The sequence below is a fragment of the Saccharopolyspora kobensis genome (assembly GCF_900108315.1).
GTDB lineage: Bacteria > Actinomycetota > Actinomycetes > Mycobacteriales > Pseudonocardiaceae > Saccharopolyspora > Saccharopolyspora kobensis.
Genome location: NZ_FNVB01000002.1, coordinates 341,648 through 570,525, shown reverse-complemented (window position 1 = coordinate 570,525; position 228,878 = coordinate 341,648). Strand labels below are relative to the sequence as shown.

The 228,878-nt window shown below is 71.4% G+C and carries 208 protein-coding genes (2 of these 208 running past the window's edge); 136 read left to right on the top strand and 72 right to left on the bottom strand.

Features of this window, described 5'->3' with window-relative positions; genetic code table 11:
* From C4T78_RS02540 to C4T78_RS02530, 3 genes are all read right to left on the bottom strand, one after another.
* Window positions 1-36 carry the beginning of an exodeoxyribonuclease III gene (locus C4T78_RS02540; protein WP_093347678.1) on the bottom strand. 762 nt of this gene lie to the left of the window's left edge, so the window shows 36 of its 798 coding nt (coding positions 1-36); it begins with the start codon at window positions 34-36; its stop codon lies off the left edge, out of view.
* 67 nt (window positions 37-103) lie between these two features.
* Window positions 104-1,585: a CoA transferase gene (locus C4T78_RS02535; RefSeq protein WP_093347683.1), complete on the bottom strand. Its 1,482-nt coding sequence runs from the start codon at window positions 1,583-1,585 to the stop codon at window positions 104-106.
* Between the two features lie 102 nt (window positions 1,586-1,687).
* A complete protein-coding gene (locus C4T78_RS02530) occupies window positions 1,688-1,903 on the bottom strand; it encodes a DUF8847 domain-containing protein (protein ID WP_093347684.1) in 216 nt (71 codons plus the stop codon).
* A gap of 174 nt (window positions 1,904-2,077) precedes the next feature.
* Between C4T78_RS02530 and C4T78_RS02525 the strand changes: the two genes are divergently transcribed.
* Genes C4T78_RS02525 through C4T78_RS02500 form a run of 6 tightly spaced genes read left to right on the top strand, consistent with a single transcriptional unit; the run spans window position 2,078 to window position 7,339 of the window.
* Window positions 2,078-2,647: a DNA polymerase ligase N-terminal domain-containing protein gene (locus C4T78_RS02525; protein ID WP_093347687.1), complete on the top strand. Its 570-nt coding sequence runs from the start codon at window positions 2,078-2,080 to the stop codon at window positions 2,645-2,647.
* The gene (ligD, locus tag C4T78_RS02520; protein ID WP_093347689.1) at window positions 2,644-3,510 is read left to right on the top strand and encodes a non-homologous end-joining DNA ligase; all 867 of its coding nucleotides are present in this window, start codon (window positions 2,644-2,646) and stop codon (window positions 3,508-3,510) included. Before C4T78_RS02525 ends, ligD begins: the two co-directional genes overlap by 4 nt.
* A gap of 5 nt (window positions 3,511-3,515) precedes the next feature.
* Window positions 3,516-3,725: a hypothetical protein gene (locus C4T78_RS02515; RefSeq protein WP_093347691.1), complete on the top strand. Its 210-nt coding sequence runs from the start codon at window positions 3,516-3,518 to the stop codon at window positions 3,723-3,725.
* 55 nt (window positions 3,726-3,780) lie between these two features.
* The gene (locus tag C4T78_RS02510; protein ID WP_093347692.1) at window positions 3,781-4,272 is read left to right on the top strand and encodes a 2Fe-2S iron-sulfur cluster-binding protein; all 492 of its coding nucleotides are present in this window, start codon (window positions 3,781-3,783) and stop codon (window positions 4,270-4,272) included.
* Complete coding sequence (locus tag C4T78_RS02505; protein WP_093347694.1) at window positions 4,269-5,255, top strand: FAD binding domain-containing protein; 987 nt, start codon at window positions 4,269-4,271, stop codon at window positions 5,253-5,255. The genes C4T78_RS02510 and C4T78_RS02505 overlap by 4 nt, the downstream gene beginning before the upstream one ends.
* Window positions 5,252-7,339, top strand: a complete 2,088-nt coding sequence (locus C4T78_RS02500; protein ID WP_093347695.1) for a xanthine dehydrogenase family protein molybdopterin-binding subunit — start codon at window positions 5,252-5,254, stop codon at window positions 7,337-7,339. The genes C4T78_RS02505 and C4T78_RS02500 overlap by 4 nt, the downstream gene beginning before the upstream one ends.
* Here the strand turns inward: C4T78_RS02500 and C4T78_RS02495 are convergent.
* The 3 genes from C4T78_RS02495 to C4T78_RS02485 all read right to left on the bottom strand — a co-directional run bounded on the left by C4T78_RS02495 (window position 7,314) and on the right by C4T78_RS02485 (window position 9,648).
* Window positions 7,314-8,141, bottom strand: a complete 828-nt coding sequence (locus C4T78_RS02495) for an SGNH/GDSL hydrolase family protein (protein WP_093347697.1) — start codon at window positions 8,139-8,141, stop codon at window positions 7,314-7,316. The genes C4T78_RS02500 and C4T78_RS02495 overlap by 26 nt on opposite strands.
* 76 nt (window positions 8,142-8,217) lie before the next feature.
* Window positions 8,218-8,598 carry a nuclear transport factor 2 family protein gene (locus C4T78_RS02490; protein WP_093347699.1) on the bottom strand — a complete coding sequence of 127 codons (381 nt, stop codon included), beginning with the start codon at window positions 8,596-8,598 and terminating at the stop codon, window positions 8,218-8,220.
* A 42-nt stretch (window positions 8,599-8,640) separates the two neighbouring features.
* Window positions 8,641-9,648: a hypothetical protein gene (locus C4T78_RS02485; protein ID WP_218161467.1), complete on the bottom strand. Its 1,008-nt coding sequence runs from the start codon at window positions 9,646-9,648 to the stop codon at window positions 8,641-8,643.
* A gap of 81 nt (window positions 9,649-9,729) precedes the next feature.
* Here C4T78_RS02485 and C4T78_RS02480 point away from each other — a divergent pair, with 81 nt between their 5' ends.
* Entirely contained in the window at window positions 9,730-10,194 is a 465-nt protein-coding gene (locus tag C4T78_RS02480; RefSeq protein WP_093347702.1) for a MarR family winged helix-turn-helix transcriptional regulator, read from the top strand.
* Here the strand turns inward: C4T78_RS02480 and larC are convergent.
* From larC to C4T78_RS02460, 4 genes are all read right to left on the bottom strand, one after another.
* A complete protein-coding gene (gene larC / locus C4T78_RS02475; protein ID WP_093347706.1) occupies window positions 10,176-11,321 on the bottom strand; it encodes a nickel pincer cofactor biosynthesis protein LarC in 1,146 nt (381 codons plus the stop codon). The two genes, C4T78_RS02480 and larC, sit on opposite strands and share 19 nt — an antisense overlap.
* Entirely contained in the window at window positions 11,318-11,986 is a 669-nt protein-coding gene (gene larB / locus C4T78_RS02470) for a nickel pincer cofactor biosynthesis protein LarB (RefSeq protein ID WP_093347709.1), read from the bottom strand. The genes larC and larB overlap by 4 nt, the downstream gene beginning before the upstream one ends.
* Window positions 11,983-12,807, bottom strand: coding sequence for an ATP-dependent sacrificial sulfur transferase LarE (larE, locus tag C4T78_RS02465; RefSeq protein WP_235863078.1), 825 nt, complete (start codon window positions 12,805-12,807; stop codon window positions 11,983-11,985). Before larE ends, larB begins: the two co-directional genes overlap by 4 nt.
* Before the next feature lie 214 nt (window positions 12,808-13,021).
* Window positions 13,022-13,777 carry an SDR family NAD(P)-dependent oxidoreductase gene (locus tag C4T78_RS02460; RefSeq protein WP_093347712.1) on the bottom strand — a complete coding sequence of 252 codons (756 nt, stop codon included), beginning with the start codon at window positions 13,775-13,777 and terminating at the stop codon, window positions 13,022-13,024.
* A 243-nt stretch (window positions 13,778-14,020) separates the two neighbouring features.
* Between C4T78_RS02460 and C4T78_RS02455 the strand changes: the two genes are divergently transcribed.
* Window positions 14,021-15,523, top strand: a complete 1,503-nt coding sequence (locus tag C4T78_RS02455) for a helicase HerA-like domain-containing protein (RefSeq protein ID WP_235863079.1) — start codon at window positions 14,021-14,023, stop codon at window positions 15,521-15,523.
* A 33-nt stretch (window positions 15,524-15,556) separates the two neighbouring features.
* Here the strand turns inward: C4T78_RS02455 and C4T78_RS02450 are convergent, their stop codons facing one another.
* The 4 genes from C4T78_RS02450 to C4T78_RS35920 form a co-directional block, all read right to left on the bottom strand.
* Window positions 15,557-16,591: a family 2 encapsulin nanocompartment cargo protein polyprenyl transferase gene (locus C4T78_RS02450; protein WP_093348578.1), complete on the bottom strand. Its 1,035-nt coding sequence runs from the start codon at window positions 16,589-16,591 to the stop codon at window positions 15,557-15,559.
* A 281-nt stretch (window positions 16,592-16,872) separates the two neighbouring features.
* Window positions 16,873-18,267 carry a family 2B encapsulin nanocompartment shell protein gene (locus C4T78_RS02445; protein ID WP_235863080.1) on the bottom strand — a complete coding sequence of 465 codons (1,395 nt, stop codon included), beginning with the start codon at window positions 18,265-18,267 and terminating at the stop codon, window positions 16,873-16,875.
* 55 nt (window positions 18,268-18,322) lie between these two features.
* Complete coding sequence (locus C4T78_RS02440) at window positions 18,323-19,732, bottom strand: family 2B encapsulin nanocompartment shell protein (protein ID WP_258958313.1); 1,410 nt, start codon at window positions 19,730-19,732, stop codon at window positions 18,323-18,325.
* A gap of 168 nt (window positions 19,733-19,900) precedes the next feature.
* Window positions 19,901-20,125, bottom strand: a complete 225-nt coding sequence (locus C4T78_RS35920) for a hypothetical protein (RefSeq protein WP_146075827.1) — start codon at window positions 20,123-20,125, stop codon at window positions 19,901-19,903.
* Between the two features lie 199 nt (window positions 20,126-20,324).
* On the opposite strand from C4T78_RS35920, the gene C4T78_RS02435 reads away from it, so the two are divergent.
* The 9 genes from C4T78_RS02435 (at window position 20,325) to C4T78_RS02395 (ending at window position 26,442) form a co-directional block, all read left to right on the top strand.
* On the top strand, window positions 20,325-20,579 hold the full coding sequence (locus C4T78_RS02435) for a helix-turn-helix domain-containing protein (protein ID WP_093146310.1): 255 nt from the start codon (window positions 20,325-20,327) through the stop codon (window positions 20,577-20,579).
* The gene (locus tag C4T78_RS02430; protein WP_093347715.1) at window positions 20,576-21,343 is read left to right on the top strand and encodes a bestrophin-like domain; all 768 of its coding nucleotides are present in this window, start codon (window positions 20,576-20,578) and stop codon (window positions 21,341-21,343) included. The genes C4T78_RS02435 and C4T78_RS02430 overlap by 4 nt, the downstream gene beginning before the upstream one ends.
* Window positions 21,343-22,491, top strand: a complete 1,149-nt coding sequence (locus C4T78_RS02425) for a DUF6923 family protein (RefSeq protein ID WP_093347716.1) — start codon at window positions 21,343-21,345, stop codon at window positions 22,489-22,491. The genes C4T78_RS02430 and C4T78_RS02425 overlap by 1 nt, the downstream gene beginning before the upstream one ends.
* Window positions 22,492-22,539: 48 nt before the next feature.
* Entirely contained in the window at window positions 22,540-23,007 is a 468-nt protein-coding gene (locus C4T78_RS02420) for a DUF4442 domain-containing protein (RefSeq protein WP_093347717.1), read from the top strand.
* A 134-nt stretch (window positions 23,008-23,141) separates the two neighbouring features.
* Window positions 23,142-24,149 (top strand): cation diffusion facilitator family transporter, encoded by a 1,008-nt coding sequence (locus C4T78_RS02415; protein ID WP_093347720.1) that lies wholly within the window; start codon window positions 23,142-23,144, stop codon window positions 24,147-24,149.
* Between the two features lie 55 nt (window positions 24,150-24,204).
* Window positions 24,205-24,504 carry an ArsR/SmtB family transcription factor gene (locus tag C4T78_RS02410; RefSeq protein WP_093146315.1) on the top strand — a complete coding sequence of 100 codons (300 nt, stop codon included), beginning with the start codon at window positions 24,205-24,207 and terminating at the stop codon, window positions 24,502-24,504.
* Window positions 24,501-24,884 (top strand): VOC family protein, encoded by a 384-nt coding sequence (locus C4T78_RS02405; RefSeq protein WP_093347723.1) that lies wholly within the window; start codon window positions 24,501-24,503, stop codon window positions 24,882-24,884. The genes C4T78_RS02410 and C4T78_RS02405 overlap by 4 nt, the downstream gene beginning before the upstream one ends.
* Before the next feature lie 119 nt (window positions 24,885-25,003).
* Window positions 25,004-25,525 carry a COG4315 family predicted lipoprotein gene (locus C4T78_RS02400; protein ID WP_093347725.1) on the top strand — a complete coding sequence of 174 codons (522 nt, stop codon included), beginning with the start codon at window positions 25,004-25,006 and terminating at the stop codon, window positions 25,523-25,525.
* Window positions 25,526-25,680: 155 nt separating this feature from the next.
* Window positions 25,681-26,442 carry a thermonuclease family protein gene (locus C4T78_RS02395; RefSeq protein ID WP_093347728.1) on the top strand — a complete coding sequence of 254 codons (762 nt, stop codon included), beginning with the start codon at window positions 25,681-25,683 and terminating at the stop codon, window positions 26,440-26,442.
* A gap of 150 nt (window positions 26,443-26,592) precedes the next feature.
* Here the strand turns inward: C4T78_RS02395 and C4T78_RS02390 are convergent, their stop codons facing one another.
* The gene (locus C4T78_RS02390) at window positions 26,593-27,801 is read right to left on the bottom strand and encodes an acetyl-CoA C-acetyltransferase (RefSeq protein ID WP_093347730.1); all 1,209 of its coding nucleotides are present in this window, start codon (window positions 27,799-27,801) and stop codon (window positions 26,593-26,595) included.
* A 190-nt stretch (window positions 27,802-27,991) separates the two neighbouring features.
* Here C4T78_RS02390 and C4T78_RS02385 point away from each other — a divergent pair, with 190 nt between their 5' ends.
* Both C4T78_RS02385 and C4T78_RS02380 read left to right on the top strand, forming a co-directional pair.
* A complete protein-coding gene (locus C4T78_RS02385) occupies window positions 27,992-29,512 on the top strand; it encodes a 3-hydroxyacyl-CoA dehydrogenase (RefSeq protein WP_093347733.1) in 1,521 nt (506 codons plus the stop codon).
* 113 nt (window positions 29,513-29,625) lie between these two features.
* A complete protein-coding gene (locus tag C4T78_RS02380) occupies window positions 29,626-30,786 on the top strand; it encodes an acyl-CoA dehydrogenase family protein (protein ID WP_093347736.1) in 1,161 nt (386 codons plus the stop codon).
* Between the two features lie 7 nt (window positions 30,787-30,793).
* Here C4T78_RS02380 and C4T78_RS02375 read toward each other — a convergent pair whose 3' ends face one another.
* Window positions 30,794-31,618: a helix-turn-helix domain-containing protein gene (locus C4T78_RS02375; protein WP_093347738.1), complete on the bottom strand. Its 825-nt coding sequence runs from the start codon at window positions 31,616-31,618 to the stop codon at window positions 30,794-30,796.
* A 206-nt stretch (window positions 31,619-31,824) separates the two neighbouring features.
* Here C4T78_RS02375 and C4T78_RS02370 point away from each other — a divergent pair, with 206 nt between their 5' ends.
* The 3 genes from C4T78_RS02370 (at window position 31,825) to C4T78_RS02360 (ending at window position 34,992) form a co-directional block, all read left to right on the top strand.
* Window positions 31,825-33,024, top strand: coding sequence for an MFS transporter (locus C4T78_RS02370; protein WP_093347740.1), 1,200 nt, complete (start codon window positions 31,825-31,827; stop codon window positions 33,022-33,024).
* Between the two features lie 148 nt (window positions 33,025-33,172).
* Window positions 33,173-34,192 (top strand): glycoside hydrolase family 5 protein, encoded by a 1,020-nt coding sequence (locus C4T78_RS02365; RefSeq protein WP_093347743.1) that lies wholly within the window; start codon window positions 33,173-33,175, stop codon window positions 34,190-34,192.
* Window positions 34,193-34,197: 5 nt separating this feature from the next.
* Window positions 34,198-34,992 (top strand): heparin lyase I family protein, encoded by a 795-nt coding sequence (locus tag C4T78_RS02360; protein WP_177247422.1) that lies wholly within the window; start codon window positions 34,198-34,200, stop codon window positions 34,990-34,992.
* Here C4T78_RS02360 and C4T78_RS02355 read toward each other — a convergent pair.
* Complete coding sequence (locus tag C4T78_RS02355) at window positions 34,944-35,750, bottom strand: NAD-dependent epimerase/dehydratase family protein (RefSeq protein ID WP_093347746.1); 807 nt, start codon at window positions 35,748-35,750, stop codon at window positions 34,944-34,946. The genes C4T78_RS02360 and C4T78_RS02355 overlap by 49 nt on opposite strands.
* 316 nt (window positions 35,751-36,066) lie before the next feature.
* Window positions 36,067-36,531 (bottom strand): MarR family winged helix-turn-helix transcriptional regulator, encoded by a 465-nt coding sequence (locus C4T78_RS02350; protein ID WP_093347747.1) that lies wholly within the window; start codon window positions 36,529-36,531, stop codon window positions 36,067-36,069.
* A 212-nt stretch (window positions 36,532-36,743) separates the two neighbouring features.
* Between C4T78_RS02350 and C4T78_RS02345 the strand changes: the two genes are divergently transcribed.
* Window positions 36,744-37,172, top strand: coding sequence for a hypothetical protein (locus tag C4T78_RS02345; protein ID WP_093347748.1), 429 nt, complete (start codon window positions 36,744-36,746; stop codon window positions 37,170-37,172).
* Window positions 37,169-37,486 carry a winged helix-turn-helix domain-containing protein gene (locus C4T78_RS02340; protein WP_093347751.1) on the top strand — a complete coding sequence of 106 codons (318 nt, stop codon included), beginning with the start codon at window positions 37,169-37,171 and terminating at the stop codon, window positions 37,484-37,486. The genes C4T78_RS02345 and C4T78_RS02340 overlap by 4 nt, the downstream gene beginning before the upstream one ends.
* Window positions 37,487-37,513: 27 nt before the next feature.
* Here the strand turns inward: C4T78_RS02340 and C4T78_RS02335 are convergent, their stop codons facing one another.
* The gene (locus C4T78_RS02335) at window positions 37,514-38,164 is read right to left on the bottom strand and encodes a 4'-phosphopantetheinyl transferase family protein (RefSeq protein WP_093347753.1); all 651 of its coding nucleotides are present in this window, start codon (window positions 38,162-38,164) and stop codon (window positions 37,514-37,516) included.
* Window positions 38,165-38,497: 333 nt separating this feature from the next.
* Here C4T78_RS02335 and C4T78_RS02330 point away from each other — a divergent pair, with 333 nt between their 5' ends.
* The 6 genes from C4T78_RS02330 (at window position 38,498) to C4T78_RS02305 (ending at window position 43,778) form a co-directional block, all read left to right on the top strand.
* Window positions 38,498-39,343: an ABC transporter permease gene (locus tag C4T78_RS02330; protein WP_093347756.1), complete on the top strand. Its 846-nt coding sequence runs from the start codon at window positions 38,498-38,500 to the stop codon at window positions 39,341-39,343.
* Window positions 39,316-40,047, top strand: coding sequence for an ABC transporter ATP-binding protein (locus C4T78_RS02325; RefSeq protein WP_093347757.1), 732 nt, complete (start codon window positions 39,316-39,318; stop codon window positions 40,045-40,047). Before C4T78_RS02330 ends, C4T78_RS02325 begins: the two co-directional genes overlap by 28 nt.
* Window positions 40,044-41,144, top strand: a complete 1,101-nt coding sequence (locus C4T78_RS02320; RefSeq protein ID WP_093347758.1) for an LLM class flavin-dependent oxidoreductase — start codon at window positions 40,044-40,046, stop codon at window positions 41,142-41,144. Before C4T78_RS02325 ends, C4T78_RS02320 begins: the two co-directional genes overlap by 4 nt.
* Window positions 41,145-41,291: 147 nt before the next feature.
* Window positions 41,292-42,257: an ABC transporter substrate-binding protein gene (locus C4T78_RS02315; protein WP_093348583.1), complete on the top strand. Its 966-nt coding sequence runs from the start codon at window positions 41,292-41,294 to the stop codon at window positions 42,255-42,257.
* Between the two features lie 7 nt (window positions 42,258-42,264).
* The gene (locus tag C4T78_RS02310) at window positions 42,265-43,302 is read left to right on the top strand and encodes an Rrf2 family transcriptional regulator (protein ID WP_093347759.1); all 1,038 of its coding nucleotides are present in this window, start codon (window positions 42,265-42,267) and stop codon (window positions 43,300-43,302) included.
* Entirely contained in the window at window positions 43,299-43,778 is a 480-nt protein-coding gene (locus C4T78_RS02305) for a cupin domain-containing protein (RefSeq protein ID WP_093347760.1), read from the top strand. The genes C4T78_RS02310 and C4T78_RS02305 overlap by 4 nt, the downstream gene beginning before the upstream one ends.
* 8 nt (window positions 43,779-43,786) lie before the next feature.
* Here C4T78_RS02305 and C4T78_RS02300 read toward each other — a convergent pair whose 3' ends face one another.
* Window positions 43,787-44,536, bottom strand: a complete 750-nt coding sequence (locus tag C4T78_RS02300; RefSeq protein ID WP_093347761.1) for an SDR family oxidoreductase — start codon at window positions 44,534-44,536, stop codon at window positions 43,787-43,789.
* A gap of 175 nt (window positions 44,537-44,711) precedes the next feature.
* Between C4T78_RS02300 and C4T78_RS02295 the strand changes: the two genes are divergently transcribed.
* The 6 genes from C4T78_RS02295 (at window position 44,712) to C4T78_RS02270 (ending at window position 49,060) form a co-directional block, all read left to right on the top strand.
* The gene (locus tag C4T78_RS02295; protein ID WP_093347764.1) at window positions 44,712-45,311 is read left to right on the top strand and encodes a TetR/AcrR family transcriptional regulator; all 600 of its coding nucleotides are present in this window, start codon (window positions 44,712-44,714) and stop codon (window positions 45,309-45,311) included.
* Window positions 45,312-45,424: 113 nt separating this feature from the next.
* Entirely contained in the window at window positions 45,425-45,856 is a 432-nt protein-coding gene (locus tag C4T78_RS02290) for a nitroreductase family deazaflavin-dependent oxidoreductase (protein WP_093348585.1), read from the top strand.
* 470 nt (window positions 45,857-46,326) lie between these two features.
* A complete protein-coding gene (locus tag C4T78_RS02285; RefSeq protein WP_093347766.1) occupies window positions 46,327-46,512 on the top strand; it encodes a hypothetical protein in 186 nt (61 codons plus the stop codon).
* Between the two features lie 3 nt (window positions 46,513-46,515).
* Window positions 46,516-47,211: a hypothetical protein gene (locus C4T78_RS02280; RefSeq protein WP_218161468.1), complete on the top strand. Its 696-nt coding sequence runs from the start codon at window positions 46,516-46,518 to the stop codon at window positions 47,209-47,211.
* Window positions 47,208-48,128, top strand: a complete 921-nt coding sequence (locus C4T78_RS02275) for a DUF6895 family protein (RefSeq protein ID WP_093347773.1) — start codon at window positions 47,208-47,210, stop codon at window positions 48,126-48,128. Before C4T78_RS02280 ends, C4T78_RS02275 begins: the two co-directional genes overlap by 4 nt.
* Window positions 48,129-48,154: 26 nt before the next feature.
* Window positions 48,155-49,060, top strand: a complete 906-nt coding sequence (locus C4T78_RS02270; protein ID WP_235863081.1) for a DUF6895 family protein — start codon at window positions 48,155-48,157, stop codon at window positions 49,058-49,060.
* Between the two features lie 288 nt (window positions 49,061-49,348).
* Here the strand turns inward: C4T78_RS02270 and C4T78_RS02265 are convergent, their stop codons facing one another.
* A complete protein-coding gene (locus tag C4T78_RS02265) occupies window positions 49,349-50,947 on the bottom strand; it encodes an FUSC family protein (protein WP_093347777.1) in 1,599 nt (532 codons plus the stop codon).
* A 44-nt stretch (window positions 50,948-50,991) separates the two neighbouring features.
* Here C4T78_RS02265 and C4T78_RS02260 point away from each other — a divergent pair, with 44 nt between their 5' ends.
* The 4 genes from C4T78_RS02260 to C4T78_RS02245 all read left to right on the top strand — a co-directional run bounded on the left by C4T78_RS02260 (window position 50,992) and on the right by C4T78_RS02245 (window position 59,381).
* Window positions 50,992-51,483: a MarR family winged helix-turn-helix transcriptional regulator gene (locus C4T78_RS02260; RefSeq protein ID WP_235863082.1), complete on the top strand. Its 492-nt coding sequence runs from the start codon at window positions 50,992-50,994 to the stop codon at window positions 51,481-51,483.
* Window positions 51,484-51,651: 168 nt separating this feature from the next.
* Window positions 51,652-52,935, top strand: a complete 1,284-nt coding sequence (locus C4T78_RS02255; RefSeq protein WP_235863083.1) for a glycosyltransferase family 87 protein — start codon at window positions 51,652-51,654, stop codon at window positions 52,933-52,935.
* Window positions 52,936-53,386: 451 nt separating this feature from the next.
* Entirely contained in the window at window positions 53,387-57,937 is a 4,551-nt protein-coding gene (gltB, locus tag C4T78_RS02250; RefSeq protein ID WP_093347780.1) for a glutamate synthase large subunit, read from the top strand.
* On the top strand, window positions 57,930-59,381 hold the full coding sequence (locus tag C4T78_RS02245) for a glutamate synthase subunit beta (protein ID WP_093347782.1): 1,452 nt from the start codon (window positions 57,930-57,932) through the stop codon (window positions 59,379-59,381). The genes gltB and C4T78_RS02245 overlap by 8 nt, the downstream gene beginning before the upstream one ends.
* Before the next feature lie 382 nt (window positions 59,382-59,763).
* On the opposite strand, the gene C4T78_RS36270 is transcribed toward C4T78_RS02245, so the two are convergent.
* Entirely contained in the window at window positions 59,764-60,861 is a 1,098-nt protein-coding gene (locus tag C4T78_RS36270) for a lytic transglycosylase domain-containing protein (protein WP_235863084.1), read from the bottom strand.
* Between the two features lie 298 nt (window positions 60,862-61,159).
* On the opposite strand from C4T78_RS36270, the gene C4T78_RS02225 reads away from it, so the two are divergent.
* The 6 genes from C4T78_RS02225 (at window position 61,160) to C4T78_RS02195 (ending at window position 71,673) form a co-directional block, all read left to right on the top strand.
* The gene (locus C4T78_RS02225; protein WP_218161469.1) at window positions 61,160-64,249 is read left to right on the top strand and encodes an amidohydrolase family protein; all 3,090 of its coding nucleotides are present in this window, start codon (window positions 61,160-61,162) and stop codon (window positions 64,247-64,249) included.
* A 290-nt stretch (window positions 64,250-64,539) separates the two neighbouring features.
* A complete protein-coding gene (locus tag C4T78_RS02220) occupies window positions 64,540-65,838 on the top strand; it encodes an MFS transporter (RefSeq protein ID WP_235863085.1) in 1,299 nt (432 codons plus the stop codon).
* Between the two features lie 710 nt (window positions 65,839-66,548).
* Window positions 66,549-67,682, top strand: a complete 1,134-nt coding sequence (locus C4T78_RS02210) for a thiolase family protein (RefSeq protein ID WP_093347785.1) — start codon at window positions 66,549-66,551, stop codon at window positions 67,680-67,682.
* A 194-nt stretch (window positions 67,683-67,876) separates the two neighbouring features.
* Window positions 67,877-69,022, top strand: coding sequence for an acyl-CoA dehydrogenase family protein (locus tag C4T78_RS02205; protein ID WP_093347788.1), 1,146 nt, complete (start codon window positions 67,877-67,879; stop codon window positions 69,020-69,022).
* 321 nt (window positions 69,023-69,343) lie between these two features.
* A complete protein-coding gene (locus C4T78_RS02200) occupies window positions 69,344-70,531 on the top strand; it encodes a M14 family zinc carboxypeptidase (protein WP_235863086.1) in 1,188 nt (395 codons plus the stop codon).
* A 275-nt stretch (window positions 70,532-70,806) separates the two neighbouring features.
* The gene (locus tag C4T78_RS02195; RefSeq protein WP_093347790.1) at window positions 70,807-71,673 is read left to right on the top strand and encodes a LysR family transcriptional regulator; all 867 of its coding nucleotides are present in this window, start codon (window positions 70,807-70,809) and stop codon (window positions 71,671-71,673) included.
* Here the strand turns inward: C4T78_RS02195 and C4T78_RS02190 are convergent.
* Window positions 71,591-72,526, bottom strand: coding sequence for a LysR family transcriptional regulator (locus C4T78_RS02190; RefSeq protein WP_093347793.1), 936 nt, complete (start codon window positions 72,524-72,526; stop codon window positions 71,591-71,593). The two genes, C4T78_RS02195 and C4T78_RS02190, sit on opposite strands and share 83 nt — an antisense overlap.
* 29 nt (window positions 72,527-72,555) lie before the next feature.
* Entirely contained in the window at window positions 72,556-72,978 is a 423-nt protein-coding gene (locus tag C4T78_RS02185) for a VOC family protein (protein ID WP_093347795.1), read from the bottom strand.
* 163 nt (window positions 72,979-73,141) lie between these two features.
* On the opposite strand from C4T78_RS02185, the gene C4T78_RS02180 reads away from it, so the two are divergent.
* The 4 genes from C4T78_RS02180 to C4T78_RS02165 are packed head-to-tail and all read left to right on the top strand — an operon-like array spanning window position 73,142 to window position 77,098.
* Window positions 73,142-73,906 (top strand): crotonase/enoyl-CoA hydratase family protein, encoded by a 765-nt coding sequence (locus C4T78_RS02180; RefSeq protein ID WP_093347798.1) that lies wholly within the window; start codon window positions 73,142-73,144, stop codon window positions 73,904-73,906.
* A gap of 4 nt (window positions 73,907-73,910) precedes the next feature.
* Window positions 73,911-74,558, top strand: a complete 648-nt coding sequence (locus tag C4T78_RS02175) for a PaaI family thioesterase (RefSeq protein ID WP_093347801.1) — start codon at window positions 73,911-73,913, stop codon at window positions 74,556-74,558.
* Window positions 74,559-74,591: 33 nt separating this feature from the next.
* Window positions 74,592-76,127 carry an acyl-CoA synthetase gene (locus tag C4T78_RS02170; protein ID WP_093347804.1) on the top strand — a complete coding sequence of 512 codons (1,536 nt, stop codon included), beginning with the start codon at window positions 74,592-74,594 and terminating at the stop codon, window positions 76,125-76,127.
* A gap of 14 nt (window positions 76,128-76,141) precedes the next feature.
* Entirely contained in the window at window positions 76,142-77,098 is a 957-nt protein-coding gene (locus C4T78_RS02165) for an LLM class F420-dependent oxidoreductase (protein ID WP_093347807.1), read from the top strand.
* 44 nt (window positions 77,099-77,142) lie between these two features.
* On the opposite strand, the gene C4T78_RS02160 is transcribed toward C4T78_RS02165, so the two are convergent.
* Window positions 77,143-77,835 carry a histidine phosphatase family protein gene (locus C4T78_RS02160; protein WP_093347810.1) on the bottom strand — a complete coding sequence of 231 codons (693 nt, stop codon included), beginning with the start codon at window positions 77,833-77,835 and terminating at the stop codon, window positions 77,143-77,145.
* An 80-nt stretch (window positions 77,836-77,915) separates the two neighbouring features.
* Between C4T78_RS02160 and C4T78_RS02155 the strand changes: the two genes are divergently transcribed.
* From C4T78_RS02155 to C4T78_RS02145, 3 genes are read left to right on the top strand one after another with little or no spacing between them, the layout of a single operon-like run.
* Window positions 77,916-78,707: an enoyl-CoA hydratase/isomerase family protein gene (locus tag C4T78_RS02155; RefSeq protein ID WP_235863087.1), complete on the top strand. Its 792-nt coding sequence runs from the start codon at window positions 77,916-77,918 to the stop codon at window positions 78,705-78,707.
* Window positions 78,704-79,588: a crotonase/enoyl-CoA hydratase family protein gene (locus C4T78_RS02150; RefSeq protein ID WP_093347816.1), complete on the top strand. Its 885-nt coding sequence runs from the start codon at window positions 78,704-78,706 to the stop codon at window positions 79,586-79,588. The genes C4T78_RS02155 and C4T78_RS02150 overlap by 4 nt, the downstream gene beginning before the upstream one ends.
* Window positions 79,589-79,631: 43 nt before the next feature.
* Window positions 79,632-81,299 carry a class I adenylate-forming enzyme family protein gene (locus tag C4T78_RS02145; RefSeq protein ID WP_093347819.1) on the top strand — a complete coding sequence of 556 codons (1,668 nt, stop codon included), beginning with the start codon at window positions 79,632-79,634 and terminating at the stop codon, window positions 81,297-81,299.
* A 57-nt stretch (window positions 81,300-81,356) separates the two neighbouring features.
* On the opposite strand, the gene C4T78_RS02140 is transcribed toward C4T78_RS02145, so the two are convergent.
* The 5 genes from C4T78_RS02140 to C4T78_RS02120 form a co-directional block, all read right to left on the bottom strand.
* A complete protein-coding gene (locus tag C4T78_RS02140) occupies window positions 81,357-82,658 on the bottom strand; it encodes an MFS transporter (protein WP_093347822.1) in 1,302 nt (433 codons plus the stop codon).
* A gap of 120 nt (window positions 82,659-82,778) precedes the next feature.
* Window positions 82,779-83,729 carry an acyl-CoA dehydrogenase family protein gene (locus C4T78_RS02135; RefSeq protein ID WP_093347824.1) on the bottom strand — a complete coding sequence of 317 codons (951 nt, stop codon included), beginning with the start codon at window positions 83,727-83,729 and terminating at the stop codon, window positions 82,779-82,781.
* Complete coding sequence (locus C4T78_RS02130) at window positions 83,726-84,817, bottom strand: acyl-CoA dehydrogenase family protein (protein ID WP_093347827.1); 1,092 nt, start codon at window positions 84,815-84,817, stop codon at window positions 83,726-83,728. The genes C4T78_RS02135 and C4T78_RS02130 overlap by 4 nt, the downstream gene beginning before the upstream one ends.
* A 97-nt stretch (window positions 84,818-84,914) precedes the next feature.
* On the bottom strand, window positions 84,915-86,981 hold the full coding sequence (locus C4T78_RS02125; RefSeq protein ID WP_220389063.1) for an acetate--CoA ligase family protein: 2,067 nt from the start codon (window positions 86,979-86,981) through the stop codon (window positions 84,915-84,917).
* 5 nt (window positions 86,982-86,986) lie between these two features.
* The gene (locus tag C4T78_RS02120) at window positions 86,987-87,769 is read right to left on the bottom strand and encodes an enoyl-CoA hydratase/isomerase family protein (protein WP_177247424.1); all 783 of its coding nucleotides are present in this window, start codon (window positions 87,767-87,769) and stop codon (window positions 86,987-86,989) included.
* Window positions 87,770-87,977: 208 nt separating this feature from the next.
* Here C4T78_RS02120 and C4T78_RS02115 point away from each other — a divergent pair, with 208 nt between their 5' ends.
* On the top strand, window positions 87,978-89,312 hold the full coding sequence (locus tag C4T78_RS02115) for a WD40 repeat domain-containing protein (protein ID WP_093347833.1): 1,335 nt from the start codon (window positions 87,978-87,980) through the stop codon (window positions 89,310-89,312).
* A gap of 62 nt (window positions 89,313-89,374) precedes the next feature.
* Here the strand turns inward: C4T78_RS02115 and C4T78_RS02110 are convergent, their stop codons facing one another.
* The gene (locus C4T78_RS02110; RefSeq protein WP_093347836.1) at window positions 89,375-90,028 is read right to left on the bottom strand and encodes a GntR family transcriptional regulator; all 654 of its coding nucleotides are present in this window, start codon (window positions 90,026-90,028) and stop codon (window positions 89,375-89,377) included.
* Between the two features lie 175 nt (window positions 90,029-90,203).
* On the opposite strand from C4T78_RS02110, the gene C4T78_RS02105 reads away from it, so the two are divergent.
* The 5 genes from C4T78_RS02105 (at window position 90,204) to C4T78_RS02085 (ending at window position 96,711) form a co-directional block, all read left to right on the top strand.
* The gene (locus C4T78_RS02105; protein ID WP_218161471.1) at window positions 90,204-90,980 is read left to right on the top strand and encodes an IclR family transcriptional regulator; all 777 of its coding nucleotides are present in this window, start codon (window positions 90,204-90,206) and stop codon (window positions 90,978-90,980) included.
* Window positions 90,981-91,002: 22 nt separating this feature from the next.
* Window positions 91,003-92,619: an OPT/YSL family transporter gene (locus C4T78_RS02100; protein WP_093347842.1), complete on the top strand. Its 1,617-nt coding sequence runs from the start codon at window positions 91,003-91,005 to the stop codon at window positions 92,617-92,619.
* Between the two features lie 309 nt (window positions 92,620-92,928).
* Window positions 92,929-93,993 (top strand): 2,5-dihydroxypyridine 5,6-dioxygenase NicX family protein, encoded by a 1,065-nt coding sequence (locus C4T78_RS02095; protein WP_093347844.1) that lies wholly within the window; start codon window positions 92,929-92,931, stop codon window positions 93,991-93,993.
* 161 nt (window positions 93,994-94,154) lie between these two features.
* The gene (locus C4T78_RS02090) at window positions 94,155-95,426 is read left to right on the top strand and encodes an alpha/beta fold hydrolase (protein ID WP_093347847.1); all 1,272 of its coding nucleotides are present in this window, start codon (window positions 94,155-94,157) and stop codon (window positions 95,424-95,426) included.
* Window positions 95,427-95,478: 52 nt separating this feature from the next.
* Window positions 95,479-96,711: a sensor domain-containing diguanylate cyclase gene (locus tag C4T78_RS02085; protein WP_093347850.1), complete on the top strand. Its 1,233-nt coding sequence runs from the start codon at window positions 95,479-95,481 to the stop codon at window positions 96,709-96,711.
* Window positions 96,712-96,881: 170 nt separating this feature from the next.
* Here the strand turns inward: C4T78_RS02085 and C4T78_RS02080 are convergent, their stop codons facing one another.
* Together C4T78_RS02080 and C4T78_RS02075 are read right to left on the bottom strand one after the other, a co-directional pair.
* Entirely contained in the window at window positions 96,882-98,249 is a 1,368-nt protein-coding gene (locus tag C4T78_RS02080; protein WP_093347853.1) for a dihydrolipoyl dehydrogenase family protein, read from the bottom strand.
* Between the two features lie 187 nt (window positions 98,250-98,436).
* On the bottom strand, window positions 98,437-99,120 hold the full coding sequence (locus C4T78_RS02075; protein ID WP_093347856.1) for a nitroreductase family protein: 684 nt from the start codon (window positions 99,118-99,120) through the stop codon (window positions 98,437-98,439).
* A 382-nt stretch (window positions 99,121-99,502) separates the two neighbouring features.
* On the opposite strand from C4T78_RS02075, the gene C4T78_RS02070 reads away from it, so the two are divergent.
* From C4T78_RS02070 to C4T78_RS02060, 3 genes are all read left to right on the top strand, one after another.
* A complete protein-coding gene (locus C4T78_RS02070) occupies window positions 99,503-101,380 on the top strand; it encodes a 2-oxoacid:acceptor oxidoreductase subunit alpha (protein WP_093347859.1) in 1,878 nt (625 codons plus the stop codon).
* Window positions 101,377-102,438, top strand: coding sequence for a 2-oxoacid:ferredoxin oxidoreductase subunit beta (locus C4T78_RS02065; RefSeq protein WP_093347862.1), 1,062 nt, complete (start codon window positions 101,377-101,379; stop codon window positions 102,436-102,438). The genes C4T78_RS02070 and C4T78_RS02065 overlap by 4 nt, the downstream gene beginning before the upstream one ends.
* Window positions 102,439-102,587: 149 nt before the next feature.
* Window positions 102,588-103,397: an endo alpha-1,4 polygalactosaminidase gene (locus C4T78_RS02060; RefSeq protein ID WP_235863088.1), complete on the top strand. Its 810-nt coding sequence runs from the start codon at window positions 102,588-102,590 to the stop codon at window positions 103,395-103,397.
* Between the two features lie 24 nt (window positions 103,398-103,421).
* On the opposite strand, the gene C4T78_RS02055 is transcribed toward C4T78_RS02060, so the two are convergent.
* The 3 genes from C4T78_RS02055 to C4T78_RS36875 form a co-directional block, all read right to left on the bottom strand.
* The gene (locus tag C4T78_RS02055; protein ID WP_235863089.1) at window positions 103,422-104,138 is read right to left on the bottom strand and encodes an LLM class flavin-dependent oxidoreductase; all 717 of its coding nucleotides are present in this window, start codon (window positions 104,136-104,138) and stop codon (window positions 103,422-103,424) included.
* Between the two features lie 244 nt (window positions 104,139-104,382).
* Entirely contained in the window at window positions 104,383-105,261 is an 879-nt protein-coding gene (locus C4T78_RS02050) for an NAD(P)-dependent oxidoreductase (RefSeq protein ID WP_093347868.1), read from the bottom strand.
* 195 nt (window positions 105,262-105,456) lie between these two features.
* The gene (locus C4T78_RS36875) at window positions 105,457-106,065 is read right to left on the bottom strand and encodes a cupin domain-containing protein (protein ID WP_235863090.1); all 609 of its coding nucleotides are present in this window, start codon (window positions 106,063-106,065) and stop codon (window positions 105,457-105,459) included.
* 54 nt (window positions 106,066-106,119) lie between these two features.
* Here C4T78_RS36875 and C4T78_RS02040 point away from each other — a divergent pair, with 54 nt between their 5' ends.
* The 11 genes from C4T78_RS02040 to C4T78_RS01990 all read left to right on the top strand — a co-directional run bounded on the left by C4T78_RS02040 (window position 106,120) and on the right by C4T78_RS01990 (window position 119,717).
* A complete protein-coding gene (locus C4T78_RS02040) occupies window positions 106,120-106,623 on the top strand; it encodes a MarR family winged helix-turn-helix transcriptional regulator (RefSeq protein ID WP_093347871.1) in 504 nt (167 codons plus the stop codon).
* A gap of 136 nt (window positions 106,624-106,759) precedes the next feature.
* Window positions 106,760-108,484: an amidohydrolase gene (locus C4T78_RS02035; RefSeq protein WP_177247426.1), complete on the top strand. Its 1,725-nt coding sequence runs from the start codon at window positions 106,760-106,762 to the stop codon at window positions 108,482-108,484.
* A gap of 130 nt (window positions 108,485-108,614) precedes the next feature.
* Window positions 108,615-109,355: a polysaccharide deacetylase family protein gene (locus C4T78_RS02030; RefSeq protein ID WP_093347877.1), complete on the top strand. Its 741-nt coding sequence runs from the start codon at window positions 108,615-108,617 to the stop codon at window positions 109,353-109,355.
* Between the two features lie 300 nt (window positions 109,356-109,655).
* Window positions 109,656-111,002, top strand: a complete 1,347-nt coding sequence (locus tag C4T78_RS02025) for a nucleotide sugar dehydrogenase (protein ID WP_093347880.1) — start codon at window positions 109,656-109,658, stop codon at window positions 111,000-111,002.
* Window positions 111,003-111,009: 7 nt separating this feature from the next.
* On the top strand, window positions 111,010-112,287 hold the full coding sequence (locus C4T78_RS02020; RefSeq protein WP_093347883.1) for a carboxylate--amine ligase: 1,278 nt from the start codon (window positions 111,010-111,012) through the stop codon (window positions 112,285-112,287).
* Window positions 112,288-112,454: 167 nt separating this feature from the next.
* The gene (locus tag C4T78_RS02015; protein ID WP_093347886.1) at window positions 112,455-113,678 is read left to right on the top strand and encodes an NAD(P)-binding domain-containing protein; all 1,224 of its coding nucleotides are present in this window, start codon (window positions 112,455-112,457) and stop codon (window positions 113,676-113,678) included.
* Complete coding sequence (locus C4T78_RS02010) at window positions 113,675-115,078, top strand: sugar transferase (protein ID WP_093347888.1); 1,404 nt, start codon at window positions 113,675-113,677, stop codon at window positions 115,076-115,078. The genes C4T78_RS02015 and C4T78_RS02010 overlap by 4 nt, the downstream gene beginning before the upstream one ends.
* Window positions 115,079-115,114: 36 nt before the next feature.
* Window positions 115,115-116,227: a glycosyltransferase gene (locus C4T78_RS02005; protein ID WP_093347891.1), complete on the top strand. Its 1,113-nt coding sequence runs from the start codon at window positions 115,115-115,117 to the stop codon at window positions 116,225-116,227.
* The gene (locus tag C4T78_RS02000; protein WP_093348606.1) at window positions 116,227-117,201 is read left to right on the top strand and encodes an NAD-dependent epimerase/dehydratase family protein; all 975 of its coding nucleotides are present in this window, start codon (window positions 116,227-116,229) and stop codon (window positions 117,199-117,201) included. Before C4T78_RS02005 ends, C4T78_RS02000 begins: the two co-directional genes overlap by 1 nt.
* A gap of 11 nt (window positions 117,202-117,212) precedes the next feature.
* Window positions 117,213-118,403: a glycosyl hydrolase family 18 protein gene (locus tag C4T78_RS01995; protein ID WP_093347894.1), complete on the top strand. Its 1,191-nt coding sequence runs from the start codon at window positions 117,213-117,215 to the stop codon at window positions 118,401-118,403.
* A gap of 18 nt (window positions 118,404-118,421) precedes the next feature.
* Window positions 118,422-119,717 (top strand): glycosyltransferase family 2 protein, encoded by a 1,296-nt coding sequence (locus C4T78_RS01990; RefSeq protein WP_093347896.1) that lies wholly within the window; start codon window positions 118,422-118,424, stop codon window positions 119,715-119,717.
* Window positions 119,718-119,786: 69 nt separating this feature from the next.
* Here C4T78_RS01990 and C4T78_RS01985 read toward each other — a convergent pair whose 3' ends face one another.
* The 3 genes from C4T78_RS01985 to C4T78_RS01975 all read right to left on the bottom strand — a co-directional run bounded on the left by C4T78_RS01985 (window position 119,787) and on the right by C4T78_RS01975 (window position 123,394).
* Window positions 119,787-121,223 (bottom strand): MFS transporter, encoded by a 1,437-nt coding sequence (locus C4T78_RS01985; protein WP_093347899.1) that lies wholly within the window; start codon window positions 121,221-121,223, stop codon window positions 119,787-119,789.
* Between the two features lie 48 nt (window positions 121,224-121,271).
* Complete coding sequence (locus C4T78_RS01980) at window positions 121,272-122,237, bottom strand: nucleoside hydrolase (RefSeq protein ID WP_093347902.1); 966 nt, start codon at window positions 122,235-122,237, stop codon at window positions 121,272-121,274.
* A 113-nt stretch (window positions 122,238-122,350) separates the two neighbouring features.
* The gene (locus tag C4T78_RS01975; RefSeq protein WP_177247427.1) at window positions 122,351-123,394 is read right to left on the bottom strand and encodes a LacI family DNA-binding transcriptional regulator; all 1,044 of its coding nucleotides are present in this window, start codon (window positions 123,392-123,394) and stop codon (window positions 122,351-122,353) included.
* A gap of 196 nt (window positions 123,395-123,590) precedes the next feature.
* Between C4T78_RS01975 and C4T78_RS01970 the strand changes: the two genes are divergently transcribed.
* The 8 genes from C4T78_RS01970 (at window position 123,591) to C4T78_RS01935 (ending at window position 130,328) form a co-directional block, all read left to right on the top strand.
* Window positions 123,591-124,316, top strand: coding sequence for a LuxR C-terminal-related transcriptional regulator (locus C4T78_RS01970; protein ID WP_235863091.1), 726 nt, complete (start codon window positions 123,591-123,593; stop codon window positions 124,314-124,316).
* Window positions 124,313-125,413, top strand: a complete 1,101-nt coding sequence (locus tag C4T78_RS01965; RefSeq protein ID WP_235863092.1) for a glycosyltransferase — start codon at window positions 124,313-124,315, stop codon at window positions 125,411-125,413. The genes C4T78_RS01970 and C4T78_RS01965 overlap by 4 nt, the downstream gene beginning before the upstream one ends.
* Window positions 125,414-125,579: 166 nt before the next feature.
* Window positions 125,580-126,215: a sensor histidine kinase gene (locus C4T78_RS01960; protein WP_143185750.1), complete on the top strand. Its 636-nt coding sequence runs from the start codon at window positions 125,580-125,582 to the stop codon at window positions 126,213-126,215.
* Window positions 126,216-126,220: 5 nt separating this feature from the next.
* Window positions 126,221-126,871: a LuxR C-terminal-related transcriptional regulator gene (locus tag C4T78_RS01955; protein WP_093347911.1), complete on the top strand. Its 651-nt coding sequence runs from the start codon at window positions 126,221-126,223 to the stop codon at window positions 126,869-126,871.
* A 122-nt stretch (window positions 126,872-126,993) separates the two neighbouring features.
* On the top strand, window positions 126,994-127,437 hold the full coding sequence (locus C4T78_RS01950) for an RrF2 family transcriptional regulator (RefSeq protein WP_093347914.1): 444 nt from the start codon (window positions 126,994-126,996) through the stop codon (window positions 127,435-127,437).
* 44 nt (window positions 127,438-127,481) lie between these two features.
* Entirely contained in the window at window positions 127,482-128,702 is a 1,221-nt protein-coding gene (locus C4T78_RS01945) for a globin domain-containing protein (protein ID WP_093347917.1), read from the top strand.
* 8 nt (window positions 128,703-128,710) lie between these two features.
* A complete protein-coding gene (locus C4T78_RS01940; protein ID WP_177247459.1) occupies window positions 128,711-129,133 on the top strand; it encodes a hypothetical protein in 423 nt (140 codons plus the stop codon).
* A gap of 292 nt (window positions 129,134-129,425) precedes the next feature.
* On the top strand, window positions 129,426-130,328 hold the full coding sequence (locus C4T78_RS01935) for an alpha/beta hydrolase (RefSeq protein WP_235863093.1): 903 nt from the start codon (window positions 129,426-129,428) through the stop codon (window positions 130,326-130,328).
* Window positions 130,329-130,574: 246 nt separating this feature from the next.
* Here C4T78_RS01935 and C4T78_RS01930 read toward each other — a convergent pair whose 3' ends face one another.
* Window positions 130,575-131,414 carry an alpha/beta fold hydrolase gene (locus C4T78_RS01930; RefSeq protein ID WP_093348619.1) on the bottom strand — a complete coding sequence of 280 codons (840 nt, stop codon included), beginning with the start codon at window positions 131,412-131,414 and terminating at the stop codon, window positions 130,575-130,577.
* Between the two features lie 155 nt (window positions 131,415-131,569).
* Between C4T78_RS01930 and C4T78_RS01925 the strand changes: the two genes are divergently transcribed.
* Window positions 131,570-132,550, top strand: a complete 981-nt coding sequence (locus C4T78_RS01925; protein ID WP_093347920.1) for an ABC transporter substrate-binding protein — start codon at window positions 131,570-131,572, stop codon at window positions 132,548-132,550.
* A gap of 55 nt (window positions 132,551-132,605) precedes the next feature.
* On the opposite strand, the gene C4T78_RS01920 is transcribed toward C4T78_RS01925, so the two are convergent.
* Both C4T78_RS01920 and C4T78_RS01915 read right to left on the bottom strand, forming a co-directional pair.
* Entirely contained in the window at window positions 132,606-133,619 is a 1,014-nt protein-coding gene (locus tag C4T78_RS01920) for an aldose 1-epimerase family protein (RefSeq protein ID WP_093347922.1), read from the bottom strand.
* Between the two features lie 139 nt (window positions 133,620-133,758).
* Window positions 133,759-135,552: a glycoside hydrolase family 2 protein gene (locus tag C4T78_RS01915; protein WP_093347925.1), complete on the bottom strand. Its 1,794-nt coding sequence runs from the start codon at window positions 135,550-135,552 to the stop codon at window positions 133,759-133,761.
* Window positions 135,553-135,912: 360 nt separating this feature from the next.
* Here C4T78_RS01915 and C4T78_RS01910 point away from each other — a divergent pair, with 360 nt between their 5' ends.
* From C4T78_RS01910 to C4T78_RS01895, 4 genes are all read left to right on the top strand, one after another.
* Window positions 135,913-137,589 (top strand): AMP-binding protein, encoded by a 1,677-nt coding sequence (locus C4T78_RS01910; protein WP_093348621.1) that lies wholly within the window; start codon window positions 135,913-135,915, stop codon window positions 137,587-137,589.
* A gap of 707 nt (window positions 137,590-138,296) precedes the next feature.
* A complete protein-coding gene (locus C4T78_RS01905; RefSeq protein WP_093347928.1) occupies window positions 138,297-140,000 on the top strand; it encodes a glycine/sarcosine N-methyltransferase in 1,704 nt (567 codons plus the stop codon).
* A 75-nt stretch (window positions 140,001-140,075) separates the two neighbouring features.
* Window positions 140,076-141,278, top strand: coding sequence for a methionine adenosyltransferase (gene metK / locus C4T78_RS01900; RefSeq protein WP_181138252.1), 1,203 nt, complete (start codon window positions 140,076-140,078; stop codon window positions 141,276-141,278).
* 163 nt (window positions 141,279-141,441) lie between these two features.
* A complete protein-coding gene (locus C4T78_RS01895) occupies window positions 141,442-142,152 on the top strand; it encodes a YwaF family protein (RefSeq protein WP_258958311.1) in 711 nt (236 codons plus the stop codon).
* Here C4T78_RS01895 and C4T78_RS01890 read toward each other — a convergent pair.
* Entirely contained in the window at window positions 142,133-142,594 is a 462-nt protein-coding gene (locus tag C4T78_RS01890; protein WP_093345811.1) for a tRNA (cytidine(34)-2'-O)-methyltransferase, read from the bottom strand. The genes C4T78_RS01895 and C4T78_RS01890 overlap by 20 nt on opposite strands.
* A gap of 194 nt (window positions 142,595-142,788) precedes the next feature.
* On the opposite strand from C4T78_RS01890, the gene C4T78_RS01885 reads away from it, so the two are divergent.
* Window positions 142,789-143,598 carry an MOSC domain-containing protein gene (locus C4T78_RS01885; RefSeq protein WP_258958334.1) on the top strand — a complete coding sequence of 270 codons (810 nt, stop codon included), beginning with the start codon at window positions 142,789-142,791 and terminating at the stop codon, window positions 143,596-143,598.
* 65 nt (window positions 143,599-143,663) lie between these two features.
* Here C4T78_RS01885 and C4T78_RS01880 read toward each other — a convergent pair whose 3' ends face one another.
* The 3 genes from C4T78_RS01880 to lysA form a co-directional block, all read right to left on the bottom strand.
* Window positions 143,664-144,386 (bottom strand): SDR family oxidoreductase, encoded by a 723-nt coding sequence (locus tag C4T78_RS01880; protein ID WP_093345813.1) that lies wholly within the window; start codon window positions 144,384-144,386, stop codon window positions 143,664-143,666.
* Between the two features lie 54 nt (window positions 144,387-144,440).
* Entirely contained in the window at window positions 144,441-145,448 is a 1,008-nt protein-coding gene (locus tag C4T78_RS01875) for a LacI family DNA-binding transcriptional regulator (RefSeq protein WP_093345815.1), read from the bottom strand.
* Window positions 145,449-145,652: 204 nt separating this feature from the next.
* Window positions 145,653-146,972: a diaminopimelate decarboxylase gene (gene lysA, locus C4T78_RS01870; RefSeq protein WP_177247370.1), complete on the bottom strand. Its 1,320-nt coding sequence runs from the start codon at window positions 146,970-146,972 to the stop codon at window positions 145,653-145,655.
* A gap of 326 nt (window positions 146,973-147,298) precedes the next feature.
* Between lysA and C4T78_RS01865 the strand changes: the two genes are divergently transcribed.
* Window positions 147,299-149,323: a primosomal protein N' gene (locus C4T78_RS01865; RefSeq protein ID WP_177247371.1), complete on the top strand. Its 2,025-nt coding sequence runs from the start codon at window positions 147,299-147,301 to the stop codon at window positions 149,321-149,323.
* Between the two features lie 176 nt (window positions 149,324-149,499).
* On the opposite strand, the gene C4T78_RS37255 is transcribed toward C4T78_RS01865, so the two are convergent.
* The gene (locus C4T78_RS37255; protein ID WP_093345820.1) at window positions 149,500-150,759 is read right to left on the bottom strand and encodes a bifunctional class I SAM-dependent methyltransferase/N-acetyltransferase; all 1,260 of its coding nucleotides are present in this window, start codon (window positions 150,757-150,759) and stop codon (window positions 149,500-149,502) included.
* A 254-nt stretch (window positions 150,760-151,013) separates the two neighbouring features.
* Here C4T78_RS37255 and C4T78_RS01850 point away from each other — a divergent pair, with 254 nt between their 5' ends.
* Window positions 151,014-151,583 (top strand): GNAT family N-acetyltransferase, encoded by a 570-nt coding sequence (locus C4T78_RS01850; RefSeq protein WP_093345822.1) that lies wholly within the window; start codon window positions 151,014-151,016, stop codon window positions 151,581-151,583.
* Here the strand turns inward: C4T78_RS01850 and C4T78_RS01845 are convergent.
* Window positions 151,571-152,590, bottom strand: a complete 1,020-nt coding sequence (locus C4T78_RS01845) for a polysaccharide deacetylase family protein (RefSeq protein ID WP_093345825.1) — start codon at window positions 152,588-152,590, stop codon at window positions 151,571-151,573. The two genes, C4T78_RS01850 and C4T78_RS01845, sit on opposite strands and share 13 nt — an antisense overlap.
* Before the next feature lie 160 nt (window positions 152,591-152,750).
* Between C4T78_RS01845 and C4T78_RS01840 the strand changes: the two genes are divergently transcribed.
* A complete protein-coding gene (locus C4T78_RS01840; RefSeq protein ID WP_093345827.1) occupies window positions 152,751-154,325 on the top strand; it encodes a putative glycoside hydrolase in 1,575 nt (524 codons plus the stop codon).
* 125 nt (window positions 154,326-154,450) lie between these two features.
* A complete protein-coding gene (gene ggt, locus C4T78_RS01835; RefSeq protein ID WP_093348284.1) occupies window positions 154,451-156,244 on the top strand; it encodes a gamma-glutamyltransferase in 1,794 nt (597 codons plus the stop codon).
* 145 nt (window positions 156,245-156,389) lie between these two features.
* Here ggt and C4T78_RS01830 read toward each other — a convergent pair whose 3' ends face one another.
* Window positions 156,390-157,298 (bottom strand): DUF4231 domain-containing protein, encoded by a 909-nt coding sequence (locus C4T78_RS01830; protein WP_093345830.1) that lies wholly within the window; start codon window positions 157,296-157,298, stop codon window positions 156,390-156,392.
* A 375-nt stretch (window positions 157,299-157,673) separates the two neighbouring features.
* On the opposite strand from C4T78_RS01830, the gene def reads away from it, so the two are divergent.
* The 4 genes from def to C4T78_RS01810 all read left to right on the top strand — a co-directional run bounded on the left by def (window position 157,674) and on the right by C4T78_RS01810 (window position 161,263).
* Entirely contained in the window at window positions 157,674-158,219 is a 546-nt protein-coding gene (gene def / locus C4T78_RS01825) for a peptide deformylase (RefSeq protein WP_093345832.1), read from the top strand.
* Window positions 158,219-159,142, top strand: a complete 924-nt coding sequence (gene fmt, locus C4T78_RS01820) for a methionyl-tRNA formyltransferase (protein ID WP_093345835.1) — start codon at window positions 158,219-158,221, stop codon at window positions 159,140-159,142. Before def ends, fmt begins: the two co-directional genes overlap by 1 nt.
* A complete protein-coding gene (locus C4T78_RS01815) occupies window positions 159,139-160,554 on the top strand; it encodes an RsmB/NOP family class I SAM-dependent RNA methyltransferase (RefSeq protein ID WP_093345837.1) in 1,416 nt (471 codons plus the stop codon). Before fmt ends, C4T78_RS01815 begins: the two co-directional genes overlap by 4 nt.
* Window positions 160,555-160,810: 256 nt before the next feature.
* Window positions 160,811-161,263, top strand: a complete 453-nt coding sequence (locus C4T78_RS01810) for a nucleoside deaminase (protein ID WP_093345840.1) — start codon at window positions 160,811-160,813, stop codon at window positions 161,261-161,263.
* 170 nt (window positions 161,264-161,433) lie between these two features.
* On the opposite strand, the gene C4T78_RS01805 is transcribed toward C4T78_RS01810, so the two are convergent.
* Window positions 161,434-162,762, bottom strand: a complete 1,329-nt coding sequence (locus C4T78_RS01805) for an APC family permease (protein ID WP_093345842.1) — start codon at window positions 162,760-162,762, stop codon at window positions 161,434-161,436.
* A gap of 227 nt (window positions 162,763-162,989) precedes the next feature.
* Between C4T78_RS01805 and C4T78_RS01800 the strand changes: the two genes are divergently transcribed.
* The 8 genes from C4T78_RS01800 (at window position 162,990) to C4T78_RS01765 (ending at window position 169,802) form a co-directional block, all read left to right on the top strand.
* The gene (locus C4T78_RS01800; RefSeq protein WP_093345845.1) at window positions 162,990-163,403 is read left to right on the top strand and encodes an OsmC family protein; all 414 of its coding nucleotides are present in this window, start codon (window positions 162,990-162,992) and stop codon (window positions 163,401-163,403) included.
* A 194-nt stretch (window positions 163,404-163,597) separates the two neighbouring features.
* Window positions 163,598-165,013: an amino acid permease gene (locus C4T78_RS01795; protein ID WP_093345847.1), complete on the top strand. Its 1,416-nt coding sequence runs from the start codon at window positions 163,598-163,600 to the stop codon at window positions 165,011-165,013.
* Window positions 165,014-165,127: 114 nt separating this feature from the next.
* Window positions 165,128-165,808 carry a ribulose-phosphate 3-epimerase gene (gene rpe / locus C4T78_RS01790; protein ID WP_093348287.1) on the top strand — a complete coding sequence of 227 codons (681 nt, stop codon included), beginning with the start codon at window positions 165,128-165,130 and terminating at the stop codon, window positions 165,806-165,808.
* 75 nt (window positions 165,809-165,883) lie between these two features.
* Entirely contained in the window at window positions 165,884-166,906 is a 1,023-nt protein-coding gene (ribD, locus tag C4T78_RS01785) for a bifunctional diaminohydroxyphosphoribosylaminopyrimidine deaminase/5-amino-6-(5-phosphoribosylamino)uracil reductase RibD (RefSeq protein ID WP_093345850.1), read from the top strand.
* A gap of 34 nt (window positions 166,907-166,940) precedes the next feature.
* Window positions 166,941-167,588, top strand: coding sequence for a riboflavin synthase (locus C4T78_RS01780; protein WP_093345852.1), 648 nt, complete (start codon window positions 166,941-166,943; stop codon window positions 167,586-167,588).
* The gene (locus C4T78_RS01775; RefSeq protein WP_093155436.1) at window positions 167,588-168,880 is read left to right on the top strand and encodes a bifunctional 3,4-dihydroxy-2-butanone-4-phosphate synthase/GTP cyclohydrolase II; all 1,293 of its coding nucleotides are present in this window, start codon (window positions 167,588-167,590) and stop codon (window positions 168,878-168,880) included. Before C4T78_RS01780 ends, C4T78_RS01775 begins: the two co-directional genes overlap by 1 nt.
* Window positions 168,877-169,374 carry a 6,7-dimethyl-8-ribityllumazine synthase gene (ribH, locus tag C4T78_RS01770; RefSeq protein ID WP_093345855.1) on the top strand — a complete coding sequence of 166 codons (498 nt, stop codon included), beginning with the start codon at window positions 168,877-168,879 and terminating at the stop codon, window positions 169,372-169,374. The genes C4T78_RS01775 and ribH overlap by 4 nt, the downstream gene beginning before the upstream one ends.
* A 32-nt stretch (window positions 169,375-169,406) precedes the next feature.
* Window positions 169,407-169,802 carry a PH domain-containing protein gene (locus tag C4T78_RS01765; RefSeq protein ID WP_235862980.1) on the top strand — a complete coding sequence of 132 codons (396 nt, stop codon included), beginning with the start codon at window positions 169,407-169,409 and terminating at the stop codon, window positions 169,800-169,802.
* Between the two features lie 180 nt (window positions 169,803-169,982).
* On the opposite strand, the gene C4T78_RS01760 is transcribed toward C4T78_RS01765, so the two are convergent.
* Together C4T78_RS01760 and C4T78_RS01755 are read right to left on the bottom strand one after the other, a co-directional pair.
* Window positions 169,983-170,357 carry an FKBP-type peptidyl-prolyl cis-trans isomerase gene (locus C4T78_RS01760; protein ID WP_093345860.1) on the bottom strand — a complete coding sequence of 125 codons (375 nt, stop codon included), beginning with the start codon at window positions 170,355-170,357 and terminating at the stop codon, window positions 169,983-169,985.
* Window positions 170,358-170,451: 94 nt separating this feature from the next.
* Entirely contained in the window at window positions 170,452-171,783 is a 1,332-nt protein-coding gene (locus tag C4T78_RS01755) for an aminotransferase-like domain-containing protein (protein WP_093345862.1), read from the bottom strand.
* A 126-nt stretch (window positions 171,784-171,909) separates the two neighbouring features.
* Between C4T78_RS01755 and C4T78_RS01750 the strand changes: the two genes are divergently transcribed.
* The gene (locus C4T78_RS01750; protein WP_093345865.1) at window positions 171,910-172,827 is read left to right on the top strand and encodes a branched-chain amino acid transaminase; all 918 of its coding nucleotides are present in this window, start codon (window positions 171,910-171,912) and stop codon (window positions 172,825-172,827) included.
* 95 nt (window positions 172,828-172,922) lie between these two features.
* On the top strand, window positions 172,923-173,681 hold the full coding sequence (locus tag C4T78_RS01745) for a nucleotidyltransferase domain-containing protein (RefSeq protein WP_093345867.1): 759 nt from the start codon (window positions 172,923-172,925) through the stop codon (window positions 173,679-173,681).
* Window positions 173,682-173,736: 55 nt separating this feature from the next.
* On the opposite strand, the gene C4T78_RS01740 is transcribed toward C4T78_RS01745, so the two are convergent.
* Together C4T78_RS01740 and C4T78_RS01735 are read right to left on the bottom strand one after the other, a co-directional pair.
* Complete coding sequence (locus tag C4T78_RS01740) at window positions 173,737-174,888, bottom strand: MFS transporter (RefSeq protein WP_093345870.1); 1,152 nt, start codon at window positions 174,886-174,888, stop codon at window positions 173,737-173,739.
* Window positions 174,881-175,636, bottom strand: a complete 756-nt coding sequence (locus tag C4T78_RS01735) for a DeoR/GlpR family DNA-binding transcription regulator (RefSeq protein WP_093345872.1) — start codon at window positions 175,634-175,636, stop codon at window positions 174,881-174,883. Before C4T78_RS01735 ends, C4T78_RS01740 begins: the two co-directional genes overlap by 8 nt.
* Window positions 175,637-175,817: 181 nt before the next feature.
* Here C4T78_RS01735 and C4T78_RS01730 point away from each other — a divergent pair, with 181 nt between their 5' ends.
* Window positions 175,818-176,807, top strand: a complete 990-nt coding sequence (locus tag C4T78_RS01730; protein WP_235862981.1) for a beta/alpha barrel domain-containing protein — start codon at window positions 175,818-175,820, stop codon at window positions 176,805-176,807.
* 431 nt (window positions 176,808-177,238) lie between these two features.
* Window positions 177,239-178,318, top strand: coding sequence for a glycoside hydrolase family 172 protein (locus tag C4T78_RS01725; protein ID WP_093345875.1), 1,080 nt, complete (start codon window positions 177,239-177,241; stop codon window positions 178,316-178,318).
* A gap of 66 nt (window positions 178,319-178,384) precedes the next feature.
* On the opposite strand, the gene C4T78_RS01720 is transcribed toward C4T78_RS01725, so the two are convergent.
* Complete coding sequence (locus tag C4T78_RS01720) at window positions 178,385-179,323, bottom strand: MBL fold metallo-hydrolase (protein WP_218161426.1); 939 nt, start codon at window positions 179,321-179,323, stop codon at window positions 178,385-178,387.
* A gap of 147 nt (window positions 179,324-179,470) precedes the next feature.
* On the opposite strand from C4T78_RS01720, the gene uvrC reads away from it, so the two are divergent.
* The 9 genes from uvrC to C4T78_RS01675 all read left to right on the top strand — a co-directional run bounded on the left by uvrC (window position 179,471) and on the right by C4T78_RS01675 (window position 188,712).
* Window positions 179,471-181,450 carry an excinuclease ABC subunit UvrC gene (gene uvrC, locus C4T78_RS01715; RefSeq protein WP_093345880.1) on the top strand — a complete coding sequence of 660 codons (1,980 nt, stop codon included), beginning with the start codon at window positions 179,471-179,473 and terminating at the stop codon, window positions 181,448-181,450.
* Complete coding sequence (gene rapZ, locus C4T78_RS01710; RefSeq protein ID WP_093345882.1) at window positions 181,443-182,318, top strand: RNase adapter RapZ; 876 nt, start codon at window positions 181,443-181,445, stop codon at window positions 182,316-182,318. The genes uvrC and rapZ overlap by 8 nt, the downstream gene beginning before the upstream one ends.
* Complete coding sequence (locus C4T78_RS01705; RefSeq protein WP_093345885.1) at window positions 182,315-183,283, top strand: gluconeogenesis factor YvcK family protein; 969 nt, start codon at window positions 182,315-182,317, stop codon at window positions 183,281-183,283. The genes rapZ and C4T78_RS01705 overlap by 4 nt, the downstream gene beginning before the upstream one ends.
* The gene (gene whiA, locus C4T78_RS01700; protein ID WP_093345887.1) at window positions 183,274-184,260 is read left to right on the top strand and encodes a DNA-binding protein WhiA; all 987 of its coding nucleotides are present in this window, start codon (window positions 183,274-183,276) and stop codon (window positions 184,258-184,260) included. Before C4T78_RS01705 ends, whiA begins: the two co-directional genes overlap by 10 nt.
* A 358-nt stretch (window positions 184,261-184,618) precedes the next feature.
* A complete protein-coding gene (gene gap / locus C4T78_RS01695) occupies window positions 184,619-185,629 on the top strand; it encodes a type I glyceraldehyde-3-phosphate dehydrogenase (protein WP_093155462.1) in 1,011 nt (336 codons plus the stop codon).
* Between the two features lie 266 nt (window positions 185,630-185,895).
* Window positions 185,896-187,098 carry a phosphoglycerate kinase gene (locus C4T78_RS01690; RefSeq protein ID WP_093345890.1) on the top strand — a complete coding sequence of 401 codons (1,203 nt, stop codon included), beginning with the start codon at window positions 185,896-185,898 and terminating at the stop codon, window positions 187,096-187,098.
* Window positions 187,099-187,100: 2 nt separating this feature from the next.
* Complete coding sequence (gene tpiA, locus C4T78_RS01685) at window positions 187,101-187,886, top strand: triose-phosphate isomerase (RefSeq protein ID WP_093155464.1); 786 nt, start codon at window positions 187,101-187,103, stop codon at window positions 187,884-187,886.
* A 192-nt stretch (window positions 187,887-188,078) separates the two neighbouring features.
* Window positions 188,079-188,312, top strand: a complete 234-nt coding sequence (gene secG, locus C4T78_RS01680) for a preprotein translocase subunit SecG (protein ID WP_093155681.1) — start codon at window positions 188,079-188,081, stop codon at window positions 188,310-188,312.
* 55 nt (window positions 188,313-188,367) lie between these two features.
* Window positions 188,368-188,712: an RNA polymerase-binding protein RbpA gene (locus tag C4T78_RS01675; RefSeq protein ID WP_093155466.1), complete on the top strand. Its 345-nt coding sequence runs from the start codon at window positions 188,368-188,370 to the stop codon at window positions 188,710-188,712.
* Window positions 188,713-188,815: 103 nt separating this feature from the next.
* On the opposite strand, the gene C4T78_RS01670 is transcribed toward C4T78_RS01675, so the two are convergent.
* Window positions 188,816-189,292: a MarR family winged helix-turn-helix transcriptional regulator gene (locus C4T78_RS01670; protein ID WP_093345892.1), complete on the bottom strand. Its 477-nt coding sequence runs from the start codon at window positions 189,290-189,292 to the stop codon at window positions 188,816-188,818.
* Window positions 189,293-189,318: 26 nt separating this feature from the next.
* On the opposite strand from C4T78_RS01670, the gene C4T78_RS01665 reads away from it, so the two are divergent.
* The 7 genes from C4T78_RS01665 to C4T78_RS01635 all read left to right on the top strand — a co-directional run bounded on the left by C4T78_RS01665 (window position 189,319) and on the right by C4T78_RS01635 (window position 195,115).
* Window positions 189,319-190,122: an alpha/beta fold hydrolase gene (locus C4T78_RS01665; RefSeq protein ID WP_093345895.1), complete on the top strand. Its 804-nt coding sequence runs from the start codon at window positions 189,319-189,321 to the stop codon at window positions 190,120-190,122.
* Between the two features lie 101 nt (window positions 190,123-190,223).
* Window positions 190,224-190,604, top strand: a complete 381-nt coding sequence (locus C4T78_RS01660; protein WP_093345897.1) for a YciI family protein — start codon at window positions 190,224-190,226, stop codon at window positions 190,602-190,604.
* 71 nt (window positions 190,605-190,675) lie between these two features.
* On the top strand, window positions 190,676-191,089 hold the full coding sequence (locus C4T78_RS01655) for a YciI family protein (RefSeq protein ID WP_093345900.1): 414 nt from the start codon (window positions 190,676-190,678) through the stop codon (window positions 191,087-191,089).
* 22 nt (window positions 191,090-191,111) lie between these two features.
* A complete protein-coding gene (locus C4T78_RS01650) occupies window positions 191,112-192,362 on the top strand; it encodes an RNA polymerase sigma factor (protein ID WP_218161427.1) in 1,251 nt (416 codons plus the stop codon).
* Between the two features lie 150 nt (window positions 192,363-192,512).
* The gene (gene rraA / locus C4T78_RS01645) at window positions 192,513-193,067 is read left to right on the top strand and encodes a ribonuclease E activity regulator RraA (RefSeq protein ID WP_093345905.1); all 555 of its coding nucleotides are present in this window, start codon (window positions 192,513-192,515) and stop codon (window positions 193,065-193,067) included.
* Between the two features lie 25 nt (window positions 193,068-193,092).
* Complete coding sequence (locus C4T78_RS01640) at window positions 193,093-194,454, top strand: TrkH family potassium uptake protein (protein WP_235862982.1); 1,362 nt, start codon at window positions 193,093-193,095, stop codon at window positions 194,452-194,454.
* On the top strand, window positions 194,447-195,115 hold the full coding sequence (locus C4T78_RS01635; protein WP_235862983.1) for a potassium channel family protein: 669 nt from the start codon (window positions 194,447-194,449) through the stop codon (window positions 195,113-195,115). The genes C4T78_RS01640 and C4T78_RS01635 overlap by 8 nt, the downstream gene beginning before the upstream one ends.
* A gap of 9 nt (window positions 195,116-195,124) precedes the next feature.
* On the opposite strand, the gene C4T78_RS01630 is transcribed toward C4T78_RS01635, so the two are convergent.
* From C4T78_RS01630 to C4T78_RS01620, 3 genes are all read right to left on the bottom strand, one after another.
* Window positions 195,125-196,366 carry an alpha/beta fold hydrolase gene (locus C4T78_RS01630; RefSeq protein WP_218161428.1) on the bottom strand — a complete coding sequence of 414 codons (1,242 nt, stop codon included), beginning with the start codon at window positions 196,364-196,366 and terminating at the stop codon, window positions 195,125-195,127.
* Window position 196,367: 1 nt separating this feature from the next.
* Window positions 196,368-197,651 carry an MFS transporter gene (locus tag C4T78_RS01625; protein ID WP_235862984.1) on the bottom strand — a complete coding sequence of 428 codons (1,284 nt, stop codon included), beginning with the start codon at window positions 197,649-197,651 and terminating at the stop codon, window positions 196,368-196,370.
* Window positions 197,652-197,745: 94 nt separating this feature from the next.
* Window positions 197,746-199,014, bottom strand: a complete 1,269-nt coding sequence (locus tag C4T78_RS01620; RefSeq protein WP_093345910.1) for an SLC13 family permease — start codon at window positions 199,012-199,014, stop codon at window positions 197,746-197,748.
* A 257-nt stretch (window positions 199,015-199,271) separates the two neighbouring features.
* On the opposite strand from C4T78_RS01620, the gene C4T78_RS01615 reads away from it, so the two are divergent.
* The 5 genes from C4T78_RS01615 (at window position 199,272) to C4T78_RS01595 (ending at window position 204,756) form a co-directional block, all read left to right on the top strand.
* Window positions 199,272-200,753 (top strand): aldehyde dehydrogenase, encoded by a 1,482-nt coding sequence (locus C4T78_RS01615; RefSeq protein WP_093348297.1) that lies wholly within the window; start codon window positions 199,272-199,274, stop codon window positions 200,751-200,753.
* A 134-nt stretch (window positions 200,754-200,887) separates the two neighbouring features.
* Window positions 200,888-201,799, top strand: coding sequence for an NAD(P)-dependent oxidoreductase (locus tag C4T78_RS01610; protein ID WP_218161429.1), 912 nt, complete (start codon window positions 200,888-200,890; stop codon window positions 201,797-201,799).
* The gene (tcuA, locus tag C4T78_RS01605) at window positions 201,796-203,268 is read left to right on the top strand and encodes an FAD-dependent tricarballylate dehydrogenase TcuA (protein WP_093345915.1); all 1,473 of its coding nucleotides are present in this window, start codon (window positions 201,796-201,798) and stop codon (window positions 203,266-203,268) included. The genes C4T78_RS01610 and tcuA overlap by 4 nt, the downstream gene beginning before the upstream one ends.
* Entirely contained in the window at window positions 203,261-204,046 is a 786-nt protein-coding gene (locus C4T78_RS01600) for an N-acyl homoserine lactonase family protein (RefSeq protein WP_177247372.1), read from the top strand. The genes tcuA and C4T78_RS01600 overlap by 8 nt, the downstream gene beginning before the upstream one ends.
* Window positions 204,047-204,072: 26 nt before the next feature.
* Complete coding sequence (locus C4T78_RS01595; RefSeq protein ID WP_219915388.1) at window positions 204,073-204,756, top strand: GntR family transcriptional regulator; 684 nt, start codon at window positions 204,073-204,075, stop codon at window positions 204,754-204,756.
* Here C4T78_RS01595 and C4T78_RS01590 read toward each other — a convergent pair whose 3' ends face one another.
* Window positions 204,757-205,968, bottom strand: a complete 1,212-nt coding sequence (locus C4T78_RS01590; RefSeq protein WP_235862985.1) for a glycoside hydrolase family 10-like protein — start codon at window positions 205,966-205,968, stop codon at window positions 204,757-204,759.
* Between the two features lie 245 nt (window positions 205,969-206,213).
* A complete protein-coding gene (locus tag C4T78_RS01585) occupies window positions 206,214-207,689 on the bottom strand; it encodes a helix-turn-helix domain-containing protein (protein ID WP_093348305.1) in 1,476 nt (491 codons plus the stop codon).
* Between C4T78_RS01585 and ahcY the strand changes: the two genes are divergently transcribed.
* The 4 genes from ahcY (at window position 207,627) to C4T78_RS01565 (ending at window position 212,753) form a co-directional block, all read left to right on the top strand.
* Complete coding sequence (gene ahcY / locus C4T78_RS01580; protein ID WP_093345919.1) at window positions 207,627-208,880, top strand: adenosylhomocysteinase; 1,254 nt, start codon at window positions 207,627-207,629, stop codon at window positions 208,878-208,880. The two genes, C4T78_RS01585 and ahcY, sit on opposite strands and share 63 nt — an antisense overlap.
* Before the next feature lie 99 nt (window positions 208,881-208,979).
* Window positions 208,980-209,483, top strand: coding sequence for a hypothetical protein (locus C4T78_RS01575; RefSeq protein WP_143185722.1), 504 nt, complete (start codon window positions 208,980-208,982; stop codon window positions 209,481-209,483).
* A 169-nt stretch (window positions 209,484-209,652) separates the two neighbouring features.
* Window positions 209,653-210,501, top strand: a complete 849-nt coding sequence (locus tag C4T78_RS01570; protein ID WP_093345924.1) for an alpha/beta hydrolase — start codon at window positions 209,653-209,655, stop codon at window positions 210,499-210,501.
* Window positions 210,502-210,656: 155 nt separating this feature from the next.
* Complete coding sequence (locus C4T78_RS01565; protein ID WP_093345927.1) at window positions 210,657-212,753, top strand: NACHT domain-containing protein; 2,097 nt, start codon at window positions 210,657-210,659, stop codon at window positions 212,751-212,753.
* Between the two features lie 11 nt (window positions 212,754-212,764).
* Here C4T78_RS01565 and C4T78_RS01560 read toward each other — a convergent pair whose 3' ends face one another.
* Window positions 212,765-213,775 carry an SDR family NAD(P)-dependent oxidoreductase gene (locus C4T78_RS01560; RefSeq protein ID WP_093345930.1) on the bottom strand — a complete coding sequence of 337 codons (1,011 nt, stop codon included), beginning with the start codon at window positions 213,773-213,775 and terminating at the stop codon, window positions 212,765-212,767.
* Between the two features lie 73 nt (window positions 213,776-213,848).
* On the opposite strand from C4T78_RS01560, the gene C4T78_RS01555 reads away from it, so the two are divergent.
* Entirely contained in the window at window positions 213,849-214,796 is a 948-nt protein-coding gene (locus C4T78_RS01555) for an AraC family transcriptional regulator (RefSeq protein WP_093345932.1), read from the top strand.
* A gap of 48 nt (window positions 214,797-214,844) precedes the next feature.
* Here the strand turns inward: C4T78_RS01555 and pgl are convergent, their stop codons facing one another.
* From pgl to tkt, 6 genes are all read right to left on the bottom strand, one after another.
* Complete coding sequence (gene pgl, locus C4T78_RS01550; protein WP_235863127.1) at window positions 214,845-215,594, bottom strand: 6-phosphogluconolactonase; 750 nt, start codon at window positions 215,592-215,594, stop codon at window positions 214,845-214,847.
* 5 nt (window positions 215,595-215,599) lie between these two features.
* Window positions 215,600-216,547 (bottom strand): glucose-6-phosphate dehydrogenase assembly protein OpcA, encoded by a 948-nt coding sequence (gene opcA / locus C4T78_RS01545; RefSeq protein ID WP_093345938.1) that lies wholly within the window; start codon window positions 216,545-216,547, stop codon window positions 215,600-215,602.
* Window positions 216,544-218,082, bottom strand: a complete 1,539-nt coding sequence (zwf, locus tag C4T78_RS01540; RefSeq protein ID WP_093345940.1) for a glucose-6-phosphate dehydrogenase — start codon at window positions 218,080-218,082, stop codon at window positions 216,544-216,546. Before zwf ends, opcA begins: the two co-directional genes overlap by 4 nt.
* The gene (locus C4T78_RS01535) at window positions 218,079-219,710 is read right to left on the bottom strand and encodes a phosphoglucose isomerase-related protein (protein ID WP_093345943.1); all 1,632 of its coding nucleotides are present in this window, start codon (window positions 219,708-219,710) and stop codon (window positions 218,079-218,081) included. Before C4T78_RS01535 ends, zwf begins: the two co-directional genes overlap by 4 nt.
* Before the next feature lie 174 nt (window positions 219,711-219,884).
* On the bottom strand, window positions 219,885-220,991 hold the full coding sequence (gene tal, locus C4T78_RS01530; protein ID WP_093345945.1) for a transaldolase: 1,107 nt from the start codon (window positions 220,989-220,991) through the stop codon (window positions 219,885-219,887).
* A 14-nt stretch (window positions 220,992-221,005) separates the two neighbouring features.
* Window positions 221,006-223,075 (bottom strand): transketolase, encoded by a 2,070-nt coding sequence (gene tkt / locus C4T78_RS01525; protein ID WP_093348308.1) that lies wholly within the window; start codon window positions 223,073-223,075, stop codon window positions 221,006-221,008.
* Window positions 223,076-223,491: 416 nt separating this feature from the next.
* Here tkt and C4T78_RS01520 point away from each other — a divergent pair, with 416 nt between their 5' ends.
* Window positions 223,492-224,466 (top strand): heme o synthase, encoded by a 975-nt coding sequence (locus tag C4T78_RS01520; RefSeq protein ID WP_177247374.1) that lies wholly within the window; start codon window positions 223,492-223,494, stop codon window positions 224,464-224,466.
* A 253-nt stretch (window positions 224,467-224,719) separates the two neighbouring features.
* Here the strand turns inward: C4T78_RS01520 and C4T78_RS01515 are convergent, their stop codons facing one another.
* Window positions 224,720-225,688: a quinone oxidoreductase family protein gene (locus tag C4T78_RS01515; protein ID WP_093345950.1), complete on the bottom strand. Its 969-nt coding sequence runs from the start codon at window positions 225,686-225,688 to the stop codon at window positions 224,720-224,722.
* 84 nt (window positions 225,689-225,772) lie between these two features.
* Here C4T78_RS01515 and C4T78_RS01510 point away from each other — a divergent pair, with 84 nt between their 5' ends.
* A complete protein-coding gene (locus C4T78_RS01510) occupies window positions 225,773-226,078 on the top strand; it encodes a hypothetical protein (RefSeq protein WP_093155497.1) in 306 nt (101 codons plus the stop codon).
* 99 nt (window positions 226,079-226,177) lie between these two features.
* Window positions 226,178-226,672, top strand: coding sequence for a GbsR/MarR family transcriptional regulator (locus C4T78_RS01505; RefSeq protein WP_093345953.1), 495 nt, complete (start codon window positions 226,178-226,180; stop codon window positions 226,670-226,672).
* A 23-nt stretch (window positions 226,673-226,695) separates the two neighbouring features.
* Here the strand turns inward: C4T78_RS01505 and C4T78_RS01500 are convergent, their stop codons facing one another.
* The 3 genes in view from C4T78_RS01500 to C4T78_RS01490 are tightly spaced (at most 47 nt apart) and all read right to left on the bottom strand, a layout consistent with a single transcriptional unit that may run on beyond the window.
* Window positions 226,696-227,649, bottom strand: coding sequence for a COX15/CtaA family protein (locus tag C4T78_RS01500; RefSeq protein ID WP_093348310.1), 954 nt, complete (start codon window positions 227,647-227,649; stop codon window positions 226,696-226,698).
* A gap of 47 nt (window positions 227,650-227,696) precedes the next feature.
* On the bottom strand, window positions 227,697-228,545 hold the full coding sequence (locus tag C4T78_RS01495; RefSeq protein ID WP_093348313.1) for an SCO6745 family protein: 849 nt from the start codon (window positions 228,543-228,545) through the stop codon (window positions 227,697-227,699).
* Between the two features lie 20 nt (window positions 228,546-228,565).
* Window positions 228,566-228,878, bottom strand: partial view of an ABC transporter permease gene (locus tag C4T78_RS01490; protein WP_093348316.1) — the 3' end only. 404 nt of this gene lie beyond the right edge of the window; the window shows 313 of its 717 coding nt (coding positions 405-717); its start codon lies beyond the right edge, outside the window — the gene reads right to left on this strand; the stop codon is at window positions 228,566-228,568.

Genomic DNA, 228,878 nt, shown 5'->3' with positions numbered 1-228,878 from the left:
CCCGACGGAGTTGACGTTCCAGCTCGCGATGCGCACATCAGCACCTTCCCACACGCCCCTGTCAGATCAGCCGGGGGCTTGTGGAGGTCGCCCCGGCGGGCGGTCAGCGGGGCAGCCACTCCGGCCGGGAGGAACCGCGGGGGACCAGGACCGGGCGGTAGTCGCCGGGCGTTTCGCTCATCCGGACCTGGTCGGTGACGCCCTGGTAGCGGCCGAGCGGGGTGTCGGCGGTGAAGGTCTCCGGAGCGAGGTAGGCGTGCTCCTCGCCGGTGCCGGCGATGGAGCGGGCGTAGTCGCGGTCGAAGACGCCCATGCTCAGGATCCACAGCGCCGCGCGGGTCAGCGAGACGTGCACGCGGTAGCTGCCGCCTTCGGTGGCGCGGCGGATGAGCGCCTGGGCGGCACCGACGGCCATCAGCCAGGACACGATGTAGTCGTTGACCACCAGGATCGGCGGCAGCTGCGGGGTTTCTCCGTCGCCTTCGAGGTTCATCATGCCCACCACGCTGCCCGCGGACTGGTCGAAGCCGACCCGCTGGGCCCACGGCCCGGTGCGGCCGTTGAAGGAGGTCGTGACGTGGATGATGCCCGGCCGCGCTGCCGCGGCCTGCTCCGCTGACAGGCCGATCCGCTCCAGGTAGCCGGGACGCCGGTTGGCGAAGAAGACGTCCGCGCCGGCGAGCAACCGCTGGATCAGCTGCCGTCCGCCATCGCGGTGGGGATCCACTGTGGACGAGCGCACGCCGACGTTGGCGGTGACGTAGGTGGTGTCGTGCTCCAGCTCGTCGGGCCGCCACAGGTTGAGCACGTCGGCACCGTGCAGCGCCAGCGCCCGCCCGGCGCCCGCGCCGGCGATCACATGGCCCATGCCCAGCGCCCGGACGCCGTCCAGCGGGGCGGCGCCGGGCCGGAACGGCTCGGGCTCGCTGTCGCCGATCCTGGTGACCTCGATCAGCGGCTGGTGGACCAGCGATTCCTGGTAGTGCGGCTCGGTGAACAGCTCTGCCGGGGTGCGCAGCATCGGCATCACCACGCCCGCCTCGGCCCCGGCGTCCTCCAGGTCGCGGGCCCGCCACCCGGCGATGGCCTCGGCCACCGCGTCGGCGTCGTCGGGCACGCCGAGCAGCTTCTGGGTGGCGACCCTCAGCTTCGGGTACGGGTTGAGCGGCATCACCCAGCGGTCGTCCGCGGTGCGGTAGAAGGCGAAGCCGAGCGCGTTGCCGACGTTGGCCGGGCTGCTCGCCGGATAGCCGTTGAGCAGCTCCCACTTGCGGTCGTAGAACGGGCACAACCGGTGCGGCGTGCGACGCAGGTCGACCGCGATGTCCTGGCCGGAACCGCCGCGCAGCTGCCAGATCTTGGCCATCGCCACCGACTTCGCGGCCAGTGCGATGCCGGCGGCGCCGCCGAGCCGCAGCGTGCTGGGCACCACCGGGTCGGCGCCGCGGAAGGTGATCCGCCCGCCCGCGTCGGTCGGGCTCAGGCCGACTCCGGCGAGCACTTCGGCCAGCTCGGCGAGCGGGTCGAACTCGTCATCGGTCGCGGGCGCGGCCACTGCGCCGGTGATCCGCTCGGTCAGCGGCATGGTGCCTCCAGGGTGCATCGGCGAACCAGGTTCGTTATCGATGCTAACTAGAGGTGGGTCGGGTGACTTGACCGATTCGGGGACGCGGCGTGATCGCGGCGGTCACGAGCGGATGGCGGGCTCTCCTGCGTACTGGTAGCGCCAGACGCCATCGGCGCGGCGGTCGTGCCGGTCGTAGCGCGCGCACGGCGACTCGCCATCTCGCGGGGAGGGGAAGGTGAACTGACCGAGGGGTAAGTCCGCCTCCGGCGCGGGGATGATGAACGACCGGCCGTCCTCCGGGCCGCCGATCAGTTCGGCGTGCACGTGCTGCTGCATTGGTGGTCTCCCTGGCTGGCGACAACGCTTTTCCTCGCCCCATAGGAACAAATGCGCCGCCGATTGGTTCCAGGTTTCACCCGATCGTCTCAACTTGACGTGTCAGCAGGCGGTTTTCGCATCGCGGTCGGTCGCTCTTGGTTAGCGGACGAACACTCCGGGTAGGACCGGGGCATGGCTGAGGACGGACTCGGAACCTACCGGCGCAAGCGCGACCTGCGGCGGTCCGGGGAGCCCAGCGGAGGTGAACCCGGGGACCGGCCGCGCTTCGTGGTGCAGCGGCACGACGCCTCCAGTCTGCACTACGACTTCCGGCTCGAGGTGGACGGCGTGCTCAAGTCCTGGGCGGTGCCGAAGGGCCCGTCGCTCGACCCGCGCGACAAGCGGCTGGCGACGCCGACCGAGGACCACCCGCTGGACTACGCCGACTTCGAGGGCGAGATCCCGGAGGGCTACGGCGCGGGCACGGTGAGCGTCTGGGACACCGGCACCTACCGCAACGACACCGAGCGCGACGGCGAACCGGTGCCGATGGCCGACGCGCTCGCGGCCGGGCACGTCAAGGTGCGGTTGCACGGCACGAAGCTGCACGGCGATTTCGCGCTCACGCGCACCGATTTCCGCGGGAAGGAGCAGTGGCTGCTGGTGAAGGTGGACGACGACGGTGCCGATCGGCGCCGGAACCCGGTGAGCACCCAGCCGGAGTCGGTCCGCTCCGGCCGGACGAACGACGAGCTCCGATGAGCGCGCGGTGGGAGGCCGACGGGCACCGGTTCGACGTGTCCAATCCGGACAAGGTGCTCTACCCCGGCAGCGGCTACCGCAAGCAGGACGTGATGGACTACTACCGGTCCGTGGCCGAGGTGATGATCGCGCACAGCAGGGGAAGACCGCTGACCTTGCGCCGCTTCCCGGACGGGATCGGCGACGGCGGGTTCTTCCAGAAGGAGGCCTCGGACTACTTCCCGGACTGGATCCGGGTGGTGTCGGTGCCGCAGCGCGGTGCGCGCGGTGTGGTGCACCACGTGGTCGTCGACGACGCCGCGACGCTGCTCTACCTGGCCGGGCAGGCCTGCCTGGAGTTCCACCTCGGGCTATCCACAGTGGACGACCTGGAGCGGCCGGTGCTGGTGGTGCTCGACCTGGATCCGCCGGAGGGCACCGGGCTGACCGAGCTGCGCCAGGTGACCCGCCGGATGTGCGAGCGCTTCCGCGACGCCGGGCTGGACCCGCACGTGCAGACCACCGGTGGCCGGGGCTTCCACGTCGCCGCGCCGCTGCGCGCCGAGCGCGAGTTCGACGAGGTCCGGGCCGACCTGCGCGAGCTGGCCGAGGAAGCGGTCCGCGACGAACCGCGGCGCCTGACCACCGAGCAGCGCAAGGACCAGCGGGGCGACCGGATCTTCCTGGACACCAACCGCAACGCCTACGGCCAGACCGCGATCGCGCCCTACTCGCTGCGCGCCCGGCCCGGTGCCCCGGCGGCGACCCCGCTGGACATCGACGAGCTCGGTCGCGCGGAACCGCAGTCCTACGGCCTGGCCAACATGGCGCGCAGGCTGGCGCAGAAGAGCGATCCGTGGGCGGATCTGACCGAACGGAGATGAGCAGGATGACCGAGCAACCCGAAGAACCCGAGACCTTGCAGGGAGCTGAGCGCCTCGACGAGGAGGAGCTCGGCGATGACCCGGTGGAGCGCGGAGTGCAGCCGCCGGACCGGTGGACCCGGGAGACCGAGAGCCGTCCGACGCCGCGGGAGGAGCGCGAGGGCGAGTCCCTCGACGAGCGGCTCAGCGAGGAGGTGCCGGACGAGAACGGGTGAATGCGGGGTCCGGGAGGCGGGTACGCCTGGTTGGCAGCTCTTGAGGGGAGGCGCTTTGGACACCGAGATCACCCTCGTCGTGGATGGCGTCGAGCACAGCCTCGTCGTCGACACCCGCACCACGGTCCTGGACGCGCTGCGCGAGCGGCTCGGCATCACCAGCCCGAAGAAGGGCTGCGACCACGGCCAGTGCGGTGCGTGCACGCTGCTGCTCGGCGATCGCCGGGTCAACAGCTGCCTGATGCTGGCGGTGGCCTACGACGGCGCGAACCTGCGCACCGCCGACGGCTTGGCCGACGCGGACATGCACCCGCTGCAGCGGTCGTTCATCGAGCACGACGCGTTCCAGTGCGGCTACTGCACACCGGGTCAGGTGGTGTCCGCGGTGGGCATGATGCAGGAGATGCGCGAGGGGGAGCCCAGCGCGGTCACCCCCGACGCCGCGGAGCTCAGCGACGAGGTTCGCGAGCGGATGAGCGGCAACCTGTGCCGCTGCGGCGCCTACGCCAACATGATCCCGGCGATCGTGGAGGTCGCGCAGCGATGAGGCCGTTCCGCTACCAGCACGCCCCGGACATCGGCAGCGCGGTGAGCGCGCTCGCCGAGGCGCCCGAGGCGGCGTACCTGGCCGGTGGCACCAACCTGGTCGACCTGATGAAGCTGGAGGTCGAGGTGCCCGACCTGCTGGTCGACGTCCGGCAGCTGACCTCCGACCGGATCGAAGCGCACCCGGACTTCGTGCGGATCGGCGCGGCGGTGACCAACAGCGCGCTGGCCGCCGACCCGGTGATCCGCCGGCGGTTCCCGGTGCTGTCGCAGGCGGTCCTGGCCGGTGCGTCAGGACAGCTGCGCAACCTCGCCACGACCGGCGGGAACTTGTTGCAGCGCACCAGATGTCCCTACTTCCAGGACCTCAACACGCCCTGCAACAAGCGCGAACCGGGCACCGGCTGCTCGGCGCGGGAGGGCTTCCAGCGCGACCACGCCGTCCTCGGCGCTTCCGAAGCCTGCATCGCCACCCACCCGTCGGACATGGCCGTCGCGCTGGCGGCTCTCGACGCCGTGGTCAACACGGAGGGGCCGCGCGGGCCGAGGGCGATCCCGCTGGTGGACCTGCACCGGCTGCCCGGTGACGAACCGGAGCGGGACACGGTGCTGGAGCACGGCGAGCTGATCACCTCGGTCGACGTCCCGCAGCTGGACTTCGCCACCAACTCCCGCTACCGCAAGGCCCGCGACCGCGCGTCCTTCGCCTTCGCGCTGGTGTCGGTGGCCGCGGCGGTCGACACCGCTGACGGCGTCGTGCGCGATGTCCGCCTGGCGCTGGGCGGCGTCGCGCACAAGCCGTGGCGGGCGACCGAGGCCGAAGCGGTGCTGCGCGGTGCCGAAGCGTCGGTGGAGGGGTTCCGCCGGGCCGCCGACGCCGAGCTCGCCGGGGCGAGGCCGCTGCCCGGCAACGAGTTCAAGGTCCCCTTGGCGCGCAACATGATCGTCAGCGTGCTTTCCGAGCTCTCGGGGGTGCCGCGATGACCGCGACGACCAGCATCATCGGCGCTCCCGTGGACCGCATCGACGGCGCGGAGAAGGTCCGGGGCGCGGCGTTGTACGCCGCGGAGCACCCGGTCGACCAGCCGGTGCACGCCTTCCCGCTGCAGGCCGAGATCACGCGCGGCCGGATCACCGGCATCGATCCCGCCGAGGCGATGCGGGAACCGGGCGTGATCGCGGTGCTCACGCACGAGAACGCCCCGGAACTGGCCTCGGCGCAGGACGCCGAGCTGGCCATCCTGCAGTCCCCGGAGATCGCCTTCCACGGCCAGCTGATCGGGGCGGTGCTCGCCGAGAGCGTCGAGGCCGCGCGCCGGGCCGCGCAGCTGGTGCACGTCGGCTACGAGCAGCAGGAGCACGACGTCGACCTGCACCCGGCCCGGCCGGACCTGGTCAAGCCGGAGCTGGTCAACGGCGGGTTCCGGACCGACACCGCCGAAGGCGACGTGGACGCGGCGCTGGCCAGCGCCGCGGTGGTGGTCGACGAGGTCTACACGACGCCGCAGGAGCACAACAACCCGCTGGAACCGCACGCCACGATAGCCAGCTGGACCGACGGCGACCTCACCCTCTACGACTCCACCCAGGGCGTGCACTGGGTCCGGGACAGCATCGCGGCGGTCTTCGGCCTGGACGAGCAGCGCATCCACGTGGTGTGCCCGCACGTCGGCGGCGGCTTCGGCGCCAAGGGCGTACCGCACGCGCACGTGGTGCTGGCCGCGATGGCCGCCCGGCTGGTCGCGCCGCGGCCGGTGAAGCTGGTGCTGACCAGGCAGCAGATGTTCACCATCGTCGGCTACCGCACCGGCACCCTCCAGCGCCTCCGGCTGGGCAGCGACGCGGCGGGCCGGCTGACCGCGATCAGCCACGACGCGGTGTCGCAGACCTCCCGGATCAAGGAGTTCGTGGAGCAGACCGCGGTCCCCACTCGCACCATGTACGCCGCGCCCAACCGCCGCACCACGCACCGGGTCGCCGAGCTGGACGTGCCGGTGCCGTCGTGGATGCGGGCGCCGGGCGAGTGCCCCGGCATGTTCGGCCTGGAGGTGGCGGTGGACGAGATGGCCATCGCCTGCGGCCTGGACCCGGTGGAGTTCCGCATCCGCAACGAGCCGGACACCGACCCGTCGACCGGGCGTCCCTTCTCCAGCCGGAACCTGGTGGCCTGCCTGCGCGAAGGCGCGCAGCGCTTCGGCTGGGCGCAGCGCGATCCCGCACCGCGCTCCGGTCGCGACGGCCACTGGCTGGTGGGAACCGGAGTCGCCTCCTCGACGTACCCGGTGTTCAGCATGCCGGGCACGCGCGCCACCATCCAGGCCCGGCCGGACGGCCGCTACCGGGTGCTGATCGGCGCGGCCGATATCGGCACCGGCGCGTGGACGGCGCTGACCCAGATCGCGGCGGACGCGCTGGGCGTGGAGATGTCCGATGTCCAGCTGAGCATCGGCGACACCGACCTGCCCTACGCCTCCGGTGCCGGCGGTTCGACCGGGATCACTTGCTGGGGCTCGGCGATCGTGGACGCGGCGCGCCGCTTGCGCGCGCAGCTGCCGAGCGGCGAGCCGGTCCCGGACGAGGGCGTCGAGGTCACCGGCGCGCTCCCGGACAACCCGTACGCCGGGCAGATGGCGATGCACAGCTTCGGCGCGCAGTTCGCCGAAGTCCGGGTGCACGCCGACACCGGGGAGGTGCGGGTGCCGCGGATGCTGGGCATCTTCGCGGCCGGCCGGATGGTCAACGCCAAGACGGCGCGGTCGCAGCTGCTGGGCGGGATGACCATGGGCCTGTCCATGGCGCTGCACGAGCACAGCGTGGTGGACCCGCGCTACGGGCACGTGGTCAACCACGACTTCGCCGGTTACCACATCGCGACCAACGCCGACATCGGTGAGATCGAGGTGGACTGGATCGACGAGCACGACCCGTACGTGAACCCGATGGGCACCAAGGGGATCGGCGAACTGGGCATCGTGGGCACCGCGGCGGCGATCGCCAACGCGGCGCACCACGCGACCGGCATCCGCGTCCGCGACCTGCCGATCACGCTGGACCGCTTCCTGAGCTAGGCGCGGAGAACCGCTGCAGCGCGGCGCGCACCAGCACCCGCAGGCAGTAGCGGATCAGGTAGTGCCCGCGGACGAGCAGCCACGGGAGGCCTTTGCCGACCAGCCAGCGCAGGTGGTCGAAACCGCTGGTCCGGATGCCGCCGGAAGCGGCCAGGGAGACCTCGCCGGGCACCGCGACGCCGACGGTCTGGAACTCCTCGGCCAGCGATGCGGCCAGCAGCCGGTGCCCGAGCTCCGACGGGTGCAACCGGTCGACGCTCCACGTCCTCGGGTGGTAGACGCCGGGCAGCCGGTCCAGGTCCACGATCCCCGCCGCGTGCTCTTCGGCGACCTCCTCCAGGATCCGGTTGAGCGCGTCGATCCGCCTGGCCAGCGCCGCGCGCAGCGGCCCGGGCAGCCGGAAGACCCGCCCGTGGTCGTGGTAGCGGATCGTCACGACGATCGTCCCGGCCGCGGTGAGCGCCCGCACGACGTCGGTCAGCAACCGCCGCAGCCGCGGCGGGTCGAAGTCGTAGCGCATCGTGTCGTTCATGCCGACCAGCACCACGGCGGCCTCCGGCGCGGCGCGCAGAGCCGCGGGCAGCTGGGTGCTGTGCACGTCGGCCACGCGCGCTCCGCTGGACGACACGTTCGCCAGCTCAGCCGCGCCGAGCGCTTCGGCCAGCAGCGGCGCGAAGCCCCGCCAGCCGCCTGCCACCGGGTCGCCCATGCCCGCACCGACCGAGTCGCCGAGGACCGCCAGCGCGCGAACTCGTCGCGGACCCGCCCGGTCCGCCGGGATCGCCTCCTGCACGACGATCATGGTGGTCGGCGATCACCCTGCCGCGATGAGGCGGCGGTGACGATCCGGCAACCGGTGGGCGAAGAATCGGCGCGCCTCAGCCGGCCTGGTAGCCCTTGCCCGGCCAGAACGGCCACTCCTCGAAGGACCGGCACCTGCCGTCCGCGGCGAAGCCGATGACCCACAGGTCGCGGTACTCCTGAACCGGCGGATCGCCGTACTGGACCGCCACGCGGACGACCGCGGTGTCACCTTCGAGGGCCACCGGAGCGCTGGTCATCCGGAACTGCTCGTCCGGTCCCGTGCGTTCGTCCTCCCACATCCGCGCGATCGCGGGCAGACCGGTGCGCGGTTCCTCGTACGGCGCCTGCAGGTAGGTGGCGTCGGCGGTGAAGAGCTGCGCGAGGGCGTCGACGCCCGGCGCCCGCCACGCCCGCTCGTAGTCGGCGACCCACGCGAGTGCTCGTTCCCAGTCCATGCCACCGGAGCCTGGCACACCTGCCGAGACCGCGCGTGATCGTCAGTCGGTCCGCTCCGGTGCCGCGACCTCGGCCGGGCGCCGGATGAGCCGGTGGCCGAGCAGACCGAGCCAGGTGAGCAGGGCGACCACCGCCACCACCAGGTACTCGATGAGCGGGATGCGCACGATCTCGCCGAGATCGGCCAGCGAACGGCTGGAGTACACCGCGAAGGCGCTGCCGAGGTAGAGCGCCGCGAGCACCCAGCGGGTGCGGGCGGACAGGCCGAGGCCGTGCATCTGCGTGATGACGAAGACGCCGAGGAAGCCGAACAGGAACATCGGCCACATCCCGTCCGGGCCGGAGTTCATCACCGCGACCAAGGTGCCGTGCACGACCACCAGCAGTTCCAGCGCCAGCGTCCACCAGCGGGAGGTGTGCGTGCGGGTGTAGAAGAGGCTTCCCTGCAGCAGCAGGAGGAACATGTAGGCGAAGCCGATCAGGTGGCCGCTGGTGCTCTCCATCGGGTGGTACCAGAACGTGTACACCGCGGCCCAGCTGAACAGGTAGCCGTGGTACTTCCGGAAGAACCGGCCGACCTCCGCGGAGATCGGTGCCGGGCGGCCGAAGAACATGCCGCGCCGCCGGTTCTCCATGATCAGGACGACGATCAGCAGCACGATCACCGAGCCCTGCGAGCTGAAGATCGAGACGTCCTGGGCCAGCCCGTCGTAGAACAGCTGGCTCTGCACCTCGTGCAGCGCGATGAAGGCGAAGTTGCCGGCCAGTGCGACGACGTTGACCGGGTGCAGCCCGTCCGCGTAGTGCCGGACGCGTCGCTGCGCGTAGTGGATGAGGCCCCAGGAGAACAGCTGGTGGGCGAGGTATCCGAGCCACGCCGTCGCCCTGGTCCAGAACGTGGGTTCGGGGAGTTTCCAGTAGTACCAGGAGGCGCCCTGATCCGGGAGCAGTTCGACGTCGAGCCACCGGCCGCCCAGCCAGACGCCGGCGGTGAGCAGCAGGCACACCGGGATTCCCCAGCCGAGCACGCTGCGCGGATTGTTCAGCACGCTGAACATCGTAATTGATCAGCATGCTGAACAATTGGTCCGGTGCGGCGGAGGAGCTGGGGCGGGGTGGGAGAATGAGCCATGCCCAGCAGGAAGCGCGCAGTGCTGCCGGTCGCCGGCGAGCCGGAGGAGGACGTGGCGTCGTGGCCGACCGGCCGGCTGCTCTCGGTCGCGGCGCGACTCGTCGAGTCCCGGTTCGACGACGTCCTCGCCGGACACGACCTGACCCACGCCGGGCTCATCGTCCTGCACCACCTCCAGGCCCAGCCGCGCACCCAGCGGGAGCTGGCGGTGCTGTGCCGCGTCACCGACCAGACGATGAGCCGCACCACCGAGCGCTTGGAGCGGACCGGCCTGGTCACCCGCGGCGTCGACCCGGACGACCGCAGGCGGACCATCGCGCAGATCACCGACGCGGGACGCCGGACCCTGGCCGAGGCGCGGCGGGAGGAGCGCGAATCCCAGCTGCTGCTGGGCGTGGTCGACGACTACGAGCACTTCCGCGCGCAGCTGCTCAAGATCGTCCGTCACGGCTCCGAGGGCTGAGCGCCCAGAGCCCGGGCCGCGACGGTGCGGAGCGGGAGCCCGAGCGCGGTCGCGGCCGCCACCACGTCGTCGTGCTCGGGTTTGGTGCGCCACGGTCCGTGCTTCAGGCGGATCTCGTGGCCTTCCACGGTGACCGTCGTGGTGCGGCGGGGGAGCGCCACCCGGTCGACCGGGTGACGGCGGATGCCGAGACTGCCGGTCTCGGCGAGCACGAGCTCGGTCAGCTCCGGTTCCCTCTCCGGGCGGCACAGGACGTGCAGCACGTGGGCGGGGCGGGACTTCTTCGCCGTCGCCGGGGTGATCCACGCATCAGCCGCACCGGCCAGCAGCGCGCGGTCGATGACGTGGCCGAGCAGCTCGCCGGTCACATCGTCCACATTGCACTCCAGGGCCACCAGCGGCTCGGCCGCGGCGTTCAGCGGCGCGCCGAGGGTCGCGGAAAGCACGTTGGGCCGCTGGGAGAACCGCCGGTTCCCGGCACCGTACGCGGTGTCCTGCACGATCATCGCCGGAGGTGGGGTGAACCTGGTCCCGGCCGCTCGCAGCAGTGCGGCGCCGGTCGGTGTCACCGCCTCACCGGGCAGATCGGTGCCGACGATCGCCGCGCCGCGCAGCAGCTGCAACGTCGCCGGAGCCGGAGCGGGGAGCACGCCGTGCGCGCAGCGAACGGTGCCGCTGCCGAGCGCCAGCGGTGCGGAATGCACTGCTGTGACGCCCAGAGCGTGCAGTGCGGCGGCCACTCCCACGGTGTCCACGACGGTGTCCAGTCCGCCGATCTCGTGCAGGTGCACTTCGTCGGGGTGCTGGCCGTGCAGCGCGCCTTCCACCTCGGCGATCGCGCGGACAGCCGAGGCGGCCAGTTCCGCGACCGGCTCCGGCCGGGCTCGCCGCACCCGGGCGAGCAGTTCCGAGGCGTGCCGTTCGGTGCTCGTGTCGTCGACCTCGACCACGGCCTTGGTCGCCGCGATCCCGTCGACCTGGACCTGCTCGGCGCGCAACCGCCAGCCCGCGAGCCCCGTCGAGTCGATCGCGGCGCGGACCTCGTCGATCGGCGCGCCCAGCCCGAGCAGCGCGCCCAGCAGCATGTCACCGGATGCGCCGGTGACCGGGTTGAGCCAGAGGATCATCGAAGTCCTGCCGCGGTGTGGGCGAGCCGGTGCGCGGCCATCGCCGCCCCGAACCCGGAGTCGATGTTGACCACCGTCAGCCCGGCCGCGCACGAGGTCAGCATGGCCAGCAGCGCCGTCACGCCCTCCAGCGCCGCGCCGTAGCCGGTCGAGGTGGGCACGGCGATCACCGGGCAGGCCACCAGGCCGCCGACCGCGCTGGCCAGGGCGCCTTCCATGCCGGCCACCACGATCACCGCGTCCGCCCGCGCCAGGTCCTCGCGCGCCGCCAGCAGCCGGTGGATGCCGGCGACTCCGACGTCGCGCACGACGTGGGTGGTCAGGCCGATCGCGGTGCAGACCGCTTCGGCTTCGGCGGCGACGGGCCAGTCCGCGGTGCCCGCGGTCGCGATGCACACCCGGAACGGCCGGGGCTGCGCAGGCCGCCACACCAGCAGGCGCGCGGTCTCGTCGTAGTCGCCGCCGGGCACGCGGACCTGCGCGGCGGTGTCGGCGTCGAGCCGCGTCACCAGCACCGGGCCGGTGCTGCGGGCGAGCAGCTCGGTGACGATCCCGGTGATCTCCGAGGGCTGCTTGCCCGGTGCGTAGACCACCTCGGGCAGGCCCTGCCTGGCCTCCCGGTCGGTGTCGACCCGCGCGTAGCCGAGATCGGCGAAACCGGTCATGACGCGCTCCGGACCGGCAGCAGCGGCAGCAGCGCGTTCATCCGTCCACTTCGGAACCCGCCCAGGTCCACGGCGCAGAACTGGAAACCGGCCTCGCGCACGACCCGGTCCAGCTCGGCGTGCTGGGCGGCGGCGCGCTCGATGTCGGCTTCGGGAACCTCCAGCCGGGCCACCGCGCCCTGACCGTGCGCCCGCACCCGGCACACGCCGAAACCCATTGCGTGCACCGCGGATTCCGCGCGCTCGATGCGCCCGAGGACCTCCGGCGTGACCGGATCGCCGTAGGCGACGCGGGAGGCGAGGCAGGCTGCTGCGGGCTTGTCCGCGGTGCCGAGCCCGAGTTCCCGGCTCGCCCGGCGAACGGCTTCCTTGGTCAGCCCGGCGTCGACCATCGGCGCGATCGCACCGCGCTGCGCGGCCGCCTGCTGCCCGGGGCGGTGATCGCCGAGATCGTCGAGATTGGTGCCCAGCGCGATCCGGGCGCCCATCGCCGCCGCCAGCGGCTCGACGGCGTCGAACAGCGCGGACTTGCAGTGGTAGCAGCGGTTTCCGTCGTTGGCGGCGTACTCCGGCCGCTCCGCCTCGTCGGTGCAGACCTCGACGTGCGCGAAGCCGCGGGTGCGGGCGAACTCCTTGGCCTGCCGCCGTTCCGCGGCGGCCAGGCTGGGGGAGACGGCGGTGACGGCCAGCATCCGGGCACCGAGCACCTCGTGCGCCACGGCCGCCAGCAGGGCCGAGTCGACACCTCCGGAGAACGCCACCACCATGGCGTCCTCCTCGCTGATCCGCTGCCGGAGCCGATCGAGTTCGGGCGCGCTCACGGGCTCACTCCTTCCGCGCTGAGAGCTTGACTTTGTTCTTTTGTCTTTGAAACGCCGGAGGCGTTTGGCGCACCCTCGGCGCTTGCACCGCCGCGGGTTCTCAGCGGTCGCCCGGCGAGGGAAGCTGGGCATACATCAGTCCGGGATCCCGGAGTCCAGGCGGCGCTGAGGTTCGGCCCCCGCACCGCCACGCAAATCGACCGACATGCAGTTTTCAGATGGCGGTCATGCCGCCGTCCATGACGAAAGCGCTGCCGTTGGCGAAACGGGCTCCGGCCAGGAAGACGATGCCCTCGGCGACCTCTTCCGGGGTCCCCATCCGGCCGTCGAGCTGGCGCTTCTCCATGGCCTCGCGCGCGGCACCCGGATCCGGCGCGTCGGCCAGGATCTTGCCGATCCACTCGCTGGCCACCGTTCCCGGGCAGATCGCGTTGGCCCGGATGCCGCGGTCGGCGTAGTCGACGGCGATGGAACGGGTCAGACCGATGACCCCCGCCTTGGACGCGCAGTAGGCGGCCCGGTTGCGCACGCCGACCACTCCGGCCACCGAGGAGACGTTGACGATGCAGCCGCCGCCGGCCGCCACCATCCGGGGCAGCACGATCCGGCAGGTCTCGAACAGCGCGGTGAGGTTGACGCCGAGCACGGCGTCCCAGTCCTCGCGGCTGGTCTCGGTCAGCGTCGCGGCGACCCCGATCCCGGCGATGTTGGCCAGCAGCTCCGGTGCGCCGCCGAAGTGCTGCTCAGCGCGGTCGACGGCGGCCTCGAACGCATCGGCGTCGCGCACGTCCAGCGCGACCGGCAGTGCTTCCGAGCCCGCCGCGGCGACTGCGTCCGCGGCCCGCTCGGTCCCGTCGGCGGCGATGTCGACGGCCACGATCCGGTAGCCCTCGGCGGCGAGCGCGACAGCGGTGGCGTAGCCGATGCCGGATCCCGCCCCCGTGACGATGGCCGTGCGAGCGTCGTGCAACGGACTGCCTCCTGGTGCTCCACAATGGACCGAAGGGTCGGTGCGGGCGGATCATCCGACCACTGCACTCTAGGCGGGGAGTGGACCGCGCTTCAAGGGAGAGATCGGCTGTTGACGGGCGCTGTGCGGGGCGGTAGTGCCGGACTCACCGACGTGTCGCCCGTCCGGGTGGCTCGGCCGGGATCAGGCCGGGCGCGGACCTAGTGTTCGATCCGGGACGGACCGGCGGGCGGGGAGGACCTGGTGGCGGACGACGCGGCGCGGCAGATCGCTTCGGGCTATGCGACCGGAGGAGCTGCCGTCGAACTCGGGGCGGTGGTCGTGGACGGCGCCGCCGAGGCCGGGGCGGCGGTGCGCATCCCGCTGGCCACGATGAACCGGCACGGCCTGGTGGCCGGGGCGACCGGCACCGGCAAGACCAAGACGCTGCAGCTGCTCGCCGAGCAGCTCAGCGAGGCGGGCGTGCCGGTGCTGCTCGCCGACGTCAAGGGCGACCTCTCCGGGCTGGCCGCGGCGGGCGAGGGCGGGGAGAAGGTGGCCGAGCGCGCCGCCCAGGTCGGCGACGACTGGCGGCCCACCGCCTGCCCCGTGCAGTTCTGGTCGCTGGGCACCGGCGGGCGCGGCGTGCCGATCCGCGCGACCATCACCGGCTTCGGGCCGCTGCTGCTGGCCAAGGTGCTCGGCCTGAACCCGACGCAGGAGTCGACGCTGGGCCTGATCTTCCACTGGGCCGACCAGCGCGGCCTGGCGCTGCTGGACCTCAAGGACCTGCGCGCGGTCATCCAGTACTTGACCAGCGACGAGGGCAAGGCGGAGCTGACCGGCATCGGCGGGGTCTCGGCGGCCACCGCCGGGGTGATCCTGCGCGCGCTGTCGAACCTGGAAGCGCGCGGCGGGGCCGATTTCTTCGGCGAACCGGAGCTCGCGGTCGCAGACCTGTTCCGGCAGGTCGACGGCAAGGGCGTGGTGAACGTGCTGGAGCTGGACGACGTGCAGGCCGACCCGGTGCTGTTCTCCACGTTCCTGATGTGGCTGCTGGCCGAGCTCTTCGAGGAGCTGCCCGAAGCAGGCGACCTCGACCGCCCGAAGCTGGTGTTCTTCTTCGACGAGGCGCACCTGCTGTTCTCCGGTGCGTCCAAGGCGTTCCTGGAGCGCATCGAGCAGACGGTGAAGCTGATCCGCTCCAAGGCGGTCGGCGTCTTCTTCTGCACGCAGCTGCCCACCGATCTGCCCAACGCGGTGCTCTCGCAGCTCGGCGCCCGCGTCCAGCACGCGATCCGCGCGTTCACCCCGGACGACCAGAAGGCCTTGAGCCGCACGGTCAAGACGTTCCCGACCACCGGGCACTACCGGCTCGACGAGGCGCTGACCTCGCTGGGCACCGGCGAGGCGATCGTGACGGTGCTCTCCGAGACCGGCGCTCCGACACCGGTGGCCTGGACCAGGTTGCGGGCTCCGCGGTCGCTGATGGGCACGATCGGGGAGGAAGCTGTGCGGTCGAGCGCGGCCTCCTCGCCGTTGTGCGGCAAGTACCAGCAGACCATCGACCGCGAATCCGCCTACGAGCGCCTGGCGAGCAAGGTCGCCGCTGCGCCGACGCCGGAACCGGAGGAAGCCGCGCCGGACAAGCCCGGGATCTTCCAGCAGGCGATGGACAACCCGGCGGTCCGGTCGTTCTTCCGGTCGGCGGCCGGCGCTCTCGGGCGGGAGATCACGAGGGGCTTGTTCGGCAATCGGCGCCGGTGACCGCCACCCGTCGATGGCGGTCACCGGCGCCGATCAGTGATCGCGGTGGGTCATCAGGTGGGCCAGGGCGCTGAGCTGCTCGGCCGGTCGAGCGGCGAGATCGGCGCGGTGCAGGTCGGCCAGCGCCGAGTTGAGCAGGTCGTCGGTCTGGTTCTGGCTCCAGCTGCGCCCGCCCGCCAGGGCGATCAGCTCGGCGGACTGGGCCAGGTCGCTGCCGGACAGCGGCTGGTCGTGGAGGTAGACGGCGGCCAGCCGCTGCCCGGCCGGCGTGCCGGAGGTCAGCGCGGAGACCACCGGCAGGGTCTTCTTGCGGGTGCGCAGGTCGGAGAACACCGGTTTGCCGGTGATCGCCGGGTCGCCCCAGATCCCCAGCAGGTCGTCGACGTGCTGGAACGCCAGCCCGAGCCGTTCGCCGAAGCTGCGCAGCCGCGCGATCTGCTCGGTCTTGCCACCGCCGAACATCGCCCCGAGCGCGCACGCGCAGCCCAGCAGCGCGCCGGTCTTGTCCCGGGCCATCCGCTGGCACTCGGCCAGGTCCACGCTGCGGCGGTCCTCGAAGGACAGATCGGCGACCTGCCCGTTGATCAGGTTCAGCACCGTCGTGCTCAGCGCCCGCACGGCGTCGGCGGCTTCGGGATGTCGGCACGCGCCGAGCACGTCGGAGGCCAGGGACAGCAGCGCATCGCCGGCCAGGATCGCCGGGCCGCTGCCGAACACCGTCCACGCGGTGGGCCGGTGCCGCCGCGTGACGTCACCGTCCATCACGTCGTCGTGCAGCAGCGAGAAGTTGTGCACCAGCTCGACGGCGACGGCGGCCGGGACGGCCTCCGCGGGATCGCCGCCGACGGCGCTGGCGGTGAGCAGCACCATCGCCGGGCGCAGCGCCTTGCCGCGATCGGCGCGCACCGGGTTGCCGTGCTCGTCCCACCAGCCGAAGTGGTACCCGGCGACCTGCTGCATCCGGGTGGGCAACCGGTCGACCGCGGCCCGCAGCGCGGGCTCGACCATGGTGCGACTGCGGGTCAGCGCCTCGTAAGCAGCGCCCGCGCGGCGGGCGTCCTGCTGCATGGTGGTGGTCACTGGTCCGCCTCCGGTCCCGCCTCTCCGCGTCTTTCAGTGGTGGTCGTGTTTGACGTCGTTCTCGCGTTTGGCGGTTTCTTGTGGCTGGGTTGCATCACGGTCCCCTGATGAGGTGCGGTTGGGCAGGACTCCGGTCGACACGAGGGGCGTCAACCGATTTCGTGTTCGAAGTGGTGGCGGGAGCCCGGCGACGGGCCCGTGACGCCGAATTCGGGGGTCGTGAGCGCACAGCACGGCTGCGCGCTCACGACGAGTCGCGACCGACCAGGTCAGCGGTTGATCTCGACGTGTTCGAGGACGCCGAGGGCATCCGGGACCAGCACCGCCGCCGAGAAGTAGGTGCTGACCAGGTAGGAGATCACCGCCTGGTCGTTGATTCCCATGAACCGCGCGGAAACCCCGGGCTGCTGCTCGTCGGGCAGGCCGGTCTGCTGCAGGCCGATCACTCCGCTGTCGTCCTCGCCGACGCGCATGCACAGGATCGAGCTGGTGCCGTTCTCGCTGACCGGGATCTTGTCGCTGGGCAGGATCGGCACGCCTCGCCACGCGTGCACCTGGCGGCCCTGCACCTCGGTGGTCTCCGGGTAGACCCCGCGCCTGGTGCACTCGCGCCCGAAGGCGGCGATGGTGCGCGGGTGGGCCAGGAAGAACTTCGACTTGCGCCGGCGGGCGAGCAGCTCGTCCAGGTCGTCGGGGGTGGGTGGGCCGGTGCGGGTGTGGATGCGCTGGCGGAGGTCGGCGTTGTGGAGCAGGCCGAAGTCGCGGTTGTTGATCAGTTCGTGCTCTTGTCGTTCGCGCAGTGCTTCGATGGTGAGCCGGAGTTGTTGTTCGGTCTGGTTCATGGGCTGGTTGTAGAGGTCTGCGACGCGGCTGTGCACCCGCAGCACCGTCTGCGCCACGCTCAGCTCGTACTCGCGGGGTTCGAGCTCGTAGTCCACGTAGGTCGCGGGCAGCGTCGGTTCGCCGGAATGCCCGGCGGCGAGCGCGATCTCGGCCTCGCCGTGCTTGTTGTGCACCGGCGTCGGCTGCCCCCGGGTCGCCGCGATGTGCGCCCGCAGCTGGTCGAACCGGAGGTTGACGGCCTGCAGCGCGCGGCTGGTCAGCACGAGCGCGGTGCACGGCGTGACCGCCTTGTAGGTGTGCTGCCAGGTGTCGTCCTCGCCGAGCAGCGCGTTCGCGCCGAAGAACTCGCCGTCGGCCAGGACGGTCAGCACCGCTTCGTCGCCGTACTCGGTGGTGCCGACCTTGCTCACCTTGCCGTGGGCGATGAGCACGACCTGCTCGGCGGCCTGACCGGCCCGCGCGATGACCTGGCCGGGCTCGTACTCCTGCTGGATGAACCGGTCGGCGAGCGCGCCCAGCGCGGTGTCGTCGTCGAACCCGCGCAGCAGCGGGAGCTCGCGCAGTTCCTGCGGGATCACGCGCACGTCGGCGCCGGTGTTGGTGAAGGTGATCCGGCCGTCGCCGAGGGCGTAGGTCAGGCGGCGGTTGACCCGGTAGGTGCCGGCGCCGACGTCGACCCACGGCAGCATCCGCACCAGCCAGCGCGATGTGGTGCCCTGCATCTGCGGGACGGACTTGGTCGTCGTCGACAGCTGCCGGGCTGCCGCGGTGCCCAGGCTCAACGGGGACGGTTCGTCGGCTCTGGTCTCGGGTTCGGTCACGATGTCCACTGCTCCTAGCTGATCGGTGCTGCGGGTGGCAGAGCTCCGGAACCGCTCACGCCCGGCCGAGTTCGACGTGCTCCAGCACGCCGACCGCGTCGGGCACCAGCACGGCCGCCGAGTAATAGGCGCTGACCAGGTAGGAGATCACGGCCTGGTCGTTGATCCCCATGAAGCGGACGGAGAGGCCGGGCCGGTACTCGTCGGGGATGCCGGTCTGGTGCAGCCCGACGACGCCCTGGTTCTGCTCACCGGCGCGCACCAGCAGCACGGAGCTGGTGCGGGTGTCGCTGACCTGGATCTTGTTGCAGGGCAGGATCGGCACACCACGCCAGGACGGCACCTGGTGGCCCTGCAGGTCGATGCTGTGCGGGTAGATGCCGCGCTTGCTGCACTCCTGCCCGAAGGCGGCGATGGTGCGCGGGTGGGCCAGGAAGAACCCGGGTTCCTTCCACACCAGCGTCAGCAGCTCGTCGAAGTCGTCGGGGGTGGGTGGGCCGGTGCGGGTGTGGATGCGCTGGCGGAGGTCGGCGTTGTGGAGCAGGCCGAAGTCGCGGTTGTTGATCAGTTCGTGCTCTTGTCGTTCGCGCAGTGCTTCGATGGTGAGCCGGAGTTGTTGTTCGGTCTGGTTCATGGGCTGGTTGTAGAGGTCTGCGACGCGGCTGTGCACCCGCAGCACCGTCTGCGCCACGCTCAGCTCGTACTCGCGGGGTTCGAGCTCGTAGTCCACATAGGTCCCCGACAGCTGCGGTTCGCCCGCGTGGCCCGAGGCGATCTCGATCTCGGCCTCGCCGTGCGGGTTGTGCTTGCGCTTCGGCTGGGCCAGCGTCTGCCGGACGTGCTCGCGCAGCGGTTCCGAGTGGCCGTTCATCTCCTGGAAGGCCTGCTGCCGCAAGGTGAGCACGGTGCAGCGGGTGACCGCCTGGTAGGTGGAGTTCCAGGAGGTCGCGTCGGCGCCGAGCACGTGCGCGCCGAAGAACTCGCCGTCGGCCAGCACGCCGAGCACGGTCTGGTCGCCGTACTCGCCGGTGCCGATCTTGTTGATCTTGCCGTGCGCGATGAGCACGACCTGGTCGGCGGGCTGGCCCGCGGTGGCGATCACCTGGCCCGGCTCGTACTCCTGCTGCACGAACCGGTCGGCCAGCGCGCCGAGGACGTTGTCGTCGTCGAACCCGCGCAGCAGCGGCAGCTCCCGCAGCTCCTGCGGGATCACGCGCACGTCGGCGCCGGTGTTGGTGAAGGTGACCCGCCCGTCGCCCAGGGTGTAGCTCAGCCGGCGGTTGACCCGGTAGGTGCCGCCCGCTGCCTGCACCCAGGGCAGCATCTTGAGCAGCCAGCGCGAGGTGATGCCCTGCATCTGCGGTTCGGACTTGGTCGTGGTCGCCAGGTTACGGGCCGCCGCCGTGCTCAGGCTCAACTGCGGTTCAACGCTGCCGCCGGTGTTGAGCGGTTCGGTCCCAGTCACGCCAATACCACCAATCATCTAGCCCGTCGAAAGTGTCGTCCGAATTGCGCTGAGGAATGGTTTGACCAGAATGCGGAATGGATGGAATGAAATGGCTCGCTCGTTGTCGGGCCACTGCCTTCCGCGCTGCCGACGGCGACATTAGCACTGCTGATCTCGGCCGTACAGTCACCCGAAAGTGCTGCTCATTTCGGTAAAGTTCGAGGTGGCGAGCTGGTTTTGGGTCAGCTGGATCGCGGCTTGCGCAAAACGCTGCGTAATCGTCATTGGCAATGGTGTCCGGCAATTCAGCGGTCTTCCACCTGCTTGCGCTAGGCCATTTCGGTGATCTTGGAATATTCCGGGGGCATACTGCTCTGAATGGGTGATCAACTCCGCTGCGGTAGATTCCACGAATCGGACTATCTGTGCTCCGTCCAATTCGGAGTACTGTTCGGCCGCGGAGGAACTGCGTTCTTCGCGGTGTTTCCTTCAGAATTTCTGAAATCGTGTCGAGCGGGTTGCAATGCCCGCTCTCGTGCATCAGGAGGCGGGCGAGCGTGTGCGCAAGCGCCATCCGGTCTGTGCAGATCGAGTGGGAGGCGATGTCGTCGTGAAGTGGAACCTGCGGTTGGTCGCGGCCCAGCGTGGTATCTGGAAGGCCGCCGAGCTGCAACGACTGCTCGCCGAACACGGTCTGGTGGTCTCGGCCGGGAAGATGTCGGGGCTGTGGTCGAAGACGCCGGCCAGCCTGAAGCTGTCCGATCTGGACATCATCTGCGCCGCGCTGGGCTGCCAGGTCGGCGAGCTGCTGGTGCCCGAACCCGTGCTCTCGCGCGGCGAGGCCGCGCTCCGGAGCGCCGAATGAACATCTACCTGCAGGGCACCGTCTGGGTCCTGAGCGCGTCGGTGGTCGCGGCGCTGGTCGGCTACCTGGTGCGCCGGATCGGGCAGGACGAGGGCAGACCGAGCAACAACGACGCGGCGGGGCAGGTGTTCACCATCGTCAGCGGCTTGCAGGCGGTGGTGCTGGCCTTCGTGCTGGTCACGCTGTTCGACACCGTGACCGATGCCAGGGAAGGGGCCTACCGGGAGGCGCAGAGCCTGGTCTCGGTCGCCTGGGCGGTGGACTCGCTGCCCGAGCCGGCCGGTGACGAGGTCCGCGAGCTCGGCGCCGGGTACCTGCGCACGGTGGTGGACCAGGAGTGGCCGGTCATGCAGCGCGGCGGCGAGGTGGCCGGGCGGGGCTGGGCGCAGCTGGACCGGATCCGCGAGGTGGTGCTGAACGCCCCGGCCGAGGGCGAGTTCGAGGAGGGCCGCAAGACCGAGGCCAGCGCGCAGCTCGGCAAGGTCTACGAGGAGCGGCACGAGCGGCTGACCAGGGCGTTCGATCGCGGCGTGGTGGCGGTGGTGTGGTTCGTGCTGATCCTGGGCAGCGTGGTGTGCGTCCTGCTGCCGAACCTCTTCGGCGGAACCCGGCTGTTCCCGCACATCGTGCTGGTCTCCACGCTGGCCGGTGCGCTGGCGCTGCTGCTGTTCGCGATCTTCCAGCTGCAGAACCCGTTCAGCGGCGGTTCGCGGATCGGTCCGGAGGCCTTCACCTGGGCGCTCGAACGGCTCGGTCGAAGTTGATGCGGTGGTGCGCGGCGGCCATCGCCCTGGTGCTGCTGGCCTCGGCCACCTGGGTGGTGACCGCGGCCGCGTCCTCGGTGTGCTCGGTGCTGCAGGTCCGCGACCGCGGCGGCCTCTCGACCCTGCACCGCGTGGACTTCCCCGGCGCGACCAGCACGAAGCTGGCCGCGCCGGGCTACCGGTTGAACGCACTCGGGTACTCGAAGTCGCAGGGCCTGGTGTACGCGATGGCCTCGCGCGGGCCCTCCGGCCCGTTCCCGGTCGGCGGGCGCGCGGTGGCGATCGCGGCGGACGGGCAGACCCGGGAGCTGGGGCCCGTCCGCGCCGGGCGCGAGGGTTCCCGGTGGCACCCGCTGCGCGCGCCCTCGGCCGGGACGGTGTCCGGAAATCGCTGGTACCTGGTGGAGAAGGGCTACCTGTACGTGGTGGACGTCGAGCCCGGGAGCCGGACCTTCCTGGAAGTGCTGTCGATGACCGGTGTCGAAGGGCTGGGCCGGTTGTCGTCGTTCGACGACTTCGACGTGGATCCGGTCGACGGGGAGCTCTACAGCGTCACCGCCACCAGCACCGGCGCAGTGGCCCTGGTGCGCTTGGACCGCGGCAGCGGGCAGGTGTCGAAAGTGGCCGATGTGCCCGGACTTCCGCCGCTCAGCTACGGATCAGTGGTGATCGGGCCCGACCGCGAGCTCTACGTCACGGCGAACGAGTCGGGCGGGATGTACCGGGTGGGCCGGGACGGTTCGGTGCGCGAGCTGGCCGCCGTCCTCCCGATGGCGAGCTCCGATGCGGCGGGCTGCCTGGCGGGGGAGCGCCCACCGGTTCCGCCGCCTTCGACCGCTCCGCCACCGTCGAGCGCTTCGCCGACCGTCCCGCCATCGACGATCCCGCCTTCGCCCGCACCGCCGACGACCGCGCCAACGACGGCGCCGCCGTCGGATCCGCCGTCGCGGACGCCGGTTCCGGAGCCCAGTCCGACGCCGGAGCCGACGCCGATTTCTCCGCCGTCACCGGGCGATTTCGCCCCGCCTGCGGAGGAGCCCGATGTGGAGGCTTCTGGGCACAGCACCGAGGAGAAGCGGCGGTGGGTGCTGGCCGTGCTGGTGCTGGTGCTCGGCGGCAGCGCCGCGGTGCGGCGGCTGTCGCGATGACCGGGGTGGTCTTGGCAACACAAGTTACCGATGAGTAGCATCCGTGGCATGACCACCGAAACCGCTGCCGCGGATTCCTTCGACGTCGGCGCCTTCCTGACCCAGTCGGTGCCGATGGTGCGCACGCTCAACCTGGAGTACGTCGAGACCACGCCGGAGCGGGCCGTGCTCCGCCTGCCGGACCAGGCGGAATTCCACAACCACGTGGGCGGCCCGCACGCCGGTGCGATGTTCACCCTCGCCGAATCCGCCAGCGGCGCCATCGTGATCGCGGCGTTCGGCGACCAGCTCAGCCGCGCGGTGCCGCTGGCCGTCCGCTCCGAGATCGACTTCAAGAAGCTCGCCATGGGTGCGGTGACCGCCACGGCGGTGCTGGGCCGCCCGATCGCCGACGTGCTGGCCGAGCTGGACGCCGGGGAGCGCCCGGAGTTCCCGGTCCAGGTGAGCATCCAGCGCGCGGACGGTGCGGTCACCGGCGAGATGTCGATCATCTGGACGTTGCGCCCCAACGGCTGACCACCGGCTCCCGCGGCGGTTCCACTGTGGATGGACCGTCGCGGGCGCAGCTGCGATTTCCTCGCAGTTGCAGCGTTGTCGCACGCCTGGTCGCGGGCCTATGGTTCGGATGTCGCCGAATCCGAGGAGTCCGGATGTGGCCGAAGCGGGCGAGAACAGGGCACGGGCACGGGCACGGGTGGGCGCGGTTGAAGCACGCCGTGACGCCGCACAGCCATGACTCCGTCGAATCCGTCGACCGCGCGCTGACGGCCAGCCGGAAGGGCATGCGGGCGCTGTGGATCTCCTTCGGCGTCCTGGCCGTCACTGCGGTCGGGCAAGCCGTACTGGTCGCCTTCACCGGCTCGGTCGCCCTGCTCGGCGACACGCTGCACAACTTCGCCGACGCGCTGACCGCGATCCCGCTCGCCATCGCCTTCCTGCTCGCCCGACGCGCGGCGACGCGCCGCTTCACCTACGGGCTCGGCCGCGCCGAAGACCTGGCCGGGCTGATCATCCTGCTCGTGATCGCCGCATCCGCCGCGATGGCGGCGTGGGAGTCGGTGCAGCGGCTGGTCGCGCCGCAGCGCGTCGAGCACATCGCCTGGGTGGCGGCGGCCGGGCTGCTCGGCTTCGCGGGCAACGAGCTGGTCGCGCGCTACCGCATCCGCATCGGCCGGGAGATCGGCTCGGCCGCGCTGGTGGCCGACGGACTGCACGCGCGGGCCGACGGTTTCACCAGCCTGGCCGTGCTCGGCTCCGCGGCCGGCGCGGTGCTGGGCTGGTGGTGGGCCGATCCCGTCGTCGGGCTGCTGATCACCGGCGCGATCCTCGTGGTGCTGTGGGGTTCGGCGAAGGAAGTCCTCGCGAGGGTGCTCGACGCCGTGGATCCCGGTCTGGTCGTGCGCGCCGAGCAGGAGCTGGCCGGCACTCCGGGCGTGCGGGGCCTCGGTGATCTGCGGCTGCGCTGGGTCGGCCACTCCCTGCGCGCCGAAGTGGAGCTGGAGGTCGATCCGCGGCTCAGCCTCGCCGAGGCCCACCGCATCGCGCACGAGGCCGAGCACCGCCTCTGGCACGCGCTGCCGCGACTGGGCGGCGCGCTGGTCCACGCCCACCCGTCGGGCCCGCAGGAAGCGCACGAGCTCGTCGCGCACCACCGCTGACCGGGCCCGGAGCCAATAGGCAAGCAGCTGCTTGCGTGCAAGTGAATGCTTGCCTATGGTGGATCGGGTGAGCGACGTGTTCAGAGCGCTGGCGGACCCCACTCGGCGGGCGATCCTCGACGAACTGGCCGATCATGACGGCCAGACCCTGTTCGAGATCTGCGGTCGGCTGACCGGCAAGCACGGGCTGGGGTCGTCCCGCCAGGCCATCTCGCAGCACATCGAGGTGCTGGTGGAGGCAGGACTGGTCGAGACCCGGCGGGACGGTCGTTACAAGTTCCACCACCTGAACACCGGTCCGCTGGAACACCTGACCGACCGGTGGCTCGGGCCAGACGCGGAGGAGACCCCTTGAAGATCTACGTGACCAGCGTCTTCGTCGACGATCAGCGCAAGGCGCAGAAGTTCTACACCGAGGTGCTCGGCTTCCAGGTGAAGCGCGACATCCCGCTCGGCGAGGCCAGCTGGCTGACGCTGGTCTCGCCGGAGGCCCCGGAGGGCACCGAGCTGCTCCTCGAGCCCGACGGCCACCCCGCGGTCAAGCCGTACAAGACCGCCCTGGTCAACGACGGCATCCCGGCCACGTCGTTCCAGGTGGACGACGTCCGGGCGGAGTTCGAGCGGCTCTCCGCCCGGGGCGTGCGCTTCACCCAGGAACCGACCGAGATGGGCGACGTGACCACGGCGGTCTTCGACGACACCTGCGGGAACCTGATCCAGATCGTGCAGATGTGACCCCGCGGCGGGCGCCGCGGAGCGGCGGCGCCCGCCTGCGGAAGCGGTCGCGGTGCGTGAGACTTGTGGTCCGCGTTGCGTCGTCCCGGGGCCCGGACCCCGGCCGCAGGGAGGCCTCGATGGTCCACCTCACCCGAGCCCGCACGGCCGCGCTGGGCGGCATCGGACTGGCCGGCGGCGTGCTGGCCCTGATCGCCGGGTGCGTGCCCGGTGGAGAAGAACCCGCGGGCAGCGGAGTCGGAACCCCGCCACCGCCGGCGACCGCACCGGCCGTCACCGGCGGCGCCATCGTCGTGCGGACCCAGCCGGTGCCCGGCCTCGGCGCGGTGCTCACCGGCCCGGACGGCCGCGCGGTCTACCTGTTCGACCAGGACGGCGACGCCGAGCCCACCTGCCTCGACGGCTGCGCGCGCGACTGGCCGCCGCTGACCACGAACGACCCGCCGGTGGCCGGCCCGGAGGTGAACCAGGAACTGCTCACCACGGTCCGGCGCCCGGACGGCGGCAACCAGGTCGTCTACAACGGACACCCGCTGTACTACTACATCGGCGACGACGTCCCCGGCCAGGCCAACGGAAACGGCGTCCGCTCCGGCGGCGGCTACTGGTACGCCCTGTCGCCCGCGGGAAACCGGTTCTAGGCCGCCAACGACGGGGCGTGACCGGGGGAAGGGCGACCTGCGCCGACCCGAGCCGTGCAACGGCGTGCGGCCGGTCGGTGCGGCCCTTGTGTAACGCCGGAGTGCGTTCAGCGATTTGAACCTTGCTCACCACTGGAATCGTGGAAGGAAACGATGTGGGCAAGGCCAAAGCATGGGGCGGTGTGATCGGATTCGTCCTGGTCGTCGGCGCCTGCAACTCGGTGTCGGGTAACAGCGACGACACGACCACCCCGAGCAGCACCCCCGCAGCGCAGGACGCCACTGCGATTGCGATACCGCCGTCGGCCGCACCCATGACGACAGCCCCGGCTGCGCGATTCGAGTGCCGCAGCGTGGACACCGTCTATGACGGGGACCGCACGTGTCACCCGGGTGGAGAGCAGGTGATCGTCACGCGGGCGATCGATGGCGACACCGTGGAGCTGGCCGACGGCCGCCGCATCCGCCTGCTGGGCGTGGACGCCCCTGAAGCCGACACGTGCGCAGGCCCTGGCGCCACCGAGTTCACGCGTTCCAAGGTCCAGGGCCGAGCGGTGATGCTGCACAAGGAACCCGGTGTGGATCTGGATCCGTACGGTCGCACCCTGGCGTACCTGCAGTTCGGGCCGTACTTCGCCACCGACCTCGGCAATGAGCTGGTGCTGGAAGGATGGGCCACGCCGTACGAGGGCGGTCAGGCCAACACCACCTACATGGACAACATCAGGTCCTCGCACGGAATCGCGGAGTACCGGCCGAACGGAATCTACGCGCATCCCTGCGGTAGTCCCAAGGTCTACGGCGACGATGACGGCGACGGAACCCCCGACTACGACGACCACGTGAACGTGGACGCGCCGAACTTGCCGGACGGCTCGCTGACCGGCGGCTACTGCGCCCGCAAGTGGTGGTGCTGAACCGCCACCAGGGCCGGCTGGGCCCGGACCGCGTGCGGCCCCGAGCACCGGTCGCACCGGTGGTGTTCTCCTCGACTCATGCCCTTGCGCGACGAAGGTCACCTGCCGCCAACGCGCTGGCGAGAGGTGTCCTCCGTCGGACTCGGTGCATCAGATGCGTTCGAAGACCGCGGCGAGGCCTTGGCCACCGCCGATGCACATCGTCTCCAGGCCGTAGCGGGCTCCTCGGCGGTGCATCTCGCGGGAGAGCGTCGCCAGGATGCGGGCACCGGTGGCGCCGATCGGGTGGCCCAGGGAGATGCCGGAGCCGTTGACGTTGAGGCGCTCGAAGTCGGCGGGCTTGAACTCCCACTCCCGCGTGCAGGCCAGCACCTGCGCCGCGAACGCCTCGTTGAGCTCGATCAGGTCGACGTCGGCGAGGGTGATCCCGGCGCGCTGCAGCGCTTTCGCGGACGCCGGGACCGGACCGATGCCCATCGTGCGCGGCGGCACGCCCGCCCGCGCCCACGACACCAGCCGGACCAGCGGCCGCAGGCCCAGTTCCGCGGCGCGCTCCGGCGTCGTCACGATGCAGATCGCCGCCGCGTCGTTCTGGCCGCTGGCGTTGCCCGCGGTCACCGTCGCTTCCGGATCCGCCTTGCCCAGCACCGGCTTCAGCGCGGCCAAGGAGTCCACAGTGGTCTCCGGTCGCGGGTGCTCGTCGACCTCGACCACGGTGTCGCCCTTGCGGGAGCGCACCGTCACCGGCACGATCTCGTCGGCGAAGAGCCCGGCGCTCTGGGCGGCAGCGGCGCGCTGCTGCGAGCGGACCGCCAGCTCGTCCTGCTCGGTGCGGGGGATCGAGTACTCGCGGCGCAGGTTCTCGGCGGTCTCCAGCATCCCGCCGGGCACCGGGAAGTTCGCGCCGCCCGCGGTGACCCGGCCGCGGGCCAGCGAGTCGTGCAGCTCCAGGCCGCTGCCGCGGATGCCCCACCGGGCCTCGGTGGTGTAGAAAGGCGCGCTGCTCATGCTCTCCGCGCCGCCGGCCAGCACGACATCGCTGACGCCGGTCTGCACCTGCATCGCGGCGTCGAGGACGGCCTGCAGCCCGGAGCCGCAGCGGCGGTCCAGCTGGGTGCCGCCGACCTCGACGGGCAGCCCGGCGTCCAGCGCCGCCACCCGGCCGATCGCCGGGGCGTCGGAGGTGGGATAGCCCTGGCCGAGGATCACCTCGTCGATCGCCGCGGCGTCCAGCCCGGTGCGCGCCAGCAGCGCCCTGATCACCGTCGAGGCCAGGTCGACCGCCGGTACGGTCTTGAACACCCCGCCGAACCGGCCGATCGGGGTCCGCAGCGGTTCGCAGATCACCGCTTCGCGCATCGCTTGCTCCTTCGATTGCAGCCCGGCGGCCGTTCCGCCGCCGTTTTTCGTTCGTAGCACAGCGCCGTTGCGCTCCGGAACACGCGGCGATTATGTTCGATCGGATATCACTGGCCGGGCAATTCAGTATTGGACGGTCTTGGCGTGCCGTGCGAAGGTGCGTCGAGGGCAACCTTTCGGGAGGTCGACCATGCAGTGGGCGGAGCAGGTCAACGCGGTGCGGGTGATCGGCACCGGGGTGATGGGGCGCGGCATCGCGCAGATCGCCGCGGCGGCCGGCCTGACCGTGGAGCTCGCCGACGCGCGGACCGAGGCGGTGACCACCGCGGTCGCCGAGATCGGCCGGATGTTCGACAAGCTGGCGGGCAAGGGGAGGATGACCGCCGAGCAGGCGGCGGCCGCGCGCGACCGGCTGCGCCCGGTGGACAGCCCGCTGGCGCCCACCGAGTGCGACCTGGTCGTGGAGGCCGTCCGCGAGGACCTGGCCACCAAGCGCGAGCTGTTCGCCGAGCTGGAGAAGATCTGCCCGCCGTCCACCGTGTTCGCCACCAACACCAGCTCGCTGCAGGTCACCTCCATCGCCACCGCGCTGGGCGATCCGAGCAGGCTCGCCGGGCTGCACTTCTTCAACCCGGTGCCGCTGATGCGGCTGGTGGAGGTCATCCCCGGCGCCCGGACCGCGGAGTGGATCCCCGACGCGCTGCTGGCGCTGGTGCGACGCCTGGGCCACACGCCGGTGCGCGCCACCGACACGCCCGGCTTCCTGGTCAACCACGCCGGCCGCGGACTGGTCACCGAAGCGCTGCAGATCCTCTCCGAGGGCGTGGCGAGCACCTCGGACGTCGACCGGATCTGCCGCGACGTGCTCGGCCTGCGGATGGGCCCGTTCGAGCTGATGGACCTGACCGGGCTGGACGTCACCCACCCGGCGATGGAGAGCATCTGGACCGGCTACTACGGCGACCCGAGGCTGCGCCCGTCGCCGATCACCCGCACCCGCCTGGAGGCCGGGCTGCTCGGCCGCAAGACCGGTGAGGGCTTCTACAGCTACGCCGACGGAGTCAAGCAGGAGGCGCCCGAGCCGCAGGCGCCGGAGGCCGTTTCGCGCCCGGTCTGGTCGGACAGCGCGGACCTGCTCGACGCGCTGGCCGCGGCGGGCGTCGAGGTCGAGCGGTCGCCGGAGCCCTCCGACGACGCGGTCGTGCTGGTCACCCCGCACGGCCACAGCGCCGCCACCGCCGCGCGGTCCGCGGGTCTGCCGGTGGCGCGGGTGTGCGGCGTCGACCCGCTGAGCACCGAGGCCCGCTGGACGTTGTCGGTGCACCCGGCCTGCGACGTGGAGTTCGCACGATCGGCCTGGGCCGCGCTGGCCGCGACCGGCCGCGCCGTGACGGTGGTGCGCGACAGCCCGGGCATGGTCGCGCAGCGGATCCTCGCCGCGATCGTCAACACCAGCTGCTTCATCGCCGAGCAGCGCCTGGCCGAGCCCGCCGACATCGACACCGCGGTGCGGATCGCGCTGGGCTACCCGCGCGGTCCCCTGGAGTGGGGGCAGCAGGTCGGGCCGCGCCGGGTGCTGTCGATCCTGCGCGCCCTGCACTCGGCCACCGGCGACCCGCGCTACCGCCCCAGCCGCTGGCTGGTCGAGCGCGCCGAGCTCGGTCTGGAGCTCACCGCAACCGGCACCACGCCGCAGGACCTGCTCACCTGACGAACCGGGCACCCGGAACGGGGGGCCGTGAGTGTTTTGGGGTGCCATAGCGCCCCAAAACACTCACGGGACCTCGCCCGCGGGCAGCAACGCCGAGAACCAAGAGGAACACCGTGGACTTCGAACTGACCGACACCCAGACCGCGTTCAAGGAGATGGCGGCGCAGTTCGTCGACGCCGAGATCGTGCCGCACGTGCGCGAGTGGGACCGCCGCGAGGAGGTCGACCTGGCGATCGTGCGCAAGCTCGGCGAACTCGGCTTCCTCGGCCTGACGCTGCCCGAGGAGCACGGCGGCGTCGAGGCCGACATGATCAGCTACGCGCTGGTGATCGAGGAGCTCGGGCGCGGCGACTCCTCCGTGCGCGGCATCGTGTCGGTGTCGCTGGGACTGGTGGCCAAGTCCATCGCCGGTCACGGCACCGAGGAGCAGAAGCAGCACTGGTTGCCGCAGTTGGCCGGTGGTGAGGCGCTCGGGTGCTTCGCGCTGACCGAACCAGACGCGGGCTCCGACCCGGGTTCGCTGACCACCCGCGCGCGCCGCGACGGCGAGGACTGGGTGATCACCGGGCAGAAGATGTTCATCACCAACGGGACCTGGGCGAAGGTGGCCCTGCTGTTCGCGCGCACCAGCGACGACGGCGGCCGGGGCATCACCGCCTTCCTGGTGCCCACCGATTCGCCCGGCTTCACCGCCAACACCGTGCACGGCAAGCTCGGCCTGCGCGGCCAGGCCACCGCGGAGCTGGTGCTCGACGAGGTGCGGGTGCCGGATTCGGCGCGCCTCGGCGAGGTCGGCAAGGGGCTGGGCATCGCGCTGGGCGCGCTGACCAAGGGCCGGATCTCGGTCGCGGCGGGCGCGGTCGGGGTGGCGCAGGCGGCGCTGAGCGCGGCGACCCGCTATGCGGGCGAGCGGGTGCAGTTCGGCAAGCCGATCGCCTCCCGCCAGCTGGTGCAGGAGCTGCTGGCCGATTCCGCGGTGGAGGTCGAGGCGGCGCGGCTGCTGACGCTGCGCGCGGCGGCGCTGGCCGATCGCGGGGTGTCGCGCCAGGAGCTGACCACCGCGTCGTCGATGGCGAAGCTGCACGCGAGCGAGACCGCGGTCCGCGTCGCCAACAACGCGCTGCAGGTCTTCGGCGGGTACGGCTTCATCGACGAGTACCCGGTCGGCAAGTACCTCCGCGACGCGCGGGTGCTGACCCTCTACGAGGGCACCAGCCAGGTGCAGAAGCTGATCATCGGCAGGTCGCTGACCGGCGTCGACGCCCTGACCTGAGCGCGCGTCAGGAGATGGACCGCAGCGGGCGGCGCAGGCGCTCCAGGGCCTGCGCGGTCGGTTCGTCGGCGGGGTGGAGGACGACGAGCTGCTGGGCGTCGGCGGGGAGTTCGAGGGTCTCCCGCAGCAGCCGGAGCCGGTGCCCGGCCGGGTGGCCGAGGCGCAGCGCTGCGCGTTCCGGCACGACGTGGCGCTTCAGCCGCCGGGTGAAGTCGGGCCCGGCGATGGGGGAGAGCTCGGCGGTGAGCCACTCGGAGTTCTCGACGGAGGGCGCCAGCCACAGGTCGAAGGCCTGCTCGTCGGCGATGTCGTCCCAATCGGCGAAGAACGTCCGGGCGCGGGGATCGGTGAAGACGTACCGCGTGAGGTCGGGCCGGTCGGCCTCGAGCAGCCCGATGCCGCTGGTGATCGCTTCGAATCCGCTGTTGCGGGCCAGGACGTCGCCGAGCCGGTTGGTCACGATGGCGATCCCGGGTTCGAGGAGCTGGACCGTCCGCAGCACCGGCGCTCGCACGTGCCGGGGCGGCGGTGCGGGCCGCAGATCGGCGGAGCACGTGCTGCCGGTCAGCTTCGCGAGGTAGCGCAGGTGGTTCCGCTCCGAGAGCGCCGGACCGAGCGCGTCCGCGAGCGCGTTGACCACCGCGGCCGACGGATTGCGGTCCCGGCCCTGCTCGATGCGGGTCGGGTACTCGACGCTGATCCCGGCCCGCGCGGCGAGGTCTTGGCGGCGCAGACCGGGTGCCCGGCGCTGGCGGCGGGCCGGCAGCCCCAGGGACTCCGGCTGGGTGCTGTCGCGCTTGAACCGGACGAAGTCCCCCAACGGCGTGCCCATGCACGTGAGGATATGGCCGATTCCGCTGATTCCGAAGCGACGGGGGTGGCCCTGCCGGGGCCATCCAGAGCGTGGTCTGGTCGTCGGCGCGGCGGGACGCCACCGTGGTGGGCACGGAGAGCGGTCGCGATCCGCCGGTGATGTCCAGTGTGGACCGACCGGCTCTCCGCGTTGCCGGATGTCCGTCCACGGTGGTGGTTGTCGAGATGAGCGTGTTGGCGGGGACCGAGCGGCCGGGTTCCGGCCGGGTGCTGCTGGTGTGGGGATTGCTGGTGGTGGCCGCGAACCTCCGCCCGGCGCTGACCGGCGTCGGGCCGGTCCTGGATCGCGTGCAGGCCGATCTGGGGTTGGCTCCGGGCGCGGCCGGGTTGGTGAACGCGGTGCCGCTGCTGGCGTTCGCGGTGGTGTCGCCGGTGGTTCCGCGGCTGGCAGCGCGGTTCGGGCCGGAGCGGTTGCTCGGGATCGCTCTCGGGGTGCTGGCGTTGGGGATCGCGGTCCGGTGGTTCCCGGCCGTGGGCCCGCTGTTCGCAGGCACCGTGTTGATCGGGGCCGGGATCGCGGTGGGCAACGTGCTGCTGCCGAGCCTGATCAAGCGTGACCTCCCGACGTCGGTGGGGCTGCTCACCAGCGCGTACGCCACCGTGATGGGCGGTGTCGCCGCAGTGGCCTCCGGGCTCGCGGTGCCGATCGGCGAGGTCGCGCCGGGCGGGTGGGCCACCGCGCTGGGCTGCTGGATCGTGCTCGCCGCGGCAGCGCTGGCGCTGTGGCTCCCGCAGTGCAGAAGCCCGCGTGCTCTGGTGGAGGCGCCCAGGCCCCGGTTGCCGTGGGGATCGGCGCTGGCGTGGGCGGTCACGGCCTTCATGGGCCTGCAGTCGTTGGGCTTCTACGTCGCGGTGACGTGGTTGCCGCAGGTGTTCCAGGACGGCGGGATGAGCGCGGCGGCAGCGGGATGGCTGCTGTTCCTGTTCCAGGCGGTTGCGGTGCTGACCGGTTCGGCGGTGCCCGCGGTGCTGCGCGGAGCACGTGATCAGCGCGCGGTGTCGGTGGCCTGCTCGCTGGTCGTGCTGGTCGGCTACCTGGGGCTGCTGGTCATGCCGGGCTGGGCGGTGCTGTGGAGCTTCCTGCTCGGTCTGGGCGGCGGAGCTTGCCTCGTGCTCGCCTTGGCGTTTCTCGGTCTGCGCGCGCCGGATGCCGCCGGCGCGGGTGCGTTGTCGGCGATGGCCCAGTCGGTCGGCTACCTGCTGGCGGCGGTGGGGCCGGTTCTGTTCGGGCTGCTGCGCAGCACCGGTTCCGGGTGGCAGGCGCCGCTCGCGCTGATGTGCGTCACCGCGGCCGCACAGACCGCCGCCGCGGTGGTGGCCGGCCGGGGGACGGTGCCTCACCCGGACGGACGAGCATCGGCCTGACCAGCGGGGATTCTGCCGCCTCCGGTTGGCAAGTCCCCTGTTGCGGGGTATTGACGGCTTTTCTCCGCGGTCGCTATCGTGGCCCGCAATTGGGAACTTAGTTTCCGATTTCCCGCCGCCAGAATCGCCTTCGACCGAGGAGATGCCGATGAGGTGGCAGAACTGTGTCCGCGCGGCCGCCGTAGCCGCGACCCTGCTCATGACCGGCACCGCGGCCCAGGCCGCCGCGCCGGGGACGACGATCCCGGCTGAGCTGGAACCCGTTGCGCAGAACGGGGTTCTGTCGGTGTGCGGCATGACGCTGTGCAACGAGAGCGGGGCACCGGTGCAGCTGCGCGGGATGAGCACGCACGGCCTGCAGTGGTACAGCCAGTGCGTCAACGACGAGTCGCTGGACGCACTGGCCCAGGACTGGCAGGCCGACGTCCTCCGGATCTCCATGTACATCCAGGAAGGCGGCTACGAGGACGACCCGGCGAAGTTCACCGAGATGGTGAACAACTACGTCGAGGAGGCCACCGAGCGCGGCATGTACGCGATCATCGACTGGCACATGCTCGACCCGGGCGACCCGAACTACAACCTGGAGCGGGCCAAGACGTTCTTCACCGAGGTGGCCCAGCGCCACAAGGACAAGCCGAACGTCCTCTACGAGATCGCCAACGAGCCCAGCGGCGTCGAGTGGTCCGAGATCAAGAGCTACGCCGAGGAGCTGATCCCGGTGATCCGGGAGCAGGACCCGGACTCGGTGGTGCTGGTCGGCACCCGCGCCTGGTCGTCGCTGGGAGTGTCCGAGGGCGCCGACGAGAAGGAGATCGTCGACAACCCGGTCAACGCCGAGAACGTCATGTACACCTTCCACTTCTACGCGGCCTCGCACGGCGAGGAGTACCTGAACACGCTCTCCCGCGCGGCCGAGAAGCTGCCCATGTTCGTCACCGAGTTCGGCACTCAGGAGGCCACCGGTGACGGCGGCGACGACTTCGACATGGCGCAGCGCTACATCGACCTGATGGCCGAGAAGAACATCAGCTGGACCAACTGGAACTTCTCCGACGACTCCCGCTCCGGAGCGGTGTTCAAGGAGGGCACCTGCGACGCCGGCCCGTACCCCGGCACCGACCAGCTCAAGCCGGCCGGCGTGTGGGTGCGCGAACGGGTCGGGTGATCGCGGTGCGGCAGCTGCTGTGCACGGGGGTCGCGATCGCGGCGGCGGTGCTCCTGTCGGGCTCCGCGCTCTCGGCTCCGGCGACGTCGTGGGAAGCCGAAACCTCGCGCGGCACCTCGGTGTTCGAAGGCGTGGAGGAGAAGCCGGGCAGCGTCGAGGTCGTCGACGACCCGCTGGGCGAGCACGGTTCGGTGTACCGGCTGCACACCTCCGGTGAGCAGCAGGGTTCCGAGCGGGTCCGGGTGGAGACGCGCGGGCACCGCACGCCGGACGGCGACCGGCTGCGGTTCACCGAGGGCGACACCTACTACATCGGCTGGCGGTCGATGTGGGACCCGCTGCCCACGGCCGAGGGCGAGTGGGTCGCGCTGTGGCAGCTCAAGGACTACGGGCCCGGTGCGGCGACCCCGCCGCTGTCGCTGCGCGCCCGCGGTGACGTGCTGGACCTGGAGTACGCCGACCCGGACATGAAGACCACCCGGCTGTGGGAGGTTCCCATGCCCCGGGGGAGCTGGAACAGCTTCGTCATCGGCGTGCACGTCTCCAGCGATCCGGGCGAGGGCTGGGTCCGGTTCTGGTACAACGGCGAGGAGCAGCTCCTCAATGGACAGAAGCAGGTGCCGGCGGCCACCTTGCGCGCGGACTTCGTGACCGACAAGTGGGGCGTGTACCGGTCCGATGGTGTCCGCGGCGAGGCGACCGCCTACCTCGCCGACGCGAAGGTGGGCACCGGCTACGCCGATGTCGCGCCTCAGTCGGGCTCGCCCAGCGGGAGGGTGGTGAACGAAGCACCGAGGTAGTCCTGCTCGGTGCCGGGCCGGTTCGGCACCACCTCCGCGGCGTGGTCCTCAGCGTCGTCGCGGGGGTGGTAGCCGATCTGCTCGCCACCGGTGGGCGACAGCAGCCGCCGGGTGTTGCGGGAAACTCCCCACACCACCCGGAAACCGGGGGAGGGGGTGGTCAGGCAGGCCTCGAACAGCCGCCCGGCGTCGTCCGGGGACAGCCAGATCGACAGGTCCCGCTCGTCGTTGGGACGTGGTGTGCAGGCGCCGATGCGCAGGCAGATCACGTCCATGCCGAACCGGGAGTGGTAGAGGCTCCCCAGCGCCTCCATGGCCGCCTTGCTGAAACCGTAGTAGGTGTCCGGGCGGGGCGGTGCTTCGTCGGGGATGCCTTCATCGCCCGCGCCGGCGACGGGCAGGAAGCCGACGGCGTGGTTGCTCGATGCGAGGATCACCCGTGGCACGCCGGCTCTGCGCGCTGCTTCCAGGACGTTCCGGGTTCCGTCCACATTGGTCGAGAGGATTTCCTCCCAGGTGTGTTCCCTGCTGCGCCCGGCGAGGTGGATGACGGCGTCGACGCCTGCGCAGGCCTGCTGGACCGCCTCTGGGTCGGTGATCGCCGCGGTGCGCAGCTCGACGCGTTCGCCGGGTTCGGCGGCGGGCGGCGGCTGGATGTCGAGCAGGCGCAGGACGCGGTCCGGCCGCGCCAGGCGGGTGCGCAGCATCGCGCCGACCAGGCCTGCGGCGCCGGTGACAAGGATTCGTTGCGGCGGCATTGGTTCCTCCGTGGGTTGCACACCGCACACGGTAGACGGGGAGGTGGCCGGGGTGGGGGTTCGCTCCCGCCGCCAGACCTGAGCGAACCCCCGGTCGGTGAACGCGGATTCCGCGTCGCGCCCCGGACCTCGAACATGAAACTATGTCAGTATGTGAATTGTGTCAAGTATATGACTGACATTCGAATATGTGAATTCTGGTGAATGCGCGGCAAAACCGCGGCTGAACAATTCCACAGTGGACTGTTGGCGACCTGCTCCGGACGACGAACCGCCCCCGGAGGAAGGGCTCCTCCGGGGGCGGTCGTGGGGGGCGTCAGCTGTTGGCTTGGCGCAGCGTGCGCATCGCTTCAGCGAGGGCGGCCGAGTCGGCTTCGCCCAGCGGCGCCAGCACGTGCTTGCGCAGCACCTCGGCGGCGGTCTTGCGGGAGCGCTGGGCGATGTCCAGGCCGTGCTCGGTGAGCACCGCGTAGGTGACGCGGCGGTCGGTCTCGCACGGCTCGCGGCGGATCAGGCCGGCCTTGGCCATCCGGTCGGCGACCTTGGTGAAGCCGCCGCTGCTGAGCGCGGCCTCGTGCGCGAGCTTGGTCATCGGCATCCGGTGCTCGGGGGAGCGCACCAGGCGCAGCAGGATGTCGAAGGATGCCGGGGCGAGCTCGAACTCCTCGGCGATCGCGGCGGTCAGCTTGCCCTGGGTGACGTGGTAGCCCTCGATGACCAGGCCCCACCAGGTGATGATCTCGTCGTCGTCGGTGCGCGGGTCCGGGCGGGTGCTGCTCACTGCTGCTCCTCGGTGACGGGTGTTGCTGCAGACAGTCTACTCCTGAAACGTTCGAACGGAAGTCTCTTGCCAGAAAGAATGACGGTTGTTGCCATCTTTCTGGCAAGAGGCCTTGCGCATGTGTGACCTACGCCCCTCTCCTGTGCTTTAGTGGGTGCCAAGCACTTTAGAAGCCCTAAAGTGATCCTCGTCTGGACGCGAGAGGACGGATCATGACCGACGGAGTCGCCGGAACCGCTGCTGAGAACCTCGCGAAGGCCGAGGCGTTGCGCGCCCGCACCGCACTGGCCGGGCGGTGGTACAGCTGGTACCTGGTGGTGCTCGGCCTCGTTTCCGCCGCCGAGATCACCCTCGTCGAGACCGTGTTCGCGGAGGGGTTCGCCCGCTATCTGGTCATCGGCGCGTGGTCGGCGTGCCTGGTGCTCGGTTCGTGGTGGGCTGCGCGGCGCACGGCCTTGCCCATCAAGGCGGGCTCCTGCCTGATAGCGGCGATCGCGGTGTGGTTCGGCGCCTACCTGCTCCTGGTCGGCCCGCTGGTGCGGTGGCAGTTCGGCACCGAGCTGCTGCCGTGGGCGATGGCCGCTCTCGGCCTGTCGGTCCCGTTCTTCATCGCGGCAGCGGTGAGCAGGATGCTCCGATGAACCACCCGCGGCGCGAGCTCGACCCGGTCATCCACTCCCCGGTGCGCTTCTCCGTGGTGGCGGCGCTCAGCGGCGTGGAGCAGGCGGAGTTCCGGTTCATCCGCGACACCGTCGAGGTCAGCGACTCGGCGCTCTCGCAGCACGTGGCGGCACTGGAACAGGTCGGCTACGTCAAGGTCACCAAGGGCAGGGCGGGCCGCCGCGCGAAGACCTGGCTCGCCCTGACCGAAACCGGCAGGAGGGCCTTCACCCACCACCTCGCGGTGCTCAACCGGATCGCGACCGAGCCGCCCCAGCCGCCAGCTGAATCCTGAGCGGGGCGCAGTTGTCCGCCACCCGGGTCAGAGGTGGGCGATGGCGGTGATGATCAGGGAGTTCTCGACCAGCCAGCGGCCGGCGAAGCTCGTCAGCGGCGAGCCGGTGCGGTCCGCTCCCGGCTTGAGCGGCTCAGCGGTGAAGGTGCCGCCGGGGTCCAGGCGCAGGCGGGCGTCCTCGAAGCCCAGCCACTCGCCGGTGATCGGGTACCAGGTCTTGTAGACCGTTTCCTTGCAGCTGAACAGGATCCGGTCCCAGTGGCGTGCCGGGTCCGCCGCGGACAGCTCGGTCAGGTGGGTGCGCTCGTCCGGCAGCGACACCGCGTCGAGCACGCCGTCGGGGAGCGCTTCGTGCGGTTCGGCGTCGATGCCGAGCGACTGCACCTTCTCCTGGTGGGCGACGACCGCGGCCCGGTAGCCCGCGCAGTGCGTGATGCTGCCGACGATCCCGGCCGGCCACTGCGGGGCTCCGCGCTCACCGGGCAGCACCGGCACCGGCGCGATGCCGATGCGGCCCAGCGCCTGGCGCGCGCACCAGCGGGCGGTGGTGAACTCCCGGCGGCGCTTGCCCACCGCGCGCGCGATGACCGCCTCCTCCTCCGGGAACAGGTCCGCCCCGGGCGGATCGGTGACCGTCTCCACGCAGCTGACCTCGGCGGGCAGCAGTCGTTCGATCACGCTCGACCACCCGCCGCCATCGCCCGAACGTCGAGGTCAGCGGCCTCGGGGCGCACGTGCCACATCGGCATTCCCAATCTGTGGAGTTGGTTTACACGCCCGCTGGCACCCGGTTACGGTCAGCGGCATGATCCGGACGGTGTCCCTGACGACACGAGGTTACGTCGACTTCGTGCGCGTGTCCTCAGCCCTCTGTCGCCGGTAGTGATCTCCTCCGCGCGCGATCGCCGCGCGGTCACCTTCTCCCATCCCGCGCGCGCGTGCCGACGTGCGCGTCGCCCGCGCGGCCCACCACCGGCCGCGCCATGCCCTCATGCCCTGCGGAGAGTGCCGATGACCACGTCCACCGAACTCGCACCCAGCCGGGACCCGATCGCCGTCACGACCGTGCAGACCCGCACGGCACGGCGCGAGAGCCGTGTTCCCCGTTGGCTTTTCAAACTCGCCAGCCCGATCGCCCTGGTGGTGCTCTGGCAGGCGCTGAGCAGCTCCGGCGTGCTCAGCGACGACACCCTGGCCTCGCCCGCGACGGTGCTGAGCACCGCGGGCGAGATGTGGGCCGAAGGCCGGTTGCAGGAGGCGATCGCCGCTTCGATGCAGCGGGTCGGCGCTGGCCTGGCGATCGGCGTGCTCGCCGCCGTGGTGCTGGCCACGCTGTCCGGGCTGTTCCGGCGCGGTGAGGACATCATCGACGCGCCGATGCAGATGCTGCGCACGGTGCCGGTGATCGGCCTGATCCCGCTGCTGATCATCTGGTTCGGCATCGGCGAGCAGCCCAAGATCGTGCTGATCGCGCTGGCCGTGACCTTCCCGCTCTACATGAACATCTACGGCGGGATCCGCAACGTCGACGCCGCGCTGGTCGAGGCCGCCAAGACGCTCGGCCTGGGCTGGTTCGCCCAGATCCGGCACGTCATCCTGCCCGCGGCGATGCCCAACGCCCTGGTCGGGCTGCGCTACTCGCTCGGTTCGGCGTGGCTGGCGCTGGTGTTCGGCGAGACCATCAACGCCACCGCGGGCATCGGCTACGAGATGAACATGGCCCGGGAGTTCTTCCAGACCGACGTGATCGTGGTCTGCCTCGTGCTCTACGCACTGCTCGGCCTCGTCGCCGACTTCATCGTCCGACTTCTGGAGAGGATCGTGCTGGCATGGCGACCGGCGTTTCGGGGAGCGTAGTGAAACCGGCCGCGGTGCGCGGCCTGACCAGGAAGTTCGGCGACCGCACGGTGCTCGGCGGACTGGACCTGGAGATCGAGCCCGGCCAGTTCGTGGCGCTGCTGGGGCCCAGCGGGTGCGGCAAGAGCACGCTGCTGCGCATCCTGGCAGACCTCGACCGCGAGGTCAGCGGCGACGTCGAGGTGGCGGTGCGGCGCGCGGTGGCCTTCCAGACGCCGCGGCTGATGCCGTGGAAGCGCGTGTGGCGCAACGTGGTCCTCGGCCTGCCCGGTCGCCCGGACAAGGAGCGGGCCGTCGCGGCGCTGGCGGAGGTCGGCCTGGAACACCGGGTCGAGGTGTGGCCGAAGGTGCTCTCCGGTGGTGAGGCGCAGCGCGCGTCGCTGGCGCGCGCCCTGGTGCGGGAGCCGGATCTGCTGCTGCTCGACGAGCCCTTCTCGGCGCTCGACGCGCTCACCCGGATCAAGGCCCAGCAGCTCGTCGGCGAGCTCTGGCAGCGGCACGGCTGCGCGATCCTGCTGGTCACGCACGACGTCGAGGAGGCGCTCCTGCTGGCCGACCGCGTACTGGTGATGCGCGACGGGTGCATCGGCTTCGACCAGGTGCTGGACCTGGAGCGCCCGCGGGACGTGAGCGATCCGGCGTTCCTGGCGCTTCGCGCGGAACTGCTGTCCTGGCTCGGCGTCGGTGAGGGGAGCGCACGATGACGGTGGAGTTCATCGGGATGATCGGGGCGCAGCACGTCTCGGAGATCCACGCGGCGGCCGGGCCACCGGTCGACCCGGCGTTCCTGCGCGAGTTCGCCCGGGCCCACGAGGACGCCGGGTTCGACCGGGTGCTGATCGGCTACGGGTCGAGCAGCCCGGAGAGCACCCAGCTGGCCGCGCACGCCGCGGCGCACACCGAGCGGCTGGGCTTCCTCATCGCGCACCGCCCCGGTTTCGTGGCGCCGACCCTGGCCGCGCGCACCTTCGCCACCGCCGACCAGCTCACCGGCGGCCGCATCGCGGTGCACATCATCACCGGTGGAGACGACGCCGACCAGCGGCGCGACGGCGACTACCTGTCCAAGGAGCAGCGCTACGCGCGCACCGACGAGTACCTGGAGATCCTGCACCGGGTGTGGACGGCGGAAGGCCCGGTCGGCCACGACGGGGCGCACTACCGCTTCGAGGACTACAACGCCACCGTGAAACCGGTGCAGCAGCCGAGGATTCCGCTCTACTTCGGCGGATCGTCGGAGGCAGCCCACCGGGTGGGCGGCAAGCACGCCGACGTGTTCGCGCTGTGGGGCGAGCCGCTGGCGCAGACCGCCGAGCAGATCGCCGCGGTCCGGGCGGCGGCCGAGGCGGCGGGGCGCACCGAGCCGCCGCGGATCAGCGTGTCGTTCCGGCCGATCCTCGGCGCCACCGAGGAACAGGCGTGGGACCGCGCGCACCGCGTGCTGGACCGGATCAGGGCCGCGCGCGGTGGGCTCGCGTCGTTCACCGGCCCGAAGACCCTCCACCCCGGCCAGCAGGTGGCCAACGTCGGCTCGCAGCGACTGCTGGCGGCAGCGGCGGCGGGGGAGCGGCACGACCGTGCACTGTGGACGCCGACGGCGGCGGCGACGAACGCGGCGGGCAACTCCACCGCGCTGGTGGGCACGCCGGAAACCGTTGCGGCGGCGCTGCTCGACTACGTCGACATCGGCGTCACGACACTGCTGATCCGCGGCTACGACCCGTTCGAGGACGCGGTGGACTACGGGCGCGAGCTGATCCCGCTGGTGCGCCAGGAGCTCTCCCGCCGCGAAGCTGCCTAGCCGGACCGCGCGGCGGACTCCCGCCGAGAATCAGCGATTTCCATTGAAATCAGACGTCCAATTTCCATTGAATTCGCGGTCCCGGGCACGCACCGGGTGACTGCCGCGACTGCGGTACCTGGTCTGCGGGGACTGGAGGCAGGTGTGATGCGAACGATCAGAGCTCTGCTCGCGGTGTTGACCGCCGCGCTGCTGGCGGCGACCGGATGCGCCAAGGAGGACTCAGCCGGCTCGTTGTCCGATGTCACGCTCGTGCTGGGCGATCAGGCGGGCGGCCTGCGGGCCAGGGTGGAGGCCTCGGGAGCCTTCGACGACGCGCCCTACCGCATCAAGTGGGCCAACTTCCAAGGCGCGGCACCGCTCTTCGAGGCCATGCGCTCCGGCGACGTGGACACCGCCACCGCCGCCGACGCGCCCACCGTGCAGGCGATCGCGGGCGGCGTTCCGGCGCGACCGGCGCTGGCGACAGCGGCATCGCCGAGTTCCACGGCGATCATCGTGCCGCCGGGATCGCCGATCCGCACCGTGGCGGACCTGCGCGGCAAGCACCTCGTGGTGTCCACGGCACCGGGCGCCGTCTCGCACTACACCGCGCTGGGCGCGTTGGAGGAGGCCGGGCTCACCCCGCAGGACGTGCAGCTGACGTTCAGCCTGCCCACCGATGCGCAGGCCGGGTTCAGCGCCGGGCACATCGACGCCTGGGCCACCTTCGACCCGTACCTGGCGATCGCCGAGCACGCGGGAGCGCGCGTGCTCCGCGACGGGGAGGGCATCAACGGCCGCAACGGCATCCTGTCCGTGTCGGCCGCTGCGGCCGCGGACCCGCTCAAGCGCGAAGCGCTGGCCGACGCGCTGCGCCGTTTCGAGGCGGCGTGGCGGTGGAGCGACGAGAACCCCGCGGAGTACCAGCGCGTCTACGAGAAGCTGACGTCGCTGGACCCGCCGGTCGCGCGGCAGATCCTCACCCGGACCAAGCAGGAGGTCCGGCCGCTGGGCGACGACGTCGTCGGAGCGCTGCAAGCCGTCGCGGACCGCTACCTGGCGGCGGGCGTGCTCCGCGAGCCGGTCGACGTGGCCGCGGCGTGCGAGCGCGACCTGTACCGGGCGGGGTGAGGTGACGATGAGCAGGTGGTACCCGACCGGGGCGATCCGCGGCACCATCGCGGTGCTTGCGGGCAGGGGCGAGACACCCGCCCTCTACGAGCGGTTCGGCCGCCGCCTCGCCGCCGACGGCTACGCGGTGGTGCTGCCGGATCCCGACAGCGATCCGGCGGACTGGTTCGAGCCGGGAGCGGCGCGGTTCCTGGCAGGCACCGACACCGGCGCCCTGCGCGCCTGGCAGCTCGCACCGCACGCCGAACCGGACGGCTTGATCCTGGTGGGCACGCCGCTGGCCGCGGGGCGGCCGCCCGCCGACCGCGCCGAGGAGATCGGACTGCGCACGTCCTGCCCGGTGCACCGCGAACTGCTGCGGAACGACCCCGGTTTCCGGTGGGGGCAGCTGACCGATGTCGTGCCCGAGCCACCGGAGCACCTGCCCGAGGTGCCGACCCTGCTGCTGCACGGCAACGCCGACGCCATCGCGCCGGTCGCTCCGGTGGCCGCGCTCGCCGCTCTCCTCCCGCAGAGCTCGCTGGCGGTGTTCGAGGAGGGCGTGCACGACGTCCTCAACGACCAGCACCACCGCAGCGCCGCCGCCCGGATCGTCCTGTTCTGCGAGGAGATCGCCAAGGGCGCCGTGCTGCTGCCGGAGGTGCACAAGCCGCGCCGGTCCGCTCCGGTGCAGGTATCGGCCCGGGTGGACTACTCCCTGCGCGCGTTGCGCGAGCTGGCCGGGCGCGCCGGCCCGGTCAAGTGCGCCGTCATCGCGCGCGAGCAGCGGATACCGCTGAACTCGCTGGTCAACCTGATGATCGAGCTGCGTCGAGCGGGCCTGGTCAGCAGCCGGCGCGGCTGCGACGGCGGGTACTGGCTGGCCAGGGGAGCGGAGCAGATCACGATCGGGGAGGTTGTGCGCGCGGTGGGCGGTGGGGTTACCTCGGTGCACAGCGGTTCACCCGATGCCGGCGTGTGGCGCGAACTGGACCGGCGGGTCGCCGACTTCCTCGGCCAGGTGCCGGTGGTCGCGGGCCCGGTGAACGAGGAAGGACGCAGATGACCCAGCACGACGCTTTCCACCCGGACCTGTCCACGCCGGTGCCCGAGGAGCAGCGCGCCGCGCTGCGCACCCGGCTGCACCACGTCCGGGCCGCCGACCTGGACAAGAACACCGCGCAGACCGAGGGCATGCGGCGGCTGGCCGCGATCAGCGGTGACCTGGTCGGTTCGGAGCGGATCTGGATGGGCGAGACCCACGTGGCCCCGTCGACGGCCTCGGACAACCACCACCACGGCGAGTCGGAAACGGCGATCCACGTGGTCAGCGGCAACCCGGAGTTCGTCTTCCACGACGGCACCGAGGAGGTCCGCATCAAGACCGAGCCGGGCGACTACATCTTCGTCCCGCCCTTCGTCCCGCACCGCGAGGAGAACCCGGACCCGGACAACCCGGCGGTGGTGGTGATCGCCCGCAGCACCCAGGAAGCGGTCGTGGTCAACCTCCCCGAGCTCTACCACCTCGACCCGGAGGGCTGAACCGGACCTCAGTACGCGAGTTCGCCGATGCCGCCGTCGACGCGCAGCACGGTGCCGGCGGTGTAGGCGGACTCGTCCGAGGCGAGGTAGACGGCTGCCTTGGCCATCTCGGTGGCGGTCCCGATGCGGTGCAGGGGCACGGTCCGCCGGAACTCCTCGTAGAGCTCTGCTTGGCGCTCGGCGCCGAGCGGCTTGAGCGCGTCGGTCGCGGTCGGCCCCGGGCTCAGCCCGTTGACGCGGATGCCGCGGTCCTTCAACTCGTAGGTCAGCCCGCGGGCGTAGGAGAGCAGGCCCGCCTTGGCGGCGCCGTAGACGGTCGCGTTCTCGTGCCCGACGAAGGCGGAGACCGATCCGACGAGGATCACCGAGGACTGCTGCGAGAAGAGCGGCAGCAGGGCTTTGACCAGGAAGAACGGCGCCTTGAGGTTCGTGGCGACGAGCCTGTCGAACGCCTGCTCGGTCCACGCCTCGATCGGCAGGTGGGTGACGTCGGCGGCGTTGCTCATCACGATGTCGAGCTTCGGCCACTCGTCCTGCAGTCTGGCTGCGAGCGCTGCTTGCCCGGGCACGTCACCGGCGTCGCTGACGACGGGCAGCACCGGCCCGCCCAGTCGGCGCGCGGCCTCGTCCAGCCTTTCCCGCGAGCGACCGGTGATCGCGACGGTCGCTCCCTCGGCGAGGAACTCCCGTGCCGTCGCGAAGCCGATGCCGCTCGTCCCGCCGGTGATCAGCGCGTGCTTTCCCGCTAAACGACTCATGGTTCTGGTTCTCCTCACGGCGCGCCAAGGCGCGTACGGGGTGGCGCGGGGTGTCCTTCGGCTGCACTGCGCCACATCCGCGCCGGGACGACTTCTGTGCAAGCGTTCAAGAAGTGACGTGAGCGAAGCTACCGACTTCTTGAACGCGCTGTCAAGAAGTCGTAGGGTCGCAGGCGTGGCACGGACCGGACGCCCCCGCGAGTTCGACAAGGACGAGGTGCTGGCGCGCGCGCTCGAACTGTTCTGGTCCCGGGGCTACGGGGCGACATCGATCCAGGAGCTGGTCGACGCGCTGGGCGTCGAACGCGGCAGCCTCTACGGGACGTTCGGCGACAAGCGCCGCTTCTACCTCGACGCCGTCCGGCTCTACTGGGACGTCTACGAGCGGCACCTGGTCGCCGCGCTCGACACCACCCCGCTGCTGCCCGCGCTCCGCGAGATCCTGACCCACCCCGCGCGCCTGGACGAGCTGATCTCCGACGTGGGTGTCCCGCAGGGCTGCCTGGTCGGCAACACGACCGCCGAACTCGTGCCGCACGACAGCGAAGCCACCGAAGTCGTCGCCCGCTCGTACCGCCGGTTCACCGACGTCCTCACCGACGCGCTGCGCCGCGGGCAGGCCGCCGGGGAAGTCACCGACAGCGCCCGCCCCGAGGCCCAAGCCCAGCTGCTGCTCTACGTCGTCCAAGGGCTTTCCCTCGTGTCGAGGGCGGGGCTCGACCGGACCGCGGCGCTGGCCGCGATCGACACCGCGGTCGACGCGTTGCGGGCCTGACCGCGAACCGGCCAACCTCTGCGCCCGCGGCGCGCTGGCCCGACGAAGCCCGGTGTTCGCTCGACCGGGTGGCGGCAGGAATGGGTGCGGAGCGAGGGGCGTTGACCGTGGACATGGCGGACAAGGACGTGGAGTTCAGCCCCACGAGCTGGGTGCAGGAGCAGACCAAGAGAATCCTCGAGACCGGGACCACCGAGGGCATCGAGATCCAGGGATCGCCGATCGTGCTGATGACGCTGCGCGGCGCGAAGAGCGGCAAGCTGCGCTACACCCCGGTGATGCGGGTGGAGCACGAGGGCAGGTACGCGGTGGTGGCGTCCAAGGGCGGTGCTCCCGAGCATCCCACCTGGTACTACAACATCAAGGCCCACCCCGAGTTCCAGTTGCAGGACGGGACCGTGACCAAGGACTTCGTCGCACGCGAGGTCGAAGGCGCGGAACGCGCCGAGTGGTGGGAGCGCGCGGTCGCGGCCTACCCGGCCTACGCCGAGTACCAGGAGAAGACCGACCGGCAGATCCCGGTCTTCGTCCTCGAACCCAAGTGAACCCCAGCGGTGGAGGACGCCTTCGAAGCAGAAGGCGTCCTCCACCGCTTTCCACCCCTCGATGGTGCGGCTGCTGCTCTTCCTGCGCCCTGAGCGCGCGCAGCACCTCAGTTGTTCTGACGACGACCTCGTGCCAACGCTGTTCCCTCCGATGATCTCGGAACTGCGCCGAGCATGGCTTCGTCGGCCGATTACGAGACATTTTCGCGGACAAGCGAGAAGGAAGCGTTCTGCGTGTCGGTGATCTCTGGTCGAGCGGGTGTGCAGGCTGGAACATCCCGCGCCACGACCTGCGAGCGCGCGCACCGGTGCTGCGCGGCGCGGTTGGTTCGTTCGTGTGGTGTGCGGAGCTGCTGTCGGGGGAGGCGGCGGTCGTGCGGGTGACTGCGGTGGCGCGGTGCGATACGGCTGGGACATTGAGAATCGTTGCCGGATGGCGATTTTCCGGTCCGTATCGAGGAGTCGATCGCATGTCGATTGTGGAGAAAAGCTCGAATGTCGAGACGCAGCACGGGGATTTCGCCGCGGCTGTGGAGGCGTTGCTGGACAGCCCTGAGCTCGAGGGCGTCTACAACGACACCCGGGAGTGCGCAAGCCTGGTGCTCGGGATAGGGCGTGCTTTTCTGTCCCCGCCTCCGCCGCGGCCGAGGCACTGACAAATGGGGGAGCGCGTGAACAACCCGTCGGTGGCGCTGGCTGAAGCCGTGGCGGAGCTGGCCCGGGTGGTGGTCGGCGGGCTGCAGGACGCAGCCCCCGACTCCGGGGCAGCCCCGTCGGTGCCGGTCGGCGCGAGCGATCCGGTGTGGGTGGCGGCGGGCCGGGTGCTGGGGGCGGACCTGCTCGCCCCGAGCACCCTGCTCGGGCGCCCTCCTTCGGGTTCCGGGGTCGAGCTGCTGGGGGAGGCCGTCCGCGCGTTTCCGCCCGCGGCCGGCTCGGTGTGCAGCGGGTGGACGCACTGGGGTGCGCGGGCCGCGCTGCAGCACGCGATGGGTGATCACCGTCGAGGCGCGGGTGGGGAGCCCGAGGTGAACTGGGTGGCAGCGCGGCCGTGGGCGCAGTTGGCCCACGAGCTCGCGCAGCTGGCGATGCTGGCCGGGTTCCCGGCTTCAGCGCTGACCGCTGCCGTGGCCGACAGGGTGGAGGACGTGGCGCGGGGTTTCGTCCGCGCGGTTCGCCGCCGCGATTGGCCGCAGGCGGCCGGTGTCGGCCGCTGGCTGGCCGCGGTCGCCGGTGTTCCGGACTCGCTCGGGCTCGACGCCGGTGTGGAGTTCGTGGGGCTGATGGGCGCGGGCGACGCGCGGGTGGCGTTGCACGTGCGCGCGGCGCAGATCCTGCGGCGAGGCGTTGCTCGATGAACGGCGCGGACCTGACCGCGATCGCGCAGGCGGCCCTGCGCTGGCTGGATGCGAACCGGGAGCACTTCCGGTTGCCCGCCGACCCCGCCGATCCGCAGCACTCCCGGGACCGCACCCTGCGGCCACTGGCCGAACTGGCTCAGCTGTCCACCGTGATCGCCCGACTCAGCTCACCTGGCTCGCCGGTGCACGTGCGGGCGCGGGCGCTGTTCGACTTCGCCTGGCGCGAGACCGGAGAGGGCGAGGTGCTGGCCGCGCTGGCACGCCGGGAGCCACACGCCACGTATCCGCTGGAGATGTACGCGGCGTTCGCCGATGCGGGTCGACGTCACACCGGGCTGGACGCGCAGTTGCGCCAGATCACGCGGACCCGGGCCTGGCGCTCCGCCGAGCAGCAGCCGTCCCGGACCCTGGCCGTGTTGCACGCCGAACAGGTCCTCGGTCTGCCGCCGCACTGCGACCCGGCGGCGGTTCGAGAGCGGACGTGGCTGGGCGGCGTGGCCGAACCGTGGTCGTTCACCGCTCCCGAGGGCTACGCCGTCACTCACACGGTCTTCCATCTGACCGACTGGTGCACCAGTTCGGCCGGGCTGCCACCGGAGATCGGCGAATACCTGCGCCTGTGGCTTCCGGCGTGGCTGTCCTGCACCGTCGACGCAGGCCAGTGGGATCTGACCGGCGAACTGCTCGCCGTGGCTTCAGCACTGCCTCGCCCGCCGGATTCGGGGGAGTACTGGGCGGCGCTGGCGGCCGCCCAAGCCGCTGACGGAAGCGTCGCCGAGACCAGCGAGCTCGCCGGGGGCCCGCGCAGCTTCCCGCACTGCTACCACGCCACCCTCGTCACCGCGTTCAGCGCCGTGCTGACCGCGCGGCTGAGCGCAGCCGCCGCACCGACTCCCGAGAAGACCTCGATATGACCACTGTGGACAACGATCTCGCCGCGGTGCTGCACCGGGTCGGGGCCGGTGCGCTGAACCGGCTTTCCGAGCACCGCGAGCACTTCCGGATCCGCCTGCACCACGACAGCCCGCCGCACGAGATCAAGCCGCGGTTCAAGCCCGTCGGGGAACTGGCGGTCATCGGCAGTGCGCTGTTGCGCGAAGGCGTGGCCGGCACCCGGCAGGCCGCGCAGGTCACGCGGCTGCTCGACTTCGCCTGGCAGGAGGCGCTAGACGGCGGCGAACTCTTGGCCTGGCTGCAACGTGACGAACCGATGTCCCCGATACCGCTGGAAACCTACGTCGCGTTCCGCGAACTGGGGTATCGCCACCGCGGGATCGAGGCACACGCCCGGCTGATCAACGGCACCGGTAGCTGGCACGCCTTGGAGGCGCTGCCGAACCGGCGGTTGGGGATCATCGGCTCGGCCGCCGCCGTCGGACTGGGGCAGGCCGACGTCGCCGCCGCGACACGGCGGACCTGGCTGGGGCAGCGGCCTGAGCCATGGACGGTCGACTACCACGTGGCCTACGACATCACTCACACGGTTTACCACCTCACCGACTGGGGCGGGAAACTGGACCGATTGCCCACCGACATCGCCGACTACCTCGCGTTGTGGTTGCCAAGCTGGATCGACGAGTGGGCCGCCCGGAAGCACTGGGACCTGCTCGGCGAACTCCTGGTCGTCGACGCCTGCCTACCCCGTCCGGTGCTCGATGCCGCGATCTGGCGGCGCTACGCCGCCGCGCAGTCCCCGCAGGGCGCCATGCCCGTCCAGCGAACGATGCCCACCGGCGACGCCGCCGCCGTTTTCGACCTCGTGCACCACCCGACGCTGGTCGCTGCGCTCGCTTCGGTGATGGCCACCTCGCGCGCCATGGGCGCGCTGGTCGGTCCGGCACCATGACCACACCGCTGACGTGCTGGACCCGCGCGTGCTGACCGCGTCGATCGTGTGGTTGCCGTCGAGGGCGGCCTGCGCTGCGCCACCAGGTGCGTGCCGTGTCTGCTTCGCTGCACAGCCGGTGGTGGCCGAGTTGGATCACGGCAGACTTCTCCGCGCCGCGGGTCAGGCCTACCCGGGTCCAGGAGTTCGAGGTGACGTCGGCGAGTCCGATCCGGCGGTGGTCCGGCGCAGGAAGAGGAGCAGTGCCGCTTGTGCGGTGATCACTCGACGCGGTGGTTCGCCCGAGTGTCAAGTGAGAGGTGATCGCTGCTTCGCGGTGCGGGCCGGGACCGTTGCGGCCAGCAGCTCGTAGGCCTCGTGCTCGGTGTCGAGGACTTCCCGGGTCCGGGGGTTGCGGTGCCGGGGTTCGCCGTCGGCGACCGCGTGGGCGTTGCGGAGCGCGAAGAGCGCGCGCATCAGGCGCGCCCGGGATTCGGCCACAGTGGACTCGTCCGCTTCGCGGAGCTGCCGCTGGGCTTCGCGGCATCCGGTGAGGGCCGCGCTCAGCCGGCGCGCGGACTGCCGGTTGATCAGGATCAGGCTCACCGCCGCGGCGATCAGCGCGCCCAGGACCGTCGTGGCGATGCGCTCGACGATCAGCTCGTCGTGCGCCGCCGGATTGCTCAGCGAGGCCAGGCCGAGGGCCAGCGGCGTGACGAACAGCAGGCCCAGCGCGTAGTTGGCCTGGACGAACAGCTCGGCGATCAGCTGGCAGACCACCACCAGCACCAGGATGGCCAGCGGGCTCGGCTGGAAGCCGAACATCGCGAACGCCAGCACCGCCCCGCCGAGCGTTCCGGTCATGCGCTGCACCGTGCGGTGCCAGGTCGCCGTGGCGTTGGTCGACTGCAGGACCGCGCTGGCCGACACCACCGCCCAGTAGGCGTGGTCGAGCCCCACCGCGAGGGTGATCAGCCCGGCGAGCAGGCACGAGAGCAGCATCCGCCCCGCGTTCGGCAGGAACGGCGAGATCCGCGCCGACCACGGCGCACCGGCGTGCCGGGAGTTCCACGGGAACTGCGGTGCGGTGGCCGGGCGCGGGATGCGGCCGCGGTGGAGCTTGCGGGCGAGTTCTCGCAGGTGCGCCGCTTCGGCGGGGTGGTGGAGCAGGTGCTCGGCGTCGGCCAGGTGGGCGCGGAGCGCGGTGATGGTGCGGCTGTTGCCGCGCAAGGTCGCGAACGCCCGGTGCGCCGCGAGGTGCGCGCGGTGGCGGGTGGCGGGGTTCGGTGAGTCGAGGTGATCGGCGATCGCCACCAGCGCGCGAGCCGTCGCGACGCGGTGCGGGCCGGTCGGGTGCAGCAGGTTGCCGAGCAGGCTCAGCGCCACCGACAGCGCTGCGGAGGCCGCCATGATCCCGATGTGCGGGCCCACGCCCGACCAGTCGTGCGCGGCGTAGGCGGCGGCACCGGCGGCGAAGACGAACATCAGGCCGCCGGGCGGGCCGAAATCCAGCACGTCGGAGGCCAGCTTGCCCACCGTGGCGATCGCGGTGAGCACCAGGACCCCGATGAGCGCGTTGCCGGTGGCGGCGGCGATCATCGTTGCCGTGGCCACGCTCACGACCAGTCCCAGCGCGATGAGCGGGAGCAGGCGTGCGCGGCGGGACCAGGTGTCGACCCGGCAGTACAGCGACGTGAACGCGCCGAACGCGGCGAAGGGCACGAGATCCGGGTGGCCGATCGCCACCAGCACCGCGATCGGGGCGCCGAACGACACTCCGACCCGCAGCGCGGGAGCCACCACACCACCGACCGTCGGCGTGTACCGGAGCGCTTCGCGGACGCGCAGCGCTCGGCGCAGGCGGGTCAGGGCGGATTCGGGCTTCGCGCGGTCGGCAGGAACGTTCACTAGTAAAATATTACCAGATGATTTACTCGTGAAGGAGTGCGCCGGTGGACGACGCAGTCGCACGGATCAGCGCGCAGTGGCGCGCGCAGTGGCCGGATCTCGACATGTCCCCGATCGACGTGATCGGCCGGGTGCGGCGGCTCGCGGCGCTGATCAACCAGCTCGACGCCGCGGCGTTCGCCGAGACCGGTCTGTCGCGGATGGAGTTCGAGGTGCTCAGCGCGCTGCGGCGGGCCGACGGGGGACTGCGGCCCAGCCAGCTCACCAGGGAGACGTTGTCCTCCGGCGCGGCCACCACCAAGCGGCTCGCCCGGCTGGAGGCCGAAGGGCTGATCAACCGCACCGCCTCCCGGCGCGATCGCCGGGAGGTCGACGTGCACCTCACCGAACGCGGCCGGGAGCTGATCGACCGGCTCTTCCCGGATCACCTCGACCGGGAGCGGCAGCTGCTCGAGCCGCTGGAGGCCGGCGAGCGCGAGCAGCTGGGCGCGCTGCTGGCCAAGCTGCTGGGCTCGCTCGACGGGGTCGCCCGGTGACCGCGCGCTGCCGGCGAGGCGTGCGCTGGGGCGACGGTTCGATGCGATAAAGTTCTCCGGTTCTTCAACGAGAACATCCCGCGACCAGGCGAGCGCGGCGTGATCGGCCGATCACGCACCGGTGATCCACGTCGGTCGCCTGATCGAGAGGACTCCAGTTTGGCCACGGTGCGGTTCAAATCCGGCCATCCTGCGCTCGACCTCGGCGAACTCCCGGACCGGCTGCGCGGTTTCGTGGTGCGGCGCTCGCGCGCCATCACGATCGCGTCGGTGCCGCTGCTGGCCCTCTCCTTCGTCCTGCTGCTCGTCATGCGGCGCGCCGGGCTGGACGACGGCTCGGCCATCGACTACCAGGTCTACCGCTGGGCCGTGCACACCTGGCTGGCGGGCGGCGACATCATGAACACCGCGCCGACGGTCAGCATCGGCCGCGTGCTGCCCTGGGTGTACCCGCCGTTCGCGCTGCTGCCGCTGCTGCCGTTCGCGCTGCTGCCTTTCGTCGCCGGGCTGGCCGCGCTCTACCTCGTCGACATGCTCGCCATCGGCGCGGCGCTGTACCTGGTCACGCGGCACATGTGGGCGGCCGTCGGGCGGCGCGGCGCGCTGGCGGTGGCCATGGCCCTGCTGCCCTGGACGCTGTTCCTGGAGCCGGTCTACGCCTCCTTCGGCCTCGGCCAGATCAACATCCTGCTGATGGGCCTGGTCATCGTCGACTGCCTGGCGATCAACCCGCGCTGGCCGCGCGGCATGCTGATCGGCGTCGCCGCGGCGATCAAGCTCACACCCGCCGCCTTCCTGCTGTTCCTGCTGTTCCGCAAGGACTTCCGCGCCGCGGTGGTCGCCGTGCTGACCGGTGCCTTCGGCACGCTGGTCGGTTTCGCGCTGAACTACTCGGCCGCGGTGGAGTACTGGTTCGGCAAGGGGCCGGCGAGCGGGGTGAGCGGTTCGGCCTTCCACACCAACCAGTCGATCATGGGCGGGCTGGCCCGCTTGGAGCTCGCGCCGTCGGTGCAGAACGGGTTGTGGGTGCTGCTCTCGCTGGCTTGCGTGGCCGTGGTGGCCTTCGCGGTCCGGCGCACCGAGCCGGTGCTGGGCGTGGTGGCCACCGGGCTGCTCGCGCTGCTGATCTCGCCGACGTCGTGGTCGGACCACTGGGTGTGGTGCGCCCCGGCGCTGCTGGTGCTGCTCGGCTACTCCGTTCGGTTGCGCAGCCTGGGCTGGCTCGCCGTCGCCGCGCTCACCTCGGTGACCGTGCTGGCGGCCGTGTTCAAATCGTTGCCGTCCGGTCCTCCGTGGACGCCGGTGCAGCACTTCTTCGGCAATCCGTACCTGCTGCTGGGCCTGCTGTTGCTGGCGCTGCTGGGACTTTTCGTCCGGAATCGGACGATTGCGAGTACTCCCGAGGACCCGTCGGTACTCGTGGACGACCGGGTTCGGCCCGAGCCGCGCTGAGCCCGCGACCTCCGGGGGCCGCCGCGAGCCGGCCGCTCCCGGAGGCGGAACCCGTTGGCGATCGGGTGATTCCTGCCCCGAGTGCTGCGAAAACGCCTGTTCTGAACCGAATCCGAGGGTGTTCGGCAGGGCTTCGCCGTCACCGCAAGAAGATCGTGAACAACGCCACTCGATGCGCCCGGCAGTCGCGTATGGACGGTGTCGTGGTGCAGAATTCCCCGAGCTCGCAGGGATTGCGACAGCGCTGTCCCAACACCTGGGAGCCGGGTAACACTCGCTTAATTTGGTGTTACTTGACGGTAGCTATCCGGGCGCTCGATCTGTAGAGTGCCTCAAACTGACCGAGAGTGCAACGGCGCATCCTTTTGTCAGTGCCCCCAAAGGTTCTTGCGGCTCCGCCGTGGGTGAGTCATGCCCAGTTGCGGACCGCGGCCTGACGACGGGAGGTACGATGCCCCTTTCCCACCATGCAAGAAGCGTGGCGCAACGCAGCGCCGCGGCCGGCGGTCTCTACGACCCGGCCAATGAACACGACGCGTGCGGTGTCGCTTTCGTCGCCGACCTGCAGGGTCGGCAGAGCCACGAGCTGGTCGAGAAAGCTCTGACGGCACTGCGCAACCTCGAGCACCGCGGCGCCAAGGGCGCCGACCCCGACACCGGCGACGGAGTCGGCCTGCTCACCCAGATCCCGGACGCGTTCTTCCGCGCCGAGGTGCCCTTCGCGCTGCCCGGACGCGGCGAATACGCCGTGGGCACGGCGTTCCTGCCCACCGATCCCGGCGAAGCGGCGCGGGCGGTGGAGACCATCGAGCGGATCGTGGCCGAGGAGGGCCTGCGGCTGCTCGGCTGGCGCGACCTGCCGGTCGCACCCGATTGCGCCGGCACTTCGGCGCGCGAGACGATGCCGGGCTTCCGCCAGGTCTTCCTCGATCACGAGGCCGGCGGGACGCCGCTGGAGCTGGAGCGGCGCGCGTTCTGCGTCCGCAAGCGGGCCGAGCACGAAGCCGACGTGTACTTCCCGAGCCTGTCGGCGCGCACCATCGTGTACAAGGGGATGCTCACCGAGGCCCAGCTCGGCGCGTTCTACCCGGACCTCGGCGACGAGCGGTTCGCCAGCGCGATCGGCCTGGTGCACAGCCGGTTCTCCACCAACACGTTCCCGTCGTGGCCGCTGGCGCACCCGTACCGCTACATCGCGCACAACGGCGAGATCAACACGGTCAAGGGCAACCGCAACTGGATGCGGACCCGCGAGAGCATGTTGGCCACCGACCTGATCCCCGGTGACCTGCAGCGGCTGTTCCCGATCGCCAGCCCCGGCGCCAGCGACTCGGCGACCTTCGACGAGGTGCTCGAACTGCTGCACCTGGGCGGCCGCTCGCTGCCGCACGCGGTGCTGATGATGATCCCGGAGGCGTGGGAGAACCACGCCGAGATGGACCCGGCCCGCCGCGCGTTCTACGAGTTCCACAACTACCTGATGGAACCCTGGGACGGCCCGGCGCTGGTGGCCTTCACCGACGGCACGCAGATCGGTGCGGTGCTCGACCGCAACGGCCTCCGTCCCGGGCGTTACTGGGTCACCGAGGACGGGCTCGTCGTGCTGGCCAGCGAGGTCGGCGTGCTGGAGGTCGAGCCGGACAAGGTGGTCCGCAAGGGCCGGCTGCAGCCCGGCCGGATGTTCCTGGTCGACACCGAGGCCGGCCGGATCATCGACGACGACGAGATCAAGGGCGAGCTCGCCGCCGAGCACCCGTACCAGGAGTGGCTGGACGCGGGCGTGGTGCGGCTGGCCGATTTGCCCGACCGCGAGCGGGAGCTGCCCTCGCACGACTCGCTGGTGCACCGGCAGCAGGTCTTCGGCTACACGCAGGAAGAGCTCGGCGTGCTGCTCAAGCCGATGGCCACCAGCGGCGCCGAACCGATCGGCTCGATGGGCAACGACGTGCCCTTCGCCGCCTTCTCCGAGCGCCCGCGGCAGCTGTTCGACTACTTCACCCAGTTGTTCGCGCAGGTCACCAACCCGCCGCTGGACGCCATCCGGGAAGAGCTGGTCACCTCGCTGGGCACGCACGTCGGGCCGGAGCACAACCTGCTCGACCACCACCCGGCGGCCTGCCGCAACCTGGCGCTGCCGTTCCCGGTGCTGGACAACGACCAGCTCGCCAAGATCGTGCACCTCAACGACGACGGCGACCGCCCCGGCCTCAAGCCCGCGGTGGTGTCGATGACCTACCACGTCGCGGGTGGCGGTGAAGCGCTGCGCAACCGGCTGGAGGAGATCTGCGAGGAGGTCTCGGCGGCCGTCGCCGACGGCGCGCACGTGCTGGTGCTCTCCGACCGCACGGCCGATGCCGAGCACGCGCCGATCCCGTCGCTGCTGGCGACCGGCGCCGTGCACCACCACCTGGTGCGCGAGAAGAAGCGCACCAGGGTGGGGTTGATCGTCGAAGCCGGCGACGTCCGGGAAGTGCACCATGTCGCTCTTCTCATCGGTTACGGGGCCGCTGCCGTTAACCCGTATGTGGCGATGGCCACCGTGGAAGATCTGGTGGCGACCGGCGTGATCCGCGACGTCGACGCCAAGCAGGCCACCGACAACCTCATCAAGGCGCTGGGCAAGGGCGTCCGCAAGACCATGTCCAAGATGGGCGTGTCCACTGTGGCCTCCTACACCGGCGCGCAGATCTTCGAGGCGATCGGGCTGGGCGAGGAGGTCGTGCAGCAGTGCTTCACCGGCACGACCTCGCGCCTCGGCGGCGTCGGGTTCGACGTGCTGGCGCAGGAAGTCGCCGAGCGGCACCGGCGCGCCTACCCCGACGACGGGGTGCAGGCACCGCACCGGAAGCTGGAGGTCGGCGGCGAGTACCAGTGGCGGCGCGAGGGCGAGCCGCACCTGTTCAACCCGCAGACGGTGTTCAAGCTCCAGCACTCCACCCGCAGCGGTCGCTACGAGGTGTTCAAGGAGTACACCAAGGCGGTCGACGACCAGTCCCGCGAGCTGATGACCCTGCGCGGGCTGTTCAAGTTCCGCGAGGCGCGCAAGCCGGTGCCGATCGAGCAGGTCGAGCCGGTGTCGTCCATCGTCAAGCGGTTCGCCACCGGCGCGATCTCCTACGGGTCGATCTCCAAGGAGATGCACGAGGTCCTGGCCATCGCGATGAACCGGCTGGGCGGCAAGTCCAACACCGGTGAGGGCGGTGAGGACGCCGACCGGTTCACCCCGGACGTCAGCGGCGACTCGCGGCGCTCGGCGATCAAGCAGGTCGCCTCCGGCCGCTTCGGCGTGACCAGCGAGTACCTGGTCAACTCCGATGACATCCAGATCAAGATGGCGCAGGGCGCCAAGCCCGGTGAGGGCGGTCAGCTGCCCGGCCACAAGGTGTACCCGTGGGTGGCCAAGACCCGGCACTCCACGCCGGGCGTCGGGCTGATCTCGCCGCCGCCGCACCACGACATCTACTCGATCGAGGATCTGGCGCAGCTGATCCACGACCTCAAGAACGCCAACCCCCGGGCGCGGATCCACGTCAAGCTGGTGTCCGAAGTTGGCGTCGGCACGGTCGCGGCGGGTGTGTCCAAGGCGCACGCGGACGTGGTGCTGATCTCCGGCCACGACGGCGGCACCGGCGCTTCGCCGCTTTCGTCGATCAAGCACGCCGGCGGTCCCTGGGAGCTCGGGCTGGCCGAGACGCAGCAGACGCTGCTGGCCAACGACCTGCGCGACCGGATCGTGGTGCAGACCGACGGCCAGCTCAAGACCGGTCGCGACGTGGTGATCGCGGCGCTGCTGGGCGCCGAGGAGTACGGCTTCGCCACCGCTCCGCTGGTGGTCTCGGGCTGCATCATGATGCGGGTCTGCCACCTCGACACCTGCCCGGTGGGCGTGGCCACGCAGAACCCGCAGCTGCGCGAGAAGTTCACCGGCAAGGCCGAGTACGTGGTGAACTTCTTCGAGTTCGTCGCCCAGGAGGTGCGGGAGTACCTGGCGCAGCTGGGTTTCCGGAGCCTCGACGAGGCGATCGGGCAGGCCGACCTGCTCGACACCTCCGAGGCGGTGCGGCACTGGAAGACCCGCGGCCTGGACCTCACGCCGATCACGCACGTGCCGGAGCTGCCGCCGGGCACCGCGCGGCACCAGGTCGTCGAGCAGGACCACGGCCTGGAGAAGGCGCTGGACAACACGCTGATCCAGCTCTGCGAGGGCGGCTTGAAGGAAGGCCGGCCGGTCCGGCTGGACATCCCGGTGCGCAACGTCAACCGCACGGTCGGCACCATGCTCGGCTCCGAGCTGACCCGGCGGTGGGGCGGTGAAGGCCTCCCGGACGACACCATCGACGTGACCTTCACCGGCTCGGCCGGGCAGTCCTTCGGCGCCTTCGTGCCGCGCGGCATCACCCTGCGGCTGCTGGGCGATGCCAACGACTACGTCGGCAAGGGCCTGTCCGGCGGGCGGATCGTGGTGCGGCCGGACGCGGCGGCGCCGTTCGCCGCCGAGCACAACATCATCGCGGGCAACGTGCTGCTCTACGGCGCGACCAGCGGTGAGATGTTCGTGCGCGGCATGGTCGGCGAGCGCTTCGCCGTGCGCAACTCCGGTGCCATCGCGGTGGTGGAGGGCGTCGGCGACCACGGTTGCGAGTACATGACCGGTGGCCGCGTGGTGATCCTCGGGCGGACCGGGCGCAACTTCGCGGCCGGCATGTCCGGCGGCACCGCCTACCTGCTCGACCTCGATCCCGCGCGGATCAACCCGGAGATGGTCGACCTGGACCCGCTCGACGACGCCGACCGGGAGTTCCTGCACGACCGCGTCCGGCGGCACTTCGAGCAGACCGAGTCGGCGGTGGCCCGCGAGCTGCTGGCCGACTGGGACACCTCGGTCGAGCGGTTCGGCAAGGTCATGCCGCGCGACTTCAAGCGGGTGCTCGCGGCGCGCAGCGCTGCCGAACGCGACGGCCGCGACGTCAACGAGGCGATCATGGAGGCGGCTCATGGCTGACCCCAAGGGATTCCTGACCACACCGCGGGAAACGCCGCAGCGCCGACCGGTGGACGTGCGCATCAAGGACTGGCGCGAGGTCTACCTGGAGTTCGAGCAGCCCAAGCTGCAGAAGCAGGCCGGCCGCTGCATGGACTGCGGCATCCCGTTCTGCCACCAGGGCTGCCCGCTGGGCAACCTGATCCCGGAGTGGAACGACCTGGTCTGGCGCGACGACTGGGAGGAGGCGGCCGAGCGGCTGCACGCCACCAACAACTTCCCGGAGTTCACCGGGACGTTGTGCCCCGCCCCGTGCGAGGCGGCGTGCGTGGTCGGCATCAACGCCGATCCGGTGAGCATCAAGCAGGTCGAGATCAGCATCATCGACAAGGCCTGGGATTCCGGCCTGGTGCGCCCGCAGCTGCCGCGCGCGGCCACCGGGAAGAAGGTCGCCGTGATCGGTTCCGGCCCGGCCGGGCTGGCCGCCGCCCAGCAGCTGACGCGGGTGGGTCACGGCGTGGTGGTCTACGAGCGGGCCGACCGCGTCGGCGGGCTGCTGCGCTACGGCATCCCCGAGTTCAAGATGGAGAAGCAGCGGCTGGACCGCCGCCTCGGCCAGATGCGCGCCGAGGGCACCGAGTTCCGCACGGGTGTGAACGTCGGCGTGGACGTCACGGTGGAGCAGCTGCGCGCGGACTACGACGCGGTGGTGCTGGCGGGCGGCTCGACGCTGGCCCGCGACCTGCCGGTCCCGGGGCGCGAGCTGGACGGCGTGCACCAGGCGATGGAGTACCTGCCGCTGGCCAACAAGGTGCAGGAGGGCGACCTGCAGCGGTCGCCGATCCACGCCGAGGGCAAGCACGTGGTGGTCATCGGCGGCGGCGACACGGGAGCCGACTGCGTGGGCACCGCGCACCGCCAGGGCGCGGCATCGGTGACGCAGCTGGAGATCATGCCGATGCCGCCGGAGTCCCGCCCGGAGTCCAACCCGTGGCCGACCTACCCGATGATCTACCGGGTCTCCTCGGCCCACGAGGAGGGCGGCGAACGCCTCTACTCGGTGAGCACCCAGGAGATGCTCGGCGACGAGTCGGGCAGGGTCCGCGCCCTGCGCCTGGTGGAGGTCCGCCGCACGGACGCGGGCTTCGAACCGGTCGAGGGCACCGAGCGGGAGATCCCGGCGGACCTGGTGCTGCTGGCGATGGGCTTCGTCGGCCCGGAGCGAGAAGGCCTCATCGCGGACCTGGGCGTCGATCTCGACCCCCGGGGCAACGTCGCCCGCGACGAGACCTTCATGACCACGGTGGACGGAGTCTTCACGGCGGGCGACATGGGGCGGGGCCAGTCCCTGATCGTCTGGGCGATCGCGGAGGGCCGTTCGGCAGCGGCCCACGTCGACGCCTACCTCACCAGCCGGAAGATTCTCCCCGCGCCCATCAACCCGACCGACCGCCCTCTCGTGTGAGCGCGCGACGGGCACCTCCGCGCTCCGGAGGTGCCCGTCACGCTCGGGTTTCGTCTGATCGGAGGGCTGTTCGCCGGACGCGGTTCCTGACGGGCACACCGCCCCGGGATGCTCCGGCGAGACCTCGCTTCCGGGGACGTGTCTCCACGAGGCGGGTTTCGCGTCCCGTGCCCTTGGCAGTGGGCTTTGGCGGCTTTCGTGCCAACGCAGCCAATTTCATGCGAGCTCTACCCGCACGAGACGACCGGCCCCGGCTCGATCCCGCTATCACCGCCGAACGCCAGGCATCGCGTCCGCGGGCAGGTCGACAACGCCGTGTTCGTCGTTGACCGGAGGCCAAAGCGCCGCCGGGCACGCCCCTCAAGGTGTCGGAGACGGCCGGTCAGCCCGTCGGTGAGGTCGTTTCCGGAGCGGAGGTCGCCGGAGGGGGCGGTGCCGAGGTCGGCGGTTCCGAGGTCGGGGGCGGCTCGCTCGACGGTGGCTGCGAGGAGGACGGGGGCTCCGACGACGGTGGTGGTTCCGACGGCGGTGGTGGTGGTGGCGGTGGCGGTGGTGTCGTGCTTCCGGGTGGCGGGGGAGCGGGCGGTCGTCCCGGTGCTGGTGCGGGAGCGGGTGCCGGGCCCACGGGAGGTGGTGCCGCGGCTGGTGGGACACCAGGCGGTGGCGGCGCTTCTGGTGGGAGCGGGCGGGCGAAGGCGACGAGTTCGGCGCTCGGCGGAACCGTCGCGTCGCCTGCGGTCGGCATGACACCTCTCGCGTAGGCGTCCGCCCAGGCCAGGACGTTGCGGACGTAGGCCTGCGAGTGGTTGTAGCGGAACACCGCCGCTGCCAGCTGGGTGCGGTCGCGCAGGTCTCCTCCGCCGCTGCAGAGGTACCGGCCCGCCGCCAGGGCCGCGTCGAAGACGTTGTGCGGGTCGCGGATTCCGTCCGCGTTGCCGTCGGCGGCCTGGCTGCGCCAGGTCGACGGGATGAACTGCATCGGGCCGACCGCGCGATCCCACACCGCATCGCCGTCCAGCGCCGCGCCGTCTGTGTCGCGGATCGCCGCCATCCCCGGGCCGCCGGACAGGCGCGGGCCCAGGATCGGCGCGAGGGTCCGGCCGTCGGCGTCGACCCGGCCGGAGCGCGCGTGGTGCGATTCGATGCGGCCGATCCCGGCCAGCACCGACCAGTGCAGCCCGCATCCCGGCGTGGTGCCTGCCAAGGTGCGGTCGGCGCGCTGGTAGGCCGCCAGTACCGCGCCGGGGATGCCGAGCGGGCCGGGTGGTACCTGGTCGGCGGGTTCGGCGCGCTCGGACAGGTCCTCCCCGTTGCGCACCTCTTCCAGGAACTCGGGGCTGAGCCGCTCCTCGACGGGCAGTTCGCCGTTGATCGCCACGTCGGGCGGCGGCTGCGGCGCAGCGCGTTCGACGCTCTCCACCAGCGCGTCGCCGCCCAGCGCCAGCGCCGGGACCAGCGCCACCAGCAGACCGGTCGTCACAGCGGTGAATCGCTCACCGCGGTTGAAATACCCCAAAATCCGCTCACCTCCACCCGGCTCGGCGCTCGACCTTGCCCCACGACCGGCACCTTGTGAACCACCAGAAGTGGTCGGGCGGGCGAACACCGGGCGGCCGGGAGGTTGTGCCGATCGGGCGAACGCGCATCGGTCGATCAGCGCAGGAATCGCGTTCTTCGTGCTGGTCGCGGCGTTGTGCCAACCGGATGACGATCTTTGCCGAGATCGCCGGACGCGCGTTGAATGCGGTGCCGACGCTGCATTCCCCAGGAGGTGCGTGGTGGACCTGTCCCGGCGAGCGCTCTTCGCGCACGGCGGCCGTGCCGCCGCTGGATTCGGCTCCGCGTGGATGTTGACCAGGCTGGCCGGTGAACCGGTGGCGTTCGCCGAGCCGGGTGCCGCCGGTACCCGGCAGGTGGTGATCCGCGAGGCCACCAACGCCGCCGCCGCGGTTTCGCCCGACGGGCGCGCGGTGGTGTTCGACCTGCTCAACATGCTGTGGGTGGTGCCGATGGCGGGTGGTGAGGCGGTCCGGATCACCGACGTCGTGCAGGAGGCCGGGGAGCCGGACGTGGCACCCGACGGGCGGCGCATCGTGTGCCAGTCCTACCAGGACGGTCAGTTCCAGCTGGCGCTGCTGGGCCTCGACGGCTCCGGGTTCACCTTGCTGACCAGCGGTTCCAGCGATCACCGGGAACCGCGTTTCTCGCCGGACGGCACCCGGATCGCCTTCTCCGGCGAGACCGGCGGCCGGTACGGGATCCGGGTGCTGGAACCGGCCACCGGCCGGATCACCGACTGGACCACCGGTGCCGATCAGGAGGCGCACCCGGTCTGGTTCCCCGACGGCTCGGCGATCGCCTTCACCAGGGGCGTGGACAACGCGCCGCGGGCGATCGACGCGGTGGACGCGGCGGGCAACCGGCGCACCCTCGTCGAAGTCGCCGACGGCCAGCTCGCCGGACCGTCCTTCGCGCCCGACGGGCGGTTCGCCTACGTGCACCTGACCACCGACCGGTCCGTGCTGGTGATCGACGGTCGCGAGGTGTCGGGCCCGGACGAGGACGTGTTCCCGTTCGCGCCGCGCTGGCTGTCGGCCGACGAGGTGCTCTACACCGCCGACGGGAAGATCCGCCGCCGCGATCTGCGCACCGGCCGCGTGCAAGACGTGCCCTTCACCGCGGAGGTCTCGGTGCGGCCCGCGGTGGAGCGGGCGAGCACGCGCGATTTCGACAGCTCCGCGCCGCGGCCGGTCAAGGGCCTGGTGGGGCCTGCGCTCTCCCCGGACGGGCAGCAGGTGGCCTGCCAGGCGCTCGGCGACATCTGGTTGCTGCGGCGCGACGGGGAGCCCGAGCGCGTCGTGGCCGACGGCAACTTCAACGGCGCTCCGGCCTGGTCACCGGACGGCCGGACGTTGGTGTTCACCAGCGACCGGAACGGCCAGCTGGACCTGTGGCTGCACGATCTGACCACCGGTGAGCAGCGGCAGCTGACCGATCTCGACGGGGACGAGCGGGCGCCCGCGTTCAGCCCGGACGGGCGCAGCGTCGCCTTCCTCTCCCACGGCTGGGTGTGCGCGGTGGAGCTGGCGACCGGTGCGGTGCGCAAGATCACCGGGCCGCTCAACGCGCCCGGCAGGCCGTGCTTCAGCGCCGACGGCAGCAAGCTGGGCCTGGCCGGTTTCGTCCCGGTGACCAGGCGCTACCGGGAGGGCGGCAACCAGGTGCTGACGGTGGACGTGGCCACCGGCGCGGCGGAGTACACGCCGGCGCTGCCGGGCCGGTCGCTGGTCAACCGGGTCGACGCGGGGCCGGTGTACTCGCCCGACGGGCGCAGCGCGGCGTTCGTGGTGTCCGGCACCGTCTGGGTGTCCGATGTGGATGATCGAGCGCGGCCGGTCGGCGCGCCGCGGCGGATCAGCGCGGAGACCGCGGACTGCCCGAGCTGGGGCGGTGATTCCCGCACCCTGCTCTACCTGTCCAACGGCCGCCTCCGGATCGCCGACGTGCGCAGCGGCGCGGTGCGGTCGATGCCCACCCGGCTGACCTGGCGGCCGCGGCGGCCGGACGGCGAGGTGGTGATCCGGGCCGGCGCGCTGTGGGACGGCGAGCACCGGGAGCTGCGCCGCGATGTGGAGGTGCTGGTCCGCGGTAACCGGATCGCGGCGGTCGGCCGGGGCCTCGCCGCGCCGGAGGTGATCGACGCCCGGGATCTGACGGTGCTGCCGGGCATGGTGGCCACGCACGAGCACCTGCCGTGGGAGAACAACCGGATCCCGCGGCTGTGGCTGTCCTTCGGCGTCACCTCGGTGCGGTCGCCGGGATCGGGCCACTACGTCGCGGTGGAGGCGAAGGAGGCGCAGGAGTCGGGGAGCAGGCTGGGGCCGCGGGTGTTCGCCGCCGGGGAGTTCGTCGACGGCGGCCGGGTGTACTACGAGAGCAACCGGCCCATCACCGACTCCGACGAGCTGCGCCGCGAGCTGGAGCGGGTCGGCGAACTCGGCCACGACATGGTCAAGACCTACGTCCGCCTGCCGTACTCCCGCCAGCGCGAGGCGATCGAGCTCGCGCACGCCAGCGGCGTGCCGGTGAGCTCGCACTACCTGTACGGGCCCGCCGCGCTGGGCGCGGACGCGGTCGAGCACACCGGCGCCACCAGCCGCTACGGGCACCGGCACAAGGAGAGCCAGACCGGCCGCGCTTACGCCGACGTGATCGAAACCCTGGTCCGCGCGGGCATGTCCTCGACACCCACGTTGGGGCTGGCCCCGCCGGCCACTCCGGCGGTCTACCACTTCGCCGGGTGGGCGCTGGAGGACCCGCGGCTGAAGGCGTTGCTGCCGGCGGAGATGTACGAGGAGTTCCGGGCCGAGGTCGAGGAAGCGGCGGGCCGCTACCCGGAGCCGGAGATGAGGTACAACGCGCGGCAGGTGGCGACGGTGCGCAGGATGGTGGCGGCGGGCGGCAACATCGCCGTCGGCACCGATTCGCCCCTGGTGCCGCACGCGATCTTCTACCACCTGAACCTCGACACCATGGTGCGCAACGGGATCGACAACCACGACGTCCTGCGCGCGGCCACGGCCGGTGGCGCGCGAGTGCTCGGCATGAGCGAGCAGCTGGGCACGGTCACCGCGGGCAAGCTCGCGGACCTCGCCTTCGTGCAGGGCGATCCGCTCACCGACAACCGGGCCGTGGCCCAGGTCCGCCAGGTGATGCTCGACGGAGTGCTGCACACCGTCGACGAGCTGATCGGCGGGCCCGCCGCGAAACCTACGGCGCGACCGGTGCACACCGTCCGGACCTTCCCGGCGCGGCAGGAGCACTGGTGGCACGGCGCGGAGTACACCTCCGGGCACGTCTGCTGCTGATCCACCACCGTTCACGGGGGGTGCCTCCGCTGCGCTCGTGCGCTGTGGGAGCGGCCCCGGGCGGTGCGGCATCCGGTGTCAGCGGGCGATGGGGCGCTTCTTGTGTTTCGTTGCGCGCAATAAGTTGGGAGTCGGCAATTTTCGCCTCCCGCGGTGTCCATAGTGGTGGGCTATCGGTGCGTTCGCGCGTTGCTCTTTGACGGTGTGATCCGGGTCTCGTTCAATTGGCGGGCAGTCGTCGCCCTCCCGGAATTCGCACCTCTTTCCCGCTTTCGCCGAAGGGACCGCGCATGTCCGTCGACAGAGTGCACGAAGCCGCACCCGGTACCGCAGCTGCGGTCCAGCGCCCGGTGATGGCCTGGGTGATCACCGGAATGCTGGTGCTGTTCGTCGTGGTCAACTGGGCCGACAAGACGGTGTTCGGCATCGCCGCGCAACCGTTGAAGGAGGAGCTCGGGCTGACATCGGCGCAGGTCGGGTTCATCGGCAGCGCCTTCTTCTTCCTGTTCAGCATCGCCGGGCTGACCGTCGGCTTCATCGGCAACCGGGTCCGGACCAAGTGGGTGCTGTTCACGCTGGCCGCGCTGTGGTCGCTGACCATGGTCCCGGTGCTCGTCTCGGCCAGCTTCGCCACCCTGCTGATCAGCCGGATCGGCCTCGGCGCGGCGGAAGGGCCGTCGGGCGCGCTGGCCGCCGCCGGGGCCTTCGAGTGGTTCCCGAAGGAGAAGCGCAGCTTCCCGTCGGCGTGGTTGTCCTCCGGCGCGTCGATCGCCAAGATCGCCATCGCCCCGCTGCTGGCGCTGATCGTCGCGGTGTGGGGCTGGCGGGCGTCGTTCGTCGCGCTGGCCGTGGCCGGGGTCGTGTGGGCGCTGGCCTGGGCGCTGATCGGGCGGCAGGGCCCGTACGCGGCGCCGCTGGGGCGCAATGAATCCGCGCCGATCGTGCAGCGGGTGCCGTTCCGGCGGATCGCGCTGTCGCGCACCTTCCTCGGCTGCGTCGTCGGCACGTTCACCATGTACGGGCTGGTGTCGGTGATCCTGACCTGGCTGCCGTCCTACTTCGAGGTCGGGCTGGGCATCGACCGGCTGCAGGCCGGAGTGATGTTCGGCCTGCCGAGCATCTCGGGCATGACCGCGATGCTGGTGGTCTCCTGGTTCAGCGACCGGGCCGTCGCGGCCGGTTCGAGCGCCCGGGTGCAGCGCGGTCTGGTGCCGGCGGGCGGGCTGCTGATCGGCGGTGCGCTGCTCGCGCTGCTGCCGTACCTGGTGTCGCCGGTGCTGGCGATCATCGCGGTGGTGGTCGGCTACGGCATCGGGACGGTGGCACTGCCGCTGGCGACGGCCGCGGTGTCGCAGATCTGCCCGCCCGCCCAGCAGTCCGGAACGCTGGGAGTCTTCCTCGCGTTGCAGTCGTCGTCGGGGCTGTTCGCCCCGGCGCTGACCGGCTGGCTGGTGGACGTCGCGCCGACGCCGAGCGAGGGCTTCGCCCTGGCGTTCCAGGTCTTCGGCCTGGCGGCCGCGGTCGGCGGCATCGCCACCGCCCTGCTGGTCAACCCCGAACGCGACGCCCGACGCGTCCTCGGGGCGTGAGAGGAGCGCTGTGATCGTTGTCGTCGAGGGGCCGAGCGCGGCGGGCAAGACCACCTGGTGCCGTCGGCGCTTTCCCGGTCACGTCGTCGAGGAGTACCAGCCGACCGGGAGCGAGCCGGTCGATCCGGTCGTGCGGGCGAGCTACTGGAGCGAGGTCAACGCCGGGCGGTGGGCCGCAGCTCTCGACCGGGGCAGGAGACGGGCTTCGCGGTGTGCGACAGCGATCCGCTCAAGCCGCACTACAGCTGGTGCCTGGCCGCGATCGGTGAAGGTCCGGCGGCCCGGTTCCGGGCGGAAGCGGTGGCGGTTCGGGCAGCGGTCGCCGAGAAGCGCCTGGGGCTGGCCGATCTGGTCCTGCCGCCGCTGCCGGTGCTGCGGCGGCGGCGAGACGGTGATCCGACCCGCCGGCGCCGCCACTTCGACCTCCACGCGCGGCTGTCGGAGCCCCGCGGGCAGTGGTACCGCGCCTGGGCGGCGGTGAGCCCGGGCAGGCACGTCTGGCACCTGCCTGCCGCGGAGCTCCCGCAGCCGGGGAAGCGACCGGACCGCTACGACCTCGCGATCCTCGACGGTCTGCTCGACGCTGCCACCGCTTCCGTAGGCGCGCATAGGCGCGGCCTATTCGAGCGTTCTGGGTCTGATCTTTGCCCGGGAGCGGGAGCGGTGGTTCATTCGAATCCTGGACCGCCGGTTCCGGACAGGAGATGCAGATGAGGGACGCAGTCATCGTCGAGGCCGTGCGCACCCCGGTCGGCAAGCGCAACGGTGCACTGGCCGGGATCCACCCGGCGGACTTGTCCGCGCGGGTGCTCAACGCGCTCGTCGAGCGCGCCGGGGTCGAACCGGCCGATGTCGACGACGTGGTGTGGGGCTGCGTGAGCCAGGCGGGGGAGCAGGCGGGCAACATCGCGCGGACCTCGGTGCTGGCCGCGGGCTGGCCGGAATCGGTGCCCGCCACCTCGGTGGACCGGCAGTGCGGTTCCAGCCAGCAGGCCGTGCACGCGGCCGCCGCCGGGGTCATCGCGGGCTACTACGACATCGCCGTGGCAGGCGGCGTGGAGTCGATGAGCCGGGTGCCGATGGGCTTCGCCCGTCAGGGCGTGGACAAGGTGCTGCCGGACTCGGTGCTGGACCGCTACGGCGTGCGGGGCTTCAACCAGGGCATCGGCGCGGAGATGGTGGCCGCGAAGTGGGGCTTCTCCCGGCAGCAGCTCGACGAGTACTCGCTGTCCTCGCACGCCAAGGCCGCCGCGGCCATCGACTCCGGCGCGTTCGACGGGCAGCTGGTGGAACTGCCGGAGCTGAGCGCCGACGAAGGCGTGCGGCGCGGCGGCAGCCTGGAGGCGCTGGGCAAGCTCAAGACGGCGTTCAGCGAGGACGGCGTGATCACCGCGGGCAACGCCTCGCAGATCTCCGACGGCAGCGGCGCGCTGCTCATCACCACCAGCGACATCGCCCGCGAACGGGGCCTGCGGCCGATCGCGCGGGTGCACACGGCGGTGCTGGCCGGTGACGACCCGGTGATGATGCTGTCCGCGCCGTGGCCCGCCACGCACAAGGCGCTGCGCAAGGCCGGGCTCGGCATCGGCGACATCGGCGCGTTCGAGGTCAACGAGGCGTTCGCGCCGGTGCCGCTGGCCTGGTTGGCCGAGACCGGCGCGGACCCGGCCCGCCTCAACCCGCTCGGCGGTGCGATCGCCGTCGGGCACCCGCTGGGCGGTTCCGGCGCGGTCCTGATGACCCGCCTGGTGCACCACATGCGGGCCAACGGCATCCGCTACGGCCTCCAGACGATGTGCGAGGGCGGCGGCATGGCCAACGCCACCATCCTCGAACTCCTCTGAGTGCCGGGTACCGCCGCAATTTCAATGGAAATCGCACATCCAATTTCAATGGAAGTTGCGCGCCCGTCGGCGCGTCGGGCGCCCGACATGCCGACGGCGCGTCGGGATCCACGCGATTTCAATGGAAATCAGACGGCTGATTTCAATTGAAATCGCACGTCGGGTGCGGACTTAAGGGTTGCGAGGAGGAACGGATGCGCAGCAGTGCTTACGGGGCCGAGCACCAGGCTTTCCGGGAGGTGGTCCGGGAGTTCCTGGCCAAGGAGGTCGTGCCGCACTTCGCCGACTGGGAGAAGGCCGGGCTGGTGCCGCGGGAGCTGTTCCGCAAGGCCGGCGCGGTCGGGATGCTCGGCCTGCAGGTGCCCGAGGAGTACGGCGGCGGCGGGACGAGCAGCTTCAAGTTCAACGCTGTCATCACCGAGGAGACCGCCCGCGCAGGTGTTTCGCTGGGCGGGGCGAAGGTGCACACCGACGTGGTGGTGCCCTACTTCATCTCGCTGTGCGACGCGGAGCAGAAGCGGCGCTGGCTGCCGGGCCTGGCCAGCGGTGAGCTGATGAGCGCCATCGCCATGACCGAGCCCGGCACCGGGTCGGACCTGGCGGGCATGGCCACCACCGCCACCCGCGACGGCGACCACTACGTGCTCACCGGTGCCAAGACGTTCATCACCGGCGGGCACAACGCCGACCTGGTGATCGTGGTGGCCCGCACCGGGCGCGGTGAGAACCGGCGCGACGGGCTGTCGCTGCTGGTCGTGGAGCGCGGGATGCCCGGGTTCAGCCGGGGCCGCAACCTGGAGAAGCTCGGCCTCAAGGCGCAGGACACCGCGGAGCTGTTCTTCGACGAGGTGCGGGTCCCGGCGGCGAACCTCCTCGGCGAGGAGGGCCGCGCCTTCCAGTACCTGGGCGCGAACCTGCCCCAGGAGCGGCTGGGCATCGCGGTGTCGGGCCAGGCCGCGGCGGAAGCGGCGCTGCGCATGACGCTGGACTACGTGCGCGAGCGCGAGGTCTTCGGCAAACCGGTGGGCAGCTTCCAGAACAGCAAGTTCGAGCTGGCCGGGTGCGCGGTGCAGATCGAGGCGGGGCGGGCGCTGCTGGACCGCGCGCTCGACGAGCACGACGCCGGGGAGCTGTCCGCGGCCGACGCGGCGAAGGTCAAGGTGTACTGCACCGAACTCCAGTCCACAGTGGTCGACCGGTGCCTGCAGCTGCACGGCGGCTACGGCTACATCATGGAGTACCCGATCGCCCGCATGTACGCCGACGCGCGCGTCACCCGCATCTTCGGCGGCACCACCGAGGTGATGAAGACGATCATCGCCAAGGACCTCGGTCTCTGACGCGCTTGTGGAGCGCTCCGCCCGGTGCGGGGCGCTCCCGCGCGCGAGCGGCGGGGCCGGAAATCCGTTCGTTCCGGGAGATTGACTCAGCAATGACGCGAACTTAGAGTCCTCAGCTGTGATCCCGGCCGATCAGGCGGTTCCGGGAAGTGGCCCGCACCAGGACGATCCGCGTCCTGGGCATTCTCGGCAGTGCGATGCGCTCGGAAGCGCGGTGGGATCGGTGCGCCGCGAACCCGGGCGCCGCAGCAGCGTGCAATCCGCGAACGGAGACGTGCAACTGTGAGTCGAATTCCGCGTTGGAGAACGTCATTCGCCCTGGTGGCCGCCGGTTCGGCCGCGATGGCCGGAATCGCCGCACCGGTGCAGGCGGCACCGCCGGAGGGGCCCGGGCAGTGCAAGACCTTCGACGATCCGCAGTGGAGCGGGTGGACCGATCACGCGGAGCTCGGCAAGGCGCTGCGGGACATCGAGAGCACCTCCGCCGGCCGGGTCCGCGTGGAGCAGGTCGGCACCAGCAAGCAGGGCCGGGAGCTGTGGGCCGCGCGCGTCGGCACCGGCGACCGGGTGCTGATGGTGCAGAGCGCGATCCACGGCAACGAGCGGACCGGCACCGAGGCGCTGCTCGGCATCCTCAAGGACCTCGGCACCAGCCGGGACGCGGCGACCGAGCGGCTGCTGTCGTCGATCACCCTGGTGGCGCTGCCGATGGTCAACCCCGACGGCGGCGAGCTGAACCGGCGCATGAACGTCGTCCCGTGGGACCAGGTGGTGGCCGACTACCCGCAGCTCGCCGGGGCGCCGACGGCCTGGTACCACAGCCCGAGCGGCGACGGGATCGACCTGCCGGGCTTCGACCTGAACCGGGACTTCAACCCGGACCTTGACTACGTGCCGCAGCCCGGCGACCTGCCCGGTGCGCAGACCGACGCCGGGTTCTTCCTGTCCCCGGAATCGCGGACCATCCGGGACACCTACCTGGCGCTGCGCGAGGAGTTCGGCGCGGTCGACGCGGTGGTCGACCTGCACCACATGGGGCCGTGCGGGCGCACCACGGGCGGACCGCAGGACGGCAAGCTCATCTCGGTGGCGCTGGACTACCCGCCGCTCGGCGTCAACGACGGTGCGGCGTACAAGGAGCAGTACCCGCTGCTCGACCAGGACAAGTCCCGTCGCTACGCGCTGTCGGTGGCGCGCGGCATCCAGGCCGCTTACGGCTCGCAGTCGCCGTTGGCCGGTGTGGGCCGCTACCTGCACCCGCAGGAGCGCGAGTACGCGGGCCAGGGCCGGTCGGCGTTCGCCCTCAACGGGTCGGCGACCGTGCTGTTCGAAGTCCGTGGCCAGCAGGACGACCTCGGGCAGAAGCAGAAGGGCATGCTCATCCAGTCGGTGCGGACCGGAGTCGAATCGCTGATCGCGGCGATGGCCTCCGGCGAGGTGGACCGCGTGAACGGTGACGAGTTCTTCGCGCTGCCGGACTACGGCTGGGACACCACCGCGACGGACTGATCCCGTGCGGAAGGTCGTGAGCGCGAAGACCTCGCGCTCACGACCCGGCAGAGAACTGTCCGTCCGCGCATGTGCAAGCGGTGTCAGCCGCTTTGAGCACGCACGCTCGGCGACCACCCGCGGGTTCTGACTGCTTCCCGGCGAGGACGGCCCCTCCGGCGTGTATCGGGCCATACATCAGAAGGGGCACCCGCAGTCCGGGGAAGCACTCAGGTTCCGCCAAGCGACCACCCTCGCGAACCGGCCACCGACACGCACTTGGTTAGGCTGCCGGGGTGGAGCTGCACCAGGTCGAGTACTTCCTGGCCGTCGTCGATCACAACGGCATCAACGCCGCGGCGAGCGCGCTGCGGCTGGCGCAGCCCACGGTGTCGCAGGCCATTCGCGGGCTGGAGCGCGAGCTCGGCGTCGAGCTGTTCCACCGGATCGGGCGCGGCATGGTGCTGACCTCGGCCGGGCAGGCGTTCGTCGGCCCGGCCCGGCAGATCCTGCGCGACGTAGTCGCGGCCGAGGGCACGTTGGTCGACGCCGCCGGCCTGCCGCGCGGGCGGCTGGACATCCACGTCGCCGCCGCGCTGGCGGTGCACCCGGTGGCGCAGCTGGTCGGCCGGTTCCGGCAGCGCTACCCGAACGTCTCGCTGCGGCTGGCCGAGCTGCGCGACGAGGAGGCCGGTGCCGCGCTGATCCGCGAGGGGCACTGCGAGATCGTCTTCACCAACCTGCCGGTCTCCGCCGCCGACCTGCGGGTGGAGGAGCTGGGGGAGCACGAGTTCTGGCTGGTGTTCCCGCCGGGCACCGACGTGCCCGCGAAGGATCCGCTGCCGCTGGCCGAACTCCCGGACCTGCCGCTGGTCATCGTGCCCAAGAGCACCGGCCGCACCGCCATCGAGCGGGCGCTGAGCGCGGCCCGCAAGCGCACCCGGCCGTCGGCGGTCGTGCAGCACCGCGAGGCGATGCTGCCGTTCGTGCTGGCCGGTCTCGGCGGCACCGTGCTGACCCGGTCGATGGCCGAGCAGGCCGCCGCGCGCGGCGCGATCGTGCGGGCGGTCGATCCGCCGATCAACCTCGCCTACGGGGTGCTCTACGACCCGGCGGCGCTTTCTCCGGCGGGGCGGGCGCTGCTGCGGATGGCGCGGGGCTGACCCCGGCGACGGACAGGAACGCCTCCGCGGCGGGTGACAGCGGCCCCGGCCGGTGCACGAAACCGACGCTGCGGCGCAGTTCCGGCGTGATGGAGCGCAGGACCGCGCCGTGCAGTTCGCGTTCGGCCAGGGCCCGGGGCAGGAACGTGGCGCCCGCGCCGTGCGCGACCAGGTCCCAGATCGCCTGCCGGTTGGCCGATTCCACCGCGACGGTCAGCGCCGAGGTGTCGAGCACGTCGTCGACCAGGGTGCGGGTGTCGGTGAGCTCCAGCACCAGCGGGATGCCCGCGACCGCCTCCAGCGGCACCGGGTCGGGCAGCTGCTCGGCCATCGCGGGCGGCAGGACCAGCACGATCTCCTGCGTGCCGAGCTCGCGGGTGAGCAGCGAGGAACTGTGCTGGGGCGGCAGTTTCGTCAGGCCGAGCTCGGCGTTGCCGCGCCGCACCTCGTCGACGACGCGCGCCGAGACACCGGGGTCGGAGACGTTGAGCAGCACGCCGGGGTGCCGCCGGTGGAACTCGCCCGCGAGCTCGGGCAGCGGGTGCGCGGCGAGCGTCGCGAGCGCGGCGATGTCGAGCTGCCCGCTCTCCAGCGCGCGGACGTCGTGGGCGGCCTTCCGGGCGCGCTCGACGTCGCGGAGGATCCGGCGCGCTGGAGTCGCGAACGCCTCGCCGTCGGGTGTGAGCACCAGCTGGCGGCCGGTGCGGTGGAACAGCTGCACCCCGAGCTGCCGCTCCAGGCTGCGGATCGCCTGCGACAGGGACGGCTGCGCGATGTAGAGGGCCTGGGCGGCCCTGGTGACGCTGCCGTGGTCGATCACCGCCACGAAGTACTCCACCAGCCGCAGGTCCACCCCGGCAGAGTACGAACGCCCACCGCTGCTCACGAGCCACCCGCTGCGCTGCGGTAGGTGCCGAACGTCCAGAGGTTGCCCTCGGGATCGCGCACCGTCAGCGTGTAGGAGCTCGCCCCGGAGCCGAACCGGGCGTGGTGCGGCGCTTCCAGCACCTCACCGCCGGCGGCGAGCACGCGCTGGTGGACGGCGTCCACCTCATCGCTGCCGAGGTAGATCGCGTTGCTGCCCGCGCGCATCCCGCCGTGCACGCTGTCGACGTGCTTGGTGCCGCCCAGCACCAGCGCCCCGCCACCGGGCCACGCCAGCTCGGCGTGCACGACGTCGCCTTCGTCGTCGGTGGCCACCAGCGCCTCCCGGAAGCCGAGGACGTCGACGAGGAAGCGCACGGCGGCCCGCGTGTCGTCGTAGTGCAGGATCGGCAGCAGCGCGGTCGGCGAGTTCTGGATCATGCGTGCGAGCGTAGGCCCGATCGGGCGGGACTCCGCTCATTGATCGGGGCTATCAGTGCGTGCGCGGTTCGGTCTGAATCATACCGGCCGGTCGGTCTGGACCTGGGCGGCGTGGCGGGCGATACTGGGGCCCGCCCTGGCCCGAGCCCGGAGGAGATGCAGCGTGGGTGACAGCGTCCTGACCGAGATCGCCGACGGCGTCGCCGTCATCACGATCAACCGGCCCGAGGCCCGCAACGCGGTGGACCGCTCCGTCGCCGAGGGGCTGGCCGCCGCCGTCGACGAGCTGGAAGCGCGCTCCGACGTGGTCATCGGCATCCTCACGGGCGCGGGCGGCACCTTCTGCGCGGGCATGGACCTCAAGGCCTTCACCCGCGGCGAACGGCCCTCCATCCCTGGACGCGGCTTCGGCGGGCTCACCGAGAGCCCTCCGTCGAAGCCGCTGCTCGCCGCGGTCGAGGGCTGGGCGCTGGCCGGCGGCTGCGAGCTGGCGCTCAGCTGCGACCTGATCGTGGCCTCCCGGGAGGCGAAGTTCGGCCTGCCCGAGGTCAAGCGCGGCCTGGTCGCCGCCGCGGGCGGCCTGCTCCGGCTGCCCAGGACGTTGCCGTACCAGCTGGCGATGGAGGTCGCGCTCACCGGCGATCCGCTGACCGCCGAGGTCGCCCACGCGCACGGGCTGGTCAACCGGCTCACCGAACCGGGCGAGGCGCTGGCCGGGGCGCGGGAGCTGGCCGCGCGCGTGGCGGTGAACGGCCCGCTGGCCGTCCGCGCCACCAAGCAGATCGTCTCCGGCGCGGTGCGCTGGACCGACGCGGAGGCCTTCGCCGAGCAGGCCGCCATCTCCGCGCCGGTGTTCACCTCCGCCGACGCCCAGGAAGGCGCGCTGGCCTTCGCCGAGAAGCGCAAGCCGGTCTGGCGGGGTGAGTGATCCGGTGGCAGTCGAGGACGACCTGGCGCAGCGCCGCCGGGCCGCGCGGGAGCTCGGTGCCGCGCTGCGCGAACTGACCGGTGCCGCGGTGGCCACGGAGGTCGACGCCGCGACCCTGACCGAGATCGCCGAGCAGGTCCGCGCGCTGGTCCCGCCGCTGGACGCGGCCCGCCGCGAGCGCGGCGAACCGGCCGCCGTCGACGGCGGGCAGCGGGCGCGCCGGATGTACAACCCGGCGTCCGGCCCGGGCAATCCGATCGCTCCGCCGATGGAGGTGGAGATCGTCGACGGCACCGCGATCGGCCGGTGCACGCTCGGCCTGACCTACGAGGGCCCGCCCAGCTACGGGCACGGCGGGATCAGCGCCCTGCTGCTGGACCAGATCCTCGGCCACGCGCACTCCACCCGCGGCAAGCACGGCATGACGGTCAAGCTCGACCTGCGCTACCGGCGGCCGGTGCCGCTGGAGACGCCGCTGCGCGTCGTCGGCCAGGTGGTGCGGGTCGACGGGCGGTGGACCGAATCGGTCGCCACGATCAGCACCGAGGAGGACCCGGAAACCGTCCTGGTGGAGGCCGAGGGCGTCTTCGTGGTGCCCAGCGCCGAGCAGGCCCAGCGGCTGTTCGGGGAGTTGGCGCGCCTGGCGAGGTGATCAGCGGGTGCCGATGGTTCAAGGAGGAGCCGCATGTACCCAGGAATCCACGCTGCTACCCATCCCGACCGCCCGGCGCTGATCATGGCCGGGTCCGGTCGGAGCCTGACCTATCGAGAGCTCGACGAGCGGTCGCTGCGGCTGGCCAACCTGCTGCGCTCCGCCGGGCTGGGCAAGGGCGACGTGATCGCGCTGCTCAGCGACAACTCGCCGCAGGCGTTCGAGATCTACTGGGCCGCACTGCGCTCGGGCATGTACCTGTGCGCGGTCAACAGCCACCTGCAACCCGCTGAAGTCGCCTACATCGTCAACGATTCCGGGGCCAGCGCGCTGCTGGTGTCGGCCGGGCTGGGCGAACTCGCCGAGGCCGTCGCCGGCGAGGTCCCGGCCGCCGGGCTCCGGCTGGCCTTCGGCGGTGACGTGCCGGGCTTCGACGACTACGAGCGGGCGCTGGCCTCGGCGTCGGCGGAGGTGCCCACCGCGCAGCCCTGCGGCGCGGACCTGCTGTACTCCTCGGGAACCACCGGGCGGCCCAAGGGGATCAAGCCGAACCTGCCCGATCGCCAGGTGCACGAACCCGGGAACGTGCTGGTCGACCTGCTGCGCGGCTTCTACGGTTTCGACCAGGACACCGTCTACCTCTCTCCGGCGCCGGTCTACCACGCGGCACCGCTGCGGTACTGCGCCGCGGTGCAGGCGATCGGCGGCACCGTGGTGATGATGGAGCGGTTCGACGCGGAAGGCGCGCTGCGGGCGATCGAGCGCCACGGCGTCACGCACAGCCAGTGGGTTCCGACGATGTTCGTCCGGATGCTCAAGCTGGACGAGGAAGTCCGGCAGCGCTACGACCTGAGCGGCCACCGGATGGCGGTGCACGCCGCCGCGCCCTGCCCGGTGGAGGTCAAGCGGGCGATGATCGAGTGGTGGGGGCCGATCCTGCAGGAGTACTACGCCTCCACCGAGGGCATCGGCATGACGCTGATCGATTCCGCGCAGTGGCTGGAGAGACCGGGCTCGGTCGGCCGCGCGATCCTCGGCGAGGTGCACGTCTGCGACGAGGCGGGCGGCGAACTGCCCAGCGGCGAGATCGGCACCGTCTACTTCGGACGCGACGAGATCCCCTTCGAGTACCTGGGGGACGCGGACAAGACCAGGTCGGCCAAGCACCCGGAGCACCCGAACTGGGCCACCGTGGGCGATCTGGGTTACCTGGACGACGACGGCTTCCTGTTCCTCACCGACCGCAAGGCCTTCATGATCATCTCAGGCGGGGTGAACATCTACCCGCAGGAGGTCGAGGACGTGCTGGTGCTGCACCCGGCCATCCTCGACGTCGCGGTGTTCGGGGTGCCCGACGAGGAGATGGGCGAATCGGTCAAGGCCGTCGTGCAACCGGCGCCCGGCGCGCGACCGGGCCCGGAGCTGGAGCGGGAGATCCTCGACTACGCCAGGCAGCGCGTCGCGCACTACAAGGTGCCGCGCAGCGTGGACTTCGCCGACGAGCTGCCGCGCACTCCCACCGGAAAGCTCGTCAAGGGAAAGCTCAAGGCGCGCTACGCGTCGTCGTAACGGAGAGGATTGCAGTGCAACGACGTTGGGGCATCACGGTGCCGTTCCAGGAGCTGCCGCTGGCCGGGCAGCGCGAGCTGATCGCCGAACTGCCGGATCTGGGCTACACCGACGTGTGGTCGTCGGAGGCCAACGGCACCGACGCGTTCACGCCGCTGGCGCTGGCCGCCGCGTGGGCTCCGCGGCTGCGGCTGGGCACCGCGATCGTGCCGGTCTACACCCGCGGCCCGGCGACCCTGGCGATGAGCGCGGCGTCGCTGGCCGCGGCGGCGCCCGGCCGGTTCGCGCTGGGCATCGGCACCTCCTCCAACGTGATCGTGGAGCGCTGGAACGGCATCCCGTTCGAGGAGCCCTACAAGCGGGTGCGCGACACGCTGCGGTTCCTGCGCAAGGCGCTGAGCGGGGAGAAGGTCACCGAGACCTACGAGACCTTCCAGGTCCGGGGCTTCACCGCGGGCGTGGTCCCCGATCCGGCACCGCCGCTGCTGGTCGCCGCCCTGCGGCCCGGGATGCTGCGGCTGGCCGGCCGGGAAGGTGACGGTGCGATCCTCAACTGGCTCTCGCCCGAGGACGTCCGCACGGTGGTCCCGCACGTGCACCAAGGCGGTGCGGGCAAGGAGGTCGTGGCGCGGATCTTCACCATGCCCGACGTCGACGCCGACACCGCTCGCGGCATCGCGCGGCGGCAGATCGCGGCCTACCTGAACGTGCCGGTGTACCGGGCCTTCCACGAGTGGCTGGGCCGCGAGGAGCTCGGCCCGATGTGGCGGGCGTGGGACGCCGGTGACCGCAAGGCCGCGCTGGCGGCGATCCCGGACAGCGTGGTCGACGAGCTGGTGGTGCACGGCCCGGCCGAGCACTGCCGGGAGCGCATCCAGCAGTACGTCGACAACGGCGTCACCACCCCGGCCATCGCGCTCGTGACGCCGGGCGACCCGGCGGACGCGGTCCGCGCGCTGGGCTTGAAGTAGCACCGGGAAGGAGAGCTCCGATTCCAGCCAAGTGTGCGGCCGGTTCAGCTCAGCGCGGCGGCCTCGGCGGCGTAGTCGGCACCCAGGTGCGCGACGTCGTTGAAGCCGCGGACGATCCAGCGGTCGGCGGTGACCACGATCCGCGAGATGGAGCCGTTGTCGGCGCCGAGGAAGGCCAGCGGGCGGGATCCGGTGGCCAGCGCCATGGCCTGGCCGATGACGCCGCCGTGGGTGAACACCGCGATCCGCTGGTCCGGGTGCGCGAGGGCCAGGCGCTCGATCGCGCCGCGGACCCGGGTGCTCAGCGCCTCGGCGGACTCCGCGCCGGGGATGACGTCCCAGCGCTGCTCGGCGTGCATCCGGTGGACCACCGGATCGTTCGCGGCGACCTTCTGGCGGAACAGGCCGCCCTCCCACTCGCCGAGGTGCACCTCCCGCAGGTCCGGTTCGACCTGCGGGGTCAGGCCGAGCCGGGCGGCCAGCGGCGCCGCGGTCTGGACCGTCCGGCGCAGCGTGGTCACGTAGATCGCGTCCAGGCCGGCCCCGGCCAGCCGCTGCGCGACGCGCTCGGCGTGCTCCCGGCCCTGCGGGGCCAGCTCCGGATCGCCCTGCCCACCGACCAGCGGGAACGGCCGGTCCGGGCGGGCGGGGGCCGATTCGCCGTGCCGGACGAGCAGGACGTCGGCGGCCCCGGCGGGGACGGAGAACCGGGACTGCCGGTACTCGACTTCGGACATGCTGGCTCGCTTCCCTCGGCAACTGGTCCGACTGGACCTTCCCAGCGCGCCAGGCGCTTTTCAAGCCCAGTACGGAGGTGGTGAGCACAGTGGACGGTGACGAGGTGCTGGTGGGCCGGGAAGGCCCGGTGCTGACGGTCGCGATCAACCGGCCGAGGCGCAAGAACGCCCTGGACACCGCGGCCTGGAACGGGCTGCGCGAAGCCGTCGCCGCAGCGGCCGCGGACGACAGCGTGCGCGCCGTGGTGATCACCGGAGAAGGTGGTGACTTCTGCGCGGGTGCGGACCTCAGCGGTGACCGTGGCGCGCAGCACCCGCTGAGCCGGATGCACGGCATCAACGACATCGCACTGGCGCTGCACGAGCTGCCGAAGCCCTCGGTGGCGAAGGTGCGCGGCGTGGCCGTCGGCGCCGGGTGGAACCTGGCGCTGGGGTGCGATCTCGTGGTGTGCACGCCCGACGCGCGGTTCTCCCAGATCTTCGCCAAGCGCGGGCTGTCGCTGGACTTCGGCGGTTCCTGGCTGCTGCCGCGGATCGTCGGCCTGCAGCAGGCCAAGCGGCTGGCGCTGCTCGGCGAGATCATCGGCGCCGCGGAGGCGCGCGAGCTGGGCGCGGTGACCTGGGTGAAGGAGGACGACGAGATCGACGGCTTCGTCGCCGACCTCGCCCGGCGCCTCGCGCAGGGACCGCCGATCGCGCTCGCGCAGAACAAGCAGATGCTGCACGTGGGCGGCCATCAGGGCTTGCGGGAGGCGCTGGAGAACGAGGCCCGAGCGCAGGCCATCAACTTCGCCACCGACGCACCGGCTGCGCGCAAGGCGTTCGTCGACAAGACCGAGCCGGAGTTCACCGGGGAGTGGATGGTGCGATGAGCTACGAGCAGATCACCTGGGAGACCGCCGATGGCATCGCCACGATCACGCTGAACCGGCCGGACGCGCTCAACGCGTTCACGCACGTGATGCGCGACGAGCTGATCGCCGCCTTCGACGCCGCCGACGCCGATGACGAGGTCCGCGCGGTGATCGTCACCGGCGCCGGTCGCGGGTTCTGCGCCGGGGCGGACCTGAGCGCGGGCGCGGACACCTTCAACGCCGGTGCCGGCGGCGAGCGGGCGAAGGCCCGCTGGGCGGCGGGCGAGATCGACGGCGTGCCGCGCGACGGCGGAGGCACGGTGGCGCTGCGCATCGCCGAGTCGCGCAAGCCGGTGATCGCGGCGTTCAACGGGCCCGCGGTCGGCGTGGGCGTGACGATGATGCTGCCCGCCGACATCCGGCTGGCCGCGGAATCGGCGCGGTTCGGCCTGGTCTTCGCCCGCCGCGGCATCGTCCCCGAAGCGGCATCGACGTGGTTCCTGCCCCGCGTGGTCGGCATCTCCCAGGCGATGGAGTGGGTGGCCACCGGCAGGATCTTCGACGCGCGGGAAGCGCTGTCCGGGCGCCTGGTCTCCCACGTGGTCCCGGACGACGACCTGCTGCCCGCCGCGCGCGGGATCGCCCGCGAGATCGCCGACAACACCTCGGGTATCTCGGTGGCGGTGTCCCGCCAGCTGCTCTGGGGCATGCTCAGCGCGGATTCGCCGTGGGAGGCGCACCGCCTGGACTCCAAGGCGATCAACGGGCTGGGTGCTTCGCCGGACGCGGCCGAAGGCGTCGAGGCGTTCCTGGCCAAGCGGCAGGCGAAGTTCCCGATGCGGGTCAGCACCGACTACCCGGACTACATCCCGCCGTGGCCGCCCCGGCCCACCGCGTGAACTGTCCATAGTGGACCGGCAACTCGCAGCTTAGGAGGGGTTGATGGCGGAAGATCAGCGGCAGCGGTTGCTCGCCGAGCTCATCGGTCCGGGCGGTGAATTCGAGATCGGCACCCGGGAGGTCGGCGGCATCCCGATGCGGGTCTACACCGGAGGCCCGGCGACGCTGCGCGACGTGGTGCTGTTCAGCAGCGGCTACGGCGCGCGGGACTTCCTGGTCTACCAGGACTTCCGGTGCAGCTACGCCGAGCACTTCCGGCTGGTGGCCGGGCTCGCGCGCTGCCTGCGGGAGGAGTACGGGCTGACCAGCGGCGACCGGGTGGCCATCGCGATGCGCAACTTCCCGGAGTGGTCGGTGGTCTTCTGGGCGATCCAGGCGGCCGGGCTGATCGCGGTGCCGCTCAACGCCTGGTGGACCGACGCCGAGCTGCGCTACGGGCTGACCGATTCCGGGGCGGCGCTGGTGTTCGCCGACGCCGAGCGGGCCGCCTTGATCGGCCGCGAGATCCCGGTCGTGGCGGTCCGGGGCGGCGCATCGGTGCCCGGTGCTCGCTCCTGGTCCGAGCTGATGGCGTCGCTGCCCGCCGACGCCGAGCTGCCGGACGTGGCCATCGAGCCCGACGACGACGCGACGATCATGTACACCTCCGGCACCACGGGTCGGCCCAAGGGCGCGGTCGGCACGCACCGCAACCACTGCACGAACCTGCTCAACACGGTGATCAACCGGCGGGTGCAGGCCGCGGTGGACAACGGCGGGGTGTTCCCGCCGCTGGGCGATCCGGCCGCGCCGCAGCCCGGTGTCCTGCTGACGTTCCCGCTGTTCCACATCGCCGGGCTCACCACGCTGTGCTTCACCACGCTGGCCGGGGTGAAGCTGGCGACCCTGTACCGCTGGGACCGGGAGGAGGCCGGGCGGCTGATCGTCGAGGAGGGCCTGACCAGCGCGGCCGGGGTGCCGACGGTGATGCGCGACCTCGTCGAGCAGGGCGAGGCGGTGCGGCGGCTGGAGGGCGTGAACATGGGCGGCGCACCCATCCCGCCCGATCTCGTGCACCGGATCGGCGGTCTGGGCACCGGTGTCACACCGGCCAGCGGATACGGGCTGACCGAGACGACCTCGGGAGTGGTGGCCAACGCGGGCGACGACTACCTCGCCCGCGCCGACAGCGTCGGCCGGTGCGTGCCCGGCGCCGACCTGCGCGTCGTGGACCCGGCGACCGGCGACGACCTGCCCGACGGCGAGATCGGCGAGCTGTGGTTCCGCGGGCCCAACATCGTGCGCGGCTACTGGAACAACCCGCAGGCCACCGCGGAATCGTTCGTGGACGGGTGGTTCCGCACCGGCGACCTCGGCTACGTCGTGGACGGCTGGGTGCACGTGGTCGACCGGCTCAAGGACGTGGTGATCCGCGGCGGCGAGAACGTCTACTGCGCGGAGGTCGAGGCGGCGCTCTTCGAGCACCCGGCGGTGGTCGACTGCGCCGTCATCGGCCTGCCGCACCCGAAGCTGGGCGAGGAGGTGGCGGCCGTGGTGAACCTGCGCAGCGAGGTCGACGCCGCCGAGCTGCAGCAGCACGTCGCGGCCCGGCTGGCGGCGTTCAAGGTCCCGGCGCACGTGGTGATCCGGCCAGAACCGCTGCCGCGCACCCAGACCGGCAAGGTGCTCAAACGGCAGCTGCGCGATCACCTCGGTGCGCGGGGGATCTGACGCTCCGCGTCGGTCGGAGAACTCCCGGCGCTCACCGGGAGTTCTCCGACCTGGCCGCTAGCGGGACAGCGGGTGCGCCTTCTCGTCCGCCGGCAACCGGCCCAGCGTGATCGCGACCACCGCGGCCACCAGCGGTACGAGCCCGGCCACGATGAACGTCGCCCGGGTGCCGATCGCCTCGGAGACCGGCCCGGCCACCGCCATCGACAGCGGCAGGAAGGCCAGCGACACGAAGAAGTCGAGGCTGGTGATGCGGCCGAGCAGATGTGGCGGCACCCGCCGCTGCAGCAGCGTGCCCCACAGCACCATCGGGCTGGAGAACATCGCCCCGACGGCGAACGCGGCGGCGGCGACCGTCCAGATGTCGGTGGCCACGGCGACCACCAGCAGCGGCAGGCTCGCCACGCCCCACAACCCGATCATGGTGGTGAGGTAGCGGCGGGGCATCCGCAGCGAGCCCATCAGCAGCGATCCCGCGGCGCCACCGATGCCCCACATCGCCAGCACGAGCGCGTGCTGCTCGGCACCGCCGCCGAGGCGGTCCTTGATGAGGAACGGCAGCACCACCTGCAGCGGGCCCATCGTCACCATCACCATGAGCGAGGCGAACAGCAGCGAAGCGACCAGCCACCGGGTGGCCAGCATGTAGCGGAAGCCCTCCGCGACGTCGCCGAGGACGCTGCGGGCCTGGCGCGTCGCGCCGCGCAGGGGAGTGCGGGGAACGGTCCAGAACACGCACCAGGCCGCGAACGCGGTTCCCGCGGCCACCGCCATCGCCGCTCCGGGTGCGAAGGCGGAGATGACGAGGCTGCCCAGCGCCGGGCCGGCGGCCTGCTGGATGGTCGGCCGGACCATGCCCTCGAAACCGTTGGCCGCCATGAGCTCCTCCTCGGCCAGCAGCGCGGGCAGCCAGGCGGAGTAGGCGGGGAAGTAGAAGGCGACCGCGGTGCCGCCGAGGAAGGCGATCACCACGAGGTGCCAGATCTGCATCCGGTCGGTCAGCGACAGCACGGCGGCGGTGGTGAGCAGGACGGTGTGCGCGCTCTGCACGACAAGCAGGATCGTCTTCTGCGCCACCCGGTCGGCGATCGCGCCGCCGAGCAGCATCGGCAGTAGCGCGCCCAGCGAGGCCGCCGCGGCGACGAACGAGAGCTGACTGGCGCCGCCGCCGAGCCGCACGACCTCCCAGACCTGCCCGACCGTCCACAACCCGGTGGTGAACAGGCTGAAGCACAGTGCGGTGGAGAGCCTGCGGTAGGAGCTGCGGCGGAAGGGCAGGAGAACGCGAGGCATCCGGCGCGGGACAAGGCGTTGGTCGCGCGGCGCGCCGGTGGCCGTCGCGGTGTCGGTGCCGCTCATGCGGACCTGCGGTGGGGCGCGGCGTGCTGTCCTTCGATCATGCCCCGACGCTAGGACTTCCACTATGATGGAGGTCAACGAACGGAGCGGAACTATTCGGCGAACGCTGCCGACTCGCCATCAGGCGGTGGTGCGCTCCCAGAGCTCCGGCTCGTCCGCGCCGAGCGCGATCCGCCCCAGCCGGACCGACCAGTTCCGCTCGGTGCCGCACTCGTCGCGCCACGCCCACAGCTTGCGCGTGACGTGGTGCAGCGGGTGCTCCCGCGTCACGCCCATCGCCCCGTGCAGCTGGTGCGCCGATCTCGCGATGCTGGTCGCGGCCCGCGCTGCGGTGATCTTCGCGGCCGCCGTCGCGACCAGCGCGCGCTCCGGCTCCTGCTCGTGCACGCGCACTGCGCGGGCCACTGCGGTCTCGGTGGCTTCCAGGTGAACGCGCATCTCCGCGAGCGCGTTGGCCACTGCCTTGAGCGCGATGAGCGGACGCCCGAACTGCTCGCGTTGTGCGACGTGCTCGCGGGTGCGCTCGTTGGCGCCGCGCGCCGCACCGAGCAGCGCGGCGGCGTTGAGCAGCGCTGAGCGGGCGAGCACGTCCTCGTGCGGAGGAGCGTCCGGCAGAGGAGTCGTCGTTCCGGTGAGCAGCAGCGCGTCACGGGGCTCACCCGCCAGGTTCTCGCCGGGCTCGACCTCGCCGCGTTCGACGAGATGAGCGGATCCGCGTTCCGGGCACACCAGGACGTGGCTGGCGAAGCGGGCCCATGGCACGGCATCCGGGCTCGTCGCGGCGACGACCAGCGGAGCGGATTCCAGCTCCGCGCCGAGGATCCAGCGCGCGACCGAGGCCTCCGCCAGCGGGACGCTCACCCCGCTCGCCGCTGTCGCGGCCACCAGCTCGGTCAGATCCCGCAGGGTGCCGCCGACGCCGCCGCGCGCCTCGTCCACCCCGACCTGCGGCCAGCCCAGCTCCACCAGCGTCGGCCACAGCGGGTGCAGCGCGCCCGCCGGCGCCTGCGGATCGACACCGGACAGCACGTCCGCGGCGACCTCCGTGATCAGCGAGTTCTCCGTGCTCAACGTCGGACCTCCTGCTTGGCGAGGATGGACAGCAGCACTTCCGAGGAACCGCCCCGGATGCTGAACCCGGGTGCGGCCAGGATCGCCTCGCCCAGCGGGCTCTCCGGTGCGATCACGCCGGAACCGGTTGCCCGGCGCGCGCATTCGAGCACGTCCCGCTCGAAGGCGGTGCCGAGGTACTTCAAGGTGGCCGCGGCCCGCACCGGCGCTTCACCGGCGTCCAGCGAGTCCGCGACCTGCACGCACAACGCGCGAAGCGTGGCCAACCGCGCGACCAGCTCACCGACCTCCGATGCCAGGCCGTCGTCGGCGAGGTCCAGCAGTCCGGCCAGCACCGGGTAGGTCGACAGCACCCGCTCGGGGCCGCCGCGCTCGTAGGAGAGCTGCTCGGTGACCTGCGCCCAGCCGTTGCCGACCGCGCCGATCACCCGGTGCTCCGGGATGAAGACGTCCTCGAACACCACCTCGTTGAAGTGGTGCGAACCGGCCATGTCCACGATCGGCGACACCGACACGCCGGAAGCGGTCATGTCCAGCACGAACTCGGTCAGCCCGGCGTGCTTGACCTCGGACCGCTCGCTGCGCGCCAGCAGGTAGGCGTGCGTGGCGCGGTGCGCGTGGCTGGTCCAGATCTTGCGCCCGTCGATCCGCCAGCCGCCGGGAACGCGAGTCGCCGAGGTGCGCACCGCCGCGAGGTCCGAGCCCGCGTCCGGCTCGCTCATGCCCAGGCAGAACACGAACTCCCCGCTGGCGATGCCCGGCAGGATCTCCCGCTGCAGCCGCTCGGTGCCGTGGCGCAGGATGGACGGCCCGATCTGCCGGTCGCCGATCCAGTGCGCGGCCACCGGCGCGCCCGCGCGCAGGAGCTCTTCGGTGAGCACCAGCCGGGCCCGGTTGGACCGCTCGCCACCGCCGAGCGCCTTCGGCCAGGTCATCCCCAGCCACCCGCGCCCGGCGAGCTCGCGGCTGAAGGCCAGGTCGAAGGATCGCAGCCAGGCGTCCGGCCGCGGCCGGTACCGCCCGGCCTCCTGCCACTCCCGGCACAATCCGCGCACCTCACGACGAAGCTCGCCCAACGAAGAATCCACAACGCGCTCCTCTCCGCACGTCCCGGGCCGGACGGGGAGCGGTCGATTTCGCGCGAAGTCGACGCGCCTGCCCCGGCCGGGTGGTGGTTGACGGTGGTCAGGGCCTGGGTTCGGTGGTCACGAGGAGGTCGGCGGCCACAGCGCCGGTCGCGTGGACCACCAGCGGGTTGATCTCCACCTCGGTCAGAGCGGAGCCGAGTTCGGCTGCGGCCTGCGAGAGTGACGCGATCGCCGCAGCCGCGGCGGCCACGTCGCAGCGCGGGCGGCCGCGGAACCCGTCCAGCAGCGGCCATCCGCGCAACCGCCGCAGCAGCGCGACCGCCTGCCCCGAGTCGAGCGGGCCGAGCGCCGATGCGACGTCGGAGTAGAGCTCGGTCGTGGTGCCGCCCATCCCGACCGTCACCACCGGCGGATAACCGTGCTTGCCGCCCTGCACGCCGACGAGCAGTTCCACGCCCGGCGGAAGCACTTCCTGGACCAGGACGCCATCGATGCGCGCCTGCGGAGCGCCCGCGGTGACCGCGTCGAGCATGTCCTGCGCGGCACGGCCTGCTTGCTCTGCCCGGACGCCGACGAGAACACCGCCGACGTCGCTTTTGTGCGCCAGGTCGGGGGATTGGACCTTCAGCACGACGTGCTCGCCGATCTCCCGCGCAACGGTTTCAACGTCGGCGGGATCGACGATGCGCCCACGCGGTCGGGCGATCTGCAACGCGTCGAGGAGACGTGCGCCGTCGGCCTCGGTGAGCGATGGGCGGTCCAGGAAGCGCGACAGGCCGCGCGGCGCCGCTGGTTCGGCGCGACGGCTTTCTTGCGGCACCAGACGAGCGATCAGCCGCAGCGCAGCGGTGGTGCTGTCCAGCACCGGGATTGCGTTGCGGCGCAGCATCGAACCGGCTTCGGCGATCTCCTCGTGCGAGTACAGCCACGCCACCGCGAACGGTGCCGTGCTGCGGCGCTCGGCGGCCCGCAGGATCGCCTCGGCGACTTCCACCGCCGCCGCACCGCCGATCGTGGTCAGCACCACGAGCACGGCATCCACCTCGCCGGATTCGGCGACCGCCTCGCACACCGCGCCGAACTGGCCCGCGTCGTCGATGACCTGCGCGGTGACGTCCACCGGGTTGGCGGTGCTGCCGAAAGCCGGGATGAGCGGCGCCAGCACGTCCTGCGCCGCGCGGTCCAGCTCCGGCAGCGACAACCCGGCCGCCTCGGCCTGGTCGGCGGCGAGCCCGCCCGCCCCGCCGGAACTGGTGATGACGCCGATGCGGTGCCCGCGCGGCCGGGACTCGCCGGTCAGCGCCACCGCGGTGTCGAGGAGCTCGTCCAGGTCGTCCACCTGGATCGCACCGGATTCGCGGGTCAGCAGGTCGAACGCGGTGCCCGCGCGGACCAGCGCGCCGGTGTGCGAGGCCACCGCGCGCTCCCCGGCGGCTGAACGGCCCGAGCGCAGGACCACGAGTTGCTTGCCCGCCGCCGCGGTCTGCTCGGTCAGCCGCTGCCACCGGGCTCCGTCGGGCAGTTCCTCCAGGTAGCACGCCAGCACCCGGACGCCGGGATCGGCGACCAGCAGTTCGGCGGCGTCGGTGGTGGTGAGGTCGGCCTGGTTGCCGACGCTGATCCAGGCGGTGAGCCCGATCCCGCGATCGCGGGCCTTGCCGAGGAAGCTGCCGCCCAGCGCGCCGCTCTGCCCGACGTAGGCGATGCCCGAATCCGGTTGCCGAACCCCGTCGGCAGCGGCGGTGAACGTGGCCGCCAAGCCGGTGGGGCGGTAGAGCAGTCCCTGGCAGTTCGGGCCGACCACCCGCATCCCGTACCGGCCGGCGACTTCGACGAGCTGCTCCTGCAACGCACGCCCTTCGGCACCGACCTCGGCGAAGCCGGAGGAGAGCACCACGGCGAACGAGGCGCCCGCACGCCCGGCGTCCTCGACCGCGGAAAGCACCCGTGCGGCCGGGACCAGCACGAGCACCAGGTCCACCGGCCCCGGCAGCTCCAGCAGCGACGGGTAGCACGGCAGGCCGTGCACCCGCCGGTGGTTCGGGTTCACCGGGTAGACCGGGCCGTCGAACCCGCTCAGGTAGCGGGTCAGCCGTCCGGCCATCGCCGAGCGCTCGGAAGCGCCGACGACCGCCACCGCTCGCGGGTGCAGCAACCCGTCCACCGCGGTCACCGGCCGTGGAACTTCGGGCTGCGCTTCTCCTTGAACGCGCGCATCGCCTCCGCGGAGTCCTCAGTGGACTGCACGACGGCCATGTGCGAGGAGATCAGGTCGAGCGAGGTCCGCAGGTCGGTGCGCGCCGACTGGTACACGGTCCGCTTGATCGCGCGGATGGCCACCGGTGGGCCGTCGGCGAGGCGGCGCGCGAAGGCGTAGGTGTGCTCCATCAGCTCGTCGTCGGGGTAGCTGCGGCTGGCGATGCCGAGCTCCACGGCGGTGGCGGCATCCACGAAATCACCGGTCCACAGCAGCTCCAGCGCCTTGGCGGTGCCGACGAGCCGCGGCAGGAAGTAGCAACCGCCGTCACCGGGCACCAGGCCGATGCGGACGTAGCCCTCCGACAGCCGCGCGGACTCCCCGACGAACCGGATGTCGCACATCAGCGCCATGTCCATGCCCGCGCCCACCGCGACGCCGTTGACCGCGGCGATGACCGGCTTGTCGAAGTCCTCCAGCGCGAGCGCGACCTGGTGGATGCGTTCGGTCAGCACGGTCTTGTGGTCCAGCACGGACTTCTCGCCCGCGGTGAAGTCGTCGAGGTCGACGCCCGAGCAGAACGCGTCACCGGCCCCGGTGAGCACCAGCACCCGCACCTCGGGATCGAACCGGGCGGACCGGATCGCCGCCGCCCACTGGTCGATCATCTCCATGGTGAACGCGTTCTTGCGCTGCGGGCGGTTGAGCAGGATCGTCCCGATCCCGTCCGCGACCTGGTACTCGAGATCCGCCATGTCCATCCCTCCGGCTCGACGACGCGGCCGAGTCTGGCACGCCCCACCCACCGAGTCCATACAAAATTGAATGCAATGAGTCCGATGTTGCGAGGTGTCCGGCGAAAGCGGGACGAGCCGTCGGGCCCGGCGGATACAGTCCCGGCCGTGATCAATCGTTCAGCCTTCCCGGTCATGAGACCGGTCGCTACCCGGGGACGGTGCGCCCGTGGCCACTGATCTGTTCGGCGTCAGAGCGCTCGATGTCGACCTCGCCCGCCGCGAAGTCCGGTTGCAGGTCCTGACGGTCCACTACGACGTGGAATCCCGGACCTACCTGGCGCCGCCGGAGCGGGACCCGGGGTTCGTGCTGGGACTCCTGTGGGCATCCGGGCGTCGGGAACATCCGATCGGTGCGGCCATCGACGCCGACCGGATTCTCGACCGGAACTGGCTGATCGAGCACGCGCGCTGGTTCGTCGAGCACGTCGAACGCATCGCCGTGGACAACGATCCGCCCTCGGAGTCGGCGTGGGACCGCCTCCAGGACTTCCACTACGAGCGCGTGCACGGCTGGCCGGACGAAGACGCTCTGGTGCAGGCGGAGTTCTCGGTCCGGGTCGCCGACCGGGCCTGGATCGAGCACCTGGAACCGGGTGATGCGTGGAGTTCGGCGATGTACCCGGTGCACGCCGACAGCCCGGCTCCGGAGGAGCTGCCGCACCTGCCGAACGTGCACGACCCGATCGTGCGCTGGCCCTTCTCCGACGACAGCGCGACCGCGGTGGCCTTCTCCGACGACAGCCGCTTCCTGGCCGTGGCCCGCTCCGGTGCCGAACTGGTCGTGTACGACTGCGCCGACTGGACCGAGCACTTCCGCGTGGCGTTCGAGACCGGCTTCAGCTGGCGCATGTCGTGGGTTCCGGGACAGCACGTGGTGGCGTTCACCTCCCAGCGGCACGGCTCCGAACAGGTCGCCTACGACGTCGACGCCGGGGCGCGGATCGATGTCGCCTTGGAAGCGGGAAGGGCGCGTTCGCGCACCGGCCGCTACCGGGTGGACTTCGAGAGCAGGTCACCCCGCCGCGTCTTCCTGGTCGAGGGCGACGGGCGAGAACAGGTCACCGGCGCGGACGGCCTGGTGGTCGAGAGCCTGGCCTTCGCCGCGGACGAATCCCGGCTCTACCTCGGTGAGAAGGGGCCGAACGTGCACGTGATCGACGTGGCGTCCCGCACCGTCGTCGACACCGCCGCTGATGGTCTGAGGGAAGTGCGGGCGCTGGCACCGAGTCCGGACGGGGCCTACCTGGCTTCCGCGGGTTTCCCGCCGAGCGATCCGTGGGAGATCGGCGGCGGTGAGTTGTGCATCCGCCGGCTCGCGGACGGCGCGGTCGTGATCCGGCACCGCCCGGGCGCGCACTTCCGGGACGTGGCGTGGTCGCCCGACGGCCGTTGGCTCGCCCTCGGTCTCTCGCGCGGTCCGAACAACGGGGGTGACGTCCAGGTGATGCCCGTCGGGATGCCCGCGGAGGCGCCGGATTCCCTGACGACGCGCGGTAGCTGACGAATTCGACGGGGCGGCCGCGAATCGCGGCCGCCCCGTTCCGCCGGTGAACGCCTCCTCGATCAGCCCGGCAGGGGGAGCGTGGCGGCGAGGGTGGGGGCCAGGTGCGCCGGGGTGGCGTCGCGGTGCGCGTCCATGATGCGGACCGCTCTTTCGGTCTGGCCGCGGCGCAGGGCGTTGATCAGCTGGCGGTGCTCGCGGACGATCCGGCGGCGCGCCGACTCGTCGTAGAGGTAGACCGTGCGGTAGGCCTCGGTGATCTTCCAGATCCGCTCAATCTCATCGACGATCAGCCGCAGGCCCGAGGCGCGGAAGATGACGAAGTGGAAGTCGTGGTTGAGCTCGATGATCCGCAGCACGTCGACCTCGTCGGCGGCCTTCGCGATCTGCTCGTTGAGCTCGCTCAGCTCGATGATCTGCGCGGTGCTCAGCCGCGGCAGCTCGCGGAGCACGATCGCCTCCAGCGCGCCGCGCATCAGGTACGCCTGCCGCAGTTCCTCCGCTGAAAGCCTGGCCACGGTGTAGCCCACGTTCGGCTGGTGGCGGACCACGCCCTCGGCTTCGAGCGCCTTTAACGCCTCCCGGACCGGCACTCGGCTGACGCCCAGGCGTTCGGCGAGCGCTTCCTGCCGGAGCGGTTGTCCGGGCAGCAGTTCCTGGCTGCGCATCATCTGCCGGATCTGCTCGACGGCGCGACCCACCGAAGTCCCCGCCATGCCTCAACACCCCACGCTCTGTTCGATCGGTGATCGGAATGGTAACGCACCGTGTTTGCGCGAATGCTGAGGACGACGTATTGACAAACCCGCACGTCCGGGCGCACCGTAACCCGCAACGGTGCGCAAATAGCGACAGCGTTGTGAATATAGCAACAGCTCTCCGGAGGTGGACGTGGCGGGTTCAGGCTTTCTGCAGACCGCGGATCGCGCGCTGCAGGTTCTGCTCGCGTTCACCGACGACCGGCCGGAGTGGGGCGTCACCGAGCTCGGGCGCGAACTCGGGCTGGACAAGTCCGTCGTCCAGCGGCTGCTGGCGACCTTGGCCAACCGCGGATTCGTGCTGGCGGACCCGGAATCCCGCCGCTACCGGCTCGGCCCGGCGGTCTCCCAGCTCGCCAGGGTCGCCGAGCGCAGCGGCGCGCTGAGCCTGATCGCCCGCCCGGTGCTGGCGATGCTGGCGCGGGAGACGGGGGAGAGCGCCGTGCTCAACGTCGCGCACGGCGGCTCCTACCGGACCGTCGCGGCCGTGGACGGTCGCGGGCCGATCAGCTACACCGCGGTGGTCGGGCACGTGATGCCCGGTCACGCCGGGTCCTCCGGGCACGCGCTGTTCGCCGGACTGCCCGCGGAGGAGGTCCGCGAGCTGTTCGGCCCCGAGCCGCTCGCGCGCTGCACTCCGAGCACTCCGACCAGCTACGCCGAGCTGGCGCAGCGGTGGCAGCAGGTCCGGGAAACCGGGGTGTCGATATCGGCCGGGGAGTTCGACGCGAACGTCGGCGCCGTCGCGGTGCCGGTGCAGCTCTCCGGTGCGACAGTGGCGTCGATGACGCTGATCGGTCCGGCCGAGCGCGTCACCGGCCGGACCGACGACCTGACCGCTGCGCTGCGCGGCGCGGCCACCGACCTGTCCCGCCGATTGGCGCCCGGCGCCGGGCCGCAAGCCGGCTGATCTCCTCCTCGAAAGGCTGCTCATGACAGTCAGCGAATCCCGGACGGGCGCCGAGCGCGCGCACCCGCGGGCTTTCGAGCCGACCGTTCTGGTGATCACGGTCGTGCTCTCCGTGGTCGGCGCGATCATCGGTCTGCACCTGATCACCACGCTGGGCATCTCGGCCAACACCTCGGTGATCGGCGCGCTGATCGCGATGATCATCGGCCGGATCAACGTGGCCGCCCTGCGCAAGATGCGGTCGGTGCACCGGCAGAACCTCGTGCAGAGCGCGGTGTCCGGCTCGACCTTCGCCGCCGCCAACTCGCTGCTGGCGCCGATCGCGGTGCCCTTCGCCTTCGGCAGGCCCGACCTGGTGTGGCCGGTGTTCGCCGGTGTCGCGATCGGCCTGTTCGCCGATTCCTTCGTGCTGTACCGGCTGTTCAACTCGCGGCTGCTGCCCGCGCAGGCCGCCTGGCCGCCCGGCGTCGCCGCGGCGGACACCATCATCGCCGGTGACAAGGGCGGCAGGCGGGCCATCGTGCTGGCGGGCGGCGCGGTGATCGGGTTCATCGGCTCGCTGTTCAAGCTGCCGGTCTCCGCGGCGGGTGTGGCCTTCATCGGCAACATCTGGGCGCTGGCCATGTTCGGCGTCGGCCTGATGGTCAGCCAGTACAGCCCGGCCTGGTTCAGCATCGACATCGGCGACCTCTACATCCCGCACGGCGTGATGATCGGCGCCGGGCTGGTCGCGCTCGGGCAGGCCGCCTACCTGATGTTCCGCAAGGACAAGAAGAAGGCCGCTGCACCGGAGCGGTCGATCGATCCCAGCCAGCTGCCGCAGGTCGACGAGCGCGCGCTGCGCCGCGGCGTGCTGGAGGGCTACGTGCTCTTCGTGCTCGGCGCCGCCGTGGTCGCGCTGGCCGGCGGGCTGATGTCCGAGCTGTCGGTGCCCGGGCTGATCATGTGGGTGCTGGCCGCCGCGCTGGCCGCGATCATCCACGAGATCATCGTGGGCCTGGCCGCGATGCACTCCGGCTGGTTCCCGGCCTTCGCGGTGACGCTGATCTTCCTGGTGCTGGGCCTGATCCTCGGCGTGCCGCCGGTGGCGCTGGCGCTGTTCGTCGGCTACACCTCGGCCACCGGCCCGGCGTTCGCCGACATGGGGTACGACTTCAAGGCGGGCTGGCTGCTGCGCAAGGAGCACCGTCCCTACGACGCCTACGAGCGCTCCGGCCGGTTCCAGCAGTACCTCGCCTCGCTGGTCGGCTTCGCGGTGGCGACGGTGGCGGTCGCGGTGTCCTGGCAGTCGTTCTTCGGCGACGGCCTGATCCCGCCGGTGGCCGAGGTCTACGCGGCCACCATCAAGGCCGGGCTGACCGACCCGGACATCCTGATGACGCTGCTGCTGTGGGCGATCCCCGGTGCGCTGATCCAGCTGCTCGGCGGCTCCAGCAGGCAGATGGGCGTGCTGCTGGCCACCGGCCTGCTGGTGGGCACCCCGCAAGCGTGCTGGCTGGTCTTCGGCGCGCTGCTGGTCCGCATCGCCTACCGCTGGTGGCGCGGCGAAAGGGCGGACGAGGACCTCAACCTCGTCGGCGCGGGCCTCATCGCCGGCGACGCCCTCTACTCGACCAGCCGCATCTTCGAGTCCAAGTGATCAGGCGTGCAGGCGAGCGCCGGGTCTGGCGTTCTACCGAGGAGCGACATAGCTGTTTGTGGTGGTCAACCGCAACCGCGACGCACGACCGGCACCGAGTTGCGAGGTGACGCATGCGCCGCAGGCGCATAGCCCACCCTCGCAACTCGCACCGCCGCGGGTTCTCAGGCGTCGTCTGGCGAGGACAGCTCGTTCGCCGTGTATTGGGCATACACAAGAACGGGATCCCGCAGACCAGGCGGCGTCTGAGGTTCCGCCACCTGCACCGCCACGCAAAACGAGTTCGTCAAACTAGTAAGAGGAGTAGTTGTGGAAGTTGTCAGCCGTGTCGAATCCCGGCCCGAGTACCTGTCCTGGGAAGCCGCCATCGGCGCTCGCAAGCTCGTCGAGCAGGTCATGCTCGTCAAGCCGGGCGAGCAGGTGGTGCTCACCGGTGACACGTCCTCCGACCGGCGCGTCGTGGAGCTGACCGCGCAGGCCGTGGCCGCGGCCGGTGCCACGCCGACCGTGATCTGGTACGAGACCCGGCCCAGCTCGGCGATGGAGCCGCCGGCGCCGGTCGCCGGTGCGGTCGCCAAGGCCGACGTGTGGATCGAGTTCAGCGTCGCCTACATCATGCACAGCGACGCCTTCCGCGCCGCGATCGCCAACGGCGCCCGGTACACCAACCTGACCGGCATGGACATCCCGATGCTGGTCGACACCGTCGGCAAGCCCGACTTCGAGGGCGTCATGCGGCTCGGTCGCGCGCTGGTCGCGCTGCTGGAGCAGGCCGACGAGGTGCGCATCACCGCGGCCAACGGCACCGACCTGGTCGGCCGCAACCAGGGCCGCCCGATCAACCTGCGCGGCAAGCCCGCCGAGAAGCCCGGCGAGACCGTGATGCTCTCCGGCCAGATCTCCTGGAACCCGGTCGAGGAGACCCAGAACGGCACGCTGGTCTTCGACGGCGCGCTGTGGCCGCCGGCCGAGATCGGCCTGCTGCGCTCCCCGGTGCGCTGCAAGGTGGAGAACGGCGTGGTCACCGAGATCACCGGCGACCGCGACGCCGAGGTGTTCCGGAACTGGATGGAGTCCTTCGACGACCCGAACATGTTCCGGCTGGCGCACTGGTCGCTGGGCTTCAACCCGGGCGTGCTGGTGCCCACCGGCCGCATCGTGGAGGACGAGCGGGTGTTCGGCTGCGTGGAGATCGGCATCGGCACCAAGGGCGCCTGGATCGGCGGCGAGCCGTGGGTTGCCGCGGCGCACACCGACGGCAGCGTCCTCGGCCCGTCGATCTACCTCGACGGCGAAGCGATCGAGCTCGAAGGCCGCTACGTGCACCCGGAACTGGTCCGGATCTGCGAGGAGATCGGCGCGCCGGGTTACTGATCCGCAGGTCCTGCCGCAATTTCCATTGAAATCAGACGTCCGATTTCAATGGAAATTGCGGCTCGGGCCGAACCCGGGTGGTGCGGTGGTGGCCCTGGTCGGTGTTGAATCGTGCCCGTCGCACCCGACCCAGCGTGATAGTCCACTTTGGAGGAAACGAGATGTCGTCCGTCACCTACCGCCGTCCGGGTCTGGTGGCCCGGGACCACGTGTTCCGGGTTCCGCTGCGCCACGACGACCCGGGCTCCGGGGAGATCGAGGTCTTCGGTCGGGAGGTGGTCGCGCCGTCCAAGCAGGACCAGCAGCTGCCGTGGCTGGTCTACTTCCAGGGCGGCCCGGGCGGCAAGGCCGAACGGCCGCTGAGCACCAGCGCGTGGCTGGGTCGCGCGCTGCAGGACTACCGGGTGCTGCTGCTCGACCAGCGCGGTACCGGGCGCAGCACGCCGGCGAACCGCCAGAGCCTCGCCGGGCTGACCCCCGCGCAGCAGGCCGAGCACCTCAGCCTGCTGCGCGCCGACTCGATCGTGCGCGACGCCGAAGCCGTCCGCATGCAGCTGATCGGTGACGAGCCGTGGTCGGTGCTGGGGCAGAGCTTCGGCGGGTTCTGCGCGCTGACCTACCTCTCGCTGGCCCCGCAGGGGCTGCGGCAGGTGCTGATCACCGGCGGCGTTCCGACCCTGACCGGCCACGCCGACGACGTGTACCGCGCCGCCTACGCGCGCACGCTGCGCAAGAACGACGCCTACTTCGCGCGCTACCCGCAGGACGCCGAGATCGTGCGGCGGGTCGTCGAGCACCTCGCCGAGCACGAGGTGATCATGCCGGCGGGGGAGCGGCTGACCCCGGAGCGGTTCCAGACGCTCGGCATCCAGTTCGGCCAGGGCTCGCAGTTCGACGCGCTGCACTACCTGCTGGAGGAGGCGTTCATCGGCGACACCCTCTCCGACACTTTCCGGCGCGGCGTGGACGCGGTGGTCTCCTTCGCCACGCGACCGCTCTACGCGGTGCTGCACGAGGCCATCTACTGCCAGGGCACCGCGTCGGAGTGGTCGGCGCACCGGGTGCGCGCGGAGTTCCCGGAGTTCGACCCGGCCACCACCGGTCGCATCAACCTGACCGGCGAGATGATCTACCCCTGGATGTTCGAGCAGGACCCGTCGCTGGTCCCGCTGCGCGAGGCGGCCGACCTGCTCGCCGCGAAGAGCGACTGGCCGGTGCTCTACGACCTCGACCAGCTGGCCCGCAACGAGGTCCCGGTGGCCGCGGCGGTCTACCACGACGACATGTTCGTCGACCGGGACCACGCGCTGGAATCGGCCCGCCAGGTGCGCGGTGCCCGGGTGTGGGTGACCAACGAGTACGAGCACGACGGCGTCAAGGTCTCACCAGCGGTGCTGGACCGCTTGCTGGCCATGAACCGGGGCGACGCCTGACCTGGGAGGCGCCGCTGCACGGGGCTGGCCGTACGGCTATCGTTCGGTTCTCATGTCCGCATCCGAGCCGAACAGCGCTGGCGGTGTGCCCTGGCAGCGCGTCTTCGACCAGGCGGCCGCCGCGATGGCCATCCTCGACTTGCAGGGCCGCTACCTGCACGTCAACGGCGCGCTGTGCCGGTTGCTCGGATACCGGAGCGAGGAGCTGGAGGGGCGCGACTACCGGGATTTCACCCATCCGGATGACATCGACGATGAAGGTCCGGTCGAGTCCGAGAAGGTGCTGGAGAAGCGCTACATCCGCTCCGACGGAAGCCTGATCTGGGCGTTGGTGGCCCGCTCGTTCATCCGGGACCCCGACGGCACCGCGGTGTACTTCCTGTCCCAGATCCAGGACATCACCCAGCGCCGGGAGGCCGAGCTGCTGTGGCAGCGCAGCTTCGCCAACGCGCCGATCGGGATGGCGCTGCTGGACCTGAAGGGTTCCTGGACGGCGGTCAACGACACGCTCTGCGCGATGCTCGGCTACTCGCGCGCGGAGCTGCTGTCGATGTCCTTCGCCGACGTCACCTACGAGCAGGACGAGGGGCCGGGCACCGCCGCGCTGGAGGACATGGCCTCCGGCCTGATCGACTCGGTGAACCTGGAGAAGCGCTACCGGCACAAGGACGGCCGCCCGATCTGGATGCTGATCCGGGCGACCACGGTGCCCGGGGCCGACGGCACGCCCGCCTACGTCCTCAGCCAGTACGAGGACATCGGTGAACAGCGCATGGTGGACGCCCACCTGGCGCACCTCGCGCTGCACGACCCGCTGACCGGGCTGGCCAACCGGGCCTTGCTCTCCGACCGCCTGGATCACGGGCTCCAGCAGCTCGCGCGCGGGAACGGGGTGCTGGTCGTGGTGCTGGCCGACCTCGACGAGCTCAAGCCGACCAACGACCGCTACGGCCACGCGGTCGGCGACCAGCTGCTGATCGCCGCCGCGCGCGAGATCCAGCTGGCGGTGCGGGCCGGGGACACCGTCGCGCGCCTCGGCGGTGACGAGTTCGTGGTGGTCAGCCTGCTGCCGGACGAGGACGCCGCGGCGGCGCTCCGGGACCGGGTGGAGGCGCACCTGAACACCGAGATCGTGGTGCACGAGGCGACGGTGAGCCTGCAGGCCAGCGTCGGCTACGTGGTGACCTCGGACCCGTCGATCACCGCGGACAGGCTGCTGCACCTGGCCGACCGCGACATGTACGCCAGCAAGCGCCGTCGCCGGGAGGCCAACGGCGGCCGCTGAGCCGGTCGCCGGACGCGATTTCAATTGAAATCAGACGTCCGATTTCAATTGAAATCGCGCGAACCCCGACGCTCCGTCGGCGTGTCGGGGGCCGACACGCCGACGTCTCGCGCAACTTCCATTGAAGTTGAAGGCCTGATTTCCATTGAAATTGCGCGAGTTGCGGGCGGTCAGGTGCCGAGGTCGGCGAGAGCGGACTCGATCGCCCGGTGGAAGGTCGGGTAGGCGAAGATCATCCGGCGGAGGCGGGAGACCGGGACCTCGGCGTGCACGGCGACCGCGAGCGCGCCGATGATCTCGCCACCGGCCGGTGCGGCGACCGTGGCACCCACCAGCACGTCGCGCTCGGAGTCGGCGACCAGCTTGATGATCCCGGCGTTGCCCACCTTGTGGATCCAGCCGCGCGTGGAGTCCTGGATCCGCGTGCTCCCGGTGCGCACCGCGATCCCGGCCTCCCGGGCCTGGGCCTCGGTCAGCCCGACGCTGGCGACCTCCGGATCGGTGAAGGTCACCGCGGGCATCGCCCGGTAGTCGGCGGTTTCGCCGTCCTGGCCGAGGATGTCGGCCGCGGCGATGCGCGCCTGGTACACCGAGGTGTGCGTGAACGCGCCACGACCGGTGACGTCGCCGATCGCCCAGACCCCGTCGGCGGCGCGCATCCGCTCGTCCACCGGGATGGTGCGGGCCTGCTCGTCCAGCCCGACCGCGCCGACCCCGAGCGCGCGCAGGTCGGTGCGGCGGCCGGTGGCCACCAGCAGCCGGTCCGCGATGAGCCGGTCGCCGCCGGAGAGCTGCACCTCGAACTGCCCGTCGTGCTTGACGTGCTCGACGCCGTCGCCGGTGCGCACCTGGATCCCCTCGGCGAGCAGCGCCTCGGTGATCACCTCGGATGCCTCCGGTTCGGAGCTCGGCAGCAGCCGGGGCTGCGCCTCCAGCACCGCGACCGTGCTGCCGAACCGGGCGAAGACCTGCGCGAACTCCAGGCCGACCGGCCCGCCGCCGAGCACCAGCAGCGACTCCGGCACCTCGCGCGACGGCACCGCCTCCCGGTTCGTCCAAAATGGACTACCGGCGAGGCCGTCGACCGGCGGCACCGCCGGTTCGGTGCCGGGGTTGAGCACGATGCCGCGCCGCGCGCGGAACACCTGATCGCCGACGGTCACCTCGCCCGGCGCGCTGATCCGCCCGACACCGCGCACCAGCCGACCACCCGTGCGCTCGAAGCGCCGCGCGGCGATCTCGTCGTCCCAGTCGGTGGTGGCCTCGTCGCGGATGCGGTCGGCGACCGGCGTCCAGTCCGGGTGCACCTCGGTTCGCCCGGCCAGCTCGGGCACCCGGCGCGCTTCGCCCAGCGCGTCGGTGGCCCGCACCATCATCTTGGTCGGCACGCAGGCGAAGTACGGGCACTCACCGCCGACCAGCCTGGATTCCACCGCGACCACGGACAGGCCCGCACTCGCCAGCCGGGCGGCGACGTCCTCGCCGCCCGGTCCCATCCCGATGACCACGACGTCGACCTCGTCGACCACGGCACCCACCTCTGTTCTCGTCCGTCGCACCGTCGGTCCCAGCGCACCACCTCGGTGCCTGCCGCGCACCTCGGCGAGCACCGCGTGCCGCCCGCACCCGACCGGACGCGGACGCTGGTCCCAGCGTGCCGGGTCGCGCTCCGCGGCACGCCCATTTCGCGCAAGATCGCGGCGGCACCGCGGCGAGCGACGCTCCCTAGCGCCAGACGAGCGCTTCCGCCAGGGGCTTGCGGGTCAGTTCGGGTACTTCGCAGTCGTCGGCCGGGTAGCCGACCGGGAACAGGATGTAGGGCCGCTCGCTGGACGGGCGCTCCAGGAGCTGGGTCAGGAAGCCCATCGGGTTCGGCGTGTGCGTCAGGGTCGCCAGGCCCATCGTGTGCAGCGCGGTGATGAACATGCCGCAGGCGATGCCGACGCTCTCGTTGACGTAGTAGTGCTTCTGCTTGCCGGTGCCGGTCACCCGGTACTTCTGCGCGAACGCGACCACGATCCACGGCACCACGTCGAGGAACTCCTTGTTCGCGTCGGTCTCCAAACGCGAGAGCGCCCCGTGCCACTGCGGGATGTCCTCGCGCCCGTAGAACGCGCGTTCCTCGGCCTCGGCGGCCAGCCGGATGCGGTGCTTGAGGTCGGGATCGGCCACCGCGACGAACGTCCACGGCTGCTGGTGCGCGCCGCTGGGCGCGGTGTTCGCGGTCCGCACGGCCAGTTCGATCGCCTCGCGGGGCACCGGGTCGGAGCTGAAGAACCGGACGCTGCGGCGACCGTCCAGGTGCTCGAAAAGCTCCTGCCCGCGCCGCAATCCCTCGGCGGACGGCAGTCGCGGCGGCGTGTAGGGCACGAACGGATGGGCGTGCGGGCGGGGTGCTGGTGCGGTCACTGGTCCTCCCGGGTGGGCGTCGGCTGTGATGTAAGCGGAGGAGCGCGGGGCGCAGGTATCGGCCGTTCCGGCGAACGTTCTCCCACATGGTGGGAAATCTGGGAACCGGTGGAGGGTCACCTTCCCTCGCTATGGGGCAAGTCACATTCGTCGCCGATTGCACACCGCCGTCCGGGCCGGGGAGGGTCGGTAAACGTGGTGCCACCTGCGCACCGATGTGGAACTCCGCCGTACCGGTGGTCGCCCCGGCCTTCGGGAACGGGTGTGCGGATGCGTGCGGAAGGTGATCGGGTGAACCCCGGACGTGATCGGAATAAACACCGGGGATGTATCGTTCGCCACAGGATGGACGTTGCCTGCAGGTGAAGGGGAACGGATCAAGTTGAGCACCGCGAACGGGCACCGGACCAACGGCGCCCAGAAGCTGAACCGGGTGGTCATCCGGTTCGCCGGGGACTCCGGTGACGGCATGCAGCTGACGGGTGACAGGTTCACCTCGGAAGCCGCGGCCTTCGGCAACGACCTGGCCACGCTGCCGAACTTCCCCGCCGAGATCCGCGCACCCGCCGGCACCCTGCCCGGCGTGTCCAGCTTCCAGCTGCACTTCGCCGACTACGACATCCTCACCCCGGGCGACCGGCCCGACGTGCTGGTGGCGATGAACCCGGCGGCGCTCAAGGCGAACCTCGGGGACCTGCCGCACGGCGGCATCCTGATCGTCAACACCGACGAGTTCAGCAAGCGCAACCTGACCAAGGTCGGCTACGACGCCAACCCGCTGGACGGCGAGGAGCTGGAGCGCTACCAGGTCCACCGGGTGGCGATGGGAACGCTGACCCAGGGCGCGCTGGAGGGCAGCGGGCTCGGCAAGAAGGACGCCGAGCGCTGCAAGAACATGTTCGCCCTCGGCCTGCTGTCGTGGATGTACCACCGGCCCACCGAGGGCACCGAGCGGTTCCTGCGCGAGAAGTTCGCCAAGAAGCCGCAGATCGCCGAGGCCAACGTGCTGGCCTTCCGCGCGGGCTGGAACTACGGCGAGACGACCGAGTCCTTCGCGGTGACCTACGAGGTCGCGCCGGCCAAGCTGCCCGCAGGGACCTATCGCCAGATCACCGGCAACACCGCGCTGGCCTACGGCATCGTCGCCGCCGGGCAGTGCAGCGAGCTGCCGGTGTTCCTGGGCACCTACCCGATCACCCCGGCCTCCGACGTGCTGCACGAGCTGGCCAAGCACAAGAACTTCGGCATCACCACCTTCCAGGCCGAGGACGAGATCGCCGGTGTCGGCGCGGCGCTGGGCGCCTCCTTCGGCGGAGCGCTGGGCGTGACGACCACCTCCGGGCCCGGGCTGGCGCTCAAGTCGGAGACCATCGGCCTGGCGGTGGCGCTGGAGCTCCCGCTGCTGGTGTGCGACATCCAGCGCGGCGGCCCTTCCACCGGCCTGCCGACCAAGACCGAGCAGGCCGACCTGCTGCAGGCGCTCTACGGCCGCAACGGCGAGTCGCCGGTGCCGGTGATCGCCCCGTGCTCGCCCGCGGACTGCTTCGACGCGGCCCTGGACGCGGTGCGGATCGCGCTGACCTACCGGACACCGGTGCTGCTGCTGTCCGACGGCGCGATCGCCAACGGTTCGGAACCCTGGTTGATCCCGGAGACCGACCAGTTGCCCGACCTGCGCGTCGAGTTCGCCACCGAGCCCAACGCGCCGGACGGCTCCGGCGAGTTCTGGCCCTACGTGCGCGACCCGGAAACGCTGGCCCGCGAGTGGGCGGTGCCCGGCACGCCGGGCCTGGAGCACCGGGTCGGCGGGCTGGAGAAGGCCGAGGGCAAGGGCAACATCTCCTACGACCCGGACAACCACGACAAGATGGTGCGGCTGCGCCAGGCCAAGATCGACGGCGTGCGCGTCCCGGACCTCACCGTCGACGACCCGTCCGGCCGGGCCCGCGTGCTGGTGCTGGGCTGGGGCTCGTCCTACGGGCCGATCGGCGCGGCGTGCCGCCGGGTCCGCGGTCGGGGCATGGACATCGCGCAGGCCCACCTGCGCCACCTCAACCCGATGCCGGGCAACCTTGGCGACGTGCTGCGCAGCTACGACAAGGTGATCGTCCCGGAGATGAACCTGGGACAGCTGGCGATGCTGCTGCGCGCCCGCTACCTGGTCGACGTGCAGTCCTACACCAAGGTCGCGGGGCTGCCGTTCCAAGCCGAGGAGCTGCAGAACGTGCTCACCGACGTGGTGCAGGGGGTGTCCGCGTGACGACCACCGATCTGGGGATCCCGGGCCTGGGCGGGCTCGCCGGGGTGCCGACGACCGACGAACCGCAGAAGGCCAAGGACTTCAAGTCCGACCAGGAGGTGCGCTGGTGCCCGGGGTGCGGCGACTACGTCGTGCTCAACGCGGTGCAGAGCTTCCTGCCGTCGCTGGGGCTCAAGCGCGAGAACATCGTGTTCATCTCGGGCATCGGGTGCTCGTCCCGGTTCCCGTACTACATGAACACCTACGGGATGCACTCCATCCACGGCCGCGCCCCGGCGATCGCCACCGGCCTGGCGACCAGCAGGCCGGACCTGTCGGTGTGGGTGGTGACCGGTGACGGCGACGCGCTGTCCATCGGCGGCAACCACCTGATCCACGCCCTGCGCCGGAACGTGAACCTGAAGATCCTGCTGTTCAACAACCGGATCTACGGCCTGACCAAGGGCCAGTACTCGCCGACCAGCGAGGTCGGCAAGGTCACCAAGTCGACTCCGGTGGGTTCCCTGGACCACCCGTTCAACCCGGTGTCGCTGGCGCTGGGCGCGGAGGCGTCGTTCGTGGCGCGCGTGATCGACTCGGACCGCGCGAGCGTGACGGAGACCTTGAAGGCGGCGGCGGAGCACCGCGGCAGCGCGCTGGTGGAGATCTACCAGAACTGCCCGATCTTCAACGACGGTGCCTTCGACGTCCTCAAGGACAACGACGAGAAGCAGCGCCGCATCGTCGCCCTCAAGCACGGCGAACCGATCACCTTCGGCCCGGAGGACGAGCAGTACGGCGTGGTCTCCGGTCCGGACGGCTTCCGCGTCGCCAAGTTGTCCGAAGTGGACGAAGCCGAGGTGGTGGTGCACGACGCGCACCGCGACGACCCGTCCTACGCCTTCGCCCTGTCCCGCCTCGGCGGCCAGGACCTCAACCCGGCCGTGACGGGCATCTTCCGCTCGGTCGAACGCCCCGCCTACGACGACCTGGCCCGAGCCCAGGTGGCGGAGGCCCAGCGGTCCCGGCCGGCGGACCTCCGGAAGCTCCTCCACGGCAACGACACCTGGACCATCTGAGCAGGCGAACCGGTCGAAGGGCGCCGCTGACCGAGCACGCCGGTCGGCGGTGCCCTTCGTGCAACGGCTGATCGGGTGGCGCCTAGGCTCGGAACTCGGGTTGTCGAGCGCCGGGCGGCATGCGTCTCGGCGGTGGGGGAGGCAGCGGCGTGCGGTCGGCGGTGTGCTCGGTGTTCGCCGTGCTGCTTGTGATCAGCGGGTGTTCAGCCGGTCCCGGCCCCGTCGGTGAGCCGGAGGTGGGGGGTTCGGCCTTTCCCGCTGGAGCGGCAGTCGATTACCAGCTGGGTGGTGCGTATCCGCCGCCCGACGGTGTTGGACTGGTTGTCCGGGACAGCACGGCGCAACCCGCTGCCGGGATCTTCAACGTCTGCTACGTCAACGGGTTCCAGACGCAACCGGCGGAGCGCGAGGTGTGGCTGCGCGATCGGCGCGACCTGGTGCTGTTCGAGGGCGGTGGCCCGGTCGTCGACGAGGATTGGCCCGACGAGCTGCTCCTCGACACCTCCACGCCCGACAAGCGCCGCCGACTGGCCGAGATCCGGGGCCGGACGATCGAGTCTTGCGCGGCGGCCGGTTTCGACGCGGTGGAGATCGACAACCTGGATTCCTACACGCGCTCGGACGGAGCACTCACCGCCGAGGACAACCTCGCCTTCGCGGCGGACCTGGCGCGGATCGCCCACCACGCGGGCCTGCTCATCGGCCAGAAGAACGCCGCGGACCTGACCGGTCGAGTGGGCTTCGACTTCGCGGTGGCCGAGGAATGCCTCCAGCACGACGAATGCGCCGACTACGCGGCCGCCTACGGAGACCGCGTCATCGACGTCGAGTACACGGACAACCTCGCGGAACCACCGGAGCAGACGTGCGCCCGGCAGGACCGCCCCCGAGCAACGGTGATCCGGGACCGCGATCTCGTCCCGCCCGGCGATGAAGAGCACTTCTACCACCAGTGCTGACCGCTCTCGTGCGCACGGGTGGGGTTACGGGAGGAGGTCCGCCAGGTGGTTCACCTGGGCTGGGTCGGGGGACCAGCAGTAGAGGATCGCTTCGTCCGCGCCCAGGGATTCGAGTCGGGCGAGCTGGCTTCTCAGGGCTGCCGGAGTGGTGACCACAGCGTTGGCGAAGTTCGCGTCGCCGTAGTAGCGGATCATCTCGGCCCGGGCTCCGTCGGCCACCGCGTCCGGGCCGATCGCCGTGTTGAGCTGGCCGATCAGGCGGGGCTCGCCCGGGCGGCCGTGCTCCTGCCAGGAGTTCCGGGCGAGGCCGAACGTCGTTTCCACGTACTCCAGCGGGCCTGCGGCCAGGAACCCGTCGCCCCAGCGGCCGACCCGGTCGATCGCCGCCGGGCGGAAGCCGCCGAAGAGGATCTCCGGGCGGACCGCGGGACCGATCGGCCCGGCGCTGTCGCTGTGCGGTTCGCCGGACCACAGGCGGTGCACCAGGTCCATCTGCTCGTCGAGGATGCGGCCGCGGCGCTTGAGATCCGTACCGGCGGCCGCGTGGTCGTCCTCGCGGCCGCCGACCCCGATGCCGAGCGTGAAGCGGTTCCCGCTCAGCTGGGCCAGGGTCGCCGCTTGCTTGGCCAGCAGCGGGGTTTGGCGCAGCGGGGCGAGCAGGACTTCGGTCTGGAGCCGGATGCGGCGGGTCGCGCCGGCGAGCGTCGCCAGGGTGACCAGGGGCTCCGGGTTGTCGTACACCAGTCGGTCCAGCAGACGAGGGTGCTGAACGGGCCGTCATCGGCGAGTCGCGCCCAGGTCGGCAGGGCGGTGGGTTCGGCGATGGGCAGGCCGAGGCCGATCTTCATGTCTTGCGCCTCCAGAAGGGCAGGGTGAACACCTGTGCCGCCCCCTCGTTTCGCGCAAGCGGGTTCTCGTTCTGCGGCGCACTCCTGGAGAACCTGATCAGAGTGGCCCCACTCTATGGCGGTGCCTCGCGCCGTGGTCAACCGCGTTTGAAGTAGTCGACCAGGCGGGAGTAGCTGTCGTCGCCGTGGCCGTCGTCCAGAGCGCGGTTCACCAGGGCTTGCGAGTACGCCGGGAGCTCGACGTCCAGACCTCGCGCGCGGCTCTCCGCCACCAGGTCGTCGATCGACGGCAGGTGGTGCTTGAGGCCGCCGAACTCGGTCGCGTGCTCGGCGCGGTCCACTTCGCCGCCGAGCATCGGGAGGAACGCCGCCAGCGCGGCCAACGACGGGTCGGCGTGCTCCAGGAACTGCTCGGTCGTGATGCCCTCGCTCGACAGCAGCGCCGCTGCGTGCAGGAATCCGTTGAGCAGTCCCCACATCGTGCCGTGCACGGCCATGCCGTAGAGCCCCGGCACGCCGGGGTCGGTCGAGACGAAGGCGCTCCGGCCGCCCAGCCGCTCCAGCGCCGGGCGGTAGTGGTCGTAAGCGGCTTGAGCGCCGCCGTAGAACACCACCGCATCAGGCGAGCCGATGCCGGGCGCGATGGTCATGATCTGCCCGTGCAGGTACTTCGCGTCCCTGGCCGCGGCGAACTCGGCGACCTCGCGCGCTGCCGCCGACGGGCCGTCCGTCAGGTTGACGACGACGCGCCCGGACAACGCCTCGCCAGCGGCGTCCAGGACGTCTCGCGCCACTTCGTTGCCCTGCACCGAAACGACCACGAGTCGACTGGCGAGCACGGCGTCCCGGACCGTCCCAGCACGTTGCGCGCCCCGGGACACCAGTGCGTCGGCCCGTTCCGCGGTGCGGTTCCACACCGTCGTCGGGTGTCCACCGCCCAGGAACGCTCCGGCGACGGCCGATCCCATCTCGCCCGACCCGATCACCGTCACCGCGGGCTCAACCTCGCTGGTCATCTGCTCGCTCTCCTCGAAATGCCGCCCCGGAGGTCCCGGGGCGATCAGCGAACTCGGAACTCGGCGGCGTCAGGCGGCGGCGAATCCGCGCTGCAGGGCCGATGCGATCTCGACCGCGCGGCGGGCCTGGAACTCGACGGCGACGTTGGTCATGGGAACGGATTTCTTCTCGGGTGGTGGGCTCGGGGTTCGCGATCAGACGAAGAAGCTGTCGTGGCGGAGGACGAATTCCCTGCGCTCCTCCTCGCTGAGGGAGGCCAGTTCCGGGAGGCCCTCGAAGTAGTCCTCGCGAGGTGCGCCCGGGGCGAAGAGCATGAGCATGGAGGCGGGTTCGCCGGATTCGTTGCGGAAGGCGTGCAGTCCGCCCACGGGCACGTACAGGTAGTCGCCGGAGGTCGCGTCGATCCAGCGCTCGCCGTCGAACAGCCGCATGGTGCCGGACAGGATGAAGAACGACTCCGAGATGGCCTTGTGGAAGTGCGTGCTCGGCCCGACGGATTCCGGGCCCATGTCCACCCGGTACAGGCCGTACTCGCCGCCGGTGGAGGCGGTGGTGGACAGGTAGTGGTAGGAGGTGGCCCGGGGGTCGTCGTCGGTGGCGCCTGCGGGCTTGGCGACGAAGTCGGGGCCGGTGGTCGCGGGCCGGAAGTCGGCGTTGATCTCGCCGTGCTCACCGAAGTAGCGGGGTTCGGGGTAGGACACGATCGCTCCTGGATCTCGGGGGTGCGCTCGGTGGTCGAGCAGCTGGTGGGTCGCCGGGTACCGGTCGACCGCCAAGTAGGTGGGCGCTAAGATAATCAACACTTGCGTGAGTGTCAATTAAATGAGCGCTAAGCTATCTGTTCCGGAGGAGGATCCATGGCCGATGCGGTGTCCGCGGTGCTGGCGCAATGGCGCGAGGAACGCCCTGACCTGGACTTCACGCCGATCGGCGTGGTCGGGCGGATCATGCGGCTGTCCCGGCTGTGGGACAAGGAGATCAAGGACTTCCTTGCCGAGCACGACCTCGAACCGGGCGAGTTCGACATCCTGTCCACGCTCCGGCGCTCCGGCGAGCCCTACGCGCTGACCGCCGGGACGTTCCTCAAGGAATCCCTCGTGACCACCGGGGCGATCACGCTGCGCGTCGATCGCATGGAGAAGAAGGGCCTGGTCACCCGGGTGCGCGACGACGTCGACCGGCGCTCGGTCAAGATCAAGCTCACCGAGCGCGGGCTGGAGGTCATCGACCGCGTCCTCCCGCTGCACCTGGCCAACGAGGCCCGGCTGCTGGGCGGGCTCGACCGCGACGGGCGCGAGAACCTCGCCGTCGCACTCGCCGCCGTGCTGGAGTCCCACGGCGACACCACACCGGCCGGCTGAGGCCTGACCTGGGGTTTGCTGGTGGTGGGCGCAAGCAGCGAGCGGGCTCGCCGGGCGATCCGGCCACCTTCTGCTGATTGACCGGACAAGGACGTGGGCTTACGTTCGCTTGGCGATGATCAGCTAGGAGGTCGGCGTGTGCCAGGAGTGTTGTCGGCGTTCCCCGCAGCCCCGGATTTCGCGGGCGCAGTTCCTCAAGCTCGTCGGACTCGCCACCGCCGGGGTGGCGGTCGCGGCGGGGTGTTCCAGCGGTGAACCGGGTTCCGCGCAGCGGGGCGGCCCGGTGCTGATCGACAACGTCCGGGGCTTCACGCTGACCCCCGACGGACCGTTCGAGTTCTCCAGCCTGCTGGTCGGTGCCGACGGGCGCGTCAGCGGGCTCGACGTGGCCAACACCGGAGGAGCCGAGCGCATCGACGGGCGCGGCCGCGTGCTCATCCCGGGTCTGCACGACGCGCACGGGCACTTCGGGCAGCTCGGGGCCAACGTCTCGCAGCTCAACCTCGCCGGGACCAAGTCGCTGGGTGAGGCGATGCAGGCGCTCAAGGCCTTCGCCGCCGCGCACCCGGAGCGGCCGTGGATCCTCGGGCGCGGCTGGAACGACGTGATCTGGGGCTCCGGCAGGCTGCCGTCGGCGGCGGACCTCGACGCCGTGGTGCCGGACCGGCCGGTGTGGCTGGTGCGCGTCGACGGGCACGCCGGAGTGGCCAACACCGCCGCGCTGCGGCAGGTCGGCATCACCCGCGACACCCCGACGCCTCCGGGCGGGGAGATCGTGCGCGGTGCCGATGGTGCGCCCACCGGGGCCTTCGTCGACGCCGCGCAGGACCTCGTCGAAGCGCACCTGCCGAAGCCGACGACCGAAGACCTCAAGCAGAACTTCATCGCCGCGCAGCGCAAGCTCAACGAGGTCGGGCTCACCTCGGTCAGCGATGCGGGCACCAGCGCCGCCGAGCTCGCGGTCCTGCACCAGCTCGCCGCCTCCGGTGAGCTGACGATCCGCACGAACTCGTTCCTGACCTACGACGCCTACAGCGAGCTCGGCGCGCAGGCGCGCGGCGATTCCTTCGCCGAGGACATGCTGCGGGTGCGCACCGTCAAGCTCTACATCGACGGCGCGCTGGGCTCGCACGGCGCCGCCATGCTCGCGCCCTACAGCGACGATCCGGAGAACTCCGGGCTGCCGCAGATGGACGCCGCCGAACTGCGCAACCGCGTCACGCAGGTGATGCGGGACGGCTTCCAGGTCGCCACGCACGCCATCGGCGACGCGGGCAACCGGATGGTGCTAGACGCCTACGAGGCCGCGATGGCCGAGGTCGGCGGCGACATGCGGCACCGCATCGAGCACGCTCAGGTCCTCGCGGTGGAGGACATCCCGCGGCTGCGCAGGCACGGGATCATCGCCTCGATGCAGCCGGTGCACGCCACCGACGACATGAACATGGCGGAGGAGCGCGTCGGGGCCCAGCGCATCGCGGGCGCCTACGCGTGGCGGACCATGCTGGACCAGGGCATCACCATCGCGTCGGGCTCGGACTTCCCGGTGTCCTCGGAGAACCCGTTCGACGGACTGCACGCCGCGATCACCCGGACCGACCGGGAGGGCCGGCCGGTCGGCGGCTGGTACCCGCAGCAGGCGATGAAGCCGGATGAGGCGCTGCGCTCTTTCACCCTCGACGCCGCGTTCGCCGCGCACCAGGAACGGGTGCTGGGCAGCCTGGAACCGGGCAAGCGGGCCGACTTCGTGATCCTCGACCAGGACCCGCTGGACCCGCCGTCCGGCCGGGCGCGCTGGCAGACCAAGACGCTGCAGACCTGGGTCGCCGGGCGCCGCGTCGGCGAGTACGGGGATCTGTAGTCCGTGCCGATGCGGTAGTGCGGGTACTCCGGCGACCGGATCCGGGGTCGCCGATCGCTGCTTAGGCTCGGCAGGCCGGCCGGGTGGTTGCAACCGGTCGGCGACCCGTTGCCGAGGAAAGCGGCGAGCCATGACGCAGACCGTGAGCAAGCTGACCCGGAGCGACACCGGGCGTCCGTTCCCGTACGTGCTGATGTACCACTCGGTCGCCGTCCACCAGCACGACCCGTACCTGGTGACCGTCGATCCGCGCCGTTTCGACCAGCAGCTGCGCTGGCTGCGGGACAACGGGCTGCGCGGGGTGTCGATGGGCGAGCTGATGCGGGCGCGTCGCGCGGGGGAGGCGCGCGGCCTGGTCGGGCTGACCTTCGACGACGGCTACGCCGATTTCGCGCGCAACGTGGTGCCCGCGCTGCAGCGGCACGGGTGCACCGCGACGGTGTTCGTGATCGCCGGGCGGATCGGCGGGGACAACGAGTGGGACCCGGCGGGGCCGCGCAAGCGGCTGATGACCGCCGAGGAGATCCAGGAGGTCGCCGCGGCGGGTGCGGAGGTCGGCTCGCACGGCCTGCTGCACCAGCACATGTCCTATTTGGACGACGACGAGCTGGTCGCCGAATCGGTGGCGAGCCGGGACCTGCTGCGCGAGATCACCGGCCAGGAGGTCGCCGGTTTCTGCTACCCGTACGGCGACGTCGACCGGCGCGTGGTGGACGCCGTGGCGGCGGCGGGCTACGAATACGCCTGCGCCATCTGGCGTTCGGATGTCTCCGGCCCCCATGCGCTGCCGCGCACCTACATCGGTGACCGCGACGGCGCGCTCCGCCTGCGCGCCAAGCACCTCCGCCACCGCCTCACCAGCCGCCGCTGACGACGTGCCTCGGGCCCGGACACGCCGCAATTTCAATGGAAATCAGCCGTGCGATTTCCATTGAAATTGCGTAGGTCCCGACGCGCCCGCGGTGTGTTGGGGATCCGACACGCCGGTGGTGCCCGCAAGTTCCATTGAAATCGGACGTGCGATTTCCATTGAAATTGCGGCGTCTTGGTCGGGCGCAACGGGGAGCGTCCTCAAGTTTCGGTAAGCGCACTCACCTGCGTGTGGGAGACCTCGGCGGCGCTCGGGTGCGAGGGTTTTGCTCAGCGAGCACGGCGAACTGGGGGAGGGACCGTGAGCGGACATTCGCTGTCGTTGGCGATCAACGGCCGGGAGCGGCTGCTGGCCGACCGGCTGATCGCCTTCGAACCGGCCGCGCCGGAACGCACCGAGACGGTGGCGGTCGTCGGGCTGGGCTACGTCGGGTTGCCCACCGCCTGCGCGCTGCACGACGCTTCCACGCAGGTCGTCGGGTTCGACATCAGCCGGCAGCGGCTCCTCGAGATCGAGACCGGCGAGGTGGACCTGCCCGCCGAGGAGCGTCGCGAGCTGGCCGCCGCACTGGCCGGTGGCGGGCTGGCGCTGACCAGCGATCCGGCCGCGCTCGCCGCCGCCGACGCGGTCATCGTCTGCGTGCCGACGCCGGTCGACGCCGCGCGGACGCCGGACCTCGCCGCGCTGCAGGCGGCCTGCCGCACCGTCGTGGCGCACGCCCGGCGCGAGCAGGTGATCATCCTGACCTCGACGACCTACGTCGGCACCACCCGGCAGCTGCTGGTGGAGCCGTTGCGCGAGCTCGGACTGCGGGTCGGTGAAGAGGTGCACGTGGCGTTCAGCCCGGAGCGCATCGATCCCGGCAACTTCGACCACGTGCAGCGGCGGACGCCGCGGGTCGTCGGCGGTGTCACGCAGCGGTGCGCGCGGCGCGCGGCCGAGGTGGTGCGGCGGATGACCGACCAAGTCTACCTGGTCAGCTCCCCGGAGGCCGCCGAGCTGACCAAGCTCTACGAGAACATCTTCCGCGCGGTGAACCTGGCGCTGGCCAACGAGATCGCCGACGCCTGCTCGGTGCTGGGCCTGGACCCGATCGAGGTCACCGTCGCGGCGGGCACCAAGCCCTACGGATTCCTGGGCAGCTTCCCCGGGCCCGGCGTCGGCGGGCACTGCATCCCCTGCGACCCGCACTACCTGCTGTGGCAGCTGGGCCGGCGCGGGCTGTCGGCGCCGTTGATCGAAGAGGCGATGCGCTCGATCGACCGGCGGCCGGGCCGGGTGGTGCAGCGGGTGGTGGAGATGCTCGGCGAGGCGGGCATCGACCACTCCGGGGCGCGGGTGCTGCTGGCCGGGGTCAGCTACAAGGCGGGCGTGCGCGACCTGCGGGAGTCCCCGGCGCTGCCGATCCTGGCCGGGTTGCGGCGGCTGGGCATCGACGTGCACTACCACGATCCGCTGCTGCCCGAGATCGAGCTGCCCAGCGGCGCCCGGATGACCAGCGAGCCCGAGCCGCGCGGCCGGGACTGGGACGTCACGGTCATCCACACCGTGCACCCGGGCGCCGACTACGGCTGGGCGCGGGACTGCCCGCGCGTGCTCGACGCGACCTACCAGTTCGACGCCGTGCCGCACCGGCGCGTGTTGTGAGGTGCCGATGTACGACACGACCACGCCCGCCGTGGTGTTCAAGCTCGATCCGAACGTGCTGCACCACGGCGGCCTCGGGGTGATCCGCAGCCTCGGCCGCGCCGGTGTTCCGGTGTACGCGGTGCACGAGGACTCCCTCGCACCCGCGGCGCACTCGAGGTACGTGCGCGGCCGGTGGCTGTGGAGCCCCGATCCCGGGGACGCCGAGGCGATCCGGTTCGGGCTGATGCAGCTGGCCCAGCGCATCGGGCGCACCGCCGTGCTCATCCCCACCGACGACGCGGCCGCGATCTTCCTGGCCGAGCACGGCGATCCGCTGCGGATGTGGTTCCAGTTCGCCCAGCCGCCGCACGACCTGCCGCGGCTGCTGGCGGGCAAGTACACGATGCACGAGCTGTGCCGCCGGCTGGGCGTGCCGTGCGCGCAGGCGCGGCTGATCCGGAGCTGGGAGGAGGCGCTGGAGTTCGCCGACCGGGTGGGCTACCCGCTGGTGGCCAAGCTGGCCACGCCGTGGCGGCCGACCGGCGGCAAGGTGCGCAGCACCACGATCGTCGAGGATTCCGACGAGCTCGCCGGGATCTACCGGCGCTGCGACGCCGTCGGCGGGCTGATGCTCCAGGAGTTCATCCCCGGCGGACCCGAGCACGACTGGTTCTTCCACGGCTACTGCGACGCCGATTCGGTGTGCCGCCCGGCGTTCACCGGGGTCAAGGAGCGGTCCTACCCGGCGCACGCCGGGCTGACCAGCCTCGGGCGCTGCGCGGACAACGAATCGCTGCTGCGCTCGGCGACCGCGCTGCTGGCGAAGTTGTCCTACACCGGCATCGTCGACCTGGACTTCCGGTGGGACGACCGGGACCGGCAGTACAAGCTGCTCGACTTCAACCCGCGGCTGGGCGCGCAGTTCCGGCTGTTCCGGGACAGCGCGGGGCTGGACGTGGCGCTGGCGTCCTACCTGGACCTCACCGGGCAACCGGTGCCCGCCGGCCGGCCGGAGATCGGTCGCCGGTTCCTGGTGGAGAACTACGACCCGATCGCCGCGCTGCGGTACTGGTCGCGCGGCGAGCTCGGGCTGCGGGCCTGGGCCGGGTCGCTTCGGCGGGTGCACGAGCGGGCCTGGTTCGCCCGCGACGACCTGCTGCCGTTCGCGCTGATGTGCACCTGGATGGCCTGCCGCGCGGTGGTGCGCCCGTGGCGGCGCGGCAAGCCGCACCCGGAACTGGCCGAACCGCAGTACGTCCCGGGCCGCAACTACGACGGCGGGCACCTGGAGAGGAAGGGCTGAGGCCCGTTGTTCGAGGACAGAGGAGCGACCCCGTGCCAACCGCGGTCCTGCTCCAACCGCACATCAGGGGAACGTGACGCAATCCAGCCACAAGAAACCGCCGAACGCGAGATCAGTCCTGGACGCAACCACCACTGTGAATCGCGGAGAGGCGGAGAGGAGGACTGATGAACGATCTCGTGGACGTGGCCGTCGTGGGCGCCGGGCCCTACGGACTGTCGCTGGCCGCGCACCTGCGCCGGTCCGGGGTTTCGCACCGGCAGTTCGGGCTGCCGATGAAGCTGTGGCGCGAGCACATGCCGCGCGGCATGTTCCTCAAGTCGCAGGGCTTCGCCTCGAACCTCTCCGACCCGGACGGTGCGCACACGCTGCGCAACTTCTGCCTGGAGACCGGAAAGCGCTACGCCGACTACGGGATTCCGGTGTCCTTGCAGGACTTCGTGGACTACGGCGAGTGGTTCCAGCAGGGCCGCGGCCTGGAGGTCGAGGAGCAGCTGGTGACCGACGTCGCGCAGCGGCCGGGCTGGTTCGAGCTGACCCTCGACGACGGGCAGCGCGTCGACGCCCGCCAGGTGGTGGTCGCGGTCGGCGTCGAGCACTTCCCGCGGATCCCGGAGGTGCTGGCCGAGCTGCCCGCCGAGCTGTGCACGCACAGCTCGGCGCACGACGACCTCAGCGGGTTCGACGGCCAGGACGTCATCGTGGTCGGCGCCGGGCAGTCGGCGCTGGAGACGGCGGCGCTGCTGCACGAGAACGGCGCGAGGACGCGGTTGGTGGCCCGGCGGCGCCGGCTGAGCTGGAACGGCTACCCGCTGCTGCCGGACCGCTCGCTGTGGCAGCGGATGCGGGAACCGGAAGCCGGCCTGGGCTCGGGGCTGTCCACCTGGTTCTACTCCGAGCACCCGGAGTGGTTCCGGCGCCTGCCCGAGCAGGTGCGCATCGAGCGGGCGCGCACCGCGCTCGGCCCGGCGGGCGGCTGGTGGCTGCGGGAACGGGTGGAGGGCTGCTTCCCGGTGCACGTCGGGCACCGCTTGGACTGGGCGAAGGCCACCGGTGACCAGGTGCGCCTGGGCGTGCGGGTCGGCGGGCAGGTGCGCGAGTTCGCCGCCGACCACGTCATCTGCGCCACCGGTTACCCGCCCGCGCTGAGCAGGCTGCGGATGATCGGCTCCGGGCTCCGTTCCTCGATCTCGCTGGTCGGCGGAACTCCGCGGGTGGACGCCGATTTCGAGTCCTCGGTGCCGGGGCTGTACTTCACCGGCCCGCTGGTGGCGCCCAGCCACGGCCCGGTCATGCGGTTCGTCTACGGGGCCGACTACGCGGCCCGGCGGATCGCCTCGCGGGTCGAGCGGAGCGCGACCCGGCCGCTGGTGACCGGAGGTGCCGGATGAGCTTGACCGACGCCGCCGCGACCCGGCAGCCGCCCGAGGTGCGGCCGCTGGTGCACCGGCGGGTCGGTGGTCGGCTGCTCCCGGCGGCCGACCTGGTCGCGCTGGTGCCGGTCGTGCCGATCACCGGTGCGCACTGGCTGCTCGGCGCGGTGTTCGCACTGCTCGTGCTGCTGGTGCTGGCGGCTCAGGGGCAGCACCGGGCGCGGATCTGCTCGCGGGTTTCCGATCAGGTGCCGCAGCTGGCCGTCGCGTCCGGGATGCCGCTGGCGGTGCTCGCGCCGTGGTCGACCGGGAGCGGACTGCTCGCGCTCGCCGCTGCGGGGTTCGGCGCGCTGGTGCTGGGTCGCGCGAGCTTCTACGCGGCGTTGCGCAGCGGCTACCGGCGCGGGGTGCTGGGCGAGCCGACGCTGGTGGTCGGTTCGGGTGAGCTGGCCGCCCGGATCGTCGAGAGCGCGCAGGCGCACCCGGAGTTCGGGTTGCGGCCACGGTTGGCACGTCCGTCCGAAGTGGACGATCTGGCGGGGTTCACCCGGGTGCTGCTCTGCCCGGACGATGCGGCCGAGGAAGCGCTCACGTCGCTGATCCGGTCGAGCCGTCCGCTGTCCGCCGAGGTGTACGTGGTGCCGAGGTTGCCCGAGATCGGAACGGCCCTGCCGCGCGGCGCGACCGATGAGCTGTGGGGCGTCCCGCTGATCCCGCTGCGCCGCTTCGGCGGCACCGGCGCCAAGCGCGCGTTCGACGTCGTCCTCAGTGGGCTGATGCTGGCCGCGTCCGCGCCGCTGCTGCTGGTGCTGGCCGTGGCGGTGCGGCTGGACAGCCCCGGCCCGGTGTTCTTCCGGCAGCTGCGGGTGACCGGGCCGGGCCGGACCAGCGAGGTGCTCAAGCTGCGGACGGTCCGCGCCGGTGCGGCGCAGGGCTGGGCGGTGGCCGCCGAGGAGTGCACGGCGCTCGGGAAGTGGCTGCGCCGCACGCACCTGGACGAGCTGCCGCAACTGCTCAACGTGCTGCGCGGCGAGATGTCGCTGGTCGGCCCGAGACCGGAACGACCGCACTACGCCCGGAGCTTCGGCCGGGAGATCCCGGGCTACCGCGACCGGCACCGGATGCCCGGCGGGATGACCGGGTGGGCGCAGGTGCACGGCCTGCACGGCGACACCTCCATCCCGGACCGGGCGCGCTTCGACAACCAGTACATCGAGCACTGGTCGCCGTGGTGGGACGCGGTGATCGTGCTCCGCACGGCAGCGGTCGTGCTCCGGGCGGCGCTGGCGGCCGGCCTCCGCTGGGAGCTCGGCGGCCGGAGTCCCCGCCACCGGCGCCCGGCACGACCGCGCCGACAACCCGGCGCCCACCGGGCCCCGGCCCGGGGACGGCGGATGGTCGATTTCGTACGGAATTGACACCGCACTGCGCGACGACAGCGATGGGGGAGACGGATGAAGGTCTTGCACGTGATCACCGGGCTCGGCGTCGGGGGCGCTGAGCTGCAGCTGCGGCAGGTGCTGCAGCACACCAGGCACGACGCCGAGGTGGTGTCGCTGTACAACCCCGGCGACGTGGCCGGGATGATCGCCGGCGACGGCGTGCGCGTGCGCGATCTCGGCATGCGGCGCAACACGCAGATCGGCGCGGTGCTGACCCTGCGCGACGTGATCCGCGAAGGCCGCTACGACGTGGTGCACACCCACCTCTACCGGGCCTGCGTCTACGGGCGGCTCGCGGCGCGGCTGGCCGGGACCGGGGTCGTGGTCTCCACCGAGCACTCGATCGGCGAGACCCACCTGGAGCGGCGGCGGATGACGCTCGGCGTGCGCGCCCTGTACCTGGGCACCGACCTGTGCTCGGACGCCACCATCGCGGTCTCCGACACCGTGGCCGACCGGCTGCACAAGTGGGGGATGCCGGCGCGCAAGATCACCGTGATCCCCAACGGCGTCGACTTCCGCCGGGTCGAGTACGACGACGCCGCTCGCGGCAGCGTGCGCCAGGAGCACGGCATCGACGCGGGCGCCTACGTGGTGGGCGTGCTCGGGCGGCTGGATCCCAACAAGCGCTTCGACCTGGTCATCGAGGCGATGGCGCCGCTGCTGGGGCAGCAGACCAAGCTGCTCATCGTCGGCGACGGGCCGGACCGGGAGCGGCTGGCGGCGGTGGCCCGCGCCCGCGAGGTCGGCGAGCACGTGATCTTCGCCGGGCAGCGGCACGACGTGGCCGCGATGCTCTCCGCGCTGGACCTGTTCGTCGCCTCCTCCGAGCAGGAGACCTTCGGCCTGTCGGTGCTGGAGGCGATGGCCAACGGCGTCCCGGTGCTCTACACCACCTGCCCGGCGCTGGTCGGCATCGACACCGACCGGGCCCGCCAGGTGCCGGGCGATCCGGAGCGGATGCGCGCCGAGATCGCCGCGGAGATCATGTCCGCCCGGCCCCGCGCGGACGAGCCCGCGATCCGCGCCCGCTACGGCATCGAGGCGGTCACCGGCCGCATCGACGACCTCTACGCGCAGCTGTGGCACCGGCGCCGCTCGGGCGTTCCGGCGGGGAGGGCGTGATGCGCGCACTGGTCACCGGCGCAGCCGGTTTCATCGGATCGCACCTGGTCGAGCAGCTGCTCGCCGACGGCCACCAGGTCGTCGGGCTGGACGACCTCAGCACCGGGCAGTCGGCGAACCTGCCGGTCGAGCACCCGGGCCTGCGGCTGGTGCGGGGCTCCATCCTGGACGAGGCGCTGGTCGACGAGGTGATGGCGGGCGCGGACGTGGTGTTCCACCTGGCCGCGGCGGTCGGCGCGTTCGTCATCCAGGAGCGCACCCTGCAGGGCCTGCTCACCAACGTGCACGGCACCGAGAACGTGCTCGACGCCGCGCTGCGGCACGGCACCCGCGCGCTGATCGCCTCCACCAGCGAGGTCTACGGCAAGAACACCAAGGTCGGGCTGGTCGAGGGCGACGACCGGATCATCGGATCGCCGCTGAAGTCCCGCTGGACCTACGCCGAGGCCAAGGCCATCGACGAGAGCCTGACCGCTTCCTACGTGCGGGAACTCGGTCTCAAAGCCGTCATCGTCCGGCTGTTCAACACGGTGGGGCCGCGGCAGAGCGGCCGCTACGGGATGGTCATCCCGCGGCTGGTCGGCCAGGCGCTGCAGGGCAGGCCGCTGACCATCTTCGGCACCGGCAAGCAGATCCGCTGCTTCTGCCACGTCGCCGACGTGGTGCCCGCGCTGATCCAGCTGGTGCGGCTGGACCGCGCGCAGGGCATGGCGGTGAACCTCGGCAGCACCGAGCAGGTGTCCATCGAGGACCTGGCGGCGCGCATCATCGCGATGACCGGCTCGACCAGCGGCACCGTCCACGTGCCCTACGAGGAGGCCTACGGGCCGGGCTACGAGGACATGCAGCGGCGGGTGCCGGACTGCTCGCGGGCGCGGGAGCTGATCGGCTTCCGGCCGCGGCGCAGCCTGGCCGACATCGTCCGCGCGGTGATCGACGAGCAGACCCGGGCCGGCGAACCGGCCACGGCGTGAGCGGAGGGGACATGCGACCGGTCCGCCGGCTCGCCGACGCGGTGCGCGAGCACCGGGATCGGCGCGAGCGGTTCGAAGTGCTGCCCACCGGGCCCGGCGCGGCGCACCGCGTGCGCACCTTCAGCCGGCTCGGCGGCTCGATCTGGCTGCTCGCGCTGATCGCGGTGTCGATCCTGGTGGTGTCCTTCCTGGTGGTGCCCCGCGGCGGCGGCCCGGTGGCGCAGAGCCCGGTGGTGGTCGCCTCGCTGCCGTTCTGGAACCTGGGCAACGGCACCGAGATGGTGGTCAAGCACCGCGAATCGGTCAACGAGGTGTCGCCGTGGATCTACGGGCTGGACACCGACGGCGGGGTGCTGGAGCAGTACCCGCCGGAGCAGACCGCGGAGGTGGGCGGCCGGATCGCGGAGCTGCGCGCCGCCGGGATCCCGATCGTGCCGTCGCTGGCCAACATCACCGATGGCAAGTGGGCCTACGAGCCGGTGGCCGCGGTGCTGCACGATCCGGTGCGACGCCACCGGCACGTCACCGAGATCGTGGAGCTGGTCGAGCGGGAGGACTACGCGGGCATCGACATCGACTACGAGAACCTGCGCGCCGGCGACCGCCAGGTGTTCAGCGACTTCGTCACCGAACTGGGCGCGGCGCTGGACGCGGTGGGCAAGACGCTGTCGGTGGCGGTGTTCGCCAAGGAAACCGACGCCGGCTACGACGAGCGCAACGTGGCCCAGGACTACGCGGCGATCGGCCGGGCCGCCGACCAGGTCCGGCTGATGGGCTACGACTTCCACTGGAACACCTCGCCGCCCGGCTCGGTCGCGCCGATCGACTGGATCCGGTCGGTGCTCGACTACGCCAGGACGCAGGTCCCGCCGGAGCGGATCGTGCTGGGCGTGCCGCTCTACGGCTACGACTGGGTGGCCGGCGGCGAGGGCACCGGCGTGACCTGGCTGAAGGCGTTCCAGCTGGCCACCGAGCACGGCGCGCAGCCGCAGTACGACACCCGGACCCAGTCGCCGTGGTTCCGCTACACCGACGAGCAGGGCCGTGCGCACGAGGTGTGGTTCGAGAACGCGGCCAGCTCCAAGGCGAAGTTCGAGGCGGCGCGCGGCGCGGGCATCGGCGGCGTCTACCTGTGGATGTTCGGCTACGAGGACACCGACACCTGGCACGAGCTCGCGCGCAGCCTGCCGGTGGAGAAGTGACGGCCGGGGGTGGGTGGGATGGTTCCGTGGTGGTTGCTGGCGATCGCGGTGTTCGGCGCCAACTTCGCGCTGTGGGGGATGATCGGCCTGCTGCGGCTGCTCGACGGGTGGCGCACCCGCCGCAGCACCGTGGTCGGCCTGGACCGGTTCGACCGCGCCCTCGGCGTCGACGACGTCGCGGTGCTGATCCCGGCGCACAACGAGGAAGCGGTCATCGCCGACAGCCTCGCGGCGATCACCGCGCTGGTGCCGCCGGAGAACGTGCACGTGGTCTCCGACGGTTCCACCGATCGCACCGTGGAACTGGCCCGAGACTGCGGCGTGCAGGTGATCAGCACCGCGCGCAACGTCGGCAAGGCCGGTGCGCTCAAGGAGGCGATCCGCCGGTTCGACCTGGTCGAGCGCTTCCCGGTGGTGATGCTGCTGGACGCCGACACCCACGTGCAGCCCGGCTACTTCGCCGCCGCCCTGCCGCTCTTCGACGATCCCGAGGTGGTCGCCGTGGCCGGGTGCGTCCGGACGAACTGGCGCGGGCGCGGGCTCGGGCCGGTCGGCAAGCTCGTCGCCCTGCACCGGCAGCGGATCTACACCATGACGCAGTACCTGCTGAAGTTCGGCCAGACCTGGCGGCGCACCAACGCCACCCACATCGTCCCCGGCTTCGCCAGCATGTACCGCACCGAGGTGCTGCCGCGCATCGAGGTGAACCCGCCGGGACTGGTCATCGAGGACTTCAACATGACCTTCGAGGTGTACCAGAAACGGCTCGGCAAGGTCGGTTTCACGCCGTCGGCGGTGGCCGCCACCCAGGATCCCGGTTGTCTCAAGGACTACGTGAAGCAGTGCAAGCGCTGGGCGCTGGGACTGTGGCAGACGGTGCGGTTGCACCCGCCGCGGGCCAACCTGTTCACCGCCATGCTGGCGTTGCTGCTGCTGGAGATGCTGACCAGCAGCCTGCTCCTGGTGGTGCTGCCGATCGTGGTCGTGGTGCTCCTGCTGGCGGAGCTGTTGCCCGCGCTGCCCCAGGTTCCGGTGTTCGGCGAAGCGCACCAGTTCGTCAGCGGATTCGCCACGCCGTCCGCACTGCTCTTCGGCGTGCTGGTACCGGACCTGCTGCTGACCTGCGTCGTCGCGCTGCTGCACCGCCAGCCGCGCTACCTGCTGGTCGGCCTGCTGTTCCTGCCGCTGCGGGTGCTGGACGCCGCGATCGCGCTGTACGCGATTCCCGGTGCCTGGCTGACGAAGTCCTCCGGCCGCTGGCGCAGCCCGGGTCGCCGGACGACCGCCCCGAGCCCACCAGCCCCCACCGGCTGACTTCCGGCCCTGTCGATGGAGGGCGTCGGAGTGCGGCCTCGGGGTCGAGACCCCGAGGCCGCACTGCCATCAGGACGACGCTCGTGCCTCGCCCTGCTCGGCCTCGGTCGGGTGCTTGGGAAGCAGCAGCGTGACCAGGAACGCCAGCACCACGATGCCGATCGCCATCCAGAGCGCCGTGACGTAGCCCGCCGCCGAGGTGGAACCCACCGCGGAGCCCCGCGTGATCGTCTGCCCGAGAATCGTGAAGCTCAGCCCGGCACCGATTCCGAACGACGCTCCGTTGAGCCCGGGCAGCAGGCCCGGCGCGTCCTTGGGCGAGAGCAGGACTCCCAGACCGTTGAGCATCACGTTGGTGAACCCGGCGTAGGTGATGCCGAGCACGAACACCAGGATGCCCAGCGCCCAGGCGTTCTTCAGACCGAACAGCGCCAGCGCCGCGAGGACGAACGCCGAGGAGAGCAGGCCGAGCTGGAGCATCCGGTTGTAGCCGAAGCGCGGGGCCAGGCGGCCGGCGAACGGGCCCACGAGCCAGCCGATGAGCGCGTAGGGCGCCATGAACAGCAGCGACACCGTGGTGGCCGGCATGCCCCACCCGGCGGTGGGGTTCTGCGTGAAGGAGGGCACGAGGAGGTTGACGACGGCCATGATCCCGGTGAGCGTCAGGATGGTCGTCAGCGGCATCGCCCAGATCGCGCGGTTGCCCAGTTGTCCCGCCGGGATGAGCGGGTGGGCGGAGCGGCGCTGGTGCACCACGAAGGCCACGGCGGCGCAGACGGTGATCACGGCGTAGACGGCGGTCCACGCGCTCGGGAACGGGTTGAACGGATCGCCGCCCACCACCCAGCTGAGGCCCACCACGACGACCGAGACGAGGGCGACGCCGATCCAGTCCATCCGCCCGCCCTTCGACGGAGCGGACTCCGGGACCCAGAGCCGGGTCGCGATGATCGCCAGGACCGTCACCACCAGGGTGAAGGCGAAGATGGAGCGGAACCCGAGGTGGTCGGCCATCCAGCCGCCGAGCACGACGTCGACGCCGGCGATGCCACCGTTGATCGCGATGACCAGGCCCAGCTTGGTGCCGTACTCCTTCTCCGTGGCCGCCGCCTCGCGAAGGGTCAGCAGCGCGATCGTGAAGACCGGCCCGCAGGCGCCCTGGATGGCACGTCCCAGGTAGAGCCATTCCACACTGGGGGCGAGCATGGCGATCACCGTTCCGACCGCGAGGACGCCCAGCGAGACGAGGAGGATCCTCCGGCGCCCCACCATGTCGGACAGGCGCGGCATGAACACCTGGAAGATCGCCTTGGACAGGAAGAACAGGGCGGTGGAGAACGCGATCGCGGCCGTCGTGGTGTTGAGGTCGTTCTGCATGTGCTCGACCGCGGGGTTGAGCATGGTGGCGTTCAACTGGAAGGCGACGACCGCGACCACCAGGCCCACCAGCAGAGCGGCCTGGTTGACGGTGATCGGTTTCGACAGCGACGTGTCAGGCAGTGACATCTCGGTTTCCCCTCTCGGGAGCGGAGTGGAGCAGCGGGCCGGGATCGCTCACGGCAAGGTGGACAGGACGTCGACCAAGTGCGGTGCGACCGGGGCGCCGATCTCCAGCGCCACCCGGCAGTGCGCGCCGTCCTGCGGCGGGTAGTTCCGGTACTTGCCGCCCAGCGAGCAGATCGTCTGCCCGCGGCCCGGGCCCCGGGTGTCGTCGACGTCGACGTCGACCAGCGGGGCGAGCGACGGGACCAGCCCACCGGCGCCGATCGCCGCGGCGAGCGGGTCGTGCAGGGCCGAGCAACGGCGTCCGTAGACGTCGACGTGGAAGTCGAAGTAGAAGTCGACGACCTCGGCGAGGAGCCGGGCCGACCTGCTGCCGGAGGACTGCAGGGCCAGGCGGTGCTCCTCCTCCAGCGTGTTGGTCATCGTGACGTCCAGGCCCACCATGGTCATCGGCCACGGCTGCTGGAAGACCAGGCGCGCGGATTCGGGATCCTTGCCGACGTTGGCCTCCGTCACGGGGGAGATGTTGCCCGGGTGCAGGGCAGCACCTCCCATCATCGTCAGCTGCTTGACCATGCCGGGCAGCCCGGGCTCGATCGCGAGGGCCTGCGCGAGGTTCGTCAGGGGACCGACGGTGATGATCTCCAGGTTCCCGGCGTGCTTCCGCGCGAGCTCGACGAGGAGTTCCGGGGCGGTGGCGCTGACGGGCGCGGTGCCCGACACCGGCAGGGTGACCGCGCCGGTGCCGCGCTCCCCGTGGATCCAGGTCGCGGCACCGCGATACTCGCCACGGCTGGGATTGCTCGCACCCATCGCGACCGGCACCTCGGGCGCGCCCATCACGGCGAGCCAGTCGCAGGCGTTGCGCGTCGCCACCTCCGCCGAGCAGTTCCCGTACACGGTCCCGACGCCCACCAGCCGGACCGCCGGGCTGGCCACCAGATATCCCAGGGCGAGGGCGTCGTCGACTCCCGGATCGCAGTCCAGGTAGACCGGGCGGGGGTGGGATGCGTTCATGGTTCTCCCTTTTCGGGCCGGGCCAGGCGCCAGCCGCACTTCGTGTGTTCCGCGAGATGAGGTGTGCACCCCCGAACGGGGTGTGAGTCGCATGTGGACGGTTCTGCCCGGCGTCACCGCGCCGGCGGGCTGTCCTGGGGCGATCCGCAGCGGGTCGAGGATTCGCGCACCAGGAGCTCACCGGCGACGACGATGTCCTCCCGGTGCTGGGCCGTTTCCCCGGATTCGATCGTGCGGAGGAGCTTGGCGACGGCCAGCCGCGCCATGTGCGAGATCGGCTGGGCGCAGGTGGTCAGCCGGGGGACGGTGAAGCGGCCCGAGCTGATGCCGTCGAACCCGCCGACCAGCAGGTCGTCGGGGACGCGGATGCCCGATTCCGCTGCGGCGCGCATGGCTCCGATGGCCATCAGGTCGTTCGCCGCGAAGACGCCGTCGAACGGCTCGCCGCGTCCGAGGAGCTCGTACATCGCGCGATAGCCGGCTTCTTCGGTGAAGTCCCCGGGCACTTCCAGCGCCGGATCGCGCTCGATGCCCGCGTCTTCGAGCGCGAGGCGGTAGCCGGTGCGCCGGGGCTGGCTGGCCAGCACCTCCGCCGGACCCGCGATGTGGGCGATCCTGCGCGCTCCCTGGTCGGCGAGGTGCCGCGTGACCTCGCGAGCGCCCCGCTCGTTGTCGATCTGCACCACCGGGCAGGAGAGATCTGCCGGGGCCCGGTCGAAGCACACGATGGGGATGCTCAGGTCGTTGAGGCGCGAAGCCCGGGATTCGCCGTGCGCGGCGACGAACACGATCCCGTCGACGATGCGCCCGCCCGCGAGCCTGAGCGCCTCGCCCTCGGGATCCGCGTCTCCCGAAACCAGCATGGAGTAGCCGGCTTCCTTGCCCACCTCGGCGGTCTGCGCGATGAGTTCGAAGAAGAAGGAGTTGGTGAAGCCGGACAGGACGAGGCCGATGGTCATGGTCCGCCTGCGCCGCAGGCCCTGGGCGAGCCGGTTGGGCTCGTAGCCCAGCGCCCGGATGGCTTCCCGGACCCGGCGCGCCGTCTCGGGCGCGACGCGGTCAGCGCCGGTGATCACCCGTGAAACCGTCGCCGCCGACACGCCGGCCTCCGCGGCCACTTGGCCGATGTTCGCCCCGCTCGGCGACCTGCGCCCCATCGAGCTCCCTATGAAAACGTTTACATGGTCCGGATGAACCATGTCCGCACTGCATTCGGTGTGCGGTCACCCTAGTCATCAATTCGGGTGATGTACAGAGATTCGGGCGCCGGTGCGCCCCCGACCTGGCCGATCGCGGGCGCGACCAGCACCGGGACCGGGGAGTTCTCGGCGATCGAGTCGGACAGGCGTTCTCGTGCGCTGGGACGAGGACTCCTCGCCGTGGTTCGGCGATGCTGGGGCGGTGAACGTGCTGCGACTGCTCATGGTGGACGATCACGTGATGCTCGCCGAGGCGCTCGGCGCCAAGCTGGCCGAGCGCAGCGAGCTGTGGGTCGTGGGGCATTGCGCCACCAGCGATCCGCGACTGTCCGATGTGGTCCGCCAGGCCAAACCCGATGTGCTGACGCTGGACGTGGAACCGGCGGGCTCCGCGGCCGGGCGCCTGGTGACCCAGGTGCAGCGGATCCGGCCCGGCACGGCGATCGTGGTGCTGACCGGCACCCGCGAGCCTGACCAGGCCGTCGCGGCCGCCCGCGCGGGCGCCGCCGCCTGGGTGCCCAAGGAGCGGAGCCTCGACGAGCTCACCGAGGTGCTGCTGGGTGTGTGCCGCGGGCGCAGCTGGTATCCGCCGGACCTGCTCGGGCCCGTGCTGCGCGAGCTGCGGGAGGACGCCGTGCGCGCCGGGCAGCGCGACGGCCCGCTGGACGTGCTCAGCGACCGGGAGCGGGACGTGCTGACCGGCATGGTCAACGGCAAGCGCGGCGCGCAGATCGCCGCCGAACTGCTGATCTCCGCCGAGACCGTGCGCACGCACACCCGAAGCATCCTGGCCAAGCTCCAGGTGCACAGCCAGCTCGAAGCGGTCAGCGTCGCCCGCGCGGCGGGACTGCGCGCCGACGAACCGGATCCCGCCAGGTGAGCCTGCGGGTCGCCACCGTCATCACCCGGCTGGAGGGCGGCGCCGGAACGATGGCGCTGCGCGGGGCGGAGGCGCTGGACCCGGACGAGTTCCAGGTGACGGTGATCGCCGGTTCCGGCCGCCTGCTGCCCACCGCCGGGGTGCCGACGCTCGTCGAGTCCGCGCTGCGCGCGCCCATCGCCCCGGCCCACGACCTGCGCGCCCTGCAGCGGTTGACCGCGCTGCTGCGGGATTTCGACGTGGTGCACACGCACTGCTCCAAAGCGGGCGCGGTGGGCCGGATCGCGGCTCGGCGGGCCGGCGTCGGCAGGGTGGTGCACACCTTCCACGGCTTCGGGTTCCACCGCTTCCAGCCGGTCTACCGGCGCCGCGCCTACATCGAGGTCGAACGGGGCCTCGGCCGCATCACCGATCTCGGCCTGTGCGTCGGAACGGGCGTCGCCGTGGAGGCGTTGCAGCGCGGCCTGCTGCGGCCGGACCGCATCCGCACGATCGGCGTGGCCGTCGACCACTCCGCACCGCCCCGCACGGCAGCGAGCAGGCAGCACGCTCGCCGGTCGCTCGGCTTGGCTGCGGGTGACGTCGTGGTCGGCGCGGTCGGCAGGCTGACCTACCAGAAGGCACCGGAGCACTTCGTCGCGGCGCTGGCCGCACTGCGCCGCCCGGGCGTGGTGGGCGTGTGGATCGGCGATGGCGAGGAAGCCGCACGAGTCCGGGCGCAGGCCGCGGCAGCGGGTGTCCGCGTGGTGCTCACCGGCGAGCGCGACGACGTGGTGCGCCTGCTGCCCGCATTCGACGTGTTCGCCCTGCCCAGCCGTTACGAGGGCCTGCCGCTGGCGATCGTCGAAGCGATGGTCTGCGGAGTTCCGGTGGTGGCCACCGCCGTCAACGCCGTCGGCGACGTCGTGACGCCCGGCGAGACCGGGCTCCTCGTGCCGCCGCACCGGCCCGACCTGCTGGCCGACGCCGTGGCCCACCTGCTCGACCACCCCGATCGGGCCGCCCGCCTGGCGGCGACCGCGCGCGCCCGGGTGGACGGGCGTCACGAGATCGGGGCGTTGGCAAGCGCCCTCGCCGAGGCGTATCGAGCGGAGTGACGCAACGTAGCGACGGGCGAGGCGGACCACACCGGCCACAGCCTGGAAGGCCGATGTCCTTCCGCACGTGGAGTAGTCGCACTCCCCGTTCTGCAGCAGCTGCAACACCGCGCTTGCAGTAGCCGATGTGCCGGGTAGCACAGACTGCTGGGGGAGAGGAGTCGCTGTGCAGACGATCACGGGAACGGTCCGGGAACTTCCCGGGCCGCGCAGTTCGCGAGGTGGCGCGGAGTTGCGCAGCCTGCTGCACGACCTCGGGCACGGGCTGGCGACGCTGTCCTACCTCGCGGACGGCTTGCGCGCCGAGCCGGGGCTGCCCGGCGACGCGCTGCACCGGCTGCGGCTGATGGAACTGGAACTGGACCGGCTGCAGCAGCTGGTCGACCTGCGCGAACCTCGCGAGGAGGCATTCGCGCTGCGCGAGCTGCTCACCCAGCTCGTCGCGGTCACCGCGCTGCGCGGCCCGGCCGAGGTGGTGCTGGTGGAGGGCCCGGAGCTCACCATCCGCACCGATCAGACGCTGCTGTGGCGGATGGTGTCCAACCTGCTGGACAACGCGGTGCGAGCGGCGGGGCGCGGCGGCCGGGTGGCGGTGGCGGTGCGCGAGGTGCTGGGGGAGGTGCGCGTCGAGATCACCGACGACGGGCCGGGTTTTGGCAACGGGCCGCGCGGCTCGGCCTCGCTCGGGCTGGGCATCGTGCTGGCGCTGGCGCGGCGCTGCGGCGCCGAACTGCGCGTCGACCCGGCAGCCGGCGGCGGGACCTGCGCGCGGCTGGTGTTCCCGGCACACCTGGAGAGGTGAGCGGGATGGCGAACCTGGTGCTCGGCGACGACCACGTGATCTTCATCGACGCCCTGGTGGCGACCCTGCCGCGGCACGGCCACCGCATCGTGGGCACCGCGGACAACGTCGGAGCGGTGGTCGCCGCGGTCCGCGCCCAGCGGCCCGACGTGTGCCTGCTGGACCGGTTCTTCGCCGACGGCGACGGCCTGGACGTGATCGGCGAGCTGCTCAGCGCGGGCGGCCGCACCCGCGTCCTGGTGCTCACCGCCGACGGCGACGTGCAGGGCATGCGCGCCGCGCTGGGCAAGGGCGCGGCCGGTTACGTGAACAAGATGTGCGGGCTTTCGGTGCTGGCCGGGGCGATCCGCGGCGTGCTGGACGGCGAGGTGGTCGTCGAACTGGCGGCTTCCCGCACACCGCGGCTGGCCGGCACGACCGACGCCCGCCGGCTGGCCTCGCACCTGACCGCCCGGGAGCGGCAGTGCCTGCGGATGCTGGTCGACGGCGCGCACACGGCGGCGATGGCCAAGCAACTGGGGGTGGCGCCGACCACCGTGCGCACGCACGTGCAGTCGGTGCTGACCAAGCTCGGTGTGCACTCCCGGCTCGAAGCGGCGTCGTTCGCGATGCGCCACGGGTTGCTCGACGACGAGCGGATGCTCGTCGCGGGCTGAGAGCTGGGGGTCCGCGAGTCCCTCCGGGTCGGCTGCCCGGTGGGACTCGCGGCCGTTCGGGGTGGTGGACACCACTCGACTCAAATTCGCATCTGAGATGCGGAATATATTAGCGTGCGGATGTGCAGCTCACGGCGTTCACCGACCTCGCACTCCGCATCGTGATGCGGCTGGCCGTGCTCGACCAGGACGACCGGTCGACCACCCGCGCGCTCGCCGGGCAACTCCACGTCCGCCCCGCCCACGCCGCGAAGGTCGTGACCGCGCTGCAGAAGCTGGGGCTCGTCGAGACGCAGCGCGGTCGCACGGGCGGCCTCCGCCTGGCCGCGGGCGCGCAGGAGATCTCGGTCGGGTTCGTCGTCCGCGAGCTGGAAGGCGCGGGGGAGGTCGTGGAGTGCGACGGCACCGACCCGTGCCCGCTGCGCGGCGGTTGCCGGCTCAGATCGGCGCTGCGTCGAGCCCAGGAGGCGTTCTTCGCCGCGCTCGACCCGCTGACCATCGCGGACGTCACCGCCGCTCCCACCCGGCGCCTGCTGCTCTCGCTCACCACCGGCCCGCCGGACTGACCGGCGCCGCAACCGAGAAAGCTCCCACCCACGAAGGCGATCGCATGCTCTCCTCCGCATCGACCGACGTCGTCCGCGCCACCCTGCCCGTGATCGGCGCGGCCATCGACGACATCACCCCGGTGTTCTACCGGCGCCTGTTCGCCGCTCACCCCGAGCTGGAGCGCGACCTGTTCAACCGCGGCAACCAGGCCCAGGGCGACCAGCAGCGCGCACTGGCGGCGGCGATCGCGGGCTACGCCACGCTCCTGGTCGCCGAGCACGGGCCGGACCCGCGGTCGGTGCTCGCCCGGATCGCGCACAAGCACGCCTCGCTGGGCATCACCGCGGACCAGTACCCGATCGTCCACGAGCACCTCTTCGCCGCGATCGCCGAAGTTCTCGGCGAGGCGGTCGTGACACCGGAGGTCGCGGCCGCGTGGGACGAGGTCTACTGGCACATGGCGCAGTCGCTGATCGAGATCGAGCGGGACCTCTGCACCGGAGCCGGGCTGGCGCCGGGCGAGGTGTGGCGCACCCTCTCGGTCCGGCGACGGGTGCAGGAAGCGCCCGACACCGTGAGCTTCGTGCTGGAAACTCCCGACGGCGCGGCATTACCGCCCGCCCGGCCCGGCCAGTACGTCTCCGTCGCGGTCGGGCTGCCCGACGGCGCCCGCCAGATCCGGCAGTACAGCGTCACGCACGTGCCCGACGAGAAGTCCGTGGGAATCTCGGTGAAGGCGGTCCCGGCCGTCCGCTCCGGCGACGCGCTCGTCCCCGCGGGCGAGGTCTCGAACTTCTTGCACGACAACGTCTTCGAGGGCGACGAGCTCCAAGTCTCCGCACCGTTCGGCGAACTCGTGCTCACCGACGGCGAAGTTCCGCTGGTCCTGGTCTCCGCCGGAATCGGCATCACCCCGGTCATCTGCTACCTGCACCACCTCCGCCGCACCTCGCCGCACCGGGAAGTGCTCGTGCTGCACGCAGATCGCTCACCGGCCCGCCACGCCCACCGCGCCGAGCTGAAGGCGCTCGTCGCCGAGCTCCCGGCCGCAACCCTGCACCGGTGGTACGAAGACCTCGGCACCCGCCGCGCCGACACCCACCTGCGCCCCGGCCGCATCGACCTGGCCGACGTCGAAGTGCCCGCCGGCGCGGAGGCCTACCTCTGCGGCCCCGTGCCGTTCATGGCTCACGTGCGCCGCCAGCTGATCGACCGGGGCCTGGCCGCCGACCGAATCCACTTCGAGGTCTTCGGCCCCAGCCGCGCACTGGAGAGCGCGTGAGCGGCCCGGTGCCGACCGCGCTCGCCGTTGCGGGAGCGGCGAGCTGGTTGTGGCTGGGCATGGTGCTCGCGATCTCGTTCCTCGAAGCACCGCTGAAGTTCCGGGCGCCCGGCGTCGACCTGCGCACCGGACTCGCCATCGGCCGCCTGGTCTTCCGAGCCCTCAACGCCGCGGAGGTGGTGCCGGCGCTCGTCATCGCGCTGGCCCTGGTCACGGCCCAGCCGGACGGCACGTCCCTCGCAGCCGGTGCCGTGGCGATCGTGCTGCTGGCGCTCCAACTGATCGCCGTGCGCCCACTCCTGTCCCGACGCACGGCGGCGGTCCTGGCAGGCGAGGACGGACCGAGATCGAAAGCACACCTGTGGTACGTGGCACTCGAACTCCTCAAGGCCATCGCACTGCTGGTCCTCGGCATCGCAGCGCTGTTCTGACGAGCAACGCCGTGACCGGCTCGACCGCACCGCAGGCGACCGTGCCGGAACCCGATCACCAGGAACCGCGAAGTCCCGGCTCAGGGCCATGAATCGCGAGGTGTCGCTGTCGTGGTTCGCGCAGCGGCGGAACAGTTCCCGTGCTCGACGCCGTCTCAGGGGAGCGTGACGCAACCCAGCCACGGAAAACCCCGAAAACGCCAGTTCAACGTCCGAACGCGACCACCACTGCGAATCGCGGGGAGGCGGAACAGTAACGTTGGAACCAGACCTAACGGACGTTGGAGGTGGCGTGACCCGCGCACGGAGATTCGGAAGCCTGCTGGCGGCAGCGGCACTGGCGGTTTCGCTCGCCGGGTGCGCGGCGCCACCGCCTCCCGCGGCACCGCCGGTTCCTCCGGCGGAGCCCGCCGTCGAGGCCGAACCGGCGCTGTCCGAGCTGCCCATGCCGGTGATCCGCAAGGAGCAGGTGCACTCCGCGAGCCGCGGCACCGACACCGAGCTCTACCTCGCCTACCCGACCGGGCTGGAGTCCACCGAGAACCTGCCGGTGGTGCTGTACCTGCACGGCCGCGACGGGGTGAACCCGACGCCGATCCCGTACGACACGCTGGCCTCGCTCGAGCGGCTCTACCACGAGGGCAGGATCCCGGCGTTCGGGTTCGTGGTCGTCGACGGCGGCTACAACCCGTACTGGAACGACGGTTCGGCCAACGGCGACCTCGCCACCATGCTGAACGAGGAACTCCCGGTCTGGCTCTCCGAGCGCGGTTTCGGCGACGCGGAGGGCCTGCCCTTCGCCGCGGCGGGCATCTCCACCGGCGGTTTCGGCGCGCTGACCTACGCCGCGGACCGCAACCTGGCGGGCAAGCCCGTCGCCGCCGTGGGCGAGGTCGCCCCGGCGCTGCAGGTGAGCTGGGAAGGCATGCGGGAGAAGGAGGCCTTCGGCACCGAGGACGAGTGGCTCGCGGTCGATCCGCTGCACCGCCTCGACGACCTCGGTGATGTCCCGATCGGCGTGTGGACCGGCGACACCGACCCGTTCCTGGACGGCATCGAGCAGCTGATCGACCGGCACCGCAACACCCCGGTGGTCACCTACCTGCCGGGCGGCCACGAGGGCGCGGTGTTCGAAGCGGTGGGCACGGAGTTCGTGGAGTTCCTCGCCGGTTCCCTCCAGCACAACCAGCCCTGACACCTCCGGTGATCCGCAACTTCAATTGAAATTGGACATCCGATTTCAATTGAAGTTGCGTCCCGTCGGCGTGTCGGGGACCGACGCGCCGACGGGTGGCGGGTGTCCCGGCAATTTCAATGGAAATCAGACGTCTGATTTCCATTGAAATTGCCGTCGTTCCGGTCCGGCGGCGGATCCGCCCGGTGGGTCAGGCCGCTGCACCAGGCCCTGGTGGGTCAGGCCTGGTGGGTCAGGTCTGGTGGGTCAGGTCTGGTGTGCGAGGAGGTGCTGGAGGAGCAGGCGGGTGAAGGTGTCCGGGGCCTCTTCCGGGATCCAGTGCGAGACGTCCTCCAGCATCTCGAACCGGTAGGGCCCGGTGACGTGGTCGGCGGTGGCCAGCGCCGCCGTCGAGCCGACCGCCACGTCCTCGGTGCTCCACGCGAACAGCGTCGGCACCTCGACCGGTCCGATCTCGCGGCTGTTGTAGCGGGCCGCCCGGTACCAGTTCAGCGCCGCGGTGAGCGCACCCGGCTCGGTCAGCCGCTGCACGTAGTCGTCGACGTGGTGCTCCGGGACTCCCGGGTAGTAGATCCGCCGGAGCTTCTTGGCGTTGTCGGCCAGCAGGGCCTTCTCCGCGGTGGAGGAGCGGAACTCCTGGATGTACGCCGAGCGCGTGGCCTGGTCCTCGTCCTCCCGCAGCGCCGCGTTGAACGGGTCGGGGTGCGGGATCGACACCGCCGTCAGCGTGCGGATGCGCTCGGGGTGCGCGGCGGCGGTCGTCCAGGCCACCACGGCGCCCCAGTCGTGGCCGACCAGGTCGAAGCGGTCCCAGCCGAAGTGCTCGGCGATGGCCAGCACGTCGTCGACCAGCTCCGTCATCCGGTAGTCGGACACCTGCTGCGGGCGCACGCCGGGTGAGTAGCCGCGCTGGTCCGGGGCGACGGCGAAGCACTCGGCGCCGCCGAGCACCGCGAGCTGCTCGCTCCACTCCACCGCGGCCTCCGGGAAGCCGTGCAGCAGCAGGACCGGGCGGCCGTCCTGCGGACCGGCGGTCAGGGCGTCGAACTTCCCGGCTGGCGTGGGGATCTGGATGTAGTCGGCCACGGCGGTCACTGTACTGGCCGGGGCAGGGTGAGACGGGGAACACAGGGCCATCTCTTGAGAAGGTGAGGCTTGCCTAATTACTGTTTCGGCGTTTCACCGGTTGCCGCGGGGGTGCGTCGGCGGTGCGACGAATCATCGCCGACGGAGGGGAACCGATGATCCAGCGAAGGATCGCGCGCGCTGCCGGCGCGCTGCTGCCGGCCGGCCTGCTGGCCCTGACCGCCGCCTGCGGTGGTGCGGGGACGACGCCGACCAGCCCGCCCACCGACGCGGGAACGGGTTTCCCGCGCACCATCGACACCGCCAAGGGCCCGGTGACCATCCCGAAGAAGCCGCAGCGGGTGGTCGTCCTGGACACCGCCGAGCTGGACTCGGTGACGCTGCTGGGCATCGTGCCGGTCGGGGCGATCCCGCCGCACCTGGCCACCGGCGAGGGCTTCCCGTCCTACCTGGCCGGCAAGCTGCCCGGAACCACTCCGGTCGGGCCTTCGGCCTCGCCGAAGCTCGAGCTGATCGCCTCGCTCAAGCCGGACCTGATCCTGTCCAACCGGGTCCGCCACGACGCGCTCTACGACCAGCTGTCCCGGCTGGCTCCGACGGTGCTGACCGAGACGACCGGTTTCCCGTGGAAGGAGAACCTGCGCGTGCACGCCGCCGCGCTGGGCGAGGAGGCCGCGGCGGAGGCCGCGCTGCAGCAGTACGAGGCGCGTGCGAAGCGGATCGGCGTGGCCATCACCGCCGCGAACGGCGGTGCGGCGCCGACGGTCTCGGTCACCCGGTTCATGCCCGGCAAGATCCGGCTCTACCAGCGGGCCAGCTTCTCCGGCGTGATCCTGTCCGACGCGGGCCTGAACCGACCGCCGTCGCAGAACGCCGACGAGTTCGACAACGAGATCAGCCCGGAGCTGATCGACCAGGCCGACGCCGACGCCGTCTTCGTCACCACGGCGGTGTCGCCGGAGAAGACCCAGCAGAAGGCGGTCGAGGCGAGCGCGCTGTGGACGCGGATGAGCGCGGTCCGCGACGACCGGGTGTTCCCGGTGCCCGACGAGACCTGGATGTCGGGCATCGGCGTTCAGGCGGCCAACCTGGTGCTGACCGACCTGGCCGGTGCCTTCGGGGTGGACCCGGCCTGAGAACCGGTTCCCGGTCGCGCTGCGGGGCGGTGGCCGCCCCGCAGCCGCCCCGGGATCACCCGGCGATCCGGTATCCCCAGCTGCCGCGGTGGGTTTCGCCGGGTCGCAGCGTGATCAGGCCGTCGCCGGTGACGAACGCGTTGGGTGCGCAGGTCATCGGCTCCACGGTGATGCCCTGCCGGGCCGGGCGGTCCTCGCTCGGGCTGTCGTCGGTGTAGACCTGCAGGTAGTCGTGCGTGCCGTCGACCCAGAGCTCGGCGGTGGGGCCGTCCGGCCGGGCGAAGCGCACCACGGCGTCGCCGTCGGGGCGGCGGCGCAGATCGGTGAAGGCGGTGTCCATCTCGGTGGCGCCGATCGGCCGGGCTGAGCGGAAGTCGTACCGCGTGCCCTCGACGGAGGCCTTGCCGGTCGGGATCAGGTTGTCGTCGACCAGGTAGTGGGTGCTCGCGGGCAGCTCGAAGACGATGTCGTCGATGCGGTCGCCGCCCGCTGCCAGGTAGGTGTGGTTGGCGGTGCCGAACGGTGCGGCGGTGCGCCCGACGTTCTTCGCCGTCAGCGTGCTGCGCACGCCGTCGTCGTCCACCGCGAACTCGATCCGGAACGCCAGCTGGAACGGGTAGCCGTAGGTCGGCGGCAGCCGGTACTCCAGCTCCACCCGGTCGCCCCGGTGCGCCACGGGCTGCCACTCCACGAAGCTCATCAGGCCGTGCAGCGCGGCGTCGCGCTCCGGCTCGTTGACCGGCACCTGCAGTTCCCGGCCCTCGAAGGTGTAGCGGCCGCGGTCGATTCGGTTGGGCCACGGCAGGATCGTCTTACCCCGGTAGCCCTCGCCGACCTCGTCGGCGCCGTGCGTGAGCAGCATCTCCCGCCCGTCGAACCGCCAGGACAGCAGCGTCGCGGACACCCCGGCGACGACCGCGCGCTGCCGGCCGGAGCGGATCTCGTACAACCGGCCGTTCGCGGTCTGCTGATCGCCCGGCGGCCGAGCCGCCGGGGACCCGGCCAGAGCGACGGCGGTGGTCGCTCCGGCGGCGCTGACGAGCGCTGCCCGTCGGGTGAAACGTCGCATCGTGCTTCCTCCGGACTGGATGGTCGGTTTCGGCCGAAACCGACCAGTACCTGGGTGAGTCACGCATGTGCGGACCGGGCGGACCCGGTCGCGTGGTGCCACCGGGTCCACAGTGGTCTGCCGTGGTGCGGTGCGCCAGTCAGGGCGTGCCCGCGTCGATGGCCGCCAGGTTGTTCGCGCGGACCGCGGCCAGGTCCGGCTTGAGGATCCGGCGGTCGTAGGTGAGGAAGCCGTTGACCTCGTTCTCCACGTCGGTGGTCTGGGTGTAGATCGCCGCCGCGAGCCCGTTGGCCTCGATGATGCGCACCAGCTCGTCGGAGACCTCGCCGTAGCGGCGGGTCAGGGCCTCCCGGCTGTCGGTCATCTCGTAGGCGCCCGGCTCACCCGGCCACAGGTGGCCCTCCTCGATCAGCCCGAGCCCGCCGTACTCGCCGTCCACCACGGCGCGGCCGTCGCGCACCTCGGGACGCCCGGGCCCGACGTAGGTGTGGTCGTCGTAGATGTCGCCGGCACCGCTGTCGGGCAGCGAGTAGCAGCAGTTGACGCCGCTGCTGATGTCGATCAGGCGGGTCGGGTCGGAGCGCCGGGTCAGCTCGGCGATCTCGGCCGTCTCGAACTCGCCCCAGCCCTCGTTGAACGGCACCCAGGCCACGATCGAGGTGACGCTGCGCAGCTGGTCGATCATGGCGGTCAGCTCGGCGCGGAAGTTGGCGCGCGCCTGCTCGCCCGGCGGCGGGTTGCTGCCCGGCGGGTCGGCGAGGTCGATCGGCAGCGACGGCATGTCCTGCCACACCAGCAGGCCCAGCCGGTCGGTCCAGTAGTACCAGCGGGCCGGTTCGACCTTGACGTGCTTGCGGACCATGTTGAAGCCCAGCCGCTTGGTGGCCTCCAGGTCGTAGCGCAGCGCCTCGTCGGTCGGCGCGGTGTAGATGCCGTCCGGCCAGTAGCCCTGGTCCAGCGGTCCGTGCTGGAACAGGATCTCGCCGTTGAGCGCCAACCGCGGCCTGCCCTGCTCGTCGGGCCGCAGCTCGACGGTGCGCAGCCCGGCGTAGCTGCCCACCTCGTCGCCGGAGGCCAGCCGCACCCTGATGTCGTAGAGGTACGGGTCGTCGGGCGTCCACAGGTGCGGCTCGGCCACCGGCAGCCGCAGCGGGGTGCCCGCCTGGCCGGTGGCGCGGGAGACCTCCCGGCCGTCGCGGTCGACGACGACGGCCTCCACCTGGTGCCCGCCGCGGGCCGAGGTGTGCGCGGTGAGGTCGAAGCCGGTCAGGTCCGGCGTGATGTCGAGCTTGGCCACGTGCTCCTTCGGCACCGGCTCCAGCCACACCGTCTGCCAGATGCCCGAGGCGCCGGTGTAGAGGATCCCGCCGGGTTGGTTGCGCTGCTTGCCCACCGGGTACGGGTCGGCGTCGTTGCGGTCCGACACGGCCACCTCGACCTCCTGCTCGTCACCGGGGACGAGCGCGTCGGTGATGTCCGCGCTGAACGAGGTGTAGCCGCCCTCGTGCACGGCCACCGGGCGGCCGTTGACCGACACCTCTGCCTTCTGGTCCACCGCGCCGAAGTGCAGCAGCACGCGCTGCCCGGACCAGTCGGGCGGCAGCTGGAACGTGCGCCGGTACAGCATGTGGTCGTCGTGGCGCTGGACGCCCGAGAGCCCCGATTCCGGCGGGTAGGGCACCAGGATCTGCTCGCCGGTCTGCTCCGGCGGTGTGCTGCCGCCGCCGTAGGCCCACAGGCCGTTGAGGTTGAGCCAGCGCTCCCGGGTCAGCTGCGGGCGCGGGTACTCGGGCAGCGCGTTGTCCGGGCCGACCTCCTCGGTCCACGGCGTGGTCAGCGGTGGCGGCTTCGGCCGCCAGGGTTCAGCGGCGGCCACGGGAAGCCCGGAAGAAGCCGCGAACAGCGCGGTGAGCAGCAGGGCGCGCAGCAACAAGGTCGCCTCCAGATTCAGGGGACCCCGGGTGGGGGACCCGAGTCGCGCCCGCGCGGTCGACCGGTGCGCGCTCCGGCGGCGCGGTGGGGCGGGGACCGCTGCCCGGATCGCCGCTCGAGCCCATGCCGGAACCTCTCCTCACCGCCGGGGGCGAACTGCCGATCTTGATCGAACACGGAACACCATCAATCGACAACAATGACCATGAACGCACGGACAGTCAACGCGGCCGAAAGGGGGCCCGCAAATCGGAGCAGCGACGTGGATCCGCCGGGCGCAGCGGGGTTACGTTGTTGGCCCGCTTCAGCTTTCCGGCGATGCTGCCGAGTCCAGGAGGGTGTGGACGTGACCGCTACCGAGATGTTCCTGACCGCGAGGGATTTCCTGCTGCGGCACCGGACGGACTACGACACCGCGCGGCGGGAGTTCCAGTGGCCGCGCCCCGCGGAGTTCAACTGGGCGCTGGACTGGTTCGACACCATCGGCACGCGGCGCGACGGCACCGCGCTGTGGATCGTCGAGGCCGACGGATCGGAGCGCAAGGTGTCGTTCCGGGCCATGACCCGGCGGTCGAACCAGGTGGCGAACTGGCTGCGCGGGCTCGGCGTGGCCCGCGGCGACCGGCTGGTGCTCATGCTGGGCAACCAGGTGGAGCTGTGGGAGACGATCCTGGCCGCGATGAAGCTCGGCGCGGTGATCATCCCGGCCACTCCGCTGCTGGGACCGGCCGACCTGCGCGACCGCATCGACCGCGGCCGCGCCAAGCACGTGGTCACCACCGCGGCCGATGCGCCGAAGTTCGCCGACGTGCCGGGCGACTACACCCGGATCGCGGTCGGCGGCGCGGTTCCGGGGTGGACGTCCTATGCGGACAGCGCCGAGGCCGCCGAGGAGTTCGCGCCGGACGGGCCCACCCGGGCCGACGACCCGATGCTGCTGTACTTCACCTCCGGCACCACCGCGCTGCCCAAGCTGGTGGCCCACACCCACACCTCCTACCCGGTCGGGCACCTGTCCACGATGTACTGGATCGGCCTGGAACCGGGCGACGTGCACCTCAACATCTCCTCGCCGGGCTGGGCGAAGCACGCCTGGAGCAACGTCTTCGCGCCGTGGAACGCCGAAGCGACGGTGTTCATCTACAACTACGAGCGCTTCGACGCAGCCGCGCTGCTGGCGCAGATGCAGCGGTGCGGGATCACCAGCTTCTGCGCCCCGCCGACGGTGTGGCGGATGCTGATCCAGGCCGACCTGACCACTCTGGACACCCCGCCGTCCAAAGTGGTCGGTGCGGGCGAGCCGCTGAACCCGGAGATCATCGAGCAGGTGCGCCGCGCCTGGCGGGTGACCATCCGCGACGGCTTCGGGCAGACCGAGACCAGCGTGCAGGTGGCCAACACGCCCGGGCAGGAGGTGCGGCCGGGCTCGATGGGACGGCCGCTGCCCGGGTTCGACGTCGAGCTGCTCGACCCGGTCACCGGTGAGCCGGCCGAGGAGGGCGAGATCTGCCTGGCGCTGCAGCCGCGGCCGGTGGGCCTGATGACCGGTTACGCCGATGACACCGAGCGCACCGCCGAGGTGATGCGCGGCGGTCACTACCACACCGGTGACGTCGGCTCCCGCGACGCCGACGGCTACATCACCTACGTGGGCCGCACCGATGACGTGTTCAAGGCCTCCGACTACCGGATCTCGCCGTTCGAGCTGGAGAGCGTGCTGCTGGAGCACGAGGCGGTCGCGGAGGCCGCGGTGGTGCCCGCGCCGGACGCCATCCGGCTGGCGGTGCCGAAGGCCTACGTGGTGCTCGCCGGGCAGCACGAGCCGAGCCGGGAGACCGCGCTGTCCATCCTGAAGTTCGCCCGCGAGCAGCTGGCGCCCTACAAGCGGGTGCGGCGGCTGGAGTTCTACGAGCTGCCCAAGACGATCTCGGGCAAGATCCGCCGGGTGGAGCTGCGCCACCGGGAGGACGAGCTGGCCGGCACCGACGGGCGGTCCGGGGAGTTCCGCGAGGAGGACTTCCCCGAGCTGAAGGGGTGACGTCGAGTGGCGCGCACCCCCGGTGCGTGCCACTCTTCGATGCGGCCCTCCGGTGGGTTCCGGTGGGCCGGGCGGGGGAGCGGACTGGGGGTGGTGCGGCGGGCGTGCGCCCGCTTGGCGGAAAGCGGTCGCGCCGCGCGGACGGACATCGTAACATCCTGGGTCCGCGTCGCGATGGAATCCTTGAAGAGGGAAGCGGTCAACCGCCGTGTCGCCTCATTTTCGAATTCTTAATCGACACGCGGGTTGCGAAGTATTCAGTTGCCGTGGTAAGCGGATAGGCGCGGATTGTACACAACTTCGTGACGATCTGCACGTGCCCAATCGTTACCCTCCGCGCAAATGGGCTGAATCGGCGCTGGTGGCAGCGCATTCATTCACCCAGGGTGACTTTTCGAATCACGCTATCATCGCATTCCGGTGATTAGCGTCACACGTTCGTACGCTTGCTTTGAGATCTCCTTCGCCTAGGTTAGTTAACCGACGCAGGAATTCCGCGTCAGCGCCGATCGGCAAAGATGCCGATCGAGTGCGATCGGCGTTGCGATTGCGGCCTTGAGCGTTTCTCGGCTGCCCGCGCCGGTCTGAGGTGTTGCCTTTTTCGCAGTGGCGACCCAGCACGGCCACGGACGAGCTCGGGTGTGGATTTTCGCGTGCTCGAGTTGTGTCCGGTGGTGCATGACCAACGTGAGTGGTGGGAGTGAAGCATGGCCAAGAGCGTGGACGACCTGGACTCCAGCGCAGGCACCGGAACTCCGGATACCGCCGATCTGGTGGCGCGCGAGGAGCAGGTGTTCGGCGAGAATCCGTTGGATGTGCGGGAGTCGGACCACTACACCCACGAGTACGTCGGCAGCTTCGTGGAGAAGTGGGACGAGCTCATCGACTGGAAGAAGCGCTACGAGAGCGAAGGCTCGTTCTTCATCGACCAGCTCAAGGCCCGCGGTGTTCGCTCGGTGCTCGACGTGGCCACCGGCACGGGTTTCCACTCGGTGCGGCTGCTGGAGGAGGGTTTCGACGCGGTCAGCGCCGACGGCAGCCCGCAGATGCTGGCCAAGGCCTTCAGCAACGGGCTGACCTACGGCGGCCACATCCTGCGCGTGGTGCACGCGGATTGGCGCTGGCTGAATCGTGACGTCCACGGTGAGTACGACGCGATCATCTGTCTGGGAAATTCGTTCACGCACCTGTTCTCCGAACGGGATCGGCGCAAAGCGCTCGCCGAGTTCTACGCGATGCTCAAGCACGACGGCGTGCTGATCATCGACCAGCGGAATTACGACTCCATTCTGGACGACGGATTTTCCTCGAAGCACACCTACTACTACGCCGGTGAGGACGTTTCCGCGGAACCGGATTACATCGACGAGGGTCTGGCCCGCTTCAAGTACACGTTCCCGGACAAATCTGAATTCTTCCTGAACATGTACCCGCTGCGGAAGAACTACGTCCGCAGGCTCATGCGCGAGGTCGGCTTCCAGCGGATCGACACCTACGGCGACTTCCAGGAGACCTACCACGACGCCGAACCGGACTTCTTCATCCACGTCGCGGAGAAGAAGTACCGGCCGGACGAGGAGCTCTCCGACGTCTACTCCACCGCGGTGCACACCGCCCGCGACTACTACAACTCGGCGGACGCCGACAACTTCTACTACCACGTGTGGGGCGGCAACGACATCCACGTCGGCATCTACGAGACGCCGGACGAGGACATCGACGCCGCGTCCCGCCGGACCGTGGAGCGGATGGCGGCCAAGGTCGAGATCACCCCGGACACCCGCATCCTCGACATCGGCTCCGGCTACGGCGGCGCGGCCCGGCACCTGGCCGCCACCTACGGCTGCAAGGTGTCCTGCCTGAACCTCAGCGAGGTGGAGAACGCCCGCAACGCGGAGTTCAACCGGGCCGCGGGCCTCGACGAGCTGATCGAGGTCAAGGACGGTTCTTTCGAGGACATCCCGTTCCAGGACAACGCCTTCGACATCGTCTGGTCGCAGGACGCGATCCTGCACAGCGGTGACCGCGAGCGGGTGCTGGAGGAGGTGACCCGCGTGCTCAAGCCCGGCGGTTCGTTCCTCTTCACCGACCCGATGGCCGCCGACGGCGCCCGGCTCAAGGACCTCGGCCCGATCCTGGACCGGCTCAGCCTGGACACCATGGGCTCGCCGGCCTTCTACCGCCGCGAGCTGGCCCGGCTCGGGCTGCAGACCTTCGACTTCGAGGACTTGACCCGCTTTCTGCCTATCCACTACGGGCGTGTGCTAGAGGTTCTGGAGAGCAAGGAGTCAGAGCTCTCCGACAAGATCAGTGACGAGTACCGGACCAGGATGAAGGCCGGTCTGAAGAACTGGGTCTCCGGTGGCGAAGCGGGCAACCTGGCCTGGGGCATCATCCACGCCCGGGCCTGAGACCCCCCGGTGCCGTAAATGGTCACCGCCGTACGCAAGGATCAATGCCGCAGCAGTGTGAGGTGAGGAGCAGTCGTGAGTGAGATCAACCGCAGGTTGTTCACCAGTGAATCGGTGACCGAGGGACACCCGGACAAGATCTGCGATGCGATCAGCGACGCCGTGTTGGACGCGTTGTTGGCCCAGGACCCCAGGTCGCGCGTGGCGGTCGAGACCCTGGTGACCACCGGACAGGTGCACGTCGCCGGTGAGGTGACCACCACTGCCTACGCCGACATCCCGACCATCGTCCGGGAGAAGATCCTGGAGATCGGCTACGACTCCTCCGCGAAGGGCTTCGACGGCGCGTCCTGCGGCGTCAACGTCGCGATCGGCTCGCAGTCGCCCGACATCGCGCAGGGCGTGGACACCGCGCACGAGGCGCGCGTCGAAGGTGCCGACGACGAGATCGACAAGCAGGGCGCCGGCGACCAGGGCCTGATGTTCGGCTACGCCTGCACCGACACCGACGAGCTCATGCCCCTGCCGATCGCGCTGGCGCACCGCCTGTCGCGGCGGCTGACCAAGGTCCGCAAGGACGGCGTGCTGCCGTACCTGCGCCCGGACGGCAAGACGCAGGTGACCATCGAGTACGCCGGTGACCAGGCCGTTCGGCTGGACACGGTGGTGCTCTCGACGCAGCACGCGGCGGACATCGACCTGGACTCGATGCTCGCGGTGGACATCAAGGACCAGGTGGTCGGGCCGGAGATCGGGCAGCTCGACATCGACACCTCCGACACGCGCCTGCTGGTCAACCCGACCGGCCGGTTCGTGGTCGGTGGTCCGATGGGCGACGCGGGCCTGACCGGCCGCAAGATCATCGTCGACACCTACGGCGGCATGGCCCGCCACGGCGGTGGCGCGTTCTCCGGCAAGGACCCGTCGAAGGTCGACCGCTCGGCGGCCTACGCGACGCGGTGGGTGGCCAAGAACGCCATCGCCGCCGGTCTGGCCAGCCGGATCGAGGTGCAGGTGGCGTACGCGATCGGCAAGGCGGCCCCGGTGGGCCTGTTCGTGGAGACCTTCGGCACCGAGAACGTCGACCCGGCCCGCATCCAGTCGGCGATCAACGAGGTCTTCGACCTGCGCCCGGCGGCGATCATCCGCGACCTGGACCTGCTGCGGCCGATCTACGCGCCGACCGCGGCGTACGGCCACTTCGGCCGCCCGGACCTCGACCTCCCCTGGGAGCGCACGGACCGGGCCGACGCGCTGAAGGCCGCGGCCAACATCTGATCTCCTCGTTCGGCGAAGGGCACCTCCGGCTCGGAGGTGCCCTTCGTGCGCTCCGGGCCGGAGGGCGTCGGTGCGGAGAAGCCGACCGGCAGTGGGCGGTTCGCGATTTCAATTGAAATCAGACGTCTGATTTCAATTGAAATCGCGCGATTACGCTGGGGGCGTGGGGTCGCTCGCGGACAGGTTCGTTCCGTACGGTCCGTCGCACTGGGCGCTCATGGCGTTGATCGTCGTCGGCGCCGTGGCCTTCGTCGCGGTCGGGCGGTGGCAGCGCGATCCGCGGACGTCGGAGCTGTTCGCGCGAACTCTCGCCGTGGTGATCCTGCTGTTCAACGTGCCGCTGCTGGTCTACCGGCAGCTGCCCGCGCAGTGGGACGTCGGCGAGTCGCTGCCGCTGCACCTGTGCGACCTCGCCTGGATGGTCGCCGCGCTCGCGCTGTGGACGCGGCAGCCGCCGGCCTGCGCGCTGGTCTACTACTGGGGCCTGACGCTGACCCCGCAGGCGCTGGTCACCCCGGCGTTCGACGCCCCGGACTTCCCGCACGTCGACTTCATCGAGTTCTGGGGGCAGCACCTGCTGGTCATCTGGACGGCGGCGTACCTGACCTGGGGCGTCGGGATCCGGCCGAGCTGGCGCGGTTACCGGTTCGCCGCGGCGGTGACGCTCGGCTGGGGCGCGGCGGTGCTGGCGTTCAACTCCTGGGCGGGCACCAACTACGGCTTCGTCAGCAGGAAGCCGGACAACCCGTCGCTGCTCGACCTGATGGGCGGCTGGCCCTGGTACCTGGGCGTGGCGGCGGCCGTCGGGCTGGCCGGCTGGGCGCTGCTGACCTGGCCGTGGGCCCGGCGGAGCGCTAGTCCGATCCCGAGCTGAAGCCCTGCTGGCGCCAGGCTTCGTAGACGGCGACCGCGGCCGAGTTGGCGAGGTTCATCGAGCGGATCCCGGGCAGCATCGGGATGCGGACCCGGAGCGTCACATCGGCGAGGACCTCGTCGGGCAGACCGGTGGACTCCGGGCCGAACAGCAGCACGTCGCCCGGCCGGTAGGCGACCGTCTCGTAGGAGCGCTCGGCCTTCGAGGTGAAGGCGATGACCCGCTGCGGCCGCAGCTCCTGCCACGCCGCGTCGAGGTCCGGGTGGACGTGCAGGGCGGCCCGGTCGTGGTAGTCGAGCCCGGCCCGGCGCAGCTTCGCGTCCTCCACGGAGAACCCGAGGGGTTCGATCAGGTGCAGGGCGCAGCCGGAGCCGGCCGCCATGCGGATCGCGTTGCCCGCGTTGCCGGGGATCTCCGGGTGGTAGAACACGACGTGAAACACCTGAAATCGTTTCACACCGGGGTCGCCGGTGGCATCCCGGGTGCTGAAAACCGTTGGTGCGGCAAGATCAACCGCTGTTATCCTGGCCGCGCCGGTCGAGAGGCGCTGCAACGGGCGTCGGCCCGCCACGCTCGATCGGCGCGAGCGTCGGAAAGGGTGCCTCATGTGATCGGAGGTGTCCTGTGCCGACCGGAATTCCGCGGACCGCAGCGAAGATCGCGACTCTGGTGAGCTACCCGGTGAAGGGCTGCGCCGGGATGCCCGCCCGGAGCTTCCCGCTGACCGAGGCCGGCCTGGCGCACGACCGGACCTTCATGGTCGTCGACGACGACGGTGCGTTCCGGACGCAGCGCCGGTGGCCCCGGCTCGCGCGGATCCAGCCGGTGATCAGCGGTGACCGGCTGGAGCTGAGCGCGCCCGGTGCCGGTTCGATCGGAGTGGACGTCGACGTGACCGGTCCGCGCCGGGACGTGCGTCTCTTCAACACCGGATACCGCGGGATCGACCAGGGCGATGCCGTCGCGGAGTGGCTCTCCGAGCTGCTCGGAGCCCGCAGCAGGTTGGTGCGGGTGCCGCCGGAGCACGACCGCGTCACCGACGGCGAGATCCCCGGAACATCCGGATATGCCGACAGCTCCGCGGTGCACGTCCTGTCGCGGTCCTCATTGGACCGGCTCGACGAGCGCGCGCCCCGCCCGGTGCCGGTGGACCGCTTCCGCCCCAACATCGTGATCGAGGGCTGGAGCGAGCCGCACACCGAGGACCGCGCCGGGCGCATCACGATCGGCGACGCGGTGCTGGGCTTCACCAAGCTCGCGATCCGCTGCGCGGTCACCACGGTCGACCAGGAGGCCGGGCTCCGCGACGGCCCGGAGCCCCTGCGCACGCTCGCCGGCTACCGCCGGATTCCGGACCAGGGCATCGCTTTCGGCGCGAAGTTCGCCGTCCTGCGCACCGGAACGCTCGCCGTCGGCGACCCGATCACGGTCGATACCTGGCGCTGAGGACGACACCCCGGGACAGGTCGATTCGTACGAAATCGGCCCTCGGCGGCCCGCGCGGAGCGGGGTCAGACCAGTCCGCCGGTGGCGCGGATGTTCTGGCCCGTCACCCAGTGCGCGTCGGGGCCGACGAGGAAGGCCACCACGTCGGCGATGTCCGCCGGCTTCCCGAGCCTGCCGAGGGGCGTCATGTGCTCGGTCGCGGCGATGGCCTCCGGGCCGATCGCGCCGCGCAGCAGGTCGGTGTCGGTGGGGCCGGGGGAGACCGCGTTGACGGTGATCCCGCGCGGACCGAGCTCCTTGGCCGCGACCTGCGTGAGCTGTTCGACGGCGGCCTTGCTCGCGGCGTAAGCGGATTCGCCCGGGCCGGCCCACGCGGTGCTCATCGAGGAGATGTTCACGATCCGCCCGCCGCTGCGCATCCGCCGCGCCGCGTGCTGCATCGCCAGGAAGATTCCCTTCGCGTTGACCGCCATGATCCGGTCGTACTCGGCCTCGGAGATGTCCAGGAACGGCGTGGTGCCCGGGATTCCGGCGTTGTTGACCAGGATGTCCAGCTCGCCCAGGTGTTCCTCGGCGGCGGCGAAGAGCCTTGCCACCTGGTCGGTTTCGCCCACGTCGACGAGTTCTGCCCGCGCTCCGGTGTCGGCGCTGAGCGCCTCGGCGGCGGCTTCGTCGCGGACGTGGCCGAACAGCACCTTCGCGCCTTCGGCGGTCAAGCGCTGCACGATCGCCCGCCCGATGCCGCGGGAGCCACCGGTGACGACTGCTGTTCTTCCGTGAAGTGCCATGCCGCGATCGTCCCGCCAGTTGTGGCCGTTTCCTGGCCGGAATTCGCGGCTGTGTCAGCCCCGGCGGGTCGACTCGCGGACGACCAGGCGCGGATCGGGATTGCTGATCACCTGCGGGACCTCGGTGCCCTTCAGGTTCGCCAGCAGGAGTTCGACCGCGCTCGCCGCCGCTTGGGCGAGGTTCAGGTCCACCGCGGTCAGGGTCGGGGTGCTGGTGCGGGCGCGCACACCGTCGTAGCGGGTGGCCACCCGCACGTCGTCGGGGATGCGCAGGCCGCGCTCGGCCACCGCGCGCACCGCGCCGAGCGCGAAGGCGTCCACCGCCGCGCAGATCGCGTCGACGTCGGGGTGCTTCTCCAGCAGCTCCGCGCAGGCTTCCCGACCGGTCTCCTCACCGCCGGACTCGTCGGCTTCCACGACCAGCGGCGGCATGTCGTGCTCCCGGGCGAACCGCGCGTAGACCTCCGCCAGGTCCACGTACCAGCTGCGGTGCCCGCTGCCCATCAGCAGCGCGATGCGGCGGGCGCCCTGCTCGCGCAGGTGCTCCAGCAGCAGGCGCCCGACCCGCGGCGCGCGCAGGTCGACGTGCGGCAGGTCCATGCCCTGCTGCGGGCCGATCGTCACGATCGGCACTCCGCGGGACTGCAGGCGCTTGGTCGTCGGGTCGTCCTGGTCCGGCTCGATCACGATCGCGCCGTCGATGTCCAGCGCGTCCAGCGGCGGATCGGTGTCCAGCGGCGGCACGACGACCAGCGCGAAGCCGCTGAGCATCGCGGTCTCGGCCGCCGCTGCGGCGACCTCCATGAAGAAGCCGAGCTTGGACGGCCCGCCCGCCACCGCTACCGGCATCGACGACACCAGGCCGATGGTCCGCGACTGGCCGCTGCGCAGTCGCTGCGCGCGCAGGCTCGGGCGGTAGCCGAGTTCGGCGGCGGCCTGGACCACCCGCTCGCGCGTGCGCGGGTCGACCTTGCCGATCCCGTTGAGCGCGTGCGACACGGTCGTGCGCGACACCCCGGCCGCCCGCGCGACGTCGGCGATCGTCGGCCGGATCGGTCCCACAGTTCCGCCTCTCCGAGATTCACAGTGGTGGTTGCGCTTCGGGGTCGATCTTACGTTTTGGGGTTTTCTTGCGGCTGGGTTGCGTCACGTCCCCTGATGTGCGGTTGAGCGGGACTGTGGTTGGCATCGCGTTTGCTCCGCGCTCGGCCATGTCATAGCACCCCAACGCGCCCACGGGCTACCACCTGCGGGAAATGCGCCCGCCTAGGGGGTGTCGCGGCGGAGGAGGTCTTCCTCGGTCTCGCGGCGGACCCAGAGCTCGGCCGCTCCGTCGTCCAGGGCCAGCACCGGAGGTCGGGGGACCAGGTTGTAGGTCGAGGCCATCGAGTGGTGGTAGGCACCGGTGCACGGGACCGCCAGGAGGTCTCCGGCGCGGATGTCGGACGGCAGGTGAGCGTCGGGGATCAGCACGTCACCGGCCTCGCAGTGGCGTCCGACCACGTGCATCGAGCGCTTCTGCGCACTGCTGAACCGGCCCACCAGGCGCGCGGTGTAGCGCGCGCCGTACAACTCCGCGCGCGGGTTGTCGCTGAAGCCGCCGTCCACTGCCACGAACGTCCGGGTGCTGCTGTGCTTCACGGTCACCACCCGGTACAGCGTCAGCCCGGCCCGGGCCGCGATCGCCCGGCCCGGCTCCAGCGTCAGGCGCGGAGGCAGGAGGCCGTGCTTGCGGCACTCGTCGCTCAGCACGCGCGGGATGCGGGCGGCGAAGGAGCGCAGGTCGAACGCGGCATCGCCGGGGCAGTAGGCCACCGCGTGCCCGCCACCCAGGTTGAGCTGCGGCAGCGCGACACCGTGGCGCACCGCGATCTCGGCGAGGAAGGCCACCAGCCGCCGCACCGCCTCCTCGTAGGCGGAGATGTCGGTGATCTGCGAGCCGAGGTGGCAGTGCAGGCCCACCAGCCGCAGCTCGGGGCGGGCGAGCACCCGCGCCACGGCCACCGCGGCCTGCCCGCCGGCCAGCGACGTGCCGAACTTCTGGTCCTCGGTCCCGGTGGCCACCGCCCGGTGGGTCCGGCCGTCGACGCCGGGCGTGACCCGGATCAGGACGTCCTGCGCTCCGCTCAGCCGGTCGATCTCCGCGAGCGAGTCGACCACGACCCGGCCCACCCCGGCGCGCGCCGCCGCGCGCAGCTCCGCATCGGTCTTCGCGTTGCCGTGCAACAAGATCCGCTCGGCGGGGAAGCCGGCGGACAGCGCGGTGGCGAGCTCCCCGCCCGAGCAGACGTCCAGCGACAGGCCTTCCTCGGCGATCAGCCGGGCCATCCGCCTGCACAGGAACGCCTTGCCCGCGTAGGCGATCTCCGCGTCCAGCGCGCGGTATGCGCGGCATCGGGCGCGCAGCGTCGGCAGGTCCAGCACGTAGCCGGGCGTGCCGAAGCGGTCGGCGAGCTCGGTCAGCGAGACGCCGCTCACCACCAGATCGCCGGAAGGCATCGCCACCGCCGCGTCGGGCCAGATCTCGGCGGGCAGCTTCTCCGGCAGGCTCCGGCGGTAGGTGGGCAGCAATTCGGCCAGGGTCACAGTTCCGCCTCTCCGCGATCCACTGTTCCGCCTCTCCGCGATTCACAGTCGTGGTCGCGTTCGGGGTTGATCTCGAGTTTTCGGGGTTTCTTGTGGCTGGTTCGCGTCACGGTCCCCTGAGATGCGGTTGAGCAGGACTGGGGTTGGTATCTGGTTGCTCGTGGCTGGGTTGGAGTCGGTTCGGTCATGCTTCCTCCTCGCCGGTGCTCTCAGGAGTACGCCGGTCCGGGTGGGCGGTGGGGCTTCCGAGCGCCGTCCTGATGGTGGTTGTGCGTGTCCTGACGTGCTGTTGATGGGCGGTCCTGGGCTTCTGGTAGAGAAGAGGCATGGCAGGTGCACAACCCCGGAAGCGGAAGGGGGCGACGGAAGAGCGGACCGCGGCGGCGCACCGACCGGTGGCCCGCGTGCTGGTCGACGTCCCGCTGCCGGTGCACCTGGACCGCCCGTTCGACTACCTCGTCCCCGACCGGCTCGACGCCGACGCGGTGCCCGGCTGCCGGGTGCGGGTGCGCTTCCGGGGCAAGCTGGTCGACGGCTACCTGCTGGAGCGCAACGAGACCACCGACTTCCAGGGCACCCTGTCCTGGGTCGAGCGGGTGCCGTCGGCCGAGCCGGTGCTGACCCCGGAGCTGCTGGAGATGGCCCGCGCGGTGGCCACCCGCTACGGCGGCATGCTCGCCGACGTGGTGCGCCTGGCCATTCCGCCGCGGCACGCGGGAGCGGAGAAGAAGGCCCCGCGCGAGCCCGGCCCGCCCCCGGCCCGCCCCGGCACCGACGGCTGGGCCCGCTACCAGCACGGCCAGTCCTTTTTGGACGCCCTGCACGCCGGCCGCTCGGCGCGGGCGGTCTGGCAGGCGCTGCCCGGCGAGGACTGGCCGGCCCGCCTGGCCGAAGCCGCCGCGACCGCCGCATCAGCCGGGCGCGGAGCGCTGATCGTCGTCCCGGACCACCGCGACCTGCAACGCGTGCACGACGCCTGCGCCGGTCTGGTCGGCGACGAGGTCGTCGCGCTGGCCGCCGAACTCGCGCCCGCCGAGCGCTACCGGCGCTGGCTGTCGGTCCTGCGCGGTGCGTCGCGAGTGGTGGTCGGGACGCGTGCGGCGATGTTCGCCCCGGTGCACGACCTGGGCTTCGCGGCGGTGTGGGACGACGGCGACGACCTGCACAGCTATCCCCAGGTGCCCTACCCGCACACCCGCGACGTGCTCACCCAGCGCGCGCACGTGGCAGGAGCCGCGCTGATCGTCGGCGGGTTCGCCCGCACCGCCGAAGCCGCACTGCTCGCCGAGTCGGGCTGGGCGCACGAACTTGTCGCGCACCGCACGGAGGTGCGAGCGGCGGCGCCGCGAGTGACCGCCATCGGCGAGGACGACACCCAGCTGGCCCGCGACCCGGCGGCGCGCGCAGCGCGGTTGCCGTCGGTGGGCTTCGAAGCGGCGCGAGCCGCGCTGGGCGCGGGAGCGCCGGTGCTGGTGCAGGTGCCGCGGCGCGGCTACGTGCCGGCGCTCGCGTGCGGCGACTGCCGCGAGCGGGCGCGGTGCCGGCGCTGCGCCGGGCCGCTGGCGCTGCCGGGAGGCAGCGAAGGCGGCGCGCCGAAGCCGGCGGCGTGCAGCTGGTGCGGAGCCGCGGAAGCGGCGTTCAAGTGCGGCAACTGCGGGTCGCGGCGGCTCCGGGCGATCGCCGTCGGCGCCGGCCGCACGGCTGAGGAGCTGGGGCGGGCCTTCAGCAACGTGACGGTGCGGACCTCCGGGGCCGGGGAGGTGCTGGCGACGGTTCCGGCCAAGCCCGCGCTGATCGTGTGCACGCCGGGAGCCGAGCCGGTGGCCGAGGGCGGCTACGGCGCGGCGCTGCTGCTGGACGGGCGGACGCTGTTGGCCCGGCCCGAGCTGCGCGCGGCCGAGACGACGCTGCGGTTGTGGTTCGACGCGGCTGCCTTGGTGCGCCCGGCCCGGGAAGGTGGGCGGGTGGTCGTCATGGCCGAGTCCTCGTTGCAGCCGGTGCAGGCGCTGGTGCGGTGGGATCCGGCCTGGTTCGCCTCGCTGGAGCTGGCCGAGCGAGCCGAGCTCGGCTTCCCCCCGGCGCGCCGGGTCGCGGCCGTCGACGGGACTCCGGAGGCCATCGAGGCGCTGCTGGACTCCGCGGACCTGCCGGATTCGGCGGAGATCCTCGGCCCGGTGCCGCTCGGCGAGGTCGACGAGGACGGCAACTCCGAGCGGGAACGCCTGATCGTGCGCGTCGACCGCGCCGAAGGCCGCGCTCTGGCGAGTTCGCTGCACGCGGCCCAAGCGATCCGCGCGGCCCGCAAGGCGGCCGAGCTCCAAGTCCGCCTCGACCCGCTGGAAATGCTCTGACGGAGCCGGAGCGGCTCGCCGGTCACGACGCGGGCAAGAGCTGCCTGCGCTTCCGCGGGGTCGACTCGATCGACTTCGACCTCGTCCGCGACCTGCGGAAGGCGACGGCCGCGACCTGCGGCAGCACCTGCTGAACCGGCGGCGTGCCCCGGAGACGAGGCACGCCGCCGCGGACATCAGACCCCGAAGGCCGCCGGGTACCGGATGGTGCCGGTGAGCGCGGGGCGCTGCGGGTCGAGGGTGAGTGCCATCATCGCCTCGTCGGGCACCTCGAACGGCGCGCGGATGCCCAGCCGCGACGCGGGGACGAACCCGAACCGCGGGTAGTAGTCGGCGTGCCCGAGGACCACGACGGTGTTCTCACCCAGGGCGCGCGCCGCTTCGAGCGCCGCCCGGATCGCCGCCGAACCGGCGCCTTTGCGCTGGTAGGCGGGCAGCACCGCGCACGGGGCGAGGGCCAGGGCGGGTGCACCGCCGATGTGGCAGCGGGTGAGCAGGGCGTGCCCGACGATGCTGCCGTCCTCGGCCTCGGTGACGAAGGAGAGCCCGTCGATCCACGCGTCCTGGTCGGCGCGCAGCGCCTCGACGAGGTCGGCTTCCTCGGCGGTGGGGAAGGCGGCGAGGTTGACCTCGCGGATCGCCCGCAGATCGGCGGCGGTCTCCGGTCGGGTGGTCCAGCTCATGCGGTGCTTTCCGTTCTCGTGCTCGGGACGCAGGACGTATCCGGCGTACTGGTACTCGGTGCCGTGCTCGCGGCGCAGCGCGATCTCCGCGCGCCCCGCCGCGACCGCTTCGCGCATGCCCGGCCGGTCCAGATCGGCCTCGGCGATGCGCGCTTCGAGCGGGTTGTAGTACTCGTCCCACCAGTCGCTGTCGGGCAGCGGCCAGTGGTGGGTGGTGCGGTAACCGGCCGCGCGGGCCGCCTCGACGTTCGCGGCGTGATCGCGGAGCTGGTACGCCGCGTCCCAGAAGGACCGCGCCGGTGCTGACGGGGTGCGCGCCCATTCGATCTCGGTGACGACGATGGCGCCACCGGGAGCGAGGAGCCGGCGCCAGAGCCGCAGCGCCGTGTCGAACCCGATGTTGTAGACCGAGCCCTCCGCCCAGATCAGGTCGAAGGTGTTGTCGGGGAAGGGGAGTTCGGCCATGGACAGCGGGAGCGCGGTGATCCGGTCGGACAGCCCGCGGTCAGCCGCCGCCTGCTCGAGTTCGGCCAGGAAGGGCTGGTGGAGATCCACGGCGGTCACGTGACCGCCGGTCTCCTCGGCCAGCACCAGGGCGGAGCGGCCCGGTCCGCACCCGGCGTCCAGGACGCGGGGACGGGCGGGCAGCGGCCCGGCCTGCCGCAGCAGGTGCCGGGTGGTGGCGTCGGAGCCGGCGCTCTGCCGCGGCAGGCCGCGGTGCAGGGCGAAGAACGCTTCAAGGATGTGGGACAACTTGGAGACCCTTGTTCGAGGGGCCCCGGAATGCGCTCAGCACGACTCGCCGCGCGAAGCGGGGAGGGAGAAGGAGATCAGACCGGGACCCGGGATGTGAGGATGATCCGGGCACTGCGCGTGGCAGCGGCCTCCGCGGCAATCATCAACTCACCTCCCAGTTCGCGAGCGGTCTTCCGACACGGTAGCAGACCGGGGCCGCGCGGCGGAAAACCGGTTGCCCGGGTGCTGCGGGGAGTGCTGGAATCCCGCGGGTGGACGCCTTTCTGACGACCGAGCGGCTGGTGCTGCGCGAGTTCCGGGCCGACGACGTCGATCTGGTCCTCGAGCTCAACGGGGATCCCGACGTGATGCGGTACATCTTCGCGGGGCCACCGCTGACGCGGAGCGAGGTCGTCGAGAAGATGCTGCCCGGCTACCTCTCGTGCTACCAGAAGTTCGGCGGACTGGGCAGGTGGGCCGTGCTGGAGCGGGCCACCGACCGGTTCGTCGGGCTGTTCATCCTGCAGCCCGCGGAGGGCAGGCCGTCGGACGAGGCCGAGCTCGGCTACCGGTTCCACCGGTCCGCCTGGGGCAAGGGATACGCGACCGAGGGCGCGATCGCCTTGCTGGACAAGGGCTTCGCCGACTTCGGGCTGCGGCGGATCTTCGCGCAGGCGATGGTCGTCAACCCCGGCTCGCGGCGGGTGATGGAGAAGGCCGGGATGCGGTACGTGCGGACGTTCTTCCAGGCGGACTGGCCGGGCGATCCGATCGAGGGCGAGGAGCACGGCGACGTCGAGTACGAGCTGACCCGCGACGAGTGGCTGGCTCAGAAGCGGTAGACGCGTTCGGCGACCGCGGCCGCGGGTTGGGCGGCGTTGTCCGCCGGCGCCGAGATCCGGTTCGGATCGCCGTCGGAGGTGTAGCGGCGGGCGGGATCGGCCGCCAGCCGGTCGAGCCAGGCGGTGGAGCCGAACCGGGCGTCCGCGCCGGTCGCCGCCTGAGAGCGGATGCGCGGCACGTTGGCCGGGTCGAAGTCCGCGGACCACGGTGAGGGCGCCGGGTTGGAGCCGACCAGCAGGACGCTGTCGTGCCGGTAGGTCGTCCCGTCGGCCGAACCGGCGGCGGCCAGCCGCTCGTCGTCCGGGCGCGCGCCCAGCGGCAGCGCGATCGAGCGCACCTCCGCGCCCGGCACCGCATCGGTGATGATCCGCTGCATGCCGGCGATCTGCTGCTGCACCTCGTCACCGCTGAGCCGGCCCAGGTTCGGGTGGTCGAGGGTGTGGTTGCCGATCTCGAAACCGTGCTCGTGGAGCCAGCCGAGGCTGCGCCTGCCGCTGGGTTCCTCGAACGGCGGGTTGAACACGTAGAAGGTCGCGGTCGGGCGGAATCCCGGGTGCTGGGCGGCCACGTCGAGCAGGATGCGGACCGCCGTGCCCGGCGCCGGCCCACCCGAACCGTCCACTGTGAACTGGGTGGCGGATCCGTCGTCGAAGGTCAGCACCACCGGGTGCGCGCCCGCCGGGAGGTCGAGCCGCCCGGTGGCGTACTCGGTGGCGGTCACCGGGACGTAGCCCTCGGCCGCCAGCCGTTCCAGCTCCGCGCGGAAGTCCTCCGGAGTGCGGTCGTAAGCGCTGGTCGGCGTGGTGGTGATCCGGTGGTACATGAGCACCGGGACGTCGCCCAGCTCGTTGGCGCCCACCGATTCCGGCGAAGGTGGCGGCGGTGGCGGCGGCGGAACCTCGGCGACCTGGCGCGGTGGCGGTGGTGGCGGCGCGCTGCAACCGGCCAGGGCGGCGAGCGCCGTCACCGCGGCGACGGCGCATCCGGCTCGCACTGCTGGCAGCATCGACCCAACGGTAGGTCCCGGTTTCGCGGCTTGGGGATACTCCAACTGGTTAATTGATCTGCCGCGTCCCGGCTGGGATGGTGGGCCGCACGCATTCCGCTTGGAAGAGCACGAGTTTCGTGCTGCCGCGCGAGTTCGCCTAGTCGGGGAGGCGAAAGCGATGACGGATGCTGCCCGCGTGCGGGTGCTGGCCGGGTTGCCCGGGTTCGTCGTGGTCGGAGTGAGCGCCGCGCTGGTGCTGCTGCTCGGCGTCCTGCCGCTCCGAAGTCTGTCCACTGAGGACGTCGAGATCGCCGGGCTGCCGGATCGTCCCATCACGTCCGCGGACGTGGGGTCGATTCAGATCCGCTCCGGTGCCGAGGACGGCGTGCGGGTCCTGCTGGACGGCCGCGATGTTCCGGTGCACCGCGAAGCGGGTGCGCACCGGCTGCTCCCGGTCGAACTGGCCGACGGGCCGCACGAACTGCGCGTCGTGGTGCCCTCCTGGATCGGTTCGACCACCGCGAGCCGGACGTTCGCAGTGGACGACTCGCCACCGGATCTGCAGGTCGGGGAGTCGCTGCGCGCGGAAGCGCCGGACGCGGCGGTGACCGTGGCGGGAACCGCCCGCGGTGCGGCCGAAGTCCTGGTCGCGGGCAATCCCGTGGCGTCGGATCCGCAGGGCGGGTTCCGCGCGGTCGTCGAGCGGCCGGAGCGGCAGGTGCCGGTCGTCGCCACCGACGTCGCGGGCAACCGCACCGAGCGCTCCGTGACCGTCCACACCAGACATCCCGGGATGCGCGCGGTGCACCTGACCGGGCTGGCCTGGACCAGCGGCGCGCTGCGCGAACCGGTGCTGGAGCTGGCGCGGCGCGGCCAGATCGACACCGTCGAGCTGGATCTCAAGGACGAGAGCGGAGAAGTCGTCTACGACTCCGCGGTGCCCCTGGCGCACGAGATCGGCGCGGTCAAGGGCTACTACAACGCGCGTCAGGTGCTCGACCAGCTGCACGCGATGGGCGTTCGCGTGGTCGGCAGGCTGGTGGCCTTCAAGGACCCGGTGCTGGGCGAGGCGTCCTGGCGCGGCGGGCACCCGGAGCGGGTCGTGCAGACCGCCGACGGCCGGCCGTGGAGCGGTGGTTACGGCGGCTACGCGTTCACCAACTTCACCGATCCCACCGTGGTGCGCTACAACGTCGACATCGCCGCGGAAGCCGCCGAGCTGGGCTTCGACGACGTCCTCTACGACTACGTGCGCCGACCGGACGGCGACCTCGGCCGGATGCGCATCCCCGGCCTGACCACCACCCCGGAGGCGGCGATCGCCGACTTCCTGCGGCGGACGCAGCCCGAGGTGCGCTCGCGCGGCGCGCTGCTCGGCGCCTCGGTCTTCGGCATCGCGGTGGACCGCCCGACCGAGATCGCCCAGGACATCCGCCAGATGGCGCAGCACGTCGACTACATCTCGCCGATGGTCTACCCGTCGCACTGGGCGCCGGGCGAGTTCGGCGTGGCCGATCCCAACGCGCAGCCGTACGACATCGTGGTGCGCTCGCTGGCGGAGTTCCGCGCGGCGGTCGAGGGCACCGACGTGCAGATCATCCCGTGGCTGCAGGACTTCAGCCTCGGCGTGCGCTACGGCCCGGCGGAGGTGGCGGCGCAGATCGACGCCGCCCGCGCCAACGGCATGGGCTCGTTCCTGCTCTGGGCGCCGAACTGCCGGTACCACGGCGAAGCCCTGGTGCCGCCGCGCTGAGTGAACGATCCGCTTTCGGTGAGGTGAACGGTCCGTTGGCCCTACCGGTGCGCGGCAGAACGGTGTTGTCCTCCGGGCGTCGACTGTGCAGAGTTGGCGGGGTTGTCGATGTTGGAGGTGTGGAGATGCCCGCGAGGCCCGTCCGGCTCACCCTCGCAGTGCTCGTGACCGGTTCCGTGATCGCGCCGATGGCCCAGGCGGCTCCCGGCGGTCCGCCCGAACCGCCCAAGGACGCCGAGGCGGTCGGTTCCGGCGGCGCTGTGTCCAGCGTCGACCCGTACGCGACGCAGATCGGTATCGACGTGCTGCGCAACGGCGGGAGCGCCGCGGACGCCGCCGTCGCCGTCGCGGCCGCGCTGGGCGTCACCGAGCCGTACTCGGCCGGGTTCGGCGGTGGCGGGTACTTCGTGCACTACGACGCCAAGACCGGGAAGGTCGAGACCATCGACGGCCGGGAGACCGCGCCCGCCAGCGCCGACGAGGACCTGTTCCTGGAGGACGGCAAGCCGATCCCGTTCGACCAGGCGGTCACCAGCGGCCTCGGCGTCGGCGTGCCCGGTACCCCGATGACCTGGCAGCACGCGCTGGACAAGTGGGGCCGCAAGGACCTCGCCGAGGTGCTGCGCCCGGCCGAGCAGCTGGCCCGCGAAGGCTTCGTGGTCGACGAGACCTTCCGCGAGCAGACCGCCGACAACGAGGAGCGCTTCCGCGCGTTCCCGGCCACCCGCGACCTGTTCCTGCCCGGCGGGGAGCTGCCGGAGGTCGGCAGCAAGCTCCGCAACCCCGACCTCGCCGACACCTACCGGGAAGTGGCCAAGCGCGGCGTGGACGCGCTCTACGACGGTGAGATCGGCGCGGACGTGGTCAAGACGGTCAACGAACCGCCGGTGGACCCGGCCGCGGGCCGCGAGGTCCGCCCCGGCGCGATGACCACCGACGACCTGCGCGGCTACCGCACCATCGACCAGGACCCGACGCACCTGACCTACCGCGGGCTGGACGTCTACGGCATGGCGCCGGGCAGCTCCGGCGGCACGACCGTCGGCGAGGCGCTCAACATCCTGGAGGGCACCGACCTCACCGCGGCCGACAAGACCCAGTACCTGCACCGGTACCTGGAAGCCAGCAAGATCGGCTTCGCGGACCGCAACCGCTGGGTCGGCGACCCGGAGTACAGCGAGGTGCCCACCGAAGCGCTGCTGGAGCAGGACTTCGCCGACTCCCGCGCCTGCCTGATCAGCGACGACGCGGTGCTGCCCACTCCGGTGGCCGCCGCCGACCCGAAGCAGCCGCAGGACTGCGCGGCACGCACCACCGACGGCGCCGAGCCGTACGAGGGGCCGAACACCACGCACCTGACGGTCGCCGACGCCGAGGGCAACGTGGTCGCCTACACGCTGACCATCGAGCAGACCGGCGGCAGCGGCATCGTGGTGCCGGGGCGCGGATTCCTGCTCAACAACGAGCTGACCGACTTCAGCTTCACCCCGGTCACGCCGGGCGAACCGGACCCGAACCTGCCGGGCCCGGGCAAGCGGCCGCGCAGCTCGATGAGCCCGACGATCGTGCTGCAGGACGGCCAGCCGCTGCTCGCGGTCGGCAGCCCCGGCGGCGCGACGATCATCACGACCGTGCTGCAGAGCCTCACCGGGCGCCTGGACCGCGGCATGTCGCTGGTCGACGCCATCGCCGAGCCCCGCGCGTCCCAGCGCAACAGCGCGCAGACCGACGCGGAACCGGCGTTCCTCGCCCAGCCGGAAGCGGAGAAGCTGAAGGCCATCGGACACGAGTTCAAGAAGACGGCGGAGATCGGCGCGGCGACCGGGGTGGAACGCCTCCCGGACGGCCGCTGGGTCGCGGCGGCCGAGCGCGAGCGCCGCGGCGGCGGCGCGGCAGCGGTGGTGACCCCGGCCCGCTGACCCGAGGCCAGGACGGCACCTCTCTCGGTAGCGCGTGATGTTTCGGCAGGTGACGGCCCGTGAGTGCTTTGGGGTGCTATAGCGCCCCAAACCACTCACGGGTCCTGAACAGCGGAAACCGTCACGCCGATCGGCCCCGGGCAGGTCAGGTGGTGCGGGTGGCGCGCCAGGTGGCGTGCTCGCGGGCGATCGTGGCCTCCGCGTCGGTCACCGCCGCCGACCACTGCTGCTCGTCCAGGTCGCCGTCCAGCAGGTCCCGGACCTCGCCCAGCTCGGCGGTGGCCCGGCGGTAGGCCGCGGCCTTCGCCGAGTGCCGGCGGGTGGCGCCCCACGCCGCGATCGCCGCCACCGCCGTCGCGGCCACCACCGCGGCGACGGCGCCCGCCCTGTTCAGGCCGGTGGCGCCGAAGGCCTCGCCGAGCGCGCCGACCACGCCCAGCACCTCGATGACCACCGTCGCCGTCCGGTAGAACCGCGCTTGCCGCAGGTGGTGCTGCGCCCGGGTCTCGTACCAGTCCTGCTGGTCGAGCACCCGGCCGATCAGATAGGCCTCCTTGCGCTCGGCCAGCGGCGCGCCGCGCAGCGCTCGCATCCGCTCGGTGATCGTCTCGGCGGTGTGCTGCGTCAGCGGGACGTCGGGGAGCTCCTGCTGCACCGCGCGCAGGCGCGTGGCGAACCGCTCGTCGGCTTGCGCGCTGCCTGCCGGGAACGGCGCGGCGCACACGGCGTAGCGCCAGGCCAGCGTCTTGGCCGAGGTGGCGAGGGCGCGGCTTTCCGCCCAGAGCCGGTCCGGCCGGGTGCTGACCAGGGCCAGCTCCACCGCCACCGCTCCGATGAGCGTCAGCGCGGCACCCACCGCGAACAGGTCGATCCCGGTGTCGCCGAGGCGCAGCGTCAGGGTGGCGAGCACACCTGCCGCCACGATCAGCATCAACCGGGATCGCGCCGCTCTGAGGTAGGCGTGCCGCTGGCGGGCTGCGGCGGCGTCGGCCGCCTGGAACAGGCCCGGGTAGTCGGCGGTGGTCAGTGCTTGCATCTGCTCGGTGCTCGACATGGCCACTCCGTCGCTCGGGGCTCCCCAGTGAATCGCGTCCACCGGGTGATCCGAATCGGCCAAATCGGCACAACTGCCGCCACGCGGGGGTGGCCGCTCCGGTTGAAATCGGTCCGCGGCCGCAGCCGCGACGATCAACGCGCTCAGGTCGTGGAAGGCGGCGCAGGCGCACAGCCCGCACCGCCGTGGGGTCTCAGCGCTCGCCTGGCGAGGACGGCCCTGATGCCGCGTATTGGTCACACATGAGTCGAGGCACCCGGAGTCCAGGTGGGCGCGGAGGTTCCGCTACCGGCACCGCCACGCGGAACGAGCCTGGAAAGCCATCTAAACTCGGCGGGTCGCCAAGCACCACTGCCGATCTCCCAGGGGGCCCGTGTGACCGTCCAGCCGATCAGACTCTTCGGCGACCCAGTGCTGCGCACCAGGGCCGACGAGGTGGTCGACTTCGACAAGGAGCTGCGCACCCTCGTGCAGGACCTGTGGGACACCATGGAGGAGCAGGGCGGGGCCGGGCTGGCCGCGCCTCAGCTGGGTGTCGGGCTGCGGGTGTTCACCTACCACTGCGACGGCTTCGCCGGGCACATGATCAACCCGACCTGGACCGCGATCGGCGGCGACGAGCAGTTCGGCCCGGAGGGGTGCCTGTCCATCCCCGACCTGTTCTGGGAGTGCGTGCGCGCCAAGCACGTGGTGGCGCGCGGCTGGAACATGCACGGCGAGCAGATCGAGGTCGAGGGCACCGACCTGCTGGCGCGCTGCATCCAGCACGAGACCGACCACCTGGACGGGGTGCTGTTCGTCGACCGGCTCGACGAGCAGACACGCAAGGCGGCGCTGCGCGAGATCCGCAGCGCGGAGTGGTTCGGCGGCGAGGTCCCGGTGATCAAGGAAAGCCCGCACCCGCTGTTCGGAGGCCGCTGATGCGCCTGGTCTTCGCAGGTACCCCCGCGCCCGCCGTCCCGGCGCTGCGCGCGCTGCTGGAATCGGACCGGCACGAGGTCGTCGCCGTGGTCACCCGACCGGACGCGCCCGCCGGGCGCGGTCGCAAGCTGGTGCGCTCGCCCGTCGGCGCGCTGGCCGACGAGCACGGCATCGAGGTGCTCACGCCCGCGCGCGCGTCGGAACCGGAGTTCCTGGCCCGGCTGCGCGAGCTCGCCCCGGACTGCTGCCCGGTGGTCGCCTACGGCGCGCTGCTGCGGGAGGAGGCGCTGGCCATCCCCGAGTTCGGGTGGATCAACCTGCACTTCTCGCTGCTGCCGGCGTGGCGCGGTGCCGCGCCGGTGCAGGCCGCGATCCGGCACGGCGACGAGATCACCGGGGCCAGCACCTTCCGCATCGTGCGCGAGCTGGACGCCGGCCCGGTCTTCGGCGTGGTCACCGAGCAGGTCCGCCCGGCCGACACCGCCGGTGAGCTGCTGGACCGGCTGGCGATCTCCGGTGCCGGGCTGCTGGCGGCGACCCTCGACGGCATCGAGGACGGCACGCTGCGCGCCGAGGAGCAGCCCGCCGACGGGCTCAGCTACGCGCCGAAGGTCACCGTCGAGGACGCCAAGGTGGACTTCACCGCGCCCGCGACCGCCGTGGACCGGCTCATCCGGTCGGTCACGCCCGACCCGGGCGCGTGGGCGCTGCTGGGCGACGGGCGGTTCAAGCTCGGTCCGGTGTCCATCGTGGACGATGAACTGCCGCCGGGGGAGATCCGGGTGGAGAAGCGCCGGGTGCTGGTCGGCACCGGCACCTCGGCCGTCGCGCTGGGCGAGGTGCAGGCGCCGGGCAAGAAGCGGATGGCCGCCACCGACTGGGCCCGCGGAACACGCATCGAGCAAGGAGAACGGCTCAAGTGAACGAACGCCGTCGGCCGTCCCGGCCGGGCAAGGCCCGCCCACCGCGACGCAAGTCCAGTCCGCCGCGACCGGTGGACGCCGACCCGGTGCGCCTGGTCGCGGTCGAGACGCTGCGCGCCGTCCGGGAACGCGACGCCTACGCCAACCTGGCGCTGCCGCCGCTGCTCAAGCAGCGCCGGATCAGCGGCCGGGACGCCGCGCTGGCCACCGAGCTGACCTACGGCGCGTGCCGGGCGCAGGGCCTGCTGGACGCCGTCATCGACGACTGCAGCAACCGCCCGCTGTCCGAGATGGACCCGAAGCTGCTCGACGCGCTGCGCATCGGCGTCTACCAGCTGCTGCGCACCCGGATCCCGGCGCACGCCGCCGTTGCCTCCACTGTGGACATCGTGCGGTTCGAATCCGGTTCGAAGCTGGCCGGTTTCGCCAACGCGGTGCTGCGCAGCGCCACCGAGCTCGACGAGCAGGGCTGGATCGAGAAGCTCGCCCCGGCGCGCTCCGAGGACCCGATCGGCCACCTCGCGATGCGCCACGCGCACCCGCGCTGGATCGCGCAGGCCTTCGCCGACGCGGTCGGCCTCGACGAGCTGGACGCCGCGCTGGCCGCCGACGACGCCCGCCCGGCGGTGCACCTGACCGCGCGTCCCGGCGAGATCAGCGCCGACGAGCTCGCCGCGATCACCGGCGGCGACCCGGCGCCGTACTCGCCCTACGGCGTGCGGCTGGAGGCCGGCGCGGGCGACCCGGGCGACCTGGAGCCCGTGCGCGAGGGCTTCGCGTCGGTGCAGGACGAGGGCAGCCAGCTGGTCGCGCTCGCGCTGACCCGGCCGGAGCTGACCGGCCCCGACCTGCGCTGGCTGGACCTGTGCGCGGGTCCCGGCGGCAAGGCCAACCTGCTCGGCGCGCTGATCACCATGGACGGCGGCACGCTCGACGCGGTCGAGCAGGCCCCGCACCGCGCGGAGCTGATCCGGCAGGCGACCGAGGGCCTGTCGGTGAACGTGCACGTCGGCGACGGCCGCGACCCGGGTCTGGAACCCGGCTACGACCGCGTGCTGGTCGACGCGCCGTGCACCGGCCTCGGCGCGCTGCGGCGGCGCCCGGAGGCGCGCTGGCGGCGTCAGCCCTCCGACGTCGGCGACCTGACGAAGCTGCAGCGGGAACTGCTGCTCTCGGCCATCGGCCTGACCCGTCCCGGCGGCGTGGTGGCCTACGTGGTGTGCTCGCCGCACCTGCCGGAGACCGAGGGAGTGGTCTCCGACGCGATCCGCCGCACCGGTGTGACCCAGCTCGACGCCCGCCCGTACTTCCCGGACGTGCCGGACCTCGGCGACGGTCCGTCGGTCCAGCTGTGGCCGCACCGCCACGGCACCGACGCGATGTTCTGCGCCCTCCTCCAGATCCCGGCCTGACCTGGACATTCCGCAATTTCAATGGAAATTGGACGTCTGATTTCAATTGAAATTGCGGAGAACCCGACGCACCTCGGCGTGTCGGGGTCCCGACACGCCGACGGTGGGTGCAACTTCAATTGAAATCTGGTGTCTGATTTCAATTGAAGTTGCGCGGGTTGGTGTGCGTCGGTCTTGGTGTTGGGGGCTTGTCGTGGTGGGGTGGGTGCGGTGACCGTTGTTCGGTCGGCGCGCGTCGAGAGGTGGGTGGTGCGGAGTGTCTGAAGTGGACTACCGGCGGTGGTTGGCCGTGGCGGTGGCCGAGGCGGAGACCGGACTCGCCGAAGGCGGGATTCCCATCGGCGCCGCGCTGATCGGTCGCGACGGCGAGGTGCTCGGCAAGGGGCACAACCGGCGCGTGCAGGACGACGACCCGTCGGTGCACGGGGAGACCGCGGCCTTCCGCAACGCGGGGCGGCAGCGCTCCTACGCCGGGACCACGATGGTGACCACGCTGTCGCCGTGCTGGTACTGCAGCGGGCTGGTGCGCCAGTTCGGCATCAGCCGCGTCGTGATCGGCGAGGCCCGCAACTTCCACGGCGGCCACGACTGGCTGGCCGAGCACGGCGTGGAGGTCGTGGTCCTCGACGACCCGGGCTGCACCCGGATGATGGCCGACTTCATCGCCGCACACCCCGAGCTCTGGTACGAGGACATCGGCCAGGACTGACCGCCCCGCAACCGTCGCCTCCGAAGGCTTGCCGGCAACGCCCGCCCCGCTGGCCCGGCTCGGCGTCGGTGCGGTGCCGGGAGGGCGATCTCGCGCGAAATCCCGCAGGCGGGCGGGGTGCCGATTTCGCGTGACATCGCCCGACACCCGAAGCAGGGGCGAAGGCCGTATCAGCCGCGCGCGGTGGTGCGGTTGCGGACGGCGTAGGTGATCAGGCCGAGCACCAGCCACACCGCCGCCACCGCCAGGGCCAGTCCGCTGGCCGTGACCAGCACGACCACCGAGATCAGGCCGCCGATCACCGGGATCACCACCGTCGAGGCGCTGCGCTCCCGGCCCGGCACCGCGAAGTAGCCGATCACCGAGGCGTGCAGCAGCACGAACGCGGTCAGCGCGCCGACCGTCACCATCGACGACAGGACCTCGAGGCCGTCCTCGGCCGACGCCGCCCACACCGACACGAGCAGCGTCACCACGGCGGCCAGCAGCGTCGCGTTGCGCGGGACGTGCGTGCGGCGGTCGATGCGGGCGAGACCGGCGGGCAGCTGCCCGTCGCGGGCCATGCCGAACAGCAGCCTGCTCACCGCGGCTTGCGCGATCATCGCGGAGAACGCCGGGGCGATCGCCTTCACCGCCGTCACGGCCACCGCCAGCCAGCCGCCCAGCGCGGCCCGCAGCATGTCGTAGAACGCGGAGTCCTGCGCGTTCGGGTCCTGCGCCAGCCGCTGCGGCGTCAGCGGGCTGAGCAGGGACGCCAGGTAGGTCTGCACGAAGAACAGCACGCCGCTCAGCGCCAGGCAGAACAGCAGCGCCCGGCCGACCTGGCGCGAGGAGCCGGTGTTCTCCTCGGCGAAGGACGCGATGGCGTCGAAGCCCAGGAACGACAGCACCGCCACCGACACCGCGCCCAGCACCGCCAGCGGCGCGAACGCTTCGAAGCCGGTCAACGGCGACAACCACGGCCGCGCCGGGCCCTCACCGGCCAGCACCACCAGCGCGGCGACCACGAACACCACGAGCAGCACGATCTCCACCACCAGCACCACCGTGCCGACGATCGCCGCGACCTTGACGCCGGTCAGGTTCAGCGCGGTCACCACCACGATCGCCGCGCCGGTCGCCAGCCACACCGGGATCTGCGGCAGCAGCGAGTTGGTCGCGATGCCGACGAACAGCGAGGCCACGCTCGGAATGAACAGGTAGTCGAGCATGATCATCCACCCGGCCGCGAAGCCCGGCGCTCTCCCCAGCCCGGCCGAGGCGTAGGCGAACACCGACCCCGCCTTGGGCACTGCGGCCGACATCCGCGCGTAGGACCACGCGGTGAAGCTCATGGCGATCGTCGCCACGACGTACACCAGCGCCACGGCGCCCCCGCTGCGCGCGTCCAGCACGCCGAAGACGCCGACGGGAGCGAGCGGGCCGATGAACAGCAGCCCGGAGACGATCAGGTCGCGCAGCGTCAGCCGGCGCTGCAGACCTCCCGAAGTTGTGGTCATGGCCTCGATCCCAGTTCGGAACAACGCGGTCTGGCGGGGTGTTCCACGATGCGGCGAGCCGCACCGCGGTGGTGGTGCTCGACCGGCTGCCTGGCTACAGGCCGCCGTCGGGCCCCGCTACATGTAGTGCCACGTGAGCCCGGCCCGCAATCGATCCCAGAGGTTGACCACGCACGCCTCGCAGCCGAGGCTGGACCGGCAACCCCAACGAGCGTCAGGTGGTACGAATGTCTTCCACTCCGGTCGAAGTGACCCGGACCGGTCAGCACACCTTCCGCGCGACCAACCCGCGCGGAGCCCAGGTCGCGATCGGGCGGGAGGACGCCCCCGAGGCTTTCACGCCCGGTGAGCTGCTGCTCGCCGCGATCGCCGCCTGCTCGGCGGTGACCAGCGAGAACCTGCTGGTCCGGCGGCTGGGCGAGGATGCCGAGCTGACCGTGCACGCGGACCGCACCAAGGTGCCGGAGGACAAGCACAAGTTCGCCCGGGTCCAGGTCGGCTTCGACGTCGACCTCAGCGCGATCGAGGACGACGACCGCGCCAAGCTGCTCGAAGCCGTCGAGCGCGCGATCACCAAGTACTGCACCGTCAGCCGCTCGGTGGAGGAAGGCACCCCGATCGACCTCACCCTGCCCCGCTGACCTCCGCCGCCACCCTCCGCGGTGTCCTTTTCGCACGAAATCGCCACCGCACAGGGTGAACTTCGCCTACGTGCGGAAGCGGTCTCCGGGGCGGGTTCGGGCCACAAGTGCGCAACCGAGGCCGCCGGTGGTGCCCTTCCCGTCGTAAGGTGCTCGTCGCGCGCCGCAGCGGTGCGCGACGAGTGGGAGGCGTAGTGGCACAGGAGACCGCACCGGAGCAGCAGTCCGGGTTACGCCGGGATCTGTCCGGCCGCCAGGTCGGCATGATCGCCATCGGCGGTGCTATCGGCACCGGGTTGTTCCTCGGCTCCGGCCTGGCGATCTCCATCGCCGGACCGGCCGTGATCATCGCCTACGCGGTGGCCGCGTTCGCCGCGCTGGCGCTGGCCTTCGCGCTGGCCGAGATGATCGTGGTGCACCCGGAGGCCGGTGGGTTCGGCGCGGTCGTGCAGCGCTACCTCGGCGGGCTGCCGGGCTTCGTGTCGCGGTGGATCTACTGGGCCGCCCAGGTGGTCAACATCGGCAGCGAGGTCATCGCGGCCGGGCTCTACGTGCAGTTCTGGTACCCGCAGCTGCCGCTGTGGATGCCGGTGGTGGCGTTCTCGCTGGTGATGCTGGCGGTCAACTTCGCCGCGGTGCGGTTCTTCGGCGAGTTCGAGTACTGGTTCGCCATGATCAAGGTCGTCACGATCGTGGTGTTCATCGGGCTGGGCGTCTTCTACATCTTCTTCGGCCTGCCCGGCCAGGAGCCCGCCGGTGTCGGGGCACTGACCGAGCACGACGGGTTCCTGCCCAACGGCATCGGCGCGGTGTGGCTGGCGCTGACCGTCGTCACCTTCTCCTACCTGGGCACCGAGGCGGTGTCGATCACCGCCGCCGAGTCCCGCAACCCCGGCCGGGACGTCCCGCGCGCCGCGCGCGGCATGGTGCTGCGGCTGGCGCTGTTCTACGTGCTCGGGATGCTCGTGGTGGTCTCGATCCTGCCGTGGAACGAGGTGTCGTCCTCCGGCGAGGTCACCGAGAGCCCGTTCGTGCGGCTGTTCAGCATGGTGGGCATCCCGGCGGCGGCCGGGATCATGAACTTCGTGGTGCTCACCGCGGCGCTGTCGGCGATGAACACCAACCTCTACATCACCGCGCGGATGACCCACTCGCTGGCGATGGACGGCTACGCGCCGAGGTGGTTCGCCAAGGTCAGCGGCAACGGCGTGCCGCGCCGGGCGCTGGTGCTCTCGGCGGCCGGGCTGGCGCTGGCCGCGGCGCTGGCGGTGTTCGCCGAGGACTCGGCGTTCCCGATGCTGCTGGGCCTGGCGCTGTTCGGGGCGCTGGTGACCTGGTTGATGATCTTCGCCAGCCAGCTGGTGTTCCGGCGCCGCCGCGCGGCGGAGGGCCTGCCGCCGTCCCCGGTCCGGCTGCCGGGCGCGCCGGTGACGACCGTGCTGGCGATGCTCTTCGTCGCGGCGGTCCTGCTGACCACGCCGTTCACCGAGCAGTTCAACACCGCGTGGAAGGCGGGCGTCCCGTTCGTCGTCATCCTCTGCGTGGCGTACTACGTCATCCACCGCCGCCGCGCGGCCGAACCCGACTCCGAGGTCGAGAGCGCGAAGTAGCCGGTTCCGGGGGCGCGCGACCACCGGGACCACCGCTCACCCGTTCGGGTGGTGAGGGTGATCTGAGCTGGGGAATGCGCGGGATTTACACTCCCGCATGTGTCGAACCAGCCGATGATCGCGCCCTCCATCCTGTCCGCAGATTTCGCCCGCCTCGCCGATGAGATCGCCGCCGTGAACGGCGAGCCCGGCAAGCGGGCCGACTGGCTGCACGTGGACGTGATGGACGCGCACTTCGTGCCCAACCTGACCCTGGGCCTGCCGGTGGTCGAGTCGATCCTGAAGGCGACCGACATCCCGGTCGACTGCCACCTGATGATCGAGGACCCGGACCGCTGGGCCGTCGGCTACGCCGAGGCAGGCGCCTACAACGTCACGGTTCACGTGGAAGCCGCCAAGGACCCGATCGCCATCGCCAAGGACCTGCGCGCCGCGGGCGCCAAGGCAGGCCTGTCGATCAAGCCGGGCACTCCGCTGGACCCGTACCTGGACGTGCTCAAGCACTACGACACGCTGCTGGTGATGTCGGTGGAGCCGGGCTTCGGCGGCCAGAAGTTCATGGCCGACGTGCTGGACAAGGCCCGCAAGGCCCGCGAGCTGGTCGACACCGGCCACCTCAAGCTGGTGGTGGAGATCGACGGCGGGATCAACGCCGACACCATCGAGCAGGCGGCCGAGGCGGGCGTGGACTGCTTCGTGGCGGGCTCGGCGGTCTACAACGCCGACGACCCGGCCAAGGCCGTGGAAGCGCTGCGCGCGAAGGCGACCCCGAACTTCGCCCACGCCCGGCGGTGATCGTGCCCTCGTGAGTGCTTTGCGGTGCTATAGCCCCACAAAGCACTCACGGGAGCGGGGAGCGGGAGGACGACGATGGTCGCTCGTGGCGAAGAGCAGGCGATGCGTGCCGCGGTCGCGGCCAGCGAGCAGGTCCGGGGCACCACGAGCCCGAACCCGCCCGTCGGCTGCGTGATCCTCGGTACCGGCGGTGAGGTCGTCGGGGTCGGCTCGACCCGGCCACCGGGCGGCCCGCACGCGGAGGTCGTCGCGCTGCGCGCGGCGGGGGAGCGGGCGCGGGGCGGCACCGCTGTGGTGACGCTGGAGCCTTGCTCGCACACCGGGCGCACGCCACCGTGCACCGATGCGCTGATCGCAGCCGGTGTCGCGCGCGTCGTGCACGCCGCTTCCGATCCCAACCCGCTGGCCAGCGGTGGTGCGGAGCGGTTGCGCGCAGCGGGCGTGGAGGTCGTGAGCGGGCTGCTGGCCGACGAGGTGGCGGCCGGGCCGCTGCGCGCGTGGCTGCACTTCGCCCGCACCGGCCGCCCGCACGTGACCTGGAAGTACGCCGCCACGCTGGACGGGCGTTCGGCGGCGGCGGACGGCACCAGCAAGTGGATCAGCTCCGCCGAATCCCGCGCCGACGTGCACCGGCTCCGCGCCCGGGCGGACGCGATCATCGCGGGAACCGGCACGGTCCGCGCCGACGACCCGCACCTGACCGCCCGCGCTGCCGACGGGACGCTGCTGGAGCGGCAGCCGCTGCGGGTCGTCATCGGCGACAGCGAGATCCCCGCGTCGGCGAAGGTGCTCGACGACGCGGCCGAAACGGTGCAGCTGCCCGGCGGCGATCCCCGCGCGGCGCTGGCGGCGCTGGCCGAGCGCGGCATCGTCGACGTGCTGCTGGAAGGCGGGCCGCGGCTGGCCGGTGCGTTCGTGCAGGCGGGCTGCGTGGACCGGGTGCTGGCCTACGTGGCTCCGGCGCTGCTCGGCGCCGGTCCGGCCGCGCTCGGCGAAGCCGGAGTGGGAAGCATCTCGCAGGCATGGCGGTTGCAGATCGAAGAGACGACTATGAGTGGCCCGGACGTCCGCATCAGCGCGGTCCCGCAGGAGAGCTGAGGACCACGACGACGCCGGAGGCAAGGAGGCAGCAGTGTTCACCGGGATCGTCGAGGAACTCGGCACCATCGAGGCGGTCGAGCCTCTGGACGATGGCAGCAGGCTCACCGTCCGCGGACCCGTGGTGACCGAGGACGCCAAGCACGGCGACTCGATCGCCGTCAACGGCGTGTGCCTGACGGTGGTCACCGTCGGCGACGGGCAGTTCACGGTCGACGTGGTGGCCGAGACGCTGCGCCGCTCCTCGCTCAAGGGCATCGCCGTCGGCGACCGGGTCAACCTGGAGCGCGCGATGGCGCTCGGCGACCGGCTCGGCGGGCACATCGTGCAGGGCCACGTCGACGGCACCGCGGTGCTGCGCGGCACCGGCGCCGACGGGCTCACCAGCTTCGAACTGCCGAAGCGGCTGTCGCACTACCTGGTGGAGAAGGGCTCGATCACCGTCGACGGCGTGTCGCTGACGGTGGTCGAAGCGGGCGAATCGACGTTCAGCGTGGCGCTCATCCCGACGACCAAGGAGCTGACCACGCTCGGCCACCGCGCACCGGGTGACGAAGTGAACATCGAGGTGGATGTGCTGGCCAAGCACCTCGAACGGCTCGCGGCGGCGCAGCTGGACCACCGGGCCCATGGTGCGCAGGCCCGTTCGGGGGACAATGGCGGCGTCAGGGAGGCGCAGTGATGAACCCCGAGGTTGGCGGCACCGTGAGCACGAACAAGTTCGACAGCATCGAGCGCGCGTTGGCCGACATCGCCGCCGGGCGTCCGGTGGTGGTGGTCGACGACGAGGACCGCGAGAACGAAGGCGATCTGATCTTCGCCGCGGAGAAGGCGACGCCCGAGCTGGTGGCGTTCATGGTCCGCTACACGTCCGGCTACATCTGCGTCGGCATGCCCGGCGAGGACTGCGACCGCCTCGACCTGCCCCCGATGTACTACTGGAACCAGGACCGCAAGGGCACCGCCTACACGGTCACCGTGGACGCCGCCGAAGGCGTGAGCACCGGCATCTCGGCCTCCGACCGCGCCAAGACGCTGCAGGTGCTGGCCGGTGCCGAGTCCACGGCCAAGGACCTCACCCGGCCCGGCCACGTCGTCCCGCTGCGCGCCCGCGACGGCGGCGTGCTGCGCCGGCCCGGCCACACCGAAGCCGCGGTCGACCTCTCCCGCCTGGCGGGCCTGCGCCCGGCGGGCGCGCTGTGCGAGATCGTGAGCCAGAAGTCCGAGGGCGACATGGCCCGTCGCGACGAGCTGGAGGTCTTCGCCGAGGAGCACGACCTCGCGCTGATCACCATCGCCGACCTGATCGCCTACCGGCGCCGCTTCGAGAAGCAGGTCGTCCGGGTCGCCGAGGCGCGCATCCCCACCGCGCACGGCACCTTCCGCACCTTCGGCTACGACAGCACCATCGACGGCATCGAGCACCTGGCCCTGGTCTACGGCGAGATCGGCGACGGCGAGGACATCCTGGTGCGGGTGCACTCCGAGTGCCTGACCGGCGACGTGCTCGGCTCGCTGCGCTGCGACTGCGGACCGCAGCTGGACGCGGCGATGGCCAAGGTCGCCGAAGCGGGCCGCGGCGTGGTGCTCTACATGCGCGGGCACGAGGGCCGGGGCATCGGCCTGATCCACAAGCTGCAGGCCTACCAGCTGCAGGACGACGGCGCCGACACGGTGGACGCCAACGTCGAGCTGGGCATGCCGGTGGACAGCAGGGACTACGGGCAGGGCGCGCAGATCCTCTGCGACCTCGGCGTCAAGTCGATGCGGCTGCTCACCAACAACCCGGCCAAGCGCGTCGGGCTGGAGGGCTACGGGCTGCGGATCGTGGACCGGGTGCCGCTGCCGATCCGCCCCAACCCGGAGAACATCCGCTACCTGCGGACCAAGCGCGACCGCATGGGGCACGTGCTGGACAATCTCGACGACGGCGAGGATTCCTCGATCAACGGCGAGACTGGAGTGACGGCATGAGTGGCGAGGGGAGGCCGCGCGTCAGCGTGCCGAAAGCCGGCGAGCTGCGGCTGGGCATCGCGGCGATCCGCTGGCACGAGCGGTACGTGGAGCAGATGCTCGCCCGCGCGCTGGCGGCGGCTGCGGAGGCCGGCATCGCCGAGCCCACGGTGGTGCGGGTGCCCGGTTCCATCGAGCTGCCGGTGGTCTGCCAGCAGCTGGCGCACCAGCACGACGCGGTGGTCGCGCTCGGCGTGGTCGTGCGCGGCGGCACCCCGCACTTCGAGTACGTCTGCGATTCGGTCACCCAGGGCCTGACCCGGGTGGCGCTGGACGAGTCCACGGCGGTCGGCAACGGCGTGCTGACCTGCGACACGGTGGAGCAGGTCGAGGCGCGGGCCGGGTTCGACGACTCGGTGGAGGACAAGGGTTTCGAGGCCACCGCGGCGGCGCTGGAGACCGCGCTGGTGCTGCGGGAGCTGCGGGGCTGGAACGGCGAGCGGGGGTTCCTGTGAGCGTGGAGGTGCGACCGCGGAAGATCCGCCGGGTGGCGATCCCGATCGCGGTGGTGCTGGTCCTCGTGTTCGCGCTGGTCGGCACCCTGCTGACGAACAGCCCGACCGGCGTGATCTTCTCGGTTTCCGACCAGATCGCGATGGGCTTCCTGGGCGTGCTGCTGGCGGCCGGGGTGATGCTGCTGACGCGGCCGCGGCTGCGCGCCGACTCCGACGGGCTCGAGGTCCGCAACATCATCGGCACCCACCGCTACTCGTGGCCGGTGGTGCAGTCGGTGTCCTTCCCGGACGGTTCGGCGTGGGCCCGGCTGGAGCTGCCGGAGGACGAGTACGTGCCGATCATGGCGATCCAGGCGGCCGACGGCGAGCAGGCCATCAAGGCGATGCGCGACCTGCGCGAACTGCGCCGCCAGTCCCAGGACGCCTGAGAAGGCTGCTTGCGTGGCGGTGCGGGTGGCGGTACCTCAGCCCTGCCCGGACCCCGATGCACGGCACTCGGGCTGTCCTCGCCAGGCGAACGCTGAGACGAAGATCAGAAGATGGGCTCCGAGGCGGAGCGCTGAGCGCGCGAGGCCCGCGACCGAGGTGGTCGCGGGCCTCGTCGCTGTTCAGCGGGCGGCCACGAGGTCGCAGACGAAGACCAGGGTCTCGCCGGGGGCGATGACCCCGCCCGCACCGCGGTCGCCGTAGGCCATCTGCGGCGGGATGACGAGCTGGCGGCGGCCGCCGACCCGCATGCCCTGCAGGCCCTGGTCCCAGCCCTCGATGACCTGGCCCTTGCCGAGCGTGATCTGCAGCGGCTCGCCGCGGTCCCAGCTGGCGTCGAACTGCTTGCCGGTGCTGTGCGAGACGCCCACGTAGTGGACGGCGACCACGGTGCCCGCGGTGGCCTCCTTGCCCTCGCCGACGGTGATGTCCTTGACCACCAGCTCGGTCGGCGGCTCGCCGGTCGGCTTGGCGATCTTCGGCTTCTCGGTGTTCACGAGCGTTCTCCTCGATCTCGCTTCCAGTGCTGCCGCGAATTCTCCCGGACGATCCGATGTGGAGCGCATCCGCCCGCCCCGGCGACGGCGGTGGTCAGCTGCGGGCGGACCAGGCTCGGGCCAGGGCCGGTACGGCTTGGTCGAGGAGTTCCGGTGGCAGCGCGAAGCTGAGCCGCAGGCGGTCGCGGTCGCGGCGGTCGGCGGAGAACATCGAGCCCGGCGCGACCGCGACGCCGTGCTCGCGGGCCAGTTCGGCGAAGGCATCGGTGTCGGTGCCCGGCAGCCGCACCCACAGCGACAGGCCACCGGCCGGGCGGTTCCAGGTCCACTGCGGGAGTTCCCGGCGCAGGGCGGCGGACAGGTGGTCGCGGCGGCGGGTCAGCTCGTCGCGCCAGGCCGCGAAGTCGTTGTGCCGCAGCAGTTCCGCCGCGAGTCGCTGGCTGACCGTGCTGGTCGCCAGGTCGCTGGTCTGCTTCAGCTCGGTGAGCTGGGCGCGCAGCGGTTCGGGGGCCACGAGCCAGCCCACCCGCAGGCCGCCCCACAGCGCCTTCGACAGCGAGTGGACCTCGACGGTGCCGTGCGGGTGGGTGTCGGCGAACCGGCCGGGCGGCGCGCCCTCGTGCACGACCTCGGCCAGCGTGTGGTCGACGACCACCGGCAGCTCGGCCTCGCGCGCGATCTCGGCCAGTTCCTGCACGCGCCCGGCCCCGGCGACCGCGCCGGTGGGGTTGCGGACGGCCTGGACGTAGGCGAAGGCGGGCCGATGCCTGCTCAGCGCCTCGCTGAGCGCCTCGGGAACCATGCCCTGCTCATCGGTGGGAACCGCGATCGCCCGCGCTCCGCACCCGGTGATGGCGGCCAGCGCTCCGGGGTAGGTGGGTTCCTCGACCAGCACCGCTTCGCCGGGCCGGGCCAGGCAGCGGGTGCTCAGGTCGATGCCCTGCTGCCCGCCGCCGGTGATCAGCACGTCGCCGAGGAGTTCCAGCAGGCCGGGCTCGCCGAGCCGGTCGTAGCCGTGCCTGCTGGGGGTGTGCAGGAGGTCGGCCGGATCGAGCTTGGGCAGGTGCAGGTGCGCGGGGTCGGGGACGACCGATGTGGACAGATCGGCGAACACCGCGCCGGGGCTGAGCAGGCGGTCCATCGCCGACGCCGCGCCGGAGTCGGTGAGGTACGTGCCGCTCCCGTGCCTGCGCTCGCAGATCCCGTCCTCGAAGAGCGCGTTGAACGCGGCGGCCACCGCGCCGCGGCTGCACTCCAGCACGCGGGCCAGGTCGCGCTCGGAGGGCAGGCGGGTGCCGGGGCTGAGCGCGCCGGTGCGGGCGAGGTCGGTGAGCGCGGTGGCGAGCCGGCGGCTCAGCGGTCCGTGCCCGTGGCGGAGTCGGTCGCGGATCAACGCGGCGAACTGGTCCACATCGGCGGTTGGCATGGGGCCATTCTGCCGCAAGGAGGACCACGGTCTAGTGGAGGAGTGAGCCAATTGCTAACGTGTCACTTGACCGCGAAGTGGCCTGTTCCACATCGCGAGACAAGCCACTTTTGCGGGAGGGTTGCGATGGCGCTGACCGAGGCGGACCACATCTGGATGGACGGCGAGCTGGTTCCGTGGCAGGACGCCCGGATCCACGTGCTCAGCCACGGATTGCACTACGGCACCGGGGTTTTCGAGGGCGTCCGCGCGTACTCCACATCGGACGGACCGGCGCTGTTCCGACTCGACGAGCACCTGGACCGGCTGTTCCGCAGCGCCAGGATGCTGCGCATGGCGCTGCCGCGCGACAAGGCGGAACTGCGCGCGGCGACGCTGGAACTGGTGCGCGCCAACGGCCACCGCTCCTGCTACGTCCGCCACCTCGCCCACCTCGGCTACGGCGCGATGGGCGTCGACCCCACCGGGGCCGAGGTGCGGATGTCGATCAGCAGCTGGGAGTGGGGCGCCTACCTCGGCGACGACGCCGCGCAGGGCATCCGGCTGATGACGAGCTCCTGGCGCCGCAACGATCCGACCGTGGTGCCCACCGCCGCCAAGGCCACCGGCCCCTACCTCAACTCCGCGCTGGCCAAGCTCGAAGCGCGCGAGGCCGGGTTCGACGAAGCGGTCCTGCTGAGCACCGACGGCTACGTGAGCGAGTGCTCCGGCGAGAACATCTTCATCCGGCGCGGCGACGTGCTCTTCACCCCGCCGTCCAGCGCCGGTGCGCTGGAGGGCATCACGCAGGACACGGTCGCGACGCTGGCCGCGGACCTGGGGATCACCGTGCGGCGCGAGAGCCTCCTGCGCTCGGACCTCTACGCCGCCGACGAGATGTTCCTGTGCGGCACCGCGGCCGAGGTGACACCGGTGCGTTCGGTCGACAACCGGGAGATCGGCGCGCCCGGCCCTATGACCGCCGAGATCCGCGACGCGTTCAGCGCAGCGGTCAGCGGCGCGGACGAGCGCTACCGCCACTGGTTGACCTTCGTCGACCGCTGATAGCCTCCGCCGCATGGGCTCCGCGCAGTGATCATCCCGTCCCGCGGCGCGACCTCGCCGGTCGCGCTGATCGATCCTGCCCATGAGGAGCCGTTTTGCCGGAAGAAGCCGATTTCGAGACCCACGTCGCCGACCGCCTCGCCGCGCTGCCCGGAGTGCGCGCGGTGAGCCTCGGCGGATCGCGCGCCCAGGGCACGCACCGCACCGACAGCGACTGGGATTTCGCGATCTACTACCGCGGCCGGTTCGAGCCGCAGCACCTGCGCGACGTCGGCTGGCCCGGCGAGGTGTCCGAACTCGGCGCCTGGGGCGGCGGCGTGTTCAACGGCGGCGCCTGGCTGCGGATCGACGACCGCCCGGTGGACGTCCACTACCGCGATCTCGACGTCGTCGAGCACGTGCTCGGCGAAGCGCGGGCCGGGCGATTCGAGTGGCAGCCGTTGATGTTCCACCTGGCGGGCATCCCGAGCTACCTGGTGCTGGCCGAGCTGGCGATCAACCGGGTGCTGCACGGCGAACTGCCGCGCCCGGAGTTCCCGCGGCCGCTGCGCGAAGCCGCACCGGAGGTCTGGTGGCAGCAGGCCTCGCTCACCCTCGCCTACGCGCGCGCCAACCACGCGCCGCACGGGCGGCTCGCCGAAACCGCCGGCGCGATCGCGCAGGCGGCCTGCCAATCGGCCCACGCGGTCCTGGCGGCGAGAGGGGAGTGGGTGACCAACGAGAAGCGCCTGCTCGCCCGGGCGGGACTGCGCGAGGCGGACCAGCTGATCGCCGGTCTGACCCCGGATTCCCTGGTCGCAGCGGTGGATCGGGCCCAGGCCTACCTCGAAGCCGCGGTGACCGCAGCCCGCTGATGGTCGTGAGTGCGTAGCAGTGTTCGAAACACTGCTACGCACTCACGACCCCGCGTCAGCGGGGGCGGACGGCCGGGGCGGAGAGGGCGACCAGGAGGGCCAGGGCGGCTGGGACCGCGAGGCCGATGCTCAGGTCGGTCCAGCTGGAGATCAGGCCGATCACCACCGGGCCGGCCAGCAGACCGCCGTAGCCGAGGGTGCTGACCTGGGCCAGGTCCCGGCCGCTGCGGCTCGGGTCGCGGCTGCCCGCCGCGCTGAACACCTGCGGGATGATGCACGAGAGCCCGATGCCGAACAGCGCGAACCCGATGATCGCCGCCACCGGGTGGTGCAGCAGCAACGCCGTGCCCAGGCCGGTACCGGCGATCGCGCCGCAGCAGCGGACCAGCACCACCGGGCCGAGCCGCGCGACCAGGAAGTCGCCCAGGAACCGGAAGACGGCCATCATCGCGGAGAACACCGCGTAGCCGATCGCCGCGACCGCCGGGCCGGTCTCCAGCACGTCGTGCAGGTACAGCGGCGACCAGTCGGCCATCGAGCCCTCACCGACCGAGCAGAAGAACGCCAGCACGCCGAGGAACAGGATGCCCGGCGAGATCCCGCGCTGCCGCGGCGCGGAACCGCTCCGCACCTGCGCTTCCGGCGGGAGCAGTTCGCGGCCGGCCACCAGCAGCACCGCGGCGAGCGCTGCCCCGACGAGGGCGAAGTGCGCGCCGGCGCCGATCGAGGCGTGGGCGGCCAGGGCGCCGACCCCGGCGCCCAGCAGGCCGCCGACGCTGAACATCGCGTGGAACGTGCTCACGATCGGCCGCCCGTAGCCGCGCTGCACCTGCATCGCGTGGGTGTTCATGGCCACGTCGACGGTCCCGTGCCCGGCGCCGAACAGCAGCAGGCCCACCAGCAGCACCGGCAGGCTGCCCGCGTAGCCCGGCACCAGCAGGCTCGCCGCCATCGCCAGCCCGGCAGGCCTCAGCACCCGGGCGCTGCCGTACCGGTCGGCGAGGTGCCCGACGGCCTGCATCGCCAGCACCGAACCGGCCGCGACCGCGAACAGTGCCAGCGTCACCTGCCCCTCGTCCAGACCCAGGTCCTGCTTGATCGCCGGGATCCGCCCGGTCCAGGTGCCCAGCGCCGCACCGGTGCTCACGAAGTAGGCCGTGACGGCCCAGCGCGCCCGCTGCGGGACCGCGACGCTCGTCTCAGACAACGCGCACCTCCACCCCGGCCGCCGCGAGCTCGGCGCGGGCCTCCTCCGGCGCGGAGGTGTCGGTGACGACCACGTCGAGATCGGTGACCGGGCAGACCAGCCCCAGTCCGGTGCGGGCGAACTTCGCCCCGTGGCACACCGCGACGACGCGCTGGGCGGCGTTGACCGCGGCCTGCTTCACCGGCACTTCCTCCAGGTCGTGGGCGGTGAGGCCGTGCTTGGCGGACAGCCCGCACACGGCGAGGATCGTGGTGTCCACCCGCAGCGCGCGGAGCGAGGCCTCCGCTAGATGGCCGGTGAACGACAGCTCGCCCGGCTTGGTGCGTCCGCCCGGCAGCAGCAGGTCCACCTGCGGCACGTTGCTCAGCGCGTTCGCCGAGTGCAGGTCGAGCGGGATGGCGGTGAGGCGCCGGTGCGCGAGCCGCTTGGCGACCTCCAGCGTCGTGGTGCCCGAGTCGAGGATCACCGATTCGCAGTCGGTGATCAGCTCGTCCACCGCCGCGGCCAGCCGCTGCTTGACGGCCACTTCGTCGCGCTCGCGCAGCGGGAACGGCGCGGAATGGCCGCGCAGGAAGCTCACCGCACCGCCGCGCACCCGGCGCAGCACGCCCTGCTCGGCGAGTTGGTCGAGGTCGCGGCGGATGGTCATCTCCGAGCAGCCGGTCGCCTCGGCCAGCTCGGCAACCGTGACGCGCTCGGCCAGGCGCAGCCGTTCGACGATCGTCGATGTGCGTTCCGAACTCTCCACACCTTCGATCGAACATGAACGGTGTGCGAAGCACAAGGCATCGAACAGACCATGTGATCGAGGCCGCTGGGGTGGGGAGCGGCGAATGGGGGACAATGGAGGCCGACGCTGCGACGCGCAGGTCGTCGACGCGGGGTAGGAGGAGATCGTGAGCGTGGCCCAGGAGCGCAACCTACGGTTGGTGCGAGACGTTCCGGCCGAACCCGGCGTTCGGCTCGGCGACATCAGACTGCGCAACCGCCTGGTGACCTCGTCCAGCCTGCTGGGCTACGGCGTGGCCAACGCCAAGGTGATGGCCTACGGCATGAGCCCGATCTCGAACTTCGTGCGGCTGGAGCGCTTCGGCGCGGTCACCACCCGCACCGTCACCGTCGAGCCCCGCGAAGGGCACTTCACCACCAAGGACGACTGGGCGCTCAACGAGCTGCCCGCGCTGCTCAAGCGCTACGGCCAGGCGCTGCGGCAGGTCGACGGCGGCTGGCTCAACGCGTTCGGCTGGTGCAACGTCGGCATCGACGCCTACCTGCGCGACTACTACCCGCGCACCCGCGAGCAGAACACCATCATCTCCGTCGGCGGGTTCTCCGCCGAGGAGTTCGTCACCCTGGTGGACAAGGTCAACGCCGCGGTGCCCGCCGGTGAGATCGCCGCGGTCGAGTTCAACGTCTCCTGCCACAACGTCAACTTCGACTTCGACCAGATCATCGAGTCGGTGCTGGCCGAGGCGGTGCCGCGCAGCAACCACCCGGTGATCCTGAAGCTGTCACCGGACTACGGCTACGTCGCCCACGCGCGGCTGGCGGCCAAGCACGGGGTCTCCGCGCTGACCGCGATCAACACCGTCAAGGGCCTGCGGCTGGACCCGAACACCGGGCGGCCGCTGCTGAAGAACGGCTTCGGCGGCCTTTCCGGCCGCGCCATCAAGCCGATCGGCCTGCGGGTGGTCAAGGAGCTGCGCGACGCGGACGTGACCCTGCCGATCATCGCCACCGGCGGCATCCGCAGCTTCGACGACTGCCGCGAGTACTTCTGGGCGGGCGCGGACGCGGTGAGCCTCGGCAGCGCCAGCTGGTTCGCCAGCTACCCGGGCTACGCCCTCTCGCCGCTCTACGGAGCCCGCATCCGGAACCTCCTGCGCCGCATCGAGAACTACGAACCGCCGGCCCGCTGACCGCAGGTCGCAGGGCGCCCCGGTCGCCTCGGCCGGGGCGCCCTCGCGTGACCGGGGTGGTTCGGCCGCCGTTCGGAGGGGCGGGGTCGGTTCGCGTCCGCCCCGCGCACCAGTGCGCCGCGCTCCTGTCGGCTGAGCGCGGAGCGTGATGCTGCGGGGGTGAACTCATGGCCGGACTGGGGCATCTCGGTGACCACCCGGCCGATTACCCGTGCGAACGGGTGATCGCGTGCGGAAGCGGTCGCCCGCCTGGCGCGAGCCCGTCCACCCGATGGACCGGAGATGATTCCGCTGGCCGGGCAGCGGAACCGAGCCTGTGGCGCGGGCCCTGATTAGGTCGATCGGCTTGCCCTTCCCGGGAAAGCACCGCCCTGTCGATCTCCGTGGTAGAAGGGATCGAGGAGACGCACATCACCTCTGGGGAGGCGGTTTTGGGCGGTTACGGAGATTTCGGCAGCAGTTTGCGCGACCTGCCCCGGTTGCGGAGCAGCAGGCGCGGCCGGGTGTCCAGCTGGGACCAGACCGGCGGCAACACCGACAACTTCCGCATCGAGCCGGGGCAGACCCGGGAGCTGGCCGACATCCAGGGCCCCGGCGTGATCACCCACATCTGGTGCACCGTGGCGCTCGACCACGTCGGCAAGCCCGCCGAGCTGGAGGGGGACTACCTGCGCAGGCTCGTCCTCAAGATCACCTGGGACGACCAGTCGCAGCCGGCCGTGCTGGTGCCGCTGGGCGACTTCTTCGGCATGGGCCACGGGCTCAGCGCCAACTTCGTGTCCGCGCCGCTGCAGATGAGCCCGCAGGACGGCAAGGGCTTCAACTGCTGGTTCGCCATGCCCTTCGCCGGGCGCGCCCGGTTCGAGCTGATCAGCGAGATGAGCGTCAAGCCGGTGACGTTCTACTTCTACATCGACTACGAGACCTACGCCGAGGCCGATCCGGAACTGGGCTACTTCCACGCGCAGTGGCGGCGGCAGAACCCCACCGACGGCGTCGAGCAGGGCGACCAGACCAACGAGGAATTCCTCTTCGGCGGCACCAACATCGGCGGCGAGGGCAACTACGTGATCCTGGAGGCCGAGGGCCGCGGGCACTACGTCGGCACCGTGCTCAACGTGCACAACCTCCGCCACACCAGCGAGTGGAACTGGTACGGCGAGGGCGATGACATGTTCTTCATCGACGGCGAGGCGTGGCCGCCGCGCCTGCACGGCACCGGCACCGAGGACTACTTCAACACCGCGTGGTGCCCCACCCAGCAGTACCAGGCGCCCTACCACGGCCTGACCATGCCGGGCGGCCGGAACTGGAGCGGCCAGGTCTCCTACTACCGGTTCCACGTGGAGGACCCGGTGGTGTTCGACGAGTCGATCCGGGTGACCATCGAGCACGGCCACGCCAACAAGCGCTCCGACGACGTCTCCTCGACCGCCTACTGGTACCAGACCCTCCCGGCGCTCCCGGTCACCCTCGCCCCGGTCCAAGACCGCATCCCCCGCCCCCTGTGACCCAGCGGTGAAGGGCGCCTTCTGGCACGCACTCGCCCGGAGGCGCCCTTCACCGGGAGAAAACGATCAGACGGCGGTGCGGAGAGGACCGCCGTTGTAGGCGACCGCGTCCGCGAAGGCCGCTGCGAGGTCGACCTCGGTGTCGTCGGCGTCGGCGTAGGCGCGGTGCAGGTTCAAGACGATGCGCTCGGGGTCCGGCCAGCTCGCGAACTCGCCGAGATCGCAGCGCCGGGCCGCTTCCAGCGGGGTGAGGCCGTCGGTGCGGGCCTGGCGGGCGGTGTCCAGGACGAAGCGGTAGTAGCGGGCCTGGTCCTCCAGCACGCGCGGGAACGAGGTGCCGGGCAGCACCGGCCCGTGGCCCGGGACCACCGTTCTCGCGCGGAAACCCGCCAGCCAGTCCAGCGATTTCAGCGCGCCTTCCACCGATCCCATGAACACCAGCGGGGTCACGCCGTGGAAGATCAGGTCGCCGGTGAACAGCACCTCCGCGTCCGGCACCCACGCCACCACGTCGCCGGAGGTGTGCGCGGGATGCCCCGGGTGGTGCAGTTCGATCCGGCGTCCGCCGACGTGCAGCACCAGCGAATCCTCCAGCAGCACCGAGGGAGCGCGGTGCTCGGTGATGCCCCACTCCGGTGTCGGCGCCCACACCGGCGGCGGGTCCCGCAGAATCGTGTCGGCGAGGATGCCGTCCCGCGTCGACGGGTGTCCGATGAGGACGGTCGAGTCCGGCAGCAGCGCGTTGCCGTGCGTGTGGTCGCCGTGCAGGTGGGTGTTCACCGCGAACCGGATCGGCACGTCCCCGCCCGCCGCGCGCACGGCGTCCAGGAAGCGCTGCGTGCGCCGCGCGGTCGCGCAGGTGTCCACCAGCACCGCGCCGTCGTCGCCGAACACCGCCCCGGCGTTGTTGATCCACCAGCTGCCGTCGGGCTGGACCCACGCGTGCACTCCGGGGGCGACCTCGGACAGGGCCCCGCGATCGGGATGGGCGTTGTCGGTGTTCACGGCTGACCTCCCGCCTGCTCGTGGGGAAGCGCGCGGCCTCCCCGGGCCGATCATGGTCGTGGAAGACCAGTGTGCCCCGCCGTGCGCGCCGGTGGTGCCTCCCGCACCGAGATCCAGGCAGTCGGACCACGCACGTAGGGTGGTGGGGTGGCCGATCCGTCCACCTACCGACCCGCTCCCGGCACGATCCCGGACGCCCCCGGCGTTTACCGGTTCCACGACGCCGGTGGCCGGGTGATCTACGTCGGCAAGGCGAAGAGCCTGCGCAGCAGGCTGTCGTCGTACTTCGCCGACCTGGCCGGGCTGCACCCGCGCACCCGCCAGATGGTCACCACCGCCACCGGGGTGCAGTGGACCGTCGTCGGCACCGAGGTCGAGGCGCTGCAGCTGGAGTACTCCTGGATCAAGGAGTACGACCCGAAGTTCAACGTCCGCTACCGCGACGACAAGTCCTACCCGGTGCTCGCCGTGACGCTGCACGAGGAGTACCCGCGGCTGCACGTCTACCGCGGCCCGCGCCGCAGGGGCGTGCGGTACTTCGGCCCGTACGCGCACGCGTGGGCCATCCGCGAGACCCTCGACCTGCTGCTGCGGGTGTTCCCGGCGCGGACCTGCTCCGGCGGGGTGTTCAAGCGGCACTCCCAGATCGGCAGGCCGTGCCTGCTCGGCTACATCGGCAAGTGCTCGGCGCCGTGCGTCGGCCGGGTCGACGCCGAGGAGCACCGCACCATCGTCGAGGACTTCTGCGACTTCCTGGCCGGGCACACCGACCAGCTGATGCGCAAGCTCGACAAGGAGATGCAGACCGCCTCCGCCGAGCTGGAGTTCGAGCGAGCCGCCCGGCTGCGCGACGACCTGGAGGCGCTGCGGCGCGCGATGGAGAAGCAGGCGGTGGTGCTCGGCGACGGCACCGACGCCGACGTCGTCGCATTCGCCGAGGACGAGCTGGCCGCCGCCGTGCAGGTCTTCCACATCCGCGGCGGTCGGGTGCGGGGTCAGCGGGGCTGGGTGATCGACAAGGTCGAGGAGATGGACACCGAGGCGCTCACCTCGCAGTTCCTCACCCAGTTCTACGGCGAGCAGGCGTCGCTGGCCGACCAGGCCGACGCCGGTGGCACGCCGGTCCCGCGCGAGGTGCTGGTGCCGCAGCTGCCCGGCGACGCCGAGACGATCGCCGGCTGGCTCAGCGAGCTGCGCGGCAGCCGGGTGAGCCTGCGGGTGCCGCAGCGCGGCGACAAGCGGGCGCTGATGGAGACCGTCGAGCGCAACGCCAAGGAGGCCTTCCAGCAGTACAAGCTGCGCCGCGCCGGTGACCTGACCGCGCGCTCGGCGGCGCTGCAGGAGCTGCAGGAGGCGCTGGCGCTGGACACCGCGCCGCTGCGCATCGAGTGCATCGACGTCAGCCACGTGCAGGGCAGCGACGTGGTCGCCTCGCTGGTGGTCTTCGAGGACGGCGTGCCGCGCAAGTCCGAGTACCGCCGCTTCGAGGTCCGCGAGGGCGCCGAGGGCGGCGACGTGGGCTCCATCGACGAGGTGGTGCGCCGCCGCTTCCACCGCTACCTCAGCGAGACCGGCAAGTCCGCCGAGGCCGAACCGTCGGCCGTCGACCCGGACACCGGCCGCCCGAAGAAGTTCGCCTACCCGCCGAACCTGCTGGTCATCGACGGCGGCGGCCCGCAGGCCAACGCCGCGGCCGACGCGCTCACCGAGATGGGCATCACCGACGTCGCGGTGATCGGCCTGGCCAAGCGCCTGGAGGAGGTGTGGCTGCCCGCCGATCCCGACCCGGTGATCCTGGCGCGCACCAGCGAAGCGCTCTACCTGCTGCAACGGGTCCGCGACGAGGCGCACCGCTTCGCCATCGCCTACCACCGCAAGAAGCGCGGCAAGCGCATGACAAGCTCCACATTGGACGCGATTCCGGGACTGGGCGAGACCCGCCGCACGGCGCTGCTCAAGCACTTCGGTTCGGTGCGCAAGCTGCGCCAGGCCGGGGTGGAGGAGATCGCCGCGGTTCCCGGGATCGGCCGCCGCACCGCCGAGACCGTGCACTCGGCGCTGGCGGCGGACGGGGGAGCCGGGCAGGGCCCGGTGACGGAGAACGCTGAAGGGGAGAGCAGTGACTGAGGAGTCGGGCATCGAGGTCGCCGTCGTCAGCGGCCTGTCCGGAGCGGGCCGCAGCACCGCGGCCAAGTGCCTGGAGGACCTGGGCTGGTTCGTGGTGGACAACCTGCCGCCCGAGCTGATCGCGACCATGGTGGAGCTGGGGGCGCGCTCCAGCGGCGCGATCACCCGCGTCGCGGTCGTGATGGACGTGCGCAGCCGTGCGTTCACCGAGGACCTGGGCGCGGTGATCAAGGACCTGGACGCCCGCGGCTACAAGCCGAAGGTGCTGTTCCTGGAGGCCACCGACGAGGTGCTGATCCGCCGCTTCGAGGGGGTGCGGCGCAGCCACCCGCTGCAGGGGGAGGGGCGGCTGGCCGACGGCATCGCCGCCGAGCGCTCGCTGCTGTCCCGGCTGCGCTCCGAGGCCGACCTGGTGCTGGACACCTCGAACCTGTCGGTGCACCAGCTGCGGTCCAAGATCGAGGACGCCTTCGGCACCGAGGCCAGCACCCGCACCCGCGTCACGGTGCTGTCCTTCGGCTACAAGTACGGCCTGCCGATGGACGCCGACCTGGTGATGGACTGCCGGTTCCTGCCGAACCCGTTCTGGATCCCCGAGCTGCGCGAGTTCAACGGCCTCGACGACGAGGTCCGCAACTACGTGCTCGGCCAGGAGGGCGCCGAGGAGTTCCTGCAGAGCTACCAGCAGCTGCTGCGGCTGGTCGGCGCCGGCTACCACCGGGAGGGCAAGCGGTACCTGACGCTGGCGCTGGGCTGCACCGGCGGCAAGCACCGCAGCGTCGCGCTCACCGAGGAGCTGGCCCGCCGCCTGGCCGAGGACGACGGGATGATGGTCAAGACGGTGCACCGGGACCTGGGGCGCGAGTGAGCGAGGAGCTGCGCGCGGTCGCCCTCGGCGGCGGGCACGGCCTGCAGGCCACGTTGTCGGCGCTGCGCCGGATCACCTCCGACGTGACGGCCGTGGTGACGGTGGCCGACGACGGCGGTTCGTCCGGCAGGCTGCGCCGCGAGCTCGGTCTGCTGCCGCCCGGTGACCTGCGCAAGGCGCTGGCCGCGCTGTCCGACAGCGATCCCGACGGAGAGCTCTGGTCGACGGTGTTCGAGCACCGCTTCGGCGGCAGCGGCGCGCTGGCCGGGCACGCGGTGGGCAACCTCGTGCTGGCCGGGCTGCTGGAGGTGCTCGGTGATCCGGTGCGGGTGCTCGACCAGGCCTGCCGGCTGCTCGGCGTGCGGGGCCGGGTGCTGCCGATGTCCACCGAGCCGCTGGACATGTCCGCCGACGTCGTCGGGTTGGACTCCGATCCGGACGCGGTGCGGACCATCCGCGGCCAGGTCGCCATCGCCAGTACGCCCGGTCGGGTGAAACAGGTGAGTTTGCAGGCGGCCGGTGGGGCCCGCCCGGCAGCCTGTCCGGAAGCGGTCGAGGCGGTGCTCTCGGCCGATTTGGTGCTGCTCGGGCCGGGTTCGTGGTTCACCAGCGTGCTGCCGCACCTGCTGGTCCCGGAGTTGCACGAAGCGCTGGTGCGCACCACCGCGCGCCGGTTCGTGGTGCTAAACCTGGTTCCGCAGCCCGGTGAGACGGCGGGCTTCTCGCCCGAACAGCACCTGGACGTACTCTCGCAGCACGCGCCGCGGTTGCGGGTCGACGCCGTGCTGGCCGACGCGAACTCGGTCCCCACCCCGGACCGGCTCCGCGCCGCGGCTGCCGAACTGGGTGCGCGGACCCTGCTGGACGAGATCGCGGCACCCGCCGTGCCGGGACGGCACGATCCGCAGGCGCTCGCGAAGAGCCTGCGGGCCGCACTGGAGAGGAGGACGGACCGGTGGCGATGACCGCGGCGGTCAAGGACGAGTTGAGCCGGTTGTCGGTGACCAAGACGTGCTGCCGACGAGCTGAGGTTTCCTCGTTGCTGCGCTTCGCCGGCGGGCTGCACATCGTCGCCGGCCGGGTGGTGGTCGAGGCCGAGCTGGACAGCGGCTCCACGGCGCGCAGGCTCCGCAAGGAGATCCACGAGCTGTTCGGGCACCAGTCCGACGTGCACGTCATCACCTCCGGCGGGCTGCGCAAGGGCACCCGCTACGTGGTGCGCGTGGTGCGCGACGGAGAGGGCCTGGCCCGGCAGACCGGGCTGCTGGACCCGCGCGGCCGACCGGTGCGCGGGCTGCCCGCGCACGTGGTCTCGGGCGGGGCCTGCGATTCCGAAGCGGCCTGGCGCGGCGCGTTCCTGGCGCACGGCTCGCTGACCGAGCCCGGGCGATCCTCGTCGATGGAGGTCACCTGCCCCGGCCCGGAAGCGGCGCTGGCGCTGGTCGGCGCGGCCCGGCGGATCGGTGTGGCGGCGAAGTCCCGCGAGGTGCGCGGCGCGGACCGGGTGGTGGTCCGCGACGGCGACGCCATCGGCGCGCTGCTGACCCGGCTCGGCGCGCACTCCAGCGTGCTGGCCTGGGAGGAGCGGCGGATGCGCCGCGAGGTGCGGGCCACCGCCAACCGGCTGGCCAACTTCGACGACGCGAACCTGCGCCGCTCGGCGCGCGCGGCCGTGGCGGCGGCGGCCCGGGTGGAGCGGGCGCTGGAGCTGCTGGGCCCGACGGCACCGGACCACCTGCTGGTCGCGGGCCGGCTGCGGCTGGCGCACCGGCAGGCCTCGCTGGAGGAGCTCGGGCAGCTGGCCGACCCGCCGATGACCAAGGACGCGGTGGCCGGCCGGATCCGCCGCCTGCTGGCGATGGCCGACAAGCGCGCTCGCGAACTGGGCGTTCCGGACACCGAATCCGCCGTAACCGTGGAGATGCTCGAAGCCGACGCGTGAGCAGCGGGCTTCGGGCCGGTCGATCAGCGCGGGTCGCGGTGTGAAGGCTTCCGGCGGAACTGGGAACGGGTGCGGGGATATCCACAGTTTCGTCGGGAGCCGTGCTCCGGCTTGAACCGGTGCAGAGATTCCGATCACGGGCGCACGACCCGCAGGCGTCCCGTTCTGGTGCCTTTGACCAGCTGTGATGCGGGTGTTCCGGGCACCGCGGGGGTCCGGTGGTGATCACCGCCGATCCGGTGGGTGAGGCGCCTCGCCCGCCCGCGTGCGACGGCCCCGATGGCAGATAGGGTGAAGTCGAGACCATCCACCTCACCCGCCGCGCCGTCGGCCGGGTCAGTCACGAGGAGAGATCGGCGTGACCGTTCGCGTAGGCATCAACGGCTTCGGTCGGATCGGGCGGAACTTCTGGCGGGCTGCCACCGCCAGCGATCACGACATCGAGATCGTGGCCGCCAACGACCTGGGCGATGTCGCGACCATGGCCCACCTGCTGAAGTACGACAGCATCCTCGGTCGCCTCGACCAGGAGGTCAAGGTCACCGGTGAGGGCATCGAGGTGGGCGGCAAGCTCATCAAGATCCTCGCCGAGCGCGACCCGGGCAAGCTGCCGTGGGGCGACCTGGGCGTCGACGTCGTCGTGGAGTCCACCGGCTTCTTCACCAAGGCCGAGGACGCCCGCAAGCACGTGGACGAGGGCGGCGCGAAGAAGGTCATCATCTCCGCCCCGGCCAAGGGCGAGGACCTGACCGTGGTGCTGGGCGTCAACGACGACAAGTACGACGGCTCGCAGACGATCATCTCCAACGCCTCCTGCACCACCAACTGCCTGGCCCCGATGGTCAAGGTCCTCGACGACACCTTCGGCATCGAGCAGGGCCTGATGACCACCATCCACGCCTACACGCAGGACCAGAACCTGCAGGACGGCCCGCACAGCGACCTGCGCCGCGCCCGCGCCGCCGCGATCAACGTGGTGCCGACCGGCACCGGTGCGGCCAAGGCCATCGGCCTGGTGCTGCCGGAGCTCAACGGCAAGCTGGACGGCTACGCGCTGCGCGTCCCGGTGCCGACCGGTTCGACCACCGACCTGACCGCCACCGTCCGCAAGGAGGCCTCGGTCGAGGCCGTCAACGAGGCGTTCAAGGCCGCTGCCGCCGAGGGCAAGCTCAAGGGCATCCTCAAGTACAACGAGGACCCGATCGTCTCCAGCGACATCGTCACCGACCCGCACTCGACGATCTTCGACGCGCCGCTGACCAAGGTCATCGGCAACCAGGTCAAGATCGTCGGCTGGTACGACAACGAGTGGGGCTACTCCAACCGCCTCGCGGACCTGGTCGGCCTGGTCGGCAAGAAGCTTTCCTGATAGTCAGGGCTCGTTCTGCGCAGCGGTGCGGGCGGCGGAACCTCAGAAGCTTCCTCGGCTGCGGGACCCCGGACTTGAGCGCGAACCAGTGCGCGGCGTCTGGGCCGTCCTCGCGAGAAAGCTCCTGTGAACCCGCGGCGGTGCCGGTTGCGCAGGTGGGCCGAGCGGCTCCGCCGCTCGCGAGGAACGGTTTCTGAAGGCCCGCACGAGCCGCAAGGCGATCTCGGCTCGTGCGGGCCTTGCTCATCACTGTGTAGGAGCAGAGCGTGAAGAACCTCGACGATCTGCTGTCCGAGGGCGTTCGGGGTCGGCGTGTTCTGGTGCGCGCCGACCTCAACGTGCCGCTGGACGGCGAGAAGATCACCGACGACGGCCGGGTGCGCGCCTCCCTGCCGACCATCCGGAAGCTGACCGAGGCCGGTGCCCAGGTGGTGCTCACCGCGCACCTCGGGCGGCCGAAGGGCGAGCCGGACCCGCAGTTCTCCCTGGCCCCGGTGGCCCGCCGGCTCGGCGAGCTGCTCGGCACCGACGTCCCGCTGGCCGGTGACCTGGTCGGCGACTCGGCGAAGTCCGTGGTCGCGGGCCTGACCGACGGTTCGGTGGCGCTGCTGGAGAACGTGCGCTTCGACGCCCGCGAGACCAGCAAGGACGACGCCGAGCGCGGTGCGCTGGCCGACGAGCTGGCCGCGCTGGTCGGCCCGGACGCGGCCTTCGTCTCCGACGGCTTCGGCGTAGTGCACCGCAAGCAGGCGTCGGTCTACGACGTCGCCGAGCGGCTGCCCGCCTACGCCGGTGGCCTGGTGCTCGCCGAGGTCGAGGTGCTGCGCACCCTGACCGGCGACCCGAAGCGCCCCTACGCCGTGGTGCTGGGCGGCTCGAAGGTCTCCGACAAGCTCGGCGTCATCAAGGCGCTGCTGCCCAAGGTCGACAAGCTGCTCATCGGCGGCGGCATGGCCTACACGTTCCTGGCCGCGCAGGGCCACGGCGTGGGCACCTCGCTGCTGCAGGCCGACCAGATCGAGTCCACGAAGCAGCTGCTGGCCGAGCACGGCGACAAGCTGGTGCTGCCGGTCGACGTGGTGGTCGCCGACCGCTTCGCCGCCGACGCCGAGCACCGGGTGGTGGCCGCCGACGAGATCCCGGACGGCTGGATGGGCCTGGACATCGGCCCGCGCAGCGTCGAGCTGTTCGCGGGCATCCTCCGCGATTCCGCCACGGTGTTCTGGAACGGCCCGGCGGGCGTGTTCGAGTTCCCGGCGTTCGCCGAGGGCACCCGCGGTGTCGCGCAGGCGATCGTCGACTCCGACGCCTTCAGCGTCGTCGGCGGTGGTGACTCGGCCGCCGCGGTGCGCACGCTGGGGCTGCCGGAGGACGGCTTCTCGCACATCTCCACCGGTGGCGGGGCCTCGTTGGAGTACCTGGAAGGCAAGGACCTGCCCGGTGTGGCCGTCCTGGAAGGTGAGCGCTGAACATGGCCAGGACGCCGCTGATCGCGGGCAACTGGAAGATGAACCTGAACCACCTGGAGGCCATCGCCCTGGTGCAGAAGGTCGCCTTCGCGCTGCCGGAGAAGTACTTCGCGAAGGTCGAGGTGGCGGTGCTGCCGCCGTTCACCGACATCCGCAGCGTGCAGACCCTCGTCGACGGGGACAAGCTGCTGCTCAAGTACGGCGCGCAGGACATCTCCGCGCACGAGTCGGGCGCCTACACCGGTGAGGTGTCCGGCCCGATGCTGGCCAAGCTGGGCTGCACCTACGTGGTGGTCGGCCACTCGGAGCGCCGCGAGTACCACGGCGAGACCGACGAGCTGGTCAACAAGAAGGTCCGTGCTGCGCTGAAGAACGGCCTGTCGCCGATCCTGTGCGTCGGCGAGCAGCTGGAGGTGCGGGAGGCGGGCGGTCACGTCGAGCACTGCACGACGCAGCTGATCAACGCGCTCAAGGGCCTCAAGACCGAGCAGGTGCGCGAGGTCGTGGTGGCCTACGAGCCGGTGTGGGCGATCGGCACCGGCAAGGTGGCCACCGCCGCCGACGCGCAGGAGGTGTGCGCGGCGATCCGCGCGGCCCTGGCCGAGAAGTACGGCAAGGAGATCGCCGACGAGGTGCGGGTGCTCTACGGCGGCTCGGTGAAGTCGAGCAACATCGGCGACCTGGTCGGCCAGAGCGACGTGGACGGCGCGCTGGTCGGCGGCGCGAGCCTCAACGGCGACGAGTTCGCCAAGCTCTCCGCGATGGCGGCGGGCGGCCCGCTGCCGTGATCCTTCCGGGTGAAGGGCGCCTCCGGGCGGGCCTGCCGTTCGGTGGCGCCCCTCACCGCTTTCCGCACACCCCTGGGATGATCCGGGTGGAGCAGTGTGGGAGCGTGCGGGTGGCAATCGGTGGACAGTGGTCAACTCGCTGTCGGCGGCCCGGTACGCTTGGTCGCGAACCGCTGTGCGAACGAGGACGTGATGACTCTTTTCCTGCAGATCATGTTGATCGTGACGAGTGTGCTGCTGGTGCTGCTGGTGCTGCTGCACCGGGCCAAGGGCGGTGGCCTCTCCTCGCTGTTCGGCGGCGGTATGCAGTCCAACCTGGCCGGTTCCAGCGTGGCGGAGAAGAACCTCGACCGGATGACGTTGTTCGTCATGGCGCTGTGGGTCATCTCCATCGTCGGGGTCGGCCTGTTGATCAAGATCGGTTGATCGGTCGGCACGCCAGCCGGTCGACGACCCAGGGCCGCTTGGTGGGTGAGGATGGATGACTGGTGGTAACGCCATTCGCGGCACGCGGGTGGGCTCCGGTCCCGCGGTGGGCGAATCGGAGCGGGGGGAAGCCGCTCCGCGCAAACGCGTCGACTACTGGTGCAGCAACGGGCACCACAGCCGGCCGTCGTTCGCCATGGACGCCGAGGTGCCGGAGGAGTGGGACTGCCCGCGCTGCGGACTGCCGGCGGGCCTGGACCAGGAGAACCCGCCTTCGGCGCGGCGCAACGAACCGTACAAGAGCCACCTCGCGTACGTGAAGGAGCGCCGCAGCGACGCCGACGGGATGGCCATCCTGGAGGAAGCGCTGGCGAAGCTCCGCGAGCGCAAGGGGCGCTGAAGTCAGGAGAACCGGGCCGGGTGAGTGATCACCCGGCCCGGTTCTTTTGCGTGGAAGTTCCCAGGCGCGTTCTGCGCGGCGTCGCCGACCGGGTCGAAGGAGCTCAGCGGGCGCCGTCGGTTTCGGGGACGGCGGCGAGCATGTGGCGCAGGACGCGCAGCGTCGTCTCGATGTCGGCTTCGGTCAGGTCACCGCCGACGCGGCCCATGGTTTCGTGCTCGCGCCGCTGCAGGGCGTTGATCGCCGCTCGGCCCGCGTCGGTGAGGTCCACCAGCGATGAGCGCCGGTGCGCGGGGTTCGGCTTCAGCACCACGAAGTCCTGCTCCAGCGCGTCGTTGACCATGCGCTGCACGAACTGCCTGCTCAGCTCCAGGGTTCGCGCGATCTGCGGGACGGTCTCGGCGGTGCCTGCCAGCTCGAGCCTTTCCAGCACCGCGCGGACGCCGATGGACAGGCCGTTGCGGGGGCTGTCGTGCTCGACCAGGCGCGCGACCCGGCGGTAGAGCGGGCCGAGGACGGCGTAGACCTCGGCCAGTCGCGGTCCCAGTTCGTCCGGCGGGAGCGGAGAGTTGCCAACCATGGTGTCATTATGACACCTTGGTTGCCATGAACACCATCGACATCACGAAGATCCCCGTCCCCGGCGGTGAGCTGCACGTCGAGGTGGTGGGCTCGGGCCCACCGGTCGTCATGCTGCACGCCGGTTTCTTCGGCGCCGGGATGTGGGACGAGCAGCTCGACCTGGCCGCGGACCACCGGCTGATCCGCTACGACGCGCGGTCGCACGGGCGCTCCAGCACCCTGATGGCCGACATGCACCCGCACGAGGACCTGCTGGCGGTGCTGGACCACTTCGAGCTCGAAAGCGCCTCCCTGGTGGGCAATTCCATGGGCGGGCTCACCGCGTTCATGTTCGCCCTGCAGCATCCGGAGCGGGTGGACCGGATGGTGCTGTTCGGGCCGGGCGTGCCGCCGGTGGAGTTCCACGACCCGTTCGTGCTGGACCGCTACCGGGAGCAGGAGGCGGCGAAGGAGGCGATGGACGCCGACGGGTTCGTCGAATCCCTCATGCGCCTCGCGGTGGACGGCCCGCACCGCGAGCCCGACCAGGTCGACCCGGAGATCCGGCGGCGCTGCTGGGAGATGGCGATGACCACGATCACCGCCCACCACACCGCGACCGGTCGCCAGCTGGAGGTGGACGTGCGCAGCCGGCTGGAGGAGATCGCCACGCCGACCGTGCTGGTGGTCGGTGAGCTGGAGTCCACCGACCTGCACCGGATGGCCGGTGAGGCGGCGCGCCGGATGCCGAACGCGGAACTGGTCGAGTTCGCCGACTGCGGGCACATGACGAACATGGAGCGGCCGCAGCGCGCCAACGACCTCATCCGGCGGCACCTGGCGGGTTGAGCCGCGAAAGTCCGCGGGACGTGTCGATCTCGGGGTCGCCCGCTCGATGCATCGGTGAGCGGCCGGGCGGACCGGCCGCCACCGACAGGGAGGGCCCCGAGATGAGATTCCTGATGGCGGTCATGGCCGGAGCCGGTGCGCCGGGACCGGCGGACGTCGAAGCGATGGGGGACTACAACGAGACGCTGGTCCGGGCGGGCGTGCTGCTGGCCGGTGAAGGCCTGCACCCCAGTTCCGAGGGGTTCCGGACCGAGCTCGCCCCGGGTGGCGGGCGAACCGTGGTGCGCGGGCCGTTTCCCGGCACCGAGGAGGTGATCGCCGGGTTCTGGGTGCTCCAGGTGCGCTCCCGCGAGGAGATGGTCGAGTGGGCCAAGCGCTGCCCGGCACCGGTCACCGTGCTGCAGGTGCTGGCGGTCGAGGACTTCCCCGGCGCGGCGCGGGAGGACTGGCCGACTGCGCAGATCCGCGAGTTCACCGGTTGAAACCGCCTCGCTGCTGGTAGAAAACGGGCACCGACCGCACCAGAGCGGCGGACGATCAGGAAGCGACTGCGATGCGATACATGATGATCGTGAAGTCCACCCCCGAGACCGAGAACGGCGCGATGCCGAGCCCGGAGGAGCTCAAGGCGATGGGGGACTACAACGAGGAGCTGGTCAAGTCCGGCGTGCTGCTGGCCGGTGAGGGCCTGCACCCCAGTTCGGAGGGCTTCCGCACCGAGATCGCCACCGGCGGTGGCCGATCCGTGGTGGACGGGCCGTTCACCGAGGCCAAGGAGCTGATCGCCGGGTTCTGGCTGCTCCAGGTCCGCTCCCGCGAGGAGGCCGTGGAGTGGGCCAAGCGGTGCCCGGAGCCGGTCGAGGTGCGGCGCGTGTTCGAGGCCGAGGACTTCGAGATGTCCGAGGAGGAGGCCGAGCGCGAGGCCAACCTGCGCGCGCAGGTCCGCGAAGCGGGCGGAATCGCCTGACCAGGTGTGCTGAGATGGCGTGGTGACGGTTTCCGAAACCCACCGCGCCATCGAAGCGGTCTGGCGGATCGAGGCGGCCCGCCTCATCGCCGGGCTGGCGCGGCTCGTGCAGGACGTCGGCCAGGCCGAGGAACTGGCGCAGGACGCGCTGCTCATCGCGCTGGAGAAGTGGCCGGAGACCGGGGTTCCGCCCAATCCCGGCGCCTGGCTGATGTCCACCGCCAAGCACCGGGCGATCGACCAGCTGCGCCGCAAGGAGCGGCTGGCGCGCAAGCAGCAGGAGATCGGCCGGGACCTGGAACAGCGGCAGCACACCGAGATCGAGGTGGACACCGGCCCGGACTTCGGCGACGACCTGCTGCGCCTGGTGTTCACCGCCTGCCACCCGGTGCTGTCCACCGAGGCGCGGGTGGCGCTGGCCCTGCGCGTGCTGTGCGGGCTGACCACCAAGGAGATCGCCCGCGCCTTCCTGGTGCCCGAGCCGACCATCGCGCAGCGCATCGTGCGGGCCAAGAAGACGTTGGCGCGCAAGCAGATCCCGTTCGAAGCACCGAGCGGGGACGAGCTCGCCGCGCGGTTGCCCGCGGTGCTGGAAGTCGTCTACCTCATCTTCAACGAGGGCTACACGGCCACCTCCGGCGCGGACTGGCTGCGCACCGAGCTGTGCGACGACGCGCTGCGGCTCGGGCGGATCCTGGCCGGTCTGGTGCCCGGCGAACCCGAGGTGCACGGCCTGGTCGCGCTGCTGGAGATCCAGGCGTCCCGCACCGCCGCGCGCACCGGCCCCAGCGGTGAGCCCGTGCTGCTGCTGGAGCAGGACCGCACGCGCTGGGACCAGCTGCTGATCCGCCGCGGCCTCGCCGCGCTGCAGCGGGCGGAGGAGATCGACGCGCCGCCCGGCCCATACCGGCTGCAAGCGGCGATCGCGGCCTGCCACGCGCGGGCGCGCACCGCGGCGGAGACCGACTGGCCGCGGATCGCCCGGATCTACGAGCAGCTCTCGGAGGTCACGCCGTCGCCGGTGGTGGAGCTCAACCGCGCGGTGGCGGTGTCGATGGCCTTCGGCCCCGAGCACGGCCTGCACCTCGTCGACCAGCTGGTGGCCGAGGGTTCGCTGGACGGCTACCACCTGCTGCCCAGCGTCCGGGGCGACCTCCTGGTCAAGCTGGACCGGCCGGCCGAAGCCCGCGCCGAGTTCGAGCGCGCCGCCGACCTGACCGCGAACACCCGCGAGCGCGAACTGCTCCTGAAACGAGCCGAGAACTGCGGCTGATCGCCGGGTGTGGTGTTGATCGCGGTACCGCGCGGACAACGGCTACCCGTGGGTACGCTCGCGACCCACGTCAAGCCCGTTGGGAGGACGCATGACACCCCTTGTGTCAACCGGAGTCCTGCTCAACCGCACCTCATCAGGGGGACCGTGATGCAACCCGGCCACCAGAAACCGCCAAACGCGGGCGCGACCCCGGACGCGACCACCGCTGAAAATCGCGGCGAGGCGGAACCGAGTCTGGCGACTGCTGATCTCGCGGATCGGGAAGGCCCGGAGGTGCGCAGCTGCGACGTGCAGTTCCGCGACTTCGGCGGGCGCCCTGCCTTCGAGGGGCGGATCCGCACGGTCAAGTGCTTCCAGGACAACGCCCTGCTCAAGGAGGTCCTGTCCGCGCCGGGCGAGGGGCAGGTGCTGGTGATCGACGGCCGGGGTTCGCTGCACACCGCGCTGATGGGCGACCTGATCGCCGAGCTGGGCCGGTCCAACGGCTGGAGCGGCGCGATCATCAACGGCGCGGTGCGCGATTCGGCGGTGCTGGCCGGGATGGAGTTCGGCGTCAAGGCGCTGGGCACCAACCCGCGCAAGAGCACCAAGACCGGTGAGGGCGCGGTGGACGAGGTCGTCGAGCTCGGCGGTGTCCGGTTCGTCCCCGGCGAGTACGTCGTGGCCGATCAGGACGGTGTCGTGGTGATCGACGCGCCGTAGCGCCCGGCCCAGTACTGTCCCACCCGTGAACGTCCTCCAGGGCAGCGGTCGGCGCCTCGCCGCGGTGCGCAGGCAGCCCGCGGTGTCCGTCGTGCTGGGTTTCGCCGGGCTGATCGCCGTCGGCACGCTGCTGCTGTCGATGCCCTTCGCCACCGAGTCCGGCGAACCGACCGGGCTGATCGTCGCGCTGTTCACCGCGACGTCGGCGGCGTGCGTGACCGGCCTGATCGTGGTGGACACGCCGACGTACTGGTCCACCGCGGGGGAAGTGATCATCCTCGTCCTGATCCAGCTGGGCGGGCTGGGCATCATGACGCTCGCCTCGCTGCTGAGTCTGCTGGTGTTCCGCCGGTTCGGCCTGCGCATGCGGCTCACCGCGCAAGCCGAGACCAAGACGCTCGGGCTCGGCGACGTCCGGCGGGTGGTGGGCCGCATCCTGCTGCTCAGCCTGCTGTTCGAGCTGGTGGTGGCGGTGGCGTTGACCGCGCGGCTGGTGACCGGCTACGGGCTCGGGTTCGGCCGCGCGGTCTACGAAGGGGTGTTCCACGCGGTCTCGGCGTTCAACAACGCGGGCTTCGCGCTGCGCACCGACAACCTGATGGGCTTCGTCACCGACGCCTGGTTCTGCCTGCCGATCGCCCTCGCGGTGATCGCGGGCGGGCTCGGGTTCCCGGTGTGGCTGGAGCTGTTCAGCAGGTTGCGCCAGCCGCGCCGCTGGACGCTGCACACCAAGATCACGGTGTGGGTCACGGTGGTGCTGCTGATCGGCGGCTCGGTGGTGGTCACCGCCGCCGAGTGGACCAATCCCGGCACGCTGGGCCCGCTGTCCTGGCCGGGCAAGCTGCTGGCCGGATTCTTCGCCGCGACCATGACCAGGACAGCCGGTTTCAACAACCTCGACATCGCCGAGATGCACTCGGGCACGCTGCTGGTGCACGACGTCCTGATGTTCATCGGCGGTGGCAGCGCGGGCACCGCAGGCGGCATCAAGATCACCACGTTCGCGCTGCTGGCGTTCGTGATCCTGGCCGAGATCCGCGGCGAACCGACCGTGCACGTGATGGGGCGGCGGCTGCCGGAAGGCGTGCAGCGGCAGGCCCTGACCATCGTGCTGATCGCCGTCGGCGTCGTCGTGCTGAGCGTGCTGCTGCTCCAGGCGATCACGCCCTTCGGCCTGGACGCGGTGCTCTTCGAGGTGGTCTCGGCGTTCGCCACGGTCGGCCTGTCCACCGGGATCACCGCCCAGATCCCCGCGCTCGGGCAGATACTGCTGGTGGTACTGATGTTCATCGGCCGGCTCGGCCCGATCACGCTGGCCTCGGCGCTGGCGCTGCGGGAGCGGGGCCGCCGCTACGAACTGCCGGAGGAGCGACCCATCGTTGGCTAGGAACGACGCAGCGAATCAGATCGTGGTGATCGGCCTCGGCCGGTTCGGCAGCTCGCTGGCCGGCGAGCTGGTGCGGCGCGGCGCGGAGGTGCTGGCCATCGACGCGCGGCCCACCGTCGTGCAGCGGCACGCCGACGAGCTGACCCACACCGCGGTCGCCGACACCACCGACCCGGAGAGCCTGCGCCAGCTCGGCGTGCACCAGTTCACCAGGGCGGTGGTGGCCATCGGCACCGAGCTGGAGGCCAGCATCCTGACCACCTCGCTGCTGGTGGACTTCGGCATCCCGAACATCTGGGCCAAGGCGACCAGCCACCAGCACGGCCGCATCCTGGAGCGGGTGGGCGCGCACCACGTCGTGCTGCCGGAGCACGAGATGGGCAAGAACACGGCGCACCTGGTGATGGGCCGGATGCTGGACTACATCGAGCTGGAGGACGAGCACTACGCGCTGGCCAAGACCCGCGCACCGGCCGAAGCGTTCGGCCGCCCGCTCGGCGACACGCGGGTGCGCTCGAAGTACGGCGTGACCGTCGTGGCGATCAAGCGGCCGGGGCAGGCCTTCACCTACGCGACCGCCGAGACGGTGGTGCACGACGGCGACATCCTGGTCGTCGCCGGCAGCAGCGACCAGGTGGAGCGCTTCGCGGAGCTGACCTGAGCCGCCGCCTCACGGAATCCCGAGGCGGTCCAGCGCCGCGGCGAAGTGCTCGGCGAACAGCGGCGGGTTCTCCGCCATCGGGAAGTGCCCGAGATCCGGCATCGGCCAGAAGACGGCTCCGGGGATCTTGCGCGCCGTCGCCGCCGACATCGCCGGGGTGCACGAGTAGTCGTACTCGCCGGTCATCATGATCACCGGGCACCGGGAGGTGTCGATCTCGCCGACCCGCTCGCGGCCGTCCCAGTCACCGCTGTAGAAGTCGATGTCGCCGGCGAAGGTCCCGAACCCGCCCTGGGAGTAGCCCCACCACACCTCGCGGCGGCAGCGCTCCGGGCTCTGCGGGGCCATGAGCCCGTAGACCCACTCCGGGACGAAGGTGGACTCGTTGACCGCGGGGTGCTTCGCCCACGGCACCTTCCGGCCGGGAACCCGGTCGCTGGCCTCGCACGCGATCACGCCGCCGAGGGCGTGCGGTGCGCGGTGCGCCAGCTCCAGGCAGATCTCACCGCCCATCGAGGAACCGCTGACGACGGGCGAGACCAGCCCCAACGCGTCGATCACGGCGAGGACGGCCGTGGCGTACTGGTCGGTGGTCAAGCTGTAGCCGCCGGGCACGACTCCGGGCAGCAGACCGGAACGACCGTGGCCGGGCAGGTCGAACGCGACGAGGCGGCAGCGCGATGCCAGCGCGGGATCGGCCATCAGCTCGTGGTACTGGCGGGCATCGGCGCCCGCGGTGTGCAGGAGCAGGACATCCGGCCCCGCGCCCGCCTCCTCGTAGAAGATCTCCACCGGCTCGCCGCGGACGCTGATGCGCACGTAGCCGGGGCGCAGGTGCGCCTTCCCCCGGGCCGGGTGCGCGGCCGGGGCGGTCAGGGGTCCGGAGATCGCCTCCCGCCCCAGCTCCAGCACCCGGCGGACGATGTGCGCGTGCTGCGCCATGGCCAGTTCGCTGCCCTCGACCCGGGCGCCGGGAACGCGCATCAGCATGCCGAAGAAGTTCTGGTGGGCCGGCGGCGGCACGGGCTGGAAGAACTCGCTCCAGTCGGCGTCCGCCGCGACCAGGACGAAGTCCGGGTCGTCGGCGGGTTCGGCGAGTTCTCCGCCGTGGAAGCCGAAAAGTGCCGTCCGGTCGTCGGCGCGAATGCCGAAGGTAACCGTGGCCGCGGCGGCGAGACCGGACAACTCCCGGTCGTCGCGGCAGGTTTCGACCCATCGCGCGAGATCGGTGTCGAGCCATGCGGTGGTCAACTCAGCGCTCCTTCCCGGGTTCGGTCGAATGCGCGCGTCCGGGTCGCGTGGCGAAGTGGACCGAGGCGAAGGTCAGGACGCTGACGGTGATCAGGTACGGCGGCAGGGCGGTCGCGGAACCACCACCGGTGGCCAGCAGCGCGGTCAGGACGAGCGGTGCGAAGCCGCCGCCGAAGATCGCACCGAGCTGGTAGCCCAGGGAAGCCGCGCTGTACCGGACTTCGGGCGCGAACAGCTCCGCGAACAGGGTTGCCATCGGTCCGTACATCAGCGGGTGGATCAGCGAGAGGCCCACGACGCAGGTGAGGCCGAGGACCCACGTGGAGGTCGCGGACTCGTTGATGAGGAAGAACGGGTAGGCGAACGCGGCGAACAGCGCCGCACCGGTGAGGAAGACCTTGCGCCGGCCGATGCGGTCGGACAGGGTCGCCGCCAGCGGGATGGTGACCACTTCCAGCACCGCGGCGATCGCGACGACGACCAGCACGGCCGACCGCTCCAGCCCCAGCGAGGAAGTGCCGTAGGTGAGGACGAACGTCGCGACGAGGTAGAAGTTGACGAACGGTGCCAGGCAGCAACCGACGGCGAGCAGGATGTTGAGCGGGTGGTTCCGGACGGCGTCGACGATCGGCAGCCTGGTGCGCGCACCCGCCTCCTTCACCTCCTGGAACTCGGGCGACTCGATGACGTTGAGCCGGATGAACATGCCCACGACGACCAGGGCCGCGCTGAGCAGGAACGGCACCCGCCACCCCCAGCTCAGGAAGGCGTCGTCGGGGAGCATCGAGAAGCCGCCGAACGCGGCGGTGGCGAGGACCAGCCCGGCGGGGGAGCCGGCCTGGGTCCAGCTGCCCGCCAGCCCGCGCTTGTGCGCCGGGGAGTGCTCGACGGACATCAGGACCGCACCGCCCCATTCGCCGCCCACGGCGAATCCCTGGACCAGCCGGCACAGCACGAGCAGGATCGGGGCCAGCACGCCGATCTGGGCGTAGGTCGGCAGCAGGCCGATCGCGACGGTGGACGCACCCATCCCCACGAGGCTGTAGATGAGCATGGACTTGCGGCCGACCCGGTCGCCGAAGTGTCCGAAGAGGACACCACCGATCGGCCGGGCGATGAAACCCGCGGCGAACGCGCCGAAAGCGGCGATCGTGCCCGCGAGGGAGGAGAACTGCGGGAAGAACAGCCGGTTGAAGACCAGGGCCGATGCGGTCCCGTAGAGGAAGAAGTCGTACCACTCCACCGTGGTGCCGATGAAGCTCGCGGCGATGACCTTCCGCGCCATCGAACTGGAACTGGACTGTCGTGCTCGGATCGTGTGCGGCATCGAACCTCTCCGCGTGAGACGGTGTGCGATCGGATTCGGGAGTTCGCGGGGCTCAGCCCAGGCCGAGCACCACCAGCAGGAGCCACGGGACCAGCGATCCGGTGACGACCATCGCGCCCGCGTAGAACACGAGCTGGCGGAAGTAGACCTGCTTGTCGCGGTTGCGGACGTTGGCCATCAGCATCGCGCCGCTGGGCGAGGTGGGGCTGACGTCCACGACGCTGGCCGCCACGCCGAAACCGGCCACCGCGCCGGGGATGTGCGGGAAGTCGGCGGCCTGCAGCGGCGGGATCAGGATGGGGAACGTCGCGCCGAGCGTCGCGGTGGTGGAGGCGAACGCCGAGACGACGCCGCCGACCAGGAATGCCAGGAGCGTCGTCAGCACCGGGTCGCCCAGGCTGCCGATCGCGTTGGAGGCGTAGTCGATCGCGCCGACCTCCTTGGCGACCCCGACGAAGACGAACAGCCCCGAGGTCAGCAGGATGACGCTCCACGAGATGCCCCGGACCGCGCCGTCGGCCCGCTTCGGGAAGAACAGGGTCAGCAGCGCGCCGAGGCCGAAGGCGGTGATCCCGACGTCGAGGCCGAGCCCCAGCGCCAGCACCACCAGCGCGGCGATGGCCAGCAGCGTCACCTTCTGCTCGCCGGTGACATCGCTCCTGGTCACCTCCGCGCCGACGCCGTCGACGGCCGGTTCCGCGCCGTGGCCGTGCCGGATCAGGCGCAGACCGCCGAAGGCGAAGTACACCGCGGTCATCAGCAGCAGGTACATCGCCAGGAAGAGGGTGAACACCGACCAGATGGACACGTCGGTCAGCCCTGATTCCGACAGCACCCGCTGCGTGACCGCGCCGTAGGAGTTCAGCGGCGACATCGCCGTCGCGTTGACGCCGTGCAGCACGATCAGGCCCATCAGCAGCGGGCTGACCCGGTACTGCGCCGCGAAGGTCATCGCCAGCGGTGCCAGCAGCGCCAGCGCTGCGGAGGGGAAGACCCCGAAGGCGACCAGCAGTGCGGCGATCGCGCCGAACACCACCGGGATCAGCGCCACCTTGCCCGCGACCAGCCGCACCCCGGTCCGGATGATGAGCTCGACGGTGCCGTTCTCGCGGGCGATCGCGAACAGGTGCGTGACCCCGGCGATCAGCACGAAGATGTCGGCCGGGAACGACTCCAGCAGCTGGTCCGCGGACAGCCCGCCGACGGTGGCGACCACCAGCGCGGCGACGAAGCCCAGCGCGCCGATGTTGACGTTGAAGCTGATCGCCAGGGCGAACATCAGGACCAGGCAGACCACGCTGGTCGCGATCGCAGCGGACATCGTTGTTCCTCTCTGCGGGGGATGACAGCGGCCACTGCGGAGACAGCGGAGCGCGACTGTATGCAGCAGGATACGTTTGCGTCCTTCCGCGTCAAGACCCTTTTCGTCGCGCAGGCTTTCACGTCGAGGGAGTGCTATCTCCTGCTTGACAGGCGGAGCTGCGGTGTGCGTATTCTGCTGTATACAACGGCGTGCCGATGTGAGCCGAGAGTGCCCCGATGCGCCGCGAAGCCGACGACCGACACGGAGTGCGCCTCATGACCAACCCCGATTTCCGGATGCTCGTCGGTGGGCAGCGGGTGCGGGCGTCCACCGGGCAGGAGCTGCCCGCGATCAACCCCTTCACGGGTGCCGAGTTCGCCGCCGTCCCGGACGCCGGCCCGCAGGACGTCGACGCGGCGGTCGCGGCCGCTCGGGCCGCCTTCGACGGCGGCTGGTCGACGACCCCCGGCGTCCGCCGCGCCGAACTGATGCACCGGTTGGCCGCGCTGGTCGAGGAGCACGCCGACGAGCTGGGGCGCCTGGAGTCCGCCGACAACGGCAAGCTGCTCCGCGAAACCACCGGCCAGGCCCGTTTCGCGGCTCGCAACTACCGGTTCTTCGCCGGGTACGCCGACAAGCTCTGCGGGCGCACCATCCCGCTGGACAACCCCGACACCCTGGACTACACGGTGGCCGAGCCGATCGGCGTCGCCGCGCTGATCACCGCGTGGAACTCGCCGATGCAGCTGCTGGCCAACAAGCTCGCCCCGGCGCTGGCGGCCGGGTGCTGCGCGGTGGTCAAGCCGTCCGAGCACGCCTCGGCGACCACGCTGCGGATGGCGGATCTCGTGGAGCAGGCCGGATTTCCGCCGGGCGTGATCAACATCGTGACCGGCGGCCCGCAGGCCGGGATCGCGCTGACCGAGCACGCCGGCCTGGACCGGATCAGCTTCACCGGCAGCGTCCCGACCGGCAGCGCCATCGCCGCTGCCGCCGCGAAGAACCTGGTTCCGGTCACCCTGGAACTGGGCGGCAAGTCGCCGAACATCGTCTTCGCCGACGCCGACCTGGACCGGGCGGTCACCGGCGCGGTCGCCGGGATCTTCGCGGCGGGCGGGCAGACCTGCATCGCGGGAAGCCGGCTGCTGGTGCACGAATCGGTCTACGAACAGGTGGTGCAGGCGGTCGCGGCGCGCGCCGCGGAGATCCGCCTGGGCGATCCGGTGGACCCGCGGACGCAGATGGGACCGGTCGCCAACGAGCCGCAGCGCGATCGCATCCAGCGCGCCATCGCCGCCGGTGTCGAGTCCGGGGCCCGCGTGCTGGCCGGTGCCGGGCCGGTCGACGACCCGGCGCTGGGGGAGGGCCTGTTCGTGCGGCCGACGGTGTTCGCCGACGTGGCCAACACCTCGGCGCTGGCCCGCGAGGAGATCTTCGGCCCGGTGCTCAGCGCGATCCCGTTCGCCGACGACGACGAGGCCGTCGCGATCGCCAACGACAGCGACTTCGGCCTGGCCTCGGGCATCTGGACCAACGACCTGACCCGCGCCCACCGCGTCGCCAAGCGGCTTCGGGCGGGCACGGTGTGGGTGAACACCTACCGGGCCAGCGCCGCGCAGGCGCCGTTCGGCGGCACCCGGAAGTCCGGTTACGGCCGCGAACGCGGTGAGGAAGCACTGCACGAGTACCTGAGCACGAAGAACGTGATGGTCGACCTCACCGGCCGGACCCCGGATCCGTTCTCGATCCGCCTCTGAGTTCTTCTCCGACGAACTCGTTTTGCGCGGCGGTGCGAGCGCCGAGGGTGGGCTGAGCGGCTACGCCGCTTCAAAAGCAGGTTCGGCGAAGGGGCATGACTGATGCCGAGTCCGGAATTGGAAGGAGAACGCCGGTGAGTGACACCGTTTCGCTGTGCGGCCTGGGGAACATGGGCGGCGCTGTCGCCGGTCGCCTCGCCGCGCGCGGACCGCTTCGCGTGTTCGACCTCGACCCGGAGCGGGTCGCGCGGGCCGTCGAGCACCCGCAGGTCACCGCAGCCGGGTCGGTGGCCGACCTCGCGGAGTCCGACGTCGTGGTGCTCTCGCTGCCCGCGCCGAAGATCTCGCTGCAGGTGATCGCCGAGCTCGCGCCGCGGATGCGCGCGGGCGGCGTGATCCTGGAGACCAGCACGGTCAACCCCGCCGATGTGCTCGAGGAGCAGCGGATCTGCGCGGCGCACGGCATCGGTGTCGTGGACGCGGCGATCCTCTCGGGCGTGTCCCAGATGGCGGGCGGCACCGCGACGCTGCTGGTCGGCGGTGATGAGTCCGATGTGGACAAGGTGGCCGGGGTGATGGGCGCGATCAGCGCGACCACCACCAGGTTCGGGCCGGTGGGCAGCGGCATGGCCGCGAAGGTGATCAACAACGCGGTGGCGCACGCCGTGATGGTGGTGCTGGCCGAGGCCGGGGCGCTGGCCGCGGCCACCGGGGTGTCCGGTTCGGCGCTGGCCGCGCTGCTGTCCGGGCCGGAAGCCGGGCTGACGCGGCCGCTGACGCACCGGTTCGCGGAGCGGATCCTGCGCGGTGACTACGAGGGCGGCATGCCCACCGAAGCCGCCCGCAAGGATTCCACCCTGGCGCTGGCCATGGCCCAGGACACCGGTGTGCCGCTGTTCGGCATCCAAGGCGCGCACACCGTCTACGAGCTCGGCGTCGCCGAAGGCCTCGGCCGGCTCGACTACGCCTCGATCGCCACGCTCTGGGAGCGCTGGACCGGGCGCCCCATGACCGAAACCTCCGACGACGAGGGAGACGAAGCATGACCGACGAGTTCGACGTGGTGGTGGTCGGCGGCGGCAACGCCGGGTTCTCCGCCGCGCATTCGGCCGTGGAGCAGGGCGCGAGGGTGCTGCTGCTGGAGAAGGCGCCCGAAGCCGCGGCCGGGGGCAACTCGTTCTACACCGCGGGCGCGTTCCGGTTCGCCATCGACAGCATCGACGAGGTCGCCGATCTGCTCGAACCCGACGAGCGGCACGCCGACGCCGTGGTGCCCGCCTACCCGGCGAGCGCGTTCGAGGCCGACATGGAGCGGGTCACCGGCGGCAGGTGCGACCCGGTGCTGACCGAGGTGCTGGTCTCCCGCTCCGCCGACGCGGTGCGCTGGCTGGCGACCAAGGGCATCAGGTGGCGGCTGATGTACGAGCGGCAGTCCTACCTCTCCGACGGCAAGTGGGTGTTCTCCGGCGGCCTGTTCGTCGGCACCGTCGGCGGCGGCAAGGGGCTCATCGCCCAGCACACCCGGGCCGCGCTCGAAGCCGGTGTGGAGATCCGCTACGGCGCGGAGGTCACCGCGCTGCACCTGGCCGAGCGCGGCGTCACCTACCGCGACTCCGATGGCGCCGAGCACCGCGTCACCGCCGGTGCCGTGGTGCTCTCGGCCGGTGGGTTCGAGTCCGACCCGCGGCGCCGCGCCGAGCACCTCGGCGAGGGCTGGGACCGCGCGCTGGTCCGCGGCACTCCCACCAACACCGGCGAGGTGCTCGAACTCGCGCTGGCCGCCGGCGCCGCTCCGCACGGCGACTGGGGTTCCTGCCACAGCGTCGCCTGGGACGCCGACGGCAGCCCGACCGGCGGCAACCGGGAGCTGACCAACCAGCTGACCCGGCAGAGCTATCCGATCGGCATCGTGGTCAACGTCGACGGCGACCGGTTCGTCGACGAAGGAGCGGACTTCCGCAACTACACCTACGCCAAGTACGGCCGGGAGATCCTGCGCCAGCCGCAGGGCCGCGCGTTCCAGCTCTTCGACGCCAAGACCCGCCCGCTGCTGCGGAAGGAGGAGTACGACTCGCGGCCGATCGCCGGAGCGCAGGCCGACTCGCTCGCCGAGCTCGCCGCGCGGCTGGGCATCGACGCCGCGGGCCTGCAGCGCACCGTCGACGAGTTCAACGGGTCCATAGTGGACCGCCCGTTCGACCCGGCGGTCAAGGACGGCCGGGCCGCGCGGGTCGATCCGCCGAAGTCCAACTGGGCGCAGGCCCTGGACACCGCCCCGTACTACGGCTACGCCGTCGGCTGCGGCATCACCTTCACCTTCGGCGGCCTGCACGTCGACGAGTCCGCTCGGGTCCTGGACACCGGCGGCCGCCCGATCGAGGGGTTCTACGCCGCAGGGGAGATGGTCGGCGGGTTGTTCTCCGGCAACTACCCGGGCGGCAGCGGCCTGACCTCCGGGGCGGTGTTCGGGCGGCTGGCCGGTGCCGGTGCGGGGAGGTCGGCGCGCCGTGGCTGAGGAATTCCAGGTGTACGCCATCAGGTTCGCGCACCGGGACGCGTCGGTGCGCGGTGAGCACTTCTACGGCCACGACCCGTGCGCCCTGGACGACTGGCCGATCTCCTACTACGTGTGGCTGGCGGTCTCGGGCTCCCGCGCCGTGCTCGTCGACGCCGGTTTCACCCCGGAAACGGCCGCCGAGCGCGGGAACCGCGACTACTTGCGATCCCCGATGGACACCATCCGCGCGCTGGGCGTGGACCCGGACGACATCGGGCACCTGGTGATCAGCCACCTGCACTACGACCACTCCGGGCACGTGGCGGACTTCCCGCGGGCGGAAGTGGTGCTGCAGGAGTCGGAGCTGGCGTTCTGGACGTCCCGGCACGCCGCCCGCGGGCAGCTGGCGCACTTCGTGGAACCGGCTGACGTCGGATACCTCGTGGAGCAGAACTTCACCGGCCGGGTGCGCCTGGTAGACGGGGTGCACGAGGTGGTGCCGGGAGTGACCGCGCACCGGGTCGGCGGGCACACCCCGGGCCTGCAGGTGGTGCGGGTCCGCACCGCGGTCGGCAACGTGGTGCTGGCCGCCGACGCGTCGCACTTCTACGAGAACGTGGAGCAGCGCAAGCCCTACGGGGTGGTGACCCACCTGCCTGCGATGTACGACGCCTTCGACGTCCTGCACGCGCTGTCGGACCGCCCGGAACTGATCGTGCCCGGCCACGATCCCCAGGTGCTGCAACGGTTCCCGGCGGTGCCGGGCCTGGAGGGGCTGGCCGTGCGGATCGCCTGAGAGCGCAATGCATACCGAGGTATGCTGTGGCTCGTCGAGTGCTCCGCCCACGAGCGGACCTGCAGAAGGAGGGGGCGGCGCTGTCCGAGGTGTACGACCGGCTGCGCGGCGAGATCGTCGACGGCACGTTCGAGGCCGGGGCCCAACTGGTCGAGCTGGCCCTGGCGGAGAAGTACGGCACCAGCCGCACGCCGGTCCGCGAGGCGCTGCGCCGCCTGGAGCAGGACGGTCTGGTCGAACGCGCTGAGCGCGGCATGCGGGTGCGCACCCGCAGCCCCGAGGAGATCCTGGAGATCTACGAGGTCCGGATCTCCCTGGAGGCCACCGCGGCCGCGGCCGCCGCCCAGCGGCGCAGCGACTTCGACCTGATCCGCATCCGGCGCGCCCAGACGGCGATGGACAACACCGCCACCGATGATCCGCCCGCGATGGCGGCGGCCAACCGCGCGGTGCACGAGGCGATCTGGGTGGCCAGCCACAACGGCACCATCGTGGACCTGCTGACCCGCCTGAACAACCACCTCACCCGGTACCCGGCGACCACGCTGAAGGTCCCGGGCCGCTGGTCCGAGGCGCTGGCCGAGCACCACGCCCTCATCGACGCGATCGAGCAGCGCGACGCGGACCGGGCGCACGACCTGGCGCGGGACCACATGACCAAGGCCCGCGAGCTGCGGCTGCAGATCTACCGGGACGAGCCCGCCGACTGATCAGCCGCCGTAGTGCTCCTCGACCACCCGGGCGATGGCCTCGGCGGCGTTGCTGGTCAGGGACTTCGCGCTGAAGTAGATGTCGCCCTTCACGCCGGGGTGCTCGGCGTTGAGCGCCAGGTGCTTCGACAGCTCGCCCGGGTCGGTCCAGCCCTCCTGGCCGACCCGGTAGGCGGCCTGCCCGATGTGGAGGTCGACGTCGGTGCCGGTGACCGTCTTCGACCACCACGGAACGAGTTTCGCGTAGTCGGCGGCGGCGTGGCCGATCGGCCAGTAGATCTGCGGGGCGATGTAGTCGACCCAGCCCTCCTCGACCCACTTGCGGGTGTCGGCGTAGATCGCCGAGTACGACTCCAGCCCGTTGGTGTCCGAGCCGTCCGGGTCGCTGGAGGCGTTGCGCCAGATGCCGAACGGGCTGACGCCGAACTGCGCGTCCGGCCTGGCCTCGTGCACCCGCTTGTCCAGTTCGGACACCAGCCGGTTCACGTTGTCGCGCCGCCAGTCGGCGATGTCGGTGAAGTCCCCGCCGTGCTCGGCGAAGGTGTCCTCGTCCGGGATCGGCTCGCCCTCGACGGGGTAGGGGTAGAAGTAGTCGTCCAGGTGCACGCCGTCCACGTCGTAGTTGCGCACCGCGTGCATGATCGCCTCGGTGACGAACTCGCGCGCCTCGGGCACGCCCGGGTCGAAGTACAGCTTGCCGCCGTATGCGAAGGTCCAGTCCGGGTGCTGCCGCGCCGGGTGCTCGGGCACCAGCGCCTGCGGATCGGCCTGCATGCTGACCCGGTACGGGTTGAACCAGGCGTGGAACGCCAGTCCGCGCTGGTGCGCCTCGTCGACGGCGAACTTCAGCGGGTCGTAACCGGGATCCTTGCCCTGCTCGCCGGTCAGCCAGTGCGACCACGGCTCGTGCGGCGACGGCCAGAACGCGTCCGCCGTCGGCCTGACCTGCACGAACACCGCGTTGAGCTTGTTGTCCACGGCCTGGTCGAGCAGCTTCCGGTACTCGGCCTGCTGCTGCTCGGCGGTCAGGCCCGGTTTGCTCGGCCAGTCGATGTTGGCCACCGAGGCGATCCACACCCCGCGCATCGCCGTGCTCGGCGCCTTGGCCGCGGCCCCGGCGGTGCTGAACAGGCCCAGCAGGACCGCCACCATCCCCAGCGCCAGGACCAGCACGTCGGCCCGGATCCGGCGCAACCCCTGTGCTCGGGTCAATTCAGCTCGCCTCCGCCGCTCGTCGTCGATGCGCGGCACAGGTTACGTTCCGGGACCCGCCCCTCGCGGCGATGGCGAGGAATTACCACCCAAGAGACTGTTCCGGGCTCGTTCTGCGCGGCGGTGCGGGTGGCGCAACCTCAGCGGTTCCCTGGCTGCGGGATCCCGTTCTCATGTACGTCCGAGGTGGTCCAGACGCCTCCGGCGTTTCAAGGAGAAAGAACGAGGAACGGTCCGAGCAGTTGCTATCGGGCCGCCGCCAGCTGCCGGGTCAGGTGGCGCACCGCGCGCTCGCTGTAGTCGGAGGGGATCGTCTCGCTCAGCTGCTGGGCCCGGTCGGCCAGCGCCGAGGCGCCGTCGACGTCCTGCGCGCGCAGGTGCGCGTGCGCGAGCCAGGTCGTGTAGAGCGCGGTCTCGCGGACGCGGCGGTGATCGCAGCTGCGGATCGCCGAGGTCAAGCGCTGCCGCGCCTGCCGGGTGCGGCCCAGCGCGGTGTCGACCCGGCCGACGATGATGTCCATCTCCTCCGGCGTCAGCCAGTAGACCCAGGCCGGATCGGGGTCGCCGTCGCGGCGGCGCGCGTACTCGTCCTGAGCGCGCTGGATCGCGGAGGCGGCCTGACCGGGCTCGCCCGCCGCCACGTGCGCCCAGGAAGCTCGCGCGTGCAGCAGCGCGCGCACGGTCGGCGTCGTGGCGTTGCGGCCGAGGCCGTCGATGCGGGCCTGCGCCGACTTGGCCACCAGCACCGCATCGCGCGCCCTGCCGTACTCGGTCAGGTGCCCGGCCAGCGCCGACACCACCTGCGCGGCCAGCACCGGGTCGTCGGCGGCGTGCGCGGCCTGGATCCCGCTGAGGTAGTAGTGCTCGGCGGTCGTGATGTGCCCGGCATCGGCCGTCGACCAGCCCGCCAGCTGGCACAGCTCGGCGATGGCCCGCAGCAGCCCGCGGCCGATCTCCTCGGGATAGCTGGCGGTGCGCAGCAGCGTCGCGGTGCGGGCGACCTCACCGCGGATCGTGCTGTGCAGGTCGCCGCCCGCCACCACGTCGTCGGCGTGGTGCAGGTACCGCAACCGCGCCTGGATGCGGCCGAGCGCGCCGGAGCCGATGCGCCGCCCGGACTCGCTCGTCCACGCCACCGCGGGCGGCGGCGGGGTGATCAGCCACTGGTGGGCCACGCGCACCGCGCGGTCGCCGGTCAGCCCGGGCGCGGGGGAGTTCTCCGCCAGGCGCGAGGCGAGCCCGTCGCGCTCCGCCGAGGTCCAGACGTCCTTGATCAGCTCCACCGGGTCGACGGCGGGGATCTCGCGGGCGGCAGCGGGGTGCGGCAGCAGCCCGGCGAGCTGGTCCAGCGAGAGCCCCAGCTCGCGGGCCAGCGCCTCCCGCATCCGCGGGGTGGGCGTGGAAGCGCCGCGCTCCCACCGCGCCACGGTGGAGACGTCCACCTCCAGCCGGTGCGCGAGCGTTTCCTGCGTGTGGCCGCGGCTGCGGCGCTTCTGTGCGAGGTCGGACTGGCGTGCCACCCCGGCGACGTTACGCGCGGAACCCGCCCGCCTCCAGCTCGTCCCGCCAGATGCCGGGTTGACGCCCGGTTCGTGCTCTGGTTCCCGCGCCGACGGCGCGGTGGACTCGGATCGTCCACCGAGGAAGGGAAGCAGCCGATGCCCCTGCTGCGCGATCCGGCGCTGGCCGACGACGGCGCCCGCAAGATCGAGTTCGCCCACCGCCGGATGCCGGTGCTGGCCGGCCTGACCGCGCGCTGGACGGCGGAGAAACCGCTTCGCGGCGCGCGCATCGCCGCCTGCCTGCACGTCACCACCGAAACGGCGAACCTGTGCCGCGCGCTGGTCGCGGGCGGCGCCGAAGTGGCGCTGTGCGCGTCGAACCCGCTGTCCACGAAGGACGACGTCGCCGCCGCGATCCAGCGGGATCTCGGAGCCGAGGTCTTCGCGGTCCGCGGCTGCGACCGCGAAACCTACTACCAGCAGGTCAAAGGCGCCCTCGACATAGAGCCCACGCTTATCGTCGACGACGGTGCCGACCTGACCGCCACCGTGCACGAGCAGCGCCCGGAACTGCTGCCCGCGATCATCGGCGGCACCGAGATCACCTCCACCGGCGTGATCCGGATGCGCAACATGGCCGCCGACGCGGCACTGCGCTACCCGGTCCTGCCCACCAACGACGCGCTGACCAAGCACCTGTTCGACAACCGCTACGGAACCGGCCAGAACACCATCGACGGAATCCTGCGCGCCACCAACATCCTGCTGGCCGGGGCGACCGTCGTGGTGGCCGGCTACGGCTGGTGCGGGCGCGGAGTGGCGGCGCGGGCGCGCGGCATGGGAGCCGACGTCGTGGTCACCGAGGTGGACCCGGTGCGGGCGCTGGAGGCCAAGCTCGACGGCCTGCGGGTGCTGCCGATGCACCGCGCCGCCGCCGAAGCCGACGTCGTCATCACCACCACCGGCAACCGGGACGTGGTCACCGTCGAGCACATGCGCCTGATGAAGGACGGCGCCCTCATCGGCAACTCCGGGCACTTCGACCTGGAGATCGCGGTCGACGACCTGACCAGCACCGCGACCAGCCGCCGCTACCTGCGCGACAACTGCGTGGAGTACACGCTGCCCGAAGGGCACCGGATCCTGCTGCTGGCCGAAGGCCGCCTGCTGGGCCAGGCCGCGGCGGAAGCCCACCCGGCCGAGGTGATGGACATGACCTTCGCGACCCAGGCGCTGGCGGTCCGCTACCTGGTGGAGCGCGCGGGCGAGCTGGAACCGGCGGTGCACCCGATCCCGAAGGAGATCGAGAACGAGGTGGCGGTGGCGAAGCTGGCGGCCTACGACATCACCATCGACGAGCTCACGCCCCGCCAGCACGAGTACCTCACCTCCTGGCAGTTCGGCACCTGAGCGCCCCGGCGGCCGATCGGGTGCTGTTCGGCGGAACACCACCCGGTCGGCCGGAAGCCGCCGCTAGCGTGGGCCTCCGGCTCGGAACGGGGAGGCCAGATGCGCAGGAGTGCAACGGCGGCGTTGGCGGCGGTCGCGCTGCTGGCACTGGCGGGCAGCGCCGCCGCGGAGCCGCCCGGCGAGTGGGTGCCCGCGCCGTCGGAGCCCTCCACCGCCCCGGCGGGCACCAGGTGCGCGTTCGACGTGCGCGTCGAACAGCTGGTGGACGAGGTGGTCAAGCGGGTGGTGGAGACCTACCCGGACGGATTGGTGAAGCGCGAGGAGTACAAGGGACCGCTCATCGACCGGGTCACCAACCTGGCCACCGGTGAGTCCGTCGAGGCCAACGCCAGCGGCCACGCCTCCCTGACCCACCGGCCCGACGGCGTGGTCACCTGGGACTGGAGCGGCCCGGTCCTGATGGGCTTCGGCCCCGGCCAGAGCAACCACGACGCGGGCCTGTACCTGCTCACCGGCCGCTACGAGGTCGACATCTCCGACGACCACCGCCTGGTCCGCCGAGCCGACGGCGAGGAGCGCGACCTCTGCGCAGAACTCTCCTGATCCCAGGTGCTGACGTCCCGCACATGGGTTTCGCAGTCGTCCACACCCGAGTCCGGATTCCGGCCTGAAGGCCGCGGCTTCCGCGCGTCCTCCCCGATTCCGTTCCCGGTGCCCTCAGACGGCACCGCACATCTGACGCTTCGGCGTCCGACCGGGAGTACGACAACCCATGAACACCACTTTCGTCCTGGTCCACGGCGCGTCCAGCAACGCCCAGAGCTGGGTGCCGCTGCAGCAGGAACTCGCCCTGCTGGGGCACCGCTCGCTGGCCCTCGACCTGCCGGGGCACGGTGCGGCGCGGCAACCCGCCGCCTACTACCGGAACCCGCAGGACCTCGCCGAACTTGCCGAGGCCCCGTCGCCGATGGCCGGGATCGACCTGGCCGACAACGTCGAGCACGTCGTCGATGCGGTGCGCCGGGTCGCCGAGCACGGCCCGGTGGTCCTCGTCGGCGCGAGCATGGGCGGCGTGACGATCAGCGCCGTGGGCAACGAGATTCCCGAACTGCTGAACCGCATCGTCTACCTGTCCGCCTGGTGCGGCGCGACCACCCGGACCATGGCCGAGTTCAGCACGTCGCCCGAGCACGCCACGAACCTGCTCGACGACGCGGCACCGTCGGCGGTGATCGGCGACCCGGAGGCACTGGGCGCTGCCCGGATCAACTGGCGCGGCGCGTCCGGAGCGCTGTTCGCCGAGCTGAAAGCGGCCATGATGGCGGACGGAACCGACGAGGAGTTCCGAGCCCTGCTCAACACCCTCGACCCGGACGAGACGATGGCCCCGGCCACGGCCGACTCCCAGCTCCGAGCCGAGACCTGGGGCCGGGTCCCGCACTCCTACGTCCGCTTCACCGAAGACCGGTCCATCCCGATCGCGATGCAGGACCGGATGATCGCCGAAGCGGACGAGCTGACCCCGGACAACCCGTTCGACGTCCACTCGATCGACGGCAGCCACGTCTGCTTCTTCAACCGGGCCCGAGAAGTGGCAGCCACCCTGGCCCGCCTGGCCTAATCGCCTGATCCCGGCGGTGACCTCGCGGCGGAGAACGCCTTCCCCGGACAGCCGGGCGAAGGCGTTCTCCTCATCAGGGCGAGCTGTCGATTCCTGCCCCGCAACGACTTCCGCCTGCGCTAGGCTTGTCCGCGCTCTCCACTCGCGGAGGTCCCATGCGCTGGCGTTCTCGGTCGCGGAACGGGTTTTCCGCCACTGGCCGCAGCACGATCAACAAGACCACCGGCCCCGCAGAAACCGTCGTGCAAGCGCAGGTCATCCACGGCGATGTCGTCATCGCTTCGCGCGATCGCACCTCCCGCCTCGACCGAGCCGCAGAACGGCTGGCGGAAGCCGTGGAAGCCCAGTGGCGAGCCGAGTCCCAGGCGCGATCGCTGCACCGGCCGCACCCGCTGCGCCTGCGCTGGTCCAGCACCGACCGCGATGTCGCCGCGACCGCTGACCTGCGCGTCGAAGGCGACCTCGGCGACGTCGTCGAGAAGTTCCGCGCGCTGCCGGTGCCGCAGCTGGTGGTCCTGGGCGAGCCGGGAGCCGGGAAGACCGTGCTGGCCTTGCTGTTCGCCCTGGGAATGCTGGGCAGCCGCGAGTCCGGAGAACCGGTGCCGGTCCTGCTTCCAGCGGCGTCCTGGAACCCGTCCGAGGAGTTCCTGGACGACTGGATGGTGCGGCAGCTGAGCCGGGACTACCCAGCACTGACGAACCGTCGCGCCTACGGGCGCAAAGCGGTGCCGCGGTTGGTGGAACAGCGGCGGATCATCCCGGTGCTGGACGGCCTGGACGAGTTGCCGCCCGATGCCCACGTCAGAGCGATCGAAGGCATCGACCGAGCAGCCGCGGCGGGCCGGCCGCTGGTCGTGACCTGTCGCAGCGACGAGTTCCAGCACGCGGTGGAGGCGGGAGGCACGACGTTGGCCACAGCGGCGGTCGTGGAACTCCGACAGGTCGACGCCGAAGACGCGATCGCGTTCCTGTCCGCGGGACTGCCGCGCACGACGTCCAAGTGGCGGCCGGTTTTCGCGCAGCTGCGGGAAGAACCGGAAGGCCCGCTGGCGACGGCCTTCGCCACGCCGCTGATGGTGAGCCTCGCCCGAACCATCTACACCCACCCGGAACCGGACCCCGCCGAGTTGCTCGACCGGGACCGCTTCGCCACCGCCACGACGATCGAGCACCACCTGCTCGACGCGTACCTGCCCGCCGTCTACACCGACCAGCCGACCGAACCATCCACATCGGACACCCCTCGGGCGGCCCGCTCCTATCCAGCCGAGCAGGCGAGCCGATGGCTGGAGTTCCTGGCCCACCGGCTCGCTGACCTGAACACTCGGGATGTCGCCTGGTGGCACCTGAACCGCACGAACGCGGTGGTGCCCGTCGCCTGGGCTGCACTGCTCGGTGTGCTGATCTTCTCCGGGCGAACCGAGGTGGCGACCGGAGTTCTCCTGGGTGTATCGATCGATTGCTTCATCGAGCAGGTGTCGAGCTTCAAGCGCGGACGGCGTGCTGCTCGATCGCTGCTCACCGGCCTGGCGGTTCTCGCGTGCGCAGTGCTGTTCTCCGTGACGAACGTCGGAGAGTCGGGGAACCTCCTCATCGACGGGCTCGCTTTCGCGGTCTTGCTCGCGTGGTCGATCCCGAACGGGAGAGGTCCACGTCGTGTTGCGGTGCGCGTTCGGCTTCTCCGGCCGTTCGTCCTGCGAGTCGTGGGCATGAGCTTCCTGGTGGGGCTGGCGGTCGGGACCGGCGCGATCGGCGTAGCGGTGGACGATCCCGTGACCGAGTTCGACGTCCTCGGATTCGCCGTGGTCGTCGGCTTCCTGTGGCTGGCCGTGGCGGGCCCCGGAACGTGGTCGCCCGTGTTGTCGCAGGGCGTCCGGGTGCCGCGCCCGATCGACGTGCTGCGCTGGGATCGCACATCGACGTTCGTGCGTTTGCTGCTGCCGGTCGCCTTCTTGCAGGCGCTGGTGGTCTTCAGCATCGTCGTCCTGGGCAGACACGCGGATTCGCACGAGGTCGCGAGTTCCTGGAACTTCGGCATCGGGCTCGGCCTCGGGGCGGCGGCCAAGAGCGCGTGGGTGTCGTCCTGGCCGCCGCGGCTGTGGTGGGCGCTGCGGGGCAGGTTGCCGTGGCGGCTGATGGCGTTCCTCGACGACGGCCATCGGCGCGGCGTGTTGCGCCAGGTCGGCGCTGTCTACCAGTTCCGCCACGCCCACCTCCAGGACCGCCTCGTGGTCGAGCGCCCGTCGGGATGATGAGCGGCGGGTCAGGCCGAAGACCGCCCGATCAGCCTCTCGCTCAGCTGCCACAGGCGCTGGGCGGACCGGGGATCGATGGAGTGCGGTGCGACGTCGGCCGGGACCTCCTCGGCGGTGAGGTCGACGGGGTTCGGGTCGGCGTCCAGCGGTGAGATGTCGCAGTTGTTGAGGTAGACGCCTCCGACACCGTCGAGCAGCGGGCTGGTGGCCGCGAACACGATGGTCGCGGCGCCCTGCTCCGGCGTCTTCTTCCCGCGTTCGGGATCGATGACCGGTTCCCCGGATTCGTCGATGAGACCCATGGCCCGCCGAGCCTCCTCGCCCGCCGACTTGTTGAAGTCCGTGGCGGGCACGATGCCCGGGTGCGGTGCGTACGCGCGGATTCCGTCAGCGCTCCAGCGGCGATCGAGCTCGACCGCGAACAGCACGTTGGCGGTCTTCGACTGGGCGTAGGCGAGGTCCGGGGAGTGCCGGCCGGTGGTGAAGTGCGGGTCGTCCCACAGGACGTCGGACATTCGCTGGGCGCCCGACGTGGTGTTGACGACCCGGGAGCCGCCGGCTGCGCGCAGCGCCGGGTGCAGGCCCAACGTCAGCTGGAAGTGGCCGAGGTGGTTGGCCGCGAACTGCGCCTCGTAGCCGCGCTCGTCACGCACGATCCCGCCCGGGCCCGAGAAGCCCGCGTTGTTGATGAGGATGTGGAGCGGTCGGCCGGAATCCAGGTAGCGGGCGACGAAGGCGTCGATCGACGCCGGCACCAGCAAGTCCAGCCGACGGACCTCGACGTTCTCGATTCCGGCGACGGCCTTCGCCGCGCGGTCGGTGTTGCGGGAACCGACGACGACCGAGGCACCGGCCCCGGCCAGCGCGCGTGCGGCTACCAGGCCGAGCCCGGAACGGCCGCCGGTGATGATCGCGTTCTTGCCGGTGAGATCGATGCCTGCCATGACGTCGTCGACCGTCGACGCAGGGCTGAAGCCGGATCCCATGGGGTGTTGACCGTGCGTGCTGGTTGCTGTCATGCCGCCAGCCTGCACCGCACCGAGCGGATTCTGAATCGTTGTCAGTCCGGATTTTCTTCGCGATAGTACGGAGGTGGACAGGGATCTGCTCTCCGAGGTGTTCGACCTCATCGAAGTCCGCGGAGTGCTCTCCGGCGGGTTCGCCGCGCGCGGCCGGTGGGTTTCGCGCGGGGAGCTCCGGACCGCGCTGAAGTTCTTCGCGCTGGTGAGCGGTCACGCGCGGCTGACAACGGACGGGATCGACTCGCCGATCGAGCTCGAGCCGGGCGACGTCGCCGTGTTGAGCAACCGGTCGTGGCTGGAGATCGAGGGAGGCGACGGTGCCGGCCCGCGCCGCGAGATCAAGCCGGAGGACAACGATTCCTCGACTGATCTGGTCGGTGTCGACCTCGGCACCGACGATGTCGTCGTGGGCGGCCGGGTCGACCTCGATCCGGCCGGTCAGGCGCTGCTGCAGGTGCTCCCGCCGGTTGCGCACATCCGGGGTTCGGCCGCCGAGGCGGCCACCTTGCGCGGCACCGTCCGCAGGGTGTTCGACGAGGTGAGCGGCGGCCGGATCGGCGCGGAGTTCGCGATCCGGCAGCACGCACAGCTCTTGGTGCTGGAGATGATTCGCGCCTACAGCGACCAGACCGAGCTGCCTCCGGGCTGGCTCCGAGTGCTGACCGACGAGCGATTGCGACCGGCGATCGGGCTCATGCACGCCGAGCCCGGAAAGCCCTGGAACCTGGACGAACTGTCCCGCGCCGCGGCGATGTCCCGCACCTCGTTCGCGGAACGCTTCCGCGCTCTGGCGGGTGTCCCGCCCCTGACCTACCTGGGCCGCTGGCGGATGCTGCTCGCGCAGCGGGCACTGCGCGACAGCGACGTCCGGGTCGGAGCACTCGCCGCGAAGCTGGGTTACACCTCCGAGAGCGCGTTCAGCACCGCGTTCAAACGTCAGGTCGGCCTGTCTCCGCTGCGGTACCGGCAGCGCCTGCCCGAGCGCGCGGTCATCGGTCGTGCGGTGGAGCAGGCCTGAAGTGCGGTGAGCGGCGTCCCTGCCTCCAGGGCGCCGCTCACCGCAGGGTCAGCCCCCGGTGGGGAGCTCGGACGCTGCTGCTGCGTCCAGGAGCCAGAGGGTCTTGTTCCGGCCTCGGGCTCCTGCTGCTGGGATGTCCACCGGCTGCGCGCCGGCCAGGGCCGCCGCCACCGGTTCGGCTTTGGCCGCTCCGGTCGTCATCAGCCAGACCTCCGACGCCGCCCGGATAGCCGGGAGCGTCAGGGAGATCCGGGTCGGCGGTGGCTTCGGGCAGTCGTGGACGCCCACCACCGTTCGCTCCACCTCCTTGACGTACGGCGTGTCCGGGAACAGGGACGCCGTGTGGCCCTCTTCGCCGACTCCCAGCAGGAGGACGTCGAAGCGGGGCACCGCGATGTCGGTGGCCGGGGACGCTTTGGTCGCCAGGACCTCCGCGTAGTGCGCTGCGGCCGCCTCCGCGTCCGCGCCGAACCTGCCGTCCGACGGGGCCATCGGGTGCACCCGCTCCGGGTCCACCGGGACGTGGTCCAGCAGCGCTTCGCGCGCCTGGGTCTCGTTGCGCTCCGGGTCGCCGTCCGGCAGGAACCGCTCGTCGCCCCAGTAGACGTCCACGTTCGACCAGTCCACCGCGTCGCGGGCGGGGGAGCGGCGGACCTGCTCCAGCACGCCGATGCCGGTGCGGCCGCCGGTGAGCACCACCGAGGCCACGCCGTGCTCGGCCTGGGCGTCCACCAGCGCGGTGATCAGCCGCGCCGCCGCCGCGGCGGCCAGCAGCTCGCCCGAGGCGTGCACCACCACGCGGGTCACGACTCGTCCTCCGGCTGCTCCGGCTCGTCGCGGACGATCTTGTCCAGGCCGCCCAGGGTGGCCTCGTAGATCTCGTCCGGGTCCAGGCGGCGCAGTTCCTCGACGAGGCAGTCGCGGACCTCGCGGCGCTGCAACGACACCCGGCGGTCCGGCTGGCCCGGCTGGGTCAGCGTGCCCACCTTGCCATCCGGGCGGACGATCTCCACGTTGCCCGACGGGCGCTCCAGCACCGCCGAGACGATGCCCGGCCCGCGCGGGTGATCCACCCGGCGCACCGGCACCTCCAGGTAGCTGGCCAGCCAGCCGGCCAGCAGATCGGTCGACGGCGAATCCGCCGCCCCGGTCACCGTGGCGGCCGTGACCGGCTCGTGCGGCGGCAGGTCCATCGCCGCCGCCAGCATCGCGCGCCACGAGGTGAGCCGGGTCCAGGCCAGGTCCGTGTCGCCGTCGGCGTAGGACTGCACGCGCTTCTGCAGAGCCGCGATCGGATCCGCCTCGTTGGCCGCGTCGGTGATCCTGCGGTGCGACAGCGCGCCGATCGGGTCCTTCGACGGGACCTCCGGGGCGTTGGTGGGCCACCACGCGACCACCGGGGCGTCCGGCAGCAGCAGCGGGACGACCGAACCCGCGCCCTCGTCGGCCAGCGGCCCGTACAGCCGCAGCACGATCACCTCGGACGCGCCCGCGTCACCGCCGATGCGGATCTGGGCGTCCAGCCGGGGCGCGGCCTGCCGCGCTCCGCTGGCCACCACGATCACCCGGCACGGGTGCTCGCGGCTGGCGTCGTTGGCGGCCTGGATGGCCTTCTCCACCTCGGTGCCGTCGCCGGTGACGACCACCAGCGTCAGCACCCGGCCCAGCGCGACCGCGCCGCCGGTCTCGCGCAGCTCCACCAGCTTCTTGTTGACCTGCGAGGTCGTGGTGGACGGCAGGTCGATGATCACGGTCGCCTCCAGACGCGTCCGGTGCGGGCCAGCATGGCCTCCGCCGACGGCGGGCCCCAGGTGCCCGCCTTGTAGGGCTGCGGCTTGCCGCGCGCGGCCCAGTGGTCCAGCACCGGGTCGAGGATCTTCCAGGACAGTTCGACTTCTTCGTTGACCGGGAACAGCGACGGCTCGCCCAGCAGCACGTCCAGGATCAGCCGCTCGTAGGCCTCCGGCGAGGACTCGGTGAAGGCGTGCCCGTAACCGAAGTCCATGGTCACGTCGCGCACCTCCATCGAGGTGCCCGGCACCTTCGCGCCGAAGCGCATCGTCACGCCCTCGTCCGGCTGCACCCGGATCACCAGGGCGTTCTGCCCCAGCTCCTCGGTCATCGTGCTGTCGAACGGCAGGTGCGGCGCGCGCTTGAACACCACCGCGATCTCGGTGACCCGGCGGCCCAGCCGCTTGCCGGTGCGCAGGTAGAACGGCACCCCGGCCCAGCGGCGGCTCTCCACCTCGAGGGTGATCGCCGCGTAGGTCTCGGTGATCGAGTCGGCGGCGAACCCGCCCTCCTCGTGCAGCCCCGGCACCAGCGAACCGCCCTGCCAGCCACCGGTGTACTGGCCGCGCGCGGTGGTCTCGTCGAACGGGCCGACCGGCTTGGTCGCCGAGAGCACCTTCACCTTCTCCGCGCGCAGGTCCTGCGGCGCGAAGGAGACCGGCTCCTCCATCGCCGTCAGCGCCATCAGCTGCAGCAGGTGGTTCTGGATCACGTCCCGGGCGGCGCCGATGCCGTCGTAGTAGCCCGCGCGACCGCCCAGCCCGATGTCCTCGGCCATGGTGATCTGCACGTGGTCGACGTAGTGCGCGTTCCAGATCGGCTCGAACAGCTGGTTGGCGAAGCGCAGCGCCAGCAGGTTCTGCACCGTCTCCTTGCCGAGGTAGTGGTCGATGCGGAACACCGAGTCCTCGGGGAACACCTCGTTGACGATGTGGTTGAGGTGCTTCGCGCTCTCCAGGTCGTGGCCGAACGGCTTCTCGATGACCACCCGGCGCCAGCTGTCGTCGGACTGGTCGGTCAGCCCGGAGCGGGACAGCTGCTTGAGCACCGTCGGGAACGCCGACGGCGGCACCGACAGGTAGAAGGCGTGGTTGCCGCCCGTGCCGCGCTCGGCGTCGAGCTGCTTGACGGTCTCGGCGAGCCGGTCGAAGGCCTCGTCGTCGTCGAAGGAACCCGGCACGAACCGGATGCCCTCCGCCAAGCGGTCCCAGACGCTCTGGTGGAACGGGGTTCGCGCGTGCTCCTTGACCGCCTCGTAGACGACCTGGCCGAAGTCCTGGTCGGCCCAGTCGCGGCGGGCGAACCCGGTCAGCGCGAAGCCCGGCGGCAGCAGGCCCCGGTTGGCCAGGTCGTAGATCGCGGGCATCAGCTTCTTGCGGGACAGGTCACCGGTCACGCCGAAGATCGTCAGACCGCACGGACCTGCGATCCGGGGCAGCCGCTTGTCACGCGGATCCCGCAGCGGGTTCTGCCAATGCTGCTCTGGCGGGGTCACCGCGCACCTCCTTGCGTCAGGTCCTGCACGGCCTTGACGAGCTCGACCAGCCCGGCCGCGCGGTCGGTGAGGTGCAGCCGCAGCACCGGCCGGGCGTGGTCGGCGAGCACCTGACCGTCGCCGAGCGCCTGAGCGCGCTGCAGACCGGACAGCGTGTACGGCCGCTCCGGCACCTGCAGGTCCTGCTCGGCGGCACCGGTGATCTGCAGGAACACGCCGTTCTGGTGGCCGCCCTTGTGGTACTGGCCGGTGGAGTGCAGGAACCGCGGTCCCCAGCCGAAGGTGGTCTGCAGCCCGCTGCGGCGCGCCAGCTCCGGGCGCAGCACCTCGGCCGAGGCGTCGTCGAGGCGGTCCAGGTAGGCCTGCACCGCCAGGTAGCCGTTCTTCGGTGCGGCGGCCAGGAACGCGCGCAGCGCCTCGGCCACCGTGCCCACGCCGGGGGAGAGCCACTCGCCGGAGGCGTGCACCTCGATGGAACCGTCCACCAGCACCGGCGTCGCAGCCGGGCCACCGGACGGACCGTCCAGCAGCGCCCGCGCGGCCTTCTTGGCGGCCTCCACGTCGGGCTGGTCGAACGGGTTGATGCCCAGCAGCCGGCCGGCCAGCGCGGTCGCGAACTCCCACAGCAGGAACTGGCCGCCCAGCGGACCGGCGGTGCTGATCTTCGCGCCCCTGACGGCCGGGCCGACCGCCACGGTGGTGGCGTCCTCGCCCGCGTCGGCGAAACCGGGCGCGTCGGTGCTCTCCACGACGACCGGCAGCAGGCCGGTGCCGTTCTTGCCGGTGGACTCGGCGATCAGCTGCTCCACCCAGTCGCCGAAGCCCTTGATGCCGGAGCCGGTGTCGGCGAAGACGACCTTCTCCGCGCCGTCGGCGTGCGCCGCGCCGAGCGCGGCGGCCAGCTGCACGGCCGGGTTGCTCGCGTCGTCGCTGCTCAGCAGCTGGAACGCCGCGGCCGCGTCGTCCAGCAGTGCGGAGACGTCGGCTCCGGCCAGACCCGCGGGCACCAGGCCGAAGGCGGTCAGCGCCGAGTAGCGGCCGCCCACGTGCGGGTCGGCGGTGAAGACCTTGCGGTAGCCGGCCTCGCGGGCGGCCGTCTCCATCGGGGAACCGGGATCGGTGACCACGATGATCCGGGTCACAGGATCGATTCCGTTTTGCGAGAAGGCCTGCTCGAAGATCCTGCGGTGCGAGTCGGTCTCGACCGTGGTGCCGGACTTGGAGGAGACCACCAGCACGGTGCGGTCCAGGTCGCCGGCCAGCGCGTCGGCGACCTGACCGGGATCGGTGGTGTCCAGCACGACCAGCGGCACACCGGCGGTCGCGGTGATCACCTCCGGGGCCAGCGACGAGCCACCCATGCCGGCCAGCACCACGCGGTCCAGGCCCTCGGCGTGCAGTTCGGCGCGCAGCGCGTCGATCTCGGCCAGCAGCGGGCGGGATGTCTCGTGCAGCGTCGTCCAGGACAGCCGGATGGATGCCTCGGGCTCGGCGTCCGGGCCCCACAGCGCGGGGTCCTGGGCGGCGAGCTTGCCGGCAACCGCATCGGCGGCCAACCGCTCGACCAGCGGTCGAGCCTCGGCCGCTAGCGCCACATCGGGAATGTCGACGGAAATTTCGGTTGCCATGTACTTCCTTAACAGCGCTCGAACTTGTTGGGTCGAACCCCAGTTCGATCTGGCCTTCCGGGATTCGATCTTGGAAGCCAACTTCGTGCGACCACAGTGTCGCCCATCCGGGCAGGCGCGGCCCGGAGACGCGGCGGCGGGGCCGGTTCGGAAAAACCGGCCCCGCCACAACGCTTACTTGGCCTGCTCGAGCTGCTGGGCGACCGTGTCCAGCAGTTCGCTCCAGGACTTCTCGAACTTCTCGACGCCCTCGCGCTCCAGCACCGCGAACACGTCGTCGAGGTCGATGCCCGCGTCCGACAGGTCGTCGAAGACCTGCTGCGAGGCGGCAGCGGTGCCGCTGACCGTGTCGCCGCGCACGTCGGCGTGGTCGGCGGTGGCCTTCAGGGTCGCCTCCGGCATGGTGTTCACCGTGTTCGGCGCGACCAGCTCGTCGACGTAGCGGGTGTCGGAGTAGGCCGGGTCCTTCACGCCGGTGGAGGCCCACAGCGGACGCTGTGCCTTGGCGCCGTCGGCGGCCAGCGCCTTCCAGCGCTCGGTGCCGAAGACCTCCTCGTAGGCCGCGTAGGCCAGGCGGGCGTTGGCGATCGCGGCCTTGCCGCGCAGCGCCTCACCACCGGAGATCTTGTCCAGCCGCTTGTCGATCTCGGTGTCCACGCGGGAGACGAAGAACGACGCGACCGAGGCGATCTGGGCGAGGTCGTGGCCGTTGGCCTTCGCCTGCTCCAGACCGGCCAGGAAGGCGTCCATCACGTCGCGGTAGCGCTGCACCGAGAAGATCAGCGTGACGTTGACGCTGATGCCCTCGGCCAGCACGCGGGTGATCGCGGGCAGGCCCTCCACGGTGGCCGGGATCTTGACCATCAGGTTCGGCCGGTCCACGGCCTTCCACAGGTCGACGGCCTCGGCCACGGTGCGGTCGGTGTCGTGCGCCAGCCGCGGGTCGACCTCCAGCGAGACGCGGCCGTCGACGCCACCGGACTGCTCGTAGACGTTGCGGAAGATGTCCGCGGCGTCGCGCACGTCAGCGGTGGTCAGCTCGCGGACGGTGTCGTCCACGCTCGCGCCGCGGGCGGCCAGCTCGCGGACCTTCTCGTTGTAGTCGGCCGCGTTGGACAGCGCGTTGGCGAAGATCGTCGGGTTGCTGGTGACGCCGACGACCGCCTGGTCGGTGATCAGCTCGGCGAGGTTGCCCGAGGTGATCCGCTGGCGGGACAGGTCGTCCAGCCAGATCGAAACCCCGGCCTCGCTGAGCGCCTTGAGGTTCTGGTTGGTGGTCACAGGGTTTCCTCCGCTCACGCCTGCTGGGCGTTGCTCAGGCTGCGCCGGGCCGCCGCGACAACGGCGTCGACGGTGATGCCGAACTCGTTGTACAGGGTCTTGTAGTCCGCCGAGGCGCCGAAGTGCTCGATGGACACCGACTCACCGGCGTCCTTGACGAACCGGTACCACGGCATCGCGATGCCGGCCTCGACCGAGACGCGGGCCTTGACCGACTTCGGCAGCACCTGCTCGCGGTAGGCCTCGTCCTGCGCGTCGAACCACTCCACGCACGGCATCGAGACGACACGGGTGGCAACGCCGTCGGCCTCCAGGATCTTCCTGGCCTCGACGGCCAGCTGCACCTCGGAGCCCGTGGCGATGAGCACGACCTGCGGCTCGCCGTCGGCGGCGTCGGCCAGCACGTAGCCGCCCTTGGCGACGCCCTCGGCGGTCACGCCCTCCAGCGTCGGCACGCCCTGGCGGGTCAGCGCCAGACCGGCCGGACCGCTCGGGTCCTCCAGGATCTTCTTCCACGCCGCCGCGGTCTCGTTGGCGTCGGCCGGGCGGACGATCGAGAAGCCCGGGATCGCGCGCAGCGAGGCCACGTGCTCGATCGGCTGGTGCGTCGGGCCGTCCTCGCCGAGGCCGATGGAGTCGTGCGTCCACACGAAGATGGACGGGACCTTCATCAGCGCGGCGAGCCGCACCGCGGGACGCATGTAGTCGCTGAACACCAGGAAGGTGCCGCCGTAGGGGCGGGTGCCGCCGTGCAGCGCGATGCCGTTGAGGATCGCGCCCATCGCGTGCTCGCGGATGCCGAAGTGCAGCGTGCGGCCGTAGGGGTCGGCCGTCCAGGTGCTGGTGGAGATCGACGCCGGGCCGAACGAGTCGACGCCCTTCATCGTGGTGTTGTTGCTCTCCGCCAGGTCGGCCGAACCGCCCCAGAGCTCGGGCAGCACGTCGGCCAGCGCGTTGAGCACCTCACCGGAGGCCTTGCGGGTGGCGATGGACTTGCCGTCGGCCTCCCAGGTCGGCAGCTTCTCCTGCCAGCCGGCCGGCAGCTCGCGGGTGGCCAGCCGGTCCAGCAGCGCCTTGCGCTCCGGGTTGGCCGCCGCCCACTTGTCGAAGGCGACCTGCCACTCGGCGTGCGCAGCCTTGCCGCGGGCCGCGACCTCGCGGGCGTGCGCCAGCACCTCGGCGTCGACCTGGAAGGACTGCTCCGGGTCCAGGCCCAGCGCCTTCTTGACCCCGGCGACCTCGTCGGCACCGAGCGCGGCGCCGTGCGCCTTGCCGGTGTTCATCTTGGTCGGGGCCGGGTAGCCGATCACCGTGCGCAGCACGATCAGGGTCGGGCGGGAGGTCTCGGCCTTGGCGGTCTCGATGGCCTCCAGCAGGCCCTTGACGTCCTCGCCGCCGTGCACGGTGAGGACCTGCCAGCCGTAGGACTCGTAGCGCTTCGCGGTGTCCTCGGACAGCGCGATGCGGGTGTCGTCCTCGATGGAGATCTCGTTCGCGTCGTAGATCACCGTGAGGTTGCCCAGCTGCTGGGTACCGGCCAGCGACGACGCCTCGGAGGTGACGCCCTCTTCGATGTCGCCGTCGGAGGCGATCACGTAGATGTGGTGGTCGAACGGGCTCTCACCGGCGGCGGTCTCCGGGTCGAACAGGCCGCGCTCGCGGCGGGCGGCGAAGGCCATGCCGACCGCGGTGGACAGGCCCTGCCCCAGCGGGCCGGTGGTGGTCTCCACCCCGGCGGTGTGCCCGTACTCCGGGTGGCCCGGGGTCTTCGAACCCCACTTGCGCAGCTGCTTGAGGTCCTCCAGCTCCAGGCCGTAGCCGGACAGGAACAGCTGCACGTACAGCGTCAGGCTCGAGTGGCCCGCGGACAGCACGAAGCGGTCGCGGCCGATCCACTCCGGGTCGTTCGGGTCGTGCCGCATCACGCGCTGGAACAGCGCGTAGGCCGCCGGGGCCAGGCTCATCGCGGTGCCGGGGTGGCCGCTGCCGCAGTTCTCCACCGCATCGGCGGCCAGCACGCGAGCGGTGTCCACCGCGCGCTGGTCCAGCTCGCTCCAGTCTTCGGGCAGTCGCTTGGTGGTCAAGCGGGCAAGGTCGTCGGTGACGGACACGGACGCAGCTCCAAGTTTTTCCTTCGGCGGTATCCCGTTGACGGGTGAATGCGGTCGCTGGACCGATTCGAACCGCGGTTATCCCTCGTCCGACGGGCAGCCTAGTCGTGTCCGATCGGCCACGCGCCGACCCGTCTCAATTGCCGTCCCGCCGCCTGCGGGAGCGGCGGTGCGATGGCGCCGACCCTGCGCCAAGGGGTCGAATTCGCGCTGCACGGCGACCGGATCTCCGGCTGATCGCCGAACGCCACCAGAATACCGGCAACGCTGCGTGACCAGGGTCACCGGCGGGTTCCCGGCCACCCGCGCGAGTCGGGTTTCAGTAGCGCGCCTACTATTCACTGGCGGTTGATCCCCGCGTCCTGCGCGGGTCGGCCCAGTCGTCCGAGATGCCCAAGGAGTGCCATGTCGTCGGTGAGCGCAGCGTCGTGACCACCACCGCCGACACCTCCCGCGAGCGCCACGCCCGCCGCCCCGCCGAGCTGCTGAAGGCCTACGTCGGGCTGATCAAGCCCCGGGTCATCGAACTGCTGCTGGTCACCACCATCCCGGCGATGCTGCTGGCCGAGCGCGGCATCCCGTCGCCGTGGCTGGTGATCGCCACGCTGATCGGCGGCACCATGGCCGCGGGCAGCGCGAACGCGCTGAACTGCGTGGCCGACGCCGACATCGACCAGGTGATGAAGCGCACCAGGGCGCGCCCGCTGGTGCGGCACACCGTGTCCACCCGGCACGCGCTGGTCTTCGGCATCGTGCTGGGCGCGGGTTCCTTCGCCTGGTTGTGGGCGACGGCGAACCTGCTGGCCGCGTCGATGGCGGTCGGCACGATCCTGTTCTACGTCTTCGTCTACACCCTGGTGCTCAAGCGCCGGACCGCGCAGAACATCGTCTGGGGCGGCGCGGCCGGCTGCATGCCGGTGGTGATCGGCTGGGCCGGGGTGACCGGGCGGGTCGACTGGCCCGCGCTGGTGATGTTCGGCGTGATCTTCTTCTGGACGCCGCCGCACACCTGGTCGCTGGCGATGAAGTACAAGGACGACTACGAGCGCGCCGGCGTCCCGATGCTGCCGGTGGTCGCCGAGCCGACCTACGTCTCCCGCCAGATCGTGGCCTACACCTGGCTGATGGTGATCTGGACGCTGCTGCTGGTCCCGGCGACCGGCTGGCTCTACGCAGCCTTCGCGGTGCTGGCCGGCGTGTGGTTCCTGCTGCTGGCGCACCGGCTGCACGCGGCCACCAAGCGCGGCGAGAAGACCAAGCCGATGAAGCTGTTCCACATGTCGAACACGTACCTGATGATCGTGTTCGTGGCGCTGGCGATCGACTCGGCACTGGGCCTCCCGGTCATCGGCTGGCCGTTCTGACCCCAACTGCCTGACGCACTCGTTTTGCGTGGCGGTGCGGGTGGCGGAACCTCAGACGCCGCCTGAACTGCGGGATCCCGCTTTTATGTATGGCCCAATACACGGCAAGCGGGCTGTCCTCGCCAGGCGACGTCTGAGAACCCGCGGCGGTGCAAGCTGCGAGGGTGGGCCAAGCGGCTGCGCCGCTTCAAAGACCTGGAGCCGGGAATGGACTGTGCTGCCCCGGTCGCGCGGACCGGGGCAGGCACGGCGATCACGGCAGGAGCAGGAGTTTTGCTGTGGTGCGGCGGCCCTCCAGGTCCTCGTGGGCGCGGCGGGCGTCCTCCAGCGGGTAGGTGCCGCCGATGCGGATGTCGAGCACTCCGGTGGAGATCCACTCGAACAGCTCGCCGGCCCGCCAGTCCAGCTCGTCGCGGGTGAGGATGTGGTGCGCCAGGCTGGGGCGGGTCAGGAACACCGAACCCGCCGAGTTCAGCCGCTGCGGGTCCACCGGCGGCACCGGGCCGCTCGCCGCGCCGAACAGCGCCAGCAGGCCGCGCGGGCGGAGGCTGGCCAGGCTGGCGTCGAAGGTGGTCTTGCCGACGCCGTCGTAGACCACGTCCACGCCGCGCCCGTCGGTGAGGTCGGAGACCGTGGCGGCCACGTCCTCCTCGGTGTAGCGGATGACCTCGTCGGCCCCGGCCTCCCGCGCCAGCTTCTCCTTCTCGGCGGTGGACACGGTGCCGATGACGTTGCCGCCGAGGTGCTTGACCAGCTGCGTCAGCAGCAGGCCCATGCCGCCGGCCGCGGCGTGCACCAGCGCGGTCTCCCCGGTGCGCACCGGGTGCGTGGAGGTGACCAGGTAGTGCGCGGTGAGGCCCTGCAGCAGCGCCGCGGCGGCGGTGCGGATGTCCACGCCCGCCGGAACCTTGACCGCCTTGTCGGCGGGCACCAGGGCCCGCTCGGCGTAGCTGCCCGGCGCCATCGCCCAGGCGACCCGGTCGCCGACCGCGAACCCGGTCACGCCGTCGCCCACCGCGACGACCTCGCCCGCGCCCTCGGAACCGGGGGTGAAGGGCACCTGCATCGCGTAGACGCCGCTGCGCTGGTAGGTGTCGATGAAGTTCACCCCGCTCGCGGCGACCTCGACCAGCAGTTGGCCGGGCTGCGGTTCCGGCGCGTCGATCTCGGTGAGCTGCAGGACCTCGGGCCCACCGTTGGCCGCTACCCGGATGGCTCGCATGCTGACTCCTTCGCTGTCGTCCTAGTCACCTGCAACCTGCCCGCGCCGTCGGATCTTCCCGGCGGGCTGATTTAGGATTCGGTCATGACGGCTACCGAAGAAACCACCGCACCCGCGCCCAAGGCGATCGCGACGGCCAAGGCGTTCGTCGCCGCGCACGGCAAGTCCGCCCGCGCGGTCGTGGAGAACCTCGGCCAGGCCGGTGCCCGCGTCGTGCTGGTCGGCGACGACGGCCGCTTCGGCGATGTCATGGTGCCCGATGTCGCCACCGGCAATGCGCTGGTCGAGGCCGTCGAGGGGCTGTCCGCCCACGAGTGGGACGGCGAGACCGTCGGCGCGATGAAGATCGGCGCCGGGCACCGCCGGACCATGGGCGCGCGCACCAGCTGATCCCGTTTCGCTCCGCGACACGCCGGTCGGCGGCTGGTCGAAGTCTTCGCTGTGGTTTACCTTTTCAGCGAGTACTGAACTCGATCACCTGGAGTCGTCGTGCCCGACTACGTGCAGCGCACCGACCGACCGGCCATGTCGGAGTGGATCGAGCAGATGGCGGCGCACTTCGAAGCAAGCGAGGGCATGCCGCTGATCGCCGGGCGCGTCCTGGCGTTCCTGCTCGTCTGCGACCCGCCGGAGCGCACCGCCGCCGAGCTGTCCCTGGCGCTGGCCGCCAGCACCGGCTCGATCAGCACCAACGTGCGGCTGCTGATGCGGCTCGGCGTGGTCTCCAAGACGACCCGGCAGGGCCGCGAAGCGGCGCTGTACCGGGTGGAGGAGGACCGCTGGCCGGAGCTGGTGCGGCACCGGATGCAGCGCGTCACCGGGCTGGAGGAGCTGACCGCGGCCGGGCTGCGCATGTTCAGCGGCCAGGGCGAACGCGCCCGGCGCCTGCGCACGGTGCACGAGTTCTACCAGTGGCTGGCCGGTGAGATGCCGGAGCTGTGGCGCCGCTGGGAGCGCGAGGGCAAGCCCAAGCTCCGCTTCTGACGCCGGCGGCCTCCCGGTCGAGCTCAGACCGTCGCGGGCTCGGCGTCCTTCGCGGTGGTGGCCGGCTCGGGCAGCGGGCCGCGGTGGCGGGACTCGCCCCACAGCAGCGCGGTGATGATGATCACCAACGTGGCCGCCGCCATGTGCAGGACGACCATCGCCTCCGGCACGCCGAGGTAGTACTGGACCGACCCGATCGCGCCCTGGATCAGCACCATCGCGCAGGCCGAGCCGTAGGTCTTCAGCAGCGCCCTGGTGGGGCGGGCGCTGCGCAGCCACACGCCGAACACCGCGAGGATCAGCACGTAGGCCATCACCAGCAGGCCGTGCACCTGCACCAGGGTCTGCACCGGCAGGTCCAGGCGCGGGGTGTCCGGGTCACCGGCGTGCGGGCCCGCCGCGGTCACCAGGGTGCCCGCGATCAGCACCGCCGCGGTCACCGCGGTCAGCGCCACCAGCAGCCTGCGCATCGGCGTCGGCACCACGCCGACCGGCTCGCGGTCGCCCTCCTTGGTGGCCTTGTAGAGGATCGTGGCCAGCCAGATCAGCACCGCCGATGCCATGAAGTGCACCGACACGCTCCACCAGGCCAGGTTCACCAGCACCGTGACGCCGCCGATGATCGCCTGCGCGATCACGCCCAGCGGCATGATCAGCGCCAGCCGGATCAGCCGCTTGCGCCGCGGCCTGCACCGCAGCGCGGCCAGGAAGCAGGCCAGCGCGACGAAGCCGATCACACCGGTCAGCAGCCGGTTGCCGAACTCGATCACCTGGTGCAGCGTCGCCACCTCGGGGTGCTCGATGGGCACCATGCTGCCGGGGAAGCACTGCGGCCAGGTCGGGCAGCCGAGCCCGGAACCCGTCACGCGAACCGTCACACCGGTCACCGAGATCAGCGCCTGCATCACCAGCACCGCCAGCGCCAGGTTGCGCACGACGCGCGGGGACGGGCGGGAGATCCAAGTAGGAAGCGGCACGGTCCGATGGTAGCCGCGGCCCGGAATCACCCGTCCGCAGGCCTGATTCAGTCGCGGCCGAAGAGATCGCGGGGGATCGCACCCGCCTTCAGCAGCGCTCGGGTCAGCTCACGGCCGTTGTCCATCAGCGCTGCCACCTTCTCCTCGCCCAGCGCGCGCCACGGGGCCATCGACATCGCGTCGGTCCCGGCCTCGATCTCCTCGCGCAGCGCGGTGCCCGCCTGGCTGATCCCGCCGTCCTCTCCGACCAGGCCGCGCTCGCGCAGCTCCTGCTCGGCCTCGGCCCACTGCGACTCGCTCCACCCGCGCAGCTCCCGCGCCGCCGAAGGCTTGAAGCCCTCGCCGGTCGAGCTGTGCAGCACCAGGGCCTGCAGGCCGCTGAGCTCGGCGCGCTGCAGCGCCGCGATGTGCGCGTCGCCGCGGAACTCGCGCAGCAGGGTCACCGCGTGCCAGAGCTGCAAGTGCGGCTCATCCGGCCAGTCCAGGTCGGCGTGCGCGGCGAAGAGCGGCTTGCCGTCCGGGGCGCACGCCCGGCTGGCCTCGCGCGCCAGCTCCGCTGCCTCGGCGACCGCCGCGGAGTCGACGGCATCCCCGAGCATCCGGCGCAGGGCCGCGTCGGCCGCGCGGAAGCGGGTCTCGACCACGGTGCTCGGAGCCGCGATCGACCAGGCGCGGGGGATTGCCTCGGCGACCGACACGGGGTTGAAGTTGTAGAAGGTCGCCGCCACCACACCGGGCCCGACCGGGCCCATCACGGCCGCGCGGCCCGCGAAGTACGACATCCGGCCCCGCTCCAGACCGAGCCCGGCGTAACCGTCCGCGGCCTCCGGCGCGAAGTAGATCATCGAGTGGATGACTTCCAGGGCGTTCTTGGCCTGGCGGGCGATCTCCGTCATGGCCACACCCTGCCACCGGCTCAGGTCAGGCGAAATGTGCGCACGGCCACACCGCCGCACACCGCGCCCCAGGCGAGCAGCACGAGGATCGGCTGCACCCCCGGCAGCGAACCGTCGACCAGCACCGCGTCCAGCGCCGCGGAAAGCGCGCCAGACGGCAGGAACCCGGCCAGCACGCTCAGCGGCCCGGGCAGATCGGCGGCGGGCAGCGCCAGGCCACCGGCCAGCAGCAGCACGAACCAGATCGCGTTGGCCAGCGCCAGCACGATCTCGGCGCGCAACGCACCACCGACCAGCACCCCGGCCGCGCCGAAGGCGAGCGTGCCCAGCACC

What these genes read in the sequence shown, in the direction of transcription:
- gltB (WP_093347780.1), top strand. Translation starts at nt 53,387, where the DNA reads ATGCCCCTTTCCCACCATGCAAGAAGCGTGGCGCAACGCAGCGCCGCG.
- C4T78_RS01665 (WP_093345895.1), top strand. Translation starts at nt 189,319, where the DNA reads ATGAACACCATCGACATCACGAAGATCCCCGTCCCCGGCGGTGAGCTG.
- C4T78_RS02280 (WP_218161468.1), top strand. Translation starts at nt 46,516, where the DNA reads ATGGGGGAGCGCGTGAACAACCCGTCGGTGGCGCTGGCTGAAGCCGTG.
- C4T78_RS02170 (WP_093347804.1), top strand. Translation starts at nt 74,592, where the DNA reads ATGTACCCAGGAATCCACGCTGCTACCCATCCCGACCGCCCGGCGCTG.
- ligD (WP_093347689.1), top strand. Translation starts at nt 2,644, where the DNA reads ATGAGCGCGCGGTGGGAGGCCGACGGGCACCGGTTCGACGTGTCCAAT.
- C4T78_RS01520 (WP_177247374.1), top strand. Translation starts at nt 223,492, where the DNA reads ATGCCCAAGGAGTGCCATGTCGTCGGTGAGCGCAGCGTCGTGACCACC.
- tpiA (WP_093155464.1), top strand. Translation starts at nt 187,101, where the DNA reads ATGGCCAGGACGCCGCTGATCGCGGGCAACTGGAAGATGAACCTGAAC.
- C4T78_RS02500 (WP_093347695.1), top strand. Translation starts at nt 5,252, where the DNA reads ATGACCGCGACGACCAGCATCATCGGCGCTCCCGTGGACCGCATCGAC.
- C4T78_RS01980 (WP_093347902.1), bottom strand. Translation starts at nt 122,237, where the DNA reads ATGAACGCATCCCACCCCCGCCCGGTCTACCTGGACTGCGATCCGGGA.
- C4T78_RS02535 (WP_093347683.1), bottom strand. Translation starts at nt 1,585, where the DNA reads ATGCCGCTGACCGAGCGGATCACCGGCGCAGTGGCCGCGCCCGCGACC.
- C4T78_RS02205 (WP_093347788.1), top strand. Translation starts at nt 67,877, where the DNA reads ATGCGCAGCAGTGCTTACGGGGCCGAGCACCAGGCTTTCCGGGAGGTG.
- C4T78_RS02150 (WP_093347816.1), top strand. Translation starts at nt 78,704, where the DNA reads ATGAGCTACGAGCAGATCACCTGGGAGACCGCCGATGGCATCGCCACG.
- C4T78_RS02525 (WP_093347687.1), top strand. Translation starts at nt 2,078, where the DNA reads ATGGCTGAGGACGGACTCGGAACCTACCGGCGCAAGCGCGACCTGCGG.
- C4T78_RS02290 (WP_093348585.1), top strand. Translation starts at nt 45,425, where the DNA reads ATGGCGGACAAGGACGTGGAGTTCAGCCCCACGAGCTGGGTGCAGGAG.
- ribD (WP_093345850.1), top strand. Translation starts at nt 165,884, where the DNA reads ATGGTCGCTCGTGGCGAAGAGCAGGCGATGCGTGCCGCGGTCGCGGCC.
- larB (WP_093347709.1), bottom strand. Translation starts at nt 11,986, where the DNA reads ATGACCGGTTTCGCCGATCTCGGCTACGCGCGGGTCGACACCGACCGG.
- C4T78_RS02365 (WP_093347743.1), top strand. Translation starts at nt 33,173, where the DNA reads ATGAGGTGGCAGAACTGTGTCCGCGCGGCCGCCGTAGCCGCGACCCTG.
- C4T78_RS02420 (WP_093347717.1), top strand. Translation starts at nt 22,540, where the DNA reads ATGACCACCGAAACCGCTGCCGCGGATTCCTTCGACGTCGGCGCCTTC.
- C4T78_RS02145 (WP_093347819.1), top strand. Translation starts at nt 79,632, where the DNA reads ATGGCGGAAGATCAGCGGCAGCGGTTGCTCGCCGAGCTCATCGGTCCG.
- C4T78_RS01995 (WP_093347894.1), top strand. Translation starts at nt 117,213, where the DNA reads ATGCGACCGGTCCGCCGGCTCGCCGACGCGGTGCGCGAGCACCGGGAT.
- C4T78_RS02085 (WP_093347850.1), top strand. Translation starts at nt 95,479, where the DNA reads ATGTCCGCATCCGAGCCGAACAGCGCTGGCGGTGTGCCCTGGCAGCGC.
- C4T78_RS01805 (WP_093345842.1), bottom strand. Translation starts at nt 162,762, where the DNA reads ATGACCACAACTTCGGGAGGTCTGCAGCGCCGGCTGACGCTGCGCGAC.
- C4T78_RS02410 (WP_093146315.1), top strand. Translation starts at nt 24,205, where the DNA reads ATGGTGGATCGGGTGAGCGACGTGTTCAGAGCGCTGGCGGACCCCACT.
- C4T78_RS01565 (WP_093345927.1), top strand. Translation starts at nt 210,657, where the DNA reads ATGCGCTGGCGTTCTCGGTCGCGGAACGGGTTTTCCGCCACTGGCCGC.
- C4T78_RS02220 (WP_235863085.1), top strand. Translation starts at nt 64,540, where the DNA reads ATGTCCGTCGACAGAGTGCACGAAGCCGCACCCGGTACCGCAGCTGCG.
- C4T78_RS02185 (WP_093347795.1), bottom strand. Translation starts at nt 72,978, where the DNA reads ATGATCCAGAACTCGCCGACCGCGCTGCTGCCGATCCTGCACTACGAC.
- C4T78_RS02320 (WP_093347758.1), top strand. Translation starts at nt 40,044, where the DNA reads ATGACGGTGGAGTTCATCGGGATGATCGGGGCGCAGCACGTCTCGGAG.
- C4T78_RS01945 (WP_093347917.1), top strand. Translation starts at nt 127,482, where the DNA reads ATGCTCTCCTCCGCATCGACCGACGTCGTCCGCGCCACCCTGCCCGTG.
- C4T78_RS02400 (WP_093347725.1), top strand. Translation starts at nt 25,004, where the DNA reads ATGGTCCACCTCACCCGAGCCCGCACGGCCGCGCTGGGCGGCATCGGA.
- C4T78_RS01620 (WP_093345910.1), bottom strand. Translation starts at nt 199,014, where the DNA reads ATGTCCGCTGCGATCGCGACCAGCGTGGTCTGCCTGGTCCTGATGTTC.
- C4T78_RS02375 (WP_093347738.1), bottom strand. Translation starts at nt 31,618, where the DNA reads ATGGGCACGCCGTTGGGGGACTTCGTCCGGTTCAAGCGCGACAGCACC.
- C4T78_RS02480 (WP_093347702.1), top strand. Translation starts at nt 9,730, where the DNA reads ATGCCCAGCAGGAAGCGCGCAGTGCTGCCGGTCGCCGGCGAGCCGGAG.
- C4T78_RS01880 (WP_093345813.1), bottom strand. Translation starts at nt 144,386, where the DNA reads ATGGCACTTCACGGAAGAACAGCAGTCGTCACCGGTGGCTCCCGCGGC.
- ggt (WP_093348284.1), top strand. Translation starts at nt 154,451, where the DNA reads ATGCCCGCGAGGCCCGTCCGGCTCACCCTCGCAGTGCTCGTGACCGGT.
- C4T78_RS01510 (WP_093155497.1), top strand. Translation starts at nt 225,773, where the DNA reads ATGACGGCTACCGAAGAAACCACCGCACCCGCGCCCAAGGCGATCGCG.
- C4T78_RS02330 (WP_093347756.1), top strand. Translation starts at nt 38,498, where the DNA reads ATGACCACGTCCACCGAACTCGCACCCAGCCGGGACCCGATCGCCGTC.
- secG (WP_093155681.1), top strand. Translation starts at nt 188,079, where the DNA reads ATGACTCTTTTCCTGCAGATCATGTTGATCGTGACGAGTGTGCTGCTG.
- C4T78_RS01905 (WP_093347928.1), top strand. Translation starts at nt 138,297, where the DNA reads ATGGCCAAGAGCGTGGACGACCTGGACTCCAGCGCAGGCACCGGAACT.
- C4T78_RS01515 (WP_093345950.1), bottom strand. Translation starts at nt 225,688, where the DNA reads ATGCGAGCCATCCGGGTAGCGGCCAACGGTGGGCCCGAGGTCCTGCAG.
- C4T78_RS01655 (WP_093345900.1), top strand. Translation starts at nt 190,676, where the DNA reads ATGCGATACATGATGATCGTGAAGTCCACCCCCGAGACCGAGAACGGC.
- C4T78_RS02040 (WP_093347871.1), top strand. Translation starts at nt 106,120, where the DNA reads ATGGCCGATGCGGTGTCCGCGGTGCTGGCGCAATGGCGCGAGGAACGC.
- C4T78_RS01955 (WP_093347911.1), top strand. Translation starts at nt 126,221, where the DNA reads ATGGCGAACCTGGTGCTCGGCGACGACCACGTGATCTTCATCGACGCC.
- C4T78_RS02370 (WP_093347740.1), top strand. Translation starts at nt 31,825, where the DNA reads ATGAGCGTGTTGGCGGGGACCGAGCGGCCGGGTTCCGGCCGGGTGCTG.
- C4T78_RS02425 (WP_093347716.1), top strand. Translation starts at nt 21,343, where the DNA reads ATGCGGTGGTGCGCGGCGGCCATCGCCCTGGTGCTGCTGGCCTCGGCC.
- C4T78_RS02415 (WP_093347720.1), top strand. Translation starts at nt 23,142, where the DNA reads ATGTGGCCGAAGCGGGCGAGAACAGGGCACGGGCACGGGCACGGGTGG.
- C4T78_RS02005 (WP_093347891.1), top strand. Translation starts at nt 115,115, where the DNA reads ATGAAGGTCTTGCACGTGATCACCGGGCTCGGCGTCGGGGGCGCTGAG.
- C4T78_RS02340 (WP_093347751.1), top strand. Translation starts at nt 37,169, where the DNA reads ATGAACCACCCGCGGCGCGAGCTCGACCCGGTCATCCACTCCCCGGTG.
- C4T78_RS02275 (WP_093347773.1), top strand. Translation starts at nt 47,208, where the DNA reads ATGAACGGCGCGGACCTGACCGCGATCGCGCAGGCGGCCCTGCGCTGG.
- C4T78_RS01750 (WP_093345865.1), top strand. Translation starts at nt 171,910, where the DNA reads ATGGCGCTGACCGAGGCGGACCACATCTGGATGGACGGCGAGCTGGTT.
- C4T78_RS02100 (WP_093347842.1), top strand. Translation starts at nt 91,003, where the DNA reads ATGACAGTCAGCGAATCCCGGACGGGCGCCGAGCGCGCGCACCCGCGG.
- C4T78_RS01755 (WP_093345862.1), bottom strand. Translation starts at nt 171,783, where the DNA reads ATGCCAACCGCCGATGTGGACCAGTTCGCCGCGTTGATCCGCGACCGA.
- C4T78_RS02030 (WP_093347877.1), top strand. Translation starts at nt 108,615, where the DNA reads ATGACGCAGACCGTGAGCAAGCTGACCCGGAGCGACACCGGGCGTCCG.
- C4T78_RS02315 (WP_093348583.1), top strand. Translation starts at nt 41,292, where the DNA reads ATGCGAACGATCAGAGCTCTGCTCGCGGTGTTGACCGCCGCGCTGCTG.
- rraA (WP_093345905.1), top strand. Translation starts at nt 192,513, where the DNA reads ATGCAACCCGGCCACCAGAAACCGCCAAACGCGGGCGCGACCCCGGAC.
- C4T78_RS01570 (WP_093345924.1), top strand. Translation starts at nt 209,653, where the DNA reads ATGAACACCACTTTCGTCCTGGTCCACGGCGCGTCCAGCAACGCCCAG.
- C4T78_RS01575 (WP_143185722.1), top strand. Translation starts at nt 208,980, where the DNA reads ATGCGCAGGAGTGCAACGGCGGCGTTGGCGGCGGTCGCGCTGCTGGCA.
- C4T78_RS01670 (WP_093345892.1), bottom strand. Translation starts at nt 189,292, where the DNA reads ATGGTTGGCAACTCTCCGCTCCCGCCGGACGAACTGGGACCGCGACTG.
- fmt (WP_093345835.1), top strand. Translation starts at nt 158,219, where the DNA reads ATGCGCCTGGTCTTCGCAGGTACCCCCGCGCCCGCCGTCCCGGCGCTG.
- C4T78_RS02140 (WP_093347822.1), bottom strand. Translation starts at nt 82,658, where the DNA reads ATGAGCGGCACCGACACCGCGACGGCCACCGGCGCGCCGCGCGACCAA.
- C4T78_RS01615 (WP_093348297.1), top strand. Translation starts at nt 199,272, where the DNA reads ATGACCAACCCCGATTTCCGGATGCTCGTCGGTGGGCAGCGGGTGCGG.
- C4T78_RS01975 (WP_177247427.1), bottom strand. Translation starts at nt 123,394, where the DNA reads ATGGGGCGCAGGTCGCCGAGCGGGGCGAACATCGGCCAAGTGGCCGCG.
- C4T78_RS02495 (WP_093347697.1), bottom strand. Translation starts at nt 8,141, where the DNA reads ATGATCGTCGTGCAGGAGGCGATCCCGGCGGACCGGGCGGGTCCGCGA.
- C4T78_RS02015 (WP_093347886.1), top strand. Translation starts at nt 112,455, where the DNA reads ATGAACGATCTCGTGGACGTGGCCGTCGTGGGCGCCGGGCCCTACGGA.
- C4T78_RS02325 (WP_093347757.1), top strand. Translation starts at nt 39,316, where the DNA reads ATGGCGACCGGCGTTTCGGGGAGCGTAGTGAAACCGGCCGCGGTGCGC.
- C4T78_RS02090 (WP_093347847.1), top strand. Translation starts at nt 94,155, where the DNA reads ATGTCGTCCGTCACCTACCGCCGTCCGGGTCTGGTGGCCCGGGACCAC.
- ahcY (WP_093345919.1), top strand. Translation starts at nt 207,627, where the DNA reads ATGCCCCTGCTGCGCGATCCGGCGCTGGCCGACGACGGCGCCCGCAAG.
- C4T78_RS01925 (WP_093347920.1), top strand. Translation starts at nt 131,570, where the DNA reads ATGATCCAGCGAAGGATCGCGCGCGCTGCCGGCGCGCTGCTGCCGGCC.
- C4T78_RS02245 (WP_093347782.1), top strand. Translation starts at nt 57,930, where the DNA reads ATGGCTGACCCCAAGGGATTCCTGACCACACCGCGGGAAACGCCGCAG.
- C4T78_RS01775 (WP_093155436.1), top strand. Translation starts at nt 167,588, where the DNA reads ATGAACCCCGAGGTTGGCGGCACCGTGAGCACGAACAAGTTCGACAGC.
- C4T78_RS02300 (WP_093347761.1), bottom strand. Translation starts at nt 44,536, where the DNA reads ATGAGTCGTTTAGCGGGAAAGCACGCGCTGATCACCGGCGGGACGAGC.
- C4T78_RS01560 (WP_093345930.1), bottom strand. Translation starts at nt 213,775, where the DNA reads ATGACAGCAACCAGCACGCACGGTCAACACCCCATGGGATCCGGCTTC.
- ribH (WP_093345855.1), top strand. Translation starts at nt 168,877, where the DNA reads ATGAGTGGCGAGGGGAGGCCGCGCGTCAGCGTGCCGAAAGCCGGCGAG.
- C4T78_RS02430 (WP_093347715.1), top strand. Translation starts at nt 20,576, where the DNA reads ATGAACATCTACCTGCAGGGCACCGTCTGGGTCCTGAGCGCGTCGGTG.
- C4T78_RS02390 (WP_093347730.1), bottom strand. Translation starts at nt 27,801, where the DNA reads ATGCGCGAAGCGGTGATCTGCGAACCGCTGCGGACCCCGATCGGCCGG.
- C4T78_RS02160 (WP_093347810.1), bottom strand. Translation starts at nt 77,835, where the DNA reads ATGTCCGAAGTCGAGTACCGGCAGTCCCGGTTCTCCGTCCCCGCCGGG.
- C4T78_RS02210 (WP_093347785.1), top strand. Translation starts at nt 66,549, where the DNA reads ATGAGGGACGCAGTCATCGTCGAGGCCGTGCGCACCCCGGTCGGCAAG.
- C4T78_RS02355 (WP_093347746.1), bottom strand. Translation starts at nt 35,750, where the DNA reads ATGCCGCCGCAACGAATCCTTGTCACCGGCGCCGCAGGCCTGGTCGGC.
- C4T78_RS02050 (WP_093347868.1), bottom strand. Translation starts at nt 105,261, where the DNA reads ATGACCAGCGAGGTTGAGCCCGCGGTGACGGTGATCGGGTCGGGCGAG.
- C4T78_RS02530 (WP_093347684.1), bottom strand. Translation starts at nt 1,903, where the DNA reads ATGCAGCAGCACGTGCACGCCGAACTGATCGGCGGCCCGGAGGACGGC.
- C4T78_RS02505 (WP_093347694.1), top strand. Translation starts at nt 4,269, where the DNA reads ATGAGGCCGTTCCGCTACCAGCACGCCCCGGACATCGGCAGCGCGGTG.
- C4T78_RS01840 (WP_093345827.1), top strand. Translation starts at nt 152,751, where the DNA reads ATGACGGATGCTGCCCGCGTGCGGGTGCTGGCCGGGTTGCCCGGGTTC.
- C4T78_RS01625 (WP_235862984.1), bottom strand. Translation starts at nt 197,651, where the DNA reads ATGGCGCGGAAGGTCATCGCCGCGAGCTTCATCGGCACCACGGTGGAG.
- C4T78_RS01830 (WP_093345830.1), bottom strand. Translation starts at nt 157,298, where the DNA reads ATGTCGAGCACCGAGCAGATGCAAGCACTGACCACCGCCGACTACCCG.
- C4T78_RS02285 (WP_093347766.1), top strand. Translation starts at nt 46,327, where the DNA reads ATGTCGATTGTGGAGAAAAGCTCGAATGTCGAGACGCAGCACGGGGAT.
- C4T78_RS01675 (WP_093155466.1), top strand. Translation starts at nt 188,368, where the DNA reads ATGACTGGTGGTAACGCCATTCGCGGCACGCGGGTGGGCTCCGGTCCC.
- C4T78_RS01535 (WP_093345943.1), bottom strand. Translation starts at nt 219,710, where the DNA reads ATGGCAACCGAAATTTCCGTCGACATTCCCGATGTGGCGCTAGCGGCC.
- C4T78_RS02305 (WP_093347760.1), top strand. Translation starts at nt 43,299, where the DNA reads ATGACCCAGCACGACGCTTTCCACCCGGACCTGTCCACGCCGGTGCCC.
- C4T78_RS02515 (WP_093347691.1), top strand. Translation starts at nt 3,516, where the DNA reads ATGACCGAGCAACCCGAAGAACCCGAGACCTTGCAGGGAGCTGAGCGC.
- C4T78_RS02450 (WP_093348578.1), bottom strand. Translation starts at nt 16,591, where the DNA reads ATGCAGCAGGACGCCCGCCGCGCGGGCGCTGCTTACGAGGCGCTGACC.
- C4T78_RS01910 (WP_093348621.1), top strand. Translation starts at nt 135,913, where the DNA reads ATGTTCCTGACCGCGAGGGATTTCCTGCTGCGGCACCGGACGGACTAC.
- C4T78_RS02490 (WP_093347699.1), bottom strand. Translation starts at nt 8,598, where the DNA reads ATGGACTGGGAACGAGCACTCGCGTGGGTCGCCGACTACGAGCGGGCG.
- rpe (WP_093348287.1), top strand. Translation starts at nt 165,128, where the DNA reads ATGATCGCGCCCTCCATCCTGTCCGCAGATTTCGCCCGCCTCGCCGAT.
- C4T78_RS01990 (WP_093347896.1), top strand. Translation starts at nt 118,422, where the DNA reads ATGGTTCCGTGGTGGTTGCTGGCGATCGCGGTGTTCGGCGCCAACTTC.
- C4T78_RS02345 (WP_093347748.1), top strand. Translation starts at nt 36,744, where the DNA reads ATGACCGACGGAGTCGCCGGAACCGCTGCTGAGAACCTCGCGAAGGCC.
- C4T78_RS01920 (WP_093347922.1), bottom strand. Translation starts at nt 133,619, where the DNA reads ATGCGACGTTTCACCCGACGGGCAGCGCTCGTCAGCGCCGCCGGAGCG.
- C4T78_RS02120 (WP_177247424.1), bottom strand. Translation starts at nt 87,769, where the DNA reads ATGGCGGATCTCGAGTACCAGGTCGCGGACGGGATCGGGACGATCCTG.
- C4T78_RS02000 (WP_093348606.1), top strand. Translation starts at nt 116,227, where the DNA reads ATGCGCGCACTGGTCACCGGCGCAGCCGGTTTCATCGGATCGCACCTG.
- C4T78_RS01985 (WP_093347899.1), bottom strand. Translation starts at nt 121,223, where the DNA reads ATGTCACTGCCTGACACGTCGCTGTCGAAACCGATCACCGTCAACCAG.
- larC (WP_093347706.1), bottom strand. Translation starts at nt 11,321, where the DNA reads ATGATCCTCTGGCTCAACCCGGTCACCGGCGCATCCGGTGACATGCTG.
- C4T78_RS02110 (WP_093347836.1), bottom strand. Translation starts at nt 90,028, where the DNA reads ATGGCGGGGACTTCGGTGGGTCGCGCCGTCGAGCAGATCCGGCAGATG.
- C4T78_RS01495 (WP_093348313.1), bottom strand. Translation starts at nt 228,545, where the DNA reads ATGACGGAGATCGCCCGCCAGGCCAAGAACGCCCTGGAAGTCATCCAC.
- C4T78_RS02385 (WP_093347733.1), top strand. Translation starts at nt 27,992, where the DNA reads ATGCAGTGGGCGGAGCAGGTCAACGCGGTGCGGGTGATCGGCACCGGG.
- C4T78_RS01865 (WP_177247371.1), top strand. Translation starts at nt 147,299, where the DNA reads ATGGCAGGTGCACAACCCCGGAAGCGGAAGGGGGCGACGGAAGAGCGG.
- tcuA (WP_093345915.1), top strand. Translation starts at nt 201,796, where the DNA reads ATGACCGACGAGTTCGACGTGGTGGTGGTCGGCGGCGGCAACGCCGGG.
- C4T78_RS02010 (WP_093347888.1), top strand. Translation starts at nt 113,675, where the DNA reads ATGAGCTTGACCGACGCCGCCGCGACCCGGCAGCCGCCCGAGGTGCGG.
- C4T78_RS01660 (WP_093345897.1), top strand. Translation starts at nt 190,224, where the DNA reads ATGAGATTCCTGATGGCGGTCATGGCCGGAGCCGGTGCGCCGGGACCG.
- C4T78_RS01845 (WP_093345825.1), bottom strand. Translation starts at nt 152,590, where the DNA reads ATGCTGCCAGCAGTGCGAGCCGGATGCGCCGTCGCCGCGGTGACGGCG.
- C4T78_RS02020 (WP_093347883.1), top strand. Translation starts at nt 111,010, where the DNA reads ATGTACGACACGACCACGCCCGCCGTGGTGTTCAAGCTCGATCCGAAC.
- C4T78_RS02310 (WP_093347759.1), top strand. Translation starts at nt 42,265, where the DNA reads ATGAGCAGGTGGTACCCGACCGGGGCGATCCGCGGCACCATCGCGGTG.
- C4T78_RS01800 (WP_093345845.1), top strand. Translation starts at nt 162,990, where the DNA reads ATGTCTTCCACTCCGGTCGAAGTGACCCGGACCGGTCAGCACACCTTC.